Annotated in this window: 223 protein-coding genes, 3 tRNA genes, 1 other RNA gene and 1 pseudogene (2 of these 228 cut by a window edge); 159 read left to right on the top strand and 69 right to left on the bottom strand. The window is 69.4% G+C overall.

The features are described 5' to 3' along the window. The 6 genes from MRBLWO14_RS02290 to MRBLWO14_RS02265 form a co-directional block, all read right to left on the bottom strand. On the bottom strand, nucleotides 1–1001 hold the beginning of the coding sequence (locus tag MRBLWO14_RS02290) for a glycoside hydrolase N-terminal domain-containing protein (protein WP_341934861.1). 1420 nt of this gene lie to the left of the window's left edge; only the first 1001 of its 2421 coding nucleotides appear in the window; it begins with the start codon at nucleotides 999–1001; its stop codon lies beyond the left edge, outside the window. A gap of 98 nt (nucleotides 1002–1099) precedes the next feature. Then, the gene (locus tag MRBLWO14_RS02285; RefSeq protein ID WP_341934860.1) at nucleotides 1100–2077 is read right to left on the bottom strand and encodes a zinc-binding dehydrogenase; all 978 of its coding nucleotides are present in this window, start codon (nucleotides 2075–2077) and stop codon (nucleotides 1100–1102) included. Between the two features lie 46 nt (nucleotides 2078–2123). After that, nucleotides 2124–2546: an organic hydroperoxide resistance protein gene (locus MRBLWO14_RS02280; RefSeq protein WP_341934859.1), complete on the bottom strand. Its 423-nt coding sequence runs from the start codon at nucleotides 2544–2546 to the stop codon at nucleotides 2124–2126. A gap of 75 nt (nucleotides 2547–2621) precedes the next feature. Further along, nucleotides 2622–3083, bottom strand: a complete 462-nt coding sequence (locus tag MRBLWO14_RS02275; protein WP_341934858.1) for a MarR family transcriptional regulator — start codon at nucleotides 3081–3083, stop codon at nucleotides 2622–2624. Between the two features lie 72 nt (nucleotides 3084–3155). Beyond that, nucleotides 3156–4556: a threonine/serine exporter family protein gene (locus MRBLWO14_RS02270; protein WP_341934857.1), complete on the bottom strand. Its 1401-nt coding sequence runs from the start codon at nucleotides 4554–4556 to the stop codon at nucleotides 3156–3158. A 56-nt stretch (nucleotides 4557–4612) separates the two neighbouring features. After that, nucleotides 4613–6058 (bottom strand): glucose-6-phosphate dehydrogenase, encoded by a 1446-nt coding sequence (locus tag MRBLWO14_RS02265; RefSeq protein WP_341934856.1) that lies wholly within the window; start codon nucleotides 6056–6058, stop codon nucleotides 4613–4615. 79 nt (nucleotides 6059–6137) lie between these two features. On the opposite strand from MRBLWO14_RS02265, the gene MRBLWO14_RS02260 reads away from it, so the two are divergent. After that, a complete protein-coding gene (locus MRBLWO14_RS02260; RefSeq protein WP_341934855.1) occupies nucleotides 6138–7937 on the top strand; it encodes a glycoside hydrolase family 15 protein in 1800 nt (599 codons plus the stop codon). 21 nt (nucleotides 7938–7958) lie between these two features. On the opposite strand, the gene MRBLWO14_RS02255 is transcribed toward MRBLWO14_RS02260, so the two are convergent. The 5 genes and pseudogenes from MRBLWO14_RS02255 to MRBLWO14_RS02235 all read right to left on the bottom strand — a co-directional run bounded on the left by MRBLWO14_RS02255 (nucleotide 7959) and on the right by MRBLWO14_RS02235 (nucleotide 10722). Continuing rightward, on the bottom strand, nucleotides 7959–8525 hold the full coding sequence (locus MRBLWO14_RS02255; protein WP_341934854.1) for a hypothetical protein: 567 nt from the start codon (nucleotides 8523–8525) through the stop codon (nucleotides 7959–7961). Nucleotides 8526–8527: 2 nt separating this feature from the next. Continuing rightward, nucleotides 8528–9145 (bottom strand): annotated as a pseudogene (locus MRBLWO14_RS02250) (zinc-binding dehydrogenase); the annotation flags it as partial. 253 nt (nucleotides 9146–9398) lie between these two features. Next, entirely contained in the window at nucleotides 9399–9590 is a 192-nt protein-coding gene (locus MRBLWO14_RS02245) for a hypothetical protein (RefSeq protein WP_341934853.1), read from the bottom strand. Between the two features lie 20 nt (nucleotides 9591–9610). Beyond that, a complete protein-coding gene (locus MRBLWO14_RS02240; RefSeq protein WP_341934852.1) occupies nucleotides 9611–9880 on the bottom strand; it encodes a hypothetical protein in 270 nt (89 codons plus the stop codon). Nucleotides 9881–9990: 110 nt separating this feature from the next. Continuing rightward, complete coding sequence (locus tag MRBLWO14_RS02235) at nucleotides 9991–10722, bottom strand: YoaK family protein (RefSeq protein ID WP_341934851.1); 732 nt, start codon at nucleotides 10720–10722, stop codon at nucleotides 9991–9993. 154 nt (nucleotides 10723–10876) lie between these two features. On the opposite strand from MRBLWO14_RS02235, the gene MRBLWO14_RS02230 reads away from it, so the two are divergent. Both MRBLWO14_RS02230 and MRBLWO14_RS02225 read left to right on the top strand, forming a co-directional pair. After that, nucleotides 10877–12088: a cupin domain-containing protein gene (locus MRBLWO14_RS02230; RefSeq protein ID WP_341934850.1), complete on the top strand. Its 1212-nt coding sequence runs from the start codon at nucleotides 10877–10879 to the stop codon at nucleotides 12086–12088. A gap of 109 nt (nucleotides 12089–12197) precedes the next feature. Then, entirely contained in the window at nucleotides 12198–13394 is a 1197-nt protein-coding gene (locus MRBLWO14_RS02225; protein WP_341934849.1) for an MFS transporter, read from the top strand. A gap of 53 nt (nucleotides 13395–13447) precedes the next feature. Here MRBLWO14_RS02225 and MRBLWO14_RS02220 read toward each other — a convergent pair whose 3' ends face one another. From MRBLWO14_RS02220 to MRBLWO14_RS02205, 4 genes are all read right to left on the bottom strand, one after another. Beyond that, nucleotides 13448–13975 carry a thioredoxin domain-containing protein gene (locus tag MRBLWO14_RS02220; RefSeq protein ID WP_058630785.1) on the bottom strand — a complete coding sequence of 176 codons (528 nt, stop codon included), beginning with the start codon at nucleotides 13973–13975 and terminating at the stop codon, nucleotides 13448–13450. Between the two features lie 12 nt (nucleotides 13976–13987). After that, nucleotides 13988–14458, bottom strand: a complete 471-nt coding sequence (locus tag MRBLWO14_RS02215; RefSeq protein WP_341934848.1) for a redoxin domain-containing protein — start codon at nucleotides 14456–14458, stop codon at nucleotides 13988–13990. A gap of 73 nt (nucleotides 14459–14531) precedes the next feature. Then, nucleotides 14532–15593, bottom strand: coding sequence for an FUSC family protein (locus MRBLWO14_RS02210; protein WP_341934847.1), 1062 nt, complete (start codon nucleotides 15591–15593; stop codon nucleotides 14532–14534). After that, complete coding sequence (locus tag MRBLWO14_RS02205) at nucleotides 15590–16570, bottom strand: Dyp-type peroxidase (RefSeq protein ID WP_341934846.1); 981 nt, start codon at nucleotides 16568–16570, stop codon at nucleotides 15590–15592. Before MRBLWO14_RS02205 ends, MRBLWO14_RS02210 begins: the two co-directional genes overlap by 4 nt. A 182-nt stretch (nucleotides 16571–16752) precedes the next feature. Here MRBLWO14_RS02205 and MRBLWO14_RS02200 point away from each other — a divergent pair, with 182 nt between their 5' ends. Continuing rightward, nucleotides 16753–17136 (top strand): nuclear transport factor 2 family protein, encoded by a 384-nt coding sequence (locus MRBLWO14_RS02200; RefSeq protein WP_058630789.1) that lies wholly within the window; start codon nucleotides 16753–16755, stop codon nucleotides 17134–17136. Here MRBLWO14_RS02200 and MRBLWO14_RS02195 read toward each other — a convergent pair. Then, nucleotides 17108–19981, bottom strand: coding sequence for a LuxR C-terminal-related transcriptional regulator (locus MRBLWO14_RS02195; RefSeq protein WP_341934845.1), 2874 nt, complete (start codon nucleotides 19979–19981; stop codon nucleotides 17108–17110). The genes MRBLWO14_RS02200 and MRBLWO14_RS02195 overlap by 29 nt on opposite strands. 239 nt (nucleotides 19982–20220) lie before the next feature. Here MRBLWO14_RS02195 and MRBLWO14_RS02190 point away from each other — a divergent pair, with 239 nt between their 5' ends. From MRBLWO14_RS02190 to MRBLWO14_RS02170, 5 genes are all read left to right on the top strand, one after another. Further along, nucleotides 20221–21387, top strand: a complete 1167-nt coding sequence (locus MRBLWO14_RS02190) for a helix-turn-helix domain-containing protein (protein ID WP_315105326.1) — start codon at nucleotides 20221–20223, stop codon at nucleotides 21385–21387. Nucleotides 21388–21422: 35 nt separating this feature from the next. Beyond that, entirely contained in the window at nucleotides 21423–22259 is an 837-nt protein-coding gene (locus tag MRBLWO14_RS02185; RefSeq protein WP_315105325.1) for an alpha/beta hydrolase, read from the top strand. 84 nt (nucleotides 22260–22343) lie between these two features. Continuing rightward, nucleotides 22344–23060, top strand: coding sequence for an alpha/beta hydrolase (locus tag MRBLWO14_RS02180; RefSeq protein ID WP_341934844.1), 717 nt, complete (start codon nucleotides 22344–22346; stop codon nucleotides 23058–23060). Then, nucleotides 23014–24327 carry an MFS transporter gene (locus MRBLWO14_RS02175; protein WP_341934843.1) on the top strand — a complete coding sequence of 438 codons (1314 nt, stop codon included), beginning with the start codon at nucleotides 23014–23016 and terminating at the stop codon, nucleotides 24325–24327. Before MRBLWO14_RS02180 ends, MRBLWO14_RS02175 begins: the two co-directional genes overlap by 47 nt. A gap of 103 nt (nucleotides 24328–24430) precedes the next feature. Further along, nucleotides 24431–25561, top strand: coding sequence for an FAD-dependent monooxygenase (locus MRBLWO14_RS02170; RefSeq protein ID WP_341934842.1), 1131 nt, complete (start codon nucleotides 24431–24433; stop codon nucleotides 25559–25561). Here the strand turns inward: MRBLWO14_RS02170 and MRBLWO14_RS02165 are convergent. Both MRBLWO14_RS02165 and MRBLWO14_RS02160 read right to left on the bottom strand, forming a co-directional pair. Beyond that, entirely contained in the window at nucleotides 25556–25927 is a 372-nt protein-coding gene (locus tag MRBLWO14_RS02165) for a DUF488 family protein (protein WP_341934841.1), read from the bottom strand. The genes MRBLWO14_RS02170 and MRBLWO14_RS02165 overlap by 6 nt on opposite strands. A gap of 21 nt (nucleotides 25928–25948) precedes the next feature. Next, nucleotides 25949–26758 carry a helix-turn-helix transcriptional regulator gene (locus MRBLWO14_RS02160; RefSeq protein WP_341934840.1) on the bottom strand — a complete coding sequence of 270 codons (810 nt, stop codon included), beginning with the start codon at nucleotides 26756–26758 and terminating at the stop codon, nucleotides 25949–25951. Between the two features lie 309 nt (nucleotides 26759–27067). Between MRBLWO14_RS02160 and MRBLWO14_RS02155 the strand changes: the two genes are divergently transcribed. Further along, on the top strand, nucleotides 27068–27904 hold the full coding sequence (locus MRBLWO14_RS02155) for an alpha/beta hydrolase (protein WP_341934839.1): 837 nt from the start codon (nucleotides 27068–27070) through the stop codon (nucleotides 27902–27904). Between the two features lie 96 nt (nucleotides 27905–28000). Beyond that, nucleotides 28001–29077 (top strand): hypothetical protein, encoded by a 1077-nt coding sequence (locus MRBLWO14_RS02150; protein WP_341934838.1) that lies wholly within the window; start codon nucleotides 28001–28003, stop codon nucleotides 29075–29077. A 37-nt stretch (nucleotides 29078–29114) separates the two neighbouring features. On the opposite strand, the gene MRBLWO14_RS02145 is transcribed toward MRBLWO14_RS02150, so the two are convergent. After that, complete coding sequence (locus tag MRBLWO14_RS02145) at nucleotides 29115–29927, bottom strand: aquaporin (RefSeq protein WP_341934837.1); 813 nt, start codon at nucleotides 29925–29927, stop codon at nucleotides 29115–29117. Between the two features lie 209 nt (nucleotides 29928–30136). Between MRBLWO14_RS02145 and MRBLWO14_RS02140 the strand changes: the two genes are divergently transcribed. Then, nucleotides 30137–30316 (top strand): hypothetical protein, encoded by a 180-nt coding sequence (locus MRBLWO14_RS02140; protein WP_341934836.1) that lies wholly within the window; start codon nucleotides 30137–30139, stop codon nucleotides 30314–30316. Nucleotides 30317–30556: 240 nt separating this feature from the next. On the opposite strand, the gene MRBLWO14_RS02135 is transcribed toward MRBLWO14_RS02140, so the two are convergent. Next, nucleotides 30557–30629 (bottom strand) — tRNA-Arg (locus MRBLWO14_RS02135). 16 nt (nucleotides 30630–30645) lie between these two features. Next, nucleotides 30646–31452: an SGNH/GDSL hydrolase family protein gene (locus tag MRBLWO14_RS02130; protein WP_341934835.1), complete on the bottom strand. Its 807-nt coding sequence runs from the start codon at nucleotides 31450–31452 to the stop codon at nucleotides 30646–30648. A gap of 70 nt (nucleotides 31453–31522) precedes the next feature. Here MRBLWO14_RS02130 and argS point away from each other — a divergent pair, with 70 nt between their 5' ends. Continuing rightward, nucleotides 31523–33187 carry an arginine--tRNA ligase gene (argS, locus tag MRBLWO14_RS02125; protein WP_341934834.1) on the top strand — a complete coding sequence of 555 codons (1665 nt, stop codon included), beginning with the start codon at nucleotides 31523–31525 and terminating at the stop codon, nucleotides 33185–33187. Nucleotides 33188–33227: 40 nt separating this feature from the next. Next, nucleotides 33228–34082, top strand: a complete 855-nt coding sequence (locus tag MRBLWO14_RS02120; protein ID WP_341934833.1) for a DUF2993 domain-containing protein — start codon at nucleotides 33228–33230, stop codon at nucleotides 34080–34082. 26 nt (nucleotides 34083–34108) lie between these two features. Here MRBLWO14_RS02120 and MRBLWO14_RS02115 read toward each other — a convergent pair whose 3' ends face one another. Continuing rightward, nucleotides 34109–35146 carry a YihY/virulence factor BrkB family protein gene (locus MRBLWO14_RS02115; protein WP_341934832.1) on the bottom strand — a complete coding sequence of 346 codons (1038 nt, stop codon included), beginning with the start codon at nucleotides 35144–35146 and terminating at the stop codon, nucleotides 34109–34111. Between the two features lie 151 nt (nucleotides 35147–35297). Here MRBLWO14_RS02115 and lysA point away from each other — a divergent pair, with 151 nt between their 5' ends. The 6 genes from lysA to MRBLWO14_RS02085 all read left to right on the top strand — a co-directional run bounded on the left by lysA (nucleotide 35298) and on the right by MRBLWO14_RS02085 (nucleotide 42663). Next, entirely contained in the window at nucleotides 35298–36710 is a 1413-nt protein-coding gene (lysA, locus tag MRBLWO14_RS02110) for a diaminopimelate decarboxylase (RefSeq protein WP_341934831.1), read from the top strand. A gap of 60 nt (nucleotides 36711–36770) precedes the next feature. Then, complete coding sequence (locus tag MRBLWO14_RS02105; protein ID WP_341934830.1) at nucleotides 36771–38078, top strand: homoserine dehydrogenase; 1308 nt, start codon at nucleotides 36771–36773, stop codon at nucleotides 38076–38078. Further along, nucleotides 38075–39010 (top strand): homoserine kinase, encoded by a 936-nt coding sequence (thrB, locus tag MRBLWO14_RS02100; RefSeq protein ID WP_341934829.1) that lies wholly within the window; start codon nucleotides 38075–38077, stop codon nucleotides 39008–39010. Before MRBLWO14_RS02105 ends, thrB begins: the two co-directional genes overlap by 4 nt. A gap of 212 nt (nucleotides 39011–39222) precedes the next feature. Next, nucleotides 39223–41136, top strand: a complete 1914-nt coding sequence (gene rho, locus MRBLWO14_RS02095; RefSeq protein ID WP_341934828.1) for a transcription termination factor Rho — start codon at nucleotides 39223–39225, stop codon at nucleotides 41134–41136. An 11-nt stretch (nucleotides 41137–41147) separates the two neighbouring features. Beyond that, entirely contained in the window at nucleotides 41148–42227 is a 1080-nt protein-coding gene (gene prfA / locus MRBLWO14_RS02090; RefSeq protein WP_341934827.1) for a peptide chain release factor 1, read from the top strand. Between the two features lie 31 nt (nucleotides 42228–42258). Continuing rightward, entirely contained in the window at nucleotides 42259–42663 is a 405-nt protein-coding gene (locus tag MRBLWO14_RS02085) for a hypothetical protein (RefSeq protein ID WP_341934826.1), read from the top strand. 11 nt (nucleotides 42664–42674) lie between these two features. On the opposite strand, the gene epsC is transcribed toward MRBLWO14_RS02085, so the two are convergent. Together epsC and cysK are read right to left on the bottom strand one after the other, a co-directional pair. Continuing rightward, nucleotides 42675–43244 (bottom strand): serine O-acetyltransferase EpsC, encoded by a 570-nt coding sequence (epsC, locus tag MRBLWO14_RS02080; RefSeq protein ID WP_341934825.1) that lies wholly within the window; start codon nucleotides 43242–43244, stop codon nucleotides 42675–42677. Nucleotides 43245–43252: 8 nt separating this feature from the next. Beyond that, nucleotides 43253–44191 carry a cysteine synthase A gene (gene cysK / locus MRBLWO14_RS02075; RefSeq protein WP_341934824.1) on the bottom strand — a complete coding sequence of 313 codons (939 nt, stop codon included), beginning with the start codon at nucleotides 44189–44191 and terminating at the stop codon, nucleotides 43253–43255. Between the two features lie 98 nt (nucleotides 44192–44289). Here cysK and prmC point away from each other — a divergent pair, with 98 nt between their 5' ends. From prmC to MRBLWO14_RS01990, 17 genes are all read left to right on the top strand, one after another. Next, nucleotides 44290–45150, top strand: coding sequence for a peptide chain release factor N(5)-glutamine methyltransferase (gene prmC / locus MRBLWO14_RS02070; protein ID WP_341934823.1), 861 nt, complete (start codon nucleotides 44290–44292; stop codon nucleotides 45148–45150). Between the two features lie 50 nt (nucleotides 45151–45200). Continuing rightward, on the top strand, nucleotides 45201–45905 hold the full coding sequence (locus MRBLWO14_RS02065) for an L-threonylcarbamoyladenylate synthase (RefSeq protein ID WP_251585595.1): 705 nt from the start codon (nucleotides 45201–45203) through the stop codon (nucleotides 45903–45905). After that, nucleotides 45902–47071 carry an MraY family glycosyltransferase gene (locus tag MRBLWO14_RS02060; RefSeq protein WP_341934822.1) on the top strand — a complete coding sequence of 390 codons (1170 nt, stop codon included), beginning with the start codon at nucleotides 45902–45904 and terminating at the stop codon, nucleotides 47069–47071. The genes MRBLWO14_RS02065 and MRBLWO14_RS02060 overlap by 4 nt, the downstream gene beginning before the upstream one ends. Beyond that, nucleotides 47071–47646 (top strand): hypothetical protein, encoded by a 576-nt coding sequence (locus MRBLWO14_RS02055; protein ID WP_341934821.1) that lies wholly within the window; start codon nucleotides 47071–47073, stop codon nucleotides 47644–47646. Before MRBLWO14_RS02060 ends, MRBLWO14_RS02055 begins: the two co-directional genes overlap by 1 nt. Before the next feature lie 144 nt (nucleotides 47647–47790). Next, nucleotides 47791–48573 (top strand): F0F1 ATP synthase subunit A, encoded by a 783-nt coding sequence (atpB, locus tag MRBLWO14_RS02050; RefSeq protein WP_096714670.1) that lies wholly within the window; start codon nucleotides 47791–47793, stop codon nucleotides 48571–48573. 45 nt (nucleotides 48574–48618) lie between these two features. Continuing rightward, entirely contained in the window at nucleotides 48619–48855 is a 237-nt protein-coding gene (atpE, locus tag MRBLWO14_RS02045; RefSeq protein WP_067115091.1) for an ATP synthase F0 subunit C, read from the top strand. Between the two features lie 27 nt (nucleotides 48856–48882). Next, a complete protein-coding gene (locus tag MRBLWO14_RS02040) occupies nucleotides 48883–49440 on the top strand; it encodes a F0F1 ATP synthase subunit B (protein WP_341934820.1) in 558 nt (185 codons plus the stop codon). Further along, nucleotides 49440–50231 carry a F0F1 ATP synthase subunit delta gene (locus MRBLWO14_RS02035; protein ID WP_096714668.1) on the top strand — a complete coding sequence of 264 codons (792 nt, stop codon included), beginning with the start codon at nucleotides 49440–49442 and terminating at the stop codon, nucleotides 50229–50231. Before MRBLWO14_RS02040 ends, MRBLWO14_RS02035 begins: the two co-directional genes overlap by 1 nt. 47 nt (nucleotides 50232–50278) lie before the next feature. Beyond that, entirely contained in the window at nucleotides 50279–51919 is a 1641-nt protein-coding gene (gene atpA, locus MRBLWO14_RS02030) for a F0F1 ATP synthase subunit alpha (RefSeq protein WP_341934819.1), read from the top strand. A 19-nt stretch (nucleotides 51920–51938) separates the two neighbouring features. Beyond that, entirely contained in the window at nucleotides 51939–52838 is a 900-nt protein-coding gene (locus MRBLWO14_RS02025; RefSeq protein ID WP_341934818.1) for a F0F1 ATP synthase subunit gamma, read from the top strand. A 21-nt stretch (nucleotides 52839–52859) separates the two neighbouring features. Beyond that, a complete protein-coding gene (gene atpD, locus MRBLWO14_RS02020) occupies nucleotides 52860–54314 on the top strand; it encodes a F0F1 ATP synthase subunit beta (protein ID WP_341934817.1) in 1455 nt (484 codons plus the stop codon). A gap of 2 nt (nucleotides 54315–54316) precedes the next feature. After that, nucleotides 54317–54577, top strand: a complete 261-nt coding sequence (locus MRBLWO14_RS02015) for a F0F1 ATP synthase subunit epsilon (RefSeq protein WP_096714664.1) — start codon at nucleotides 54317–54319, stop codon at nucleotides 54575–54577. A gap of 76 nt (nucleotides 54578–54653) precedes the next feature. After that, complete coding sequence (locus MRBLWO14_RS02010) at nucleotides 54654–55400, top strand: peroxide stress protein YaaA (protein ID WP_341934816.1); 747 nt, start codon at nucleotides 54654–54656, stop codon at nucleotides 55398–55400. Nucleotides 55401–55520: 120 nt separating this feature from the next. Then, a complete protein-coding gene (locus MRBLWO14_RS02005; protein WP_341934815.1) occupies nucleotides 55521–56321 on the top strand; it encodes a large exoprotein in 801 nt (266 codons plus the stop codon). 100 nt (nucleotides 56322–56421) lie between these two features. After that, nucleotides 56422–57405 (top strand): aldo/keto reductase, encoded by a 984-nt coding sequence (locus MRBLWO14_RS02000; RefSeq protein ID WP_341934814.1) that lies wholly within the window; start codon nucleotides 56422–56424, stop codon nucleotides 57403–57405. A gap of 72 nt (nucleotides 57406–57477) precedes the next feature. Then, entirely contained in the window at nucleotides 57478–58275 is a 798-nt protein-coding gene (locus MRBLWO14_RS01995) for a protein phosphatase 2C domain-containing protein (protein WP_341934813.1), read from the top strand. 58 nt (nucleotides 58276–58333) lie between these two features. After that, nucleotides 58334–60988 (top strand): FtsK/SpoIIIE domain-containing protein, encoded by a 2655-nt coding sequence (locus MRBLWO14_RS01990; protein WP_341934812.1) that lies wholly within the window; start codon nucleotides 58334–58336, stop codon nucleotides 60986–60988. A gap of 144 nt (nucleotides 60989–61132) precedes the next feature. Here MRBLWO14_RS01990 and MRBLWO14_RS01985 read toward each other — a convergent pair whose 3' ends face one another. Then, nucleotides 61133–62128 (bottom strand): asparaginase, encoded by a 996-nt coding sequence (locus MRBLWO14_RS01985; protein ID WP_341934811.1) that lies wholly within the window; start codon nucleotides 62126–62128, stop codon nucleotides 61133–61135. 101 nt (nucleotides 62129–62229) lie between these two features. Here MRBLWO14_RS01985 and MRBLWO14_RS01980 point away from each other — a divergent pair, with 101 nt between their 5' ends. Further along, nucleotides 62230–62724 (top strand): OsmC family protein, encoded by a 495-nt coding sequence (locus MRBLWO14_RS01980; protein WP_341934810.1) that lies wholly within the window; start codon nucleotides 62230–62232, stop codon nucleotides 62722–62724. A gap of 36 nt (nucleotides 62725–62760) precedes the next feature. On the opposite strand, the gene MRBLWO14_RS01975 is transcribed toward MRBLWO14_RS01980, so the two are convergent. Then, a complete protein-coding gene (locus MRBLWO14_RS01975) occupies nucleotides 62761–63540 on the bottom strand; it encodes a lysophospholipid acyltransferase family protein (protein WP_251585583.1) in 780 nt (259 codons plus the stop codon). 124 nt (nucleotides 63541–63664) lie between these two features. On the opposite strand from MRBLWO14_RS01975, the gene MRBLWO14_RS01970 reads away from it, so the two are divergent. Both MRBLWO14_RS01970 and dxr read left to right on the top strand, forming a co-directional pair. Next, the gene (locus tag MRBLWO14_RS01970) at nucleotides 63665–64648 is read left to right on the top strand and encodes an FKBP-type peptidyl-prolyl cis-trans isomerase (protein ID WP_341934809.1); all 984 of its coding nucleotides are present in this window, start codon (nucleotides 63665–63667) and stop codon (nucleotides 64646–64648) included. A gap of 38 nt (nucleotides 64649–64686) precedes the next feature. Then, nucleotides 64687–65769, top strand: a complete 1083-nt coding sequence (gene dxr, locus MRBLWO14_RS01965; RefSeq protein ID WP_341934808.1) for a 1-deoxy-D-xylulose-5-phosphate reductoisomerase — start codon at nucleotides 64687–64689, stop codon at nucleotides 65767–65769. A 21-nt stretch (nucleotides 65770–65790) separates the two neighbouring features. Here the strand turns inward: dxr and MRBLWO14_RS01960 are convergent, their stop codons facing one another. The 3 genes from MRBLWO14_RS01960 to MRBLWO14_RS01950 all read right to left on the bottom strand — a co-directional run bounded on the left by MRBLWO14_RS01960 (nucleotide 65791) and on the right by MRBLWO14_RS01950 (nucleotide 68928). Then, entirely contained in the window at nucleotides 65791–67413 is a 1623-nt protein-coding gene (locus MRBLWO14_RS01960; protein WP_341934807.1) for a UDP-N-acetylmuramoyl-L-alanyl-D-glutamate--2,6-diaminopimelate ligase, read from the bottom strand. Between the two features lie 107 nt (nucleotides 67414–67520). Then, complete coding sequence (locus tag MRBLWO14_RS01955) at nucleotides 67521–68258, bottom strand: YcnI family protein (RefSeq protein ID WP_341934806.1); 738 nt, start codon at nucleotides 68256–68258, stop codon at nucleotides 67521–67523. Nucleotides 68259–68355: 97 nt separating this feature from the next. Then, nucleotides 68356–68928 carry a hypothetical protein gene (locus MRBLWO14_RS01950; protein ID WP_341934805.1) on the bottom strand — a complete coding sequence of 191 codons (573 nt, stop codon included), beginning with the start codon at nucleotides 68926–68928 and terminating at the stop codon, nucleotides 68356–68358. Nucleotides 68929–69021: 93 nt separating this feature from the next. Between MRBLWO14_RS01950 and MRBLWO14_RS01945 the strand changes: the two genes are divergently transcribed. Beyond that, a complete protein-coding gene (locus MRBLWO14_RS01945) occupies nucleotides 69022–70338 on the top strand; it encodes a site-2 protease family protein (RefSeq protein ID WP_341934804.1) in 1317 nt (438 codons plus the stop codon). Nucleotides 70339–70355: 17 nt separating this feature from the next. Here the strand turns inward: MRBLWO14_RS01945 and MRBLWO14_RS01940 are convergent, their stop codons facing one another. Then, nucleotides 70356–72239, bottom strand: a complete 1884-nt coding sequence (locus tag MRBLWO14_RS01940; RefSeq protein ID WP_341934803.1) for a chorismate-binding protein — start codon at nucleotides 72237–72239, stop codon at nucleotides 70356–70358. Between the two features lie 241 nt (nucleotides 72240–72480). Here MRBLWO14_RS01940 and ispG point away from each other — a divergent pair, with 241 nt between their 5' ends. Together ispG and MRBLWO14_RS01930 are read left to right on the top strand one after the other, a co-directional pair. Then, nucleotides 72481–73611: a flavodoxin-dependent (E)-4-hydroxy-3-methylbut-2-enyl-diphosphate synthase gene (gene ispG / locus MRBLWO14_RS01935; protein WP_251586420.1), complete on the top strand. Its 1131-nt coding sequence runs from the start codon at nucleotides 72481–72483 to the stop codon at nucleotides 73609–73611. Nucleotides 73612–73706: 95 nt separating this feature from the next. Next, nucleotides 73707–74480, top strand: coding sequence for a hypothetical protein (locus MRBLWO14_RS01930; RefSeq protein ID WP_341934802.1), 774 nt, complete (start codon nucleotides 73707–73709; stop codon nucleotides 74478–74480). Nucleotides 74481–74534: 54 nt separating this feature from the next. On the opposite strand, the gene MRBLWO14_RS01925 is transcribed toward MRBLWO14_RS01930, so the two are convergent. Then, complete coding sequence (locus MRBLWO14_RS01925) at nucleotides 74535–75950, bottom strand: RNB domain-containing ribonuclease (RefSeq protein WP_341934801.1); 1416 nt, start codon at nucleotides 75948–75950, stop codon at nucleotides 74535–74537. Nucleotides 75951–76044: 94 nt separating this feature from the next. Between MRBLWO14_RS01925 and MRBLWO14_RS01920 the strand changes: the two genes are divergently transcribed. From MRBLWO14_RS01920 to MRBLWO14_RS01910, 3 genes are read left to right on the top strand one after another with little or no spacing between them, the layout of a single operon-like run. Further along, on the top strand, nucleotides 76045–76815 hold the full coding sequence (locus tag MRBLWO14_RS01920) for an isocitrate lyase/phosphoenolpyruvate mutase family protein (protein ID WP_341934800.1): 771 nt from the start codon (nucleotides 76045–76047) through the stop codon (nucleotides 76813–76815). Nucleotides 76816–76856: 41 nt separating this feature from the next. Then, entirely contained in the window at nucleotides 76857–78614 is a 1758-nt protein-coding gene (locus MRBLWO14_RS01915) for a proline--tRNA ligase (protein WP_341934799.1), read from the top strand. A gap of 11 nt (nucleotides 78615–78625) precedes the next feature. Continuing rightward, nucleotides 78626–79666, top strand: a complete 1041-nt coding sequence (locus MRBLWO14_RS01910; protein WP_341934798.1) for a TIGR00730 family Rossman fold protein — start codon at nucleotides 78626–78628, stop codon at nucleotides 79664–79666. Here MRBLWO14_RS01910 and MRBLWO14_RS01905 read toward each other — a convergent pair. Next, entirely contained in the window at nucleotides 79635–80990 is a 1356-nt protein-coding gene (locus tag MRBLWO14_RS01905; protein WP_341934797.1) for an FAD-dependent oxidoreductase, read from the bottom strand. The two genes, MRBLWO14_RS01910 and MRBLWO14_RS01905, sit on opposite strands and share 32 nt — an antisense overlap. A gap of 130 nt (nucleotides 80991–81120) precedes the next feature. On the opposite strand from MRBLWO14_RS01905, the gene nusA reads away from it, so the two are divergent. The 5 genes from nusA (at nucleotide 81121) to MRBLWO14_RS01880 (ending at nucleotide 87947) form a co-directional block, all read left to right on the top strand. Next, the gene (gene nusA, locus MRBLWO14_RS01900; protein ID WP_341934796.1) at nucleotides 81121–82104 is read left to right on the top strand and encodes a transcription termination factor NusA; all 984 of its coding nucleotides are present in this window, start codon (nucleotides 81121–81123) and stop codon (nucleotides 82102–82104) included. A gap of 60 nt (nucleotides 82105–82164) precedes the next feature. Then, nucleotides 82165–82440 carry a YlxR family protein gene (locus tag MRBLWO14_RS01895; RefSeq protein ID WP_096714642.1) on the top strand — a complete coding sequence of 92 codons (276 nt, stop codon included), beginning with the start codon at nucleotides 82165–82167 and terminating at the stop codon, nucleotides 82438–82440. A gap of 60 nt (nucleotides 82441–82500) precedes the next feature. Then, the gene (gene infB / locus MRBLWO14_RS01890) at nucleotides 82501–85230 is read left to right on the top strand and encodes a translation initiation factor IF-2 (RefSeq protein ID WP_341934795.1); all 2730 of its coding nucleotides are present in this window, start codon (nucleotides 82501–82503) and stop codon (nucleotides 85228–85230) included. 75 nt (nucleotides 85231–85305) lie between these two features. After that, nucleotides 85306–85737 (top strand): 30S ribosome-binding factor RbfA, encoded by a 432-nt coding sequence (rbfA, locus tag MRBLWO14_RS01885; RefSeq protein WP_341934794.1) that lies wholly within the window; start codon nucleotides 85306–85308, stop codon nucleotides 85735–85737. 116 nt (nucleotides 85738–85853) lie between these two features. Next, the gene (locus MRBLWO14_RS01880) at nucleotides 85854–87947 is read left to right on the top strand and encodes a helix-turn-helix transcriptional regulator (RefSeq protein WP_341934793.1); all 2094 of its coding nucleotides are present in this window, start codon (nucleotides 85854–85856) and stop codon (nucleotides 87945–87947) included. 16 nt (nucleotides 87948–87963) lie between these two features. Here the strand turns inward: MRBLWO14_RS01880 and MRBLWO14_RS01875 are convergent, their stop codons facing one another. Then, on the bottom strand, nucleotides 87964–88836 hold the full coding sequence (locus MRBLWO14_RS01875) for an A/G-specific adenine glycosylase (RefSeq protein ID WP_341936141.1): 873 nt from the start codon (nucleotides 88834–88836) through the stop codon (nucleotides 87964–87966). Between the two features lie 70 nt (nucleotides 88837–88906). Here MRBLWO14_RS01875 and MRBLWO14_RS01870 point away from each other — a divergent pair, with 70 nt between their 5' ends. From MRBLWO14_RS01870 to MRBLWO14_RS01840, 7 genes are all read left to right on the top strand, one after another. After that, nucleotides 88907–89554 (top strand): hypothetical protein, encoded by a 648-nt coding sequence (locus MRBLWO14_RS01870; protein ID WP_341934792.1) that lies wholly within the window; start codon nucleotides 88907–88909, stop codon nucleotides 89552–89554. Between the two features lie 27 nt (nucleotides 89555–89581). Then, nucleotides 89582–90475, top strand: coding sequence for a tRNA pseudouridine(55) synthase TruB (gene truB / locus MRBLWO14_RS01865; RefSeq protein WP_341934791.1), 894 nt, complete (start codon nucleotides 89582–89584; stop codon nucleotides 90473–90475). Then, nucleotides 90472–90840, top strand: a complete 369-nt coding sequence (locus MRBLWO14_RS01860; RefSeq protein ID WP_341934790.1) for a hypothetical protein — start codon at nucleotides 90472–90474, stop codon at nucleotides 90838–90840. The genes truB and MRBLWO14_RS01860 overlap by 4 nt, the downstream gene beginning before the upstream one ends. A 55-nt stretch (nucleotides 90841–90895) precedes the next feature. After that, nucleotides 90896–91342, top strand: coding sequence for a hypothetical protein (locus MRBLWO14_RS01855; RefSeq protein ID WP_341934789.1), 447 nt, complete (start codon nucleotides 90896–90898; stop codon nucleotides 91340–91342). Further along, nucleotides 91339–92292, top strand: coding sequence for a bifunctional riboflavin kinase/FAD synthetase (locus tag MRBLWO14_RS01850; RefSeq protein WP_341934788.1), 954 nt, complete (start codon nucleotides 91339–91341; stop codon nucleotides 92290–92292). The genes MRBLWO14_RS01855 and MRBLWO14_RS01850 overlap by 4 nt, the downstream gene beginning before the upstream one ends. 222 nt (nucleotides 92293–92514) lie before the next feature. Beyond that, complete coding sequence (locus MRBLWO14_RS01845) at nucleotides 92515–94659, top strand: DEAD/DEAH box helicase (protein ID WP_341934787.1); 2145 nt, start codon at nucleotides 92515–92517, stop codon at nucleotides 94657–94659. A gap of 214 nt (nucleotides 94660–94873) precedes the next feature. Then, nucleotides 94874–95902 (top strand): ATP-dependent 6-phosphofructokinase, encoded by a 1029-nt coding sequence (locus tag MRBLWO14_RS01840; protein WP_096714963.1) that lies wholly within the window; start codon nucleotides 94874–94876, stop codon nucleotides 95900–95902. Nucleotides 95903–96003: 101 nt separating this feature from the next. Here the strand turns inward: MRBLWO14_RS01840 and MRBLWO14_RS01835 are convergent, their stop codons facing one another. Then, complete coding sequence (locus MRBLWO14_RS01835; RefSeq protein WP_341934786.1) at nucleotides 96004–98097, bottom strand: S9 family peptidase; 2094 nt, start codon at nucleotides 98095–98097, stop codon at nucleotides 96004–96006. A gap of 154 nt (nucleotides 98098–98251) precedes the next feature. Here MRBLWO14_RS01835 and MRBLWO14_RS01830 point away from each other — a divergent pair, with 154 nt between their 5' ends. Together MRBLWO14_RS01830 and MRBLWO14_RS01825 are read left to right on the top strand one after the other, a co-directional pair. Beyond that, nucleotides 98252–99634: an inorganic phosphate transporter gene (locus tag MRBLWO14_RS01830; RefSeq protein WP_341934785.1), complete on the top strand. Its 1383-nt coding sequence runs from the start codon at nucleotides 98252–98254 to the stop codon at nucleotides 99632–99634. Further along, a complete protein-coding gene (locus MRBLWO14_RS01825; protein WP_341934784.1) occupies nucleotides 99631–99966 on the top strand; it encodes a peptidase in 336 nt (111 codons plus the stop codon). Before MRBLWO14_RS01830 ends, MRBLWO14_RS01825 begins: the two co-directional genes overlap by 4 nt. Before the next feature lie 27 nt (nucleotides 99967–99993). Here the strand turns inward: MRBLWO14_RS01825 and MRBLWO14_RS01820 are convergent, their stop codons facing one another. Beyond that, a complete protein-coding gene (locus tag MRBLWO14_RS01820) occupies nucleotides 99994–100560 on the bottom strand; it encodes a TetR/AcrR family transcriptional regulator (protein WP_341934783.1) in 567 nt (188 codons plus the stop codon). 80 nt (nucleotides 100561–100640) lie between these two features. Between MRBLWO14_RS01820 and MRBLWO14_RS01815 the strand changes: the two genes are divergently transcribed. Together MRBLWO14_RS01815 and MRBLWO14_RS01810 are read left to right on the top strand one after the other, a co-directional pair. Continuing rightward, on the top strand, nucleotides 100641–101555 hold the full coding sequence (locus MRBLWO14_RS01815) for a phosphodiesterase (protein ID WP_341934782.1): 915 nt from the start codon (nucleotides 100641–100643) through the stop codon (nucleotides 101553–101555). Nucleotides 101556–101647: 92 nt separating this feature from the next. Beyond that, nucleotides 101648–103108 carry an aspartate ammonia-lyase gene (locus tag MRBLWO14_RS01810; protein WP_341934781.1) on the top strand — a complete coding sequence of 487 codons (1461 nt, stop codon included), beginning with the start codon at nucleotides 101648–101650 and terminating at the stop codon, nucleotides 103106–103108. A 63-nt stretch (nucleotides 103109–103171) separates the two neighbouring features. Here the strand turns inward: MRBLWO14_RS01810 and MRBLWO14_RS01805 are convergent, their stop codons facing one another. Then, nucleotides 103172–104041: a fumarylacetoacetate hydrolase family protein gene (locus MRBLWO14_RS01805; protein WP_341934780.1), complete on the bottom strand. Its 870-nt coding sequence runs from the start codon at nucleotides 104039–104041 to the stop codon at nucleotides 103172–103174. Between the two features lie 88 nt (nucleotides 104042–104129). On the opposite strand from MRBLWO14_RS01805, the gene MRBLWO14_RS01800 reads away from it, so the two are divergent. The 3 genes from MRBLWO14_RS01800 to MRBLWO14_RS01790 all read left to right on the top strand — a co-directional run bounded on the left by MRBLWO14_RS01800 (nucleotide 104130) and on the right by MRBLWO14_RS01790 (nucleotide 106771). Continuing rightward, nucleotides 104130–105473, top strand: a complete 1344-nt coding sequence (locus tag MRBLWO14_RS01800; RefSeq protein ID WP_341934779.1) for a PrsW family intramembrane metalloprotease — start codon at nucleotides 104130–104132, stop codon at nucleotides 105471–105473. Nucleotides 105474–105670: 197 nt separating this feature from the next. Beyond that, nucleotides 105671–106039: an FKBP-type peptidyl-prolyl cis-trans isomerase gene (locus tag MRBLWO14_RS01795; protein ID WP_096715817.1), complete on the top strand. Its 369-nt coding sequence runs from the start codon at nucleotides 105671–105673 to the stop codon at nucleotides 106037–106039. Nucleotides 106040–106219: 180 nt separating this feature from the next. Further along, a complete protein-coding gene (locus MRBLWO14_RS01790) occupies nucleotides 106220–106771 on the top strand; it encodes a YceI family protein (RefSeq protein WP_341934778.1) in 552 nt (183 codons plus the stop codon). Between the two features lie 28 nt (nucleotides 106772–106799). On the opposite strand, the gene MRBLWO14_RS01785 is transcribed toward MRBLWO14_RS01790, so the two are convergent. Further along, nucleotides 106800–108092, bottom strand: coding sequence for an MFS transporter (locus MRBLWO14_RS01785; protein WP_341934777.1), 1293 nt, complete (start codon nucleotides 108090–108092; stop codon nucleotides 106800–106802). 184 nt (nucleotides 108093–108276) lie between these two features. Here MRBLWO14_RS01785 and rpsO point away from each other — a divergent pair, with 184 nt between their 5' ends. The 3 genes from rpsO (at nucleotide 108277) to MRBLWO14_RS01770 (ending at nucleotide 109928) form a co-directional block, all read left to right on the top strand. Further along, on the top strand, nucleotides 108277–108546 hold the full coding sequence (gene rpsO, locus MRBLWO14_RS01780; RefSeq protein WP_017203073.1) for a 30S ribosomal protein S15: 270 nt from the start codon (nucleotides 108277–108279) through the stop codon (nucleotides 108544–108546). Between the two features lie 160 nt (nucleotides 108547–108706). Beyond that, nucleotides 108707–109582, top strand: a complete 876-nt coding sequence (locus MRBLWO14_RS01775; RefSeq protein ID WP_341934776.1) for a hypothetical protein — start codon at nucleotides 108707–108709, stop codon at nucleotides 109580–109582. Further along, nucleotides 109572–109928, top strand: coding sequence for a transcriptional regulator (locus MRBLWO14_RS01770; RefSeq protein WP_341934775.1), 357 nt, complete (start codon nucleotides 109572–109574; stop codon nucleotides 109926–109928). Before MRBLWO14_RS01775 ends, MRBLWO14_RS01770 begins: the two co-directional genes overlap by 11 nt. 9 nt (nucleotides 109929–109937) lie before the next feature. On the opposite strand, the gene MRBLWO14_RS01765 is transcribed toward MRBLWO14_RS01770, so the two are convergent. Beyond that, on the bottom strand, nucleotides 109938–110942 hold the full coding sequence (locus MRBLWO14_RS01765) for a 2-oxoglutarate and iron-dependent oxygenase domain-containing protein (RefSeq protein WP_341934774.1): 1005 nt from the start codon (nucleotides 110940–110942) through the stop codon (nucleotides 109938–109940). A gap of 163 nt (nucleotides 110943–111105) precedes the next feature. Between MRBLWO14_RS01765 and efeU the strand changes: the two genes are divergently transcribed. The 3 genes from efeU (at nucleotide 111106) to efeB (ending at nucleotide 114616) form a co-directional block, all read left to right on the top strand. Next, nucleotides 111106–112059, top strand: a complete 954-nt coding sequence (gene efeU, locus MRBLWO14_RS01760) for an iron uptake transporter permease EfeU (RefSeq protein ID WP_341934773.1) — start codon at nucleotides 111106–111108, stop codon at nucleotides 112057–112059. Continuing rightward, nucleotides 112056–113288: an iron uptake system protein EfeO gene (efeO, locus tag MRBLWO14_RS01755; RefSeq protein WP_341934772.1), complete on the top strand. Its 1233-nt coding sequence runs from the start codon at nucleotides 112056–112058 to the stop codon at nucleotides 113286–113288. The genes efeU and efeO overlap by 4 nt, the downstream gene beginning before the upstream one ends. Nucleotides 113289–113380: 92 nt before the next feature. Next, complete coding sequence (gene efeB, locus MRBLWO14_RS01750; protein WP_341936140.1) at nucleotides 113381–114616, top strand: iron uptake transporter deferrochelatase/peroxidase subunit; 1236 nt, start codon at nucleotides 113381–113383, stop codon at nucleotides 114614–114616. A gap of 47 nt (nucleotides 114617–114663) precedes the next feature. Here efeB and MRBLWO14_RS01745 read toward each other — a convergent pair whose 3' ends face one another. Further along, nucleotides 114664–115527, bottom strand: coding sequence for a serine hydrolase (locus MRBLWO14_RS01745; protein WP_341934771.1), 864 nt, complete (start codon nucleotides 115525–115527; stop codon nucleotides 114664–114666). After that, the gene (locus MRBLWO14_RS01740) at nucleotides 115524–116672 is read right to left on the bottom strand and encodes an acyltransferase family protein (RefSeq protein ID WP_341934770.1); all 1149 of its coding nucleotides are present in this window, start codon (nucleotides 116670–116672) and stop codon (nucleotides 115524–115526) included. Before MRBLWO14_RS01740 ends, MRBLWO14_RS01745 begins: the two co-directional genes overlap by 4 nt. A gap of 110 nt (nucleotides 116673–116782) precedes the next feature. Here MRBLWO14_RS01740 and MRBLWO14_RS01735 point away from each other — a divergent pair, with 110 nt between their 5' ends. Both MRBLWO14_RS01735 and MRBLWO14_RS01730 read left to right on the top strand, forming a co-directional pair. After that, a complete protein-coding gene (locus MRBLWO14_RS01735) occupies nucleotides 116783–118006 on the top strand; it encodes an LLM class flavin-dependent oxidoreductase (protein ID WP_341934769.1) in 1224 nt (407 codons plus the stop codon). Between the two features lies 1 nt (nucleotide 118007). After that, nucleotides 118008–118652 carry an FMN reductase gene (locus MRBLWO14_RS01730; protein WP_341934768.1) on the top strand — a complete coding sequence of 215 codons (645 nt, stop codon included), beginning with the start codon at nucleotides 118008–118010 and terminating at the stop codon, nucleotides 118650–118652. A gap of 22 nt (nucleotides 118653–118674) precedes the next feature. On the opposite strand, the gene MRBLWO14_RS01725 is transcribed toward MRBLWO14_RS01730, so the two are convergent. Both MRBLWO14_RS01725 and MRBLWO14_RS01720 read right to left on the bottom strand, forming a co-directional pair. Beyond that, nucleotides 118675–119361: a response regulator gene (locus MRBLWO14_RS01725; protein WP_341934767.1), complete on the bottom strand. Its 687-nt coding sequence runs from the start codon at nucleotides 119359–119361 to the stop codon at nucleotides 118675–118677. Next, entirely contained in the window at nucleotides 119358–120635 is a 1278-nt protein-coding gene (locus MRBLWO14_RS01720) for an ATP-binding protein (RefSeq protein ID WP_341934766.1), read from the bottom strand. Before MRBLWO14_RS01720 ends, MRBLWO14_RS01725 begins: the two co-directional genes overlap by 4 nt. A gap of 159 nt (nucleotides 120636–120794) precedes the next feature. On the opposite strand from MRBLWO14_RS01720, the gene MRBLWO14_RS01715 reads away from it, so the two are divergent. Beyond that, nucleotides 120795–122234 carry a cation:dicarboxylase symporter family transporter gene (locus tag MRBLWO14_RS01715; protein ID WP_341934765.1) on the top strand — a complete coding sequence of 480 codons (1440 nt, stop codon included), beginning with the start codon at nucleotides 120795–120797 and terminating at the stop codon, nucleotides 122232–122234. A gap of 57 nt (nucleotides 122235–122291) precedes the next feature. Here the strand turns inward: MRBLWO14_RS01715 and MRBLWO14_RS01710 are convergent, their stop codons facing one another. Together MRBLWO14_RS01710 and MRBLWO14_RS01705 are read right to left on the bottom strand one after the other, a co-directional pair. Next, nucleotides 122292–122468, bottom strand: a complete 177-nt coding sequence (locus tag MRBLWO14_RS01710) for a DUF5302 domain-containing protein (RefSeq protein ID WP_341934764.1) — start codon at nucleotides 122466–122468, stop codon at nucleotides 122292–122294. A gap of 38 nt (nucleotides 122469–122506) precedes the next feature. Further along, nucleotides 122507–123079 (bottom strand): DedA family protein, encoded by a 573-nt coding sequence (locus tag MRBLWO14_RS01705; RefSeq protein WP_341934763.1) that lies wholly within the window; start codon nucleotides 123077–123079, stop codon nucleotides 122507–122509. Nucleotides 123080–123233: 154 nt separating this feature from the next. Here MRBLWO14_RS01705 and MRBLWO14_RS01700 point away from each other — a divergent pair, with 154 nt between their 5' ends. Then, nucleotides 123234–125159, top strand: coding sequence for a GDSL-type esterase/lipase family protein (locus tag MRBLWO14_RS01700; RefSeq protein WP_341934762.1), 1926 nt, complete (start codon nucleotides 123234–123236; stop codon nucleotides 125157–125159). Between the two features lie 76 nt (nucleotides 125160–125235). Here the strand turns inward: MRBLWO14_RS01700 and MRBLWO14_RS01695 are convergent, their stop codons facing one another. Beyond that, nucleotides 125236–126546 (bottom strand): UDP-glucose/GDP-mannose dehydrogenase family protein, encoded by a 1311-nt coding sequence (locus MRBLWO14_RS01695; protein WP_341934761.1) that lies wholly within the window; start codon nucleotides 126544–126546, stop codon nucleotides 125236–125238. A gap of 377 nt (nucleotides 126547–126923) precedes the next feature. Here MRBLWO14_RS01695 and MRBLWO14_RS01690 point away from each other — a divergent pair, with 377 nt between their 5' ends. The 5 genes from MRBLWO14_RS01690 to MRBLWO14_RS01670 all read left to right on the top strand — a co-directional run bounded on the left by MRBLWO14_RS01690 (nucleotide 126924) and on the right by MRBLWO14_RS01670 (nucleotide 132360). Then, nucleotides 126924–129200 (top strand): polyribonucleotide nucleotidyltransferase, encoded by a 2277-nt coding sequence (locus MRBLWO14_RS01690; RefSeq protein WP_341934760.1) that lies wholly within the window; start codon nucleotides 126924–126926, stop codon nucleotides 129198–129200. 218 nt (nucleotides 129201–129418) lie between these two features. Then, entirely contained in the window at nucleotides 129419–130444 is a 1026-nt protein-coding gene (locus tag MRBLWO14_RS01685; RefSeq protein ID WP_341934759.1) for an aldo/keto reductase, read from the top strand. A gap of 80 nt (nucleotides 130445–130524) precedes the next feature. Further along, the gene (locus tag MRBLWO14_RS01680) at nucleotides 130525–131127 is read left to right on the top strand and encodes a histidine phosphatase family protein (RefSeq protein WP_096715837.1); all 603 of its coding nucleotides are present in this window, start codon (nucleotides 130525–130527) and stop codon (nucleotides 131125–131127) included. 58 nt (nucleotides 131128–131185) lie between these two features. Next, a complete protein-coding gene (gene dapB, locus MRBLWO14_RS01675; protein WP_341934758.1) occupies nucleotides 131186–131926 on the top strand; it encodes a 4-hydroxy-tetrahydrodipicolinate reductase in 741 nt (246 codons plus the stop codon). After that, the gene (locus MRBLWO14_RS01670; protein ID WP_341934757.1) at nucleotides 131926–132360 is read left to right on the top strand and encodes a hypothetical protein; all 435 of its coding nucleotides are present in this window, start codon (nucleotides 131926–131928) and stop codon (nucleotides 132358–132360) included. The genes dapB and MRBLWO14_RS01670 overlap by 1 nt, the downstream gene beginning before the upstream one ends. A 10-nt stretch (nucleotides 132361–132370) precedes the next feature. On the opposite strand, the gene MRBLWO14_RS01665 is transcribed toward MRBLWO14_RS01670, so the two are convergent. From MRBLWO14_RS01665 to MRBLWO14_RS01655, 3 genes are all read right to left on the bottom strand, one after another. Beyond that, a complete protein-coding gene (locus MRBLWO14_RS01665; protein ID WP_341934756.1) occupies nucleotides 132371–132796 on the bottom strand; it encodes an OsmC family peroxiredoxin in 426 nt (141 codons plus the stop codon). Nucleotides 132797–132900: 104 nt separating this feature from the next. Next, entirely contained in the window at nucleotides 132901–133401 is a 501-nt protein-coding gene (locus MRBLWO14_RS01660; RefSeq protein WP_341934755.1) for a DUF4395 domain-containing protein, read from the bottom strand. Nucleotides 133402–133421: 20 nt separating this feature from the next. Next, on the bottom strand, nucleotides 133422–133832 hold the full coding sequence (locus MRBLWO14_RS01655; RefSeq protein ID WP_341934754.1) for a thioredoxin family protein: 411 nt from the start codon (nucleotides 133830–133832) through the stop codon (nucleotides 133422–133424). 96 nt (nucleotides 133833–133928) lie between these two features. On the opposite strand from MRBLWO14_RS01655, the gene MRBLWO14_RS01650 reads away from it, so the two are divergent. From MRBLWO14_RS01650 to MRBLWO14_RS01640, 3 genes are read left to right on the top strand one after another with little or no spacing between them, the layout of a single operon-like run. Continuing rightward, entirely contained in the window at nucleotides 133929–134738 is an 810-nt protein-coding gene (locus MRBLWO14_RS01650; protein WP_341934753.1) for a thymidylate synthase, read from the top strand. Beyond that, complete coding sequence (locus MRBLWO14_RS01645; RefSeq protein WP_341934752.1) at nucleotides 134735–135211, top strand: dihydrofolate reductase; 477 nt, start codon at nucleotides 134735–134737, stop codon at nucleotides 135209–135211. Before MRBLWO14_RS01650 ends, MRBLWO14_RS01645 begins: the two co-directional genes overlap by 4 nt. Beyond that, entirely contained in the window at nucleotides 135211–135972 is a 762-nt protein-coding gene (locus tag MRBLWO14_RS01640) for an SDR family oxidoreductase (protein WP_341934751.1), read from the top strand. Before MRBLWO14_RS01645 ends, MRBLWO14_RS01640 begins: the two co-directional genes overlap by 1 nt. Nucleotides 135973–135981: 9 nt before the next feature. Here MRBLWO14_RS01640 and MRBLWO14_RS01635 read toward each other — a convergent pair whose 3' ends face one another. Next, a complete protein-coding gene (locus MRBLWO14_RS01635; protein ID WP_341934750.1) occupies nucleotides 135982–136524 on the bottom strand; it encodes an NUDIX hydrolase in 543 nt (180 codons plus the stop codon). Between the two features lie 41 nt (nucleotides 136525–136565). On the opposite strand from MRBLWO14_RS01635, the gene MRBLWO14_RS01630 reads away from it, so the two are divergent. From MRBLWO14_RS01630 to dapF, 15 genes are all read left to right on the top strand, one after another. Further along, the gene (locus MRBLWO14_RS01630; RefSeq protein ID WP_341934749.1) at nucleotides 136566–136790 is read left to right on the top strand and encodes a hypothetical protein; all 225 of its coding nucleotides are present in this window, start codon (nucleotides 136566–136568) and stop codon (nucleotides 136788–136790) included. Between the two features lie 27 nt (nucleotides 136791–136817). Then, nucleotides 136818–137795, top strand: coding sequence for a 4-hydroxy-tetrahydrodipicolinate synthase (gene dapA / locus MRBLWO14_RS01625; protein WP_341934748.1), 978 nt, complete (start codon nucleotides 136818–136820; stop codon nucleotides 137793–137795). A 68-nt stretch (nucleotides 137796–137863) separates the two neighbouring features. Further along, a complete protein-coding gene (locus MRBLWO14_RS01620) occupies nucleotides 137864–139540 on the top strand; it encodes a ribonuclease J (protein WP_341934747.1) in 1677 nt (558 codons plus the stop codon). A gap of 77 nt (nucleotides 139541–139617) precedes the next feature. Then, nucleotides 139618–142329 carry a DNA translocase FtsK 4TM domain-containing protein gene (locus MRBLWO14_RS01615; protein WP_341934746.1) on the top strand — a complete coding sequence of 904 codons (2712 nt, stop codon included), beginning with the start codon at nucleotides 139618–139620 and terminating at the stop codon, nucleotides 142327–142329. Then, the gene (gene pgsA / locus MRBLWO14_RS01610; protein WP_341934745.1) at nucleotides 142329–142904 is read left to right on the top strand and encodes a CDP-diacylglycerol--glycerol-3-phosphate 3-phosphatidyltransferase; all 576 of its coding nucleotides are present in this window, start codon (nucleotides 142329–142331) and stop codon (nucleotides 142902–142904) included. The genes MRBLWO14_RS01615 and pgsA overlap by 1 nt, the downstream gene beginning before the upstream one ends. Beyond that, entirely contained in the window at nucleotides 142901–143380 is a 480-nt protein-coding gene (locus tag MRBLWO14_RS01605; RefSeq protein WP_341934744.1) for a CinA family protein, read from the top strand. Before pgsA ends, MRBLWO14_RS01605 begins: the two co-directional genes overlap by 4 nt. A 141-nt stretch (nucleotides 143381–143521) precedes the next feature. After that, entirely contained in the window at nucleotides 143522–143830 is a 309-nt protein-coding gene (locus MRBLWO14_RS01600) for a helix-turn-helix transcriptional regulator (RefSeq protein ID WP_144877397.1), read from the top strand. 20 nt (nucleotides 143831–143850) lie between these two features. Further along, on the top strand, nucleotides 143851–144075 hold the full coding sequence (locus MRBLWO14_RS01595) for a DUF3046 domain-containing protein (protein WP_341934743.1): 225 nt from the start codon (nucleotides 143851–143853) through the stop codon (nucleotides 144073–144075). Nucleotides 144076–144346: 271 nt separating this feature from the next. After that, nucleotides 144347–145393, top strand: a complete 1047-nt coding sequence (gene recA / locus MRBLWO14_RS01590) for a recombinase RecA (RefSeq protein ID WP_096715854.1) — start codon at nucleotides 144347–144349, stop codon at nucleotides 145391–145393. A gap of 258 nt (nucleotides 145394–145651) precedes the next feature. After that, nucleotides 145652–146404, top strand: a complete 753-nt coding sequence (locus MRBLWO14_RS01585; RefSeq protein WP_341934742.1) for a regulatory protein RecX — start codon at nucleotides 145652–145654, stop codon at nucleotides 146402–146404. Nucleotides 146405–146492: 88 nt separating this feature from the next. Then, a complete protein-coding gene (gene miaB, locus MRBLWO14_RS01580; protein ID WP_341934741.1) occupies nucleotides 146493–148040 on the top strand; it encodes a tRNA (N6-isopentenyl adenosine(37)-C2)-methylthiotransferase MiaB in 1548 nt (515 codons plus the stop codon). Continuing rightward, nucleotides 148037–148975 (top strand): tRNA (adenosine(37)-N6)-dimethylallyltransferase MiaA, encoded by a 939-nt coding sequence (miaA, locus tag MRBLWO14_RS01575; RefSeq protein WP_341934740.1) that lies wholly within the window; start codon nucleotides 148037–148039, stop codon nucleotides 148973–148975. The genes miaB and miaA overlap by 4 nt, the downstream gene beginning before the upstream one ends. Before the next feature lie 90 nt (nucleotides 148976–149065). Then, nucleotides 149066–149593: a dihydrofolate reductase family protein gene (locus MRBLWO14_RS01570; RefSeq protein WP_341934739.1), complete on the top strand. Its 528-nt coding sequence runs from the start codon at nucleotides 149066–149068 to the stop codon at nucleotides 149591–149593. Between the two features lie 25 nt (nucleotides 149594–149618). Beyond that, a complete protein-coding gene (locus MRBLWO14_RS01565; protein ID WP_341934738.1) occupies nucleotides 149619–150086 on the top strand; it encodes a GNAT family acetyltransferase in 468 nt (155 codons plus the stop codon). 22 nt (nucleotides 150087–150108) lie between these two features. Beyond that, nucleotides 150109–150981 carry a diaminopimelate epimerase gene (gene dapF / locus MRBLWO14_RS01560; RefSeq protein ID WP_341934737.1) on the top strand — a complete coding sequence of 291 codons (873 nt, stop codon included), beginning with the start codon at nucleotides 150109–150111 and terminating at the stop codon, nucleotides 150979–150981. A gap of 21 nt (nucleotides 150982–151002) precedes the next feature. Here the strand turns inward: dapF and MRBLWO14_RS01555 are convergent, their stop codons facing one another. After that, nucleotides 151003–151656, bottom strand: coding sequence for a methyltransferase (locus MRBLWO14_RS01555; protein ID WP_341934736.1), 654 nt, complete (start codon nucleotides 151654–151656; stop codon nucleotides 151003–151005). Between the two features lie 68 nt (nucleotides 151657–151724). On the opposite strand from MRBLWO14_RS01555, the gene hflX reads away from it, so the two are divergent. Further along, nucleotides 151725–153236 (top strand): GTPase HflX, encoded by a 1512-nt coding sequence (gene hflX / locus MRBLWO14_RS01550; RefSeq protein ID WP_341934735.1) that lies wholly within the window; start codon nucleotides 151725–151727, stop codon nucleotides 153234–153236. 25 nt (nucleotides 153237–153261) lie between these two features. Here the strand turns inward: hflX and MRBLWO14_RS01545 are convergent, their stop codons facing one another. Continuing rightward, nucleotides 153262–153930 (bottom strand): SIMPL domain-containing protein, encoded by a 669-nt coding sequence (locus MRBLWO14_RS01545; protein ID WP_341934734.1) that lies wholly within the window; start codon nucleotides 153928–153930, stop codon nucleotides 153262–153264. A 142-nt stretch (nucleotides 153931–154072) separates the two neighbouring features. Between MRBLWO14_RS01545 and ssrA the strand changes: the two genes are divergently transcribed. Beyond that, nucleotides 154073–154442: a transfer-messenger RNA gene (ssrA, locus tag MRBLWO14_RS01540) on the top strand. Nucleotides 154443–154527: 85 nt separating this feature from the next. Here ssrA and MRBLWO14_RS01535 read toward each other — a convergent pair. The 4 genes from MRBLWO14_RS01535 to MRBLWO14_RS01520 all read right to left on the bottom strand — a co-directional run bounded on the left by MRBLWO14_RS01535 (nucleotide 154528) and on the right by MRBLWO14_RS01520 (nucleotide 157305). Next, the gene (locus MRBLWO14_RS01535; protein WP_341934733.1) at nucleotides 154528–155391 is read right to left on the bottom strand and encodes a transposase; all 864 of its coding nucleotides are present in this window, start codon (nucleotides 155389–155391) and stop codon (nucleotides 154528–154530) included. 10 nt (nucleotides 155392–155401) lie between these two features. After that, nucleotides 155402–155749 (bottom strand): ATP-dependent DNA ligase, encoded by a 348-nt coding sequence (locus MRBLWO14_RS01530; protein WP_096715901.1) that lies wholly within the window; start codon nucleotides 155747–155749, stop codon nucleotides 155402–155404. Nucleotides 155750–155923: 174 nt separating this feature from the next. Then, the gene (locus MRBLWO14_RS01525) at nucleotides 155924–156493 is read right to left on the bottom strand and encodes a hypothetical protein (protein ID WP_341934732.1); all 570 of its coding nucleotides are present in this window, start codon (nucleotides 156491–156493) and stop codon (nucleotides 155924–155926) included. 14 nt (nucleotides 156494–156507) lie between these two features. Then, on the bottom strand, nucleotides 156508–157305 hold the full coding sequence (locus MRBLWO14_RS01520; RefSeq protein WP_341934731.1) for an inositol monophosphatase family protein: 798 nt from the start codon (nucleotides 157303–157305) through the stop codon (nucleotides 156508–156510). A 148-nt stretch (nucleotides 157306–157453) separates the two neighbouring features. On the opposite strand from MRBLWO14_RS01520, the gene MRBLWO14_RS01515 reads away from it, so the two are divergent. From MRBLWO14_RS01515 to MRBLWO14_RS01410, 22 genes are all read left to right on the top strand, one after another. Then, a tRNA-Lys gene (locus MRBLWO14_RS01515) sits at nucleotides 157454–157526 on the top strand. Between the two features lie 326 nt (nucleotides 157527–157852). Further along, nucleotides 157853–158113 (top strand): hypothetical protein, encoded by a 261-nt coding sequence (locus MRBLWO14_RS01510; RefSeq protein ID WP_341934730.1) that lies wholly within the window; start codon nucleotides 157853–157855, stop codon nucleotides 158111–158113. After that, nucleotides 158110–158763, top strand: coding sequence for a hypothetical protein (locus MRBLWO14_RS01505; protein ID WP_341934729.1), 654 nt, complete (start codon nucleotides 158110–158112; stop codon nucleotides 158761–158763). Before MRBLWO14_RS01510 ends, MRBLWO14_RS01505 begins: the two co-directional genes overlap by 4 nt. 91 nt (nucleotides 158764–158854) lie before the next feature. Continuing rightward, entirely contained in the window at nucleotides 158855–159163 is a 309-nt protein-coding gene (locus tag MRBLWO14_RS01500) for an HNH endonuclease signature motif containing protein (RefSeq protein ID WP_341934728.1), read from the top strand. Continuing rightward, nucleotides 159160–159768, top strand: coding sequence for a hypothetical protein (locus tag MRBLWO14_RS01495; RefSeq protein ID WP_341934727.1), 609 nt, complete (start codon nucleotides 159160–159162; stop codon nucleotides 159766–159768). Before MRBLWO14_RS01500 ends, MRBLWO14_RS01495 begins: the two co-directional genes overlap by 4 nt. A gap of 91 nt (nucleotides 159769–159859) precedes the next feature. Continuing rightward, the gene (locus MRBLWO14_RS01490; RefSeq protein ID WP_341934726.1) at nucleotides 159860–160195 is read left to right on the top strand and encodes a hypothetical protein; all 336 of its coding nucleotides are present in this window, start codon (nucleotides 159860–159862) and stop codon (nucleotides 160193–160195) included. Further along, on the top strand, nucleotides 160192–161679 hold the full coding sequence (locus MRBLWO14_RS01485) for a hypothetical protein (RefSeq protein WP_341934725.1): 1488 nt from the start codon (nucleotides 160192–160194) through the stop codon (nucleotides 161677–161679). The genes MRBLWO14_RS01490 and MRBLWO14_RS01485 overlap by 4 nt, the downstream gene beginning before the upstream one ends. A gap of 9 nt (nucleotides 161680–161688) precedes the next feature. Beyond that, the gene (locus MRBLWO14_RS01480) at nucleotides 161689–161871 is read left to right on the top strand and encodes a hypothetical protein (protein WP_341934724.1); all 183 of its coding nucleotides are present in this window, start codon (nucleotides 161689–161691) and stop codon (nucleotides 161869–161871) included. Between the two features lie 60 nt (nucleotides 161872–161931). Then, nucleotides 161932–163089 carry a hypothetical protein gene (locus tag MRBLWO14_RS01475; protein WP_341934723.1) on the top strand — a complete coding sequence of 386 codons (1158 nt, stop codon included), beginning with the start codon at nucleotides 161932–161934 and terminating at the stop codon, nucleotides 163087–163089. Next, nucleotides 163086–165014, top strand: a complete 1929-nt coding sequence (locus MRBLWO14_RS01470; RefSeq protein WP_341934722.1) for a head maturation protease, ClpP-related — start codon at nucleotides 163086–163088, stop codon at nucleotides 165012–165014. The genes MRBLWO14_RS01475 and MRBLWO14_RS01470 overlap by 4 nt, the downstream gene beginning before the upstream one ends. Before the next feature lie 12 nt (nucleotides 165015–165026). Next, entirely contained in the window at nucleotides 165027–165203 is a 177-nt protein-coding gene (locus MRBLWO14_RS01465; protein ID WP_341934721.1) for a hypothetical protein, read from the top strand. A gap of 67 nt (nucleotides 165204–165270) precedes the next feature. Continuing rightward, nucleotides 165271–165621: a hypothetical protein gene (locus tag MRBLWO14_RS01460; RefSeq protein ID WP_341934720.1), complete on the top strand. Its 351-nt coding sequence runs from the start codon at nucleotides 165271–165273 to the stop codon at nucleotides 165619–165621. 2 nt (nucleotides 165622–165623) lie between these two features. Further along, on the top strand, nucleotides 165624–166043 hold the full coding sequence (locus MRBLWO14_RS01455; RefSeq protein WP_341934719.1) for a hypothetical protein: 420 nt from the start codon (nucleotides 165624–165626) through the stop codon (nucleotides 166041–166043). A gap of 5 nt (nucleotides 166044–166048) precedes the next feature. Continuing rightward, the gene (locus MRBLWO14_RS01450) at nucleotides 166049–166447 is read left to right on the top strand and encodes a hypothetical protein (RefSeq protein ID WP_341934718.1); all 399 of its coding nucleotides are present in this window, start codon (nucleotides 166049–166051) and stop codon (nucleotides 166445–166447) included. Nucleotides 166448–166457: 10 nt separating this feature from the next. Beyond that, nucleotides 166458–166964 carry a hypothetical protein gene (locus tag MRBLWO14_RS01445; RefSeq protein WP_341934717.1) on the top strand — a complete coding sequence of 169 codons (507 nt, stop codon included), beginning with the start codon at nucleotides 166458–166460 and terminating at the stop codon, nucleotides 166962–166964. Further along, nucleotides 166964–168157 carry a hypothetical protein gene (locus MRBLWO14_RS01440; RefSeq protein WP_341934716.1) on the top strand — a complete coding sequence of 398 codons (1194 nt, stop codon included), beginning with the start codon at nucleotides 166964–166966 and terminating at the stop codon, nucleotides 168155–168157. The genes MRBLWO14_RS01445 and MRBLWO14_RS01440 overlap by 1 nt, the downstream gene beginning before the upstream one ends. Further along, the gene (locus MRBLWO14_RS01435; protein WP_341934715.1) at nucleotides 168157–168519 is read left to right on the top strand and encodes a hypothetical protein; all 363 of its coding nucleotides are present in this window, start codon (nucleotides 168157–168159) and stop codon (nucleotides 168517–168519) included. The genes MRBLWO14_RS01440 and MRBLWO14_RS01435 overlap by 1 nt, the downstream gene beginning before the upstream one ends. Then, a complete protein-coding gene (locus MRBLWO14_RS01430; protein ID WP_341934714.1) occupies nucleotides 168516–170189 on the top strand; it encodes a hypothetical protein in 1674 nt (557 codons plus the stop codon). The genes MRBLWO14_RS01435 and MRBLWO14_RS01430 overlap by 4 nt, the downstream gene beginning before the upstream one ends. 4 nt (nucleotides 170190–170193) lie before the next feature. Then, nucleotides 170194–171021, top strand: coding sequence for a tail fiber domain-containing protein (locus tag MRBLWO14_RS01425; RefSeq protein ID WP_341934713.1), 828 nt, complete (start codon nucleotides 170194–170196; stop codon nucleotides 171019–171021). Next, the gene (locus tag MRBLWO14_RS01420) at nucleotides 171018–171710 is read left to right on the top strand and encodes a hypothetical protein (protein WP_341934712.1); all 693 of its coding nucleotides are present in this window, start codon (nucleotides 171018–171020) and stop codon (nucleotides 171708–171710) included. The genes MRBLWO14_RS01425 and MRBLWO14_RS01420 overlap by 4 nt, the downstream gene beginning before the upstream one ends. Next, nucleotides 171707–172030 carry a hypothetical protein gene (locus MRBLWO14_RS01415; RefSeq protein ID WP_341934711.1) on the top strand — a complete coding sequence of 108 codons (324 nt, stop codon included), beginning with the start codon at nucleotides 171707–171709 and terminating at the stop codon, nucleotides 172028–172030. The genes MRBLWO14_RS01420 and MRBLWO14_RS01415 overlap by 4 nt, the downstream gene beginning before the upstream one ends. Next, the gene (locus MRBLWO14_RS01410; protein ID WP_341934710.1) at nucleotides 172027–172287 is read left to right on the top strand and encodes a hypothetical protein; all 261 of its coding nucleotides are present in this window, start codon (nucleotides 172027–172029) and stop codon (nucleotides 172285–172287) included. The genes MRBLWO14_RS01415 and MRBLWO14_RS01410 overlap by 4 nt, the downstream gene beginning before the upstream one ends. Here MRBLWO14_RS01410 and MRBLWO14_RS01405 read toward each other — a convergent pair. From MRBLWO14_RS01405 to MRBLWO14_RS01380, 6 genes are all read right to left on the bottom strand, one after another. Next, on the bottom strand, nucleotides 172284–172604 hold the full coding sequence (locus MRBLWO14_RS01405; protein WP_341934709.1) for a hypothetical protein: 321 nt from the start codon (nucleotides 172602–172604) through the stop codon (nucleotides 172284–172286). The genes MRBLWO14_RS01410 and MRBLWO14_RS01405 overlap by 4 nt on opposite strands. A gap of 16 nt (nucleotides 172605–172620) precedes the next feature. Beyond that, nucleotides 172621–173451 carry a tyrosine-type recombinase/integrase gene (locus tag MRBLWO14_RS01400; protein ID WP_341934708.1) on the bottom strand — a complete coding sequence of 277 codons (831 nt, stop codon included), beginning with the start codon at nucleotides 173449–173451 and terminating at the stop codon, nucleotides 172621–172623. 210 nt (nucleotides 173452–173661) lie between these two features. After that, entirely contained in the window at nucleotides 173662–174135 is a 474-nt protein-coding gene (locus MRBLWO14_RS01395; protein ID WP_341934707.1) for a YbaK/EbsC family protein, read from the bottom strand. A 34-nt stretch (nucleotides 174136–174169) separates the two neighbouring features. Further along, entirely contained in the window at nucleotides 174170–175399 is a 1230-nt protein-coding gene (locus MRBLWO14_RS01390; RefSeq protein ID WP_341934706.1) for an MFS transporter, read from the bottom strand. Beyond that, nucleotides 175396–175833 (bottom strand): MarR family transcriptional regulator, encoded by a 438-nt coding sequence (locus MRBLWO14_RS01385; RefSeq protein WP_341934705.1) that lies wholly within the window; start codon nucleotides 175831–175833, stop codon nucleotides 175396–175398. Before MRBLWO14_RS01385 ends, MRBLWO14_RS01390 begins: the two co-directional genes overlap by 4 nt. A gap of 36 nt (nucleotides 175834–175869) precedes the next feature. Beyond that, on the bottom strand, nucleotides 175870–176658 hold the full coding sequence (locus MRBLWO14_RS01380; RefSeq protein ID WP_341934704.1) for an IclR family transcriptional regulator: 789 nt from the start codon (nucleotides 176656–176658) through the stop codon (nucleotides 175870–175872). Between the two features lie 105 nt (nucleotides 176659–176763). Between MRBLWO14_RS01380 and MRBLWO14_RS01375 the strand changes: the two genes are divergently transcribed. Genes MRBLWO14_RS01375 through MRBLWO14_RS01365 form a run of 3 tightly spaced genes read left to right on the top strand, consistent with a single transcriptional unit; the run spans nucleotide 176764 to nucleotide 179425 of the window. Further along, nucleotides 176764–177537: a CoA transferase subunit A gene (locus tag MRBLWO14_RS01375; RefSeq protein WP_341934703.1), complete on the top strand. Its 774-nt coding sequence runs from the start codon at nucleotides 176764–176766 to the stop codon at nucleotides 177535–177537. A 1-nt stretch (nucleotide 177538) separates the two neighbouring features. Next, nucleotides 177539–178186, top strand: coding sequence for a 3-oxoacid CoA-transferase subunit B (locus MRBLWO14_RS01370; RefSeq protein WP_341934702.1), 648 nt, complete (start codon nucleotides 177539–177541; stop codon nucleotides 178184–178186). 36 nt (nucleotides 178187–178222) lie between these two features. Further along, complete coding sequence (locus tag MRBLWO14_RS01365; protein WP_341934701.1) at nucleotides 178223–179425, top strand: acetyl-CoA C-acetyltransferase; 1203 nt, start codon at nucleotides 178223–178225, stop codon at nucleotides 179423–179425. A gap of 38 nt (nucleotides 179426–179463) precedes the next feature. Here MRBLWO14_RS01365 and MRBLWO14_RS01360 read toward each other — a convergent pair whose 3' ends face one another. Continuing rightward, nucleotides 179464–179739 (bottom strand): hypothetical protein, encoded by a 276-nt coding sequence (locus tag MRBLWO14_RS01360; protein WP_341934700.1) that lies wholly within the window; start codon nucleotides 179737–179739, stop codon nucleotides 179464–179466. Between the two features lie 229 nt (nucleotides 179740–179968). Here MRBLWO14_RS01360 and MRBLWO14_RS01355 point away from each other — a divergent pair, with 229 nt between their 5' ends. The 7 genes from MRBLWO14_RS01355 to ilvC all read left to right on the top strand — a co-directional run bounded on the left by MRBLWO14_RS01355 (nucleotide 179969) and on the right by ilvC (nucleotide 188742). Continuing rightward, nucleotides 179969–181237, top strand: a complete 1269-nt coding sequence (locus tag MRBLWO14_RS01355) for an MFS transporter (protein WP_341934699.1) — start codon at nucleotides 179969–179971, stop codon at nucleotides 181235–181237. A 50-nt stretch (nucleotides 181238–181287) separates the two neighbouring features. Further along, entirely contained in the window at nucleotides 181288–182694 is a 1407-nt protein-coding gene (locus MRBLWO14_RS01350) for a trehalose-6-phosphate synthase (protein ID WP_341934698.1), read from the top strand. A 46-nt stretch (nucleotides 182695–182740) separates the two neighbouring features. Continuing rightward, nucleotides 182741–183538, top strand: a complete 798-nt coding sequence (otsB, locus tag MRBLWO14_RS01345) for a trehalose-phosphatase (RefSeq protein WP_341934697.1) — start codon at nucleotides 182741–182743, stop codon at nucleotides 183536–183538. A gap of 9 nt (nucleotides 183539–183547) precedes the next feature. Continuing rightward, entirely contained in the window at nucleotides 183548–185266 is a 1719-nt protein-coding gene (ilvD, locus tag MRBLWO14_RS01340; RefSeq protein ID WP_341934696.1) for a dihydroxy-acid dehydratase, read from the top strand. A 72-nt stretch (nucleotides 185267–185338) separates the two neighbouring features. Then, a complete protein-coding gene (locus MRBLWO14_RS01335; protein WP_341934695.1) occupies nucleotides 185339–187141 on the top strand; it encodes an acetolactate synthase large subunit in 1803 nt (600 codons plus the stop codon). Between the two features lie 2 nt (nucleotides 187142–187143). After that, nucleotides 187144–187653, top strand: coding sequence for an acetolactate synthase small subunit (ilvN, locus tag MRBLWO14_RS01330; protein ID WP_341934694.1), 510 nt, complete (start codon nucleotides 187144–187146; stop codon nucleotides 187651–187653). Between the two features lie 60 nt (nucleotides 187654–187713). Beyond that, nucleotides 187714–188742 carry a ketol-acid reductoisomerase gene (gene ilvC, locus MRBLWO14_RS01325; protein WP_341934693.1) on the top strand — a complete coding sequence of 343 codons (1029 nt, stop codon included), beginning with the start codon at nucleotides 187714–187716 and terminating at the stop codon, nucleotides 188740–188742. 59 nt (nucleotides 188743–188801) lie between these two features. Here ilvC and MRBLWO14_RS01320 read toward each other — a convergent pair whose 3' ends face one another. Continuing rightward, on the bottom strand, nucleotides 188802–189737 hold the full coding sequence (locus MRBLWO14_RS01320; protein WP_341934692.1) for a hypothetical protein: 936 nt from the start codon (nucleotides 189735–189737) through the stop codon (nucleotides 188802–188804). A 78-nt stretch (nucleotides 189738–189815) separates the two neighbouring features. On the opposite strand from MRBLWO14_RS01320, the gene MRBLWO14_RS01315 reads away from it, so the two are divergent. The 3 genes from MRBLWO14_RS01315 (at nucleotide 189816) to serA (ending at nucleotide 192397) form a co-directional block, all read left to right on the top strand. Further along, nucleotides 189816–190337, top strand: a complete 522-nt coding sequence (locus MRBLWO14_RS01315; RefSeq protein ID WP_341934691.1) for a hypothetical protein — start codon at nucleotides 189816–189818, stop codon at nucleotides 190335–190337. Beyond that, nucleotides 190334–190666 carry a hypothetical protein gene (locus tag MRBLWO14_RS01310; protein WP_341934690.1) on the top strand — a complete coding sequence of 111 codons (333 nt, stop codon included), beginning with the start codon at nucleotides 190334–190336 and terminating at the stop codon, nucleotides 190664–190666. The genes MRBLWO14_RS01315 and MRBLWO14_RS01310 overlap by 4 nt, the downstream gene beginning before the upstream one ends. A gap of 126 nt (nucleotides 190667–190792) precedes the next feature. Further along, a complete protein-coding gene (serA, locus tag MRBLWO14_RS01305) occupies nucleotides 190793–192397 on the top strand; it encodes a phosphoglycerate dehydrogenase (protein ID WP_341934689.1) in 1605 nt (534 codons plus the stop codon). Between the two features lie 69 nt (nucleotides 192398–192466). Here the strand turns inward: serA and MRBLWO14_RS01300 are convergent, their stop codons facing one another. Next, a complete protein-coding gene (locus MRBLWO14_RS01300; RefSeq protein WP_341934688.1) occupies nucleotides 192467–193012 on the bottom strand; it encodes a TetR/AcrR family transcriptional regulator in 546 nt (181 codons plus the stop codon). A gap of 118 nt (nucleotides 193013–193130) precedes the next feature. Here MRBLWO14_RS01300 and MRBLWO14_RS01295 point away from each other — a divergent pair, with 118 nt between their 5' ends. The 7 genes from MRBLWO14_RS01295 to MRBLWO14_RS01265 all read left to right on the top strand — a co-directional run bounded on the left by MRBLWO14_RS01295 (nucleotide 193131) and on the right by MRBLWO14_RS01265 (nucleotide 200728). Further along, nucleotides 193131–194666 (top strand): MFS transporter, encoded by a 1536-nt coding sequence (locus tag MRBLWO14_RS01295; protein ID WP_341934687.1) that lies wholly within the window; start codon nucleotides 193131–193133, stop codon nucleotides 194664–194666. 76 nt (nucleotides 194667–194742) lie between these two features. Beyond that, nucleotides 194743–195786, top strand: coding sequence for a 3-isopropylmalate dehydrogenase (locus MRBLWO14_RS01290; protein WP_341934686.1), 1044 nt, complete (start codon nucleotides 194743–194745; stop codon nucleotides 195784–195786). Between the two features lie 61 nt (nucleotides 195787–195847). Next, nucleotides 195848–196948, top strand: a complete 1101-nt coding sequence (locus tag MRBLWO14_RS01285) for a branched-chain amino acid aminotransferase (RefSeq protein ID WP_341934685.1) — start codon at nucleotides 195848–195850, stop codon at nucleotides 196946–196948. Nucleotides 196949–196984: 36 nt separating this feature from the next. Continuing rightward, nucleotides 196985–197761, top strand: coding sequence for a fumarylacetoacetate hydrolase family protein (locus MRBLWO14_RS01280; protein WP_341934684.1), 777 nt, complete (start codon nucleotides 196985–196987; stop codon nucleotides 197759–197761). After that, nucleotides 197758–199041 carry an MFS transporter gene (locus MRBLWO14_RS01275; protein WP_341934683.1) on the top strand — a complete coding sequence of 428 codons (1284 nt, stop codon included), beginning with the start codon at nucleotides 197758–197760 and terminating at the stop codon, nucleotides 199039–199041. The genes MRBLWO14_RS01280 and MRBLWO14_RS01275 overlap by 4 nt, the downstream gene beginning before the upstream one ends. Before the next feature lie 12 nt (nucleotides 199042–199053). Next, nucleotides 199054–200559, top strand: coding sequence for a glutamate--tRNA ligase (gene gltX / locus MRBLWO14_RS01270; RefSeq protein WP_341934682.1), 1506 nt, complete (start codon nucleotides 199054–199056; stop codon nucleotides 200557–200559). A 97-nt stretch (nucleotides 200560–200656) separates the two neighbouring features. Next, nucleotides 200657–200728, top strand: a tRNA-Gln gene (locus MRBLWO14_RS01265). 86 nt (nucleotides 200729–200814) lie between these two features. On the opposite strand, the gene MRBLWO14_RS01260 is transcribed toward MRBLWO14_RS01265, so the two are convergent. Both MRBLWO14_RS01260 and MRBLWO14_RS01255 read right to left on the bottom strand, forming a co-directional pair. Continuing rightward, nucleotides 200815–201408: a helix-turn-helix domain-containing protein gene (locus tag MRBLWO14_RS01260; RefSeq protein WP_341934681.1), complete on the bottom strand. Its 594-nt coding sequence runs from the start codon at nucleotides 201406–201408 to the stop codon at nucleotides 200815–200817. Further along, nucleotides 201405–202079, bottom strand: a complete 675-nt coding sequence (locus MRBLWO14_RS01255) for a DUF998 domain-containing protein (RefSeq protein ID WP_341934680.1) — start codon at nucleotides 202077–202079, stop codon at nucleotides 201405–201407. Before MRBLWO14_RS01255 ends, MRBLWO14_RS01260 begins: the two co-directional genes overlap by 4 nt. 170 nt (nucleotides 202080–202249) lie before the next feature. Between MRBLWO14_RS01255 and solA the strand changes: the two genes are divergently transcribed. The 7 genes from solA to MRBLWO14_RS01220 all read left to right on the top strand — a co-directional run bounded on the left by solA (nucleotide 202250) and on the right by MRBLWO14_RS01220 (nucleotide 209031). Then, nucleotides 202250–203380: an N-methyl-L-tryptophan oxidase gene (gene solA, locus MRBLWO14_RS01250; RefSeq protein WP_341934679.1), complete on the top strand. Its 1131-nt coding sequence runs from the start codon at nucleotides 202250–202252 to the stop codon at nucleotides 203378–203380. A gap of 15 nt (nucleotides 203381–203395) precedes the next feature. Continuing rightward, nucleotides 203396–204346 (top strand): ABC transporter permease, encoded by a 951-nt coding sequence (locus MRBLWO14_RS01245; RefSeq protein WP_341934678.1) that lies wholly within the window; start codon nucleotides 203396–203398, stop codon nucleotides 204344–204346. Further along, nucleotides 204343–205293 carry an ABC transporter permease gene (locus MRBLWO14_RS01240; protein WP_341934677.1) on the top strand — a complete coding sequence of 317 codons (951 nt, stop codon included), beginning with the start codon at nucleotides 204343–204345 and terminating at the stop codon, nucleotides 205291–205293. The genes MRBLWO14_RS01245 and MRBLWO14_RS01240 overlap by 4 nt, the downstream gene beginning before the upstream one ends. A 4-nt stretch (nucleotides 205294–205297) precedes the next feature. Further along, on the top strand, nucleotides 205298–206872 hold the full coding sequence (locus MRBLWO14_RS01235; protein ID WP_341934676.1) for an ABC transporter substrate-binding protein: 1575 nt from the start codon (nucleotides 205298–205300) through the stop codon (nucleotides 206870–206872). Nucleotides 206873–206946: 74 nt separating this feature from the next. Continuing rightward, on the top strand, nucleotides 206947–207816 hold the full coding sequence (locus MRBLWO14_RS01230) for an ABC transporter ATP-binding protein (protein WP_341934675.1): 870 nt from the start codon (nucleotides 206947–206949) through the stop codon (nucleotides 207814–207816). After that, on the top strand, nucleotides 207813–208586 hold the full coding sequence (locus MRBLWO14_RS01225; protein WP_341934674.1) for an ATP-binding cassette domain-containing protein: 774 nt from the start codon (nucleotides 207813–207815) through the stop codon (nucleotides 208584–208586). The genes MRBLWO14_RS01230 and MRBLWO14_RS01225 overlap by 4 nt, the downstream gene beginning before the upstream one ends. A gap of 19 nt (nucleotides 208587–208605) precedes the next feature. Beyond that, a complete protein-coding gene (locus MRBLWO14_RS01220) occupies nucleotides 208606–209031 on the top strand; it encodes a cupin domain-containing protein (RefSeq protein ID WP_341934673.1) in 426 nt (141 codons plus the stop codon). Here MRBLWO14_RS01220 and MRBLWO14_RS01215 read toward each other — a convergent pair. Then, complete coding sequence (locus MRBLWO14_RS01215; RefSeq protein ID WP_341934672.1) at nucleotides 209028–210995, bottom strand: GAF domain-containing protein; 1968 nt, start codon at nucleotides 210993–210995, stop codon at nucleotides 209028–209030. The genes MRBLWO14_RS01220 and MRBLWO14_RS01215 overlap by 4 nt on opposite strands. Nucleotides 210996–211009: 14 nt before the next feature. Then, entirely contained in the window at nucleotides 211010–211873 is an 864-nt protein-coding gene (locus tag MRBLWO14_RS01210) for an alpha/beta hydrolase (RefSeq protein ID WP_341934671.1), read from the bottom strand. Between the two features lie 207 nt (nucleotides 211874–212080). Between MRBLWO14_RS01210 and MRBLWO14_RS01205 the strand changes: the two genes are divergently transcribed. The 9 genes from MRBLWO14_RS01205 (at nucleotide 212081) to MRBLWO14_RS01165 (ending at nucleotide 222574) form a co-directional block, all read left to right on the top strand. Then, nucleotides 212081–213361 (top strand): hydroxymethylglutaryl-CoA reductase, degradative, encoded by a 1281-nt coding sequence (locus tag MRBLWO14_RS01205; protein ID WP_341934670.1) that lies wholly within the window; start codon nucleotides 212081–212083, stop codon nucleotides 213359–213361. Then, a complete protein-coding gene (locus tag MRBLWO14_RS01200) occupies nucleotides 213358–214341 on the top strand; it encodes a hydroxymethylglutaryl-CoA lyase (RefSeq protein WP_341934669.1) in 984 nt (327 codons plus the stop codon). Before MRBLWO14_RS01205 ends, MRBLWO14_RS01200 begins: the two co-directional genes overlap by 4 nt. Beyond that, on the top strand, nucleotides 214338–215567 hold the full coding sequence (locus MRBLWO14_RS01195; RefSeq protein ID WP_341934668.1) for a CoA transferase: 1230 nt from the start codon (nucleotides 214338–214340) through the stop codon (nucleotides 215565–215567). Before MRBLWO14_RS01200 ends, MRBLWO14_RS01195 begins: the two co-directional genes overlap by 4 nt. Then, nucleotides 215564–216403: a MaoC family dehydratase N-terminal domain-containing protein gene (locus MRBLWO14_RS01190; protein WP_341934667.1), complete on the top strand. Its 840-nt coding sequence runs from the start codon at nucleotides 215564–215566 to the stop codon at nucleotides 216401–216403. Before MRBLWO14_RS01195 ends, MRBLWO14_RS01190 begins: the two co-directional genes overlap by 4 nt. A gap of 215 nt (nucleotides 216404–216618) precedes the next feature. Next, entirely contained in the window at nucleotides 216619–217272 is a 654-nt protein-coding gene (locus tag MRBLWO14_RS01185) for an FMN-binding negative transcriptional regulator (RefSeq protein ID WP_341934666.1), read from the top strand. Continuing rightward, nucleotides 217269–218297, top strand: a complete 1029-nt coding sequence (locus MRBLWO14_RS01180) for an ornithine cyclodeaminase (RefSeq protein ID WP_341934665.1) — start codon at nucleotides 217269–217271, stop codon at nucleotides 218295–218297. The genes MRBLWO14_RS01185 and MRBLWO14_RS01180 overlap by 4 nt, the downstream gene beginning before the upstream one ends. A 49-nt stretch (nucleotides 218298–218346) precedes the next feature. After that, the gene (locus tag MRBLWO14_RS01175; RefSeq protein WP_341934664.1) at nucleotides 218347–219834 is read left to right on the top strand and encodes an amidohydrolase family protein; all 1488 of its coding nucleotides are present in this window, start codon (nucleotides 218347–218349) and stop codon (nucleotides 219832–219834) included. Further along, entirely contained in the window at nucleotides 219834–221441 is a 1608-nt protein-coding gene (locus MRBLWO14_RS01170) for an amidohydrolase (protein ID WP_341934663.1), read from the top strand. Before MRBLWO14_RS01175 ends, MRBLWO14_RS01170 begins: the two co-directional genes overlap by 1 nt. Then, nucleotides 221438–222574: a CoA transferase gene (locus MRBLWO14_RS01165; protein WP_341934662.1), complete on the top strand. Its 1137-nt coding sequence runs from the start codon at nucleotides 221438–221440 to the stop codon at nucleotides 222572–222574. Before MRBLWO14_RS01170 ends, MRBLWO14_RS01165 begins: the two co-directional genes overlap by 4 nt. Before the next feature lie 23 nt (nucleotides 222575–222597). On the opposite strand, the gene MRBLWO14_RS01160 is transcribed toward MRBLWO14_RS01165, so the two are convergent. Continuing rightward, nucleotides 222598–224076: a helix-turn-helix domain-containing protein gene (locus MRBLWO14_RS01160; protein WP_341934661.1), complete on the bottom strand. Its 1479-nt coding sequence runs from the start codon at nucleotides 224074–224076 to the stop codon at nucleotides 222598–222600. A gap of 73 nt (nucleotides 224077–224149) precedes the next feature. Here MRBLWO14_RS01160 and MRBLWO14_RS01155 point away from each other — a divergent pair, with 73 nt between their 5' ends. Next, on the top strand, nucleotides 224150–224414 hold the beginning of the coding sequence (locus MRBLWO14_RS01155; protein ID WP_341934660.1) for a DUF917 domain-containing protein. 842 nt of this gene lie beyond the right edge of the window; the window shows 265 of its 1107 coding nt (coding positions 1–265); its start codon is at nucleotides 224150–224152; the stop codon falls past the right edge of the window.

Below are 224414 nucleotides of genomic sequence, written 5' to 3'. Positions count from 1 at the left end.
TCGTCGCCGCGCAGCACATCGCGGTCGACGCTCCAGGCCCCCTCACGCCGACTGCCGATCGCGAATCGCGCCCTGGTCGCGCGCCGCCGGTCGGCGACGTGCTCGGCGAGCAGTTCTGCGGCGGCTCGGCGAACCGCGGCATCCGCTCGCTCCGTGGCGCGATCCCGGATCGCCTCGCGTGAGGCGGTCCGCCAGTCCCCGTCGGCGTCGGCCCACCACGACTCGGCGCGCGACGATGTGGACAGGGCGATCAGCAGTCGACGGGCTCTGCGCACGGCGAGGCGCCCGGGGGCGCCGTCGATCTCGCCGTCGGAGTCGATGGCCGCGACGACCGCAGCGTAGGCGTCGTAGGCCTCGGTGTCGGCGTCGTCGTCCGCGTAGCGATGACCCGGTTCGACCGAGGCCTCGTGCAGCGGTGCGCCGTCGACGGGGATCCGCACATCGAGCGCGAGAGCGCCGTGCAGCTCGACGGCGTCGCCCTGCAGCGGAGTGGACACCTCCAGGTCGACGTCGAAGGGGGCTTCCGAGGTCAGTTCGACGAGCAGAGCCTGGGCGGGTGCGGACACCCATGACCGTCGGCGCACGCGTCCGCGCGGGGTGGAGAGCGCCTCGAGCAGGCAGGCCTCGTCGATGTCGAGGGTGCGTGCGGGAGTGACGGGGTCCGCGCCGAGGATGTCGACGCGGAGGTCGGCGAGCGGCAGGAACTCCTGCGAGTACGGCCCCTCGAAGGCCATGAGGAGGTCCTCCGCCCGTCGCACGTCGCCCGCGTCGAGAGCGGCGCGCACTTCGGCCAGGCGCTCGGGCCCGGCTCCGCGTGCGATGACCTCGTCGAGGGCGCGGGCCGGACCGTCCGGAGTGCCCGACCAGACCGTGGAGTCGTTGAGGCGGTAGAGCCCCGATCCGCCGTAGGCCATGGCGCCGATGCGCCCGTTGCCGAGGGGAGTGGCCTCGTCCCAGCGGGAGGCCGGGGAATCCCAGGTGAGGCGCAGGGTGTCGCTCATCGCACTCCGGTGTGGTCGATCGAATCGGGCAGCACCGTCAGCGTAGCGCATTAATTACCGGTGTCAAGTAATTGTGCGCGCCTCACCGGGATCAGGATTCAGAAGCGCAGCAGCACCTTGCCCACGCGTCCGGCCGAGGTGCTCGCACGCACGGCGTCGGCGATGTCGGCGGCGTCGAAGACACCGGCGACCGGGAGGGTCAGCGTGCCGTCGGTCACGCGCTGGATGAGCTCGCCGAACAGAGCGGTGCGGGTCGCGGCATCCATCGTCTGGATGACCTTGCTGCCCCAGAACCCCTTCACGGTCGCCTGCTTGAAGATCACGTCGGAGGAGGCGATCTCCATGACCGGCGACTGCATCGCGCCGAAGGCGACGAGCGTGCCGCCCTCGCCGACAAGCGAGAGCACGTCGCCGGCGGCTGAGCCGCCCACCGAGTCGATGCCGAACGCGATGCGCGCTCCGCCCGTGATGCGCTCGACCTCGTCGCGCCAGTCCTCGGCGTCGGTGGCCACGATCCGCTCGATCCCCTGCTCGCGCAGCTCCTCGACGCCGGCCGCGCGCCGGACGAGGCCGATCACGTTCACGCCGCGCGCGGCGCCCAGCTGGGCCAGCATGCGTCCCACCGCGCCGTTCGCGGCGTTCTGCACGATCCAGTCGCCCCCCTGCGCGCCGAGGAACTGCAGCAGGCTGATGGTGCTGAAGGGCATCGACACCAGCTGCGACGCGCTCTCGTCGCTCAGGGCCTCCGGCACGGGGATGAGCCCGGCGGCGTTCGCGACCACGTACTCCGCCCAGGCGCCGAACGTGCCGCCGGTCGCGACGCGCTGCCCGACCGTGAGGTGCTCCACGCCCTTGCCCAGCGCGTCGACGACGCCCAGCGCCTCGGTGCCGGATGCTGCGGGAAGGTCGGGCACGAACCCGTACGTGCCTCGCACGGTCCACAGGTCGTGGTTGTGGATGGGCGAGAGCACGATGCGCAGCCGCACCTGCCCTGGGCCGGGGTCGGGGATCGGTCGCTCCTCGACAGCGAGGACGTCGGCTGGTTCGCCGAAGGTCTGGTGGATGAGTGCGCGCATGGGTTTCCTCCTCGTGGGATGGGCGGGTGTCGGGTGATCGACGGGGTCAGTCGTCCGACACGGTGATCGCGACGTCGATGTTGCCGCGGGTCGCGTTCGAATAGGGGCAGACCTGGTGGGCGGCGTCGGCGAGAGCCTGCGCCTGCTCGTGGGGGAGTCCGGGGATGACGACCTCCAGTTCGACGGCGAGGCCGAACCCGCCCTGGCCGTTCGATCCGATGTGCACGCGCGCGCCGACCGAGGAGTCGGTGATCGCGACCTTCTGGCTGCGGGCCACGGACTGCAGTGCGGAGTGGAAGCAGGCGGCGTAGCCGGCGGCGAACAGCTGCTCGGGGTTGGCGCCCGCGCCGCTGCCTCCCATCGCCTTCGGGATGGCGAGGTCGAGGGCGAGCGCGCCCTCCTGGGTCACGACGCGACCGTCGCGTCCTGCTCCGGTGGCGAGTGCCTCGGCGGTGTAGAGAGCGTCCATCGTGTGGACTCCTTCCTGTTGTGCGGTCCTGGTGTGCGGTCCCGTGGTCCGGCGGGTGCGGCGCAGAGCGCGGAGTCAGTCGCGTGCCGCCGCGCGCGCGTGCTCGTGATCGGTCACGCCTTGGAGCAGGGCCGTGAGCTCGCGCAGCTCCGCGATGAGGCGCTGGCGGTGCTCGGGGTCGGCCATCCCGGCGAGCTCGGCGACGGTGGCTCGGGCCGGCGCGACCTCGGCCCGCAGGGCGAGTCCGGCGTCGGTGAGACGCACGAGCACCACGCGCTCGTCGTCGGCGCCGCGGGCGCGCGTGACGTAGCCCGCCTGCTCCAGTCGACGGACGAGGGGAGACAGCGTGCCGGAGTCGAGCTGCATCGCCTCTCCCAGCGCGCCGACGCTCTGCTCGCCCTCGTTCCAGAGGATCGCGAGCACGAGGTACTGCGGGTAGGTGAGGCCCCAGGGTGCGAGCAGCGAGCGGTACGCCTGCGTGGTCGCGCGGGCGGCGGAGTACAGCGAGAAGCACACCATCTCATCGGTCACGGCCATACATCTACCGTACACAATTCAATTGTGCACAACCTATCCCGAAGGCCGCCTCCCACCTGATTCAGAGGATCGTCAGCGGCGCACCCTTGCGCGCGTCTTCGTGACGCTGCTCAGAGTGGCACGCACCGGCGTCCCCAGATAGAGCCCGAGCGAGGCGCCGGAGGCGAGGCCGATGCCGATCACCGCCGCGTCGATGAGCGATCCCCCAGCCCCCATGACCCCCGAGGTCGTCCCGCCGGCATGCACCATCTCCAACAGGCCCTGGAACACCGCGACCCCGGGCACGAGCGGAACGATCGCCGCCGTCGTCACCGCGACCGACGGCACGTGCAGGTTGTGCGCGATGAGCACCCCGACGAAGCTCGCCAGCAGCGCACCCACCGCACTGGCCGCCGCCGGATGCACGTTCACCGCGGTCGCGAGCGTGTAGCCGGCGATCGTGATCGCGCTGAGGAGGGCGCTCACCAGGATGATCCGCAGGCCCGCGCCGTTGAACACGGCGACGGCCACGGCGATGATGATCGCCCCCGCGAACACCGCGGGCAAGGGGCCGAAGGGCGCGGGGTCGTCAGGCAGGTCCATCGTGAAGCCGAGCAGACCGCCCAGCTCGAGCCCGACGAGGATGCCGATCACGACGCCCAGCGTCTGCATCGTCAGATCCAGGATGCGTCCGCCGGCGGTCAGCGCGAAGCCGTCGATCGCATCCTGCGCCGCCCCCACCACGGTGAGCCCGGCGAGCATCAGCACGATGCCCGAGGCGACGATGATCGAGGGGCGGATGCCGACGAACGGCTCGATCCCCGTTGCCCCCAGAGCCGACACAACCACCGCCACGACCGTCGTGACGAAGCCACCGGCGATCTGACTGAAGAACAGCGGCACCCGGATGCGCGCGAGCGCCGCCTGCGTGATCGCCGCGCACAGCGCCGCGACGAACGTCAGACCGACGATGATCGGCGAGGCGCCGAGGAGGATGCTGACGCCGACGGCGAGGAGCGCACGCGCCACGATGACGACGGCCTGCTGGTAGCGGAACGGCAGTCGCCGGATGGCGCGGAACGTCGACCGCGCCGATTCGAGGTCGAGACCGTCGTCGATGTCGGCGACGAGCGCCTGCACGCGCTGCAGCTTGGAATGGTCGGGCGCCGCCACCCGCACCACGCGCACGAGCGTCTCCGGCCAGACCTCGCCGCTCAGGTGGAAGGACACGGTGATCGAGTTGTAGGTCACGTCGACCTGAACGCCTCGCAGCCCGTACGCCTCGCACACGCGGATGATCGCGAGCGTGACCTCGTGCGCCGACGCCCCGACGGCGAACATCGATTCGCCGATACGCGTCGCAAGGTCGAGGACGCGGGGGACCGTGCGCTCGTCGATCACCGGCAGGGCCTCGGTGTAGGCCACGGCCGACGGATCGGTGTGCAGGATCCGGCGCATCGAGGCGAGCAGCCGTCGGCGCGGGTTCGAGGACATGGTCTCCATTCTCGCCGCTGCTGCCCGGGAGCCCGCGTCGGCGCTGGCGCGTCGCGTCAGGCGGGCGTGTCGCCTCCGCGCGTCGTCTCGGTCGCCGTCTGCGCATCGGCGGCGGCCGTCGTGTCACGCGGCGCGAACCCCGCGGAGCTCGGCCAGCCCTCCGGTCCGTCGGTCCCCGCCGCGTACTCCTGCAGAGGCACCTCGCCCGCCGCCCAGGCGTCACGGATCGGCTGGAGGATGCGCCAGCACTCCTCGGCCTCGTCGTCGCGCACCGACAGCGTGACGTCGCCGTCGAGCAGCTCGTCGAGGACCTCCTCGTAGGACCGCTGCTGACCCTGTCCGAGCTCGGCCACCAGGTCCTCCTGTCGCAGATCGAACGGCTCGTCGCCGCTCGTCACGTGCACGCCCAGGGTCATGCGGTCGGGCCCGAGCGCGAACGTGAGCCGACCGCCGTCGCGAGGTGCGTTGCGCAGCCCCTCCGGCAGATGCCGCACCGGACGGAACGTCACCACGACCTCCGAGCGCTTCGTCGGGAGGGCCTTGCCGGAGCGCAGCACGAACGGCACGCCGGCCCAGCGCTCGTTCGCCACCTCGAACACCACCTCGGCGAGCGTCTCGGTGCCGAGCGAGGGATCCACGCCCTCCTCGTCGGCGTACGAGGGGATGTCGCGGTCGCCCACCCGTCCGGCGGTGTACCTCGCTCGGAACGATGCGCTCGCCGGGTCGTTGCGCCACACGTGCGTGGCGCGCAGCGCGGCGGCCTTCGCATCACGCAGGTCGCGCTCGCCGAGTGTCGCGGGAGGCTCCATGGCCATGAGCCCGAGCACCTGCAGCAGGTGGCTCTGGATCATGTCGATCATGGCGCCCGCGTGGTCGTAGTAGCGCGCCCGGTTCTCGAGCGCGAGACTCTCGTCGAAGCGGACGAGCACCGAGTCGATGTGCTCGGCCGACCACACCGGATCCCACATGCGGTTGGCGAGGCGCAGGCCGAGCAGGTTCAGCAGCATCGAGCGCCCGAGGAAGTGGTCGACGCGGAAGATGCGGTTCTCGGGCACGAGCGCGACGAGGGCTTCGTTGAGCGACCTGGCGCTCGCGGCACCGTCGCCGAACGGCTTCTCCATCGCGAGCACCACGTCGTCGGGCAGCTCTGCGCCGTGCAGCGCATCGATGGCTTTGCGCGTCACAGCCGGGGGCAGGGCGAAGTACAGCACGGTGCGCGGGGAGAGGGTCTTCACGAGAGCGCCGATCTCCGTCGGGTCGGTCACGTCCAGAGCGGTGTAGTCGCCCACGGTCACGGTGCCCTCGTCGACCGGCGCGCCCACGGCATCCCGCACCGTCTCCTGCCAGCGCGACGCATCCCAGTCCTCGACGCCGGCCCCGCGCACGGTCACGGTGCGACCCGGCTCCCGTGTGAGGAGGGATCCGAGGGAGGGGAGGAGCAGGCGCGAGGTGAGATCACCCGACGCGCCGAGGATGAGGAGGGTGCATGGCGAACCGGTCATGCCGACGAGAGTATGCATCCGCTGTGTCCCTGCGCCACCCCGTGGCCCCGGGGCGGGGAATCGTGACACACTACGGTCCGTGCCGGAACGGATCGAGGACTACGCCCTTCTCAGCAACTGTCGGACGACGGCCCTCGTCTCGAGCGGGGGGAGCATCGACTGGCTCTGCCTGCCGCGACTCGACTCGGCCTCAGTCTTCGCCGCGCTGCTCGGCGACGAGACGCACGGGCGCTGGGAGCTGCGGCCGACGGACAGGGATGCCGTCAGCACCCGCCGCTACGACGGCGACACGTTCGTGCTCGTGACGCGCTGGCAGAGCGGAGACGCCGTCGCGGAAGTGCATGACTTCATGCCCGTCGGCCCCGATCCGGAGGCCGAGATCCTGCGCACCGATCTCGTGCGCCGTGTCGTGGGCATCAGCGGAGAGATGTCGTTCACGCAGCATCTGACGCTGAGGTTCGACTACGCCAGGGCGATGCCGTGGCTGCGCCAGACAGGCACCCCGGAGGCGCCGTGTCTCGTCGCGATGGCCGGTCCCGACGCGGTCGCGGTGCGCGGAGCCGCGCTCGCATCGGTCGACCATGAGCACCGCGGCGAGGTCGCCGTGCGCGGGGGCGAGACGCGCGACCTGCACCTCACCTGGTTCCCCTCGTACCGCGAGGTGCCCGAGCCGCTCGACGTCGAGCGGGCGCACGCGGAGACCGCCGCGTGGTGGCGGGAGTGGGCGGGGCGGATCGCCCACGACGGTCCGCATCGCGACGAGGTGGTGCGGTCGCTGCTGATCCTCCGCGCGCTGTCGAATCACGAGACCGGCGGCATCGCGGCTGCGGCGACCATGGGACTCCCTGAGGAGATCGGCGGCGAGCGCAACTGGGACTACCGCTACGTGTGGCTGCGCGATGCCGCTCTCACGCTGGAGGCCCTCGTCGGGCACGGTTTCCTGCACCTGGCCGATGCCTGGCGCACCTGGCTGCTGCGCGCCGTCGCCGGGGACCCCGGTGATCTGCAGATCATGTACGGACCGGCGGGCGAGCGGGACATCGCCGAGCGCGAGCTCGATCACCTTCCGGGGTTCGAGGGGTCGCGCCCCGTGCGTCTCGGCAACGGCGCATCCACCCAGTACCAGGCGGATGTCGTGGGCGAGGTGATCGTGACGCTGTCGGCGGCGCGTGCGGCCGGCGTTCCGGAGTCCCCGTTCTCGTGGGCGCTCGAACGGCAGCTGCTGCGCTTCGCCTCGGAGCAGATCGAGCGTCGCGACCAGGGGCTGTGGGAGATCAGGGGGGAGGCGCGTTTCTTCACCCACTCGCGGGTCATGATCTGGGCCGCGTTCGACCGGGCCGTCCGCGCGGTCGAGGAGGACGGGCTCGACGGCCCCGTCGAGCGCTGGCGCGAACTGCGCGACCGCATGCGCGACGAGATCGACACCCGCGGCGTCGTCGACGGACACTTCGTGCAGCACTACGAGACCGACGAGGTCGACGCCTCGCTGCTGCTGCTCCCGCAGGTGGGCTTCTGCGCGCCGGACGACGCCCGCATGCGGGCGACCGTCGCACGCATCGAGCAGACGCTGATGCACGACGGCCTCGTCCATCGCTACCGCACCACGACGGGGGTCGACGGGCTCTCCGGCACCGAAGGGGCGTTCCTCGCGTGCTCGTTCTGGCTCGTCGAGCAGTACGCGTGCACAGGGCGCGTCGACGAGGCGGAGGCGCTCATGCAGCGCCTGTGCGGGCTCGCGAACGATGTCGGGATGCTGTCGGAGGAGTACGACGTGGCCGCCGGGCGCCAGCTCGGCAACACTCCGCAGGCGTTCTCGCACCTCGCGCTCGTGCGGGCGGCCGACGCCCTCGCCCGCCGCGCCCACCGCCCGCGCGGCTGAGCTCGACGGACGAGCGCTCGGTCAGCGTCGGATCAGGCGTCGGAGGACGGAGAACGTCAGCGCTGCCGCCGCGATCCACGGGCCGACGACGACGAGGATCGGATCCATCCAGGTGTGCCGCAGGTCGAGGCGTCCGCGGCCGAACCGGGAGCGCACGGGGTGATGGCCGAGCTCCGCGGCCACCCCCGTCTGCGTCACCGGATCGTCGGGATGCCGCGAGGCGAACGACCGGAGGTGCGCCGTGACGGCATCCACCCGGTCGCCGAGCACCAGCAGCATCCACCGGGTGTTCTTCGTCTCGCTGAAGCGGTCGTACGCGAAGCGGCGGATGGCACCGGCGAGTCCGTTCAGCGGTTGAGCCGTGCCGTAGACCGGTGGCAGCATGCCGTGCTCGATCGAGCGCTCTCGGCGAGGGTCGTCGCCCTGCCGTTCGGGGAAGATCCAGTGCGCGCCGGTCTCGCCGACATCGTCGAGCTCCTGCCAGGTGCGGCGGTGCTCGGGAGCGAGGTCGGCACCCCATCCCGGGATGCGGGCGCGGACCTCCTCCTCGGACGGGGCGAGTGCCGGGCGGGATGCTTCGTAGGGCATGATCATTCCTCTCCGACGACGACGAGCGGTTTGATGCAGTCGTCGAGCTTCGACGAGAACACGTGATACGCCTCGGCGATGTGCTCGAGGGGGAACCGGTGCGTGAGCAGGTCGCTCGGCGAGACGAGGCCCTGTTGGATGTGCTCGAGCAGCCGCGGCCATTGGCGCTTGACGGGGGCCTGGTTCGCCCGGACCGTGAGTCCCTTGTTCATGATGTCGCCGAGCCGCACGGCCGAGACCAGCGGACCGTAGGCGCCGATCACCGAGACCGTCCCGCCCTTGCGCACCGAGTCGATGGCCCAGTTCACGGCCACCGGCGAGCCGCCCTGGAGCTTGAGCTTGGCGCTCGTCACGTGCTGCAGCACGTTGCCGTCGGACTCGGCGCCGACCGCGTCGATGACCACGTCCGCCCCCAGGTACCCGGTCGTCTTCTTGAGCGCGAGCACGATGTCGGCGACCTCCGACAGATGGATCGTCTCGGCGAAGGCGAAGGCGCGCGCCTTCTCCAGCCGGTAGTCGATGTGGTCGATCACGATCACGCGCCCCGCGCCGAGGAACCATGCCGATCGAGCGGCCGCGAGACCGACGGGTCCGGCGCCGAACACGACGACGGTGTCGCCGGCGGCGGTCGGCCCCGGTAACGCCGGTGGGACCCCCGCACTGAAACCCACAGACCGCATGCTGACGCGCCCGGTCGCAGACCTTGCTCGCTCCGAGGCGGGCTGTTAGATGGTGGGGCGGCTCGCTTATGTCGAGCACGCCGTCGAGTACGACCCCTCGCCGGATCCTCCACCACCGGTGGCCGCGAAAGTCGTGAACTCGCGGCCACTTGCGACAACCACACAGTGAGAAAGCAAGTCGTACCGACGGCCGTCAGAAGTCGACGCGACCTTCGCGGTCGATGTCGAGAGCGGTACGGTCTTTCGCCCACTCCTCTAGTGCGGAGTCGAGCTGCTGCCGCAGCCAGCCGGCTGTCTGCTCAGCCTTCGGAGTGACTGACAGCTGCCACAGCCGCTGGTCGACGGAGCCGGTGAGGTTGGCGGCGGGCGATGCAGAGGACTTCATGATGTGCTCGATCCTTGACGTCAGTTGTTGGCGGGTGCGTAGTCGGCAGCGCGGAGAAGGTGGCGTAGCTCGAGGAGAAGGTCCTCGTCGACGGTCTTCTGCCGAGGAGGTGACACCACGATGGTCTCGGTGCCCACCGTGACCTTGACCTTGCTGTTGTGCTCGACGGTGACATCTCCAACAGCCCGGAGCAGGGACAGGACGTCGTGCCATTCGACGTTGCTGCTCGTCGGGTGCGCGGTGATCTGACGGAGTGTCTTGCGGTGGTTCTCACCCAGGTGCGAGGACATGCGGGCCTACTTTCTGTGGTCTCGGTGACACCAAGGTAGGTGTCCGCGTCCGCGTTCGGCTCAGACGGTTGTCGAGTTCTGCATCGACAACCAGCGCCCCTCGTAACCGGCTACGGCGTGGGGGCGTTCTGTGCGGGGTCGATGGCGCCACGACCACGCACCGCGCACGTCCACAACGCAGCGAGCACAACCGCGGCACCTGCGAGGGACCAGCCCTCCCACCCGAGATTCAGGAGGAACCCGCCGCCACCTCCTCCGACGGCGAAGGCGAAAAGAACGGCGAGGTACGCGCCCGCCGGCCGCATATGCCGTTCGCCATCGTCCGCGATGCGCTTGCCGACCGCCCGTCCCAGCAGACTCGCCGCCATCTGGATGACGGAGGTGACGGCGATGTTGCCGTAGAGCATTCCTGCTTCGCGGTGGAAGGCGTTGCCCTGTACTCCGGCGAGGAAACTGATGGCCCACGCGATCCACATCGGTTCGACGACACGGCTGATGCTGAGCGCGGCAAGGACCACGACGAACACCGCCTCCCCGAACAGGATCGGCGCGGAGTACGACCGACCGCGTCGGGAGAGCCAGAGGATCAGGATGCTGCAGACGAAGGCGCCGAGAGCGAAGACGAGAACCGAGCTCGCGGCGAGGAGCGCGCGCCCGACGTTTCCCCCTGCGGTGAGATACCCGAGAGAGATGAGATTGCCGGACTGCACTGTCGCGAACGTGCCGACCTGACCGAACGTCCACGCGTCGAGCAGTCCGGAGACGAAGGCGAGTGACGTTGACGCCCATACCGTTTCCAGCAGCGGGTAGCGACGAAGTGACGGGGCGTGGGCGAGCGACATGAAACCTCCTCGGGACCTTTCCACCCAAGCGAACGACGCGGTTGACGGCGTCCGACGAGTGTCGAGTGCACGTTCGTCAGCTATCCCTGTTGCGCACCGCTGGGCGTTGCCAGACTCCTGAGTACCGTCCGGATTCGTCACGAAGGAGCAAGCTATGGATTCGTCCGAGAACGTCCCCGTCGGGCATGAGGTCCCCACTCTGGGTAACCCCGACCTGCCGCAGGAAGGCGAGATCAACATCGCTGACCGCCCACAGAGCAACACGATGACGGGTCCGCAGAACGAGGCCATCGAGTCGCAGTTCCCGGACCAGATGCATGCGCCGGCGACCGACATCAGCACGCAGCCGTTCTTCTGGTCGTCGTTCAACATCTCGCCCCGTCGCGTGCAGCGTGGTGGCTGGGCGCGTGAGCTGACGAAGCAGGACTTCCACATCTCCGACGAGATCGCCGGAGTGAACATGTACCTGGAGCCCGGCGGCATTCGCGAGCTGCACTGGCACCAGACCGCCGAGTGGGCCGTGATGACTCGGGGAAAGGCCCGCGTGACAACGCTCAGCCGTTCCGGCCTCCCCGCCGTGGAAGACGTGGAGGAGGGCGACCTGTGGTTCTTCCCGGCCGGTACGCCGCACTCCCTGCAGGGGCTCGGCCCGGATGGCGCCGAGTTCGTGCTCGCCTTCGACGACGGCGAGCAGTCCGAATCGAACACCCTGCTGCTGACCGACTGGTTCGCGCACACCCCTCCCGAGGTGCTGGCGAAGAACTTCGGTGTCGCACAGGAGGTGTTCTCGGACATCCCGCTCCACAATCTGTGGATCTTCCCCGGTGACGAACCGCCGGCCCTCGAGGTCGACCAGGCTGCTGCCGGCGTCGAGTGGGGCATGGAGCCGGTCATCTTCCGCCTGTCGCGCTCGAAGCCGCTGTACGAGAACACGGGCGGGTCGATTCAGATCGCTGACTCCACCAACTACAAGTACTCGTCTACGGTCGCTGCGGCCCTCGTCACCGTGGAGCCGGGCTCCATGCGAGAGCTGCACTGGCACCCGAATGCCGACGAGTGGCAGTACTACCTCCGCGGTTCCGCCCGGATGACCGTGTTCAACACCGGCCCGCACGCGAACACCACCGACTTCCGTCCGGGTGATGTGGGCGTGGTCCGCAAGAACTTCGGCCACTACATCGAGAACACCGGCGACGATGTGCTGCAGTTCCTCGAGGTGTTCCGCACCGACAAGTACGAGGAGATCTCCCTCGCCAACTGGCTGTCCCACGTGCCGCCGCAGCTCGTCTCGGCGCACCTCAACATCGACCCCGCCGTCCTCGCGACCTTCCCGCGCGGCTCGCAGGGCATCACTCCTCTGCGGTAAGCAGAGACGTCGCCTCGGGATCGGGCTCGAGGCGGTAGACGGCGCCGGAGGGGCACCCCTCCGGCGCCGTTCTTGCCTCACCACGCACCCATAGAGAAAGCTGCAGGCGATGGCCTTCACACACTCCGACACCGCTCACCGCACGACACCGTTCTGGGCGGTGGCGGTCGCGTTCCTCCTGGTGATGGCGTATTCCACTGTCCCCACACCGCTGTATCCGCTGTACCAGCAGCTCGACGGGTTCCCCGTCTCGGTCGTCACCGTGGTGTTCGCGGCCTACGCGGTCGGCGTCGTCGCGAGCCTCTTCCTGCTCGGTCACGTCAGCGACTGGATGGGCAGGCGCCGAATGCTCGTCATCGCCATCCTCATCTCCGCGCTCTCTGCGGTGGTGTTCATGGTGTTCACCGACGTGCCGGGTCTGCTGGTGGCCCGCGTCGTCAACGGCGTCAGCATCGGCGTGCTCACCGCGACGGCGACCGCGCACCTCGGTGAGCTGAGGGCTCGCGCTCGGCCGGATGAGAACGCCATCGTCGCGGCATCCGTCGCCGGCGGCGCAAACCTCGGAGGCCTCGCCCTCGGCCCCCTCATCGGTGGGCTGTTCGCGGACTTCCTGCCGCACCCGCTGCACCTTTCGCACACCGTGTTCGCGATGGTCCTCATCCTCCTGGCCATCGCGGTCGCGCTCGTCCCTGAGACCGTTACCCCAACTCTGCGCGCGTATCGTCCGCAGAAGGTCGCGGTCCCCGCTGCATCCCGTGGGCAATTCATCGCCGCCGCCTTCGCTGCCTTCGCCGGGTTCGCGCTCTTCGGACTGTTCACGTCTCTCGCACCCTCGATTCTCGTCGGCATCTTCGAGGAAGACGGGCACCTGATGGCCGGCATCACGGTCTTCCTGGTCTTCGGGTCCGCCGCGGCTGCTCAGGTTCTTCTCGCCCGGGTGGCTCGCCGTACGCAGCTGCTGTTCGCCGCCGTCGCCTGCGGTATCGGGCTGCTCGCCATCGCCGGTGGAGCTCTCGCACCGTCGCTCGCCCTGTTCCTCCTCGGCGGGATCATCGGCGGTGCGGGCGTCGGCGCCCTGTTTAAGTGTGCGCTGGCCACGGCATCCGAGATCGCGGAACCGGGTCGCCGGGGCGAGACGCTCGCCGCTATGTTCCTCGTCGCCTATTGCGGCCTGGCCATCCCGGTCCTCGCCATCGGCGGCGCCCTGACGGTGCTGCCGCAGATCACCGTGCTTCTGGTGTTCGTCGTCCTTGTGGGAATCGTGACGGTGGCCGCCGCGTTGAGGATGCGCCGCATCGCCCGCTGAACAGTGAAGGGCCGCCGGGTGGATCCCGGCGGCCCTTTCGATGCTGACACGGCTCAAACGGCGCGACGGATCACTCCTGCCAGAGCCTCGGCGAGGCCCTCAGTTCCGCTGTCGAGGCGGTGGCCGTTGAGGAAGAACGTCGGCGTCCCGTTCACACCGCTGCGGATGCCGCCTTCCTCGTCGGCGCGGATCCGAGAGAGGTATCGGCCCTCGGTCACGGCCGTACGGAGTTCGTCCAGCGGCAGGCTGAGGCGCTCACAGATCGTCGCGTAGAGGTCGGGGCCCAGCTGCTGCTGGTGTTCGAACAGCAGGTCGTGTGCCTCCCAGAACTTCCCGTGCTCGGCGGCGAACTCGGCGACGAAGGCGGCGTCGACCGCCTCCGGGTGAACCTCAGCGAGAGGGAAGTTCCGGAAGACGAAGCGTACCTTCCCCTCGTAGGCGGCGAGCAGCTCCTTGACCACGGGATACGCGGCACCGCAGTAGGGGCACTGGTAGTCGCCGTACTCGACGAGGACCACCGCCGCGTCGGCGGGGCCTGAAGTGTGGTCGTGCGGGGAGACAGGAACGCGAAGTGAGGACATCGTCCTCTCCTTTCAGTGGTGGGTGAGTGTGTCGAGGGCGTCGAGAACCCCGTCGACGCCAGGATTGACGGCGACGGGGGCGAGGTAGCTCCAGGCGATGATGCCCGCGGAGTCGATGATGAAGAGGGCCCTTCGGGCTTCGCCGACGGTGTCGTCGTATGCACCGAAGAGTCGGGCGACCGCCCCCTTCGGCTCGAAGTCGCTGAGCAGCGGAAAGTGCAGTGAGTGGGCCGAGGCGAATGCCTCGTGCGACCACACGTTGTCGACGGACACGGCGACGACCTGAGCGCCCCGGGCGCGGATCAGCGGCAGAGCCTCGTTGATGACGGACAGCTGGTCACCGCAGACGGGGCTCCAGTCGGCAGGGTAGAACGCGAGGACCACCGGGCTGCCGAGGAGCTCATCCGAGCTCAGCGACTGGTCGGCGGTCACCCGGAGAGTGAACTGTGGTGCGCGTTCTCCTGGTTGCAGGATCTCTGGCATGGTCGGCCCTTTCTGTGCGTACTCTCACTGTGCTCGCGAGGGATCGGACTTTCGTAGGCCGAGCGTTCGAAGGTCATCCGACATGTGTCGAACCGGCGGTACTCCGCCGGCGTTCGACCACGACGGCCCCGATGAGGACGAGCGCCGCAATCGCCGCACCGGCGAGCGTATCCACCACGCGTTCGTCCGCGACCTCGCCGATGGACTGCCCCGCGGCGGACGCGAGGAGCACCGCCATCGGAGTGACCGCGGCGAGAGCCCAGGTCAGGTTCCGGCGTATGAGGAGCTCGAAGGCGAATATCAGCCCGGCGGCCCATGCGATGCGCGCGAACCCCTGGGGCTCGATGACCGCGAGGACGACGACGAGGATGATGGCGACGCCCGTGCCGATGAGCCGTTGTACGCCGCGCAGGGCCGCGGAGTGGACGTCGGCGTCTTTCTGCAGGATTCCGAGGCACGCCAGCATCACCCACGCCGCATGGTGCAGGCCGAGGAACGCGCTGACTGGTACGGCGAGCACCGCGGCCACGGCGATGCGAGCGACGACCACGCGCACCGATGCGGAGACCGCGAAACGCCAGTGGGTGCGTCGCTCGAAGATCTCGTGGTCGCTGGCCCGGATGGACGGCACCACGAGGGGCAGCACCACGACGAGGTAGCCGACAAGCGCACCGCCGGCGAGGGAGGCGATGACCTCGAGATAGCTCATCCCGGCTCCGCCCTTGGCTATGGGTGCGACGAGTTGACCGGCGGAGCCCGTAATGAGAACGAGGAACAACGCACCCGGCGGACCGGCCGAGAGAGCCTGCGCGAGGAACGACCCACCGATGGCGATGACGGACATGGCGATGAGGCCGGGGATCAGCGCGGTGCCCAGAAGGGCGCCGATGCTCGCAGCGACCAGGAGAGCGGCGGCGATGAGAGGCAGCGCGACCGCGCGTTCTCTGCGCGACCGGTCCGGGAGATGCAGCACGATGAGCGCGCCGATGGAGGCGACCGATCCCCAACGCGGTTCGCCGACGAGCAATCCGAGGAGAGGTGGAACGGTGATGGCGGTCGCCGCTTGCAGCGCACCCGGCCACTGATGGGTCGCTGGGCGGAGGGCGAACAGTTGCCGCCAGATGGCTGCGTTCACTCAGCGCCGAGCGCGCCGAGCTCTGCGGCGGAGGGCGCGAAGAACACCGAACCGGTCAGGGCAGTCGAGAAGTCCAGCAGCCGGTCGTGCATCCCCGCCGGCTCTCCGATGAACATCCGCTCGAGCATCTGCTGGATGACCCAGAGGTTGCGGCTGTATCCGAGGAAGTAGGTGCCGAACTCGCCCGCACCCGGGCTGCCGAAAGGCATGTTGTCGCGGATGATGTCGTGCTCGACTCCCTGTTCGTCTTCGATGGTCGCCAAGGACTTGTGCGACTGTTGGCCCGCGGGGGCGTCATCCAGCTCGATGCCGTCCACCTTTGTGCGCCCGAGGATCCGCTCCTGCGTGTCGACGGGCAGCGAATCCCACGCGGCCATCGCGTGAACGTACTTCTGGGTGACGACGTAGGTACCGCCGGCGTGGGCGGGGTCCTCGTCGCCTACGAGCACTGCCTCGTCGACTTCCGGTCCGACAGGGTTCGCCGTTCCATCGACGAATCCCAGTAGGTCACGGCGGTCGAAGGAGCGGAAGCCCACGGTCTCATCGATGACCTGTACTGCAGCCCCGAGGTCGCTCAGCAGTCGCTTCTCGAAGAAGAAGCAAACATCGGCACGCTCTGCTCTGATGTGGAAGAGGAGGTCGCCTTCGGTGGCGGGGGCCGTGTGTACCGCACCGACGACCGGGGTGAACGCACGCAGCTGGGCTGGCAGGGAGCTCCCCATCAGCGATTCCCAGACGCTGCTGCCGACGCCGACAGTGCCTGTCAGTGCGGCATCAGGGAACCGGAAGGTGATGGCCTTCATTGAATCCGCGAGGTCGGCTAGGACGTCGCGCACGGTGTCTATGCCGTTTGGCGCGATGGTCACGACCAGGAAGACCGCGTTCGCGGTGAGTGGGGCACCCGGCGCCTGCGTCGGACCCGTTTCGGCACTGTTCATCGCCCGCCTGCTTCCTCTCACAGTGGTCATCTGCTCCATCCTGACGGCGCATGGGGCGATCCTCCTCCGACACGTGACGAGAGTGGATGCGACGCTCGAAGCCCGCTCCGGCGTGCGCGGTAACCCTGCACGAACTGTCCATAGGGGACTGAACGGACGTCGCAAGGACACGGTCTCCACCGGTTCTACCGTGAGTGCCACACGACCTGAACGGAGACATCATGGACGCCATCGGCCGCGAGGCACTCACCGGAATCCAGCAACTCGAACGCGAACTCATCGTGCGTGACTTCGTCGCGCTCCTCAACGACCGGGCACACACCGAGCTGCACCCGTTCCTCGCGGAGGACGTCGTCTATCGGCCGTCTGCGAGCAAGAGCGTGTGGGGACGCCCCGCCGTCACGCGGATGATTGCCGATCTGCACGAGAACTTCGACCAATGGACCACCGACCTCCAGTCCGTCGCGGTCTGCGGCGACACGGTGCTGACCGAACAGCGACTGCGGCTGCGGCTCCCCGGTACGTCGACAGTTGAGGTGATGGGGTTCGCGAGCTTCCGCCTGGCGGGCGCGCAGATCAGCGCATGGAACCAGATTCACGCGTGAGCTGTGCCTGAGAGCGCGTTAGGCGCTTTCCATGCCACTCGCGCAGAGCCTTCCTCGAGTTGACGCCTGACTTCGCGTAGATATGGCGGATGTGCGAGACGACCGTATGGGGCGACATGAACAGCGCGTCCGCGATCTGCTGCGTTGTCGCACCGGCGGCTACGCGCTCGAGCACTTGCTGCTCGCGCGGTGAGAGCATCTGCGGATCGGCTTGTGAGTGCGCACGCCGGCGCACTCCGAGATGCCGGAGAGACTGCAGTACCCGGTTGACGTCGCGATGCGCTCCGGCGTTCTCGTAGATCGCGAGCGCTTCGTCAAGCGCCGATATGGCCGGTTCCGCATTGGTTTGCACGGCCCCGACGAATTCGAGGACCAGAGCGAGGATGAGCGGTCTGTCCAACTGCCGAAAGGTTGTCGCGGCCTCAGACAGGAGGTCCGCGTCACGAGCGTGGCAGCCTTCGGCGGCCTGAAGGATGGCCCGGCAGTATGCGCTGTCGGGATTGCGGTCGTACCGGGACCGGGCTCGCGTGATGACCTCCTGAGCGAGTCCATCATCATCGGACCGGATCGCCACTTCCATAAGGAGAAGGTCGTCCGCGAAGTCGGAGGGGGTGGTCATCGCAGGGATGGGGTCATGAAGCGACTCCCGCGCCAGCGCACTGTGCGCCACCGCGTCGTCCACATTGCCGTCGTTCAGAGCTCGCAGGACGAGCATCCACTGGCCCGCCCGCACGACACCACCGCCGGACGCCAGAGCCACGACGATGGGCTCTGACTGCTGACGCAGAGCGGTGTCGCCGGTGCGGAGCGCAATCCGAAACAACACGATGCCAGCGGTCGCATTCGCGAAGTCACCGAGTCCGAGTTCGCCAGCAAGAGAGAGCACCGACTCGGCTTGCAGCTTCGCCTCGTCCAGTCGGCCGAGATCATGCAGGACGCGGGCGCGAACCATCATCCAGTAGGCCTCGGCGACTGCGGCTTTGGACGCGAGCGCGGAGCGCAGCCCCTCGTCCACCAGTTCGAGGGCGTGGGTGACGTCGCCCTTCGAGCTGTGGAGGAACGCGTCCCACAGCCCTTCCGGCACCCATCGCGCCGGATCGAGCCCGGCGAGAGCAGCGCGCTTCGACGCCGCCTGCATGAGGGCGACCGCGTCATCGAACCGATTGCTGTTGAAGGCGTACACGGATTCTGTCGCGTCGACCGTGGCCAGCGCCTCGTGGTCGACGTCGGGGTCGGCGACCTCGCGCGCGAGCGTCAGACTGCGAGTCAGCTCGACGAAGTCGGCCTTGTTCGCGCAGTTCAGCGCGCGCACAGCGAGGAGATCGGCTCGTGTCGAGCGCTCGATGTTTCCCAGCGCGAGCGCCTCATCACAGGTCGCGATGGCTTGGTCGAACGAGGACTCGGTCTGGCGACGGGCGGCACCGAGAAGGACGCGCGCGCGGGACTCTGGTGAGAGATAGGGCGTGAGAGCCTGCGTCGCGTTGTCCGCCTCGGTATCGCGTCCGTCGGCCCAGAGGTACGGCAGAAGCTCGGTGCTGGCCTCCGCCAACGCGGGGATGTTGTTGGCGAGGCGAAGTGCCGCCGCCGCAAGGTCGGCGGCCTGCGAAGTGTCGGACGCTGCCAACTGCTGTGCGGCATCACGGATCAGAGCGAACGACTGCTGGTCGCCGGGTTCCGCCGCCTCCACGAGCGCCGCGGCGACAGCGGAGGCCGGTTCGCCGGAAGCGAGACGCAGGTGGGCCACTTCCCGCAGCATGACTTTGCGGACGGATGCGGGGATCGTCGCCTCGACGGCTTCTCGGATCGTGTCGTGGACGAAGGCGAGCGTCGTCCCGTCATCTGTCAAGAAGTCAGCGCCCAGCAGTTCCCGCACCACGGGCATCGAGGTCACAGCGGTGGCGCCGGTCGCGGTCAAGACGTCGGACAGGCGGAACCTTCTGCCGAACAAGCTCGCAACCTGCGCGAATGTCAAAGCGTCGTCAGAGAGATGAGCGACGCGCTGTCGTGACGCCGCCCCGAACCTCGCGGGAACGTTGGTGCCGACAGCATCCACGACACCGTCATGAGCCTCGAGGAGTGCCTCCTCTTGGAGGCCGCGCACGAGTTCGACGACGAGGAGCGGGATGTGCGAGGTCCGTTCGAGAGCGGCTTCGAGCTTGGGTCCGAGGGCCGCGCCAGCGAGGTCTGCAGCAATCTCGAGGGCAGCATCGGCCGCGACGGGCTCGAGATCAACGACCGTGCCGGTGCGCTCGACATACTCGGCGACTCGCGCGTGCGCTGCCCGGAATTGCCCGGACCGGCTGGCAAGCACCCACGCGACTGGCTGATCCGCCAGCGCGGCCGCTGACCGCAACAGGATCCCGACCGACGCGGCGTCCAACCACTGCAGGTCGTCAATGACGACGACCGTGCCTCCCGCGGTAGTCGCCGCCGACTCCACTCTGTCGGTCAGGAGGCGCGTAATCCAGTATTGCGCTTCCCCCGTGCCGAGGACCGGTCGCAGTTCCTCCTCCGTCACCAGGGGTGGAGTGCCACGCAACATCGCCTCGGTGAGCGCACCCAGGGGGACTGCGCCGGAGTCGACATCCGGGGTGACGGTGAGGGTGGACCACCCCTTTTCATCGGCGAACGCGAGAATCTCCGCGAGGAGTCGAGTCTTTCCCATTCCGGCGCGCCCACGGATGAGCGCAGGAGTGGGCGCGCCCGTGAGAGACCGGTTGATGGACGCGATGAGGGCCGAAGTGATGTCGTCGCGTCCGCGCAGGGGGGTGCTGGCCGCGGTGGGGGAACCGGCCAAGAAGGCGCGGTCTGACGCAACGGCGTAGCCGGAGTGTCGGTCGTGCATCCCCCCATTATCCCGAAGCGACGTTGCGCGTTCGTTTCGAGGTGATGTGCATATGTCGAAGAGGGGATGTGAACGCTCCCACCCATACCTACCGTTGAGGTCGCTGCCGCCATCTGGGTGGTACAAGTTGGGCCTCCTCGACATCGATATGTCGTTCCTACGCTGAGGCCGAGGGCGCGAGTGCTGGCCCGAGAAAGGATCACGATGCATCGGTGGGGCGACGTCGTAGGGAGACGTGCATGAACCTGCAAACACTCGTGGATGACCTTGCGGAAGACCTCGGTCGATCCGTGGTCATCAACGACGCGCAATACCGCCCTATGGTCTCCAGCGCGCAAGGGGAGGAGATCGATGAGCTCCGTGCTCGCGGACTTCTCGGACGTGCAACGCCTCCGCGCGAGCGCGCGTATCTGGAGAGCATTCATCTGTCCTCCGCCAAGCGGCCGCAGACCGTGAATCTCGACCAATTCGGTGCACGCGAACGTCTGGCCGTGCCGATTCGCTCCGATGACGCGCTGCTCGGAGTCATGTGGCTCATCACGGGCGGGCTCCCGCCGCTGACATCCGCACAGTTCCGCGCCGTGGACGCGGCAGTGGACATCGCGCGCGACTATCTCGCCGCCGAGCAGGACGCGACACCCGCGCGATCCACACGCGAAATGGTCATCCGTGGACTTCTCGCTCAGGATCCGGTCGCCAGACGGGACGCGCTGAGCACCGCTGTCCGCACTCACGGGGTATCGCGCAGCTCGGCAACCGTCGTTCGTGCCGTGTCCGTCGGGCATGACACATCCGTCGTGCAGCGCGCGTCGCTCGGACGGGCCCTGGAGAGCGTGGCCAAGACCACACTCATGTTCATGGGCGAGATCGGAGCTGCCCTGCTGTTCCTGGAGCGTGCGAACGATAATGCGCGAACAGACGACCTCATCGCGGCCGAGGCCGCGCGCGCCGGCGTGCTCTTGCGAGCAATCGGGTCCGCTCACCTGACCGAGACGGACATCGACGTGCGGCCCGTCGCTGAGCGGGCGGTCGCGACGGCGGCGGTCGCTGAGCTCCTGCCTGATCTGGGCAAGAGCCTGCGCGCCGAGGACGTCGGTCCCTGGCTGCTCATTGCTGATGTCGTCTCAGATCCGAACCGGCTGCAGTGGTACTCGCCAGCCGCGTACACCCTGATCCATGACGCGGACCCGCTGCGCCGGCAGACCATCGAGACTCTCCTCGACCACGCCCATCAGATCAAAGTCGTGTGCGAGGAACTGCACATCCACCGCACGACGCTCTACTACCGATTGGAAAACATGCCACAAGTGGTGAAAGACGCAATGGATGACGGAATGAAACGCAGCGCACTGCACCTGGGCTTGAAACTTGCGTCGTACTGGGAGAACGCAGGTCACATCCAATGAGGGCACGGAGCCGGCAAGTTCAGACCAGCGACGGTGTGACCCTGGAGCTGTACGACACAGGTGGGAACGGCGTCCCGCTCCTGATGCTCCACGGGTGGTCACAATCGCAGGAGATGTTCCGGCACCAGCGTGAAGGACTCACCGAGCGCCGCGTCATTACCTATGACGCGCGCGGACATGGAAGGTCAGAGAAGCCCTGGCGTGGGCACCGCATCGCCCGTCTCGCGGCCGACCTCCGAGACATCCTCGACGAACTCGACATTCAGACCGTCGACCTCCTCGGCTGGTCGATGGGCGTCTCCGTCATCTGGTCCTACCTCGAACTCTTCGGAGACAGCAGAGTACGCAGCATCGTGATGGTGGACCAACCAGCCGCGGTCGTCGCGCAACTGTGGATGAGCCCGCAAGAGCAGCAGTCCGCGGGCTGCATCCTGCCGCCGGACGGGCTCGGCGCGCTCGCCAATGCCATCGCTGATGATGCTGGTGGCGAAGCGGCGGTGCGTGCTTTCGTGCGGAGCATGTTCACCGGGCCCGTCAACGACGACCTCTGGGCGTTCGTGTCATCGGAGGTCGCTCAGACGCCTCGTCGAGTTGCCGCGCCACTCCTGTTCGACCACGGCGCGCAGGACTGGCGGGAAATGCTTCCGACCATCGCCAAGCCCACCCTCGTGCTGGGTTGCGATGGCAGCCATGTCTCCCCGGAATCGCAGCGTTACGTCGCATCGCGTATACCTGGAGCGCTCGTGCACATCTTCCCGCGGGATGTAGCAAGCTCCCACTTCCCATTCCTGGAAAACCCGGAGGCGTTCAACGATGTCGTCCGCGTCTTCCTTGACGCGAACGGGGTTTCCGACACCCGTCCAGTCAAGTAACGACAACGCGTAGGAGCGGGGGCACGGTCCCCGCTCCTAGCGTGGGATGGAACCCGGAGATCTCGGGGACTGAGGGAGTGAAATATGCGCGAGAAGCCGACCGTCGTGATGGTGCACGGTGCGTTCTCTGATGGAGCGAGCTGGTCGCCGGTGGCGATGCGGATAATGGGGGCGGGCATCGAGGTGCGTGTTCCCGCCATCTCGAACCGGAGTCTCGCGGCGGATGCGGCGTATGTGCGGTCGTTTGTAGAGAACATCGATGGTCCTGTCCTGCTGGTCGGCCACTCCTACGGCGCGACCGTCGCCTCCGTCGCGGGGACTGCCGAGAACGTTCGCGGGCTGGTCTTCGTGGCCGGTTTCATCCTCGATGTGGATGAGAGCGCAGCCGACCTGCGTCAGCGCTTCCCGGCATCGGACGCCGCAAACTTCTTCGACTACCGGCCCTACGCCACTGCAGACGGCGCGACCCGGCGCGAGGTGTCCGTCGCCATCGACGAGTTCCCCTTCCTCGCTGCCCTCGGCATCCCGGCCGATGAAGCTGCCGTCTTCGCCGTCACCCAACGGCCGCTGGACGCCGCGGTGCTCGACGAGAGGGCCACGCACGCAGCCTGGCGCTCACGTCCGACGTGGGGCATCGTTGCTACCGCCGACCACATCGTCAACCCGGACGTTGTGCGTTTCGGCCTCGAACGAGCCTCAGCACTCGAGGTAATCGAGCTACCAGGTCCGCACCTCATCATGCACACCCATCCTGGTGACGTCGCACCCTTCATCATCGACGCGGCCAACGCGGTTCCCTGACTTTGGCTTCGGTGCTGACGTGACCGTCGCCGCGCCCCGGACGCGTGTGTCCTCGCGTTCGGGGCGCGATGGGCCATTGGCGCCGCTGAGGGTTCCGGCATTCCGAATGCTGTGGGTCGCCGGATTCGTCAGCAATATCGGCATCTGGATGCAGACTGTCGGCGCCCAATGGCAACTCGTTGCCGACGACAGCTCACCTGTTGTCGTCGCCCTCGTGCAAACGGCCTCAGCAGCGCCCGTGTTGCTACTGGCGCTGCCATCGGGAGTGCTTGGCGAGTTCCTGAATCGTCGCACGGTGATGCTCGTCACGCAGGTCGTGCAATTGGGGGCGTCACTGGCATTGGTAGCGATGTCAGCTGGGGACGATCTCCCAGCGAGCACACTCCTTACCCTCACGTGCGTGCTCGGTGCTGCGTCCGCCGTGCAGATGCCAGCAGCACAGTCAGTCATCTCGGACATCGTGCCGCGCGCGCAGGTCGCGGACGCGGCATCACTGTCGTCCATCAGCGTGAACGTCGCGCGCGCGGCAGGTCCGGCAGTCGCCGGGCTCGCCATCGCGCAGTTCGGGATCACCGCGGTGTTCATCGTGAACGCCGCCTCGTTCGTCATCTACTTGGGCTCCCTCCTCGCCTGGCGCAACTACCGAGCTCCGCAGATTCGTCGCGAGCCGTTTCTGCACGCGTTACGCGAGGGGCTTCGCTTCGTCTTCCGCTCGTCGCTGGTGCGCTCCCTCTGCATCCGCTTGGCGATCTTCCTCGTGCCGGCCAATGCTCTCTGGGCTTTGCTCCCCGTGTTCGCTCAGCGAACCCTCGGTCTCGGAGCAGACGGCTACGGGCTACTTCTTGGGGTCCTGGGCCTGGGCACCATCGTCGGAGCGTCTCTCGTGGCGCTAGCCCGTGACCGATGGGGAGTGAACGGCGTACTGCTCGCATCGATGACGCTCTTCAGCCTGGGGTTGTGCGCCCTGCTTTTCACGGGAGACCTGTGGGTCATCTTCCTCGCGCTCGTTGCTGGCGGTGCAGGGTGGATCGGCGTCATCGCTACTGTGAACGCGGTCGTACAGGCGTCGTTGCCAGAACACGTTCGCACGCGTGGTCTGTCGATCTACCAACTGGTCCTCTACGGGGGTACCGCGGTGGGGTCGGCGGCGAGCGGCGCCGTAGCTGTTGTCGTCGGTACGGACGCGGTTCTCGTCGGCGCTGGCGCGGTCGTCCTTCTCCTGACCGTGGTGCAGGCTTTCCTCCCGGTCGCCGACCAACCGTCCTAGCGTCGGTGTCCCTGGCAGTTCGCGCGCGCTCTTGACTCATGGTCGAAGGACCGTCCGTCAGTTGTCGCATGAGTTGGTGCATCGCGACACATACCGTGGCCACATGAGCGACTTCTCCGCATCCGCGCATCGCATCGCCGTGGCCGGCGGCTCCATCGGGGGACTATTCGCAGCTGCCATGCTGCACCGGCTCGGGCACGACGTCACGGTGTACGAGGAGTCAGTGCATGGTCTCCGCACGCGAGGCGCCGGGCTCGTTGCACAGGACGAGATCTTCACGGCACTCGACGCCGCGGGCGTACCACCGGCTACGGTGCCTGGCGTAACGTCCGTCGAACGGATCACCCTCGACCTGCGAGGAGCGATTCGTTACCGAGAACGCGCCGAGCAGACGCAGCTATCGTGGGACCGGCTTTACGACGGTCTTCGCGGGGTGATCCCCGACTCTCGGTATGTTCTGGACAGCCCGGTAACGGGCGTCCGGGCGGGCGTCGACGTCATTTCCTTCACCGCGGGTAACGAACGATATGAGACTGACCTGCTGGTCGGAGCAGATGGAGCGCACTCGCACGTGCGCCGTTTCATTGCGCCAGGAGGCGGTGAACCTGCGTACGTCGGGTATGCCATCTGGCGCGGTCTCATCCCTGAAGACCTCGTCCCCGCCGGTGCCGCCGACACCCTGTTTCGGCGGATGACGTTCTACACGGGACCGGGAGAGCACGCGCTCGGATATCTCGTCGCCGGACCCGAGGGGCAGACTCAGCCGGGGAGCCGTCGGTACAACTGGGTCTGGTACCGCTCGATGAGCTCAGAGGATCTATCGACGCTGATGGCTGCCTCCGGCCGCTCATCCACATCTACGTCTCTCGCCCCGGGGCAGACGCCGGCGGACGTCACGACACAACTGAGTGAAGCTGCCCGCCATCGCCTGCCACCGCAGTTCGCTGAAGTAATCGCGATGGAGCCTCGACCCTTCCTCCAGGGCGTGCTCGACTACGTCGCTCCTCGTCTCGTCAGAGATCGCGCAGTGCTTCTCGGGGACGCGGCAGCGGTGGTGCGTCCGCACACCGCGATGGGCGCGTCGAAAGCCGCCGGTGATGCGCTTGCTCTCACCCGTGCGCTTCACTCATCGCCCATCGGCGCTGCACTCGTCTCGTACAGCGAGCAGCGGCTGCCGGTGGCCAGGGACATCGCGCGGTACGGGATGAGTCTTGGCGAACAGCTGCCCCTATGACTCGGCGGCAGTCATGCGCTCTTGGATGAAGCGCTGGAGGACGACGGCATGGTTGACCGCAGGATCGTGGGCTGCGTAGATCAAGGTGACTGTGTCGTGCGCGTGCACGACGTCGAGCAGGTGCTGGACAGTCGTGGTGTTCTCCTCCAGCTCCGCGTCGTACCGAGCGGCGAACTCTGCCATGCGTTCAGGGTCATGGTTCCACCACGTCCGCAGATCGGGGGACGGCGCGATGTCTTTCAGCCACTCGTCGAGAGCGGCACGTTCCTTCGACACGCCCCGCGGCCACAGGCGGTCCACGAGAACCCGGTAGCCGTCGCCTGTGGAAGCTGCGTCATATGCGTGCTTGATGAGGATGTTCGGCATGAGTGGCCTTCCGTGCGGGGCTCAGGCGAAGGCTGTCTCGCGGGCACCTGAGGTAGTGGTGAGCACCTCGAAGCCTGGTTTCGGGGACTGGGTGGTCATCGTATGGAACGGCAAAGAGGGCACTTCGAAGTTATGGACCCGCATCTGGATCTCACCGATTCCATCCAAGCGCAGGTGAGAGTCGAAGTCCGACGGGCGAGCAACCTGGTGCAGCTCCCACAGCTTCATGAAGTCCTGATCCGCTGACAGCTCACGAACGATCTCGTCGTACCGCGCGGAGGAGCGGTCTCCGAGGAAGCGGAGGGTCGCGACACCCCGCGCCGCCAGTTCCTCCCAGTTCACGATCTGGCGCTTGTTCTCGGGAGCGAAGTGGACGACAACAGCGTTGGCTCCGGGGCTGATGGCCCCGGCACTCAAGGAGTGCATGAGTTCATTGACAGCGACGATGTCGAGGTTCCCGTCCGTGATGTACGCCGGGATATGTGCCCACGTGTCGAGAAGTTCACGCATGATGTAGGTCTTCTCGGGCGGGATCATCTGCCGCTGCTCATCGACCCTCCCGGTGAGGCGATTGACATACTCGACGCACACATCGTCCAGATTCAGCGCGCGGGCGAGAGCGCGAACGACCTTGGTGGAGGGATCTGCTCCCCGTCCCTGCTCGAGCCGGATGTAGTACTCCAGGCTGATGTCGGCGAGCATCGCCACTTCTTCCCGCTTCAGTCCGGAGACTCGTCTGCCGTCAGCCGGATGAAGGCCGACGTCCACCGGCCGGACGTGCGCGCGCCGCGCACGCAGAAAGTTCCCCAGAACACTCTTGTTACCGCTCACCGATCTCCCTGAATGCAACCAATTTCCCTCCCTGCACGTCGTGGTGCGAGGAGTACGGACGCTTCACCGTACGAAAGACGAGGGCATGCCCACATCACCTGTCCGGACGCTCCGTATCCCCTCAAGAAATGTCGTGCTCGGCGTGCCACCTCTCGGGTTCGGATAGACGTAGCAACGGGAGTCGGCAATTGTCGGAGGCGTCGCGGACGCCCGAAAGTTACCGTGAATGCAGTCGCCACATCGTCGAGGCGCAAACTACCCACCAGTCGCGCGGGCTTGCTCGTTCGACGACATGACAAAGGATTCATCATGGGATACATCACCACCGAAGACGGCGCAGAGATCTACTTCAAGGACTGGGGCGACAAGAACGCCCAGCCCATCGTGTTCCATCACGGCTGGCCGCTGTCGTCCGATGACTGGGACGCGCAGATGCTCTACTTCCTCTCGAAGGGCTACCGCGTCGTCGCCAGCGACCGCCGCGGCCACGGCCGTTCCTCGCAGATCAGCACCGGCCACGACATGGACCACTACGCCAGCGACGTGAACGCCGTCGTCGAGCACCTCGACCTGAAGAACGCGATCCACATCGGCCACTCCACCGGCGGCGGCCAGGTCGCCCGTTACGTCGCGAAGTACGGCCAGCCCCAGGGGCGTGTCGCCAAGGCCGTGCTCGTCTCCTCCGTGCCGCCCATCATGCTGAAGTCCGACATCAACCCCGAGGGCACGCCCATCGAGGTCCTCGACGGTTTCCGTTCCGCTCTCGCCGCGAACCGTGCCGAGTTCTTCCAGGCCGTGGCGTCGGGCCCGTTCTACGGCTTCAACCGCGACGGCGTCGAGGTGTCCGAGCCGGTCGTCGCCAACTGGTGGCGTCAGGGCATGACCGGCAGCGCACTGGCTCACTACGAGGGCATCAAGGCCTTCTCCGAGACCGACCAGACCGAAGACCTCAAGGCCATCACGGTCCCCGTTCTCGTCATGCAGGGCGACGACGACCAGGTCGTTCCCTACAAGGCCGCCGCGCTTCTGCAGCACGAGCTCCTCCAGAACTCGGAGCTGAAGCTCTACGCCGGCTACCCGCACGGCATGCTGACCACGCACGCCGACGTCATCAACCCTGACCTCCTCGCCTTCATCCAGAAGTAAGAAGCGTCGCAGTAGAAGAGGTGCACCCGGGATCCGGGTGCACCTCTTCTGCATTCTTGAAGGAAGAATGCGACGTCCTGACGATACTGTTCGTCTGTGGACAACGCCTTCGCGACCTGGATCCAGGTCATCGCGTCTCTGCTGTCGGTGATCCTTGCTCTGGTCGGATTGGTCATCGCACGCGACGCCAGCCGCGAGGCTCGCTCCAATCGTGACTTCCAGCTCGACCGGTCTGTCGGAGACGAGTTCGCCCTCGCCGTCTCAGCGCTATCGGTCGCCGGAGGTCAAGATCGACCAGACCGCTCAGACTTTGCCCGTCGCTACGGCGAAGCTGTCCGACTGTGGAGCAGCCGCGTCACGTCGCCCCGCGCGCAACGTCAGCGAGGCGAGCTTGAGGGCTTTCTCCGAAAGCTGGGTCACACCGCGGAGCGACTCCTTCCTATGTCGTCGGCCGGGCGTATGGAACCCGCGGCGCACACGGAGTACGAGCTGACGCTCGCTCGTGCGCAGCGGCTCACGCGGGAATGGGCATACCCGGAACAACGGCGCTCGGTCCTCTCCGAGGTGTTGCACAACAATGTCGGCGAGCTCGCGGAGCCACGCTCCAGCCCGCATGTGCAGGTGCAGCGATGGTTGCTCGTGTCGGACCCCTCTGACAGCAAGACCGTTCAGCGAGTTCGGGCAGCTCGAGTGGGGTGGCTGATGCTTGTCGACGACGTTCGACGCCGCAGGCTAGGGCGAACAATCCGCGAATGGTTCGTTAGCGTTCGGCTCGCGCGACGAGAGATGCATGCGTACAAGGTCGGGGTGCGCGCCGCTCGGCGGCCGGTGCCACCGGTGAACGACGATGCGCCTGCGGTCAACCGCCGCCGATCTGAAGTCCCAGTACTTTCACGGCCATGTGGCACCCGCACCTCACTATGCTCGTCAGCACCACTCAACCTGGGGAGCACACACATGGGCAGTCCTGTCTACGGCCTCGCATTCAATCGCGGCGTTGCCGCCGGAGTCGAACGCGGCATTCAGATCGGTCTGAAGATGGCCAGCGACGCTGCTGCGCAGCGCCGCCTCCAGATCGCGAACGGTGCGCTGAAGGTCGTCCAGTACGCCACACCGGTCGTGCTCACCGTCGTGCGAACCCACCGCGAGAAGAAGGCCGTCGACGCGGCCTGAGCATCACCGCGTCCTCGCGCGGAAGGTAGCGTCCTGGTCACACGTAGGAGCTTCTTCTCGCGCGCGGAGCGAGACGGCGAACTGCCGTTACTGCGAGGCCGACGAGTACTGCGCCGAGTGTCGGCGCCGCGAGCGAAAGCCACAGCTGTTCGAGCGCAACAGGGCCTCCGTAGATGGCCGTGGCTATCGAACGCGCGGGGTTGAACGAGCCGTTCGAGATCGGGATCGCGACGAGCGCCACGACTGTCAGGGTGAATCCAATCGCCAGCGGCGCGAGTGTCGCATCCGTGCGTCGAGTGGAGACGGCGAGGACGACCGCCATGAGAACGGCCGTCGTCACCATCTCGATGAGGAACGAGGCTTCCCACGAGGCGCCGCTGGGTGAGAGCGGTCCCCAACCTGTCGACGCGAAGCCGCCCTTCCGCGCGTCAGCAAGAAATCCCGGGCCGGTACCGGCGGCGACGAGAACCAACGCCGTCGACGCGGCTAGTCCGCCGACGATCTGCGCCGCAATGTACACAGGCACGCGGCGCCACGAGAAGAATCCCGCGGCAGCAAGCCCCACCGTGACCGCCGGGTTGAAGTGACCGCCCGACACAGGCCCCCACGCTATGGCGCCGACAAGAACGCTGAGCCCCAACGCGAACGCCACACCGAGAAACCCGACGTTCACCGCGATGTCCGACTTCGCGAACGACGCCGAGAACGTTGCTGCTCCGATGACACCGAAGACGAGTACGAAGGTGCCTGCCGCTTCCGCTGCAGCTGCGAGCCGCAAGGGCGCTGCCGGCGGCTTCCCGAGAGGGTGCGGGTGCGGCCGGTGCCGGAGAGCAGGCTTAGGGGTAGACATGAAGGCGATCCGTCCTCGGCGCGGACGCCGGAAAATCGAGCACGCGTCTGTCGCGCGCCCTGATACTCCGACGCTATTGAGGGATCACCGAAGGCTGTTCCGAGATGTGACGAGCAGTCGTTCGACGGGTGTTCAGATCGCATCGCGAGCGATGACGTGAAGCCCTGCGCGGCTCCGCAGCGCAGTACTTCTTGGCCACGATGACTGTCGTGGCTGCGAACCTCGACAAAATCATCGACTTCGCGGCTCAGAAGGTTGAAGACGGTCTTGACCACGAGGCTGGCATCGCCGCACCGCGTGCCAAGCAGCGCAAGCCTCGTCGCAGCACTCCGCAGCAGCGCGTCACGCACCAGCGTGGTCGAGCGAAACGAAATCCCGTCCGCACGTAGCAGGCGGGTTCGCTACACCCATTCAGATCACCGGCTCGAAGGTCGGCGGCAGCATGCCCAATCTCGGGTACCGGCGTCCGTCTTCGGGCCTTTTCTGTTCCCGCGGCACATTTAGAGCGCAGCAACAGAGATCCCCACTGAGCAGCAACGAGAAAAGCCGCCTGAAACCAGGCGGCTTTTCTCGTACTTGGGGGTTACGCGTACCTATCCACATACCATCCGCGTACAACCCGATGTGTGTGCCCCCGACAGGAGTCGAACCTGCGACCTACGGTACCGGAAACCGGCGCTCTATCCACTGAGCTACGGAGGCGTACCGAACGACGATATCACTGGTCGGCGGTGGGCTCCGACCCGGCCTCCGTCACGGGCGCGTCGCCGAGTTCGGCCAGCGCCGCAGCCACCTTCTCGGCGAGGTAGCGGTGCCCGTCGGTGGACGGATGCTTGCGCCCGACCTCGACGTCGATGACCGAGAGGTAGTTCTGGTCGGTGATCCAGTTCTGGGCGACGGGGGAGATGTACCACCAGCCGCGTGCAGCGGCGAGCTCCGACAGGTCGGCGTCGATGCGTGCGGTCCCGGCGCCGACGGGCAGCTCGTGCGGAGCGGGGCCGAGGATCACGATGGTCGCCGCCGGGTACTTCGCCGCCATCGCGTCCCAGGCCGCGTTCACGGCATCCCGGTATCCGGCGGCGCCCTGCTCGCGGTCGTTGATCGACCCCTGCAGGATGACGAGGTCGGGGTCGAGCGCGGGATCGAGGGCGGCGATGCGCTCGCCGAAGGCGGGTCCGTCGATCCCGGGCTTGAGGTAGCCGCTCCCGCGCACGCCGTCGACGATGGTCTCGCCGTCGAGAAGCTCGGCGAGCACGTACGCGTAGCCCTCGGTGGGGACGTTCGCGGCGGATCCGTACGTCCAGGAGTCCCCGAACACGAGCACGGTCGGGTGCTCGGGCAGCGCGAGCGGAGCGGGGGCGATCGCGACGACGTCGTCGCCCGCTGCGGCGGCGCCGACGGGCTCCGTCGAGGGGGTCCCTGTCCACGGCCGCCACACGCCGAGAGCGACCGCCGCGACCGCCAGGATCACGGCGATGACGACCCCTGCGACGGGCAGGCGGCGACGGGCGGAGGCGGGTTGCATGGCATGACTGTAGATCACGTTCCCGCCAGCGCAAATTCGACGCTGCGACGCGCCGTAAACTGGGAGGTCTATGACTCCTGAAATGCTCGCCCAAGCCCTCCTCGCCGTCCTCGCACCGATCGCCGAGGAACGACGTCCGGGCGAGCCGCTCCCGGTCTCCGCCGCCGACATCGTGTTCGAGCGCCCGCGCAACCGAGAGCACGGCGACTGGGCCTCCAACATCGCGATGCGCCTCGCGAAGCAGCTGGGGACGAACCCGCGCGAGCTCGCTCAGCAGGTCGCCGACGGGCTCGGCGGCGTCGAGGGCGTCGACAGCGCCGAGGTCGCCGGACCCGGGTTCATCAACATCCGCCTCGGAGCCGCTGCGGCCGGCGCTCTCGCGAAGGTCATCGTCGAGGCGGGTGACGCCTACGGTTCGAACGACTCGCAGGCGGGGCAGAGCATCAACATCGAGTTCGTCAGTGCGAACCCCACCGGCCCCCTCCACATCGGGCACACGCGCTGGGCGGCGCTCGGCGACGCGATCGCGCGCGTGCTGGAGGCCTCCGGCGCGACGGTCGCCCGTGAGTACTACATCAACGACGCCGGCGTGCAGATGGAGCGGTTCGCGCACTCCGTGCTCGCCGCCGCGAAGGGCGAGCCCGCCCCTGAGGGCGGATACGCCGGCAGCTACATCGGCGATCTCGCCGAGCGTGTGCTGGCGGCGCGCCCCGACCTGCTCGACCTGCCCGACGACGAGCAGGTGCTCGTGACGCGTGAGCTGGCGTACGAGTTCCAGCTCGCGGAGCAGAAGGAGTCGCTCGCGAAGTTCAACGTCGAGTTCGATGTCTGGTTCTCCGAGCGCCGCCTGCACGCGAAGGATGCGAGCGGCGTCAGCCTCGTCGACCGGGCCGTCGACCGTCTGCGCGAGCAGGGGCACGTCTTCGACCAGGACGGCGCCGTCTGGGTGCGCACCACCGACTTCGGCGACGACAAGGATCGCGTGATCCGCCGCTCCAACGGCGAGTACACCTACTTCGCCGCCGACGCCGCCTACTACCTCGACAAGGGCGACCGCGGGTTCGAGTACAAGCTGTATCTCCTCGGCGCCGACCACCACGGGTACGTGCACCGCCTCAAGGCGATCGCCGGCGCAGCGGGGGAGGACCCCGAGAAGAACGTCGAGGTGCTCATCGGCCAGCTCGTCTCGATCGGCGGCGCCCGCCTCAGCAAGCGTGCCGGAAACATCATCGAGATGGACGACCTGCGCGAATGGCTCGGAACGGATGCCCTGCGCTATTCGCTCGAGCGCTCACCCGCCGACTCGCCGCTCGCCCTCGACCCCGAGCTGCTGCAGAAGCGCAGCAACGACAATCCGGTGTTCTACGTGCAGTACGCGCATGCGCGCACCCACAACGTCGGCCGCAATGCCGCCGACTCGGGCGTCGACCGGTCGGAGTTCGCCCCCGAGACCCTCACGCACGAGACCGAGGCGGCCCTGCTCGGCGCGCTGCAGGAGTTCCCCCGCATCGTGGCGTTCGCCGCCGAGGTGCGCGAACCGCACCGCGTCGCGCGCTATCTCGAGGAGCTCGCCGGCCTCTACCACCGCTGGTACGACAACTGCCGCGTGATCCCGCTCGGAGACGCGCCGATCGAAAGCGTTCACCGCACGCGTCTGTGGCTCAATGACGCCACGGGACAGGTGCTCCGCAACGGTCTCCACCTGCTCGGGGTGTCGGCGCCAGAGCGCATGTGACGCCGCTCGGCGTCCGACCGATATACGGCAGGATGGCAGCATGAGCGACGACAACCGCACCCTGCCGTACCCGGACGCCGACGCCGAGCATCCGACGCTCGTCATCCCCGGCGGCACGGACGGGACGGATGCAGTGGCCGCACCGCGCCGTCGGCGTCGCCGTTGGCCGTGGGTGCTGCTGATCGTCGTCGTGGTGCTCGCTCTGCTCGCCGTCGCGGCGGAACTCGTCGTGCGGTCGATGCTCCCCGGCGTCGTCCGATCCATCGTGATCGAGCAGCTCGACCTCCCCGCCGACCAGCAGCTCGACGTGCAGGCAGACGGCATCCTGCTCCCGCAGCTCATCGGCGGACGCCTCGACACCCTGCACCTGTCGACCGACTCCGTCACGCTCGAGGGCATCACCGGCGCAGTCGACGTCACGGCGTCCGGCGTCCCGCTGCGCGGCGGCGACCTCGCCGGTGCCGAGGGGACGATCCGCATCGACGAGTCGCAGTTCACGACGCTCATCGGGCGCACCGACCTGCCCATTGAGACGGTCGCCCTCGACGCCCCGAACGCGACGGTCTCCGGATCCGTCACGGTCCTCGGCATCCCGATCCCGATCTCGCTCACCGTCACGCCCGGCGTCGCGGAGGGCGACCTGGAGCTCACTCCGGTGGGACTCACGATCGGCGGTCTCCAGGTCGACGCCGATCAGGTCGGCTCGTCGCTGGGGTCGCTCGGCGAGGAGATCACGAAGACGCAGCGTGTGTGCATCGCGGATCAGCTCCCCGCGGGGATCACGATCACCGGCCTCGAGATCGAGGGCAGCGAGGCGGTGATCGACGTGGACGTCGACGGGGCGATAGCCACCGACTCCGCCCTGCTCGACAAGGGCGTCTGCCCGCAGAGCTGACGCCGCCCGCCGAACGATCGGCGGGCTCAGCGCGCTTCGCGCTCCGCCTCCTGAGCCCGGCGCAGCTCGGCCGTGGCGATCGCCACGTCGACCTCGGCGCGCTGCACGCGACGCTGCGGGAAGGTCGTCGCGGCGAAGCGGGCGCGCACCCGATCGTGCCGCTCCTCCTCGGAGGTGACGATGAACGCGCTCGCGACGAGGATCACCTGCGTCGAGAGATTGAGCCAGATCAACAGGGCGAGCAGCGAGGCGAACGAGGCCAGCAGCGGGTTGCTCGTCGCGCCGCCCACGAACAGGCTCGAGAGCTCCTGCAGCACCACCAGGCCGAAGCCGCCGATGAGCGCGCCGGCCCAGAGCGACTTCGCCGATGCGCGGACGCCGGACAGGATGCGGAACACCCCGGCGACGAGCACCGTGTCGAGGGCGAACACGATCACGAGCGAAGCGATGCGGATGCTCCAGGTCGCCGCCGCGGAGTCCTCCGCGATCCCGAGCAGTCCGCTGATCCACGAGATGCCGATCCGGCTCACGAACGTGACGGCGGCCGCCGTGGCGAAGAGCCCGCCGATGCCGATCGCGAGCAGCAGGTTGCGCAGCATCACCCAGATGAAGAGGACGTCGTCGTGCGCCGTGCCGGCGACCACGCGGATCGCCGTGCGCAGCGACCCGACCGCGGCCAGCGCCGACCCCAGCAGGGCGACGGAGGAGATGATGCCGGCGACGGACAGCGAGATCGGCTCACGGAGATCGGCGGGGTCGATCACACCGCCCTCGCCGATGAGACCGGGCACGACCGACTGCACCGCATCGATGATGGCGCGCCAGGCGTCGGGGTTCCCCGCCAGCCACAGCGCTGCGATCGAGAATCCGAGCAGTACGGCGGCGAAGACGCTGAACAGGGCGCGGTAGGTCACGCTGTCGGCGAGCATCGGACCCCGCCGTTCGGAGTAGAGGAGGAACGACCGCACCGCGCGGCGCTGCAGCGCCCACCGGATGGCGGCCGAGCTCACGCGCTGGATGAACCCGGGTCGGGCGTCGTCGGTGGCGGAGGTCTCTGAACTCATCACGCCTTCACCCTACGAGGCACGGCGCGGGCCTCCCAAGGGGTTGACGCGGAGGGTCACCATGACGGATGCGGCATGGGCGGTGCCCTAGAATCGGGGTCAACTCGCCGTGCCCGCTCCGGCCCGAGACCCGCCCCACGATTGGTGATCCTTGCTTTCCCCTGCCGACTCGCCCGCCCCGGAATGGCTCGTCGCCCCCGACGACGTCAACGACCTCGCGACGGCGGTCTGGCCGGCGTCCGCTGCGCGCGACGGAGACGGCGTCCTGACGTTCGCCGGCATCCCGGCCACCTCTCTCGCGCAGACGTACGGCACGCCGCTGCTCGTGATCGATGAGGACGAGGTTCGCGACCGCGCCCGCGCGTTCCGCACCGCGTTCGATCGAGCGGCGGCCGACAACGGCACGACCGCGCAGGTCTACTACGCCGGCAAGGCCTTCCTCTGCACCTCGGTGGCCCGCTGGGTGGTCGACGAGGGACTCCGCATCGACGTCTGCACGGGCGGCGAGCTCGAGGTCGCCCTCGCGGCGGGCGTCGCCCCGGCATCCCTCGGGTTCCACGGCAACAACAAGTCGGTGGCGGAGCTCGAGCGCGCCGTCGAGGTCGGGATCGGCACGATCATCGTCGACAGCGCGATCGAGATCGAGCGTCTCGCAGCGATCGTCGCCCGCACCGGTTCCACGCAGCGCGTGCTGGTGCGCGTCATCAGCGGCGTGCACGCCGAGACGCACGAGTTCCTCGCGACAGCGCACGAGGACCAGAAGTTCGGCTTCCCCCTCGCCGAGGCCGAGGAGGCCGTCGCGCGCATCCGCGAGATCGAGGGTCTCGACTTCGCCGGACTGCACTGCCACATCGGCTCGCAGATCTTCGGCGTCGCCGGTTTCCGCGAATCCGCCTCGCGCGTCCTCGAACTGCACGCGTCGCTGCTCGAGGGCGGTCCGGTGCCCCTGCTCAACCTCGGGGGCGGATTCGGGATCGCCTACACCCGTGTCGACGACCCGACACCCATCGAGACCCTGGCCGCCGAGATCGTCTCGGCCGTGGCGGAGGGGTGCGCCGCGCGCGGCATCCCGATGCCCGCCCTGTCGTTCGAGCCCGGTCGCGCGATCGTCGGCACGGCGGGGGTGACGCTCTACGAGGTCGGCACCACGAAGGACGTCGAGCTCGGCGCGGGCGTCGTCCGGCGCTACCTCAGCGTCGACGGCGGGATGAGCGACAACGCCCGCCCCGCGCTCTACGGCGCCCAGTTCTCCGCGCGACTGGCCTCCCGTGCGGGCATCGGGGCTCCGCAGCTCAGCCGCGTGGTCGGCAAGCACTGCGAGTCCGGCGACATCGTCGTCGAGCACGAATACCTTCCGGACGACGTCGCACCGGGCGACCTTCTCGCCGTGCCCTCCACGGGCGCGTACTGCGCGTCGCTCGCGAGCAACTACAACCACGTCCCCCGCCCGCCGATCGTCGCCGTGCGCGGCGGACGGTCGACGGTCATCGTCCGCGGCGAGACCATCGCCGACATCCTGTCCCGCGACGCCGGGATCCCCTCGGCGGACGCCGAGCGTCCGTGACCGGCCCTCGCGCCGGACTTCACGCAGAGCACCATCGATCCACCCTCCGAAGGAGAAGCAATGACGACTGAGTACCGACGACTTCGGGTGGCGCTGCTGGGCGCCGGCGCGGTCGGCTCCCAGGTCGCCGCCCTTCTGCTGCGGCACGGCGACGAGCTCGCCGACCGCGCGGGCGCCGCGCTCGAACTGGCGGGAATCGCGGTGCGCGACGTCGACGCCCCGCGCGACGTCGAGCTGCCCAGGGAGCTGTTCACGACCGACGCCGAGTCGCTGGTCGTCGGCGCCGACATCGTGATCGAACTGATCGGCGGCATCGAGCCGGCGCGCACGAGCATCCTCCAGGCGATCGGCTCCGGAGCAGACGTCGTCACGGCGAACAAGGCGCTGCTCGCCACGCACGGCCCCGAACTGTTCGAGGCGGCCGACCGCGTCGGCGCGTCGGTCTACTACGAGGCCGCCGCCGCCGGCGCCATCCCGATCATCCGCCCGCTGCGCGATTCGCTCGCCGGCGATCGCGTGGTGCGCATCATGGGCATCGTCAACGGCACGACCAACTACATCCTCGACCGCATGGAGACCGAGGGCGCCGACTTCGCGGACGTCCTCGCCGACGCGCAGCGCCTCGGATACGCCGAGGCAGACCCGACGGCCGACGTCGAGGGATACGACGCCGCGCAGAAGGCGGCGATCCTCGCAAGCCTCGCCTTCCACACCGCCGTCCCGCTCGACGCGGTGCACCGCGAGGGCATCACCTCCATCACCGCGTCGATGATCGAGGAGGCCCGCTCCGCCGGCTTCGTCATCAAGCTCCTCGCGGTGTGCGAGCGCCTCGAGGCCGAGGGCTCCGAGTCGATCTCCGTCCGCGTGTATCCGGCCCTCGTCCCGCAGTCGCACCCGCTCGCCTCGGTGCACGGCGCGAACAACGCCGTGTTCGTCGAGGCGGAGGCAGCCGGGTCGCTCATGTTCTACGGCGCGGGCGCCGGCGGAGTGCAGACGGCCTCGGCCGTGCTGGGCGACGTGGTGTCCGCCGCCCGCCGCCACATCGCCGGCGGTGTCGGCGTGGGGGAGTCGACGCGCGCGAACCTCCCGATCGTCCCGATCGGTCACGTCACCACCCGCTACCAGATCACGCTCGAGGTCTCCGACGCACCGGGCGTGCTCGCCACGGTCGCCGGGATCCTCAGCGACGGCGGAGTCTCCGTGGCCACGGTCGTGCAGACGGTCGAGGGGGAGGCAGAGCCCACGGCCCGCCTCGTCATCGGCACCCACCGCGCGACCGAGCAGGCGCTCAGCGCGACCGTCGACGCCCTCGCCGAGAGCGCCGTGGTCGAGCGCGTGGTGTCGGTGCTGCGCGTCGAGGGCGAGTGACGGTGGGCCTCGGTCGCACCGTCGAGGTGACGGTCCCCGCGACGAGCGCGAACCTCGGCCCGGGTTTCGACACCCTCGGTCTCGCTCTCAGCATCTACGACACCCTGCTGGTGACCGAGCTGCCCGCGGGCGAGCTCGAGATCGAGGTGTCGGGATCCGGGGCGGAGGAGATCCCGCGCGACGCGTCCAACCTCATCGTGCGAACGATCGCCCACGTCTACGCCGACGTCGCGCGCGACATGCCCGGCCTCCGCATCGTCGCCGAGAACGGCGTGCCGCACGGGCGCGGCCTCGGCTCGTCCGGAGCCGCGGTGACCGCAGGCATCCTCGCCGCCAAGGGGCTGCTCGAGGGAGACGTCGAGCTCGAGGACGCCGACATGCTGCGCCTGGCCACCGAGATCGAGGGGCACCCCGACAACGTCGCGCCCGCTCTGTTCGGCGGCCTCACGATCGCCTGGATGGGCGAACGGGGACCGCAGCACAAGAAGCTGCTCGTGCACCGCGGCGTCTCCCCGCTCGTGCTCGTCCCGTCGTACACGATGTCGACGTCGAAGGCCCGGTCGCTGCAGCCGCCGCAGGTGTCGACGGCGGATGCCGTGTTCAACGTGTCGCGTTCGGCGCTGCTGATCGCGGCTCTCATGCAGAGTCCCGAGCTGCTCCTCGACGCCACGGCCGACCGCCTGCACCAGGACTACCGTGCCGAGGCGATGCCCGAGACGCAGCGGCTCGTGCAGGCGCTGCGGGCTGCGGGCTTCGCCGCCGTCGTGTCGGGCGCGGGGCCGAGCGTGCTCGTCCTCGCGGACGGCCCGGGAAGCCGCCAGGATGCCGCCGAACTCGCCGCCTCGACGACCGACACCCCGTGGGAGGCGCTGCTGCTCGCGGTCGACGTCCGTGGTGGTACAGTGGGGAACCGAGCGGAGGGCTCCACGTAGTTTCGTGAATCTGGCCCCATTGCAACTCTGCAAGACCCGCACGTGAACCCCTGATGCACTGATCTTCCCAGTACGCCGTCTCTTCCGAGAGGTCGTCGGCCCGGGAGCACAGTGCTGAGGTCGGCCGGCGCCGAGCGTCAGCCCGTGCGATCGCGCGCAGCACCCGTTGCGCGTGTACCGCTCATGTCTTCGAGACCAAAGAGGGAGCACTCGTGGAGAACTTCTCCGAGACCCAGAACGACCAGGCGGCTCCGGCTGCCGAAGCCCCGGCGTCCGCCGCGGCATCCGACACCGCGACCGAGGCCCCGGCGGCGCCGGCCCGTAAGCGCGCCCCGCGACGGGCGACCACCGCCAGCGCGGCGGCGAAGGCCGAGAAGGCCGCCGAGACCGCGGACGCGGCCCCGGCATCCGAGGCAGCTGCCGCCGATGCGGCGCCCGCTGCCGACGCAGAGGCGCCCAAGGCGAAGGCCCCGCGCCGCAGCCGCGCGAAGAAGGCCGACGCCGAGCCCGCGGCCGAGTCCGCCGAGGCCCCCGCGGCGCCGGCGACCGACGACAAGCTCGCCGAGGCCGCAGCTGCCGCTGCCGCCGCCGACGCGCCGGAGCAGACCGACGAGCCGAAGAAGGGGCGCGGTCGTCGCACCGCCAAGAAGCCCGCCGCCGACGCCGAGTCGGTCCCGGCCGACGAGAAGCCCGCGGAGTCCGCTCCGGCCGACGCTCAGCCGTCCGGCGACGCCGGCTCCGACAACGCCGAGGGCGGCGAGGAGCAGGGCGGCCGCAACCGTAACCGCAACCGCAGCCGCAACCGCGGACGCGGCCAGAACGGCAACGGTCAGCAGGAGCAGCAGCAGAGCGCTCCGGCTGACGACGAGCAGGGCGGCAACGGCCGCAACCGCCAGCGCAACAAGCGTCGCGGCGGAGCTCCGACCGACGAGTTCGAGACCGAGATCGGCGAGGACGACGTCCTGATCCCGATCGCCGGCATCCTCGACGTGCTCGACAACTATGCGTTCGTGCGCACCACGGGGTACCTCGCGGGTCCGAGCGACGTCTACGTCTCGCTCGGCCAGGTGAAGAAGTACAACCTGCGCAAGGGCGACGCGATCGTCGGATCGATCAAGCAGCCGCGCGAGGGCGAGCAGCAGGGCCGTCAGAAGTACAACGCGCTCGTGAAGGTCGACTCGATCAACGGCCTGTCGGTCGACGACGCCGCCACGCGCGTCGAGTTCGGCAAGCTCACGCCGCTGTACCCGCAGGAGCGCCTGCGCCTCGAGACCGCGCCCGAGAAGCTCACGCAGCGGATCATCGACCTCGTCGCACCGATCGGCAAGGGCCAGCGCGGCCTCATCGTCGCACCGCCCAAGGCAGGCAAGACCATCGTGCTGCAGCAGATCGCCAACGCGATCGCGCAGAACAACCCCGAGGTGCACCTCATGGTCGTGCTCGTCGACGAGCGGCCCGAAGAGGTCACCGACATGGAGCGCTCGGTCAAGGGCGAGGTCATCGCCTCGACCTTCGACCGCCCGGCAGAGGACCACACGACGGTCGCGGAGCTCGCGATCGAGCGCGCCAAGCGCCTCGTCGAGCTGGGCCGCGACGTCGTCGTGCTGCTCGACTCGATCACGCGTCTCGGCCGCGCCTACAACCTCGCGGCTCCGGCATCGGGCCGCGTGCTCACGGGTGGCGTCGACGCGTCGGCGCTGTACCCGCCCAAGCGCTTCTTCGGCGCTGCGCGCAACATCGAGAACGGCGGATCGCTCACGATCCTCGCCACCGCCCTCGTCGAGACCGGATCCAAGATGGACGAGGTCATCTTCGAGGAGTTCAAGGGCACCGGCAACAGCGAGCTGCGTCTGTCGCGCCAGCTGGCCGACAAGCGGATCTTCCCGGCGGTCGACGTCAACGCGTCGAGCACCCGCCGCGAAGAGATGCTGCTCTCGGCCGACGAGGTCAAGATCACCTGGAAGCTGCGTCGCGCCCTCGCCGGCCTCGACCAGCAGCAGGCCCTCGAGGTCGTGCTCGGCAAGCTGAAGGAGACCCACTCGAACGTGGAGTTCCTCGTGCAGATGCAGAAGTCGATCCCGACGCTGCCCGCAGGCGGCCACGGGCACGACAACAACATCCGCTGAGCGGATCCGCCGTGTTCGAGTCCGTCCAGACTCTGATCGACGAGCACCGCCGGGTGCAGGAGGAACTCTCCGACCCGGCGGTGCACGCCGACGCCGCACGCGCCAAGCGCGTGAACCGGCGCTACGCCGAGCTGTCGCGCATCGTCGCGGCGCATGAGGCGTGGGTCGCGGCATCCGACGATCTGGAGGCCGCGCGCGAGCTCGCGCGGGAGGACGAGGCGTTCGCCGACGAGGTGCCGGTGCTCGAGCAGGGGCTGCAGGCCGCCCAGGAGAAGCTGCGTCGTCTGCTGATCCCGCGCGATCCCGACGACGCGCGCGACGTGATCATGGAGATCAAGGCGGGGGAGGGCGGCGCCGAGTCGGCACTGTTCGCCGCCGATCTGCTGCGCATGTACGTGCAGTACGCCGCATCGAAGGGGTGGAAGACCGAGCTCCTGGAGCGCAACGAGTCCGACCTCGGCGGCTACAAAGACGTGCAGGTCGCGATCAAGGGGTCGTCGTCCGACCCCGCGCAGGGCGTGTGGGCCCACCTCAAGTACGAGGGTGGAGTGCACCGCGTGCAGCGTGTGCCGGCGACCGAGTCGCAGGGCCGCATCCACACCTCGACCACTGGCGTGCTCGTGTTCCCCGAGGTCGACGAGCCCGACGAGATCGAGATCAACCAGAACGACCTCAAGATCGACGTGTTCCGCTCGTCGGGGCCCGGGGGTCAGTCGGTGAACACGACCGACTCGGCGGTGCGCATCACCCACGTGCCGACGGGGATCGTCGTCTCCATGCAGAACGAGAAGTCGCAGCTGCAGAACCGCGAGGCCGCCATGCGCGTGCTCCGTGCGCGGCTCCTCGCGAAGCAGCAGGAGGAGCTGGACGCCGCGGCATCCGACGCACGCAAGTCGCAGATCCGGGGCATGGACCGCTCGGAGCGCATCCGCACCTACAACTTCCCCGAGAACCGGATCGCCGACCACCGCACCGGATTCAAGGCCTACAACCTCGACCAGGTCATGGACGGCGCGCTCGAGCCCATCATCGAGAGCGCGATCCAGGCCGACGAAGAGGCCCGGCTCGCCGCTGTCGGCTCGGAGGGCTGACCCCGCGCGGACCGAGCGCTAGGCTCGGGCCGTGATCACCTTCCTGTTCCGCGCAGTGATGTACCTCGCGTCCGCCGCCCTGGGGCTGATCGTCGCCGACCTCCTGCTCGACGGGTTCCGCATCCAGTGGGACCGGTGGTGGGGATTCGTCGTCTGCATCGTGGTCTTCGCGATCGTGCAGAGCATCCTCGCTCCGATCGCGAGCCGACTCGCCGACCGCTACGCGCCCGTGTTGATGGGCGGTATCGGGATCATCTCGACGCTCGTCGCCCTCGTGGTGGTCGTGCTGCTGCCTGTCGGCGGACTCCGCATCGTCGACGCGTCCGGCTGGCTGCTCGGCGCGCTGATCGTGTGGATCATCACCGCCCTGGGCAGCGTGCTGCTGCCGCGGCTGTTCCTCAAGAAGCCCGACGAGGAGCGCCGCCGCCGCCGCTGACTCGGCCCGATTCAGATCGAGTACTCGGGTGCGGTGAGCAGTGCTCTCGTGTCCTCTCCGACAGTGCGGCCTCGGGGCTTCGCCGGGACGCCCACGAGGATGCTGTCGGCCGGTGCGTCGCGGGTGACGACGGCGTTCGCGCCCACCACCGAGTGCGCCCCGATCGTCACCGGGCCGAGGATCTTCGCGCCCGCTCCGACAGCGACGCCGTCGCCGAGCGTCGGATGCCGCTTGCCCGAGTCGCGCGTCCGTCCGCCGAGCGTGACGCCGTGGTACAGCATGACGTCGTCGCCGATCTCGGCCGTCTCGCCGATCACGACACCCATGCCGTGGTCGATGAAGAACCGTCGTCCGATGCGTGCACCGGGGTGGATCTCGATGCCCGTGAGCCACCGGGAGATCTGCGAGCCGGCGCGGGCGAGCAGCCGCAGTCGACGGCGCCACAGCGCATGCCAGACGCGGTGCGCCCAGATCGCGTGCAGTCCTGGATAGAGCAGCGCGACCTCGACGGAACTCCGGGCCGCGGGATCGCGGAGACGCGCGGCGGCGATGTCCTCGCGCAGTCGACCGATGACGTTCATCGGGCGGGTCAGGCCTCGCGCAGGTGCTCGTAGAGAGCGGTAGACAGGTACCGCTCGCCGAACGAGGGGATGATCACGACGATCGTCTTGCCGGCGGCCTCCGGGCGCTTCGCGATCTCCAGAGCCGCCCAGATCGCGGCGCCGCTCGACATGCCGACGAGGATGCCCTCTCCGGCGGCGGTCTCGCGGGCCACGCGGATCGCGTCGTCGAAGGTGACGTCGATGACCTCGTCGAGCACCTCGCGGTCGAGGATCGGCGGAACGAAGTTCGGGCCGATGCCCTGGATCTTGTGGGGTCCGGGGTGGCCCTCGGTGAGGATGGGGGAGTCCTTGGGCTCGACGGCGACGACCGTGACCCCGGGGATGCGCTCCTTGAGCACCTGACCGACGCCGGTGATGGTGCCGCCGGTGCCGATGCCCGCCACGAAGTAGTCGACGTTCCCGTCGGTGTCGCGCAGGATCTCCTCCGCGGTGGTCTTGCGGTGGATGGCCGGGTTCGCCTCATTCGCGAACTGCTTGGCGAGCACGGCGCCCGGGGTCTTCGCCGCGATGGCCTCGGCCTCGGCGACCGCGTGGGTCATGCCCTTGGTGGGGTCGGTGAGCACCAACTCTGCGCCGAACGCCTTCAGCAGCATGCGGCGCTCCTTCGACATGGAGGCGGGCATCGTGAGGATCACCTTGTAGCCGCGTGCGGCGCCGACCATCGCCAGGGCGATGCCGGTGTTGCCGCTCGTGGCCTCGACGATCGTCCCGCCGGGCTTCAGCTCGCCCGATGCCTCGGCGGCGTCGACGATCGCGATGCCGAGGCGGTCCTTGACGCTCGACGCCGGGTTGTAGAACTCGAGCTTGGCGAGCACCGTGGCGTCGACGCCCTCGGTCACCCGGTTGAGGCGGACCAGCGGGGTGTTGCCGAACGCCGTGGTGATGTCGGAGTGGATGCCGGGCATGAGAGCGCCTTCCTGTGCGGGGTGACTGGGCTCCAGCCTAGGCGAGCGACCGGTGCGGGGAGGCAATGTGACGGGTGTGGCGCTCTACGCTGGAGGGCATGCCCGACACCTCTCTTGCCGCACTCGTGCGCGCTGCCGCGGCGCGGCTCGCCGCCGCCGGCGTCCCGGATCCGCTGGTCGACGCCGAGCTCCTGGCCGGTCACGTCCTCGGCATCCGTCGGGGGGAGGTGCAGGCGGCGACCGTCCGGGGCGACGCCGTGTCGGACGCGGACGCCGCGGCGCTCGATGCTCTCGTGACGCGTCGCGAGGGTCGTGAGCCGCTGCAGCACATCACCGGCACCGCGCCCTTCCGTCATCTCGAGCTGGCCGTCGGTCCCGGGGTCTTCGTGCCGCGTCCGGAGACCGAGACCGTGGTGCAGTTCGCGATCGATGCGTTGCTCGCGGCCCCGGAGCCGGACCCCATCGGCATCGATCTCGGCACCGGGTCCGGCGCGATCGCCCTCGCCATGGCCACGGAGGTGCCGCACTCGCGGATCTTCGCGACCGAGCTCTCGCCGGACGCCTTCCCCTGGGCCGAGCGCAACACGGGCGGGGCGGCGAATCTGACGCTCGTGAACGAGGACCTGGGCGAGGCGTTCCGCGACCTGGACGGCACGGCATCCGTCGTGATCTCGAATCCGCCGTACGTGCCGGACGCCGCGGTGCCCCGCGACCCCGAGGTGCGCCTGTTCGATCCGGCCATGGCGCTGTACGGCGGGGAGGACGGTCTCGACATCGTGCGCGTGCTCAGCATCCGCGCACTCGAGCTGCTGCGCCCCGGGGGTCTGCTGGTGATCGAGCACGGCGAGCTGCAGGGCGAGGAGATCCGCAGCATCCTCACGCGCGACGGATGGCGCGCGGCGGCCACCCACCGCGATCTCACGCTGCGCGACAGGGCGACCACCGCCCTGCGGCCGTGACGGCGTCGTCACCGGTCGCACAGGCACCCGCCGTCTAGAATCGGAAGGTCATGTCCACCATCTTCGACTGCGGCGACGAGTCCGAGCTCCTCGCCGGCATGCGTCACGCGCGCCAGGCCATCGCCAGGGGCGAGCTCATCGTCATGCCCACCGACACCGTCTACGGCGTCGCCGCCGACGCCTTCTCGCCCGCTGCCGTGCAGCGGCTCCTCGACGCCAAGGGGCGGGGCCGCAACCAGCCGCCGCCCGTGCTGATCGGCTCGAAGGACACCCTGGTCGCCCTCGCCGAGTCGGTGCCGGAGCCGGTCCAGCGCCTCGTCGACGAGTTCTGGCCGGGCGGTCTCACGATCGTCCTCCCCGCGCAGCCTTCTCTTGTCTGGGATCTCGGCGAGACCGAGGGCACCGTCGCCGTGCGGATGCCGGAGGGTCGCGTCGCACTCGAGCTGCTGGCCGAGACGGGGCCGCTCGCCGTGTCGAGCGCGAACCTCACCGGACGCGATGCGGCGATCTCGGCGTATGACGCCGAGCGGATGCTGGGCGACAGCGTCGCGGTGTACCTCGCCGACGGCATCAGCCGGGAGGGCATCGCCTCGACGATCGTCGACGCCACCTCGCTCGTGCCCCGCGGCATGGAGCAGGCGACCGGCCGCGCGCGCATCCTGCGCCAGGGTGCGGTCAGCCGGGAGCGGCTCGAAGAGGTGCTCGGCGATCTGCTCGAGCCCGAGCCGAGCGACGAAGCGGACGGGGATTCGTGAAGCAGTACCTCTTCACGGTCCTCATCACCGCCGCGATCACGTTCGCGCTCACGTGGGTGGTCCTGAAGGTGAGCCTGCGGTTCAAGCTGTACCCGGCCATCCGCGAGCGCGACGTGCACACGACGCCGAAGCCGCGACTCGGCGGGGTCGCCATCTTCCTCGGCATCGCCGTCGCCATGGGCATCTCGGCGTTCAACCCGTTCTTCGCGACGATCTGGACGCCGCCGCAGACCATGTGGTCTGTGCTCGCCGCTGCTCTCCTCATCGCGATCATCGGCGTCGTCGACGACCTCTGGGACCTCGACTGGATGATCAAGCTCGGCGCCCAGTTCCTCGCTGCGGGCATCATCACGGTCGGCGGCGGTCTGCAGATCCTGTCCCTGCCCTTCGGCGACCTGATCGTGTTCTCGAGCTGGCTGAGCATCACGATCACGATGTTCGCGATCGTGATCGTCATGAACGCCGTCAACTTCATCGACGGACTCGACGGTCTGGTGGCCGGCGTGTGCCTGATCGCGAACGGCGTCTTCTTCGCCTATTCCTATATCCTCACCCGCGACACGGGCGCGTCGAGCTACTTCAACCTCGCATCGTTCCTCGCCGCGGTGCTGATCGGCGCGTGCATCGGCTTCCTCCCGTTCAACTGGAGCCCCGCGAAGATCTTCATGGGCGACTCGGGCGCGCTCGTCCTCGGTCTGCTCATGGCGACGTCGGCCGTCGCCGTGACGGGTCAGCTGGAGCCCTCGGCGCTCGATCTCGAAAGACTCGGCCGCTCGCAGCTGCTCGGTGCGTTCATCCCGATCCTGCTGCCGCTGCTCGTGGTGCTGCTGCCGCTGCTCGACTTCGGCCTCGCCGTGCTGCGGCGCATGAACGCGGGGAAGAGCCCGTTCTCACCCGACCGCAAGCACCTGCACCACCGGATGCTGGACCTCGGCCACCGCGACCGCGACGCCGTGCTCATCTTCTACGCGTGGACGGCCATCATCTCGTTCGCCGTGCTGCTCATGTACGTGGGCGCCCGCGAGGACTGGCCGGGGCAGTACCTCCCCGGCGTCGCCTTCGGCGTGGTCGGCATCGTCGCCTGCCTCGTGATCACCCTGATGCCCACCCGTCGCAAGAAGCCGGCGACAGCCCCCGAGCCCGACCCGACCTCCCTGGAGTCCTGATGAGCCCGAACCCCGTATCCAGCAACCCGATCCTGCGCAGAACCCTCATCTGGTCCGCCGTCGCGATGGTGGTGCTCGCGGTCGTCGCCGGTCTCGTCGGGCTCCTGGTCGGCGGGGGAGAGGGGCTCGCCAGCGGACTCCTCGGCGTCGTGCTCGCGATGCTGTTCCTCGGCATCACGGCTCTCAGCATCCTGATCGCGAACCGCTGGTTCGGCGACCCGCTCTACGTGCAGTTCTTCTTCGCGATCGTGCTCGGCGGGTGGCTGCTCAAGCTCGGGCTGTTCGTCGTGATCATGATCGTGCTGAGCGGCCAGCCCTGGATCCACCCGATGGTGTTCTTCCTGTCGATCGTGGCCGGGGTCATCGTGTCGCTGGGCATCGATGTCGTGGTCCTGACCCGTATGCGGCTTCCGAACGTCAGTGACGCGTCGCTCCCCACCGAGGCCCCCGCCGACCGAGCCCCCGGGGTCGAGCTGCCGACCGTGGTGCCCGAGGACCGTGCCCCCGGCCGCCACCACCTCGTGCGGGACGAGAGCACCGAGGACGGGCCTGCAGAGGACTCCCCGCGGTCTTAGGACACCCTTTATTCTGATAGTGTTGAGTCGTGCCCGCCGCTCGCCCGCGAGCGCTTGCGCAGAAGCACACCGACCATCGTCGCCCCGGTCCGATCCGGTGCCCCGAAGCTGGAGCCCGCGCTGTTTAATCTTGCTGCGACCCTGATGCCCCGACTTGCCTCCGACGGCGAGTTCCACGGACCTTCGATCGACGAGTTCTTCCCGGAGATCCTCTTCACCGTCGCGGGGATCCCCGTGCACCGGATCCACCTGGTGCAGCTGCTCTCCGTGATCGTCGTCGTCCTGCTGCTCGTCCTCGGCACGCGCCGCATGAAGGTGGTCCCCGGCCGCTTCCAGAGCGTCGTCGAGATGGGCCTCGACTTCGTCCGCGGCGGCATCGCGCACGACCTGCTCGGCCGCAAGGACGGCAACCGGTTCCTGCCGATCCTCACGACGATCTTCTTCATGACGCTGTTCATGAACATCACGGGCATCATCCCGTTCCTGAACATCGCCGGTACGAGCATCGCCGCCGTGCCGCTCACGCTCGCGCTGGTGAGCTACGTGACCTTCATCTACGCCGGCATCAAGAAGAGCCCCGGCGGGTTCTTCAAGAACGCGCTGTTCCCCTCGGGTGTGCCGTGGCCGGTCTACTTCATCGTGACCCCCATCGAGTTCCTCTCGACGTTCATCATCCGTCCGGTCACGCTGATGCTCCGACTCCTGATGAACATGGTCGTCGGTCACATGCTGCTGGTGCTGTGCTTCGCGGCCACCCAGTTCTTCTTCTTCACCGCTGGCGGCGGCTGGGCCGCCCTCGGTATCGGAACCCTCGCCTTCGGCGGCGCCTTCACTCTCTTCGAGATCCTGGTGGCCGTCCTGCAGGCATACGTCTTCACCGTCCTCACCGCGGTCTACATCCAGCTCGCGGTCGCAGAAGAGCACTGAGCGGGTCGGCAAAACTGCCTTCCCACCCAACGAAAGGAAAAACCCGTGGACGCTACTACGGTTCTCGCTGAAATCAACGGTCACATCGCGGCGGTCGGCTACGGCCTCGCAGCCATCGGCCCGGCCATCGGTGTGGGCATCGTCGTCGGCAAGACCATCGAGGGCGTCGCCCGTCAGCCCGAGCTGGCCGGTCGTCTCCAGGTCCTCATGTGGATCGGTATCGCCTTCACCGAGGCGCTTGCATTCGTCGGCATCGCCGTCGGATTCATCCCCTTCCCGTAATCCGAACCGACTTCTGAAGGAGACAGGATGCTGAACGCTCTTGTCACGAACCTCGCGGCTGAGGGTGAGGCGGCGCACAACCCGCTGATCCCCGCGTGGTACGACATCATCTGGTCGGGCCTGTGGTTCCTCATCATCCTCCTCGTCGTGTGGAAGGTCGCCCTTCCGAAGTTCACGGCGATGCTCGACAAGCGCTCCGCCGCGATCGAGGGCAACATCGCCAAGGCCGACGAGGCTCAGAAGCAGGCCGAGGCCGCGCTCGAGGAGTACACGCGTCAGCTGGCCGAGGCTCGCACCGAGGCCGGCGAGATCCGCGAGGCCGCCCGTGAGGACGGCAAGAAGATCGTCGCCGAGGCCAAGGAGACCGCGACGGCCGAAGCCGCTCGCCTCACCGCGGCAGCGCACTCGCAGATCGAGGCCGAGCGTCAGACCGCTCTCGTCTCGCTCCGCAGCGAGGTGGGCACGCTCGCGATCGACCTCGCCGGCGGCGTGGTCGGAGAGACCCTCTCCGACGATGCGCGCGCGACGGCCGTCGTCGACCGCTTCCTCGCCGACCTCGAAGCATCCGAGAAGGCGGCTCAGTAATGGGCAGCGCGACCACTCAGGCACTCGCGGCATCCACTCAGGCGCTTGCCGCAGCGACGGACGTCACCCTCGACACGGCGCAGGAGCTGTTCGCAGCCGCCCGCGCCGTGGCCGAGTCGTCCCAGCTGAGCGGCGCGCTCGCCGACCCCGCGGCCGCGGCCGTGGCGCGACAGAACGTCGTCGCAGCGGTGTTCGGCGGGTTCTCGCAGAACACGCAGAGCGTTCTGAAGGCGGCTGTCGCGGAGCGCTGGTCGTCGGCCTCCGAGCTGACGGACGGCATCGAGGAGCTCGCCATCCGCGCCGCGGCACTCGCCGACCCGAAGGCCGACATCGAGGGAGAGCTCTTCGGCTTCACTCGCGTGGTGGCCGCGAACCCGGAACTCGAGCTCGCGCTCGGCAGCCGGCTCGGGGGAGAAGACGCCAAGGGCTCGCTGATCGACCGTCTGCTCGCAGGCGGAGCGACCAGCGCCCCGACCGCGCTGATCGTCTCGTCGCTGGTGCGCCAGCCCCGCGAGCGCCGCGTGCGCCAGCTGCTGTCGCGCGCGATGCGCATCGTGGCCAGCCAGGGCGACCGTGTCGTCGCCACGGTCTACACCGCGAAGTCGCTCACCGAGGCTCAGCGCACCCGTCTGAGCGACGCGCTCTCGCGTCGCTACGAAGGGACGGTCGCGCTCAACGAGGTCATCGACCCCGCCGTGGTCGGAGGTCTGCGCGTGCAGATCGCCGATGACGTCATCGACGGAAGCATCTCCGCCCGTCTCGCCGATCTTCGCCAGAAGCTCGCCGGCTAACACGACTTCGCGCGGGGAACCGCGCACCCAGATACAAAGGGAAGACAATGGCAGAACTATCGATCAGCCCCGACGTCATCCGTGACGCGCTGAAGGACTTCGCCGCGGCATACGAGCCCACCGGGGCTGCGGCGACCGAGGTCGGCACCGTCATCGACGCGGCCGACGGCATCGCCCACGTCGAGGGACTGCCCGGCGTCATGGCGAACGAGCTCGTGACCTTCGCCGACGGCACCAAGGGTCTCGCGCTGAACCTCGACGAGCACGAGATCGGCGTCGTCGTCCTCGGCGACTTCACCGGCATCGAGGCGGGTCAGGAAGTCACCCGCACGGGCGAGGTCCTCTCGGTCCCCGTCGGCGACGGCTACCTGGGCCGCGTGGTCGACCCGCTCGGCAACCCGATCGACGGCCTCGGCGCGATCGCGACCGAGGGTGTCCGCGAGCTCGAGCTCCAGGCGCCCGGCGTGATGCAGCGCAAGTCGGTGCACGAGCCCATGCAGACCGGCATCAAGGCCATCGACGCGATGATCCCCGTCGGCCGTGGCCAGCGTCAGCTGATCATCGGCGACCGCCAGACCGGCAAGACGGCCATCGCGATCGACACGATCATCAACCAGAAGGCCAACTGGGAGTCGGGCGACGTCAGCAAGCAGGTCCGCTGCATCTACGTCGCCATCGGCCAGAAGGGCTCGACCATCGCTTCGGTGAAGGGCGCGCTCGAAGAGGCCGGCGCACTGGAGTACACCACGATCGTGGCGGCTCCGGCATCCGACCCCGCCGGTTTCAAGTACCTCGCTCCCTACACCGGTTCGGCCATCGGTCAGCACTGGATGTACGGCGGCAAGCACGTCCTGATCATCTTCGACGACCTGTCGAAGCAGGCCGAGGCGTACCGCGCCGTGTCGCTCCTCCTGCGTCGCCCGCCGGGCCGCGAGGCGTACCCCGGCGACGTCTTCTACCTGCACTCGCGTCTGCTCGAGCGGTGCGCGAAGCTCTCCGACGAGCTCGGTGCGGGATCGATGACGGGTCTGCCCATCATCGAGACCAAGGCCAACGACGTCTCGGCGTACATCCCGACCAACGTGATCTCGATCACCGACGGCCAGATCTTCCTCCAGTCCGACCTGTTCAACGCCAACCAGCGTCCGGCGGTCGACGTGGGTATCTCGGTGTCGCGAGTCGGCGGTGACGCGCAGGTCAAGTCGATCAAGAAGGTCTCCGGAACGCTCAAGCTCGAGCTGGCCCAGTACCGCTCGCTCGAGGCCTTCGCGATGTTCGCCTCCGACCTCGACGCCGCCTCGCGTCGTCAGCTCTCGCGTGGTGCGCGTCTGACCGAGCTGCTCAAGCAGCCGCAGTACTCGCCGTACCCCGTCGAGGAGCAGGTCGTGTCGATCTGGGCCGGTACCAACGGCAAGCTCGACTCGATCGAGGTCGAGGACGTGCTGCGGTTCGAGCGAGAGCTCCTGGACTACCTGCGTCGCAACACCTCGGTGCTCGACACTCTGCGCGAGACCAACGTCCTCGACGACGCCACGGTCGCAGAGCTCGAGAAGCAGACGGATGCCTTCATCCTGGAGTTCCAGGGCGGCAAGGGTCACGCCATCGGCGCCCCGGGCCACGAGGAGCACGCTGCGGCCGAGGCCGAGGACGTCAACCAGGAGAAGATCGTCAAGGGTCGTCGCGCGTAATCGCGTGAGGAACTGATTCATGGGCGCTCAACTCAGGGTCTACAAGCAGAAGATCTCTTCTGCTCAGACGACCAAGAAGATCACGAAGGCGATGGAACTCATCGCGGCTTCGCGCATCCAGAAGGCGATGGCACGCGTCAAGGCGTCCAGCCCCTTCGCGCGGGCCGTGACGAGGGCCGTGTCGGCCGTCGCGACGCACTCGAACGTCGATCACCCGCTCACCCGTGAGCCCGAGAACATCCGCCGCTCCGCGGTCGTGATCTTCTCGTCGGACCGCGGTCTCGCCGGAGCCTTCAACTCGCAGATCCTCCGTGAGGGTCTCGAGGTGGCATCGCTCTTGCGTGAGCAGGGCAAGGAGCCGGTGTTCTACCTCATCGGTCGCAAGGCCGTCGGGTACTTCCAGTTCCGTCGTATCGAGTCGGCTGCGGAGTGGACGGGCGACACCGACACCCCGTCGTTCCACACCGCGGAGGAGATCTCGGCCACGCTGCTCGAGGCGTTCTCGCGCGGTGCGGACGAGGGCGGCGTCGACGAGATCCACCTCGTCTACAACCGCTTCGTCAGCATGATGACGCAGTCGCCGGAGTCCGTGCGCCTGCTGCCGCTGGAGATCACGGAAGCCGACGACTCGGAAGCGGGCAGCACCGTCTACCCGCTGTACGAGTTCGAGCCGGATGCCGAGACCGTTCTCGACGCGATCCTGCCGGTGTACATCCAGAGCCGCGTCTTCAACGCGCTTCTGCAGTCGTCCGCCGCCAAGCAGGCCGCGACGCAGAAGGCGATGAAGTCGGCCAGCGACAACGCCGACAAGCTCATCACCGACTACACCCGCCTGCGCAACAACGCTCGCCAGGCGGAGATCACGCAGCAGATCGCGGAGATCGTCGGCGGCGCCGACGCCCTCTCGTCGAGCAAATAGACCATCAGGAAAGAGACGATAATGACTTCCATCGCCACGGCTGACCAGCCGGCGACCGCGGTCGTCGGGCGCGTCGCACGCGTCAACGGTCCGGTTGTCGACATCGAGTTCCCGCACGACTCGATCCCCGACATCTACAACGCTCTGAAGACCACGATCGCCATCGGCGACGAGTCGACCGAGATCACCCTCGAGGTCGCCCAGCACCTCGGCGACGACCTGGTGCGCGCCATCGCCCTGAAGCCGACGGACGGCATCGTCCGCGGCCAGGAGGTCCGCGACACGGGCGAGGCCATCTCGGTGCCCGTCGGTGACATCACCAAGGGCAAGGTCTTCAACGTGATCGGCGAGGTCCTCAACGGCGAGCCCGGTGAGACCATCGAGGTCACGGAGCGCTGGCCGATCCACCGCAAGGCGCCGAACTTCGACCAGCTCGAGTCGAAGACCACCATGTTCGAGACCGGCATCAAGTCGATCGACCTCCTCACCCCGTATGTGCAGGGTGGAAAGATCGGTCTCTTCGGTGGTGCCGGTGTCGGCAAGACCGTCCTCATCCAGGAGATGATCCAGCGCGTCGCGCAGGACCACGGTGGTGTGTCGGTGTTCGCCGGTGTCGGTGAGCGCACCCGTGAGGGCAACGACCTCATCCACGAGATGGAGGAGGCGGGTGTCTTCGACAAGACGGCCCTCGTCTTCGGTCAGATGGACGAGCCGCCGGGGACGCGTCTGCGCGTCGCTCTGTCGGCCCTGACGATGGCGGAGTACTTCCGCGACGTGCAGAAGCAGGACGTGCTGCTCTTCATTGACAACATCTTCCGCTTCACGCAGGCCGGTTCCGAGGTGTCGACCCTTCTGGGCCGCATGCCTTCCGCCGTGGGCTACCAGCCGAACCTCGCCGACGAGATGGGCCTCCTGCAGGAGCGCATCACCTCGACGCGCGGTCACTCGATCACCTCGCTGCAGGCGATCTACGTGCCGGCCGACGACTACACCGACCCGGCTCCGGCCACGACCTTCGCGCACCTCGACGCGACGACCGAGCTCTCCCGTGAGATCGCGTCGAAGGGTCTGTACCCGGCCATCGACCCGCTGACCTCGACGTCGCGCATCATGGACCCCCGCTACTTGGGCGAGGACCACTACCGCGTCGCCACCACGGTCAAGCAGATCCTCCAGAAGAACAAGGAGCTGCAGGAGATCATCGCCATCCTCGGTGTCGACGAGCTCTCCGAGGAAGACAAGATCGTCGTGTCGCGTGCACGTCGCATCCAGCAGTTCCTCTCGCAGAACACCTACATGGCGAAGAAGTTCACGGGTGTAGAGGGCTCGACCGTGCCGCTGAAGGACACGATCGAGTCGTTCGACGCGATCACCCGCGGTGACTTCGACCACGTGGCCGAGCAGGCCTTCTTCAACGTCGGCGGCATCTCCGACGTCGAAGAGCAGTGGGCGAAGATCCAGAAGGAGAACGGCTGACCATGGCCCTGCACGTCAGCCTCGTCTCCGCCGACGCGGAGGTCTGGACGGGAGAAGCGAGCCTCGTGGTCGCGAAGACCGTCGAGGGCGAGATCGGCTTCATGTCCGGCCACGAGCCGGTGCTGGCCATCCTCGCCGAAGGCCAGGTCCGGATCACCCAGACCGACGGGTCGAAGGTGCTCGCCAACGCGCAGGACGGATTCCTCTCGATGGAGGGCAACGACCTGACGATTGTGGCAGGCAACGCCGCCCTGATCTCCTGACCAGCAACAATCATCGCATCCGCCTCGGCACCGTCTTCGGTGCCGAGGCGGACGCGTCTGTGCCCGCGGAGGCGCCATGAAGATCCTGCTCCCGCCCTCGGAGACCAAGCGCCCGGGTGGTGCCGGTGCGCCACTCGACCTCGACCGTCTCGCCCTTCCTGCACTGCGCGACCGGCGTCGGGCGGTGGCCGACGCCCTCGTCGGGCTCGCGGGCGACCCGACCCTCGCACAGCGCGTCCTCAAGCTCAGCGACAAGCAGGCGGGAGACATCGCTCACAATCGCGAGCTGCTGACCGCTCCGACGATGCCGGCCGTCGACCGCTACACAGGAGTGCTGTACGACGCGCTCGACGCGACCTCGCTGTCGTCCGCGTCGCGGCGCTGGCTCGCCGGCCACGTGTGGATCCACTCGGCGCCTCTCGGACCTGTCGGCGCCCTCGACGGCATCCCGGCCTATCGTCTCGCGGCCGGGACCTCGCTGCCCGGCATCCCACCGCTGCGGCGGCACTGGGCGGAGGCGACCAGCGCGGCGATCGCGAGCGAGGAGCCGGACTTCGTGCTCGACCTGCGCAGTGAGGCGTACGTCGCCCTCGGTCCGATCCCGGCGGACGTCGACTCATCCTACGTGCGGGTCGTGACGGAGCACGGCAAGGCTCTGAACCACTTCAACAAGAAGTCGAAGGGGATGCTCGTGCGCGCCCTCGCGGAGGATCGTCCGCGCATCGCGTCGCTGCGCGCGCTCCGCACCTGGGCGGAGTCGCGGGGTGTCGTTCTGCGCGACTCGTCGGAGCGGGCGACACTGGAGCTCGTCGTCGCGGAATGACGCGTACGGACACGTGGGGATTTCTCCCCGCGTGTGTCGTTGCCCGCAATATCGGCGCACCGATATGGTGGGTGACGCGGCGCGGCCAGCGCCCCCATCAGTCCCATTTCGGAGGGGATCATGTACGACGATTACTATTACGGGCCAGGTGCCGCTGCCGTCTTCGGCATCGTGGCGCTCGTAGGCTTCCTCATCGCGATCGTGGGCTACGTCCTCGTCGCCTTCTTCCTGATGAAGATCTTCGACAAGGCCGGCGTGCAGGGCAAGTGGCGCGCCTGGGTGCCGGTGTACAACTACATGGTCTTCGCGAAGCTCGGAGACCTGTCGCCGTGGGTCGTCCTCATCGCGATCGGCCTCTCGCTCATCCCGTACCTCAACTTCCTCACGGGTATCGCACTCGCCGTGGTCCTCGCACTCGCGGCCTGGCGCATCGGCCTCAAGCTGCAGAAGGACGCCGTCTGGGTGATTCTCTGGGTGCTCCTCGGCATCGTGTGGCTCGGCATCAACGCGTTCGACAAGTCGCGCTGGAACCCGAACATCGCTCCGGCTCCGTGGGCGGGCAACGGCTTCTTCGCCGACAAGACGGTGTGGGACGGTGTGCCCACGCAGCCGAGCGCGGTGGCAGGTCCCGGCTACGGCCAGCCGCAGCAGGGCTACGGCCAGCCGCAGCAGGGTTACGGTCAGCCGCAGCAGGGTTACGCCCCGCCGACCCAGCCCGGCTACGCTCCGCCGCAGCAGCCGGGTTACACCCCGCCCGCGCAGCCCGGCTACGCCCCTCCCGCAGCGCCGTCGAACCCCGACGTGCCGCCGGCACCGCCGTCCGCTCCGCCCGCTGCGCCGCAGGTGCCGCCGGCTCCGCCGACCGCTCCGCCGGCTGCGCCCCCGGCTCCGCCGACCAACCCCACTCAGCCGCCGGCCTGACCCGGCGCCGCAGTGCACGAAGAGCCTCCGACCCCGGTCGGAGGCTCTTCCGCGTTCCAGGAGTGGCATGCGGGCCGGTGGGAGACGATAGCGTGGAGGCATGCTCACGTCGCAGCGCCGTGTCGGCGCTTCCGGACTCCTCGTGTCGTCGACCGGCCTCGGATGCAACAACTTCGGCCGAGCAGGCACCGCCACCGAGACGCTCGACGGAACCCGCTACGTCATCGATGCCGCCATCGACAACGGCATCACCTTCCTCGACACCGCCGACATGTACGGGGCGGTGCCCGGTTCCAGCGAATCGCTGATGGGGGAGGCGCTCGACGGCCGCCGGGATCGCGTCGTCCTCGCCACCAAGTTCGGGCACGAGCGCGACATGGGCTATGACTTCCCTGCGGGACGGGGGTCCCGTCGCTACGTGCGACGTGCGGTCGAGGAATCGCTCCGGCGGCTGCGGACCGACTGGATCGACCTGTACCAGCTCCATCTGCCGGATCCGGAGACCCCGATCGCCGAGACGCTCGACGCCCTCGACGAGCTCGTGCGCGAGGGCAAGATCCGGTACTACGGGCACTCGAATTTCAGCGGATGGCAGATCGCCGAGGCCGAGTTCGTCTCGCGCGACCGCCACGGCGGCCGATTCGTCTCGGCGCAGAACCACTACTCGCTCCTCGCCCGGGCGGCGGAGCGGGAGGTCCTTCCCGCCGTCGAACGCTACGGACTCGGGTTCTTCCCCTACTTCCCGCTGCACAACGGCCTGCTCACCGGCAAGTTCTCCCGTGACGGGGGTCCGGAGTCGAGCCGGATCATGTCGACGCGACGCCACGTGTGGGAACGGGCTCCTTGGGACGCGCTCGATGCGCTCCGCTCCTTCTGCGATGTCCGCGGCATCACGATGGTGCAGGCCGCCTTCGGCTGGCTCCTCGCCGATCAGCGCATCTCGAGCGTGATCGCGGGCGCGACGTCGGTGGAGCAGGTCGAAGCGAATGCGCAGGCCGGGGATGCCTGGCGTCCCGACGAGGACGAACTGGCTGAGATCGACGCGCTCTTCCCGCTTCCCGAGGACCCCGGGGCGCGCGTGTGAGCGGGGCGGAGTCCACTACGATGTGTGAGTACCCTGGGGCCGCCCGACCCAGAGGCATTTCGGAGGCGACGAGTGGCTGAGACGACGACGAGGACGCACAGCGTCACGGTTTCGCGGCACCCTCTGGTGGTGTCGTGGGCCGGCGTCACCGATGTCGGGCGCCGCCGCGAGACGAACCAGGACGCCTTCTTCGCGGAGTATCCGCTGTTCATCGTCGCGGACGGCATGGGCGGACACGCGGGCGGCGAGATCGCCAGCCAGAGCACGGTCAAGCGCCTCGAGGCGATGGTGACCGAAGGTCCCGTGCAGCGCGGCGAGATCGAGCGCGCGTTGGAGCTGGCCGTCGGCGACATCGCCGACCACCCCGAGGCCACGGACGAGGGGACGGGAACGACGCTGACCGGCGTCTTCCTCGAGCTCGACGGCGACGAGCCGCGCTGGGTCGCGCTGAACATCGGCGATTCTCGCGTATACCTGCTGCGCGACGACCGGCTGATCCAGGTGACGACCGATCACTCGGTCGTGCAAGAGCTGATCGCCTCCGGCAAGATCAGCCCCGAAGAAGCAGAGGGCCACCCGTACAGCAATGTCATCACGCGCGCGGTGGGCGCGAGCGAGCTCACGCCGCCCGACTATGTCACGCTCGACGTCCGGGCCGGCGACCGCTTCGTGATCTGTTCCGACGGCCTCACCAAAGAGCTCACCGACTACGGCATCCAGCACTTCCTCCGGGAGAACGCCGACCCGGCCGCCGCGGTCGACGCGATGCTGAACGCCGCACTCGAGAACGGCGGGCGGGACAACGTGACGCTCGTCATCGTCCAGGTCGACGACGACTCCTCCTCCACGGAATCGGATATCGCCGAATAACCCGCTGGCCCCTGTGGACAGCGCCGGATCCGCGCACCGCGGGGTGTCCACTGGGGTGATGGACTCACTGCCCATCACGCTTCCCGCGTCGCCGACGCCCCCGCCCCCGCAGCCGATCCCTTTCCTGGCCGCGCTGATCCCCGTCGCGGCCGGTGTCGTGCTGTGGCTCGTGACCGGATCGGTCTACTCCCTGTGCTTCGCCGCCCTGGGCCCGCTCATGATCGGCGCCTCGCTCATCGACGGTCGACGGTCGCGGCGCAAGGCGATCGCGCTGGCCGAGGCGGAATCGGAGGCCGCGTGGGAGCGCGCGGAGACAGAGCTCGCCGCACGGCAGGCCGAGGAGCGCTCAGGGCGGTGGCATCGGGAGCCGGACGTCGCCACGGCACTGCTCACGCCGCCCCTCCGTTCCTCGGCGACGGTCGACGCGGGCACCACGATCGTCGTGGGCGCCGGCGCTCGCCCCAGCCCGCTCCGAGCCACGGGCGACGACGGGGAGCGCGCCAGGGAGTTCCGCCGCCGATGCGCCGTGATCGATCGTGTACCGGTCTCCGTGCCGCTCGGAGGAGGCGTCGCGGTACGCGGCGATCGCGTCGCCGGTGCCGCCGTGGTCCGTGCGCTCGTGGTGCAGCTCTGCCTGCGATTCGGCACCGCGCAGCTCGCGGTGGTCGGCGACGGCGCCGCCTCGGCGGGTCTCGCGACGTTGCCGCAGGCGACGGTGGCGAGGCGCAGCGCCTTCCGCCTCGGGGTCAGTGCGCCGGAGCACGGACGCCCGGACGCGGATGCCGCGGTCTGGATGCTCGCTCCCGACGCACCGGTGCCGGAGGGAGTGGGAGCCGTCATCGACCTCGCCGTCTCTGGGCGGGCCTCGGTCCGCACGTCGGAGGGCGTCGTGGAGGTGGATCCGGAGTACCTGTCCGCGGAGCAGACCGCGGCGATCGGCGTCTCCCTCCCGGTCGACGATGCGCCGGACGATGAGGTGCCGCGGTCGGCGCGGTTCGCCGATCTCGTGCAGGGGCGCGGGTCTCGCGGGCTCCCGGCGACGGTGGGGCGCGACGGACGCGGCGACGTGGTCGTCGACATCGTCGAGCACGGCCCGCACGCGATCGTCACCGGAACGACCGGAGCGGGCAAGAGCGAGCTCCTTGCCACCTGGGTCACGGCCATCGCCGCGCACCACGGACCGGACGACGTCGTCTTCGTGCTCGCCGACTTCAAAGGAGGCACGGCGTTCGACGCATTGCGGCCGCTGCGTCAGGTCGCCGCAGTGATCACCGATCTCGACGGGGCGGGCGCGGTGCGCGGCGTCACCAGCCTCACTGCCGAGCTCCGTCGACGCGAGGAAGTCCTGGCTCGCGCCGGCGTACGGGACATCCGCGAAGCGGAGATGCCTCGGCTCGTCATCGTGATCGACGAGTTCGCCGCGCTGCTGCAGGAGCATCCCGAACTCGGCGCCGTCTTCACCGATATCGCCGCTCGGGGCCGCGCTCTGGGGATGCACCTCATCCTGGGCACCCAGCGCGCCACGGGGGTCGTCCGCGACGCGCTGGCGGCGAACTGCCCGCTGCGCGTGAGCCTGCGCGTCGGCGACGCGGCCGACAGCCGAGCCGTGATCGGGACCGACGACGCGGCCCGCATCACGGGAGGGCCCGAATCGCGCGGGCTCGCCTTCGTGCGGCGACCGAGCGATGATTCCCCGGCCGCTCTGCGCATCGCGCTGACGTCGCGGGAGGACATCGCGCACGCGGCGGGCGTGTGGCGGACCTCGCCGACTCCCGTCAGCCCGTGGCTCCCTGAGCTTCCGGCGATGCTCCCGCTGGCCGATCTCGACGCGGATGCAGAGGCGGGTGCGATCGTGCTGGGCCGTGCGGACGACCCTGCGAACCAGCGTCAGCCCCTGGACCTGCTGCGCCCCGGAGAGGAGCGGGGGATCGCCGTCGTCGGGCAGAGCGGCTCGGGGCGGACGACAGCGCTGCGCACACTCGCCCGGCAACGCGAGGACGCGTTCCGGATACCCGCCGATCCCGAGTCGGCGTGGGACACCGTGATCGGCCTGGTCGAACATCCGTCTCCGCGTCCGTCGTTGATCCTCTGCGACGACATCGATGCGCTGCTCGGTGCACTGCCGTCCGAGTACGCGGTCGCGTTCGTCCAGGCCTGGGAGCGCCTGCTCCGCGGTGAGGCCGCAGCGACCGTCGTGATGAGCGCCTCACGATGGGGAGGCCCGGCGACCCGCCTCCTGGAACTGCTGCCGCGCCGCGCGGTGCTCCCGCTGCCGAGTCGCGCCGAGCACGCGGCGGCGGGCGGCGATCCGTCGGCATTCGTGCGCGATGCTCCCCCCGGGCGCGCTCGTATCGACGGTCGAGAGGTGCAGCTGGCCTGGACCCCCGAACAGGCCGTCCCTGCGCCGTCGCGACGCGCGGCGCGGGGCGCGCGCCTGGGCGCCGTCCCGGTCGCTGACCGCGATCGTCACCGGCGGCGCGGCATCGGTCGTCGACGCCCTCCAGCGGGCGCACCCCGCCTGGGCGGTCACGAGAGCCGACGACAGTCCTTCCATCACGACACCCGGGGTCGAGTCCGTCCCGCGGATCCTGGTCGACGAACCAGACGTCTGGCAGCGTCAGCGGATGCTCTGGCAACGGGTGCGCGAGGACGGAGAAGTGCTCGTGCGGGCGGAGAACGCGCCCGAGCTGCGCCATCTCGTCGGTGTGCGTGACCTGCCGCCCTACGCTCGGCTCCATGCCGGGCGCGTGTGGTCGGTCATCGGGGCCGAGCGACCGAGGCGGTTCGTTCTCGATGGTCTCGTCTCGTGACAGCGCTGCGGGTGGACGTGACCGGAGTGCTGGGGCTGGCTCTGCTGTCAGAGCCCGGCGGCCACGCGGATCGCGCCCACCTCGACGCCGCCACCGAGGACGCCCAACGACAGTGCGGCGATGAGCTTGGTCAGATCCTCGTCCGTCAGGGCGCCGGCTCGCTGCAGCAGCGTGGCTGCCACGAGAGTCGATGCACGCGCCGACCCGTCGAGCATCTTCAAAGCGACCGTGGTGTTGTCCGGCGCGACCATCACCATGACGCCCTCCGCGCCGCCCTTCGTGAAGACGCCGAGCGTCTCGATCGCGATCGTGTCCGGTCGTCCCGGACCCTCGATCGTCCAGGGGTGCTCGCGCACCGCGCGCACGAGCGATCCCGCGACGCGGTGCAGCGCGAACGGGGAGCGATCCGAGGCGCTCCCGATGCGGTGGATGGCGCGAGCCAGACCCGTGAGGGTGAGCGCGTGCACCGGCGCACCGCATCCGTCGATCGAGGTGTGCGCGATCTTCTCGCCCGTGAGACGCTCGACCACCTCGCGGATGTGCATCTGCAGCGGGTGCGACGGGTCGAGGTACCCCTTCGTGGGCCACCCCGTGGCGACGCAGGCCCGCAGCATGGCCGCGTGCTTGCCCGAACAGTTCATGCGGATGCGCGCCTGCTGGTCGTGCTCGCGTACCATCGCATCACGCGTGGCCGTGTCCGTCGGCCAGGCGACGGGGCACTCCAGGTCGTCCTCGGTGAGACCGCCCTCGGTGAGGATGTCCCGCACCACTGCCGCATGACGGTCTGTGCCGACGTGGCTCGCCGTCGACAGGGCGAGCTGCTCGCCCTCGAGGACGGCGCCCGCCGTGATGCATGCGACGGCCTGCAGCGGCTTGAGGCTCGATCGGGGGAGGATCAGCGCGTCCGCGTCGCCGTACCGGGCGACGACCTCGCCGTCGGGGGAGAGCACGACTGCCGCCCCCGCATGGCGGGACTCGACGAATCCACTGCGCTCGACGACGGCTAGTTCCACGGAATCCTGAACGGTGAGAGTCTCGGGCACCAGTCAAGGATATCGTCGCCGCATCGCCGGTCCCGTCACCCGATCGCCCGCCCCGTCACCCGACGGAGCCCGGTGTCCGCGGCTGCTGGCAGACTGAGGCCATGGCAGAACGATCCGCGGCTCTCGGCGAGCACCGCTACGCACTCACCTCCACCTGGACCGGGAACACGGGGACAGGGACCAGCGGCTATCGCGACTACCGACGCGACGTCACGCTCGAGGTCGCGGGCAAGCCGGACATCCTCGCGTCCTCGGACAAGCCGTTCCGGGGCGACACGTCGCGATGGAATCCCGAGGATCTCCTGCTCGCCTCGCTGTCCGAGTGCCATCTGCTGTCCTACCTGCACGCGTGCGTCACCGCAGGAGTCGTCGTCGTGTCGTATCGCGATACGGCAGCGGGCCTGATGCGGGAGAACGGCGCGGGAGGCGGTGCATTCGTCGAGGTGATGCTGCGCCCCGAGGTGGTCGTGGCCGATGCGTCGATGATCGAGGCAGCCGAGCGGGCGCACGCTCAGGCCAGGGAGTGGTGCTTCATCGCGAACTCGATGAACTTCCCCGTCCGGCACGAGGCCGTCGTCACCGCCGCAGCATCCTGAGACGCACCGATGGTGCGCTGACCGCGGGCGCCGACGTCAGCGACGCTCGTGGGGGAGCACCTGCTTGATCTTCTCGATCGTGTTCTGGGCCGGAGCCTCGTTGTAGGCACCGGCGAGTTCCTGACCGGAGAGCGCGTGGATCGCGGCCATGATCTCGTCGGTCGCGAGGCGGCGAGCCCGGCCGCTGGAGGCGGGACCGTGCGGCGAGAGGTCGAGCGGAGCGCCGAAGCGCACAGTGATCCGCTCCTTGAGAGTGGGCAGCTTGGCGCCGACGGGCATGACCTTGTCCGTGCCGATCAACCCGACGGGGACGACGGGAGCGCCGGTCTGGAGGGCGAGGAACGCGACGCCCGTCCGTCCCTTGTACAGGCGGCCGTCCGTCGAGCGGGTGCCCTCGGGGTACAGCGCGACGGCGAGGCCGTCGTCGAGCAGCTGGCGCTGCAGATCGAGTGCGTCGAGGGCGGCCTGTCCGGCGCCGCGTCGGACCGGGATCGCGCCGATCGACTCGAAGAAGGTCTTGCTGAGCCACCCCTTCAGCCCCGTCCCCTCGAAGTAGCTGGACTTCGCGAGGAAGTGCACAGGGCGCGGTGCGGCGACGGGGATCGCGATCGAGTCGATGAACGACAGATGGTTGCTCGCGAAGATGACGGCACCCGTGCGCGGCACGTTCTCGCGGCCCTCGATGCGAGGACGGTAGACGACGCGGGCGAGGGGACTGATCAGGCTGCGTCCGAGAGCGTAGGTGAAGCCCGCGTGGCGGGGTTGCTCCGACTCCGCGGGCGAGGAATCGGGCTCGACGGACTGCTCTGACGTCATCAGAGCAGGTTACCTCCGGATCCATGCCCCGGTGGGAATGAAGCCCGCGACGCGCGCCTCCCAGCGCGGACAAAGGGCCATGGGGCATGATGAGGTGTCCCGCCCGCGATCTCGAGGTCTCACTGTGCGCAAGCGTCCGCTCATCGTCCTGTCCACCGTCGCCGCGGCGACCCTGCTCCTCGCAGGCTGCGCCGGCAACGCGGAGCCCGACTCCACCGCGGACCCGACGTCCGCACCTGACAGCTCGTGTCTCGCAGACCTCGCCTCCGGCGCAGGCTCCGATGCGATCACGGTCGAAGGGTCGGGCGCCGACGCGAAGGTCACCGTGCCCTCCGGCACGGATTTCACGAAAGCCGAGCGGACGGTCATCTCCGAGGGCGACGGCGATGAGGTGCACCCCGGCGACCTCGTGTCGCTGCGGTACCAGCTCGTCGACGCCACGACAAACGAGGTGCTCAGCACCTCCGAGCGCGGCCCCGACGGCGTCCTCGGCGCTCTTCTGGCCGTGCAGCAGCCGCAGCAGATGGTCGACCCCACGCAGTCGACCGTCTTCACGGTCGCAGCGGAGTGCCTGCCTGTCGGGTCGAGCGTGGTGCTGACCCTGCCCGCGACTCAGCAGGGCGGAAACCCGAGCGTCCTCTACGTCGAGACGATCGACGAGCTCCCGACCGTGGCGTCCGGCGCCGACCAGGAGCCCACCGAGGGCTTCCCGACCGTCGAGCTCGACGATTCCGGTGCACCGAGCATCACGATCCCCGACGGCGATGCGCCGACCGAGACGGAGGTCGCCGTGCTGAAGAAGGGCGACGGTGCTGTCGTCGCCGAGGGCGACCTCGTCACCGTCCAGTACCGCGGCGTGAAGTGGTCGGACGGCAGCGAGTTCGACTCCAGCTGGAGCCGTGACGCGGAGCCCGCCCAGTTCCCGACGACCGGCGTCGTGACCGGCTTCAAGATGGCTCTGGAGGGCCAGACGGTCGGTTCCCAGGTCGTCGTGGCCATGCCTCCGAAGGACGGCTACGGCGCGTCCGAGGGCAACGCGCTGCAGAACGAGACTCTCGTCTTCGTCGTCGACATCCTCGCGACGACCCCGCTCGAGCAGGCTCCGTAACCACGGGGCAGGCCGAGGAGGTGCCATAGGCTGGCTCCATGCGTCGCATCATCGTCCTCGGCTCCACCGGCTCCATCGGCACGCAGGCGCTCGACGTCATCCGAGCCAATCCGCGACGCTTCGAGCTGGTCGGTCTGGCCGCGGGGTCGAACGCCGAGTTGATGGCCGAGCAGGCGGCGAGTTTCCAGGTCGAGGACACGGCTCTCGGAGCTGTGGAGGCCGAGCAGCTCGTACGCGACGTCGAGGCAGACGTGGTTCTCAACGCGATCACGGGCTCGATCGGACTCGGCTCCACCCTCGCGGCGCTCGAAGCCGGGCGCACGTTGGCTCTCGCGAACAAGGAGTCGCTGATCGTGGGCGGGGAACTCGTGCTCGCCGCCGCCGAGCGCGACCAGATCGTCCCTGTCGACTCCGAGCACTCCGCGATCGCGCAGGCCCTTCGCAGCGGTACGCACGACGAGGTGCGGCGACTCGTCGTCACGGCATCCGGCGGTCCCTTCCGCGGACGCTCGCGCGCGGAGATGACGGAGGTCACGCCGCAGGAGGCCCTGGCGCACCCCACGTGGGACATGGGCCGGATGGTGACGACGAACTCCGCCACGCTCGTGAACAAGGGCCTCGAGGTCATCGAGGCGCATCTCCTCTTCGACATCGCGTACGACGACATCGAGGTCGTCGTGCACCCGCAGTCGATCGTGCACTCGATGGTGGAGTTCGTCGACGGGTCGACGATCGCCCAGGCGTCGCCGCCCGACATGCGGCTGCCGATCTCGCTGGGTCTCGACTGGCCGAATCGGGTCGGCGGCGTCGGCCGACCTCTCGACTGGACGAAGGCAGCGTCCTGGACCTTCGAGCCCCTCGACGACGCAGCCTTCCCCTCGGTCGATCTGGCGAAGGCGGTGGGTCGCGCCGGCGCGACCTTCCCCGCCGTCTACAACGCGGCGAACGAGCAGGCGGTCACGGCGTTCCACGAGGGACGATCGACGTTCCTGGGCATCGTCGACACGATCGCCCGCGTCGTCGACGCTCACGAGCCGCCGTCGTCGCTCACCGTCGAGTCGCTGGCCGAGGCGGAGTCCTGGGCGCGCCGTACCGCCGACGCGCTGATCGCCCGCGCCTGACCGTCCGGCCTCAGCGCGAGGTCAGTCCTCAGCGGGGTACGGCACCGGCCACGCGGAATCCGGCACGGGCCAGCCGGCGGCCTTGAGGGCGCGCCGTGCGAGCTCACGGGCGGAGTACGGGGTTCGGACCCCGCGGATGTCGCGGTAGTCCTGGTGCCCCGGTCCTGCCCAGAGGATCGCGTCGCCGTCGCCGACCATCGCCACGGCGGCTTCGATCGCGCGCTCGGGCGGCGAGTACTCGTGGATCTCGGCATCCGGTCGTGCCGCACGCGCTCCCGCGACGAGGGTCGCCCGGATGGAGTCGGGGTCCTCGAAACGCGGATGGTGATCGGTCACGACGAGGATGTCGCTGCCTTCGACGGCGGTGCGGGCCATGTCGTAGCGCTTGCTCGCGTCACGGTCGCCGTCGGCGCCGAACAGCATCAGCACCGTGCCCGGAGTGACACGTCGCACGGCGGCGAGTGTCTTCTCGAACGCGTCAGGCGAGTGTCCGAAGTCGACGAACACGGCTGGACCGCGTTCGCCGGAGACGAGTTGGGTGCGTCCGGGAAGATGCGCCCGGATGCCTCCGTCGCGATCGAGAGCGGCGATGATGCGATCCCAGGCGTATCCGCCCTCGAGCAGCATCACGATCGCCAGGGCGGCGTTCGCCGCCATGTGCGGACCGATGACCGGCACCGTCGTCGTGAGGGTGCCCGCCGGGCCCGTCATCGTGAACGTCGTGCCGGAGGCGCGCTCATCGTCGACGGAGACGACCCAGTCGGCGCGGGCCGACGAGGAGGGGTCCGCGGCGATCGCCGGGGTTCCGACCGTGACGACGGGGATCTCCGCACGCTCGACGACCGTGGCTCCCGACGGGGAGTCGACGCAGACGACCCCGCGCACAGCCCGGTCGGGACGGAAGAGCGGCAGCTTCGCCTCGAAGTACTCCTCCATGTCGGCGTAGTCGTCGAGGTGGTCGTGGCTGAGATTGGTGAACCCGGCGACGTCGAAGCGGATGCCGTCGACGCGGTGCCGCGACAGCGCCTGGGCGCTGACCTCGACGGCGACGGCCTCGACGTCGCGTTCGCGCATGAGCGCCAGGAGAGCGTGCATCTCGGATGCCTCGGGCGTGGTGAGGCGCGACACGATGACCTCGCCGGCGATGTGCCGCTCAGCGGTCGACGACAGGCCCGTGACCACACCGAGCTGGTCGAGGATGCCTTCGAGCAGGTGGGAGACGCTCGTCTTGCCGTTGGTGCCCGTGGTGCCGAAGAGGAGGGGCAGTGGGTCGCCGGCGCCGGTGCCGTAGACCCAGGCGCTGAGATCGCCGAGGATGCCGCGCGGGTCCGAGACCACGAGCACGGGCAGACCGGCGGATGCCGAGATCTCGGCGCCGGCCGCGTCGGTGATGATCGCGACAGCGCCCTTCTCGGCGGCGGTCTCGGCGAACTCGGCGCCATGACGGTTCACACCTCGGATCGCGACGAAGGCTTCGCCGGCGCGGAGGTCGGCGGTGGCCAGGGTGATCCCGGTCAGGGTCACGCCGTCGGTGTCGCCATGCACCTCCTCGGCGAAACGAGAGGCGAGTTCGGACAGCTCGCGCCGGGGCGGGTTCGCGGGGCGGAGCACGGGAGGCAGGCTCGGTTGTTGTTCAATCGACATGTCGCGTCCATGATCTCACGGCTCGCACGCCGAGCCCGGGTGCGGCGCGGTGGCCGACGTCGCGGTGCGACCCCTCCGGACGCATCCGGAGGGATCGCATCGGACGATCAGGCCTTGCGGCGGTATGCCATCACCGACACGACGAGGGCGGCGAGCCCCGCCACGAGACCGGCAGATCCGAGCACGACGGGGGTCGGGTCGGCTGCGGCGTCGTCGTCGGAATCCGTCTCGGCGTTCACTGCGCCGGTCGCCGTGCCGTGCTCGGCGTGATCGCCGCTCGCGGCCGCCACGTGCACGACGGGTGCAGGCGCGTCCAGGCTGTGCGGGTCCTCGCCGTCCTCCGCGAGCTGCGTCCACTCCGTGCTGCCCGTCTCGCAGGTCTGCACCACAGGGAAGGCGAGCGTCTCCGGGGTGTCCTCGTCGAGGCCGATCCCCATGCTCACGGCTCCGCGGAGACCGTTCGGCACGGGCGTGACCGCCGTGTACGTGACGGCGCTCACGAGGCCGTCGTCTCCGCGTTCGACGTCGATGGACCAGTCGCTGTCGACGGTCGGAGCGACCGAGGCGAGCCCGTCGGGCATCGTGATCCGCAGTGACGTCGTGGGCGACTCCTCGCAGCCGTGGGAGAACGCGAAAGTGAGCACGCCGTGGTCTCCCGCGGCCAACTCGTCGGGACTGACGGTGACGTGCGCGCTCGCCATGGCGGGCACGGCGATCGCGAGAAGCGCCCCGGTGACGGCACCGGCGGCGAGCGTGCGCCGTGGCAACCGGCGACGGGGCACGGATGAACGATCGGCGGATGAATGGCTGGCGGACGACGACGACGTGAAGAGGGATGAACGCATGGTGGTACTCCTGATTGCTCGAATGCGGGGCGCGACGGATGCGCGCCGACCCGCGGAAGAAGACGCCTCGGCGCGAGCGAGACGAAGGGAGGGGAGATCAGGCGTTCAGCGGTGGGCCACGGCGGGAGAGGGGCCGCAGTACGGCATCGGCGAGAACGAACCGCGCGGTCACGATCGGACGCGCGGGCGAGCGGTGGGCTGCCGGGGTCGACATCGCGGCGAGCCGAAGACGCGCGAGCATCCACGACGCCACACGGCGCACGACGGCCTCACCGCGCCAGAGCAAAGCGGTGGTGAGCGCCGCCGCGACCACGTGCGCGGCGATCATCAGTGCATCGGGTGCACCGACCGCGGCGACAGGACCCAGCGACGCGAGATCCAGATGGTGTGCATGGCCCAGCACGGCCGCGTCGGCGGTCGGCGCACCGAGCGCTTGGAAGACGGAATGGAACACCACCTGGCTCACGACGACCGTCGCGGTGAGTCGCGTCAGCGAGGGACGGATGCCGACCACCAGCGCCGCGGCGGACACGAGCAGCGCGGCGACGGAGAGGATGAGCAGCGGATGCGGTGCCGCACCGCCGGCCACCGTGTGCGAGACGGCCGCCAGGAGCGTGGCGACCGAGGTCGCGAAGGCAGCGCGCAGGAGTCGGAGCTGCCGGGTGGTCACGCAACAACCCTAACCGGATACCGTGCCTGCGCCGTCGGCACGGTCAGGAGGTATGTGGGCGGATTCCTAGGCGGGCGGCAGTAGCGTGGGGGAGTGGAAGCACTGCTCTATCTGGCCGGCATCGTGTTCATGCTGATCGGCCTCGGGCTGTCGATCGGCCTGCACGAGATCGGACACCTCGTTCCGGCGAAGCTGTTCGGCGTGCGCGTGGGCCAGTACATGATCGGCTTCGGCCCCCGTCTGTGGTCCAAGCGGATCGGCGAGACGGAGTACGGCTTCAAGCTGCTCCCGCTCGGCGGATTCATCTCGATGTCCGGCATGTATCCGGCATCCAGCACCGCCGGCCCCGCCAAGGGAGTCTTCCGCGCACTGGTGCAGGACGCCCGCTCTGCCAACGACGAGACCATCGCCGAGGGAGCCGAGGACCGCGTCTTCTACCGGCTGCCGGTGTGGAAGCGCGTGATCGTCATGCTCGGCGGTCCGCTCATGAACCTCCTGCTCGCGGTCGTCATCTTCACGGTCCTCGTCGCCGGCATCGGCGTGCAGCAGGGCACGACGACCATCGCCTCGGTCAACCAGTGCGTCCTGCCCGCGGGATCCACCGCGACCGAGTGCGCGCCCGGTGACCCGGCGACCCCGGCCGCCGAGGCGGGCATCAAGCCGGGCGATGTGCTCGTCTCGATCGACGGCCGAGCCGTCTCGACGTTCGCTGAGGCGACCGCGATCGTGCAGGGCGCTCCCGGGGAGACCCTCGAGCTCGTCGTGCGCCGCGACGGTGCGGACAAGACGCTGAGCATCACACCCGTCGAGGCGGAGCGCACACTGACCGACGCCAGCGGTCAGCCCCTGCTCGACGACGACGGACAGCCCGTGATCAAGGAGGTCGGCTACGTCGGAATGGCCGCCCAGATGGGGTTCGTGCAGCAGCCGCTCATCGCCGGTCCCGAGATGGCCGGCGACACGGTCGCGCGCGTCGGTTCGCTGATCCTCACCCTTCCGGTGCGGCTGTGGGACGTGGGCGTCTCGCTCGTGACCGGTGGCGAACGCGACCCCAACGGCCCGCTGAGCGTGGTCGGAGTCGGTCGGCTGGCCGGGGAGGTGGCTGCGACGGACGCACCGATCCTGAACCGCTTCTCGGTGCTGCTCGGCCTGCTGGGCTCGCTGAACGTCGCCCTGTTCGTCTTCAATCTGATCCCGCTGCTCCCGCTCGACGGCGGTCACATCGTGGTCGCGCTGTGGGACGGCATCCGTCGGGCCTGGGCCCGCCTCTTCCGCCGACCCCCGCCCGCCCCCGTGGACGCGACACGGCTCGTGCCGCTCACGGTGGTCGTCGCGACACTCCTGATCGCCATGGGCGCGCTGCTGCTCGTGGCCGACCTCTTCAACCCGGTGAAGCTGCTCGGCGGCTGAGCGCAGACGCGCCGTCGTCAGGCGACGGCGTGCTCGACCAGGCGATGCAGCGTGCGGATACCGTCACGCGACAGGATCGACTCGAGGTGCCCCTGCACCGACGCGAAGCCGTCGCCGCGCAGCGCGTAGACGTCGCCGCTCTGCGGATCGGCCGAGACCTCGGCACCCGCCACGGAGGTCGTCGCGGGCTGCACGCGCGCCGTGAAGGTGTTGTAGAACCCGATCGACGCATCCTCTCCGAACACCGGGACGGACTTCTGCAGCCCCTGGTGCGGTGCAGCCAGCGGAGCGAGGTCGATGCCCAGGCGATCGGCGAGGATCTGGTGGCTCAGGCACACCGCCAGCAGCGGACGGTGCGCGTCGAGGCGGCGTGCGACCACCTCGCGCATCCGGGCGATGCGCGGGCTGTCGCCGTCGCGGGGGTCGCCCGGTCCCGGGCCGGCGACGACGAGGTCGGCGGCGTCGACGGCAGCATCGTCGACAGAGCTCCACGGCGCGATCGATACGTCGAGCCCGAGGTGCCGGAGCTGGTGGGCGAGCATCGTCGTGAAGCGGTCCTCGGCATCGACGACCAGGGCGCTGCGTCCGCTGAACGGACCGGTGAAGTCCTCGCCCTGCGGGTTCATCCAGAAGTCCGCGAGCCGCGCGTTGCGAGACGACAGCAGGGCGGCGATCGTCGGATCGTCGGCGAGTGCGCGTCTCTCGCCCGGCTCGTCCGCATCCTCGCGCGCCTCGGCGGCCGCGTCGCGATCGATCGCCCCGATCGCGCCGAGCACGCCCGCGGCCTTCCCGTGCGTCTCCGAGACCTCGCCGTGCGGGTCGGAGTGCCGCACGAGGGTCGCGCCGACCGGCACGCTCAGCGCTCCGTCCTGCACGTACACGGTGCGGATGAGGATGGGGGCGTCGAGGTCGTGACCGCCGTCGCCGTTCGGGGTGAAGAGAGCTGCGACCCCCGAGTAGTATCCGCGCGGTTTCGCCTCGTGGCGACGGATCACGGCGCAGGCGTTCTGCATCGGCGAACCGGTCACCGTCGGCGCGAACATCGTCTCGCGCAGGATGTCGCGGGGGTCGAGGCGGCTGCGCCCCCGCAGCATGTACTCGGTGTGCGTGAGCCGCGACATCTCCTTGAGGTGCGGGCCGGTGATACGCCCGCCGTCGGAGCAGACGGCGCTCATCATCTTGAGCTCCTCGTCCACCACCATGAACAGCTCCTCCGTCTCCTTCGTCGAGGAGAGGAAGTCGGTGAGCGTCTCACGGGTGGCGCCACCGGCGGGGTGGCGGAACGTGCCCGAGATCGGGTTCATGGTGACCACGCCCTCCCGCGCGACCACGTGCGCCTCGGGGCTGGCGCCGACCGCGATGCGGCCGGGTGTCACGACGGCGAACGTCCAGTACGCGCCGCGCTCGTGGGCGAGGAGGGCGCGGAACCATGTGAGCGCAGCGGTGCGATCGTCGACGTCGATCTCGGCGGTGTAGTCACGGCGGATGACGAAGTTGGCGCCCTCGCCGCGGCCGATCTCCTCGGCGATCACGGTCTTCACGATCTCGGCATAGCGTTCGTCGCTGATGTCGAAGCCGCCGTCGCGCAGCGGCACGGCCGCACTCGGCAGGGCCGACAGCACCTCGGCCGTGGGTAGGTGCACGTGCTCGTCGACGACGATGCACCGCAGCGGGGCTCCGTCGTCCTGCGCCACGAAGCCGCGCTCCCGCACCTGTCGGTAGGGGACGAGGGCGAAGATCTCGCGGGGGGTGCCGTCGATCGTGAGCGGGATGTCGGCCAGCAGGTCGACGTCGACGACCTGGCCGGTGAGCAGCTCGACGGTGTCAGCACCGTCGCGCGCGATCAGCACGAACGACGCCTCCGGGTCGGCGGTGAGCTCGGCGAGGCGGGTGAGGGTCATCGGGGTCTCCTGTGCGTGGCTCCGGCTCGGCTCAACGAAAAGACCGCCCCGGAGGCGGTCTGGATTCGTGGGAACGCGAACACACCGCCTAGGAGGCGGGCCACCAGGTGACGTTCGCGAGCATAGGGGCGAAACTACCACACCGGTGCGACCGCGCCGGGGCGGATGACGCCCGTGCGGCATCCAGCCCCCGTGCATCCAGGCGGCGTAGGCTGGGAGCGTGCCAGCAGTCAATCTCGGGATGCCGAAGGTCCCTGAAGTCCTCGCCCCTCGTCGCAAGTCGCGCCAGATCAAGGTGGGCAAGGTGCTCGTCGGCGGCGACGCCCCGGTGAGCGTCCAGTCGATGACCACCACGAAGACCACGGACATCAACGGAACTCTGCAGCAGATCGCCGAGCTCACGGCATCCGGTTGCGAGATCGTGCGTGTGGCCGTGCCGTCGCAGGACGACGCCGATGTGCTGCACATCATCGCGAAGAAGAGTCAGATCCCGGTCATCGCCGACATCCACTTCCAGCCGAAGTACGTCTTCCAGGCCATCGACGCCGGATGCGCCGCCGTGCGCGTCAACCCCGGCAACATCCGGAAGTTCGACGACCAGGTCGGCGAGATCGCCAAGGCCGCGAAGGATGCCGGTGTCTCGCTGCGCATCGGCGTCAACGCCGGATCGCTCGACCGACGTCTGCTCGAGAAGTACGGCAAGGCCACCCCCGAAGCGCTCGTCGAGAGCGCCGTCTGGGAGGCATCGCTGTTCGAGGAGCACGACTTCCACGACTTCAAGATCTCCGTGAAGCACAACGACCCGATCGTCATGGTGAAGGCCTACCGCCAGCTCGCCGAACGGGGCGACTGGCCGCTCCACCTCGGTGTCACCGAGGCGGGGCCCGCGTTCCAGGGCACGATCAAGAGCGCCACGGCCTTCGGCATCCTGCTGGGCGAGGGTATCGGAGACACCATCCGCGTCTCCCTGTCCGCGCCGCCCGCGGAAGAGGTCAAGGTGGGTCACCAGATCCTGCAGTCGCTGAACCTGCGGGAGCGCAAGCTCGAGATCGTGTCGTGCCCGTCGTGCGGCCGTGCCCAGGTCGACGTCTACACGCTCGCGGAAGACGTGACCGAGGGACTCAAGGACATGACCGTGCCGCTGCGCGTCGCCGTGATGGGCTGCGTCGTCAACGGGCCTGGTGAGGCGCGAGAGGCCGACCTCGGCGTCGCCTCCGGCAACGGCAAGGGACAGATCTTCGTCAAGGGCGAGGTCATCAAGACCGTGCCGGAGGCCGACATCGTCGCGACGCTCATCGAGGAGGCGAACCGCATCGCCGCCGAGATGGGTCCCGAGGCACCGCTCGGCACCGCGCAGGTCGTGACCGCGTGACAGCGGCCGTCCCCGCCACGCGAGTCTCATTCGCGGGCGGTGCGGTCGAGGGAGCCGGAACGGTTCTGCGCATCGAAGCCTCCTCCGCTGGCGCTGTGGTGATCGTCGACGAGACGCCGTTCCACCCGGTCGACCACACGTGGCCCGATCAGCCGGGCGACAGCGGCGAGATCAGGTTCGACGGCCGAGCCGTGCGTGTCACCGAAGCGGTGATGGCCGCGGTCTCCGACGAGGGTGTGTTCGCCCTCGGTACCGATATCCCGGTCAAGCGCGGCGTGGAGGGCTGGACGTGGCTTGTCGCACACCCCATCGAGGGTGATGCCCCTGACTGGCTCGTCGAAGGAGCGCGCGTCGAGCTCGTGGTCGACGAGGCGCGCCGCGCGGGGCTGAGCCGTGGTCACACGGCCTGCCACCTGGCGTCGCTCGCGCTCGACGGCGCGCTCGCAGACCTCTGGCGGAAAGATCCGGGGGAGGATGCTCTCGGCAGCCCGGATTTCGAGGGCAGAGCCAATCAGACGAGTCGCATCCGCGAAGACGGAGCCGTCGACGAGTACCGCCTCGGCAAGAGCCTGCGTCGCGCAGGCTTCGACACCGAGACCTTCGCCGCGACCATCGCGGAGCGGGAAGACGCGATCAACGCGCGCCTCGCCGAGTGGGTCGCGTCGGGAGCCGTGAGCCGCGTCGTCCCCGACGGACCGACGATCGTCGACCGGCGCACCTGGCATTGCGAGCTCCCCGAGGGGACCGCCGACATCCTCTGCGGAGGCACGCACACGGGGTCGCTCGACGAGTTCGCGCAGATCACCGTGTCGCTCGACCTCGCCGACCCGCAGCAGCTCGTGATGACGACCACGGTCATCGCCGCCTGAGTCTCAGCGCACGAACCCGTCCTGCGGCGAGGTGGTCCATCCGCCGAGCATACGTCAGAGCGCGAACTCGACGGAGCCGGTCGCGATGTCGGCGCTGATCACGCGGAGCCGGACGACGGCGCCGGCCACCGTGCCGGGCGGGATCGGTGAGGATGCGGTGACGGCCGGATCGGCGATCTGCACCGTGCCGCGCTCGCCCCGGGCCTCCACCACCGTCGCGTCGATCGTCGAGCCGACGAGCGGTGTCAGCAGCGCCGCTTCGACGCAGTTGACCGTCTGGGAGTCGAGCTTCGACGCACGCTGCCCTGACTCCTGCATGAGGTCCGGGATCCCGGCCAACGACTCCCGCACCCATGCCGGGACCTCCGATCCCTCGGAGACGGCCAGACAGATGACGAGCGACCAGCGGTCGACCAGCCGCCGAAGCGGAGCGGTGGCGTGCGCGTAGGGGGCGGCGATCGCGGCCTGCTCGGTCTCGGCCGGTACGGCTCCGTCGAACGTCACGTAGCCTGCGCCTCGGAACAGCGTCGCCGCCGCCTGGAGGACGGGCAGCGTGAGCGGATCGGCACGATCCAGGTCGCGCAGATAGTCGCCGTAGCGCCCCGTCGTCCACGGTCGTCCGAGTGCCTCCGTCTGCCGGCGGAAGGTCGCGAACGCCTGCTCGTCGGGCTGCGGCATCGTGCGCAGGATGCCGATCTTCGCGTCGAGCATGAAGGATGCCGCGGCCATGCCCGTCATAAGGGAGAGCTGCGCGTTCCACTCCTCGACGGGGAGCGGATGACGCCGTTCGATGGCGTAGCCGCCGTCGGGTGTGCGCACGACCTCCTCGTCGGGGAGGTTGAGGCTGGCACCCCCGCGAAGTCGCTCCTGCTCGATGCGCAGACCGCCGATCTCGGGCAGGAGCTCGGCGGGCCCGCCATCGCCGCGGTCGATCGCTGCCTGAGTCGTGGGGTAGTCGAGCTGGACGTGCGAGCGGATGAGCGCGCGCTCCAGTCGGAAACCCTCGACGAGTCCCTCCGAGCCGAGGTCGAAGGTCCAGACGAGTGCGGGACGATCCAGGTCGGGCAGGAGCGACGCGCGATTCTCGCTGAGCACCCGCGGGTGCAGCGGTATCGACCCGTCCGCGGCGTACAGGGTCTGACCTCGGCGGCGTGCCTCTGCGTCGACTGCGCCGCCCGGCTTCACGAACCCCGGGACGTCGGCGATCGCGTACCGCACCGCGTAGCCGGAGCCTCGACGCTCGAGATGGAAGGCCTGATCGAGGTCGCGAGATCCCTCGGGATCGAGCGTCGCGAAGGGGATGTCGCGCAGATCGAGTGCCGGCGTCGGCGCGGTCGCCGCTTCCGCCTCGGCGATGACCTCCTCGGGGAACTCCGCTGGCGCGTCGAGGGATTCCCGCAGGGCCGCCAGCGCCGAAGCGAGCTCGGTCTGCGCGGCGGAGGGGGCGACATGAGAGCGGCGCTGAGGCATGACCCCACCCTAGGCGGAGGCGAGGACATGCGATCCGCGGCGTGACGTGCGTCGTATCGGCCCCCGCGGACGCGTGGCGCGTTAGCGTGGGGACATGACCACTGCTGACAAGGCCAAGACCCTCATCGGACTCTACGAAGCCCCCGAGATCCTCCGCGTCGTGAACGTGTGGGACGTCGTCTCCGCGCGCGCCGTCGCCGCCCTGCCCGAGACCAAGGCGATCGCGACGGCCGGCCACGGCGTCGCCGCCTCCTTCGGCTATGAAGACGGCACCACTCCGCGCGAGGTGATGATCGACATGGTCGGGCGCATCGCCGCATCCGTCTCCGTTCCCGTCACGGCCGACCTCGACGACGGATACGAGGACGCGGGGGAGACCACCCGACTCGCGATCCAGGCCGGCGTGGTCGGCGCGAACGTCGAGGACCGCCTGAAGCCGTTCGACGAGTCCGTCGCGGTCGTTGAGTCCATCGTCAAGGCGGCGGAGGCCGAGGGCGTGCCGTTCGCGCTCAACGCCCGCACCGACGCCTTCGTGCGCGCAGGCCACCGTCCCGTCGCCGAGAGCGTCGCCGACGCGATCCAGCGCGGGAAGGCATTCCTGGACGCGGGTGCCACCGCTGTCTTCGTTCCCGGAATGCTCGACGCGGCCGTCACGCGCCAGCTCGTGGAGGGCATCGGGGAGGGCAAGGTCAGCGTGATCGGGCTGCCCGGCGCGCTCGCCGCATCCGAGTACGAGAAGCTCGGCGTCACGCGCATCTCGTACGGCCCCCTCCCGCAGCGCGTCGCGCTGACCGCGGTGCAGGAACTCGCAGCGAGCCTCTACGCGGGCGGCGTCATCCCGCAGGGACTGCCCGCGCTCAACTGACCTCGTGAGGACGGGTGGCCACCGGTCACTAGACTTGGCCCGTGGTCACTCGTCTCTCGAACTTCTTCCTCCGTACGCTCCGCGAAGACCCTGCCGGTGCAGAGATCGCGAGCCACAAGCTCCTGATCCGCGCCGGGTACATCCGCCCGCAGGCGGCCGGGATCTTCGCCTGGCTGCCGCTCGGCCTCCGGGTGAAGGCTCGGATCGAGAAGGTCGTCCGCGAGGAGATGGCCGCTGCCGGTGCGCAGGAGGTCCACTTCCCGGCGCTCATGCCGCGGGAGGCGTACGAGGCGACCGGTCGCTGGGAGGAGTACGGCGACCTGCTCTTCCGCCTCCAGGACCGCAAGGGCGGCGACTACCTGCTCGCGCCGACGCACGAAGAGGCCTTCACGTTGCTGGTGAAGGACCTGTACTCGTCGTACAAGGACCTGCCTCTCACGATCTACCAGATCCAGGACAAGTACCGCGATGAGGCCCGGCCCCGCGCCGGGCTGCTGCGCGGACGCGAGTTCACGATGAAGGACGCCTACTCCTTCGACTCCTCGGATGCCGGGCTGGACGCCAGCTACCAGGCCCAGCGCGACGCCTACGAGCGCATCTTCCAGCGCCTCGGTCTCGAGTATGCGATCGTGCAGGCGGATGCCGGAGCCATGGGCGGTTCGCGCAGCGAGGAGTTCCTGCACCCGACGCCGGTCGGCGAGGACACGTTCGTGCGCAGTGCCGGTGGCTACGCCGCCAACGTCGAGGCGTTCACGACGCCCGTCCCCGCAGCCGTCCCGTTCGACGCCGACGCGGCTCCCGTGGTCTTCGATTCGCCCGACACGCCGACCATCGAGACCCTCGTGGCGCACGCGAACGCCCATCTCGACGGCGAGTACACCGCGGCGGACACGCTCAAGAACGTCGTGCTCGCGCTCACCCACCTCGACGGCACCCGCGAGCTCGTCGTCGTCGGCATCCCCGGCGACCGCGAGGTCGACGAGAAGCGCGCCGAGGTGGCGTTCGCCCCGGCCGAGGTCGAGACGGCGACGGCGGACGACTTCGAGAACAACCCGCTGCTCGTCAAGGGATACATCGGGCCCTGGTCCGAGACCGGCGCCGTGCTGGGTGAGGAATCGGCCACGGGCATCCGCTACCTCGTCGACCCGCGCGTGAGCGAGGGCACGAGCTGGATCACCGGCGCGAACATCGATCAGAAGCACGCGCACTCGGTGGTCGCCGGGCGCGACTTCGAGGCCGACGGCATCGTCGAGATCGCGAACGTGCGCGCCGGCGACCCCGCGCCCGACGGCTCGGGCCCCGTCGAGCTCGCGCGGGGCATGGAGATCGGTCACGTCTTCCAGCTCGGTCGCAAGTACGCCGAGGCGTTGGGCCTCAAGGTGCTCGACGAGAACGGCAAGCTCGTCACGGTCACCATGGGGTCGTACGGCATCGGCGTCACCCGCATCCTCGCGATCATCGCCGAGCTGAACAACGACGACAAGGGCCTCATCTGGCCTGCATCCGTCGCCCCGTTCGACGTGCAGGTCGTCGCGGCGGGCCGCGACCAGGTCGCGTTCGACATCGCCGCCGACATCTCGGCCCAGCTCGAGTCCGCGGGCCTCGACGTGCTCTACGACGACCGCCCCAAGGTCTCGCCCGGAGTGAAGTTCGGCGACGCGGAGCTCGTCGGCGTCCCCAGGATCGTCATCGTGGGGCGCGGCGCCGCCGACGGGCAGGTCGAACTCTGGGACCGCCGAACGGGTGACCGCGACACGGTCTCGATCGCCGAGGCGGTGAGCAGCCTCACGACACGGTGAGAGCCGATGCCATGACCGACGGACAGCTGCCGGACGCGCTGAGCGCCGAGATCAACGCCGTGCTCGACGAGGCGGGCGTGCTGACCGACCGTCGGCTCGTGATGCGCATGATGCGCACGGCGATCCAGCTCGGCGAGGACGATACGGAGCGGCTCGATCTCAAGATCGCCTCGGCGGCGCTCGCGGAGATGCGCGACGCGTTCCGGCTGTTCGCGCCGTACCGGGGCGTTCCGAAGGTGACGGTGTTCGGATCCGCGCGCACGCTGCAGGACGATCCGCTCTATCTCCAGGCCCGAGATGTCGCCGCCTCGCTCGCGTCCGACGGGTGGATGGTGGTCACCGGGGCGGGGCCGGGCATCATGCAGGCAGCCGCGGAGGGAGCGGGTCCCGCGCTCTCCCTCGGCGTCTCGATCCGCCTGCCGTTCGAGGAGAAGGCGAACAGCCTCGTCGCGGGCAGCGATCACGTGGTCGCGATGAAGTACTTCTTCACCCGCAAGCTCATGCTCATCAAGGAGTCGAGCGGGTTCATCTGCCTCCCCGGCGGCTTCGGCACCCTCGACGAGATGTTCGAGCTGCTCACTCTGCAGCAGACGGGCAAGGCAGAGCCCACCCCGATCGTGCTTCTCGACGAGCAGGGCGGAGACTTCTGGAGCGGGCTCCAGAAGTTCGTCGACGAGCACCTCGCACCGACGGGGGTCATCTCTCCCGGCGACTTCGACCGGGTGGTGGTCACCGACTCCGTCGACGCGGCGGTCAGGGAGATCGCCGGTTTCTGGCGGAACTACGACTCGCTGCGGTGGGTCGGCGACACGCTGATCCTCCGGCTGAGGGCCGAGCCGACGGATGCCGAGATCGACGACCTCAACGAGCGCTTCTCGGGGATGCTGACGAGCGGGCGGATCGAACGGACCTCGCCGCGGTCGCCGGAGGTGACCGACGACGACGTGCTCGAGCTGCCGCGCCTCGCACTGCACCTCGATCAGCGCCAGGTCGGCAACCTGTTCCGGCTGATCGGAGCGATCAACTCGCTGCAGACCGCTCCCGCTGTCTGATCCGCTCCGCGAAGGCGGAGAGGTCGACCGGCGTTCCGAGGATCCGCTCCGCCGCCCGGTGCCCGGAGTAGAGCGCCGCACCGACCGTCGCCGGCTCGTCGCCCCAGGTCGCCTCACCGGCGAAGTGCAGCACGCCGTCCACGGGGCCTGCGAGCTGATCGTGGTCATGGTGCGTCGATCCGACGGCGAGATGCGAGTACGAGCCGACCGAGTAGGCGTCCTGACCCCACCGGGTGATCCACTGCGCGGTGGGCTCCGCGGCATCCGGGTACAGGCGTCGCAGGGCGCCGAGGGCGTCGGCCGCGATCTCGTCGTCGGAGAGCTGCTGCATCCGTCTGCCGAAGGGACCCGCCGCGAACGTGAGCAGCGTCGGGATGCCGCTCACCGCGGAGACGTCGTACCAGGAGTGCCAGTGCTCTCCGGCTTCGCCCAGCGCGCGCAGCACGTAGCTGTCCGCTCCCCAGAACCTCGCGGGGAACTGCAGGAAGATCTTGTTGAAGACGCCCATGCCGAGGCGGTCGATCGGTCCGGCGATCTCATCCGGCAGGGGAGGGGTGAACGCGATCGAGTCCGCCTTGAGCACTCCGAGGGGGACGGTGACGACGGCCGTGCGGGCGCCGTGCTGCTCGCCGTCGGCGGTCGTCACCACGACCCCGTCGGCCGTGCGGGAGACCTCTGTCACGGTCGAGCCGAGCCGCACGTCGAGACCGGCGGCGATGCGGCGGGGGAGTTCGTCGTACCCGCGGGGGAAGATGACCTCGTCTCCGTCGATCGCGTCCTCGTCGAGACCGTGCGCGTCGAGGTCGCCGATCCAGGCACCGCACTGCTCCTCGACGCGATGGCGGAAGAACTCGCGCACCTCGTCGATGCGCTGAGGGGAGAGTCCCGAGCGATCGAGTGCGCGCTCCGTGACATCGAGGTAGGTGTCGCCGAAGGCCGAGGAGTCGATCTCCTCAGCCAGCAGGCGATCGGCCAGCTCGACGTCGTCGACCCACTGCGCCGAGGCCGCGGCATCCATCGGAGTCCCGTCGTCGGCGAAGTTCTCGATCGGCCGCCCGCCGACCTGGAAGCTCCCCACGGTGTACTCGATGGTGGGGATGTCGAGCGCTCGGACCAGGTCCCAGAGGGGCGAGTCGTCGATCCCGTGGACCCAGGAGGCGCCGAGGTCGACGGGGAACCCTGCCGTGCGGTCGGTGTTCATGCGACCGCCGATCCGGTCGCGTCCCTCGAGCACCAGCACACTGCGCCCGGCGTCGACGAGCATGCGCGCCGCCGTCACGCCGGACATCCCGGCCCCGATCACGATGGTGTCGTACGTGCTCACTGATCCTCCTGCGCATCGTGCACCGCGCCGGCGCGGTCGCCGCCGTGGCATGGGGCGGTGGGGTCAGGGTATCGTGGTACGGATGTCGCGCGTGCGAACCGGCGCGACGAGAGCTGAATAGGGAGTCGTCATGGATATCGAACTGAGCCTGCTGCGTGGGATCGAGAAGGAGAAGGCGATCCCCTTCGACGAACTCGTCGCGATCATCGAACAGGCCATCCTGACCGCCTACGCCAAGCATGTCTCGGCTGACGGGGCGACGCCCGAGGGCGTGCGGGTCGAACTCGACCGCCGCACGGGCCACGTCGCCGTGCTGCAGGTCGTCAAGGACGACGAGGGCGCGGTCATCGGCGAGGAGGAGGCCACGCCGGACGACTTCGGCCGCATCGCCGCCTTCGCCGCCAAGCAGGTCATCAGCCAGCGCCTCCGTGACATCGCCGACGACGCCGTGCTCGGCGAGTTCCGAGGCAAGGAGGGCGACATCGTCGCCGGCGTGATCCAGCAGGGGCCGAACCCCCGCATGATCCACGTCGACCTCGGCTCGGTCGAGGCCATCCTTCCGCCCGAGGAGCAGGTGCCCGGCGAGGAGTACACCCACGGTTCGCGTCTGCGCGTGTACGTCACGAGCGTCGCGAAGGGGCTCAAGGGACCGCAGATCACGGTCTCGCGCACCCACCCCGGTCTCGTGCGCAAGCTGTTCGCGCTCGAGGTGCCCGAGATCGCCGCAGGCCTGGTCGAGATCGTCTCGCTCGCCCGCGAGGCCGGCCACCGCACGAAGATCGCGGTCAAGGCGAACGACCCGTCCATCAACGCGAAGGGCGCGTGCATCGGTGAACTGGGACGCCGTGTCCGTGCCGTGACGGAGGAGCTGGCGGGGGAGAAGATCGACATCGTCGACTACAACCCGGAGCTCGCCGCCTTCGTGGCGAACGCGCTGTCGCCCGCCAAGGTGACGAGCTCGTTCATCCTCGACGCCGGCACGAAGGCCGTCCGCGCGCTCGTCCCGGACTACCAGCTGTCGCTCGCGATCGGCAAGGAGGGGCAGAACGCCCGTCTGGCCGCCAAGCTCACCGGCGCGAAGATCGACATCCAGCCGGACAGCGTCCTGGATTGACCCCGGCCGCACGCCCGACTCGCGCCTCCGGCGCGATGAGGGCGGGAACACAGGTGTAAGATGGAACCCGTACGAACGTGCGTCGGTTGCCGCACGCGTGCTCCCCGCTCCGCCCTTCTCAGGGTGGTGTCCCAGAACGACACCCTCGTCATCGATGAGCGTGCTGTGCTGCCGGGGCGAGGCGCGTGGGTGCATCCGACGCAGGAATGCATGGACGCCGCACTGCGGCGACGTGCTTTCGGACGAGCACTGCGCGTGTCCGGCCACCTGGACACGCAGACCATCGAGAAACAAAGGCTGAACAGCTATGGAAACAAAGTGAACGGCTCGAAATGAGACCCGTCCGCGACTAGTGGTCTGCCCTGTCTGGGCAGACCGACCCCAGACAGGAGAATTGTGGCTGGTAAACCACGCGTACATGAGATCGCCGCTGAATTCGGCGTCGACAGCAAGGTCGCACTTGCGAAGCTCAAGGAACTCGGAGAGTTCGTCAAGAGCCCCTCTTCGACCATCGAACCGCCGGTGGCGCGCAAGCTGCGCGCGGCGATCGAGGCCGACCCCTCGCTGAAGCCCTCGGCCGAGGCGGCGCCCGCCGCCAAGCCCGCGGCCAAGCCGGCTGCAGCGAAGTCCGCTGCGCCGACCCCCGGCCCGAAGCCCGGCCCCAAGCCGGCTCCGGCTCCCGAAGCGCCTGCTGCCGCCGCACCTGCGGCTCCGGCCGACGCTCCTGCGGCGACCCCTGCCCCGGCTGCGAAGCCCGGCCCTGCCGCACCGAAGCCGTCCGACGGAGCGCCCAAGCCTGGCGCACCCCGCCCCGGCAACAACCCGTTCTCGTCCGCGCAGGGCATGGGACATCGTCCCACCGGTCCTCGCCCGGGCAACAACCCCTTCGCCTCGGCGCAGGGCATGGGCCAGCGTCCGACGCCCGGCAACATCCCGCGCCCGCAGGCCCCGCGCCCCGGCGCACCCCGCCCCGGCGCCCCGCGTCCCGGTTCGCCGCGTCCCGGCGCACCCCGCGGCGGTCAGGGCGGTCGTCCCGGTGCTCCGTTCCAGCAGCGTCCGGGCGGCCCGGGTCGTCCCGGCGGTGCAGGCGGCCCCGGTGGTCCCGGCGCACGTCCCGGTGGCGGCGGCTTCGCCGGTCGTCCCGGTGGTGGCGGTCGCGGCCGTGGTCCCGGCGGTGGTACCGCCGGTGCCTTCGGCAAGGGCGGCGGCAAGAGCAAGCAGCGCAAGTCGCGGCGGGCGAAGCGGCAAGAGTTCGAGATGCGGAGTGCTCCGGTCGTCGGTGGCGTCAACGTCACCCGCGGCAACGGAGAGGTCATCCGCATGCGTCGCGGCGCGTCCATCGCGGACTTCGCCGACAAGATCGAGACGCTGACCGGCTACACGGTCCAGCCCGGCACACTCGTGACGATCCTCTTCAACCTCGGCGAGATGGCCACGGCCACCGAGTCGCTGGACGAGGCGACGTTCGAGGTGCTCGGCGAGGAGCTCGGCTACAAGATCCAGATGGTCTCGCCCGAGGACGAGGACAAGGAGCTCCTCGAGGGCTTCGGTCTCGACCTCGAAGCCGAGCTGGAGGCGGAGAGCGAGGACGACCTCGAGATCCGTCCCCCGGTCGTCACCGTCATGGGTCACGTCGACCACGGTAAGACCCGACTGCTCGACGCGATCCGTCAGACCAACGTCATCGAGGGCGAAGCCGGTGGCATCACCCAGCACATCGGTGCATACCAGGTGTGGACCGAGCACGAGGGCATCGAGCGCGCGATCACCTTCATCGACACCCCGGGTCACGAGGCGTTCACCGCCATGCGTGCCCGTGGTGCGCAGGTCACCGACCTCGCGATCCTCGTGGTCGCCGCCGACGACGGCATCATGCCGCAGACGGTGGAGGCGCTGAACCACGCCCAGGCGGCGAACGTGCCGATCGTGGTCGCGGTGAACAAGGTCGACAAGCCCGAGGCCAACCCGGCCAAGGTGCGCCAGCAGCTCACCGAGTACGGCCTCGTCGCCGAGGAGTACGGCGGCGACGTCATGTTCGTCGACGTCTCGGCTCGCGCGGGCACCGGCATCCAGGAGCTCCTGGACGCCGTGCTGCTCACGGCCGACGCCGGTCTCGACCTGACCGCCAACCCGAACAAGGCCGCTCGCGGTGTCGCCATCGAGGCGAAGCTCGACAAGGGCCGGGGTTCGGTCGCCACCGTGCTCATCCAGTCCGGAACGCTCCGCGTCGGTGACGCGATCGTCGCCGGTACCGCGTACGGACGTGTGCGGGCGATGGCCGACGAGAACGGCGAGCAGGTCCTCGAGGCCTACCCGTCCCGTCCGGTGCAGGTGCAGGGTCTGAACTCCGTGCCCCGCGCAGGCGATGTCTTCATCGTCACCGAGGAAGACCGCATGGCCCGCCAGATCGCCGAGAAGCGTGAGGCCGTCGAGCGCAACGCCCAGCTGGCCAAGGCCCGCAAGCGCATCTCGCTCGAGGACTTCACCCGCGCTCTCGAAGAGGGCAAGGTCGAGTCGCTCAACCTCATCATCAAGGGCGATGTGTCCGGTGCCGTCGAGGCGCTGGAGGAATCGCTCCTCAAGATCGAGGTCGACGACTCCGTGCAGCTGCGGATCATCCACCGCGGCGTCGGCGCCATCACCGAGTCGGATGTGAACCTCGCGACGATCGACAACGCGATCATCGTGGGCTTCAACGTCCGCCCCGACACGAAGGCTCGCGAGCGTGCTCAGCGCGAGGGCGTGGACATCCGCTTCTACTCCGTGATCTACAACGCGATCGATGAGATCGAGAGCTCGCTCAAGGGCATGCTCAAGCCGGAATACGAAGAGGTCCAGTCGGGCGTCGCCGAGATCCGCGAGGTGTTCCGCTCCTCGAAGTTCGGCAACATCGCCGGTGTCATCGTGCGATCGGGAACGATCACGCGCAACGCCAAGGCTCGCGTCATCCGCGACGGCGTGGTCATCGCCGATGGTCTCGCCATCGAGTCGCTGCGCCGCTTCAAGGACGACGTCACCGAGGTGCGTACGGACTACGAGGCCGGTATCGGCCTCGGCAAGTACAACGACATCCAGATCGGCGACGAGATCGAGACCACCGAGATGGTCGAGAAGCCTCGCGGCTGATCGGGTTCGATATCTTCGGGCGAGGGTGCGTCACGCATCCTCGCCCGAAGACTTCCCAGGAGGAGAAGGAACACAATGGCTGGTGAACGACAGGCCCGACTCGCGGATCGCATCCGCGTCATCCTCGCCGAGCGGCTGGAGAAGGGGCTGCGCGACCCGCGCCTCGGCTTCGTCACGATCACGGACGTGCGTGTGAGCGGAGACCTGCAGCACGCCTCGGTCTTCTACACGGTGCTGGGCACCGAGGAGGAGCGCGTCGCGAGCGGTGCCGCACTCACGTCGGCGACGGGGATGCTGCGCAGCGAGGTCGGACGACAGCTCAGCACCCGTCTGGTGCCGACCCTCGAGTTCATCCCCGATGCTCTCCCGGAGAACGCGGACCACATCTCCGCGCTGCTCCGTGAGGCTCAGGAGCGTGACGCCGAGGTGGCGAAGCTCGCCTCGTCGGCATCGCACGCGGGCGACGCCGACCCCTATGTGCGCGAGGACGACGACACGCGTTCGTGATGTATCAGCATCTCGCTTGAGAGCGGGAAACCGGTTGCTACCGTCGGCTTGACGAGCACACGCTCGTCTCGACCGGGGGGACGGAAGCGGTGCACGGTGCGCGCGAGCAGCCGGAGGTGGAAGCCTCGGGCGTCATCGCCGTACTCGGCGAACTCCTCGCCGTGGAGCGGGCGTGCGCCCCGCATGTCGTGGCCGCGCTCCACCGTCGACTCGACGGCGACCGCGCAGCCGTCCTGCACGTCGCAGCGCGCCTCGATTCCCCGCAGCGCCGCGGTCTCAGGACTCTTCCTTCGCCGCTGCCGCTCGTTCCGGCGCTCGACACCCCCTTCGCCGGCGTCGCACCGACCGCGACGGAGAGGCGCACGCTCCTGGACCACGCGCTCTGCGCGGTCTCGCCCTGCCCGCCGGCTCCGTGCGGCGGCGGGGAGCAGCGCCGTCCACTCGGCGAACGGATGGCGGCCTGGGCCATCGGCACCAGCTCCACCGACGAGCTCGCCGCTGCCCATCGTCGGCTCAGTGAATCGTCCGCCGCGCGCGGAGACGCGGCGGCGGCTGCCTGGCACCGTGCCTGTGCCGCCGATGCCCAGGATGCCGAGGCAGCGGCCGAGCTGCTTCGCGCGGCCGGGCAGTCCCATCACGGCGACGACTCCGAGCGTGCGCTGCGATTCGCGTCGCTCGCGGCTGAGCACTCGAGCGGGACGCTGCGCGATCAGGCGCTGCTGACCGCGGGGATCTCTGCGATGGGGGCCGGATACGCCGCGGACGCCGCCGCGTGGCTCTCGGAGGTGTTCCGTGACGGGTCGCAGAGCGCGGCGCTCCTCGGCGTCGCGGGACTGCTGGCTGCGGAGACCCATCTGCGTGGAGCGGTGCCGGCTCTCGATCCGGCCTCGCTGCGTCCGGATTCCGGCGACCCCGCCGACTGGTACGCCTATGCCAGGGCGGCCGCTTTCGCTGCGGGGCTGTGCGCGGAGCGCGGCGATCGTGCGGGGGCACGGGAGTGGCTCGACGATCTGCGTCTCGCGACCTCCAAGGCCGGTGCCGAACGCGAGCTGCGCGATCCCGTGGTGTCCATGACCTGGCTGCTGCTCGGCGAGAGCGAGCCGGACGACGCAGCCGGATCCGGCCCTCTCACGGGGTTGGTGTACGGAGCCCTGCGCGCTGCCGCCGGGGGAGATGTCGAGGCCGGTCTGCGCCTCCTCGCCGCCGGCGACTACCGGGGAGCCGACGAACAGGACCCGTTCATCGCGGGCTTCGAGAGGAGCCCGCTCATCGAGGCCCATCGGGCCGTCGCCGAGTCCCTGCTGCTGACCTGGCAGGGAGACATCCGCACGGCCAGAGAGCGTCTCACTGCGGCGGCTCTCGCGCTGCCGATGGCCGTCCCCTTCGCAGGCCTCGGCGTCGTGCTCGCTCGGCGATTGGACCTCGCGGTTCTGGGCAGGCTCGGCCCCGTTGCCCTGTCGTTGACGGCGGCACTGCCGTCACCCTCGAGGATCGATCAGCTCGTCGATCGGGCTCTGCAGGCGCATCTCGAGGGTCGGGCCGACGAGGCCACGACCTTTCTGCGGCTCTGGATCGATCGAGGATCCCCGGAGAGCGTGCTGGCCGTGCCAGGGGTCGACGAAGTCCTCCCGGTCGGCATCGACGTCGACGCGATCCCGAGGCGGAACGTCGAACCGCCGGAGATGGCGCTCGCGCGGCTGCTCCGCCTTCGTGCGTCGACGACTCCGCAGGACATCTGGGTTTCCGAGATCACGCAGATGGAGGAGGAGGCACGCGGCATCCGGTCGCCGTTCGAACGCGCGCGCGTCTCCGCGGCGTTCGGACTCCGTGCCGTCATCCACGACGACGCACGAGGAGGAAGGCGTCATCTCCACGCAGCGCTGGCGCTGTTCGAGGAGTGCGGTGCGCTGGCGTGGGCGAAGCAGGTCGCAGAGCGGCTCCGGATGCTCGATCAGGCGGTGGAGCGCGGCGACGAGCTCGGCGATGCCGTGGCGGCGATCCGCCGGAGGTGGGAGCCCATCCTCACGCGTCGCGAGCTGGAGCTCGCCATGGCGGTGGTGGGTGGCGCATCGAACAGGGAGATCGCGTCGACGTTCACGGTGTCGGTGCGTACGGTCGAGGTGCATCTCGGACGGATCTTCACGAAGCTCGGCGTGCGCACGCGTGTGGAGCTCATGCTGCTCGCTCTGCGCAGCGCCCGTCACGGCTGAACATCGCGGCCCGGCGTCAGCGGGGGAGGGAGAGCATCTCGCCGTCGGCCTCGGCGAGACCATCGCCGATGAGGGAGTCGATCGCTCGATCGCGTTGCTGTGCATCCGGCCAGTCGATCAGAAGCGCTGCCAGGGGGACGCCGTGGGGTGCGGCGTCGCGCAGCGCGCGCAGGATCCTTCCCCGTGCCTGCCGGTCGGACCCCTCGAAGGCCGCCTGACGGCGCCTCGTGTCGCCGGTGTCGGGGCGCCCGGCGGCGACCCACGCGCAGGAACCCAGCAGGGGGCACCGCTCGCATCGGGGGTTCCGGGCGACGCACACGGTCGCGCCGAGTTCCATGGCTGCGGCGTTGAACACGGCAGCGTCCACGTCCGAATCGGGCAGCAGTGCCTCCATCGCCTCCAGATCGCGCCGGGACGGGGACCCGGGTTGCGCCTGCCCCAGCACCGCCCGGGCGATCACGCGACGGGTGTTGGTGTCGACGACGGGATGGCGGTCGCCGTAGGAGAAGACCGCGACGGCGCGAGCCGTGTAATCGCCGATGCCGGACAGACCGAGCAGGGCCGCGACGTCACGGGGGACCACCCCGTCGTGTCGCTCCGTGATCTCGATCGCGGCTCGGTGCAGCCACAGCGCGCGGCGAGGATAGCCGAGGTTCGACCACTGCTGCAGCACCTCCGCCGGGGTCGCCGCAGCGAGCGCGCGCGGGGTGGGCCACTTCGTCAGCCAGGCATCGAGGTGGGGGATCACCCTGGTCACGGGCGTCTGCTGGAGCATGAACTCGCTCACGAGCGTCCCCCAGGCGCCGAAATCGTCATGGAAGGCCGCGCGTCGCCAGGGAAGGTCGCGCGCCGACTCTCGATACCATTCGATCAACGGCTGCGCCTCCATGGGGGTGGAGCGCGGAGTCGAGGACACCTCGACAGCCTAGATCACGCAACATCTGTCGACCGGAGAGAACATGAACACCAAGACCGCAGCGGCCATCCTGACGTTCGCACTGCTGGCCGTCTCAGCGACGGGGTGCGCACCCGACCCAGCGCCGTCATCGACACCGTCGACGGCTGCGAGCGAAGCCTCGTCGCCGTCTCCCTCGCCCACGCTCACGGCCCCCGTGGCCGATCCAGAAGACCCGGCGACGTGGACCGTCAGCGCCGAGGGCGTCGGTCCCGTGGAGATCGGCGGTGACCTTGCTTCGACATTGGCCGAGCTGCCGGACACGTGGAAGAACGACCCGGCGAACTGCTCCTGGACGGCCTGGTGGCAGGAGCCCGGAGCCGGGTATCAGATGTACGTCGTGCGTGGCACCGAGAGTGACACCGCGCCGATCAGTGAGATCTCGGTGAACGCCGGCGGCAACGATCCAGGAGAGTCGACCCAGAGCCCGATGACGGCCGAGGGAGTCGGTCTCGGGGCGTCGAAGGACCAGGTGCTCGCCGCGTACCCCGATGCACAGGAGATCGCGGCACAGATCGGCGACAGCACATTCCTCATGGTGCCCGGAGCCGATCCAGCGCACGTGTTCTTCGAGTTCCGCGAAGGGACCGACGTCGCCTCCAGCCTCGTCGTGACCACGCGCTCCGAGCCGTCCTACGAGGTGTGCGGCTGACGACAGCGCACATCGTAGGCTGGGGGGATGGTCTCGCCCGGCATCCTTCTCGTCGACAAGCCCTCCGGGCTGACCAGCCACGACGTGGTCGCGCGCGTCCGCCGCGCTTTCGGCACCCGCAAGGTGGGCCACGCCGGGACGCTCGACCCGATGGCGACCGGTCTGCTCGTGATCGGCGTCGAAGGGGCGACCCGGCTGCTCACGTACATCGTCGGGGCCGACAAGACATATGAGGCGACGATCCGGCTGGGCTCGACGACGACGACGGACGACGCGGAGGGAGACGCGCTCAGCGAGGCGGATGCCGCCGCTGTCAGTGCGCTGGCGGATCCGCAGCTCGCAGACGGCATCGCCGCTCTGACGGGCACCATCTCGCAGGTGCCGAGCTCGGTGTCGGCCATCAAGGTCGACGGACGGCGTGCGTACGACCGCGTCCGCGCGGGCGAGGACGTGGTGCTGGCAGCCCGCGAGGTGACCGTGTCGCGGTTCGACGAGATCCGCCGTCGCACCGGCGACGGATTCCTCGACCTGGACGTGGTCGTCGACTGCTCGTCCGGCACCTACATCCGCTCGCTCGCCCGCGACCTCGGCGCGGCGCTGGGCGTCGGCGGCCACCTCACGACGCTGCGACGAACCAGGGTCGGGGACTTCGACGTGAAGGATGCCGTGGGCATCGACGATCTCGCCGACGCGGTTCCGCTCACCCCGGCTGCCGCGGCCGCACGAGTCCTGACACCGCTCGCCGTCTCGGCGGACGAAGCCCGCGACCTCCGTCATGGCAAGCGCCTCGCCGGGCAGGCGTCGCGCCTGACCGCCCCCATCGCCGCCGCCATCGATGCGGAGGGCGAACTCGTCGGCATCGTGAGCGCGCGCGGGGCGGACCTCAAGAGCGAGATGAACATGCCCGAGGTGGCGCGATGATCCTGTGGTTGACCCTCGTCCAGGTCGTGGTGGCCGCCGCGGCCGGCGTCTTCTGCGTGGCGCTCGGTCTGGCCGGTCGCCGGCCGAGCGACTACTCGGTCGGCAGCCTCGCCCTGGTCGAGCTGCTGCTCGTCGTGCAGGTGGTCGTCGCGATCGTCGCGCCGTTCGTCGGCAACCCTCCGACCGGCGACCTGCTCGAGTACTGGGTGTACCTGGTCTCCGCGGTGCTGCTCCCGATCGGGGCGGTGCTGTGGGCGCTGATGGAGCGCAGTCGCTGGAGCACCGTGATCCTCGGCGTGGCCGGCCTCGCCGTCGCGATCATGGTGTGGCGCATGTACGCGATCTGGACCATCCAGGTGGCCTGAGCGGCGCCACGCGAGCATCCGGGGCGGCACGTCCGCACCTAGAATGGAGGGAGCTATGAGCACCCCCGCCCCCTCCACCCGCATGACCGGCATCGGCCGTGTCCTCGTGATCGTCTACGCCGTCATGGCGCTGGCCGCGACCGGCCGCAGCTTCGTGCAGATCGTCCGACAGTTCGACGATGCACCGCTGGCCTATGCCCTCTCGGCTCTCGCGGCGGTGGTCTACGTGCTCGCGACCCTGGCGCTGATCTTCGCCCGCCGCCCCGGGTGGTACACGGTCGCGTGGGTGGCCATCGTGTTCGAGCTGACCGGAGTGCTGGTCGTCGGTGCGCTGAGCATCTTCCTGCCCGATCTGTTCCCGCACGACACCGTCTGGTCGATGTTCGGACGCGGGTACGTGTTCATCCCCCTGGTCCTCCCGGTCTTCGGCATCTGGTGGCTCCGCACGCACCGACCCGCACCCGTCGCGACGGAGCCCGCCTCCACCGGAGCGGTCGCGTGATCGTCTTCCGCGACCCCCGGGACGTGCCGCAGGGGTTCGGCCCCTCGGCCGTCGCGATCGGCAAGTTCGACGGCGTGCACGCGGGGCATCGCGCGGTGATCCGCCGTCTGAAAGAGGCGGCTGCCGCATCCGGCGTGGATGCCGTCGCCGTGACCTTCGATCGCAACCCTCTGGCCGTCCTGCGGCCCGACCGCTGCCCTGAGAACGTCGTCACGGTGGAGCGCAAGCTCGAACTGCTCGCCGAGCTCGACCTCGACGCGACGCTCGTCCTGACCTTCGACGAGGACCTCGCGGCGCTCACGGCGGAGGACTTCGTCGCCGACATCCTCGTCGGAGCGCTCCACGTCTCGACCGTGCTGGTCGGCGAGGACTTCCGCTTCGGGCGTGGGGGAGCGGGCACCCCCGCCCTGCTGCGCGAGCTCGCGCCGCAGTACGGCTTCACGGTCGAGGTCGTCGACGACGTCTACCTCGACGACTCGGAGCGCCGGGTGTCGTCGACCTGGATCCGCGAGCTGCTGATCGCCGGCGACGTCACGACCGCGGCTCGCGTGCTCGATCGCAACGTCGACGTCCGAGGCGAAGTGGTGCACGGTCTCAAGCGGGGCCGTGAACTCGGTTATCCGACCGCCAACCTGTCGGCGACCGTCGACTCGTTCGTGCCCGCGGACGGCGTCTACGCCGGCTGGCTCGTCGATCACGACACGGGTATCCGCCATCGTGCAGCGATCTCGGTCGGCACCAACCCCACGTTCGACGACGTGATGAGGCGCCAGGTCGAGGCGCACGTGATCGGCGAGACCGGCCTCGACCTCTACGGCCACGACGTCACCGTGGAGTTCGTCGAGCGACTGCGGGGGATGGTCGCCTTCGAAGGCATCGAGAAGCTCAAGGAGCAGATGGCCGGTGACGTCGTCGAGGCCGAGCGGGTGCTGGGTCGTACCCTGCACTGAATCAGCGGCGGTCGCCGAGCGGCCCATTCCGCGTGGCGCGCACTGCGCCGAGACGGCGCGATGGCATAGACTGGTCGCGGTCGTCACCGATCCTCGCGCGTCATTCGCGCATCGGTCTCGACCGGAAACACTGTTCGTACGGTCCTGGCTCACGCCACACGCGGACATCGAGAACGGCTGTCGCATCACGAGGATGCAGCGGCCTTCACGCTCAGGAGGAGCATGCCGACCACGGCAACCGCCGCCCCGCGGCGCAAGAAGACATCCCGACGCGACGATGAGGCACCCCTCATCCCGATCCTCGCGCGCAAGGTGCGCGAGATCGAGGCGAAGTCGCAGCGAGGCAAGCTCGGCCCGACGAACCGGGTGAAGTTCCAGGTCATCGCGTTCCTGGTCCGCGAAGAGCGCGCGCGCGTCAAGGCCGACGGCGAGATCACCGACGCCGCGCGCGCCGAGCTGCTCAAGCGTCTCGACGGCGTGGCGACGATCCTCGCGAAGACGGCGGCGCGAGACACCTCCCTCATCCAGCTGCTTGAGGCGGATCAGGCGACGTCACCCGTCGCCAAGCGCATGCGCCGCGACTGGCTGCTCGAGTCGGGCGCCGAGCTGGCACCCGAGGAGCTGATCATCGCGGATATCGCGCCGATCCAGGTCCCCGTCGTCCCGGCCGCGATCGCGGAACGCCAGGTGACGCCCCCGTCGGTCGAGGCGCGCCAGCTCGCTAACCCGTTCCTCGCCCCCGACCTCACGCCTCGTGCGACCACGACCCCGCGCCGCCGGCTCGACGGCTGGGAGCTGATGGGCCCGCTGTACAAGGCGTTCGAGACGGGCGCCGGCGGATCGGCCGCCAGCATGGAACTCCCGCCCGCGCCCGAGTTCGACCACCTCTCGCCCAAGGGCCTCGAGGTGATGGTGCACCAGTCGCGCTTCCTCGAAGCGGTGCGCGCCGGACACCGAAGCTTCCTGCTCGCCGACGAGCCCGGCCTGGGCAAGACCGCGCAGTCGGTGCTCGCGGCATCCGTCGCCGGCGCCTATCCGCTGCTCGTCGTCGTGCCGAACGTGGTGAAGATGAACTGGGCTCGCGAGGTCGAGCGGTGGACGCCGCAGCGTCGAGCCACGGTGATCCAGGGCGACGGCGACGACATCGACGCCTTCGCGGACGTGTTCATCGTCAACTACGAGATCCTCGACCGGCACATGTCGTGGCTCGCGTCGATCGGCCTGCGCGGCATGGTGGTCGACGAGGCGCACTTCATCAAGAACCTCTCCTCGCAGCGGTCGCAGAACGTGCTGTCGCTCGCATCGCGAGTACGGGAGCGGACCCCCGGTGGCAAGCCGCTGCTCCTCGCGCTGACCGGCACCCCGCTCATCAACGACGTCGAGGACTTCGACGCCATCTGGCGGTTCCTCGGCTGGACCACGGGCGAGAAGCCGGGTCCCGAGCTGATGGAGAAGCTGGACGCTACCGGCCTGACGCCGGCCGACAAGTCGTTCTACCCGGAGGCGCGCGATGCCGTGATCTCGATGGGCATCGTCCGGCGCAAGAAGAAGGACGTCGCCGCCGACCTGCCGGACAAGCTCATCGCCGATCTGCCGGTGCAGCTCGACGACGAGTTCGGGCGCAGCATCCGCCAGGCCGAGCGCGAACTGGGGGAGCGGCTCGCCGCCCGCTATCGGCGCATCATCGAGGCGCGCGGCGACCGCGGTCTCGCACCCGGCGAGATCGACGACGACATCGTGCGTCTCGTCGCGCAGAACGAGCTGGAGGAGTCGAAAGCCGCCGGTACGGGCGGTGACAACGTCTTCACCATGGTGCGGCGCATCGGTCAGGCCAAGGCGCAGCTCGCCGCCGACTACGCCGCTCAGCTGCAGCGGTCGGTCGGCAAGGTCGTCTTCTTCGCCAAGCACATCGACGTCATGGACCAGGCCGAGGCGCACTTCGCCGCAGCCGGGATCCGCTCGGTGTCGATCCGCGGCGACCAGACCACGACCACGCGTCAGCAGGCGATCGATGACTTCAACGGCGACCCCGAGGTGGGTATCGCCGTCTGCTCGCTCACGGCCGCCGGTGTCGGTCTGAACCTGCAGGCGGCCTCGAACGTCGTGCTCGCCGAGCTGTCGTGGACGGCCGCCGAGCAGACGCAGGCCATCGACCGTGTGCACCGCATCGGTCAGGGCGAGCCGGTCACGGCATGGCGCATCATCGCCGCGCACACCGTCGACACGAAGATCGCCGAGCTCATCGACCAGAAGCAGGGGCTCGCGGCTCGCGCGCTCGACGGCGAGGCGACCGACGAGGCCGCAGCGGAGCCCGTGCAGCTCGGGGCCCTCATGCATCTGCTGCGTCAGGCGCTCGGCGGAGCCTGACGGCGGGTCGGAATCGGCATCAAGAATCACGATTCTTGACGCCGATTTCTCGTCTCCGGAGGGTGATCGGCGAACATCTCGCGAATCGTCTCGATTCGGCGGCAAGATCTCCGGTTTTCGGCGGTCGGAATGGCGCGCGGTCGCCCGGTGCCGCTAGTGTCGATCGCAGGCAGCGTCGCCTTTTCCCCCTTTCCCGAACCCGTCTGAGGCAAGCATGAAGATCGGCATCCTGACGAGCGGCGGCGACTGCCCCGGACTCAACGCGGTCATCCGCGGCATCGTGCTCAAGGGCACCACCACCTACGACCTCGAGTTCGTCGGCATCCGCGACGGCTGGCGCGGCGTGGTCGACGGGGACTTCTTCCCGCTCACCCGTCACGAGGTGAAGGGTCTCTCGAAGGTCGGCGGCACGATCCTCGGCACCAGCCGGACGAACCCGTACGAGGGCGAGCGCGGCGGCGCCGAGAACATCGCCAAGACGCTCTACGGCCACAAGATCGACGGCATCATCGCGATCGGCGGCGAGGGGACCCTCGCTGCGGCCGACCGTCTCGCGAAGGACGGCATCAACGTCATCGGCGTGCCGAAGACGATCGACAACGACCTGCGAGCCACCGACTACTCGTTCGGCTTCGACACCGCCGTCAACATCGCCACGGATGCGATGGACCGCCTCCGCACGACCGGCGACTCGCATCAGCGCTGCATGGTCGCCGAGGTCATGGGGCGGCACGTCGGGTGGATCGCCCTGCACGCCGGCATGGCGGCGGGCGCGCACGCGATCCTCATCCCGGAGGTGCCGCAGACCCTCGAGGAGATCACCGCCCTCGTCACGAGCGCACACGACCGCGGACGCGCTCCGCTCGTCGTCGTCTCCGAGGGGTTCAAGCTGCAGGGCATGGACGAGGCCTACAGCGACAAAGGCCTCGACGCCTTCAACCGTCCTCGCCTCGGAGGCATCGGCGACCAGCTGGCGCCGGAGATCGAGCGGATCACCGGCATCGAGACACGTGCGACGATCCTCGGTCACATCCAGCGCGGCGGTTCGCCGTCGGCCTTCGACCGCGTGCTCGCGACGCGCCTCGGCCTGCACGCCGCCGACGCGATCGTCGACGGAGCCTGGGGTCAGATGGTCGCCATGCAGGGCACCGACATCGTCCGCGTGCCTTTCGCCGAAGCGCTCGGCGAACTCAACACGGTTCCGCGCAGCCGCTACGACGAGGCCGCAGCGCTCTTCGGCTGAGCCGTCGTTCCGAGATCAGGAGAAACGCCTGAGATCAGGACGATGCTGATGAGGCACTCCCGGTCTGGGGCGACCCTCCTGATCTCGGCGCCGGATCCGTGTCAGGCGAGACCGACCGTGTCGAGGATCCACGCGAGCTCGAAGGCGCGCTCCTTCCAGGAGTTGTAGCGTCCGCTCACACCGCCGTGCCCGGCGACCATCTCGCACTTGAGCAGCACATCGCGGGCGCCGGCTGCGCGCAGCGCGGCGACCCACTTGGCGGGCTCGACATACGCCACGCGGGAGTCGTTGAGAGACGTGACGGCCAGGATGCGGGGGTAGACCGAACCGTCGCCGATGTTCTCGTACGGCGTGTACGACTTCATGTACGCGTAGACGTCGGCGTCGTGCAGCGGGTCGCCCCACTCGTCCCACTCGATGACGGTGAGGGGGAGCGACGGGTCGAGGATGGTCGTGAGCGCATCGACGAACGGCACGGCCGCGAGCACCCCCGCGAACAGCTCGGGAGCGAGGTTGGCGATCGCGCCCATGAGGAGACCGCCCGCACTGCCGCCCTCCGCGACGAGGAGCTCCGGGGCGGTGACGCCGTCGGCCACGAGCTGCTCGGCGCACGCCACGAAATCCGTGAAGGTGTTGCGCTTCTGCAGCAGCTTCCCGTCCTCGTACCACTGTCGGCCCATCTCGCCGCCGCCGCGGACGTGCGCGACGGCGAACACGATGCCGCGGTCGAGCTCCGAGAGTCGCGCGACCGAGAACCCGGGGTCGATCGAGTGCTCGTACGACCCGTATCCGTACAGGTGCACCGGGCGGGGAGCGTCGGCCGGCTCGCCGAACGAGCGTTTCCAGACGAGGGAGATCGGCACTCGGGTGCCGTCGGATGCCGTCGCCCACGCGCGCCGCTGGTCGTAGTCCTGCGGGTCGTACCCGCCCAGCACGGCGACCTGCTTGCGCAGCACCAGCTCGCGTGTCGCCAGGTCCAGCTCGTAGACCGTCCCCGGCGTGACGAACGAGGTGTATCCGAGTCGCAGGAAGGGCGAGTGCCATTCGGGGTTCCCACTCACGCCCGCGGAGTACAGCGGTTCGTCGAAGGTCACGTCCTCGATCGCGTCGGTGGCGTAGTCGAGCAGTCCGACGCGTTCCAGTCCCTCGCTGCGGTACTCGACCGTGGCGAAGTCGCGGAAGGCGTCCATGCCGAGCAGTCGCCGACCGGGCTCGTGCGGCACGACCACGCGTCGCTCGCCCTGCGGGTCGGCAGCGTCGACGGAGACGAGCTCGAAGTCCAGCGCGCCGTCGTTGTGCAGGATGTACAGTCGGTCCTCGCCGTCGACGACGGCGTGCTCGAGCGAATACTCGACGCCCTCCTGCCGCGGCCACACCAGCTGCGGAGCCGCCGTGAGATCGCCCGTGAGATCGACGAGGTGCTCCTCGCTGGTGATGCTCGACCCCACGGCGATCACGAGGTAGCGGCGGCTGCGGGTGATGCCCGCACCGAGCCAGAACTTCTCGTCGGGCTCGTGGAAGAGCTGCACGTCGTCTGCGAGCGGAGTGCCGAGGCGGTGCAGCCACAGCGTGTCGGGCCGCCAGGCGTCGTCGCGAGTCGTGTAGACGACACCGCTGCCGTCGGGGGTGAAGAAGGCGCTGCCGGTGTCGGGGATCTCGTCAGGCAGCAGCTCGCCGGTACGGAGGTCGCGCACGTGCACCGTGTACAGCTCGTCGCCCTCGAAGTCGGTCGACCACAGCAGCAGCGTCGCGTCGTCCGAGGTGTCGAAGGCGCCGAGGGAGAAGAACTCGTGCCCTTCGGCCTCGACGTTGCCGTCGAGCAGCACGACTTCGCCGGGCACGGGGACGCCGGGCTGCAGCACCGGGGGAGTCCAGTCGTCGGCGGTCGCGGCGGTGCGGCAGTGGATGCCGTACTGGGCGCCCTCCTCGCTGCGGCTGTAGTACCACCAGTCGCCGCGCCGGGTGGGCACGGAGAGGTCGGTCTCCTGCACACGCCACTTGATCTCCTGGAACAGGGTCTCGCGGAGCGCGGAGAGGTGCGCGAGCTCTTGCTGCGTGTGCTCGTTCTCGCTCTCGAGATGCCGGATCACCTCGGGGGATTCCTTGTCGCGCAGCCACTCGTACGGATCGTCGAACGTGTCGCCGTGATGCGTGCGGAGGGTGGAACGGCGGGCGGCGATCGGAGCATCAGTCACCCTCTCCACGCTAGTCCAGGTCGAGTTGACCGGCACCCGAGTGGGTGGGAGGATCTACCGGGGCCGGTTAACGGAAGTCAAACCCACGGTGAACTCTTCGTTCATCACGTCGATCCCGTCGACACTCCCTCTTCCCGACGACCGAAAGAGAACGGTGGAAACCGCAGTCCTCATCGTCGTGCTGGTGATCGCGCTGGCACTCTTCTTCGACTTCACCAACGGGTTCCACGACACCGCGAACGCGATGGCCACGCCCATCGCCACGGGTGCTCTGAAGCCCAAGACCGCCGTGCTCCTGGCCGCGGTGCTGAACCTCGTCGGCGCGTTCCTGTCGACCGAGGTGTCCAAGACCGTGTCACACGGGATCATCCGCGAAGACAGCATGCAGGGCGAGCTGTTCCTGCCGATGATCTTCGCCGGGTTGATCGGCGCGATCACCTGGAACATGCTGACGTGGCTGCTCGGGCTTCCCTCGAGCTCGTCTCACGCCCTGTTCGGCGGACTCATCGGCGCCACGCTCGTCGGCGTCGGCGTGGGCGGCATCGACTTCGGGATGGTGCTGTCGAAGATCATCCTCCCCGCCCTGATCGCGCCGCTCACGGCGGGCATCATCGCGTTCGCCGCGACCAAGATCGCCTACTCGATCACGCGCCGTTACGACGGCAAACCCGACGGACGCGACGGGTTCCGCTGGGGTCAGATCTTCACCTCGTCGCTCGTCGCGCTCGCGCACGGCACCAACGACGCGCAGAAGACCATGGGCGTCATCACGCTCGCCCTCATCGCGGTCGGCTGGCAGAACAGCGAGCAGGCCGACCCTCACCTGTGGGTGATCATCGCGTGTGCGGTGACGATCGCGCTCGGCACGTACCTCGGCGGATGGCGCATCATCCGCACCCTCGGCAAGGGCCTCACCGAGGTCAAGCCGGCGCAGGGGTTCTCGGCCGAGAGCTCGACCGCCGCGACCATCCTCGCTTCGAGCGCCTTCGGATTCGCTCTCTCGACCACCCAGGTCGCCTCGGGCTCGGTGATCGGCTCCGGTCTCGGTCGCCGCGGTTCCACCGTCCGCTGGCGGACGGCCGGACGCATCGCCATCGGCTGGCTGCTCACGCTTCCCGCGGCGGGTGCCGTGGGTGCCGTCGCGGCTCTGCTCGTCAACTGGCTCGGCAACTGGGGCATCGCGATCGACGCCGTGCTCGCTCTCGCCGTGATCGTCGGTCTCTTCCTCCGCTCGCGTCGTGACGCGGTGACGTCTGCGAATGCGATGAGCGACGTGGCCGAGTCGGGCCTCGCGGTCGAGCTTCCCGACACTCCTCCGCCCACACGCCGCCAGCAGCGCATCGCCCAGGCGAAGGCCGAGGCCAAGGCCCGCGCAGACGCCCGCGAGAAGGCGAAGGCGAAGTCCAAGGCGGACGCCAAGGCGAAGGCGGATGCGAAGGCAGGCGCGAAGAGCAAGCAGCGCGCGGCGGAGGCCCCGGAGAAAGCGCCGGTGGTCACCGACCGAGCGGATGACACGACCGGGGAGGAGCCGCGATGAGCGTCGACATCGACTGGGGTGCGTTCCTGCAGGTCTTCGCAGCGGCGCTGCTGGGCGCCTGCGCCGTCGTCACGTTCTATGCGCTCGGCCTGCGCCTGCTGGTGCGCAGCGGCCATGCGCCGGTCGTGAGCCCTGCGGAGTTCACGGACGCGATCACCGTCGTCACCGAGAAGGAGCTCAAGCGCGCGGCGAAGCAGGCGGCGAAGGCGGCGCGCAAGAGTCCGCTCACCGACGGGCAGAAGCGGATCTCGCTGGTCGGCGCCTACGCCTGCTTCGCGCTGTGTGCGGCGGCGGTCGTCGTCGGCATCCTCATCATCGTCGTCGGTCACTGACGCCGCCCCGGCGGCCGTCCGCCGCGATCAGCGCAGCAGCCCGGCGACGAGGTCGTCGATGATGTCGTCGGTCGACGTCTCGGGATCGATGGGGGTGGTGAGGCGATCGAGCAGGAGCCCGTCGCTCGCGTAGTGGAACAGGGCGATCTCGCGACGACCGCCCGGCAGTCCCGCTGCGCTGTTGAACGCGACATCGCCCTCGAACCCGGCCCGCTGCCACGCGCCGAGGAGCGCGGCCAACTCCGGGCGTCGGCTGCTCTCGAGCCGCAGCTCGAACAGGGCGAGAGTGACGTCGCGGTCGTCGCTCAGGCGACGGACGATGTCGCGCAGATAGTCGGCGAAGAGTGCGGGACTCGGGCTGCCGTCGGCGCGCCGCGCGAGATCGTCGTCAGTGGGAGCCAGCCGTTCGCCGATGCGCTCGACCAAGCCCTCGATCAGCGACTCGCGACTGCGGAAGTAGTTCGACGTCGTCCCGACCGGGATTCCCGCCTCCTGATCGACCGCTCGGTGCGTGAGCCCGCGCGAGCCCTCCGCCGCGAGGATGCGCAGTCCGGCATCCGCGATCGCCCGACGCCTGGTCTCGTTCTTCGCCATGACAGCACTCTACCGAGATCACTACAGTTGACGTGGTGGGCCCGGTGTTCTCGCGCGGGGGCTCCGCCTAGGCTGGACGCATGTCAGCGCCCTCCGCGAGCGAGTACGTCTTCGGCAGGCACCGCCCCGCCTCCCACGTGATCGTCCACGTCAGCGACCCGCACTTCCTCGCGGGCGGCCGGCGACTGGGCGGACGATACGACGTCGAAGCCACGTTCGCGCGCACGCTCGACGCGATCAAGGCCGTGCACCCGCATCCCTCCGCGATCGTGGTCACCGGTGATCTCGCCGACCTGGGCGAGCCGGACGCCTACCGCCGACTCCGCGCCGCGGTCGAACCGGTCGCGGCAGAACTCGGGACGGTCGTTGTCTGGGTCGCGGGCAATCACGACGAACGCCCCGCCCTCCGCGAGGGACTGCTCGATCTGCCGCCGACCCAGGAGCCGGTGACCGGTGTCTGGGATTTCGACGGTCTTCGACTCGTGGCCCTCGACTCGACCGTTCCAGGCTGGCACCACGGCGATCTCGACGACACGCAGCTGGAGTGGCTGGCGGGCGTCCTCCGTGAACCGGCACCGCACGGCACCCTGCTCGCGATGCACCATCCACCGCTTCCCAGCCACCTGCCCCTGTTCGACATCCTGGAGCTGCGCCGCCAGGACGAACTCGCCGAGGTGATCCGCGGAACGGACGTGCGCGGCATCCTCGCCGGCCACCTGCACTATTCGTCGCACGGGATGTTCGCGGGAGTCCCCGTGAGCGTGTCGTCGGCCACCTGCTACACCATGAACGTCGCGAAGCCCGCGCCGGACGTCAACGGGATGGATGCCGCGCAGGCGTTCCAGCTCGTCCACGTCCGTCCCGAGACGATCACCCACACGGTGGTGCCGGTGACGGATGCCGCGACCGGTGACTACTTCTCCGAGGCGTGGCTGGAGGAGATGGCGGCGCTGACCCCGGAGGAGCGTCTCGAGGCGTTCTCGCGCAAGCGCTGACGCGCCGTCGTATCCCTGGCAGCGCATGCGCGCGGGCGTAGACTTAAGGCATCCCCCGCTTCCACACTCGCCACTACCCACAAGGATGTGACATGGCTTCTGCCGCGCCCGCTCTGACCCGCACCGAGACCGATTCTCTGGGAAGCATGGAGATCCCCGTAGACGCGTACTGGGGGATCCACACGGCCCGCGCCGACGCGAACTTCCCGATCACGAAGCGCCCGATCTCGGTGTACCCCGATCTCGTCGTGGCCCTCGCCATGGTGAAGCAGGCGAGCGCTCGGGCGAATCGGGAGATCGGAGTCCTCGACGCGGAGCGCGCCGACCTGATCGACCGGGCGGCGCAGCGGGTGATCGACGGCGAGTTCCACGACCAGTTCACGGTCGGCGTCATCCAGGGCGGCGCCGGCACCTCGACGAACATGAACGCGAACGAGGTCATCACCAACATCGCGCTCGAGATGGCGGGTCGCGAGAAGGGCGACTACTCGTACCTCTCGCCGATCGACCACACCAATCGCAGCCAGTCGACCAACGACGTGTACCCGACCGCCGTGAAGATCGGCCTCTCGCTCACGCTTCGCTCGCTGCTGGAGGAGTTGGACCTGCTGCGGGTGTCCTTCCTGCACAAGTCGCAGGAGTTCCACGACGTGCTCAAGGTCGGCCGCACCCAGCTGCAGGACGCGGTGCCGATGACGCTCGGCCAGGAGTTCCACGGTTTCGCGAGCACTCTCGGCTACGACCACACGCGGCTGACCGAGAACGCCTCGCTCATGTTCGAGATCAACATGGGCGCCACGGCGATCGGCACCGGCATCACGACCCATGTCGACTACGCTCCGGCAGTGCTCAAGCACCTGCGCGAGATCACCGAGCTCGACCTCGTGACGGCCGGCGACCTCGTCGAGGCCACGAGCGACACGGGATCGTTCATGTCGTTCTCGTCGACGCTCAAACGCAACGCCATGAAGCTGTCGAAGATCTGCAACGACCTCCGTCTGCTGTCCTCCGGCCCGCAGGCGGGGCTCGGTGAGATCAACCTCCCGGCGATGCAGGCGGGTTCCAGCATCATGCCCGGCAAGGTCAACCCGGTGATCCCCGAGGTCGTGAACCAGGTCGCTTTCGCCGTCGCCGGCGCCGACATGACGGTCACGATGGCGGCGGAGGCCGGGCAGCTGCAGCTGAACGCCTTCGAGCCCGTCATCGCGCACTCGATCTTCCAGTCGATCACCTGGATGCGGCAGGCCATGTGGACCCTGCGGGTCAACTGCGTCGACGGCATCACCGCCAACCGCGACCGTCTGGGCGCGATGGTCGGCGCGTCGGTGGGCGTCATCACGGCTCTCACGCCGTTCATCGGCTACGCGGCGGCTGCGGCGCTCGCCAAGACGGCGCTGCTGACCAACCGCAACGTCGCCGACCTCGTTGTCGAGGCAGGCCTCATGTCGCGCGACGAGGTCACGAAGCAGCTGTCGCCGGCCCGCCTCTCCGGGCTCGAGGCCGTGACGGCCGCGATTCCCGTGATCACGCCCGAGGACCTCATCGAGATCTGATCCGCTCACGACGACGGCCCCGGTGTTCGCACCGGGGCCGTCGTCTGTGTCGTCGAGCGGGGGTCAGTCGAGCACCCGGCAGTGCGTCGTGAGCTCGCCGATGCCGTCGATGCCGACCGTGACCGTCGAGCGGTCGCGCAGGAAGATCTGCGGGTCGCGCGAGTAGCCTGCTCCGCCGGGGCTGCCGGTCGAGATGAGGGTGCCAGGCAGCAGGGTCAGCGACTGCGAGAGGTGGGCGATGAGCTTCGCGACCGATCGCACCATCTGATCCGTGCTCGCGTCCTGCACCGTCGCGCCATCCACGACGGCCCAGATGTGCAGGTCCTGCGGATCGGCGATCTCGTCCGCCGTCACGGCGAAGGGGCCGGTGGGCGTGAAGCCGTCGAACGACTTGCACCGCGACCACTGCGCCTCGGAGAACTGCACGTTGCGGGCGGTGATGTCGTTGACGACGGTGTAGCCCCAGACGTGCGAGAGGGCGTCGGCCTCGGAGACGTCCTTCGCCGGGGTGCCGATGAGCACGCCGAGCTCGGCCTCGTAATCGACGGCTTCGCTGAGGGCTCGCGGCCAGGACGTGGTCTGCTCGTGCCCGGTGAGGGAGTTGGGCCACAGAGTGAAGACGGTGGGGGCGGCGTCGGTCTTGAGCCCCAGCTCGCTCGAGTGGGCCGCATAGTTCAGGCCGACGGCCAGGACGGCAGGGGGAGCGATCACGGCCGAGGCGAACTCCCAGTCGCCGAGCGGATGCCGCGGCGCCGTGCCGTCCGCGAGCGCAGCGGACACCGCGTCGAGGACGGATGCTCCGCCCTCGATCAGCTGCTGCAGGGTCGCCGGCGCGTCGGGCAGGAGGTCAGAGACGAGGATGGCGTCCGAGCCGTCCACCACCGCGAGATTCGCGGCAGGGGAGTCGGCGCGACGCAGATGAGCGAACCGCATGCCTCTACGGTATCCGGTGGCGCGGCTCGGATGCTGGAGGAAGTCGCCAGACCGGGCCCGGAATGATTGTTACCAATATGCTGTGGGCATGAGTTCCGGAGGACCGTCCCAGCCATCGCCGTACACGCCGCCGCCCGGCCCGCAGCAGCAGCCTCCGGCTCCGCAGGGGTATCCGCAGCAGCAGCCTCCGGCTCCGCAGGGGTACCCGCAGCAGTACGGCGCCCAGCAGTACGCGCAGTCGAACTATGCCCCGCCCGCGTTCGGGCAGCGTCCTGCCTACGCCTCTGTGCTGGCCCAGCCGACGCCCTACTCGCCGCCTGCTCCGGTCGCGCCGTCGCCCGCGCAGGGTCTGCCCGCGCTCCCTGCGCGTCGCCGGGCCGGCGGTGTGGCCCTCGGCATCCTCTTCGGGTTCCTCGGTCTGCTGCTCCTGGGCCTCATCGCGTACTTCGGGCTGTTCCTCGGTCCGCTCGCCTCGGTCATCGGACTCGTTCTCGCGCTGGTGCCGCTCGCGGTGGTGTTCTTCGTCGTGCGCATGATCGATCGATGGGAGCCGGAGCCCAAGACGCTCGTCTTCTTCGCCGTCGCCTGGGGAGCTGTCGCGGCCGTCGGCCTCACCCTCCTCGTCGATCTCGGACTCTCCGTCGTGTTCGGTCCACGGGGCGAGGTCGCGAGCGCCGTCATCCAGGCGCCGATCGTCGAGGAGCTGTGGAAGGGCGTCGGCGTCCTCGTCATCTTCCTCATCGCCCGGCGCTCGTTCGACGGTCCTGTCGACGGCGTGGTCTACGGCGCCCTCGTCGGCGCGGGCTTCGCCTTCACCGAGAACATCCAGTACTTCGCGATCAGCCTGATCGAGGGAGGAAGCGGTCAGCTGACCGTGACCTTCATCATGCGTGCGATCATGTCTCCCTTCGCCCACGCGATGTTCACCTCCCTCACCGGTCTGGCGATCGGGCTCGCGGCACGGCGGCACGCCTCCGCGGGCGCGGCGGTGGGCTTCGGGCTGCTCGGCATGCTCGGGGCGATGTTCCTCCACGGGCTCTGGAACGGCTCGTCGTTCGCGAACTTCTTCCTGCTCTACTTCGTGCTGCAGGTGCCGCTCTTCGTGGGCTTCATCTTCGGGATCATCGCGCTGCGGCGTGAGGAGGCCCGACTGACGAAGGCGCGGCTCGGCGACTACGCCGCCGCCGGGTGGTTCACCCCGGAGGAGGTCACGATGCTCGCGACCCCCGCCGGCCGCAAGACCGGCCTGCAGTGGGCGGCGCAGCTGCGCGGCGACCGTCGTCCGCTCATGCGGGAGTTCATCAAGGACGCCACGACGCTGGCCGCCGTCCGTCAGCGCGCGATCACGGGACGCGATCCGATGGCGACCGCCGACGAGCAGGCGCTGCTCGTGCGCACGCGGGCGGCGCGAGCGGCGCTGCTGGCCTACTGACCCGTCCCCGGACAGACTCAACGCCCGGTGCTGCGGCGATGCCTGCATGTCTCCCGGGCGTTGAGTTGGTCTACAAACAGGGTGCACCCGGCATCCGTGGGTGTCAAGAGCTTCCGCCGAGTCAATTCGTGACGTGTTCGCTGTGAGCAGGTGCGTGCTCGTTGACCCCCGCGCGACGGCTCGGGTTGGATGGAAGCATGACTGATCGCACAAAGCCTGAGTTCGACGCCCCCACCGGACCCGCTCCCTCGGAGCTCGTGATCCGCGACCTCATCGAAGGCGACGGAGCCGAGGCCAAGCCCGGCGACACGGTGACCGTCCACTACGCCGGGGTGGAGTTCGAGTCCGGCGAGGAGTTCGACTCCTCCTGGGGCCGTGGGGAGACCATCCAGTTCCCGCTGCGCGGCCTCATCCAGGGCTGGCAGGACGGGATCCCCGGCATGAAGGTCGGTGGACGACGTGAGCTCGTCATCCCGCCGCACCTCGCCTACGGCCCTGCGGGCGGCGGGCACTTCCTGTCCGGCAAGACCCTGATCTTCATCATCGATCTCGTCGCCGTCGGCTGATCCGACCCCGCGAGTGCGGAAGGCGTCGTCCCCACCCGGGGCCGACGCCTTCCGTCGTTCCGGAGAATCTTCGTCATTCGGGAATACATGCAACTGCATGTAAGTTGTGACACGTGATGCCGCGCGAGCGGTCCACGATCACGGTCGCAGATGCGGCTGACATCTTCAGAGGAGCACCACATGACCATCGACATCCCCGGCTACCGTCCCGGCACCTACGTCCTCGACCCCGCGCACAGCGAGGTCACGTTCAGCGTCCGCCACATGATGATCTCGAAGGTGCGCGGCACCTTCGGTGTGAAGAGCGCCACGCTCGTCGCACCCGAGAACCCCCTCGAGACCACCGTGCAGGCGAGTGTCGACGTCACGTCCGTCGACACCAAGGACGAGGGTCGTGACCAGCACCTCCGCTCGGCCGACTTCTTCGACACCGAGAACTTCCCGACCATGGACTTCGTCTCGACCGGCGCCCGCGCCGAGAACGGCGAGCTGTACGTCGACGGCGACCTCACGATCCGCGGCATCACCAAGCCCGTCACCTTCGAGGTCGACTTCGGCGGCTTCGGCTCCGACCCGTGGGGCAACTACAAGGCTGGCGCGTCGGCCAAGGCCGTCATCAACCGCGAGGACTTCGGCCTGACCTGGAACGCCGCTCTCGAGACCGGCGGCGTGCTCGTCGGCAAGGACGTCACGATCAACCTCGACCTGCAGGGTGCTCTGCAGCAGGACTGATCGCAGCTCCGCGAGAGCCCCGCGCCCCTCAGGGTGCGGGGCTCTCCGCGTCGTAGGCGTGGAATCGCCGGTTGCGTCCGGCGAGGATCGCGACGAGTGCGATGACGAGGAAGCCGCCGAGCAGGGGCGGGAACCAGAGGGTGGTGAGCGAGGCCAGCACCCCCGCGTAGAGGGCGCCGAGGCGCGGGCCGCCGGCGACGACGACGATGAAGACGCCCTGCAGGCGTCCGCGCATGGTGTCGGGGACGGCCGCCTGCATCATCGTGTTGCGGTAGATCGAGCTGACGTTGTCGGAGGCTCCCGAGAGGGCCAAAGCCACGCAGGCGGCCACGATCAGGACGATCGCGGGCGTGCTCTCGGTGGCGCTGCCCGTGAGCGCGCCGATCAGCAGCACGACTCCGAAGAGGAGGATCGCCGCCCCGTACACCTCGACGGCCCTCGTGATGCCGCGACCGTGCCACCGATACTGCACGACCCTGCCCGAGAACAGGCTCGACGCGAAGGTACCGACCGCGACGGACGCGGTCAGGATGCCGGTGGTCACCGCTCCGCCGCCGAGGATGACCGTGCCGAGAGCCGGGAACAGCGCCAGTGGCTGCCCGAACGTCATGGCGATGATGTCGACGATGTACTGCATGCGGATGTTGCTGGCGCGTCGCAGGAAGCGCCATCCGTCGACGAGCGAGGCGAGCCCGGGGCGCACGACCTCGCCCTCGGGGCGCAGTGCGGGAAGGGTCCACAGTCCGAGGAACATCGAGAGCATCAGCACGACGTCGATCGTGTACGTCCAGCCGTAGCCGGTGAGGGCGACGAGCAGTCCGGCGAGGGCCGGACCGGCCATGACCGTCAGACCGAAGGCCACGCCGTTGAGGGCCGATGCCGCGGCCAGCAGCTCACGGGGGATGAGGCGCGGCACGATGGCCGTGCGCGTCGCCATGCCGACCGAGTTCGCGGCCGAGTTGACGATGCTCAGCACGTACAGCCACCAGATGGTCTCCGCGCCGGTCCAGGTGAGGGCCGCCAGGAGGGCCGTGGAGACGAACGTCACGGTGGCCGCGATCAGCGCCACTCTGCGTCGATCGAAGGCGTCGGCGAGCATCCCGCCGTACAGGCCGGCGAGGACCATCGGCACGAGGCCGGCGACGGCGATCATCGACACCGCGAAGGTGCTTCCGGTCAGCTCGAACACATGCAGCATGACCGTGACGATCGTGAGCTGCCCGCCGATGCCCGCGAGCGAGGAGCCGATCCACATACGGGCGAACGCCGGGCTCGCCTTCAGCGGGCTGAGGTCGATCAGATGGCTGCGAGCCGCGCTCACGCCGCGTGCCTGTCATGCATCCTTCGAGCGTATCCGCTCTGCGTCGAGGCGGACGTGGGCATGGTCACCTCGCGGCTCCGCGCCTGGTAGACTCGTCAGGTTGCCGTTCGATCGGCCGCGGATAAAGAGAGCTCGCGCATCAGGCGTCGGGCGCCGCGCAACAAGCAGAGAGGGGATCGAATCTATGGCACTGGAAGCAGACGTCAAGAAGGCGATCATCGAAGAGTACGCGACGCACCCCGGTGACACCGGATCCCCCGAGGTGCAGGCCGCGATGCTGACGCAGCGCATCAAGGACCTCACCGAGCACCTGAAGGAGCACAAGCACGACCACCACTCGCGTCGTGGTCTGTTCCTGCTCGTGGGTCAGCGCCGTCGTCTGCTCGGCTACCTCCAGAGCGTCGACATCGAGCGGTACCGCTCGCTGATCGCACGCCTTGGTCTTCGCCGATAAGGCATCACGGACCCAGCGTTCAATCGCGCAGAACATTCTTGAGAAGGCCGCCCCAGGTGTGGGGCGGCCTTCGTCATGTCCGGCACGGCCACGCGCAGAGCATTGACCTCGCGCTGACTTTCCTTTAGGAAAGTATGACGAGTCGGAACGGGGGAGCGACGTGGAACAGAAGCCGATGCGCGGTCTCGCGCCCCTCGACCCGCCCTCGCCCGACGTCGCTCGGCAGTATCTGCAAGAGGCGGATGCCGTGCGTGCTCGGCGTGATCGTCAGGGCGGATCGCAGGTGCAGGGGTGGGCGATCATCGTCACGGCGATCGTCACGGGGGTGTTCCTCACGGCACACCTCGTCGTGGTGGATTCCGGGAGGCCCGCCGTCGTGCCGGTCTTCGTCTTCGTCATCATGATCTCGGCGCAGATCGTCTCGGGAGCGACGGAGCGCGACGGCGTGCGGGTGCGCGTGCCTCGCAATCGCGCAGCCTTCGTCGCCATCGTCGTGCTGAGCGTGCTCGGCATCCTCGCATCGTTCGCTGTGCAGATCGTGGCGCCGGAGGCACCTCTCGCGGTGATCGCAGCGCCGCTGTGGACGTCCTGTCTGATCTTCGCAGGCCTCGGAGTCGCTCATCTCCGAGCCGCGACCGGCGACGCGCGCATCGTGCCGCAGCCGCCGTTCGAGGGGCCCGCCCGTGTCACGACGCTGGTGGTCGGGTCGCTGCTCGCGGCCGCGATCGCCGTGGTCTCCCTCGACGACCTGCTGTTGAGCAGTGTGCTGGCGATCGTCATCGGCTCGGCGTTCGTGGTGGGTGTGATCGGCGTCCGCACGAATTGGGGCCTCGCCTATCTGGGGCAGGTGTGGCGATGGCCGCAGTACGCCGTCGGTGCTCTCGGTGCGACTGGCCTGTTGGCCGTCACTCTGAACGCATCAGCCGGATCGCCGGTCGACCCGCTGCTCGGTGTCGCCGCCGCCGTCGTGGTCGCTTTGTCGACCGTCGTCGTGGCGATCGCGCCGACTCCGACGGAGCGCCGCGATGTCGAGTGAGGGCATCGCGGAGATCCATCCCAGGATGCGACTCGACGACAACTTCTCGACACCGATCCGGTTCTCGGTGCTGGCCTCCCTCGGAGAGGGAGTGGAACTCGATTTCGGCACGCTCGCACATGTGATCGAGGCGAGCGACTCCACGCTGAGCAAGGCGATCGCCCACCTCGTGGATGCCGGATACGTGCAGACGCGAAAGGGGCAGGCCGGCAGCCGACCCCGCACCTGGATCCGGTCGACGGCGCTCGGTGAGGCGGCCTTCACCGGCCATCTCCGGGCCCTCAGGGAGATCGTCGAGCTCGGCGGGCGTCGCGCCGACGGGACGCGGCCGGTCGCGACCGATTGACCGCCGGCCTCAGGCCTGCGCCTGCACGAGGTCGGGGTGGTGGATCGCCGCCACGTCGGGGTGTGCTCGCAGACGCGACTTCATCGCGTTCTCGCCGTAGGTCGCGTGGATCGGGTTGCTCGGGTCCTCGGTGATGCCGGTCGCCTCGGCGGCGAGGTCGGCCGGCAGCTCGAGGAGCGGCAGCTGCTGGTCCAGGGCCGGGTTGAAGAAGAACGGGATCGAGATGCGCTCCTCGGGAGCCCTCGGCGAGATCACGCGGTGGTTGGTGGCCTTGAGGTACCCGCCGGTCGCATACTCCAGCAGCTCGCCGATGTTGACGACGAAGGCGCCGGGCACGGGCGGCGCCGACACCCACTCGCCGTCGCGCTCGACCTGGAGCCCGCCCTTGCCCGGTTCGACCCAGAGCAGCGTGAGCACGCCGGAGTCCTTGTGCGCGCCGACGCCCTGCTGGGGCTCCGGCTCGTTCGTGCCCGGGTACCGGACGATCTTGATGAGGGTGGACGGGTCGCGGAACGACTCGTCGAAGTACGTCTCCTCGGCGCCCAGGGTGAGTGCCCACGCGCGCAGCAGCTTGCGGGCGATCTCCGTCAGGGTGTCGTGCCACTCCGTGACGACCTCCTTCAGCTCCGGCTGCGCTGCCGGCCACAGGTTCGGACCCGTGAGGCGGTTGAACGCAGGGCCGCCCTCGACGGGTTCGCGCTCGGGACCGATGTCGATCTGCTCGCGCCAGTCGACCTTGCCCTGCGTACGCTCACCACCGATGCGGGTGTAGCCGCGGAAGTGCGGGCTCTTGACGTTCTCGATCGCGAGCTTGTCCTCCTCGGGGAGCGCGAAGAAATCGAGGGCGGCCTGGTGCAGGCGCGCCTCGATCTCGGGCGAGATGCCCGTTCCCGTGAGGTAGAAGAACCCGACGTCGTGGGTGGCGGCGCGCAGCTCGTCGCGGAACCGTGCCGCGGCCTCGGGGCCGGCGTCGAGCTGGGAGAGATCGAGGATGGGGAGCGAGAGATCAGCCATTCCCCGAGCGTAAGTCGCTGTGGCGGGGCGTGGACGAGTGTTGCGTCGCGTTACCCGGCGCCCGCAGACGAGCGCCTCGTCGAAACAATCGCCGACGTGGTGCTAAGGTCTCCTTCGGGGTAAGGGATGCCTTACCTTTGTTTCGTCAGAGAGTTCCCGTACCGTGCTCGCCACCTTCCTCATCGGCCTCCGCGAAGGCCTCGAGGCCGCGCTCGTCGTCGGCATCCTCGTCGCCTACCTCCGCAGGCTCGGCCGCACGGACGCCCTGCCCCGGATGTGGGCGGGCATCGGCCTCGCGATCGCCCTCGCCCTGGGGATCGGCGCCGTCCTCACCTTCGGCGCGTACTCGCTGACGTTCGAGGCCCAGGAGCTCATCGGCGGTCTCATGTCGCTGCTCGCCGTCGGAATGGTCACCTGGATGATCTTCTGGATGCAGAAGGCCGGGCGCACGATGAAGGCCACCCTCGAAGGCGGTCTCGACCGGGCGCTCACCCAGGGCGGTGTCTGGGCTCTCGTCGCGATCGGCTTCGTCTCCGTCGCCCGGGAGGGTATCGAGACGACGCTGCTGCTCTGGTCGATGGTGCAGTCCTTCGGCGATGCTCCCACCGCTCTGCTCGGTGCCGTGCTCGGGCTCGCAGCCGCCGTGGTGATCGGTTGGCTGCTGGCGCGCGGCGCCGTGCGTCTCGACCTTCGCCGGTTCTTCACCTGGACGAGCGGCTTCCTCGTGATCGTCGCCGCGGGCGTGCTGGCCTACGCGGTCATGGACCTGCAGGAGGCCGGAGCGCTGCCGGGTCCCTTCACGGCGCTGGCGCCCGTCGACACGGTCACGGGTGCTGTCGCGACCGGCTGGGCGGCGTTCCCGTTCGGATGGGCCTTCGACGTGAGCGCAACCATCGCGCCCGGCGGAACACTGGCCACGATCCTCCAGGCGACGGTCGGGTTCATGCCGCGCATGACCTGGCTCCAGGTCGCGGCGTGGATCGTCTACCTCGCCGTCGTCGGCGTGCTCTTCGTCCGCGGGCTGCGCTCCCGTCGGTCCTCCACCCCTCGTTCGACACCGTCGTCCGCCGCCGCGGACGCGCCGGTCGAGTCCCTCACCGATCAAGGAGCAGTATGACCACCTCCCGCCGAGTCCTGGCGTCCGTCGCGGCTGCCGGTGCGGCCGTCCTCGTGTTGAGCGGATGCGTCGCGAAGAGCGACGCCGCCGCCGGAGCTGCGTTCGACGTCGCATCGACCGACTTCGGATGCGCCGTGTCCGGCTCGACCGCGAAGAGCGGCACACTCACGTTCGACGTCAAGAACGACAGCGGGCAGACGTCCGAGTTCTACCTGCTCGCCGAGGACGGCCTGCGCATCGTCGGCGAGGTCGAGAACATCGCGCCCGCCGCGTCCCGCACCCTGACGGTCGTCGCCCAGCCGGGGAAGTACTACACGCTCTGCAAGCCGGGCATGATCGGCGACGGCGTCGGGAAGGCCGAGTTCACGGTCACGGGAGACCGCGTCGCAGTCGCCGGCGAGGACTCCGAGCAGAAGCAGCAGGCGGTCGACCTGTACGCCGCCTTCGTGAAGGACCAGGTCGGCCAGCTCGTGCCCGCGGTCGAGGAGCTCGTCGCCGCCTACGAGTCGGGCGACGACGAGACGGCCCGCACCGAGTTCCCGCAGACGCGCGCCTTCTACGAGCGCATCGAGCCGGTCGCCGAGGCGCTCGGCACGCTCGACCCCCGCATCGACTACCGAGAGGTGGACGCCGTCGCCGAGGGTCTCGACTGGACGGGCTTCCACCGCATCGAGAAGGACCTCTGGGTTCCGGCGCAGGACGCGCTGAACGCCGACGGCGAGACGCCGGCCTGGCAGGACTGGGCGCCGTCGACCCCGGAGGAGCGCGCCGGCTACGGTGACCAGCTGCTCGCCGACGTGCAGGAGCTCTACGACTACGTCCACTCCGACGACTTCACGACCGCTCTCGAGGACCAGGGCATCGGCGGCATCTCGAACGGGGCGATCGCGCTGCTCGACGAGGTGGCGACCGGCAAGATCTCCGGTGAGGAGGACTGGTGGTCGGGGACCGATCTCTACGACTTCGCCGCCAACGTCGAGGGGTCGAAGATGGCGTTCTCGCTCGTGCAGGACTTCGCCGCGGCGCAGGGCGACGACGGCGAGGCTCTCGTCGGCGAGATCGAAGACGGCTACGCCGCTCTCGAGGCATCGCTCGCCGCGCACGGGTCGCTCGTCGACGGCTTCGTCGGGTACTCGGAGCTCACCGACGACGACAAGCGCGAGTTCACCGACCTCATCAACGCTCTGGCAGAGCCGCTCTCGCAGCTCACCGGCACGGTCCTCGACTGATCGACGGGTACGATCACGCAGTGGACGACAGCACTGACGAGGCCGCCGCAGACGCCGGGAACGCGTCTGCGGCGGCATCCGTCCCCGCGGGGCTGAGCCGCCGGGGGCTCCTCGGACTCGCACTCGGCGGCGGGGCCGCGTCGCTCGCGGTCGGACTCGGCACCGGCCTCGCAGGCGGCGTGGCGCTCGGGCGCGCCCGGGCGGCGGAGGACGCCGAGCATGCCTACTCCTTCTTCGGCGCGCACCAGGCCGGCATCACCACGCCCGTGCAGGAGCACCTGCACTTCGCGGCGTTCGACATGATGCCGCGCACCGATCGCGACGACCTCGTGACGCTCCTGCAGGACTGGAGCTATGCGGCCTCCCGCCTGACGCAGGGCCTCGAGGTGAGCGCGACGGGAGCGGTCGGCGGCGACGCCGAGGTGCCGCCCGACGACACGGGGGAGGCACTCGGGCTCCCTGCTGCCGGCCTCACGATCACGATCGGCTTCGGCCCCAGCCTGTTCGAGAACGAGGACGGCGACCGGTACGGCATCGCCGCGCGGCGGCCGGCCTCGCTGGAACGGCTTCCCGCGTTCCTGGGTGACGACCTCGTCCCGCAGCTGTCGAACGGCGATCTCTGCATCCAGGCGTGCGCCGACGACCCGCAGGTCGCGGTGCACGCGATCCGGAACCTCAGCCGCATCGCGTTCGGCCGGGCGAAGCTGCGGTGGTCGCAACTGGGTTTCGGCAAGACGTCGCGTACGACGGCCGACCAGGCGACGCCGCGCAATCTCTTCGGCTTCAAGGACGGCACCGCGAACATCCTCGCCGACGATGATGCGGCCCTGCAGAAGAGCGTCTGGGTCGCGGCGTCCGACGACCCGGCATGGATGTCGGGCGGGTCCTACCTCGTGGCCAGGAAGATCGCGATGCTCATCGAGACCTGGGATCGGGTGCGTCTCTCGGAGCAGGACACGATCATCGGTCGCGACAAGGGGCGCGGCGCGCCCCTGTCCGGCGGGGACGAGTTCACCGCCCCGGACTTCTCCTCAGCGCGCATCGACGCGAACTCGCACGTGCGGCTCGCGCATCCGCAGCAGAACGACGGGATCCGCATCCTCCGCCGCGGCTTCAACTACGTCGACGGCAACAACGATCTCGGCCGCCTCGACGCCGGCCTGTTCTTCCTGTCGTATCAGCGCGACCCCGCGCAGTTCATCGCTCTGCAGCGCTCACTGTCGACAGACCGCATGAACGAGTACATCCGACACGTCGGTTCCGGGATCTGGGCGATCCCGGCGGGTGCGGAGCAGGGATCCTACGTCGGAGCGCCCCTGTTCGCCTGAGGAGCCCCGGACCGATTCAGCGGCGACGCCGTCGACCGGCGTCCGGATCAGCGCTCGACGAGGCGCACGGCGGCCGCGGCGAAGGCGTCGGCGCCGAAGTGGTCGTCGGCCGATACCGTGACGACCGCGTCGCCGAGGACGATCACGAGCTGGCCGTAGGCGCCGTGCAGCCGCCACGCAGCGCCAGGGCCATCCCACGCTCCGAGGCCGTAGCGCTCGTACCCCTCGTTCGTGCCGGCCGGCACCCAGTCCCCGTGCATGGCGTCGACGACGGATGCCGGCACGATGCGCTCCCCGTTCCAGACGCCCCGATCGAGGAGCAGGCGGCCGATGCGCGACATCTCCTCGGTGCGGAGTGCGAGGCCCTCGCCGGCGAGCACGTACCCGCGCGGGCACCGCCGCCAGCCGACGTCGTCGAGCCCGAGCGGTGCGAGGAGTCGAGGCCGCACGTACTCCTCGACGTCGCCGACGACGCGCTCGAGCAGGCGCATCGCCGTGTACGCGCTGGCATTGGAGTACTGGAACACCCGGCCGCGCGAGTCGCGGCTCAGGAACTCGGTGGCGAGGTCGGGCCAATCCGTCATCAGGGTCGGCGACCAGGGGAGGTCGATGCCGCTCGACATCGAGAGCAGTCGGCGGAGGGTGAGGTGGGCGACGTCGCGTCCGAGCGTCCTGTCGCCGGTCAATCGGGAGATCGGCTCGTCGAGGGACAGCAGACCCTCGGCATCCGCCATGCCCGCCGCGAGCACGCTGACGCCCTTCGCGACCGAGTGGATCTCCTCGCGCTCGTCGGGGGTCCAGCGGTGCTCGGCCGTGCTCCCGCCGACGCGCACGTGAAGGCCGTGGGCTCCGAATCCGGTCGCCTCGACCTCGTCGACGAGGAGGTCCCTCAGCGACGCCGCGCGGCTCACCGGGGAGCGCCCGAGACCGGACGCGGGCGTCGCGAACCCGTCGGATCGTTGCGATGCCCCTGCCGCCCTGCCAGCTCCGGATCGGTGAACAGCCACTTCGGGCGCGGCTCGACGAGCGGTCGGAACACCCAGCGCACGGGCTTCGTGGCGAGCGCGAGGGCGAGGAGCACCGACAGGAGCGTGACGAGGGGGAGCCACAGCCACGTCGGGTCGAGATCGCGCAGCACTCCGGTCTCGCGGAACGGGTAGAGGGCGAACGAGTGGAGCAGGTAGACGTACATCGTGTACTGGCCGAAACGCGTCCACCAGTAGGTGCCTCGGGGGACCAGGACGAAGAACGCGGCGCTGAGCACGAGAGCCAGGATCATCAGCGCGAGGCGGACGCCACCGGCCCACCACTGCTCGCCGCCGAGGTCGGCATAGGCGTCTTCGTAGAACAGCCACTGACGCAGGTCGATCCTCTCCCAGAGGTCGACCCAGTGCCAGGCTGCGAAGCCCGCGGCCGCCAGCACGGCCACGGCGCCGACCCTGAGCCACCACGGACGGGCATCGAGGAGGCGCAGTCGGGCGACGACGTCGCGCTCGCGCAGCCACCAGCCCAGTGTGAAGAAGGGCAGCAGGCCGAGCGTCCGCGACAGGGAGAACGTGCTGTCGACGTTGGGCAGGTAGCCGACGCCCACGGAGATGACGACGGTCCACAGCAGGGGCCAGCGCAGCAGGGCGAGGTAGGGGAGCACGAGCCGGAAGATGCCCAGGGCGAGGAGGAACCACAGGGTCCACGACGGCTTGGTGAAGTTCGGCTCCGCCTGGCCCTCGACCAGCCACTTCGTGAGGGTCCAGAGGAACTCGAAGATCACGTACGGCACGAGGATGTCGGTGATCACCCGAGCCATCTGGACCCTGGTGGGGGAGCCCGACTTCGAGAAGTAGCCCGAGATGATCGCGAAGGCGGGCATATGGAAGGCGTACAGCGCCAGGTAGGCGGCCAGCGCGATGTCGGAGTCGTACGTGAGCCGCTGCACGGCATGCCCGAGGACGACCAGCACGATGCAGGCATAGCGCGCGTTGTCCCAGAACGGGACGCGGCGGCGGGGCTTCGGTGCGGTCGAGGTGACGGGGTTCGGGTCGGCTCCGACACTGTTCATCCTCTGAGGCTACCGCCGGGAATAAAGTTGGTCCGATCGCGTTGTCTCAGATACATTCAAATGAATAGAACCGGATGCAGGGCACCCGATTCGGAGAAGACGGAGCAATCATGAGCGAGCAGACAGGCACCCAGATGCAGTTCGGCATCATGTCGGTCAGCGACATCACCCGCGACCCGACGACCGGCATCACGCCCAGCGAGCAGGAGCGGATCAAGGCGACCCTCACGATCGCCAAGCACAGCGAAGAAGTCGGACTCGACGTCTTCGCGATCGGTGAGCACCACAACCCGCCGTTCTGGTCGTCCAGCCCGACGACCTTCCTCGCCGCGCTCGCGGCGCAGACCGAGCGACTGGTCGTGTCGACCTCGACGACCCTGATCACCACCAACGATCCGGTGCGCATCGCCGAGGAGTACGCGATGCTGCAGCACGTCTCCGACGGACGCATGGACCTCATGCTCGGGCGCGGCAACACCGGCCCGGTGTACCCCTGGTTCGGTAAGGACATCCGCCAGGGGCTGCCCCTGGCGATCGAGAACTACGCGCTGCTGCACAAGCTGTGGCGCGAGGACGTCGTGGACTGGGAGGGCAAGTTCCGCACGCCGCTGCAGGGCTTCACCTCGACACCGCGTCCCCTCGACGGCATCGCCCCGTTCGTGTGGCACGGATCGATCCGCACGCCCGAGATCGCAGAGCAGGCCGCGTACTACGGCGACGGCTTCTTCGCGAACAACATCTTCTGGCCGAAGGAGCACTACCAGCGCCTCATCGAGCTCTACCGTCAGCGCTACGCCCACTACGGGCACGGCACTCCCGAGCAGGCGATCGTCGGACTCGGCGGGCAGGTGTTCATGGCCGCGAAGTCTCAGGATGCGGTGTCGCAGTTCCGCCCCTACTTCGACAACGCCCCGGTGTACGGACACGGCCCGAGCATGGAGGACTTCACCGAGATGACCCCGCTGACGGTGGGCTCGCCGCAGCAGGTGATCGACCGCTACGCCGGCATGCGCGAGCACTTCGGCGACTACCAGCGCCAGCTGTTCCTCATCGACCACGCCGGTCTCCCGCTCAAGACGGTGCTCGAGCAGCTCGACATCCTCGGCTCCGAGGTCGTGCCGGTGCTGCGCAAGGAGCTGGCGAAGGACCGCCCGGAGACGGTTCCCGACGCCCCGACCCACGCCGCACGTGTGAAGGCCGTGTACGGCGACGGTCCGACCCGTCAGGCGCGACCCGGCGCGAACCGCGGCGACAACCTGACCGGCGACTCGCCCTACGAGGACACGCCGGCGCCCGCTGGCTCCGCGTTCGGCCTGACCCGAAAGGGGGCGTGAGATGACCACTCGCCGGATCGCCGTCGTGTCGGCTGGCCTGTCGAACCCGTCATCGACCCGCATGCTCGCCGACCGTCTGGCCGCCGAGACGGTCAAGGCGCTCGCCGCCCGCGACATCGCCGCCACGGTCGACGTGATCGAGTTGCGCGACTACGCGCACGACATCACGAACAACCTGCTGACGGGCTTCGCGCCGCCCGCGCTCGAGACCGCGATCAACACCGTCGTCTCGGCCGACGCGCTCATCGCGGTCACACCGATCTTCTCGACGAGCTACTCGGGACTGTTCAAGTCGTTCATCGACGTGCTCGACCCCGATTCGCTCACCGGCACCCCGGTGCTGATCGGAGCCAACGCGGGGACGGCACGTCACTCGCTCGCGATCGACTATGCGATCCGGCCGCTCTTCGCCTACCTGCACGCGGATGCCGTGTCGACGGGCGTCTTCGCGGCGTCGAGCGATTGGGGAGGCGCCGGCGACGACGTCGCCCCGCTCGCGAGGCGCGTGGAGAAGGGGACGAAGGAGCTCGCGGATGCGATCGCACAGCGCGACGCGGCCACGGTCGCCGACCCCTTCGACCCGGCGACCTACCTCGGCGAGGGACGTTCGTTCGGGCACATGCTCGGCGGCCTCGCGGGGGAGTGAACCGACGTCGAGTCGATCTGTGTCAGCGGCCCCGTCGCTGCCAGGAGTACTCGGTCTCGGGCCTGCCGCGCGCGCCGTACCGCGCCGCCTTGGCCACGGCTCCCTCCGCGGCCAGGTGTTCGAGGTAGCGGCGCACCGACACGCGCGACATGCCCAACCGGTCGGCCGCCTCGCTGGCGGAGAGCGGTCCTGACGTGCGCACCTCGTGCGTGACGGCCTCCAGAGTCGCGGCCGACAGCCCCTTGGGCAGGGCGATCGTTCCGGTCGCTCGGCCGAGCAGCGCGTCGATCTCGGCCTGGGTCGTCTCCCCGTCGGTCTCGGCCGCTCGTGCGCGATGCTCGCGGTAAGCCGTGAGGCGTTCGCGGAAGACCGCGAAGGGGAACGGCTTGACGAGGTACTGGTACACGCCGAGGGCGGCCATCTGCCGTACGGTCTCGGCATCGCGCACACCCGTGATCGCGATGACGTCGATGGCTGCGGCCCGGGCGCGCAGCGTGCGGAGCACGTCGATGCCCGATCCGTCCGGCATGGTCACATCGAGCAGCACGAGGTCGAAGCGCTCGGATCCCTCGGCCCCGAGGACGGCGGTGAGCGCTGCTCGTGCCCCCGTGCATTCCGCGCCCACCACGAAGCCGTCGAGGCGCTCGAGGTACGTACGGTGCAGCTCGAGCGTCAGGGCGTCGTCGTCGACGATCAGGGTGCGGATCACCGGGCCCTCCGTCTCTTCGGCGGCAGGGTGACGCGGAACGTGGTCGGGTCGGGTCGCAGCTCGACGACGCCGCCGGCGTCGACGACCACGGCCCGCACCAGCGCGAGACCGACGCCGCGTCCCTCGGCGCCGGCAGGCTTGGTCGAGAACCCCTGGTCGAAGACACGGTCGCGGAGGTCGTCGGGGATGCCGGGGCCGCTGTCCGACACCTCCAGCACGATCCCGCCGTCCTCGGAGGGCTGCAGCACCACCTCGACCCAGCGCTCGGCGGCGTCGGCCACGGCATCCATCGCGTTGTCGACGAGGTTGCCGAGTACGGCGACGCTGTCGACGGCCGAGAGCGGCGACGCCGGAGTGTCCGGTTCGATGCGGATCCGCCAGTCGATTCCCCGCTCTTTCGCCTGCGACGCCTTTCCCAGCAGCAGGGCGCCGACGGCGGGGTCGCCGGCGCGGCGTGCGGTGACCTGGTCGACGAGCGACTGGCTCTGGCGGGAGGTCTCCGTGAGGATCTCGATCGCCTCCTCGCTGCGCCCGAGTTCGAGCAGCGCGACCGCGGTGTGCATGCGGTTCCCATGCTCGTGGGTCTGCGCGCGGAGCGCGTCTCCGAGCGTCCGCAGCGACTCGTACGACGAGACCGCGTCACGCAGCTGCCCCGGGGGCAGGTCGCCGGCGATGCGTTGTGTGGTCCTCCGAGCGATCCAGGCGCCCAGCGCCCCCAGCGCGACGAGCCCGATCGTGATGACCAGGGAGAGCGGGAGCCGCCGAACGAGGGTGTCGGAGATCGACTCGATCGTCACGCCGGCCGACACCCAGCCGATGAGGTCGTCGTCGGCGGTGAGGACGGGCACGATCGTGCGGACCGACGGACCGAGCGTACCCGTGAACACCTCGGTCAGCTGCGAGGGGGCGGCGGGGATGGTGCCGAGGTAGCGTTCGCCGAGCTGGTCGACGTCGGGATGGGTCACCCGCACGCCGTCCGGGGTCATGATCGTCACGAAATCGAGGTCCGCCGCGGCGATCACGTCGAGGGCGTACGGCTCGAGAGCACGCGTCGCGGCATCCGTATCACCCGTCGCGAGTGCTTCGGCGACGACGGGAGACGTCGCGAGCGTCACCGCGGTCGCCGCCGTCACCCGCTCGGCCTCGGCATGCGTGGCGCGCTGCGCCTCGACCACGAGGAACACCGCGACGAGAGCCCCGATCACCACGGCCGCCGCGAGGACGACGAGGAACACCGCCGAGGCGGTGCTGCGGGTGCCGTGGGCGTGTCGCATCTGGTCCTTCCGATCGTCGGTGATCGCGGTGACGGGATCTCGGTAGTGACCAATACGACCACAAATATCCGCGGCGCGGGAAGTCGGGGAGGGTGAACACACCGCGGGCGACGACGCCGGCGCAGACGGACGACGACGTTCATGATCAAGGAGGATGCCATGGCCATCACGACGGGGTTCACCCTTCCCGGATTCCATTGGCGGCGAGGCAAGCAGTCGTGGGACAGGCACACGTGGCTGTACGTGTCGGTGATCATCGCCGTCGTGCTCGGAGCCGCGGTCGGACTCATCTGGCCTGAGGTCGGTCAGAGCCTGGAACCCATCGGCAAGGGCTTCGTGTCGCTCATCAAGATGATGATCGCGCCGATCATCTTCTGCACGATCGTGGTCGGCGTCGGATCCATCGCGAAGGCGGCGACCGTCGGCAAGATCGGCGGGCTCGCGCTGCTGTACTTCATGGTCATGTCGACCTTCGCCCTCGCGATCGGCCTGGTCGTCGGCAACATCATCCACCCGGGCGCCGGCCTCGACATGGCATCGGCGACCTACGACGCGACCGAGACCGAGGCGAAGACGACCACGGAGTTCGTGCTCGGCATCATCCCGACGACGTTCTTCTCGGCGTTCACCGGGGAGAGCGTGCTGCAGGTGCTCTTCATCGCGCTGCTCGTCGGCTTCGCGCTGCAGGGGCTGGGCGAGAAGGGCGCGCCCATCATGGATGCCGTCAAGAACCTGCAGAAGCTCGTCTTCCGCATCCTCGGCATGATCCTGTGGCTGGCGCCGCTCGGGGCGTTCGGCGCGATCGCCGCGGTCGTCGGCAAGACCGGCATCGCGGCCATCTGGAGCCTCGGTGTGCTGATGATCGCCTTCTACATCACGTGCATCGTCTTCATCGTCGTGGTGCTGGGTGTGCTGCTGTTCGCGGTCACGCGGGTCAACATCTTCAGCCTCATCAAGTACCTGGCCCGCGAGTACCTGCTGATCGTCGGCACCTCGTCGTCGGAGTCGGCGCTGCCTCGACTGATCGCGAAGATGGAGCACGTCGGCGTCTCGAAGCCGGTCGTGGGCATCACGGTTCCGACCGGATACTCGTTCAACCTCGACGGCACCGCGATCTACCTGACCATGGCCTCGCTCTTCATCGCCACGGGAATGGGACAGCCGATGTCGATCGGAGAGCAGATCGGCCTGCTCGTGTTCATGATCATCGCGAGCAAGGGGGCGGCCGGGGTCACCGGCGCAGGGCTCGCGACGCTCGCCGGCGGGCTCCAGGCCTACCGTCCCGACCTCGTCGACGGCGTCGGTGTCATCGTCGGCATCGACCGCTTCATGTCGGAGGGACGCGCGCTGACCAACTTCACCGGTAACGCGGTGGCGACGCTGCTCATCGGCACCTGGACCCGCCAGATCGACCGGGAGCGCGTGCGCCGGGTCCTCAGCGGCGAGGTGCCGTTCGACGAGTCGGTGCTCGACGGGGTCGACGACCATGGCATGGCCGACGAGCGCAAGGCCGTCGACGTGCAGGGGCTCAAGGACTCCGCACTCGACGAGATGTCGGCGAAGCAGGAGCGCGCACGCGCCAGGGCGGCGCAGAACTGACCGAGCGGACGAAGGGGATGCGGGAGCCGACGAGCGTCGGCTCCCGCATCCGTGCGATCAGCCGCTCTTGCGTCGGAACTCGCGCCGGGTCTGCGGAGCGTGCGTGCCGTGGACGGCGGAGTCGCCGTCCAGATGCGCCTGGCCCTCGCGGTGGTGCGCGTTCTTCTTCTCGAGCGCTTCCTTGAACTTGCGCTTCATGTCCTCGGTCGAGGACGCGCCCTCTTCGGTGCTCATGCCCGCCAGCCTAGGGCACGGCTCGTCCGCCCGGTCCGTCACCTGCGGACCCGCGTCGTGACGACGTCGATCGCGGCACCCAACGCCAGGGCCACCGCGACCGAGACGATCACCGCCACGACGGGACCGCCGGGTACGAGGAGTGCGACGACCGCCCCCACCGACGCCTGGTAGGCGGCCCAGCCCAGCGCTGCGATCGACGCCAGGCACAGATACCGTCCGGGGTGCAGGCGCGACGCCCCGGCCACCAGGTTGACGGCGAGCCGCGCGAAGGGGATGAACCGTGCGGTGAACAGCACGCTCGCCGTCCCGGTGTCGAGTCGGCGCCGGGCCCAGGCGAGCGCCTGCTGCACGCGGGGACCCCGCATCCATCGCCATCGCTGCGTTCCCGCCGTGCGTCCGATGAGATAGCACGCCGCATCGCCGAGGAACGCCGCCGCGCCCGCGCAGACGATCACGGACCACAGCGCCGGCGACCCGGACGTCGACGCGATCGCTCCGAGCGCGGTGACGGCGATCTCGCCGGGGACGACCACGAAGAAGGAGTCGCCGAGCACCAGAAGGCTCATGATCGCGAGAGCCCAGGGCCCAGTGAGCAGTTCGGTCGGCACGGGTCCACCCTGCGCGGCGGAGGTGAACGGGAACCAACGCGCGGATAGCCGGTGACCAGCGATCCAGCATCCGGTGAACTTCTGGTGCCCACCGTCGGATCGGCGTCCGCCCGGGGTCGTGCGGCGGCATCCTGAGGGGGTGAGAGTCGCGATCGTGACAGAGTCCTTCCTTCCGCACATGAACGGTGTCACCGGATCCGTGCTGCAGATCCTGAAGCACCTCGAGCGCACGGGGCACGAGGCCCACGTCCTCGCGCCGGATGCCGTCGGCATCCCCACCGAGATCTCCGGAGCCCCCGTGCAGGCCATCCCGAGCCTGCCGCTCCCCGGCTACCGCAACGTGCGGGTGGGCACCTCGTCGGCGCATCGTGTCGCGGCCGCGCTGCGCCGCTTCCAGCCCGACATCGTGCACCTCGCCTCGCCGTTCGCGCTCGGATGGCGGGGAGCGCTCGCCGCAGAGCGCCTCGACATCGCAGCGGTCGCCGCGTATCAGACCGACGTGGCCGCCTACACCGAGCGCTACGGCATCCCCGCGACGACGGGGATCGCGCAGACGCACATCGCCCGACTGCACCGCAGGGCGACGCTCACCCTCGCCCCGTCGGCGGAGTCTGCGCACCAGCTGACCGCCCTCGGCGTCGACAGGGTGCGCCGATGGGGCCGAGGCGTCGACGCCGAGCGCTTCCACCCGTCCCGGCGTTCGGAGGAGCTTCGCGCCTCCTGGGGAGCAGAGGTCGTGATCGGCTACGTCGGCCGACTCGCGCCCGAGAAGCAGGTCGAGGATCTGGCCGTGCTCGACGGCCTCCTCGGCACCAGGGTCGTCATCGTCGGCGACGGCCCGAGCCGCGCGAAGCTCGCAGCGCTGATGCCGCGGGCTCTCTTCCTCGGCCACCTGAGCGGCGACGCGCTCGCCGCAGCGATGGCCTCGTTCGACGTCTTCGTCCACCCGGGTGAGAGCGAGACCTTCGGACAGACGCTCCAGGAGGCGCACGCGAGCGGAGTGCCCGTCGTCGCCACCGGACGCGGGGGCCCGCTCGACCTCGTGCGGATGGGCATCGACGGGTGGCTCTACCGCCCGGGAGACCTCGACGACCTCACCATGCGCGTGCGGGATCTCGTCGGTGATCAGCGCAAGCGCCGGGCGCTCGGTGAGGCCGGATGGCAGGCGGTGCAGGGGCGCAGCTGGGGGAGCGTCTGCGACCAGCTGCTGGGGCACTTCGACGACGCGATCGGTCTGCGGACGGTGGACTCGGCGCTGCGCGCTCGCCGGGTGACGCGGCCTGAGGCGCCCGCCGTGGTGCCCGGCAGGCGCTGGAGCCGCTACGTGGCGCTGGGCGATTCGCTGACCGAGGGGCTGTGCGATCCCGCCCCCGACGGGTCGCTCCGCGGCTGGGCCGACAGGCTCGCACTCCTGCTGGCGGCGCGGGGAGGACTCCATTACGCCAACCTCGCCATCCGGTCGAAGCGCGTGCGCGACGTGTGCGGTATCCAGCTCGAGCGCGCTCTCGCGCTGCGCCCCGACCTCGTGTCGATCCTCATCGGCGCGAACGACCTCGTCGGTCGTGCCGTCGACGTGCGACTGATCGCCGACCAGCTCGAGCAGGCGGTGGTGCGCCTGAGGGACAGCGGAGCAGACGTGCTCCTCGTCACCCCGTTCCTGCCGCGGCGGCGCGCGGCTCGAATCTACGCGAGGCGGTTCTCGGCCTTCGCCACCGCCGTGGCGGGGGTGGCCGCGCGCACCGGAGCGATCCTCATCGACACCGACATGCACCCGACGCTGCCCGATCGGCCCAACTGGGGCGAGGACCTCGTGCACCTCAGCAGTCGAGGGCACCGCTTCCTCGCGTATCGCGCGGGCGAGGTGCTGGGCGTCCCGCATGCCGATGCGCTCGGCGCGCTCGACGCGGTGCTCCACGAGAACGAGCCGATCGGTGCGGGGCTCTGGTGGCGCAGGCACGCGCTGCCCTGGGTCTGGCGTCGTCTGCACGGCAGGGCCGCGGGCGACGGGCGGGTCGCGAAGCACGACGACTACGTGTATCTGGGCCGTTCCTCCGCACAGCGCGACGTGCCGGTCGCCTGACCGCTGCCCTTCCTCTCCGACGCCGACGCCCCGCTCGGAGCTTCCGCACACGGACGCGCTCGGGGAGGGAGGAAGCTCAGCGGCGGCCCATGCCGTGGTACGCCCAGCCGGCTGCGCGCCAGGCCGCGGCATCGAGACAGTTGCGTCCGTCGACGATCACGCGACCCGCGACGAGCGAGCCCGCGTGCTCCGGCGAGAGCTCGCGACGGTAGAGGTCCCATTCCGTGACGACGACGACCGCGTCGGCATCGCGGAGCGCGTCGTCGCGCTCGGCCGCGTAGCCGAGCTGCGGATGCGCCGCCGCGGCGTTGTCGAGTGCGGCGGGGTCGGTCACCACCACGTCGGCACCGAGTCCGCGCAGCCGCACGGCGACGTCGAGCGCGGGGGAGTCGCGGATGTCGTCGCTGAACGGCTTGAAGGCCGCGCCGAGCACGGCGATGCGGCGTCCGAAGACGAGCCCGCCGAGGGCGTCGACCACCATTCGCACGGCGCGGTCCCTCCGCCGCATGTTGATGCCGTCGACCTCCCGGAGGAACCCGACGGCTTCACCGCGGCCGAGCTCTTCCGCCCTGGCGGCGAAGGCGCGGATGTCCTTGGGCAGGCATCCGCCGCCGAAGCCGATGCCGGAGCCGAGGTATCGACGGCCTATGCGCGAGTCGTGGCCGAGGGCGTCGGCGAGCAGTGTGACATCGGCTCCGGCAGCCTCGGCGATCTCGGCCATCGCGTTGATGAACGAGATCTTCGTCGCGAGGAACGCGTTCGCGGCGCCCTTCACGAGCTCGGCGGTGGCGAGGTCGGTGACGAGGAGCGGTGCGCCCGCCTCGATCGCAGGTGCGTACGCCTCGCGCAGCAGCTCGGCCGCACGCGTGCCCGCTTCACTGGTCGGGATGCCGACGACCAGGCGATCCGGCGTGATCGTGTCGTGCACGGCCCATCCCTCCCGCAGGAACTCGGGGTTCCAGACCAGCGTCGCCCCGCGGGCGTCGATCGAACCCGACAGACGTGCAGCCGTTCCGACGGGCACGGTCGACTTGCCTGCCACGACGTCGCCGGGCCGGAGGTGGGGGACGAGCGATGACACGGCCGCGTCCACGAAACGCAGATCCGCGGCATGGCCGTCTGCCACCTGCGGCGTGCCGACGGCGACGAAGTGCACGGCCGCGCCCTCGGCATCCGCGATGTCCGTGCTGAAGCGGAGGCGGCCCGATGCGGTTCCTTCCCTCAGCAGCTCGTCGAGCTGCGGCTCGAAGAACGGCGCCGATCCGCGGCGCAGGGCGTCGACCTTCGCCTCGTCGACGTCGATGCCGACGACGTCGTGTCCGATCGAGGCCATGGCTGCGGCGTGCACGGCACCGAGGTACCCGCAGCCGATCACTGACATGCGCATCCACACACCACACCTCACGCGCCCCACGGCCCGGCGTCCGGTGCCTGAACGGGCGATGACCGGCAGGTGGCCGGTCGACCGCGGGCGCAGGGCGGGTCGTCGTTCGCGGGCGATCACGGGGTGCGCTGATAGGCTGTCTGCGGTCGACGTCTGTCGCCGGCACAATTTCATATCGACTCATGGAGCGATCGGCGGAGAAGCTGGTCCCCTGTGGTGGGTTCCTCGGCGGGTGTCGTCGGGTGGCTTTCTACTGGTGGCCAGCGCAGGCGATGTTCGCGGGAGTGCCCGCGCGCCCGAACCCCGACGATTCCGCTCCTTCATGAACACGCTCGCGCATCACACGGAGGCGCGAGTCTAAACAAAGAAGGAGAGACCTCTTGGAAGGTCCTGAAATCACCGCCACCGAGGCCGTTCTCGACAACGGCCGCTTCGGCACCCGCACCGTCCGCTTCGAGACCGGCCGCCTCGCGCAGCAGGCTCAGGGCGCTGTCGCCGCCTACCTCGACGGCGAGACCATGCTCCTCTCGGCCACCAGCGCCGGCAAGCACCCGCGTGAAGGCTTCGACTTCTTCCCGCTGACCGTCGACGTCGAGGAGCGCTCCTACGCCGCAGGCAAGATCCCCGGCTCGTTCTTCCGCCGTGAGGGTCGTCCCTCCACCGAGGCGATCCTCGTCTGCCGTCTGATCGACCGTCCGCTGCGTCCGTCGTTCGTCGACGGCCTGCGCAACGAGGTCCAGATCGTCATCACCGTGCTCTCGATCGCACCGGGCGAGTTCTACGACGCCCTCGCGATCAACGCGGCCTCCGCGTCGACCCAGATCTCCGGCCTGCCGTTCTCCGGACCGGTCGCCGGTGTGCGCCTCGCGTTCATCCCCGGTCACGGCGAGCACGCCGACCAGTGGGTCGCGTTCCCGACCGCCGCGCAGGTCGACGAGGCCGTGTTCGACCTCGTCGTCGCGGGTCGCGTCGTCACGAAGGCCGACGGCACGGAAGACGTCGCGATCATGATGGTCGAGGCCGAGGCCACCGAGAACAGCTGGAACCTCATCAAGGCCGGCGCCACCAAGCCGAGCGAGGACGTCGTCGCCGAGGGCCTCGAGGCCGCGAAGCCGTTCATCGCGCAGCTCGTCAAGGCTCAGGCCGAGCTCGCCGCTACGGCGTCGAAGGAGCCGGGCGTCTACCCGGTCTTCCCGGCCTACAGCCAGGAGGTCTACGACTTCGTCGCCGGCCGTTCGTACGACGAGCTGGTCGGTGTGTACCAGATCGCCGACAAGACCGAGCGCCAGTCCGCCGACGACGCGATCAAGGATCGCGTCAAGGCCGAGCTCATCGAGGCCACCGAGGCCGGCGACCTGCCTGCCGCAGCGCCGCTCGAGTTCTCCGCCGCGTACAAGTCCGTGACGAAGAAGATCGTCCGCGGCCGCATCCTCACCGAGGGCTCGCGCATCGACGGTCGCGGCCTCGCCGACATCCGTCCGCTCGACGCCGAGGTGCAGGTCATCCCGCGCGTCCACGGTTCGGCGATCTTCCAGCGCGGCGAGACCCAGATCCTGGGCATCACCACGCTGAACATGCTCAAGATGGAGCAGCAGATCGACTCGCTGTCGCCCACGACGAGCAAGCGCTACATGCACCACTACAACTTCCCGCCCTACTCGACGGGTGAGACCGGCCGCGTCGGTTCGCCGAAGCGTCGCGAGATCGGGCACGGCTTCCTGGCCGAGCGCGCGCTCGTGCCGGTGCTGCCGAGCCGCGAGGAGTTCCCGTACGCGATCCGTCAGGTGTCCGAGGCGCTGAGCTCGAACGGCTCCACGTCGATGGGCTCTGTCTGCGCGTCGACCCTGTCGCTGCTGAACGCGGGTGTGCCGCTGCGCGCCCCCGTCGCCGGTATCGCGATGGGTCTCGTGTCCGACGAGGTCGATGGTGAGACCCGCTACGCGGCGCTCACCGACATCCTGGGTGCGGAGGACGCGCTCGGCGACATGGACTTCAAGGTCGCCGGTACCAGCGAGTTCGTCACGGCCATCCAGCTCGACACGAAGCTCGACGGCATCCCGTCGTCGGTGCTCGCCGGTGCGCTGACCCAGGCTCGCGACGCACGTCTCACGATCCTCAACGTCCTGAACGCCGCGATCGACGCGCCCGACGAGATGGCGCCGACCGCGCCTCGCGTCATCAGCGTGCAGATCCCGGTCGATAAGATCGGCGAGCTGATCGGCCCGAAGGGCAAGACGATCAACGCGATCCAGGACGAGACGGGCGCGCAGATCTCCATCGAGGAGGACGGCACCGTCTACATCGGCGCGACCGACGGCCCTTCGGCCGAGGCAGCCCGTGCCCAGGTCAACGCGATCGCCAACCCGACCAACCCCGAGGTCGGCGAGCAGTTCCTCGGAACCGTCGTGAAGATCGCCACGTTCGGCGCCTTCATCTCGCTGCTTCCCGGCAAGGACGGCCTGCTGCACGTCACCGAGGTGCGCAAGCTCGCCGGTGGCAAGCGCGTCGAGAACGTCGAGGACGTCCTCTCCGTCGGCCAGAAGATCCTCGTGAAGATCACGAAGATCGACGACCGCGGCAAGCTGTCGCTCGAGCCCGTGCTCGACGACGCTCCTGCCGAGGGTGCGGCTTCCGCCGAGGAGGCCGCGGCCGAGTAAGCGACGCCGTTGCGACATCGAACCCGGGTCCGTCTCCTCGACGGGCCCGGGTTCCGTCATTCGGAGGCGTGACCAAACCGTTATGGGAAGTTTCCCCGGCGTTCCCCGTAATGGCCGGTGGGTTCGCGGTCATCGCATACCCTCGAAGTACGCACCGGGGGGTGCAGACCAGGCAGTGACGGAGATCGGAAGGTTCGATCGACGCGGGGGTGAGGAAGATGCGGTTGTTCAGCGTAGGCGCAGGCGCCTCCGCAGAGCGCGCCCCGCACGACGCGGAACACCCCTCCGCTCCCATTCCGATCGTCGGCCCCGGCATCGGCGAGTCGATCAGGGTGCCGCTCGGCGAGACCGGTTTCGACACCTTCCCGCTCATGCTGGGCGCGGCGGAGTTCGGCTGGAACGTCGACCTCGAGACCAGCCACGGCATCCTGGACCGCTACGTGGAGTTCGGCGGCAACGCCATCCACACCGCCGACGGGTTCTCCGGGGGACGCAGCGAGCACATCATCGGACAGTGGCTGCGTTCGCGCGGCCGCCGCGACCGCACTCTGCTCAGCGTGCGGATCGGTGCGCATGCCGACAACCCGGGGCTCGGGTCGGTCAACCTCGTCCGTGCCGTCGAGGGGTCGCTCACACGACTGGGCGTCGAGCGCATCGACGTGCTCTACCTCGATGCGACGCTCGACCGCACGACCAACCTCGAAGACACGCTCGCCACGGTGGAGTGGCTGACCGAGGCGGGCAAGATCGGTGCGCTCGGTGCCTTCGGACTCGCACCGGAGCGTCTCGTCGAGGCGCGCATCCTCGCCTCAGCGGGCTACCCCCGCATCCAGGTCATCGACTCGCCGTACAACCTCGTGCGTCGCCAGCCGTTCGAGGGCGACCTGCGGCTCGTGGCCGGCGCCCAGAACCTGGCCGTCACGCCCTCGCACGCGCTCGAGCACGGTTTCCTCTCCGGGCGCCACCGCAGCAAGGCGCTGACCTCGCGGGGCGTGCGCGGTGAGCAGCTGCGCGGGCACTTGAACCGCCGCGGCACCAAGATCCTCAAGGCACTCGACCAGGTCGCCGCTGAGCTCGACGTCCCGGTCGCCGCCGTGTCGATCGCGTGGCTCCTCGCACAGCGTACGGTCGCCGCTCCCATCGTCAACACGTTCGCGACCGAGCACGTCGACGAGCTCATGCAGGGTGCCGGTGTGAGCCTGTCGCGCGTGCAGGTCGCCGACCTCACTCGCGCGGGCAACTGAGCGTCCTCCCGCCTCTCTCACAGACCTGACATAGGCTGGGAGAGATCCCGACGGATGCTGTCGATGAAGCGAGCGAGTTTGTGACGCACTACATATACCTGGTCAGGCACGGCGAACATCAGGATGCCGAGCACGGTCTCGCCGACGGTCCGCTCTCTCCCCGGGGAGCGCGTCAGGCCGAGCTCATCGCCGACCGGCTCTCGGGGCTCCCTCTCGATGCCGTGTGGCACTCTCCGCTGCTTCGGGCCAACGAGACGGCGCGGGCGATCGCTGCCCGTCTCCCGTCGGTCGACCCGGAGCCGACCGCCCTGCTTTTCGACTGCGTGCCGACCGGGATGACCGAGGAGACTCCGGCCGTCTTCGAGCCCTTCTTCGGTTCGATCACGGATGCCGAGATCGAGGCCGGCCGCGCACAGATGGCGGATGCCGTCAACGAGTTCCTCGTGCGCAAACCCGGTGATGTGCACGAGGTGCTCATCACGCACAACTTCGTCATCTCCTGGTTCGTCAGGGAGGTGCTCGGGGCTCCCGAGTGGCGGTGGATGACCCTGAATCAGGCGCACTGCGGCCTGACCGTGATCGCGCAGAAGCAGGGACGCCCCTGGACGCTGCTCACCCACAACGACACGGGGCACCTTCCGGTCGAGCTCCGCACCGGCATTCCCGACACGATGCCGGTCTGATACCGCGTCGCACGGCCAGCCGCCGGGCAGCCGTCCGCCCGCGAAATAGACTCGACTCATGACCACGCAGGTAGCTCTCGTCGGCGGCACCGGAAAGCTCGGCTCGATCATCCACACGGTGATCGACGGGCTGGAGGGATTCGAGGTGAGCCGCGTGCTCACGTCGTCGAGCGACCTCGCCGAGATCGACGGCGCGGACCTCGTCGTCGACGCGACGACCCCGCAGGTGAGCATCGACGTCGTGCGGGCGGCGGTCGAGCGCGGCATCAACGTGCTGGTCGCGACGTCGGGGTGGTCGGCCGAACGGATCGCGCTGGTGCGTCCGCTCGTGGACGACGCCGGGAACGGCGTGGTGTTCATCCCGAACTTCTCGCTCGGATCGGTGCTCGGCTCGGCTCTCGCCGCGGCAGCGGCTCCGTTCTTCCCCTCGGCCGAGATCGTCGAGGCGCATCACGAGCGCAAGGTCGATTCGCCCAGCGGTACCGCCGTGCGCACGGCCGAGCTCATCGCGGCGGCGCGGGCCGACAGAGGACCCGTCAGCGCCCCGCACGCCGACCAGCGAGCGCGGGGCCAGCAGGTCGCGACGGTCCCCGTCCATTCGCTGCGTCGGCCCGGCGTCATCGCCAAGCAGGAGGTCATCCTGTCGGGGCCGGGGGAGTCGCTCTCGTTCGTGCACGACACCGTCGAGCCCGCTCTGGCCTATGCGCCGGGCATCCGCCTCGCTGTGCCGTACGCGGCGCAGGCCTCCGGCGTGGTGATCGGACTCGAGAGCATGATCGACATCGGCATCCGCTCGTGATGTCGCGCATCGGGGTCGGCCTCATGGCCGCATCGCTGCTGGTCTACCTCGCCGTGTCCGTGTGGCTCGCGGTCATGTTCTTCGCCGTCGGCACGGGCGTGTCGATCGGCATGGGGATCGCGCTCCTCGTGCTCGCACCGCTCGGCGCCTGGGCTCTCGTCCGTGAGATGCAGTTCGGCTTCGCGGCGGACCGCCTCGGGCGCACACTGGACGCCGAGGGAGGGATGCCGGAGGCGGAGACGGAGCTGACCCCGAGCGGCCGACTCCGCGCCGAGGATGCCGCTCCGCTCATCGCCCGCTACGAGGCGGAGGCGGACGCCGCGCCCGACGACTGGCGAGCACGCTACCGGCTCGGCGTCGTGCAGGATGCCTCCGGGCGCCGCAAGGATGCGCGGGCGAGCATCCGAGCGGCGATCAGGCTCGCCCGTCGCTGAGGCGCCGAGATCAGGCCAGCGTCGCCTCGAGGGTGATGTCGATGCCGGCCAGAGCCTGCGACACGGGGCATCCGGTCTTCGCGCCCTCCGCGATCTCCTGGAACGCCTCGGGCGTCAGACCCGGCACCACCGCGTTGACGTTGAGGTGGCTGCCGGTGATGCCGACGCCGGGCTTGAAGGTGACAGAAGCGCTGGTGTTGACGCGCTCCGGCGGAGTGCCGTTCTCCGACAGGGCGTGCGAGAGGGCCATGCTGAAGCACGAGGCGTGAGCCGCGGCGATGAGCTCCTCGGGCGTGGTGGTCGTGTCGCTGCCCTCGCTGCGAGCCTTCCAGTCGATCGGGAAGGTGCCGAGGTTCGACGACGAGAAGGCGACGGTGCCCGAGCCCTCCGCGAGGGATCCGGTCCAGGTGGTGGTGGCTTCGCTGGTGACGGGCATGATTCCTCCGGTTCTCGCGGTGCTCGGTGTGCGCGTCGCGTGTCCGGTCAGCCTATCGAGCGGGTCATCGCAACGGAACCGTCGCACCTCGAGGATCGCCGGGATCAGATCGTCGACGTCGGCCGCCCGAGGACGCCGGCGCGCTGGAGCAGCAGGTAGAGCTGGCAGCCTAGGCAGAGCGAGAACACGGCGTTGAGGAACGCGGCGATGAAGGCCGCCGCCGTCGCGATGGGCAGGGCCCACGGCACCCCGAGCAGGTGGAGCACGAGACCCACCGAGACGACGAACAGGCCGACGCCCTGGGCGAACCGCGGAGGCCGAGGGTCCTCGAGCTCCGACGGCGGGGTCAGTCGCGGCCTCACGAATCGGCGGAAGATCACACCCCACGGTGCGGTCGCGGGCGAGACGACGCTCCACAGGAACAGTGCGGCGATGACGACAGCCAGCAGGAAGGCGGGGTCGAGGGCACGCTGCCCCAGCGTCGACGCAGCGGCGTCGGGCGAGGTGCCGACGAGGCCGAGGAAGGTGGCCACGAGCAGCAGCGCGGTCGTGATCGTGGCGGCGAAGCGCGGTCCGCGAGGGTCGATGCCGGCGGGAGTGCTCATCTCTGCTCCTGTCTGCCGCGTCAGAGGGCGGCGAGTGCCTCGGTCAGGGCCGCGGGGCGCGGCACGCCGTGGAATCGGGCGCGCACGGCACCCGACCGGTCGACGACGAAGGTCGTGGGGGTCTGCAGCACCCGGTAGCGGGACGACAGGTCGGGGCGATGCGTGAGGTCGACCTCGACGTGGGCGACGGAGTCGTCCTGATCGGCGTAGGAGGTCAGCAGACGCCGCACCTGCGGGCAGCGTGTGCAGAACTCGGTGCTGAACTGCACGAGCGTGGCGCGCTCCGCGAGCGGCGCGCCCCCGTCTGAGGGATCGAAACGGAGCCCGGAGGCTGCGCTGCGGCGGCCGTCTCGCGCACGGACCACCAGCCCTGCGACGATCGCGAGGACGACGAGTGCTCCCGCGATGGCGAGCGCGAGTCCGGGTGACATGCGTCGAGCGTAAACCTGCTGCGGGCGGGGTGGACGCGATGTTTCCGACCGTGACGGACCGCTCCGATGTCGCCGGCGGCGGGTAGTCTGGCTGACATGAGCGCAGCCGTCCCGACGCCGTATGAAGACCTGCTCCGCGACGTGCTGGAGCACGGCACGCACAAGTCCGATCGCACGGGGACGGGCACCACGAGCGTGTTCGGTCGGCAGATCCGCTTCGACCTCTCGCAGGGCTTCCCGCTGATCACCACGAAGCGCGTGCATTTCAAGTCCATCGCGTACGAGCTGCTGTGGTTCCTCCGCGGCGATTCCAACGTGCGCTGGCTGCAGGATCACGGCGTGACCATCTGGGACGAGTGGGCGGATGCCGAGGGCGACCTCGGGCCCGTGTACGGCGTGCAGTGGCGCTCCTGGCCGACTCCCGACGGCGAGAGCATCGATCAGCTGTCCCAGGTGATCGAGCAGATCCGTCAGACGCCGGACTCCCGCCGTCTGATCGTGTCGGCCTGGAATCCGGCCGACATCCCCGACATGGCGCTGGCCCCGTGCCATGCGCTGTTCCAGTTCTACGTGGCGGACGGACGCCTGTCCTGCCAGCTGTACCAGCGCAGCGCGGATCTGTTCCTCGGGGTGCCGTTCAACATCGCCTCGTACGCGCTGCTGACGATGATGATCGCGCAGCAGGTCGGTCTCGAGCCGGGGGACTTCGTCTGGACCGGCGGCGACTGCCACATCTACGACAACCACCGGGAGCAGGTGCGCGAGCAGCTGACCCGCGAGCCTTTCCCGTACCCGACTCTGCGGTTCGCGCGCACTCCCGACTCGGTGTTCGACTACGAGTACGACGACTTCGTCGTCGAGGACTACCAGCACCACGCTCCGATCCGCGCGGCGGTGGCGGTATGACCTGGGTCGGGCTGGTCTGGGCGCAGGCGGCGGGCGGTGTCATCGGAGCCGAGGGCGGGATGCCGTGGAACGTGCCCGAAGATCTCGCGCACTTCAAGGACGTGACGATGGGTGCCCCCGTGATCATGGGGCGCAAGACGTGGGATTCGCTCCCGGAGCGCTTCCGACCGCTGCCCGGCCGCGAGAACGTGGTCATCACCCGCCAGCAGGATTGGTCGACAGAGGGTGCGCATCGTGCGGCGACGGTGACGGACGCCGTCCGCGGTCACGACCGCGTCTGGATCATCGGCGGCGCCGAGATCTTCCGCCAGGTGATCGGCGACGCCGACCGTCTCGAGGTGACAGAGCTCGATCTCGAGGTCGACGGAGATGCTTTCGCCCCGTCGACCGCGGGGTGGCGCGTCGTCGACGAGGGGGAGTGGCTGACCTCCCGCACCGGTATCCGCTACCGCTTCCTGGGTTACGAGCGCTGATGCCCACCGCGCTGATCACCGGTGCGAGTGCCGGCCTGGGCGAGGAGTTCGCCCGTCAGCTCGCGCGTCGCCGCGCCGACCTCGTGCTCGTGGCGCGCTCGGCCGGAGCGCTCGAAGACCTCGCGGCCGATCTGCGCAGCGAGCACGGCGTCGCGGTCGAGGTGCTGGTCGCCGATCTGGCTGACGAGGCAGGTGTCGGCAGCGTCGCGGCGCGACTGCGCGATGTCGACGACCCGGTCGACCTGCTGGTGAACAACGCCGGATTCGGCTTGCCTCTGCAGTTCGCCGACAACGACATCGACGACGAGGTGCGGCACCTGCGCGTGCACGTCGAGGCGTCGATGCGCCTCATGCACGCTGCGCTGCAGACGATGCGGGGCCGCGGCGGACGCATCGTCAATGTGGCCTCGGTCGCCGGGTTCATCTCCCGCTCGACGTACTCCGCGTGCAAGAGCTGGCTGATCGGTTTCAGCCGCTGGGCGAACACCGAGTACGCCGCCGACGGCGTGAGTGTGACCGCGGTGTGCCCCGGGTTCACGCACACCTCCTTCCACGAGCGCATGGGGCTGCCACCGGGGCAGGAGGGCGTGCCGGCGTTCATGTGGCTCGATGCACGAACCGTCGTGCGCGAGGGTCTGCGTGACGCGGCACTGGGCAGGCCGGTGTCGATCCCGTCGTTCCGCTACAAGGCCCTCGTGCTGTTGACGCGCGTGCTGCCGACGTCTCTGACGGCACGTATCGCCCGTCGAGGCCGCGTCTGACGCGGATCGTCAGAGGAACCGACCGAGTCGGATCCCGGCCATGGCGATCGCGGCGACGGTCTCGCCGTCCGTGATGCGCCCGCCGGCGATCATGGCCAGCACCTCCGCGAACGGGACCCAGGCGACCACGTCGATGCCCTCCTCGTCCTGTGCGTGCGCGTCCGCATGAGCGATCGGGCGGAGCTCGCGCGCGAGGAAGACGTGCTCGGGTGCCGCGGCGATGCCGTTGAGGGCGTTCATCGTGCCGATCGGAATCCAGTCGGCCGCCTCGAACCCGGTCTCCTCCGCCAATTCGCGCTGTGCGGCGACGAGCGGGTCCTCGCCGTCGCTGCCGCCGGCCGGCACCTCGATCGAGATGCCGGTGGTGTAGCGCTCGAGCGTGACGAGGCACACGCGGTCCTGCTCGTCGACCGCGACGACGAACACCGCCGGATTGCGCATCGTCACCACTCCGTAGATCCCGTCGCCGCCGGGGCCGGTCACCCGATCCTCTCGTACCGAGATCCAGGGGTTCTCGTAGACCGTCGAGGACTCGTGCGTGACCCATCTCATGCGTCAGAGCCTAGGCGTCTCCGTGGGATCGGAGTCGTGGGATGGCTGTTCGGCAGGAGCGCGAGACGCAGGACGCGAACGAGAAGCTGCGGCGCCGCAACGAGGCGGAGGCTGCGCGTCTCGCAGCGATGACGGCCGACGGAGCCGCCGTGCGCCCCGCCGGCGACCTCTCGATGGCGGTGAGCGCGACGGAGTTCGCGGTGGAGGATGTGTTGACCATCACGTGGCGGCGGGGCGACGTCATCCGTCCCGCAGCGTCCGCATAGACCCCGGCCGACCGATACGCTGGGAGCATGACGCACTCGGGCAACCCTTTCGGACAGGTTCTCGTCGCGCTGGTCACCCCCATGACCGCCGACGGCGAAGTCGACTGGCCCGCCGTCGAGAAGCACATCGATGACGTGATCACCGCTGGCGCGGACGGCATCGTCGTGACGGGAACGACCGGCGAGACCTCGACCCTGACGGACCCCGAGAAGCTCAAGCTCGTCGAGGTCGGCAAGTCCGTCTCGGCCGGTCGCGCGAAGATCGTCACGGGTGGCGGCTCGAACGAGACCGCCCACGCGATCGAGCTCTACAAGGCGAGCGAGAAGGCCGGCGCCGACGGCATCATGATCGTCACGCCGTACTACAACAAGCCGACGCAGGCGGGCATCCTCACGCACTTCCGGCTCGTCGCGGACGCGACCGATCTCCCGGTGATCCTGTACGACATCCCCGGCCGCACGGGAGTGCCCATCAAGTACGAGACGATCCTGCGTCTCGCGAAGCACCCGAACATCCTCGCGGTGAAGGACGCCAAGGGCGACTTCTCCGAGGTGAGCCGCGTACTCAACCAGACCGACCTCATGTACTTCTCCGGGGATGACGCGAACGTGCTGCCGCACCTCGCGATCGGTGCGACCGGCATGATCGGTGTGACGGCCAACATCGCCGCGACGCCCTATCGGACCATCGTCGACGCCGTGAACCGCGGAGACCTCGCCGCCGCGACCGCCGAGCACAAGCGCCTCGAGCCGCTCGTCCGCGCGGTCATGACCCACGTGCCGGGCACGGTCGCGGCGAAGTACATCCTGCACGGGCTCGGCCGCATCTCGAGCCCGCGCGTGCGTCTGCCCCTCGTCGGACCGGAGGAGTGGGAGGCCGCCCTGATCGAGGACGAGCTCGACCTCGTGAAGGACGTCCCCGGTGCCGACTTCTCGAACTTCCGCCCCGACCGCAATGCGGCTGCGGGCGGCGCCCTGCCGAAGGTGCACGGCACGACACGCTGACACCGGTCGCGGTGCGCCGCGACACCATGAACGAACGGACGCGGGTAGCGTCCGACTGAGGAGAGCGCATGTCCATCCCGATCGCAGATCCCACCGACCTCGAACGGGGGACGCTGCGCGTCACCCCGCTCGGCGGACTCGGCGAGGTCGGACGCAACATGACCATCTTCGAGTTCGACGGCAAGATCCTGATCGTCGACTGCGGAGTGCTGTTCCCCGAGGAGCACCAGCCGGGCGTCGACCTGATCCTGCCCGATTTCGAGCCGATCAAGGACCGGCTCGACGACATCGTCGGCGTGGTGCTCACGCACGGTCACGAAGACCACATCGGCGCTGTGCCGTACCTGCTGCGCCTCAAGAGCGACATTCCGCTAATCGGCTCGGGTCTGACCCTCGCACTGGTCGAGGCGAAGCTCAAGGAGCACCGCATCAAGGCCTTCACGCTCACGGTCAAGGAGGGTCAGCGCGAGCAGGTCGGCCCGTTCGACCTCGAGTTCGTGGCCGTGAACCACTCGATCCCGGATGCCCTCGCCGTCGCGATCCGCACGCCGGCCGGCATGGTCCTCGCCACCGGCGACTTCAAGATGGACCAGCTGCCGCTCGACGGTCGCATCACGGACCTCCGCGCCTTCTCCCGTCTGGGGGAGGAGGGCGTCGACCTGTTCCTCGTCGATTCCACCAACGCGGACGTCCCCGGCTTCACCCCGACCGAGCGGTCTATCGGTCCGGTGCTCGACCAGGTGATCGCGAAGGCCCCTCGCCGCGTGATCGTCGCGAGCTTCTCCAGCCACGTGCACCGCGTGCAGCAGGTCATCGACGCGGCTCACGCCCACGGGCGCCGTGTCGCCTTCCTCGGTCGAAGCATGGTGCGGAACATGACGATCGCCGAGCAGCTCGGGTACCTCAAGGTGCCGGACGGCGTGCTCATCGACTTCAAGAAGGCTCGCGACCTGCCCGACGACCGCATCGTCTACATGTCGACGGGGTCGCAGGGCGAGCCGATGGCCGTGCTCAGCCGCATGGCGAATCTCGACCACGCGATCGAGATCAGCGAGGGCGACACGGTCATCCTCGCCTCGAGCCTCATCCCCGGTAACGAGAACGCCGTGTACCGCGTGATCGACGGACTCACGAAGCTCGGCGCGAACGTCGTGCACAAGGCGAACGCCCGCGTGCACGTGTCCGGCCACGCCGCCGCCGGGGAGCTGCTCTACTGCTACAACATCCTCAAGCCGAAGAATGTCCTCCCCGTGCACGGCGAGTACCGGCACCTCATGGCGAATGCGAAGCTCGCCCAGGACACCGGGATCCCCGCGGAGCGCACGATCATCGCCTCGAACGGCACGGTGATCGACCTGAAGGACGGCGACGCACGCGTCGCCGGTCAGCTCGACCTCGGCTTCGTGTACGTCGACGGCTCGACGGTCGGCGAGATCACCGATGCCGACCTCAAGGACCGTCGGATCCTCGGCGAGGAGGGCTTCGTCTCGGTCATCGTCGTCGTGGATGCCGCGACGGGGCGCATCATCTCGGGACCGGAGATCCACGCCCGCGGCATCGCCGAGGACGATTCGGTCTTCGACGACGTCTCGCCGAAGATCGTCGCCGCCCTCAAGGAGGCGTCGGGCAACGGCGTCCGCGACACGCATGCGCTGTCGCAGGTGGTGCGTCGCACGATCGGCCGGTGGGTCAACCAGAAGCTGCGCCGTCGTCCGATGATCGTGCCGCTCGTCATCGAGGCCTGAGTCCGCGAGGCCCCCGATCGGCCCGGAATGCCGCGTCATTACGGGCCGATGTCGGGTGCTGGTCGTAACGTGAGAGCATGGCCAGGAGCACCACGAAGTCAGCGCGCGCGTCCGAGAGCGCCCCGCCTCGCCCCAAGAGGCAGGCGGCTCCGAAGGCCCAGGCTGCGCCGAAGAAGTACATCGACGATGTCGACAAGCCCCCGGTGATCGTCCGTGCGTGGGGCGGTCTCGCCCACGGTGTGGGTGGCCTCTTCCGTGCCTTCGGTCCCGAGACGCTCGAGAAGGACGACCGTCGCGACGGCTTCCCGTTCCTCCTGGTGCTGCTGGCGATCGCCGGCGCGGTGAACGAGTGGTTCTTCATCGGCAGCGAGGTCGCCGCGAGCATCAGCGCGTACTCCGTCGGCCTCTTCGTGGGGCGGGTCGCGTTCATCATGCCGGTCCTGCTCCTGCTGCTGGCCGGTTGGCTCTTCCGTCATCCCTCGTCCGTCCACGACAACGGACGCATCGGAATCGGCTTCGGGATGTTCGTGCTCGCGCTGTCGGGCATCTTCCACGTGGCGGGTCCGCGACCGCACCCGAACCAGGGCATGCCGGCCCTCAGCGAGTCCGGCGGCCTGCTCGGATGGCTGATCGGGCAGCCCCTGACGTATCTGACGGACATCCCGGCGTATCTCGTGCTGTCGCTGCTGGTGGTGCTCAGCATCCTGATCCTCACGAAGACGCCGCCGAACCGCATCGGCCAGCGCCTCGGCGACCTTTACGCGTGGATGTTCGACGCCGAGCGCACCGAGAAGCCGGCGAAGGATGCCACGGCGATCGACGACGCGGACAAGGTCGACGACCCCGACGTGCTGCCCTGGTGGCGGCGCAACAAGACCGGTCGCGAGGAGGATCCCGACGAGGGGACGCTCGGCTCCGACGACATCACGGCGCTCCTCGGGACCCAGGAGGCCACGCCCGCCTACGACCAGGCCGTCACGGTCGCCAACCCGTACGACGCGGCGACGGAGGTCCTGTCCGACGTGCGCTCGGTGACCGACGCGCTCGCGGAGCAGCAGACCACGGCGCTCCTCGACGACGAGTCGGACACGGGCGAGATGCCCGAGCTCCCGGGGCTCGACGGGTTCGGCACCGACGGCCCGGGCGACGGCGGCCCTCAGGCTCCGGTCGCGCCGTACATCCTCCCGTCGCCCGGCGTGCTGGCGGAGGGCCCGCCCTCGGTGGCCCGCTCGGAGGCGAACGACCGCATCGTCGAGCAGATCACCAGCGTGCTGTCGCAGTTCAACGTGGATGCGAAGGTCACGGGGTTTTCCCGCGGTCCGACGGTCACCCAGTACGAGGTCGAGGTGGGGCACGGCGTCAAGGTCGAGAAGATCCTGCAGCTGAGCAACAACTTCGCGTACGCCGTGGCATCCAACGACGTGCGCATCCTCTCGCCCATCCCCGGCAAGAGCGCCATCGGCATCGAGATCCCCAACACCGACCGCGAGACGGTCGCGCTGGGAGACGTGCTCCGCTCGCAGGCAGCGCACAAGAGCACGCACCCGCTGACCATCGGCGTGGGCAAAGACGTCGGCGGCAACTTCGTGGTCGCGAACCTCGCGAAGATGCCGCACCTCCTCGTCGCCGGTTCGACGGGTTCCGGTAAGTCGAGCTTCGTGAACTCGATGATCACGAGCCTGCTCATGCGCGCACGTCCCTCGGACGTGCGGATGGTCCTGATCGACCCGAAGCGTGTCGAGCTCACCAGCTACGCAGGAGTCCCGCACCTCATCACGCCGATCATCACGAACCCGAAGAAGGCCGCCGAGGCGCTGCAGTGGGTCGTGAAGGAGATGGACATGCGGTACGACGACCTCGCGTCGTTCGGGTTCCGCCACATCGACGACTTCAACAGGGCCGTCCGGGCCGGCGAGGTCGAGGTGCCCGTCGGCAGCGAGCGCGTGCTCAAGCCGTACCCGTATCTGCTGGTGGTCGTCGACGAGCTCGCCGACCTCATGATGGTCGCTCCGCGCGATGTCGAGGACTCGATCGTCCGCATCACGCAGCTCGCCCGTGCGTCCGGCATCCACCTGGTCCTCGCCACGCAGCGCCCGAGCGTCGACGTCGTGACGGGTCTGATCAAGGCCAACGTCCCATCGCGTCTTGCCTTCGCCGTCACCAGCGTCACCGACAGCCGTGTGATCCTCGACAGCCCCGGTGCCGACAAGCTCATCGGTCAGGGTGACGCCCTGTTCTCGCCCATGGGGTCGTCCAAGCCCTTCCGTCTGCAGGGTGCGTGGGTCGACGAGAAGGAGATCGACGCGGTCGTCAAGCACGTCACGCGGCAGGCTCGTCCCGAGTACCGGCCGGACGTGCAGGAGGCCATGGAGCCGAGCAAGAAGAAGGAGGTCGACGAGGACATCGGAGACGACCTCGAACTCCTCCTCGCCGCGGCCGAGCTCATCGTGTCGTCGCAGTTCGGCTCCACGTCGATGCTGCAGCGCAAGCTGCGCGTCGGCTTCGCCAAGGCGGGCCGCCTGATGGATCTGCTCGAGTCGAGGGAGATCGTCGGCCCGTCCGAGGGATCGAAGGCCCGTGACGTCCTCGCGACCCCGGAGCAGCTTCCGCAGGTCATGGCGAAGCTCCGCGGTGAGGACGTGCCGGCCCCTGCCGGTGCCACCCCCGCAGCGCCCGCCGCTGCGGGAGCCGTTGCCCCGCGCGACCCGGTCGAGGCGCAGTTCGAGGGCCTGCCCGAGGTCGAGGCCGATGGCGATGAAGACGCCTGGGGACTGACGGGGCGCGACTGATGGCGATACCCCGGCAGCTGCCCAACGCGATCACGGTCGCACGCATCCCCCTCGCAGTCGTCTTCTTCGTCCTGCTCCTGCTCGGCGGCACCTACGGCCTGACCGATCTGGCCGTTCGCTGGATCGCCGCGGTCCTCTTCATCGTGGCCATCTCCACCGACTGGGTCGACGGCTACCTCGCCCGGCGCTACGACATCGTCAGCGATTTCGGCAAGCTCTGGGATCCCATCGCCGACAAGCTCCTCACCGGGGCCGGTTTCATCGGCCTCGCCATCCTCGCCGAACTCAACTGGTGGGTCGTCGTCGTGATCCTCGTGCGCGAGTGGGGGATCACCATCCACCGCTTGATCGTCGCGAAGGAGCACGTGGTCGCCGCGGCGTGGATGGGCAAGCTCAAGACCGCCGTGCAGGGTGTCGCTCTCGGATGGGCGCTGCTGCCCCTGCACGTGGTGATCGGCCTGTGGCCGTGGGTGCTCGTGACGGCTGTGCTCATGATCATCGTCCTGATCCTCACGGTGGCGAGCGGGATCGACTACATCGTCGCCCAGGTCAGAGGATCCAGGCGGTCGGCGTGACGATCGCCTCCGACGTCGTCGAGGCCCTCTCGGCCCGCGGATGGACGCTGGGCGTGGCCGAGTCGTTGACGGGCGGCGCCGTCGCCGCAGAGCTCGTGAGCGTCCCCGGCGCCTCGGCAGCGCTCTGGGGTGCCGTCGTGGCTTACGCGACTCCGGTCAAGCACTCGTTGCTCGAGGTCGACGAGGCGCTCCTGGCGGCGCATGGGCCCGTTCACCCGCGCGTGGCGCTGCAGATGGCTGACGGAGTGCGCCGCGCCGTCGGTGTCGGACGACCTGCCGACGTCGGGATCGCGACGACCGGCATCGCCGGCCCGGACTCGCCCGACGGTCAGGCCGTGGGCACCGTGCACGTCGCGGTCGTGACTCCGGAGAGCTCCGCGAGCGAGTCGTTCCGATTCGACGGCGACCGCGTGGGGATCCGCGCCGCTTCGGTGGACGCCGTGCTCTCCCTGCTGCGTCGGATGACACGGGAATAGCGAGCGGGACGTGCCCGTTGTCATAAATGTGCTCACACCGAAAGCACAGCGTGCAAGGGTAGATTCTGTGACAGTCGATACGACTAGACTGACGATTCCATCGGGGGAGACCTCGAGTAGGCGATCTGGGAGGAGGTTCCGATGATTCTCGTACGGCAGGAAATCGGCGATGTTCTGAGGGACTTCCGTCTTCAGAAGGGGCGGACGCTCCGTCAGGTCGCGAGCAAGGCGTCTGTCGCCCTCGGATACCTCAGTGAAGTCGAGCGCGGACAGAAAGAGGCCTCGAGCGAGATCCTCGCATCGGTGGCCGATGCGCTCGACGTCCCGATCTCGACGATCATGCGCGAGGTCGGTGACCGCATCTCGGTTCTCGAGGGCATCCAGGTGTTCCCCGACGTCGTCCCCGACGACCTCGTGGCGGCTGTCGAGCCCGAACTCTCGCTCCACTGACATCGAGTCCCCGACTCTTCATGCGTCGTAGTGAGTTCCTCCGCGCTGTGGAGGCCGAATTCGGTGGGCGTGCGTCGTCCCTGGTGAGCGACCTGGTGCTCACAGGATTGTCCGGTCGCACGGCCGAGGGTGCCCTGGACGCGGGGATCCCTCCGCGCGACATCTGGCTCGCGCTGTGTGCTGAGACGGATGTGCCTCTCGAGCGCCGCCACGGCGCCGGGCGGCTCGAGCCTCGCAAGCGCTGAGCCGCGACGGCGGAGCGGAGCGGCTTCGAGATCCGCGACGTCTTTCCCGGCGTGTCGTCGAAGATGTGTTCGAAACGGGCGTAACGTTCTGCACAAGTGGTTCGGAGGCCACGTTCTCCCCGTTCAGTGGGCTCACGCGATGCAATGTCGGTGGCCCCTCGTACGGTGATAACAGGCCGAAGAGCCATACGCCTTGTCGGAGAGTTCGTCCCGATCCCGGGACGACCGCGACAGCCTACAGGCGGCACCACGCGAGCATAAGGAGCACGTCATGCCATCACCCGCAGACCGCGAGAAGTCCCTCGAGACCGCACTCGCTCAGATCGACCGCCAGTTCGGAAAGGGCTCGGTCATGCGGCTGGGCAGCGATGAGCGCGCCCCCGTCGCCGTGATCCCGACCGGTTCGATCGCTCTCGACGTCGCTCTCGGCGTCGGCGGGCTCCCGCGTGGCCGCATCGTGGAGATCTACGGACCCGAGTCATCGGGTAAGACCACGCTCACCCTGCACGCGATCGCCAACGCCCAGCGCTCCGGCGGCATCGCAGCGTTCATTGACGCGGAGCATGCGCTCGACCCCGACTACGCCGCCAAGCTCGGCGTCGACATCGACGCGCTCCTCGTCTCGCAGCCCGACACGGGTGAGCAGGCGCTTGAGATCGCCGACATGCTCGTGCGCTCCGGCGCGATCGACCTGATCGTGATCGACTCCGTCGCAGCCCTCGTGCCCCGTGCTGAGATCGAGGGCGAGATGGGAGACTCGCACGTCGGTCTCCAGGCTCGCCTGATGTCGCAGGCGCTCCGCAAGCTGACCGGTGGTCTCAACCAGACCAACACGACGATGATCTTCATCAACCAGCTGCGCGAGAAGATCGGTGTGTTCTTCGGATCGCCGGAGACCACCGCCGGTGGAAAGGCGCTCAAGTTCTACGCGTCGGTGCGCATGGACATCCGTCGCATCGAGACCCTCAAGGACGGCACCGACGCTGTCGGAAACCGCACCAGGGTCAAGGTCGTCAAGAACAAGATGGCTCCTCCGTTCAAGCAGGCGGAGTTCGACATCCTCTACGGCGTCGGCATCTCCCGCGAGGGCAGCCTCATCGATTTCGGCGTCGACCACGGCATCGTGAAGAAGTCGGGGTCCTGGTACACCTACGACGGAGATCAGCTCGGACAGGGCAAGGAGAACGCCCGCACGTTCCTGATCAAGAATCCCGACATCGCTCTCACGATCGAGACGCAGATCAAGCAGAAGCTCGGGATCGGCGGGCCGGCTGCTGCTGCTCCCGGTGACGAGCTCGCCGAGCGTCGTCCCGCGTAGAAGCCATGCGCAGGCAGTTCGACGGTCGGGGAACGACTGCTCCTATGACCGGAGTGTGCGATGAGTGATCATCATGGGGGCGAGTCCGAGCGGCTCGCTCCCGTGACGCCGCTGTTCGGCAGGCGGCGCGGGGCTTCCGAATCCGACGACGCGGGGGATCGGATTCCGCGCCTGGACGAGCACGGGTCGCGCTCGCACGGGTCGCGCTCGCATAGGACGGGAGACGGCGTCTCGGACGAAGCCCGTCGCGCAGCCGAAGTGGTCGTCCCGCGACGCACCGGCGATGCGGGACTCTGGCGGTCGACCTGGAACGGCGACGACCTCAGCGGATCGATGGCGGAAGAGGCGTCGGACGGTTCCCCGAGCGAACGTCATCCTGCGCGGGGTGCGGCAGGACGAGGTCCCCGTCTGCGTCCGCTCAACGCCGTGCCCGATTCTTCGGGCGGTGCATTCGGAGAGGCGGGAACGGGCGCGCGGTCTCCGCAGAGCGACGAGGAGATCCGCGCCGCAGCGGAGGAGCTCCTCGTGCGCAAGCTCCGCTCGCGCTCGCTGTCGGTCTCCGAAGCGCGTCTCGTGCTGCGAGGCTACGAGAACGACGGCCGTCGTCTCGATGCGCACCAGGTCGACGATGTGGTCGCGGAGTTCGAACGGCGCGGCTATCTCGACGATGCCGTGCTCGCCGAGCAACTCGTCACCGGGGGAGTGCAGCGCAAGGGGCAGGGGCGCGTCGCTCTCACTCGTGCGCTCGCTCAGCGAGGAATCCCGCGCGAGGTCATCGACGCCGCTCTCGAAGAACTGCCGGACGACGACGCCGAGCGTGCCCTCGAGTTCGCCCGGACCAAGGCGACGTCGCTGGCCCGGCTCGATCCCGACACGGCGCTCCGCCGTCTCGTGGGGCAGCTCGCGCGCCGCGGCTACAACGGCGGAGTCGCCATGAGCGCGGCGAAGACCGCGCTGGCGGAAGCGTCCGGCCGCGGGTCGAGCGGAGTGCGCTTCGTCGACTCGGACTGATTCCACGACGATCGGATCCTCGCTGCCCGCTCGCGCTCCGTCGAGCACAGCCGGTGTCCCGTCGACGCGCTCGTAGAATGGAATCATCATGACTATCCCGCGCAGCGAGCCGACGATCATCTCCTCGTCGTCGGCGGCGATCGACCACGACGGCAGACAGCGTTCCTACGAGGTGCGCACCTTCGGCTGTCAGATGAACGTGCACGACTCCGAGCGTCTCTCCGGTTCGCTCGAGAGCGCCGGTTACATCAGGGCAGAGGTCGGCGACGAAGCCGACGTCGTCATCATCAACACCTGCGCGGTGCGCGACAACGCAGCGGGCAAGCTGTACGGCACACTCGGACAGCTCGCTGCCGTCAAGCGGCGCAAGGACGGCATGCAGATCGCCGTCGGCGGGTGCCTCGCGCAGATGGACAAGCAGGCCGTGCTCGACAAGGCGCCATGGGTCGACGTGGTCTTCGGCACGCACAACATGGGCTCGCTCCCCGGACTGCTGGAACGCGCACGTCACAACGGCGAGGCGGAGATGGAGATCCTCGAGTCGCTCGAGATCTTCCCGTCGACGCTTCCGACCAAGCGCGACTCCGCCCACAGCGGGTGGGTGTCGATCTCCGTCGGCTGCAACAACACCTGCACGTTCTGCATCGTCCCGAGCCTGCGAGGCAAGGAGAAGGATCGCCGACCCGGCGACATCCTGAACGAGATCCGGCTGCTCGTCGAAGACGGCGCGATCGAGGTCACGCTGCTCGGACAGAACGTGAACTCCTACGGTGTCGAATTCGGTGATCGACAGGCCTTCGGCAAGCTCCTCCGCGCGACCGGTGAGATCGAGGGACTCGAGCGCGTCCGCTTCACCAGCCCCCACCCCGCGGCCTTCACCGACGACGTGATCGACGCCATGGCCGAGACTACGAACGTGATGCCTCAGCTGCACATGCCGCTGCAGTCCGGCAGTGACCGCATCCTCAAGGCCATGCGCCGTTCCTACCGGAGCGAGAAGTTCCTCGGCATCCTCGAGCGCGTTCGCGACCGGATCCCGCACGCCGCGATCACGACCGACATCATCGTCGGATTCCCCGGCGAGACCGACGAGGACTTCGAAGACACCATGCGGGTCGTCGAGCAGTCGCGCTTCGCCAGCGCCTTCACCTTCCAGTACTCCATCCGGGAGGGCACTCCGGCGGCCACGATGGCGGATCAGGTGCCCAAGGCAATCGTGCAGGAGCGTTACAACCGTCTCATCGCCCTGCAGGAGCGCATCTCCCTCGAGGAGAATCAGAAGCAGGTCGGTCGCGAGGTCGAGGTGCTGGTCTCGACAGGCGAGGGCAAGAAGGATGCCGAGACGCACCGCCTCACCGGACGAGCGCAGGACAACCGACTCGTGCACTTCGAGGTCACCCCCGGCTCCGACCTGCCGCGCCCCGGCGACGTCGTGACCGTGACCATCAGCCACGCGGCGCCGTTCCACCTGCTCGCCGACGATCCGACGGGAGCGCCCCTGCGCATCCGCCGAACCCGCGGTGGCGACGCCTGGGACCGCGCCCAGGCGGAGTCGTGTGCGGTGCCCGCTCCGGCGTCGTCCGGCGGAGCACGAGCGGTGTCGCTCGGCCTCCCCACGCTTCGCGTCGGCGTGTGACCGCAGACAGCGTCGCCTCGGCGTCGGGTACTCCGAAGCTGTGGGTCGTCGTCGGTGCGACGGGGACGGGCAAGAGCGATCTCGCCCTCGACCTCGCCGAAACCCTGCGTGCGCGAGGCAACCACGCGGAGATCATCAACGCCGATGCGATGCAGCTCTACCGGGGCATGGACATCGGCACGGCGAAGCTGACGGTCGACGAGCGTCGCGGCATCCCGCACCACCTGCTCGACGTGCGCGATGTCGACGAGGAAGCGGGCGTGGCCTGGTACCAGCCGCTCGCACGCGCCGCGGCGGCTGACATCCACTCCCGTGGAGGCGACGCGATCCTCGTCGGCGGATCCGGTCTGTACGTCTCCAGCGTGGTCTTCGACTTCGCGTTCCCGCCCCGCGACACCGCTGTCCGCGATCGACTCCAACGAGAACTCGACGACAGCGGTCTCGACGCGCTGCTCGCCCGGCTGAGGCGACTCGACCCCGCCACGGCGGATCGCATCGACGCCAAGAACGCGCGACGAGTGATGCGAGCCCTCGAAGTGCTCGAGCAGGGGAGCGCGACCCACGGGGCCGCACTCCCGGCGGAGCCTGCGCTCTGGCACCCCCACACCCGAATCGTCGGCTTGCACGTCGACAGGTCGCACCTGGTCGAGCGCCTCGACGAGCGCGTGGAGCGGATGTGGCGGGCGGGTCTCGTCGAGGAGGTCGACGCCCTCCGCTCGCGAGGGTTGGAGCGCGGCACGACCGCTCGCCGAGCGATCGGGTATGCCCAAGCCCTCGCGCAACTCGACGGGCAGCTATCCGCACGCGAGGCGATCGAGCAGACGCAGGCGCTCACGCGTCGATACGCGCGTCGACAGGTCTCCTGGTTCAAGCGGTACGCCGATCTCGAATGGCACGACGCGCCCATCGACGCGGGATCACTCCTCTCGAGGTGAGTCGAGGTGAGTCGAGCTCACCCGAGCGGCGCCCGTGCGGCAGGCGCGGTGTGCGCCGCGAATGTCGGAGGTCGGTGGGAACCTGGCGGCATGACCACCCACTTCTACACCGCGTCGAGCCTCGACGGCTTCATCGCGACAGACGATCACTCCCTCGACTGGCTGCTCTCGCAGGACATCGACGAGGACGGCCCGATGGCGTACCAGGAGTTCGAGCGGGGGATGGGTGCCCTCGCGATGGGTGCGTCGACGTATGAATGGGTGATGCGACATGAGCAGGGCACGTGGGGGTACGCACAGCCGACGTGGGTGTTCACGCACCGCGACCTCGACCGCCCGGAGCAGGGCGACATCCGCTTCGCTCAGGGTGACGTCGCGGCCGCGCACGCGGAGATGGTCGAGACCGCCGGCGGGAAGGGCGTCTGGGTGGTCGGCGGGGGAGACCTCGCGGGGCAGTTCGCCGACGCCGGGCTCCTCGACGAGGTGTGGGTGCAGTACGCCCCGGTGACCCTCGGCTCGGGCGCTCCACTGCTTCCCCGTGCGCTCACCCTCGAGCTGCTGGAGGTCGCCCGCAACCGCGCCTTCCTGTGTGGTCGCTACCGCGTGGTCAAGGACTGAGACCGCGCGATCCTAGACTCGGAGGATGGCCTGGAGCATCCGCGCATTCGACGATCGTGACACGGAAGCGGTCATCGCACTCTGGGAGGAGGCCGGTCTCACCAGGCCCTGGAACGATCCGCGCCGAGACATCCAACGGAAGCTCCAGGTGCAGCCCGAGCTCTTCCTCGTCGCCGTCGACGACAGCGACGGCACCGACGACAGCGACGGCACCGACGGCATCACACCGCGCATCGTCGGTACGGTGATGGCGGGGTACGACGGACACCGCGGCTGGCTGTACTACCTCGCGACCGCTGTGAGCCATCGGGGGCGCGGTGTCGCCCGCGCCGTCGTCACGGAGGCCGAGCGGTTGCTCCTCGCCATGGGGTGCCCGAAGATCCAGCTCATGGTCCGCGAGGGCAACGAATCGGTGCTGGCCTTCTACGACAGCCTCGGATACGAGCGCTTCTCGGTGAGTAACACCGGCAAGCGGCTGATCGTCGACGCATAGCCGCGATCCCTAGACTGGAGGCATGGTCGCATTCACCAAGGGGCACGGCACGGGCAACGACTTCGTCATCATCGCCGACCCCGACGGCACGCTCGAGCTGAGCGCAGAGCAGGTCGCCGCGCTCTGCGACCGTCACTTCGGAATCGGCGCAGACGGCATTCTCCGCGTCGTGCGCTCAGCGGCGATCCCGGAGGGGCGTGCCTCCCTCGACGAGGAGCCCGCCGCCGAGTGGTTCATGGACTATCGGAACGCCGACGGATCGCTCGCGGAGATGTGCGGGAACGGCATCCGCGTCTTCGCCCACTACCTGCTGCGGTCGGGCCTCGCGACGCTGGAACCCGGATCGACCCTTCCGATCGGCACCCGCGCAGGGGTCCGCGACATCACCCGCAGTGACACCGGATACCAGGTCGACCTCGGCGCATGGCGACTCTCGGGCGGCGACCCGCTCGTGAAGGCCGACGGCCTGGCGGTCACGCGTCCGGGACTCGGCGTCGACGTCGGCAACCCGCACGTCGTCGTCGCTCTCGCCGAAGACGCCGAGCTCGCCTCCCTCGAACTGCACCGCGCGCCGGAGCTCGACCCCGCACCGCCGCACGGCGCGAACGTCGAGTTCGTCGTTCCCGCCGAGCCGCTCGTGCGGGACGGGGTCGGACATGTGCGCATGCGCGTGTCCGAGCGAGGCGTCGGGGAGACGCTGAGCTGCGGCACGGGAGTCGCGGCGACGGCATTGGCGGTCCGCCACTGGGCGGGCGCGCAAGCGCCGGATCACTGGCGGGTCGAGGTCCCGGGCGGCGTGCTGGGCGTGCGGATGTTCCCCGCGGAAGACGGAGAGCACGTCGGCCTCTCCGGACCGGCACAGCTCGTGTTCAGCGGCGAGGTCGAGCTGGTCTGACCCGCCCTGCTCGCCGGCGTGTCAGTCGTCGTCGAGGGGCACCGTGATGGGCTCGGTGGGCGGGGTGCCGTGCTTGCGCACCTTGAGCACCCGGTATCCCTTGGCCGTGGCGGTGCGGTAGACGCTGAAGCCGGGGTGGAAGGTCGCGCCGATCCAGCGCTGGAGCGAGTCCGCGCCGAGATTGCGCTGCACCACGAGCCACGCGTCGCTGCGTTCGTCGAGGCGTGGGATCCACTTCTCCAGCAGGCCGTGCAACTCGTTCTTGCCGACGCGGATCGGCGGGTTCGAGCGGATGGAGCGGAACATCACGTCGCCGGGAACATCTTCAGGGCGACGGGCGTTGACATTGGTGAGGCCGAGAGACGCCGCGTTGCGGCGGACCAGGTCGAGAGCACGCTCGTTGACGTCGACCGCCCAGACGGTCGCGTGCGGCGAGGCGAGCGCCATCGACAGGGAGATCGGACCCCACCCGCTGCCGAGGTCGAGAAGATGGCCTCCCGGCGGCACGGGAGGCATATTCGCGAGCAGGACCGCAGTTCCGGCGTCCAGCCGATCCGGGCTGAAGACGCCACCCGCTGTGGTGACGTCCAGCTCGCGGCCTGCGAGCGATACACGGATCGTGCGCAGGTTCTCAGGACTCGCCGGGGCCGCAGTGAAGTAATGGTCGGACCCCATACCGTGAGCGTAGCGGACAGCGCGGGCTAAGGTTAAGGCTCGCAACCAAACCCAGAGAACAGGGACGGATGACGGATACCACGACACACTCGACCGGCGACGACGCGCTCGACCGCGTGCTCTCGAACGCCGAACGGCGCACCGAGCCGCGAGTCTTCGGCGCAGCGCAGGCGCTGCAGGACCGCGAGACGGCGGCGCACGCGACATCGGACGGGGAGCAGTGGGACCTCGAGGATCGCCACGCGCTCCGTCGCGTCGCTGGGCTCTCCACGGAGCTCGAGGACGTCACCGAGGTCGAGTACCGGCAGCTGCGGCTCGAGAACGTCGTCCTCGCGGGCGTGTACCCGCAGGGTGCGCAGGAGGATGCCGAGAACTCGCTGCGCGAACTCGCCGCCCTCGCCGAGACGGCCGGCGCCGTCGTTCTCGACGGAGTGCTGCAGCGTCGACCGCATCCCGACGCCGCCACCTATCTCGGGCGCGGCAAGGCGCAGGAGCTCAAGGACATCGTCGCGGCGGTCGGCGCCGACACCGTGATCGCCGACACCGAGCTGGCGCCCAGCCAGCGTCGCGCGCTCGAGGACGTCGTGAAGGTCAAGGTCATCGACCGCACGACCGTCATCCTCGACATCTTCAGCCAGCACGCGAAGAGCCGCGAGGGCAAGGCGCAGGTGGAGCTCGCTCAACTCGAGTACCTCCTGCCGCGCCTTCGTGGGTGGGGTGAGTCCATGAGCCGTCAGGCCGGTGGCCAGGTCGGCGCCGGCGGCGCGGGCATGGGCTCCCGTGGACCGGGTGAGACGAAGATCGAGCTCGACCGTCGCCGGATCCGCACCAAGATGGCGCTGCTGCGCCGGCAGATCCGCGACTTCGGTCCCGCTCGCGAGGCGAAGCGCGCCGAGCGCAAGCGCAACACGATCCCGTCCGTCGCGATCGCCGGGTACACGAACGCCGGCAAGTCGAGCCTCCTCAATGCGCTCACGAGCGCGGGCGTGCTCGTCGAGAACGCGCTGTTCGCGACTCTCGACGCGACCGTGCGTCGATCCGAGACATCCGACGGCCGCGTGTACACGCTGACCGACACCGTGGGGTTCGTGCGCAACCTGCCGCACCAGCTGGTCGAGGCCTTCCGGTCGACGCTGGAGGAGGTGGGCGACGCCGACGTCGTGCTGCACGTGGTCGACGGTTCGCACCCCGATCCGGCGGGTCAGCTGCAGACCGTTCGCGATGTGATGGGCGATGTCGGGGTCAGGGACCTGCCCGAGCTGGTCGTCTTCAACAAGGCCGACCTCATCGCGCCGGACGAACGACTCGTGCTGCGGGGCCTCGAGCCGAAGGCGCACTTCGTGTCGTCGCGGTCGGGCGAGGGCATCGACGAACTGCGCGCGGCGATCGAGGAGGCTCTGCCGAAGCCCGCAGTCGAGGTGCACGCGGTCGTCCCGTACGATCGCGGCGACCTCGTCGCGGCGATCCACGAGACGGGCATGCTCCTGTCTGTGGACCACCGGGAGGACGGAACCCTCGTGCACGCGCGGGTGTCGGAGCGGCTCGCCGCAGACCTGGAGCCCTTCGCGGTCGACGCCTGACGCTCAGGCGGGCCAGGGCAGAAGGTCAGCGCGCGAGGAAGCGCGCCTCGACCGTCGCCGAGATGACGATGTCCTCGGGCTCGTACTCCATCGCCGGCGTCGCGTCGGCCGCGAAGGCGGCGCCTCTGGACGCCTTCATCATCATCGGGGGCGTCGGCGAGGGCTGCCCGCTCGAGATGAGGCCGACGTCGGCGATCTCACGGGGCGTGACCTCGACCAGCCCCAGTGCGCCTGCGTAGGCCTCCGCGCGCGTCACAGCGACGCTGACGGCCTCGGCGGCCACGGTCCGCTCGGTCTCTGCGCGGGTCGCGGGCGTGAGGTGCCAGTCCACCCAGCCGAGCTCGACACCGTCCCAGGGCGAGACCTCGGAGACCCATTCCGACAGGTCAGACGCCTCCGTGAACGTGGCGGTGAGGTCGATGCTCGCGTAGTACAAGGGAGCGAGGCGCTTGCCCTCTGTGTTCCAGGGGCGCTCGGCCCGCACGGAGAGTCGCTTGCTCGTCCAGTCGACCACCGCTCCGGCATCCGCCCGGCTCGTGATCGAGTCGCGTACGGGCTCGGTGAGCCGCATCACGCGGTCGACGACGGCTGCGCGATCCGGGCCGTCCACGCGCACGCTGACCTGGATGGTCGCGCGTTCAGGTGCGATGCGCGTCTCGTGTTCTCCGCGGACCGTGATGGTGACTTCGCTCATGACCGCGACTCTACGCCAGGAGTCGGAGGGGGACGGAATGGCAGAGACCGCTTCGACGTTGTAGTCTGTGATGCTCGGGGACTTCGCTCCCCGAGGTGAAAAATCCACAGAGTGACAGCGGCTCCTTCGAGAGAAGGACCACGGGGCTGATCGGTTTCGACAGCGCCTGTGAATCCACGAGAAGCGGGCCGAGGATGCAGAGTTATCTCGTAAACGCTCTCTGCAAAACAATAGTTGCCGAAACCAAGCGCAACGACTTCGCCCTCGCTGCCTAAGCGAGCCCGATAGTCCGTCAGACCGTATGTGATTCCGATACGGATCCTGGCGTCATCTAGGAATCTTGCTGCGTGACGGCGTCTGGACGTCACGTGGGACTCTTCCCAGGCTGGGCTCGTCGACTTAGGTGTCTGTGACAAAGGTCGGAGCCGAGCAGAACGCTTCCACAGACTGCGCCCGGAGAAGGCGTGGAGACTCAGCGTTGGACGGGGGTTCGATTCCCCCCAGCTCCACCAGGTCGCTGTCACAGAGGAAGCCCCGTCACCGCATCCGCGGCGGCGGGGCTTCGTCGTATCCGGAGGCTGCGCAGCGTCCCCGGGGTCAGCGGGAGCCGTCGAGGGCGTCGAGAGCGCTGCGCGCCGCTGTCAGGGCCTCCTCTGCCTCGTCGGCTGCGCGCGATGCCGCTGCACGACGTTCGCGCGCGTCTGCGGCATCGGTGTCGGCGTGTTTCGCCTCCCTGCGGGCGCGGTCGAGTTCCTTCTCGAGGTCGGCAACTCGCGAGGTGAGGTCATCGGCACGGGCAGCCGCTTCTTCCGCGACGCGTTCGGCCTTGGCGGCATCGCGCGCAGCCCGCTCGTGGGCCTGCTCCGCCTCTCGCACCGCCCGTTCCGCGTCGCGGCGCGCGCGGCGGGCCTTCAGCTCGTCGGGCGGTGCCGAGGGCGGGAGCGGCGCGGAGGGGATGCCGCCGCCGACGATCGTGTCCATGGCGTCGGCGAACGTCCCGGTGGGCTCGAGCTCCCGCACCAGCCGGCCCGAGGCGACAGCGGCTGCGGCATCCGGGTCGAAGAACGCCGCGGAGATCGTCTGCTGCACGGCATCCCTCGTCGACGGCGTGACCCGCTCGCCTCTCGACTCCGCGAGATCCGCCGCGGCCGCCGCCAGCCGGGCGGTGAGCGCGCGGCGATCGCGTCCGAGCTGCGCGAGTGCTCTCGCGTCGAGGTCCTCCTGCGCCTCGCGCAGCTCCGCCGCGAGCTGCAGGGCTTCGCCGAGCTGGGACGCGCGTTCGCTGGCGAACACGTTGACGACCCAGGCAGCGACCGACGGCTTGCGCAGGGCGCGGATGCCGGTCGCCAGCGCTTTGTCCGACGTATCGGCGGCTCGGGCGTTGCGTGCGGCGATGAAGTCGCCGAGCGGCTGGGTGTAGAGCTCGGCGGCGATCTCGGAGAGGGAGGATGCCGCGCTCATGCGAGCGAGGTTACACCGCAGCGCCCGCCGCGGACTCGCCCACCTTGTCGATGGCCGCGGTCTCGGCGGGCTCGGGCACGAGATACATCCCCGTGGGGGTGTTCGCCGTGTAGGCGAGAGCCTCCACCCAGGCGCGGTTGACGGAGGGGGAGCGGCTGCCGAAGTACTTGAAGACGATCGAGCTGCCGGAGTGGATCCAGACGGTCGTGCGACCGCCGCCGACGCTGGAGTCCTCGCGCCACGAGAAGGGGAACGGCTCGCCACGGCGGAGCTTCGCGGTCATGACCAGCTGGATGTGGGTGAGGGCGCGGTCCTCGATCTCGACCTTCGGTCCGCCTTCGTAGATGAACTTGCCCATCGCCGCTCCTTCTGCTCGGTCACCACGGGAGCCTGCGTCACAAGGCGCGATCGGGTGATCGCTGAGTGGAGATGCTCTCACTCTCACACGCCGAGGAGTCGCTGGTATACCGGCGGCGGGGGAGGCGCGCTTCCTCTTCGCCCGGTGTAATCACCGGTGCGCGGAATGTGCTCTTCAGCCGGCCCAGTCGATGAGGATGAGTCCCTGGCGGGTGTCGGCGAACTTCACCCATCCGTCACCGAAGAGGTACGTCATGCCGTAGCCGTCTTCGTCGGTGCCCATCGAGAACTGCGGGTTCTCGGTCAGGTAGATGCCGTCGGCGCCGTCCTCGCGCGTCCAGCCCTCTCCGAGCAGCGCGGTCTGCGCGCGCGACGCGTCATCCGGAGTGATCTCCGACCACCCGTACAGCTGGCCGTGGTCGGATGCGACGCTGTAGTCCGCCCAGAAGCACAGCAGACCGTCGGGGAGCGGCACGTCGCCGATCACGAATTCCTTCTCCTCGAACGTCCACCCCTGCGAGGTGAGGGCGTCGACGGTGCCCGGCGAGATGATCGTGTCGCAGGCCGGTTCCGCAGCGTCAGCGGTCGGAGTCGGCGACGACGCGGGCTGGGGCGTCGCGCTCGGCGTCGGCTTCGGCGCATCGGGCGTCGGCGAGGCGTCCGAGTCGGGCGTCGCCCCGCACGCAGTGAGGGCGAGGACGAGGAGGAGGGCGCCGAGCGCGGCGGCGGGGGTGCGGGGCTTCATCGCTGGCTTCCGGATCAGTCGTGCAAGAGCTCGAGGAACGCGTCGTGGAGGACGCCGTTGGTGGCGAGTGTCGACAGGTCGGAGATCGTCTCCGCGCCGTCGAAGCCGGTCATGCGTCCGCCGGCTTCGCGGACGATCGGCACGGCCGCCGCGATGTCGTACTCCTTCACGTCGAACTCGGCGACCATGTCGATGCGGCCTTCGGCGAGGAGCATGTAGGCGTAGATGTCGCCGTAGGCGCGGTCGCGCCACACGCGGTCGGCGAGGCGGAGGAGCTGGTCGCGGTGACCGGCGCGCGTCCACTGGGCGATGCTCTGGAAGCTCACACTCGCGTCATCGAGCGAGTCGACCGCCGACACCTCGATGCGCCGGGGGTCGTGATCGGTCGCGGTCCACGCGCCGAGGCCCGCAGCGCCCCACCACCGTCGTCCGAGTGCCGGCATGCTCACCACTCCGACCTGCGGCACGCCGTCGATCGCGAGGGCGATCATGGTGCCCCAGAGCGGGACGCCTCTGAGGAAGTTCGCCGTGCCGTCGATCGGGTCGATGATCCATTGCTTGTGGGTGTCGCCTTCGGCGCCGAACTCCTCGCCGAAGACGCCGTCGTCGGCGCGCTCGGTCGAGAGAACGTCACGGATCGCGCGCTCGGTGGCGAGGTCGGCATCCGTCACGTGCGAGCTGTCCGCCTTCCTCGACACCTGCAGGTCGGCGGAGTCGAAGCGGGGCAGAGACTGCGCGTCGGCGGCGTCGGCCAGCCGGAGGGCGAGCTCGAGGTCGCGGGACAGGTCGGCGGCAGCGGGGGTGGCGGTCACGCCTCAAGGATAACCGTCGTCGTTTCCGAGCGAGCGGCAGCGGCGACATGCGGCGACACGCGCGGGCTCGGTGCGCCCCGGCCTCGATTTCGCCCAGCGCTCGTCGGCTGGTAATGTAATTCCTCGGTCGGGGAATCACCCGGACCACGCACCTCTAGCTCAATCGGCAGAGCAACTGACTCTTAATCAGTGGGTTCAGGGTTCAAGTCCCTGGGGGTGCACACCGACGCCAGCCAATCGAGGCTGGCACCTGTGACAGCAGCCCACCGTACGATTACGTCGAACGGTGGGCTGTTCTTGTCTGTCTCGTAGTTCGAGAGCGTGTTCCTGGCGATCCCGACGTGCTTAGCCATCGTCGCCTGATCCATGCCGGCATCCTTGCGCAGCTTCGCAAGGATCTCACCGAGTGTCCACGTAACAGTCATGCTCATGCTGCGAGTGTAGCGTGCCCGAATCTTGGACACGCCGACGTCAATACACACATATCAATCGCGTGCCCGAATCTTGGACATGCGCCTATCTGGCGCTCACAAGATCGGGAGTAGACATGACCAACGCCGGCGGATCGTGGGAAGCCATGATCCTCGCAGAGATCCAGAACGAGGTCGACGCCCTCGTCAAGCTCGCACGGCTCATCTTGGCCGAGGATCGCGTCGGCGGTAGCAGCCGGCGATACGACGACCTCGTCGCCCAGCTTGAGCAGCGCATCCAGCAGATCCCCGAGCAGGCCCGCGATCGCGTTCTCGTCCGGGTCCTCGGCGCGTTCGCCCTGCACTTGAACAACACGACGCCGGCGGCCGCGGAATGACCGAGGGATCGCTGCGCCGCGAGCGCATGGCATGGGAACGGGACTTCACCCAGGTGCCCAACGTCTACGCGCGCGACAAGGCGCTCAGCTGGGTCGCTCGCGGCATCCTCGTCTGGCTCATGACGCACGAGGCCGGCTACGAGGTGACCATGGCAACCATCGAGGCCTCGAGCTGGAAAGAGGGCCGCGAGGCCGTCCGCTCAGCGGTCAAGGAACTCGAGAAAGCCGGCTACCTCCACCGGCAGCAGCGACGCGCTCAGGGCGGCCGTCTGGCCGGCTACGTGTTCCATCTGACTGACCCGTTCCAGCTGCCGGTCGTCGGCTCGCCGCAGCTCCCGATCGACGGTCTGCAGCCTGTGGATAAGTCGCGATCGACCATAGACGGGATCCCGTCGTCCGGTGCCACCAGCGGACGGGTTGCCGTCGCCGGTAAGCCGTCGACCTATAAGAACACCAAAGTAAGAACATCTAAAGACCCAGCTGTACCTCACGAGGCGACGCGGAAGGCTGTGGACAACTCGCCGATCGTACGCTGGCGCACCGACCGCTGCCCTGCAGCGTGGTCAGCGCCGTACAGCCACGACCTCGGCAGCAAGTCACACCGCTGCATCAACTGCGGCGAGGCACCGCTGGTCAGGGCAGCGTCATGATCGACTACGCCGAGCCGATCGCCACCCTCGTCATGGCTGGCATCTTCACCGCCGGCTGGATCGTCCTCGAGCTGCGAGCGAGGCGACAGCGATGACGATGAACCTGCCCCACGGCCCCGGCGCGTTCGCCGACCCCGACGCCAAGCCCGAGCGCTGGGGAGGACGCAAGGCGCAGGCCTACGTCCAGCTCACCCTCGCCACCTACGGCGACCTGTGCATCAACTGCGGCCGGCCCGGAGCCACGACCGCGGATCACATCATCCCTCGAGCCGATGGGGGAGCGGTCTACGACATCGACAACCTCGGCCCCTCGCACGACAAGTGCAACTACTCGCGAGGTCGCAAGCCGCTGCGCCCCGTCGGTATCCCGGTCGAGAGCGGCATGGGGTACTTCACATGAGCATCGACGTCCTCAACGCCTACGCCGGCATCGGCGGCAACCGACACCTGTGGCCGAGCGACTGGAACGTCACGGCCGTCGAGATCGACGAGCGCGTAGCGGCCGAGTACGCGCGCCGATACCCCAACGACACCGTCATCGTCGGCGACGCGCATGCCTACGTCCTCGAGCGCGCCCACCGCTTCGACGCGACCTGGGCATCGCCGCCCTGCCCCTCGCACTCACGCCTCGCCAAGGTCGTCGCGAGCCGCTACGGCCGAGAGCTGCAGCCCGACCCGCGGCTGTGGGAGGAGATCGCCCACCTGCGCGAGCTGGGCGGCCGGTACGTCGTCGAGAACGTGCACGTGTACTACGAGCCGCCGATCGCCCCCGACGTGGTCACGCCTCGGCACTGGTACTGGACGAGCAACCCGCCGCTCATGCTGACGGCCGTGCACGGCACCAACATCCTGCGGCCCGACACTCGAGCCGAGGACTACGCCACGGCCTACGGTCTGCCGCCGCTCGAGCGCGGCACCGTTCCCGACATCCGCAAGGCCATGCGCAACGCGGTCGTCCCGGCCGAGGGGCTTGAGATCGCAGCCGCCGCGTTCGCCGGTTTTTAGCGCAGCTGGTTCTGGACACCCACGCACAGCCGCTTCCATTTCTCCCCGATCACCCACAAAAAACCGAGCCTGACACGAATCGAGATCGACCATGACGAACGATGACGAAACCGCGCCGACGCTGCCCGGCCTCGAGTACGTGCCCGAGAACCAGGCCGGCGTATCGCCCATGCGCGCCGCAGTCATCGCCACGATCCAGGCGCTCGAGGCCGACGCGCTGCTCGAGCCGCGGCACGTCGCCATGTGCCAGCTCGCGCTCGAGCTGGCCGACGCCGTCACCGCCGGCCGGCGATCCGGTCGCGCCTCGGCCGCAGCCATGGCAGCCGGCCAGCTGCGCGACACGCTGCTCGCGCTGCCGGCACCGATCGCCGGCGACATCGCGCAGCGTTTCGCCGACTTCGTCGACACCCTGCGGGACGACGAGTGACGATCGCCGAGGCCGGCACACGGTTTGCGATCCCGGCGATCGTCCCCGACTGGGCCGGGTTCACCTACGCCACGCCTCGCGACCCGAGCCGGCGCACGATCGGCGGCCGCATCGCCAAGATCGCGCGCGCACTCGACAAGCCCGGCATGCCCTGGCAGCGGTGCGTCTGGGATGTCGCCGGCGAGATCGACTCGTTCGGCAACCTCGTCTACGAGATCGTCATCGTCACCGTGCCGAGGCAGTCAGGCAAGACCACGATGTACGGCCCTGTGCAGATCGAGCGCGCGATCACGACACCGGGCGCCAAGACGTTCTACACCGCGCAGACCGGCAAGGATGCCCGCAGCCGATTCAACGACCTGAAGCAGCTGATCGAGGGATCGCCGCTCATGAACGTCGGCCCGATCTTCCGCCTGTCCGCCGGCGACGAGGGCATCATCTGGCCGAACGGCGCGCGCAACAAGATCTTCGCCCCCGTCGAGGCCGCGCTGCACGGCGAAACCCCGCCGCTCGTCGGCATGGATGAGATCTGGGAACTCGACGAGCTGCTCGGCGACGCGATCCTCGAGGGTGCCATCATCCCCGCTCAGGTCACCCTCGCCGGCCGCCGGCAGGTCTGGCTCATCTCGACCGCCGGCACCGCGGCCTCGAGGTTCCTGCGCAAGTGGGTCGAGCGCGGCCGCGAGTCTGTCCGCGACCGCGGATCCCACCCCAAGATCGCGTACTTCGAGGCCTCGCTGCCCGACGGCGAGGATCCGTACGACCCCGTTGCGATCGCCCGATTCCATCCGGCCGTGCGCCGGCAGGACGGCACCGGCACCCAGGAGCTTGCCGCGCTCATGGAACTCGCTGGCCAGGTCAGCCGGCCGACCTGGCTGCGCGCGTTCTGCAACATCTGGACGGAAGCCGCCGACCCGCTCATTGCGCCGGCCGACTGGGATGACCTCGCCGACCCGACCATCGGCGCAGCGTGGGCCGACGTCGCCGTCGCCTGGGAGGTCGCGCACGACAACGAAATGGGCGCGATCCTCGCCAGCTGGCGCGACGACGCCGGCACGGCATGCACCCGCGTCGTGCATGCCGCACCCGGCACGCAGTGGATGGAAGAGCTGCTAGTCGAGATCCACGGCTACGGCCCGGCCGCATTCGGCGCTGACGACGGCGGCCCCACCCGTCGACTCAACGACCGCCTACGCCTGCGCCTCGGCGACGACGCCGTCCAGACCCTCGGCATGAAAGACCGCGGCGTCGCGGACGAGACCTGGATCACCGCCGCGCGCGACGAGAAGAACCTTATCCACGACGGATCCCGCACCCTCGCCAACGGCGTCGCGCACATCGTCATGAAGCGCAGCGGCGAGCTGACCAGGATCTCCCGCGCCGACTCGACCGGCCCCGTCGCCGGCCCCATCGCCTCAGCGGTCGCGCTGTGGATGTACGACCACCGCGCCGCGCCCAGCTGGACGCCCGTAACGAGCTACTGAGGACTGACCATGATCTCTCTCGACTCGACCCCCGTCAGCACCGTCGTGCTCTGCAGCCGCTGCCCAGGCTTTGCCGATCTCGCCGACAGCCGCGCCGAGGGCTGGCGCATCGGCGCAGCTCACGAGGAGCGCGCCCACCCCGAGACTGACCAGGCACGCGACACGCTGTCCAAGATCCGGGCGCGTGCCTGAAAACACGACACGCCGCGACAATGCGTCCAGCTGTCGGGAGTCGCCGGGATCTTTCATGACGTGGATACCGACAAGCCCAACTTCCTGGTTCGCGCATGGCGCTGGCTCAACGAGCCGGTCGACCTCGCGATCAAGTCGCCCGAGGAATGGGCCGACAGCAGCCACCTGATCCCGGTCGACCTGCAGAACCTGTTCGGCATGGCCGACGCATCCGGCATCCAGATCACGCGCCGCACCGCCGAACAGCTCGACGTCGTCGCCAAGGGCCGGCGCGTACTGTGCACCAACCTCGGCCGCATGCCCCTCGTCACCAAGAAGAACGGTCAGATCACCTCGCAGCAGCTCGCCTACCTGCAGCAGCCCGAGGCTGACCGGCCGCTGTCGCAGACCCTCATCTGGACGGCAGACGCGCTGTACTACTACCCGCGCACCTGGTGGATCGTCCAGCGCCGCGACGCCTACGGCTGGCCGGCCCGCGGCGGCGTCAAGCTGCTCGACCGCGCCGACGCCGAGTTCGACGACGCCGGCAAGCTCGTCAAGGCCTGGGGCAAGGACATCGCCGCCGAGGGCTGGGGAGTCATCCAGTTCGACGCACCGGACGGCGGCCTGCTGCACGACGGCATCCGCACCCTGCGCCGCGCCGTCGTCCTCGACCGTGCCGCCTCGCTCGCCGAGGAGAACCCCGTACCGTCTATCGACCTGCACAACACCGGCGACAAGCCGCTCGAGGACTGGCAGATCCGCGAGCTGCTGACGTCGTGGCGCAACGCCCGCGCCAAGTACGGAGCCGGCTACACCGACAAGTCGATCGAGGTCAAGACCCTCGGCATCCAGGACTCGCAGCTGCTCGCGACCGCGCAGTCGCGCATGGATCTCAAGCTCGCCCGCCAGATCGGCATCCCCGCCTGGGCCGCCGACGTCGCCCTCGAGGGATCCACGCTCAACTACCAGAACCGCCAGTCGCGCGCCTGGGAACTGATCGACCTCTACCTCGCCACCTACACCACTGCGATCGCCGGCCGGCTGTCCATGCCCGACTGCACGCCCCTCGGCTGGACGACCGAGTTCGACACCGAGGTACTGACGCGGCCCGATCTCAAGACTCGATTCGAGACCTACAAGGTCGGCCTCGACGGCAAGTTCATCGACCAGCAGTGGATCGACGCCCAGGAGGGCCAGACGCTGCGCAGCACGACACCCGAGGAGATCCCCGCATGAACCGCCAGCAGCTCGCGGCCGCACTCGCCGCCGGCCAGATCACCCAGGCGCAGCACGACACCGCCCTCGCGGCGCTCGCCCGCATCCAGTTCGCCGAGGCCAGCGCCGCCCAGCCGGCGCGCTGGAACCTCGAGGCCGCCGGCGGCGTCGCGTCGCTGCACCTCTACGGCGTCGTCGGCGGGTTCTGGGGCGAGATCGTCGCCGCCGATATCGTCCGTGAGATCCGCGATCTCGACGTGGCGACCCTCAACGTCTACATCAACAGCCCCGGCGGCGACGTCTACGACGGCATCGCGATCCGCAACGCGCTGCGCCAGAGTGCCGCCCACATCATCGTCCACGTGGACGGCCTCGCCGCCTCGGCCGCATCGTTCATCGCCTGCGCCGGCGACGAGGTCATCATGGGCGAGAACGCCGAGATCATGATCCACGACGCCTGGATCATCGCGATCGGCAACGCCGACGAGTTGCGCGTCGCCGCCGACGACCTCGACCGCGTCAGCGACAACATCGCCGCCATGTACGCCGAGCGCGCCGGCGGCGACGCCGCAGCCTGGCGCGCAGTCATGAAAGCCGAGACCTGGTACACCGCCGACGAGGCCGTCGCCGCCGGCCTCGCTGACCGTGTCGACGGATCCCAGGACGAGGCCGCCGACCCGGCCGCCTCGGCGCGATTCGACCTGTCCATGTTCGCCCACGCCGGCCGCGCCGCGGCACCGGCACCCGTCCCCGCTGCCGCCATGGCAGCACCTCGAAAGGAACCCCGCATGAACCGTGCACAGCTGGCCGCAGCCCTCGCGGCTGGACAGATCACCCAGGAGCAGCACGACGCTGCCCTCGCTGCCCTCAACGTGGTCGCGCCGGCCGACGCCGCGCCGGCTGCGCCCGCAGCGCCGGCGGCCGCGCTCGCCCCGTCCGCCGGTATCCCCGGCGCTCCCGTACCGGTCGAGTACGCCGCCGGCCCGCAGGGCAGCCCCGCGCCCGAGGCGCGCGTCACTGAGCGCCCGCAGTCGCTCATGAACGTCGCCCGCGACGCGGCCGCCCTCATCCACGCCGGCGCATCGACGGCCGAGTGGGTCGCCGGCGTCAACAACGCCCTCGCGCCCGTCCTCGAGTCCGCCGATGTGGGCGGCGGGTTCACCGCCCCCGACCGAATCGGCGAGGTCTGGACGGCTCGCCCGGAGGGCCGGCCGATCATCGACAGCCTCGGCGGCACCAAGCCGCTGACGGCCACCCGCATCGAGGGCTGGAAGTGGAAGCAGCCCACGCCCGCCCCGCAGCCGTACGAGGGCGAGCTGGCCGAGATCCCGACCGGCACCTGGGAAACCGTGCCGGTGTCCGAGGTTCCCAGCCGCTGGGCATTCGGCAACAAGATCGACCGGATCCACCGCGACCTCGGCAGCGCCGACCTCATCGCCTCGCTGTTCAACCTGCTGGGCCAGGGATACGACGCCAAGTCCGACGAGGCCGTCGGCGCGGATCTGCTCGCCGCAGCGACCGCGCTGACCGGCGGCGCGGCCTCGCTCGTCGAGGCATTCGTCAAGTCGTTCCTGCAGCTCAAGCGACTCGGCGCGACCCCGTCCAAGATGCTCATGGCCGAGGACCTGTTCGTCGAGTGGGCGCAGCTCAAGATCGCCGACCTGCCGGCGTGGATCGCCAACTCGAGCGGGTTCGTCAAGCTCGACGGCAACACGTCGCTCGCCGGCATCTTCGACGCCGACGTCGATTTCAAGCTGCCGGCCGGCACGTTCGAGACCTACGACCGCCGCGCGGTCACGGTCTACGAATCGCCCCAGATCAAGCTCGAGGCCCAGGACATCGCCCACGGCGCGATCGACATCGGGTTCTTCGCCTACGGCGGCACCCTCGTCAACGACGCCCGCGCCGTCCTCAAGACCACCGTCACCCCGGCACCCGCCGAGTAAGGAGAGGAACGCATGGCTACCGACAGCAACACCGCCTACGTCCAGGTCAAGATCTCGCAGATCGACAGCGAGATCAAGCGCCACCAGGCCGCGATCAAGGAGCTGAACGCCCGCCGCAAGGGCTACCAGTCCCAGCTCCCCAAGAAGCCGGCTACCGCCCAGCCGGTCACGCCGACCCCAGCGGCGTAACCCCCGCGGTGCCCGGCGTCCCCAGCGCCGGGCACCGCACCCCACCCGACACCCCAAAGGACACGCCATGCCCGACCCGCTCACCTGGTACACCGCCGGCGATGCCAAGAGCGAGCTGAACATCACCGTCAGCTCGCGCGGCCTGGCCGCCGCGCAGGAGGAGTGCCTGCGGATCAAGGGACTCGCGATCACGACCGCCACGCCCCCGTCCGCGTCGTTCGCCCTGGGAGTCGTCTACCAGGCGCTCGCGAACAAGCAGTCAGCCGCGGCCGGCACCAACGACGAGACCGGCGGCGAGACCAACAGCGTCCGCCTCTACCCGTTCGACCGCAAGATCATGGGTCTGCTCATCGTCCCCAATCAGGACGGCGACGACGACCCCCACGACCACGGCCGCGTCCGTTCCCTGATCGGCTGACCATGAGCGCCCGCACTGACCTGCAGCAGCTCATCGCCCCGGCCGCTCCCAGCACCTGGGAGATCTACCCCTACCCGGTCAAGCTCGCCCCGCTCGAGGACGCCGCCAAGCCCGTCGCCCTCGTCATCGAGCAGCGCACGATCGCCGCCGGCCAATTCTCGCCCGACGACGCCGGCATCCCCGTCGTCGCCGATCTCGCGGTCTGGGTCGTCGTCGATGCCACGCGCGGCGACGACCTCGCCGATGTCGAGGAGCTGCTCGAGGACGCGGCCCTGCAGCTGATCCGCATCCTGCAGCAGCTGCCCGAGGACAACTGGGACGGCACCGCAGAGCGCACATCGTACGACCCCCAAAAGCCCGCCTATCAGTTCACCATCAGCGCCGCCGGCACCATCGAGCCGGCGGCCGACCCCGAGGAGTAAAGACCATGCCCACCCCCGCGAACACCGCCCGCGCGACCAAGCGCTGGAAGCTGCTCATCGGCACCGACGAGTACCAGGGCCACACGTCCAAGATCGACATCACCCCGAAGATCACGACCTGGGAGGGCGGCGACGGCAACACCAAGACCGACGATGCCGGCTGCGACGTCGCTATCGGAATGGCGGCCGACTACGAGAACCCCGATTCGCTGTGGCGGGTCATGCGCGACCGAGCCGGCGAGGCCGCGACGCTGCAGGTCTACCCGCACCACGACGGCACGTTCTTCGAATCGGTCGACATCACCCTGCAGCGTCCGCCCATGACCATGGCGCGCGGCACGTCGATCCCCGAGGTCAACGTCACCCTGCCCGGCGTCTACACGCCGGCACCGGTCACGCCGTAAGCCGCCGGCCATGCTCGACGTCCGACGTTCCCCCGAGCTGCAGGCGACGATCCTGTCACTGCGGCGGGCGCAGCGCGACGTCCGGCTGGACATCAACAAGGCCGCACGCGGCAAGCTGTCGCCGCTGTGGAAGCAGGAGCTGAACGCGCGCGCCCGGTCGAACCTCGAGCGCGAGGTCATCGCCACGGGCGCGCGCGCAGCAGCCAGCGACCGCGGCGTCACGCTCCACGCGGCAACTCGCCGCCGGCCTCTCAGCGGCGGCCTCGTCCCCTCGCTCGAGTGGGCCGGCGCAGAGTTCGGCGCGAACACCCGCCGGATCCAGGTGTCCCAGCGATCCCGCGGCGGCACCCGGTACACCCGCCCGCTCACCATCAACAACCAGTTCGACGCGCGCAGCTCTGAGGGCCAGGTCGCATTCGCGGCCGCCAGCGACACCGGCACCAAGCTCGTCGCGCTGTGGGTCGACACCGTCATCGACCAATTCCGCCAGATCCCGACCGTCGAGGTAGTGCCCTAATGCCGATCAAGATCGACTTTCTCGCGAACACTCGCGACGTCGAGCGCGGAACCGAGCGCGTCGAGGCCGCGTTCGACGACGTATCCAAGAGCCTCGACGACGTCGCCCGCGACGGCGACCGATCCCTCGACCGCCTCGAGCGCAGCTTCAAGGATCTCGCCGACACCGCCCGCGACACCGCCCGCAAGACCGAGGACATCGGCGACGTCGGATCCCAGGGATTCCGCCGGCTGGGCGACACCGGATCCGAGGTCAGCTCCGAGCTGCGGCAGAACCTCGGCGAGACATTCTCATCGTTCCGCGGCGACCTCGAGGATCTGCCACAGATCGCGCAGGACACCCTCGGCGGCCTCGCCGGATCCGGCGCACTCGGCGGCATCGTCGGCCTCGCCGCGACCGCAGCAGGAGCCGCCGGCCTCGGCCTCATCACGGCCGAGCTGCAGCGCCAGCAGGAGGAAGCGAACAAGCTGCGGGAGCGCCTAGCCGGCGTCTACAAGGCCGCGGCCGAGGAGGGCCGCAACTACATCGACACCGCCCAGCTGATCGCCGAGGCCAACTCGGTCATGTTCGACCCCGACCGCGCCGAGGAGTGGAAGCGGATCCAGCAGGACGCCCGCGACATCGGCATCGACACCGAGCGCCTGATCGCCGCAAACGCCGGCGACCGCGACGCGCAGCTCGAGGTCCAGAACGCCGTCAACGCCGCGATCGACGAGGAGCGCCGCAAGCGCGAGGAGCTGGGCGCGTTCTGGGGCGGCCAGAACAAGGGACTCGAGGAAACCCACCTCGAGGGGATCCGCGACCGCTGGCAGAACATCGCCGACGTCACGGCGGAATACGCCGATAAGGCCGACACCGCCAAGAACGTGACATCCCAGTTTCTGCTCGACGCTGTCCGCGAGGCCGGCGAGGCGACCGAGGCGGTCGACGAGTTCGGCAACAAGCTCTACACCCTGCCCGACGGCACCGAGGTCGTCATCGACGCCAAGACCGGCCAGGCACACCAGAACGTCGACCGCTTCAAAGGCGACCTCGACGGCAAGATCCCCACCGTCAAGACCACCACCCTGCAGGTCACCGCCGATCTCTCCGGTGCCGAGGGTGCCCTGAACCGATTCATCAGCCAGAACAACGGCCGCACCCTCAAGATCAACGGCCGCTACGTCAGCCCCGAGGGCACCTGGAGCCAGTAATGACAACGACGATCAGCCGGCAAGGTGTCGCCGGAACCATCACCCCCGACCTCGTCCTCGCCGGCCACACCACCGAGAACGAGGCCCGCACCCTCGTCCACGAGATCCCCGGATCCCCCGACGTCGTCGTCACGCTGCGCCCCGCCGGCCCCTCGACCGGCACCCTCCGACTGCTGTTCATGGATCAGCAGGACGCCGAGCAAGCCCGCCGGTTCCACCTCGGCGCGCACGTGTTCACCGTCGTCAGCGACCTCGCCTGGATGCCGGCCGCTTACGTCCCCCAGGGGCGGATCCGCAACGTGCAGCAGGACGCCGCCATGCGCTGGGTTCTCGAGGTGCCGTACCACGAGGTGACACTGTGACCACGATCTCCAAGCTCGAGTACGCGGCCAAGCTGCTGAACCCGGATCGCGCCGTGCGCCTCGACGGCGGCCAGCTCACGCTCGACAGCGAGCGCTTCACCCACGTCGCCGGCAACGTCACCCTCGCAGTCGACGATCCGGCGCTGCTCGACGCCCTCGACCCGCGACTGTCCAGCCGGCTGCAGATCACGGCCACCCGCGACGGCGGCACGCCCCGCGTGTTCGACCTCGGCATCCGCGAGATGTCGCCGGATCGCCAGGCCGGCACCGTCCGCCTGCAGCTCGCCTCAGACGAGGCGATCCTGCAGGACTTCGCGCAGCTCGTCGACGACCCCGCCCCGCGTCAGCGCGAGGCCTCGCTGCGATCGGTCTGCAACTACGTCCTCGGCAAGATAGGCACACAGCTGCAGCCCGGCACCGAGGACGCGAACGTCACCGCCTACTGGGAGATCGTCAACCAGCTCACCAACCCGCGCCTCGCGAACGATGCGGCCGCATGGCAGACCGGATCCGGCGCGACCGCCGGCAACCGCGTCGTCATGAGCGCCCCGCTGCCACCCGTCGGCAACACCGCCTACCAGTGGACAGCCGCGCCCGGCGATTCCAACGTCGTGCCCCTCACCTCCCGCTACCGCGTCACCCCCGGCAAGTGGTACGTGTTCACCGCCTACCTCTGCTCAGGCGTCACCCGCCAGGCGCGCGCCGCGATCCAATGGTGGTCTGCCGGCGGATCCGTCGCCTCGTCCACCGCGTTCGGCGCGTTCATCACCTCCGACGTCACGGCGTTCCGCCGGCTGTTCGTCATCGCCCAGTGCCCGCCCGGCGTCGAGCAGGCCGTGCCCTACATCAACACCGTCGGCAACGCGTCCGGGAACCTGCACTACGGCACCTGCGGCATGTTCTACGAGGGCAACGAGCTCGTCGGCTACTTCGACGGCGCGACCCCCGACACGACGGCCTACGACTACGCCTGGCAAGCCGGCGCGCACGCCTCGACCTCGAGCCGCACGCCGCGCGTCGAGCGCAGCCCCGAGGCGCTGATCTGGCGCGCTGGCACGTCGGCTATGGCGTTCCTCGAGCCGCTGCTGAAAGTCGCCGGCCTGCGCATCGTCTGCGACGAGCGCCGCCGGTTCACCCTCCGAGCCGGCGACTACCGCGCCGAGGGCAACCAGACCTACCGGCAGGCGGTCAACATCGCCACCGCGGACGAATCCGTCAGCCGCGACGACGACAGCTGGTTCGACGCTGCCGTCTACGAGTACGTCTGGACGGATGCCGACGGGATCGAGCAGCGACGAGTAGACGCATTCGCGCTGCCACCCTCGACCGGAATGCCCAAGGTGCTGCGCGTCGAGCTGCGCGATACCCCGTACCCCGGCCCCGGCCGTGCCGAGCACATCGTGCGCCGCGCGCAGGGCCGCGGCCGCACGTTCACCGTGTCCGCGGTGCCGCCCACGCTGCTCGAGCAGACCGATCAGCCGCTCAGCATCCGCCTCGAGGGATCCCCGATCCAGACCGGCATCGCCGCCTCGGTCGAGTTCAACCTCGACGACGACCACGTCACCGTCACAAGCCGCACCACCGACACCCCCGCGGACGCCTGGATCCTCGTTCCCGACGAGGAGCGCTGGATCGACGCGCCGCCCAACGCCCCCTGGAACGAGGAGTAAGACCATGCCCGAGAGCTACACCGGCGACGAGGGAACCGCGGCATTCGCGGCTGGCCTCGACATCCTTGACGGCACCGAGAAGAAGCGCAACGGCTGGCTCGCGATCAACAAGACCCGCGACTACATCGTCGAGCGGATCGCGGCCGTGTTCCAGGAGGTCTGGTCGATCGCCAAGGGCGGCACCGGCGCGACCACGCAGGCCGGCGCGCTGCAGAACCTCGGCGCGCTGCCCCGCGCCGAGGTGTTCGACGGCACCGGCAGCGTGTTCAACAAGGTGCCACGTTACGACGGCCAGGGCCGGCTCATCTGCGCCGCACCGCAGGCCGACAACCACGCCGCGCCCCTCGGCTGGCTCAACCAGGTGTTCGCCAGCTACATCCCCAGATGGGGCGGCACGATCGACCAGGGCACCCTCATCATCGGCGGCGCCGGCCAGCTATCCATCACCAATGCGACGCAGGTGACCAACGGTTTCGCCGCCCTCTACCGCAACGCAGACGGCCGCGTCGGCATCAGCCCCTCGGCCCGGCGATTCAAGAAAGACATCAAGCCGCACACCTACACCCTCGAGCAGCTGCGCGCCGTCCGCGTCGTCAGCTACCGGCTCAAGGCATCCGTCTACGGCGACGGCTGGGAGGACGCGCCCGTTGACGTCGGCGTCATCGCCGAGGAGCTGATCGACGCCGGCCTCGCCGAGTTCGTCGTGTTCGACGACGAGGGGCAGCCCCTCAGCGTGCACTACGAGCGCCTCGCCCTCGTCGCGATCGGCGCACTGCAGGATCTCGCCGACCGCGTCGACCGCCTCGAGCAGAGGATCGAGGCGCAGCCATGAGCGGCGGCGACATCATCGCCCTGCCCGGCCACCCCGGCAAGTACGGCCGGCGTGCACTCGTCGAGGCCTGGCAGGCCGCCGGCTCGCCGCCGGCCAACAGTGCCGGCCGGCTCAAGGCCGAGCAGCAGTATTTCTACGACGGATGGCGGGCCGGCCTGCCCGGCTTCAACCCCGCCGACAACCCGAACGACGAGTCGCAGCGCCTCGCTCACGTCCGTTTCGCCGCGCTCGACATCGACCCGACGCCCGACCGGATCCGCCGGCTCGAGGCCGCCGGCCTGATCCGCCCCTACAAGTACGAGCCGTGGCACTGGGAACTACCCAACGTGCGCCAATACCCCATCGTGCGATCGCTCCCCGCGGCCGCCGGCAACCAGTCCGAGGAGGACGACATGTTCACAGACGACGACCGCAACAAGCTCCACGCCGCCTATGCCGCGCTGTTCGGCCCTGCCAACGTCAACGTCGAGACGATGACGTGGAAGAACCCCGAGGGGCAGCGCGTGGCCTACTACGGCGTCCTCGACATCCTCATCTACAACCAGACGCTCATCAAGGCTCAGAGCGCCGCCCTGCAGGCGCTGGCGACCTCGCAGGGTGCCGACCCCTCGGCGATCGCCGCGCTCGTCGACAAGGCCGTCCGCGAGGCCATGGGCGACATCACGTTCTCGGCGGCGGTGCGCGAATGAGCGAGGCCGTGCTGATCGCCCTGATCGGCGGCGTGCAGGCGGTCACCCTCGGCGTGCTGGGCATCCTCGCCAAGCGCGTCGGCAGCGTCCGCCGCGACACCTCGGCCGTGCGCGAGGACACGGCCGCGACGCGCGAGCAGGTCGTCAACCACCACACGACCAACCTGCGCGTCGAGAACGACTCGCGTCACGCCGAGACTGCCGGCTGGTTCCGCGAGATTCGCCGCGACATCGGCGGGATCCGCGAGGAGCTGCGCGGCCTGCGCACCGACCACCGCAACCTGTCGACGAGAGTCGACCGAATGAAAGGAAGATCATGACCAAGCAGCGCACCGCATTCGGCGACGTGCCCCGCACCCGCGCCGAGGCCAAGGCCCGAGCGACGCTCACCCCGAACCGCTGGATTCCGTCGCCGGCCGTCCGCCTCTGGCTGTTCCGCAGCCTCGCGGCCGCCGGCCCGATCGTCGCGTTCTACGGCCTCATGAGCGCCGAGGAGGTCGCTCTGTGGCTCGGCCTCGGCGCGACGATCCTCGGCACGCCAGCGGCCTCGCTCGCAGCCGCGAACGTGCCCCGCTAGACCTGGTCGCGGCGCACCCTCACGGCCAGCTCAGGCGAGCCGAGGAGGGTGCGCACGCCGGCCAGGACGATCGCGCCGACACCGGCGATCACACCGAGCAGCAGCAGCGCATCCGAGAACACCCCGAGAGTCGCGAGCGCGACGAGATCGGGCATGTAGTCCGACTGCATGTTCGCGCCCACGATCCCGAGGATGACGGCGACGGTAAGCGACAGCGCGCTCACGACCGTGAGGAACGTGAGGTGCCCGAACCGAGGCCAGACGTAGTTGCCGTTGCTCGAGGCGGCCGCGGCCGCTGCGGGAGTCTCTGAGGTCATGGCACCCAACCTAGCGTCAGAAGCCCGCCGCGGCCGCTGCAGCGCGTCGGATCGAGTCGTCCTCGACGCCGACGTAGATCTGAGTGGTCGTCGCGTAGGCATGCCCGAGGAGTTCCTGCACGGCCCGGAGATCCTTGCCGCCGAGGTTGTACGCGCGCGTGCCGTAGCGGTGTCGCAGCATGTGCGCCGTGATGCCCGGCGGCAGCGCCTCGCTGATTAGCTCCGACACCCGCGCCGGCGAGAGGTGACCGTCGATCCTGCCCGGAAAGAGGTAGCCGGCCTCGCTGTCGCGAATGTCGAGGGCGACGTCGTCGGGCAGCGGCACCAGGCGCTGCCGGTCGCCCTTGCCCTGGACGACGAGCGACCATCCGACGAGGTCGCGGCGCAGATGGTCGGTGTGCACCTGGCAGATCTCGCGGCAGCGCATGCCGGCGGCAACGGCCAGGCGGATCATCATGCGCGTGCGCACATCCTTGGTTGACAGCCCGACCTTGACCGAGTGCTCAGGTGCCGGCCTGGCGACCCCTCGAGGCGCTTTGATCGTCGGCAGGTGCCGTGACGGGTTCTCCCAGCCCCGCACGATCTCGCCCCACGAGTAGAACCCGCGTAGCGCCTGGCGAGCCGATCGCCTCGACGCTGCCCCCAGAGCATCGAGCGAGGCCATATAATCGGCCAGCTGCTCGAGCGTCACCGGCGTCGGATCGTTGCCCGTCGCGCGTGCGTAGCGTCGCAGCTGATAGCTGTGCTGGTAGATCGTCCCCTCCGACTTGCGCGCGCCTCGCATCCATGCGAGATACGCGCCGAGAGGATCGAGCCAGCCCTGGGGTACTGGTATCTCGGTCTTCACACCTGACGGTAACGCCCGGAGCGTCGGCCGGCTCAACGGGGTTGTGCTTCGCTCAGCTCGAGCGCATCGACGAGCGCCCAGAACGTGACGTCAGACTCTGAATCAGTGGGTTCAGGGTTCAAGTCCCTGGGGGTGCACGGATCAGCCTCGGAATCTCTCGCCAGATTCCGGGGCTTTTTCGCGTCCACGGCGCCCCGTGCCGGCGGGCGCTCACACCACGGCGACGACGGTGCCGTCTGTCAGGAGCGTCAGGGTGTCGAACGTCAGCGGCATCACGGTGTGCGGATGACCGGCCGCCGCCCAGATGACATCGTGGTCGCGCAGTGCCTCGTCGATGAACGTGCGCAGGGGAGAGGGGTGCCCGACGGGCGCGACGCCGCCGATCGCCTGTCCCGTGGCCTCACGCACGACGGCGGGTGGAGCCATGGACACGTCGACCGCCCCGATCGACCGGGCGAGCACGTCGAGGTCGACGCGATGGCCGCCGCTCGTCATCACGAGGATCGGCGCGCCGTCGGCCTCCAGCACCAGGCTGTTCGCGATTGCCGCGACCTCGCAGCCGATGGCATCGGCTGCCGCCCTGGCCGTCCGAGCGGAGTCCGGCAGCACCCGGATCTCCGCCTCGACGCCCGCGCGGGCGAGGTGCTGCTGGACGAGGATGCTGCGCTCGGGGAGATCGGTCATGGCCCCACCGTACCGAGACGGTGGGGCCCTTCGGTCACGCGGCGTCGCCGATGAGGATCGCCGCGGCATCCTCGGTCTCGGCGTCCGCGGGCTCGTCGTCGATGTGCGCGAGAGCCTTGCGTCCGAGGAACACGGTGAGAGCGGCGATGAGCACGGCCGCAGCGGCCACGAGGTACGGCACGGTGGCGTTGAGCGCGTGCCACAGGGCTGCGGCGAGCGGCGGGGCCATGGCTCCGCCGAGGAACCGCACGGCCGAATAGGCGGAGGAGGCGACGGAGCGGGGCAGGTCGGTGGCCTCCATGACCGCCTCGGTGAGCACGGTGTTCATGATGCCGAGCAGCAGGCCGCCGATGACGATGCATGTCACGAGCGCGGCGGCGGACGAGACCAGCAGCCCGGCGACGACGAGGTCGACGGCGAGGAGCGGGAGGACCAGGAGGATGACGCGGGTGCGCGGCATCCGGCGCATGAGGAAGGGGGCGACCCAGACGCTCGTCACAGCCAGAGCGACGCCCCAGCCGAAGAACGTGAATCCGATGCCCATCGCACCGAAGCCGAGGGGGAACGGCGAGAACGCGAGCAGGATGAAGAAGCCGATGTTGTAGAACAGCGCGGCCACCGCGAGGATCGCCAGGGCCGGACGCCGCAGTGCCGTGAACGGGGCCGAGAACGGCACGGGTGTCCGCTTCTCCTGCGGGCCGCGCAGCAGCACGAGGACCGCCACGAACGCGATGGCCATGAGCACCACGACACCGAAGAACGGGGCGCGCCAGCTCTGCTCCCCGAGGATGCCGCCCAACAGCGGCCCGATGGCGATGCCCAGACCGAGCGCGGCCTCGTAGAGCACGATCGCCGCGGCACTGCCTCCGGACGCGGCGCCCACGATCGTCGCCAGCGCGGTGGAGATGAAGAGCGCGTTGCCGAGTCCCCATCCCGCGCGGAAGCCGATCACGGCGTCGACGCTGCCGCTCAGTGCGCACAGCAGCGCGAAGACCACGATCAGGGCGAGGCCGATGAGCAGGGTGCGCTTGGCGCCGATGCGGCTCGAGATCCAGCTGGTGACGAGCATCGCGACGCCCGTCACGGCGAGGTAGCTCGTGAAGAGCAGCTCGGTCTCGAACGGACTCGCCTGCAGGGACTCCGCGATCGCCGGGAGGATCGGATCGACGAGCCCGATGCCCATGAAGGCGACGACACAGGCGAAGGCGACTGCCCAGACCTGTGCAGGCTGCTTCCACACGGAGGTGGTGGTACTGCTGCTCACTGCGATGCTCCTGTCGAGTCGGTGGTGGTGTGCGCGGCGAGGATCTCGGCGGCCCTGGTCAGGGCGCGCCAGTCGTCATCGTCGAGATCGGTGAATCGCGGTGCCAGGGTGTCGCGGAACTCCTCCCGCCACGCGTGCAGGGCGCGGGATCCCTCCGGAGTGATCGCGACCGCGGTCGCCCGGGAGTCCTCGGGGACGGGGGAGCGCAGCACGAGGCTCTCCCGCTCCAGTGCGCCGAGCAGTCGCGTCATGCCGGGCTGCGTGGTCCGCGCGGCCTGGGCGAGTTCGCCGACCCTTCTCGGTCCGTTCTGCTCGAGCAGGCTCAGGACGCGCCACTGCGCGGCCGGGGCCTCGTTCCCGGCGTCCTGAGCGGCGATGCGCGCGAGGGCATAGGAGGAGAGGACGAGCGAGGGGATGACGTCCTGGCGATTCATACCATCAAGTATATACCGGATGGTATGTAAAGGGCGTCAGCGACGTGCGCCCGCGATCCGCGCCGACAGCTGATGGGCGTGCGCGAGCAGGATCCGCCCGAGCTCGGGCGTGCGATCGGGGCTGAACCGGAACTCCACGCCGGTGAGGCTGAGGGCCCATTCCGGGCGGCCCTGGCGATCGAAGACCGCGGCCCCCAGGCCCCAGCTGCCCTCGACGATGAGCCCGGGGTTCACGGAGTAGCCGCGCTCCTTGGTCTCGACGAGGCGGGTGCGCAGCGCTGCCTCACCGTGCGTGCGACCCCACCCTTCCGCGAGCTCGGGGTGGCGGTCGAGGTAGGCATCCACATCGTGGTCGGGGAGGAAGGCGAGGATGGCCAGTCCGGCGCTGGCGACGCCCAGCGGGAATCGCACGCCCTCGCTGAGCACGAACGACCGGATCGGGAACGAGCCCTCCTCGCGCAGCAGGCAGACGGTCTCATCCGCCCGTCGCACCGACAGGAACGCGCTCTCCTCGGTCTTGACGGCGAGTGAGCGCACGATGTCGCGAGCAAGTGCCGTGACGTCGTACCGGGCCGCCGCGACAGTGCCCATGAGGAAGAGCTCGGGCCCCGGCATCCAGCGGCCGGTGTCGTCGGAGCGGTCCACCAGGCCCTCGGCGCGCAGCGCGGACAGCAAGCGGTGCGCGGTGGACCGCGAGAGGTCGGCCGCCTGCGCGAGCGACTGCAGGCTCGCTCCGTCCGTGCCTCCGGCGGTCACCAGCCGCAGCAGCGATGCGGCGCGGGCGATCGCCTGCGCCCCGGGGACGCTGCGGATCTGTCGTTCCATAATGTGGACGCTAGGTGAGAGAGCGGCCACATCGCAAGAGCGGGCTTCCCTCGGTGCTCGGGGAGAGCGCACGCTGGACGAAAGCACGTCTTCGAAGGAGCACACGTGATCGACAAGCAGTGGACGTCCGCCTCGGACGCCGTCGCCGACATCCCCGACGGAGCATCGCTCGCTGTCGGCGGGTTCGGACTCTCCGGCAATCCGATCGCCCTCATCGAGGCGCTGCTCGCGCAGGGCACGACGGGCCTCAGCATCGTCAGCAACAACTGCGGCGTCGACGACTGGGGGCTCGGAATCCTCCTCCGCGCCCAGCGCATCCGCAAGATGACCTCGTCGTACGTGGGGGAGAACAAGGAGTTCGAGCGGCAGTTCCTCTCCGGCGAACTCGAACTCGAGCTGACCCCGCAGGGCACCCTCGCCGAGAAGCTGCGCGCAGGCGGCTCCGGCATCGCCGCCTTCTACACGCAGACCGGAGTCGGCACGCAGGTCGCCGAGGGAGGACTCCCGCGCCGCTACCGCCCCGACGGAACCGTCGATGTGGCGTCACCGGCGAAGGACGTGCGGACGTTCGACGTCGCAGGCACGCCCCGTGAGTACGTCCTCGAGGAGGCGATCACGACCGACTTCTCGCTCGTGCACGCTCTCGCGGGCGACCGCCACGGCAACCTGATCTTCAACAAGGCCGCCCGCAACTTCAATCCGCTGGCCGCCATGGCCGGGCGCGTCTGCATCGCGCAGGTCGAGCGCCTCGTCGAACCGGGCGAACTCGACCCGGACAGCATCCACCTCCCCGGTGTCTTCGTGCATCGGGTCGTCGAGGTCGGCACCGACATCCCCAAGCGCATCGAACGGCGCACCGTCGCCACGGAAGGAGCCTGACATGGCGCTCACGCGTGACGAGATGGCCGCGCGCGCCGCGGCCGAGCTCGAGGACGGCTCCTACGTGAACCTCGGCATCGGGCTGCCGACCCTCGTACCGAACCATGTGCCGCGCGACGTCACGGTCGTACTGCAGTCCGAGAACGGCATCCTCGGGGTCGGACCCTATCCGACCGAGGATGCTGTCGACCCCGACCTCATCAACGCGGGCAAGGAGACTGTGACCGTGCTCGCAGGCGCCGCGTTCTTCGATTCGGCGACGAGCTTCGGGATGATCCGCGGCGGGAAGATCGACGCCGCGATCCTCGGAGCGATGCAGGTGTCGGCGAGCGGCGACCTCGCGAACTGGATGATCCCGGGCAAGATGGTCAAGGGGCCGGGCGGCGCCATGGACCTCGTGCACGGAGCCGCGCGGGTGATCGTTCTCATGGAGCACGTCGCGAAGGACGGGTCCGCGAAGATCGTGAACACGTGCAGCCTCCCACTCACCGGTCGCGCGGTGGTCGACCGGATCATCACCGACATCGCCGTGATCGACGTGACCGCAGAGGGTCTCGTGCTCGTCGAGACAGCTCCGGGAGTCACCGTCCAGCAGGTGATCGACGCCACCGAGCCGCCGCTCATCATCGCCCCCGCACTCGCACACTGACCGCGAGCCGACCGCAGACATCGGAAGGATGCCGACATGACACACCACACCGCACCCGACGATCACGACGTCGTGATCGTCGCCGCAGCGCGCACCCCGCAGGGCCGCCTCAAGGGGCAGCTCGCCCGTTTCACCGCCCCGGAGCTCGGCGCTCTCGCGATCCGTGGAGCCCTCGAGCGGGGAAGCGTGGCTGCCGCCGACGTGGACGCCGTGATCGTCGGTCAGGTCCTCGCCGCCGGCTCGGGGCAGAACGCCGCTCGCCAGGCCGCGATCGGCGCGGGCATCGGCTGGGACGTGCCCGCGCACTCCGTGAACAAGGTCTGCTTGTCGGGCCTCACCGCGATCATCGATGCGGCACGGATGATCCGCACCGGCGATGCCGAGGTCGTGGTCGCCGCCGGGATGGAGTCGATGACGCGCGCGCCGCACCTGCTGATGGGGTCGCGCGACGGGTGGGCGTACGGGTCGGTGGAGGTGCTCGACCACATGGCGTACGACGGACTGACCGACGCCTTCGACCGCGAGAGCATGGGGGCGTCGACCGAGCGGCACAACGAGCGCTACGAGGTGTCGCGAGAGGCGCAGGACGCGGTCGCCGCGCTCTCGCATCAGCGTGCGGCGGCTGCCCAGCAGGCCGGAGTGTTCGACGCGGAGATCGTGCCCGTCGACGTGCCGCAGCGCAAGGGGGAGCCCCTCGTGGTGTCGACGGACGAGGGCGTGCGCCCCGACACCACGGTCGAGTCGCTCGCGGGACTCCGTGCGGCGTTCGCCGAGGGCGGTTCGCTGACCGCCGGGAACTCGTCGCAGATCTCCGACGGCGCCTCCGCCGTCGTGGTGACCACGCGCGGCACGGCGGCCGCGAACGGCTGGGACGTGCTCGCCACCGTCGGCGCGAGCGGTCAGACGGCCGGGCCGGACAACTCACTGCACGCGCAGCCGGCTCGCGCCATCGAACAGGCCTGCGAGAAGCAGGGCATCGCTCCCGCCGACCTGGACCTCGTCGAGATCAACGAAGCGTTCGGAGCCGTCGTCGCGCGGTCGCAGTCCGAGCTCGGCCTCGACAGCGCGGTCGTGAACATCCACGGCGGCGGCATCGCGATCGGGCATCCGATCGGCGCATCGGGCAACCGTCTGGTCGTCCACGCCGTGCACGAACTGACGAGGCGCGGCAGCGGAGTGGCGGCCGTCGGACTGTGCGGCGGCGGCGGTCAGGGCGAAGCGCTCATCCTCACCCGATGAGGAGCCGCCTCACCCGGTGAGTGCGGGGCGGTGGACGCTCAGCGCGACCGCTTCAGCTCCTTGGTGAGGTTCTTCTCCTTCTTCTCCCGCTCCTTCTGCTGCTTGGCGTAGACGGGGGAGTCCTTGGAGACGGGCTTGCCCTGCTTGGCGCGCCGGGTGTCGATGACGGCGCCGATCGCGAGGGCGAACGTGATGCCCCAGCTCACCCACGCGAGCGCGGCGCGCCAGGTGATCGGCGTCTCGCGGGAACCGCGGAGCAGGGAGGCGCCCGACATGATCGCGCCGAGGAGTCCGGTGCTGGTGAGGTAGTTCATGCCACACACGCTACCCGGCGTGCGGCGCGGCTCGCCCAGCCTTGACAACCCGGCGCGACCCTGTCAGGGCACGCGGGCGGCCGGAAGCAGTCCAGCGACGGCCGATCGGAGCGCGGTACCATGGAGGGGTCGCGGCTGGTCCGCGGCCGCACCCGTGTATCTACCGGCCGCCGGCTCCCCGGCGGACAGCGGCGGCACCCGACCCCGCGTCCGCGGACGCGCGAGAGCCATGACACACGCTTCCTCCTCGACATCCTCCGTCGCCACGGCGACGCCGCCCGCCCCGAGCCTCATCCGCACGGCGGGCATCTCCTACTTCCTCATCGCGTTCATCGCGCGCCTGCCTTTCGCGATGATGGTCGTCGGCGTGCTCACGGTCGTCGTCTCGGCGCGAGGGTCTCTCTCGCTGGGTGGGCTCACCTCCGCAGCGGTCGGACTCGGCACCGCGTGTTTCGGACCCCTGCTGGGCGCGGCCGCCGATCGGTTCGGGCAGCGCTTCGTGCTGCTCGCTCTCGCGATCGCCAACGGCGCGATGCTCGTCGTGTTCACCCTCGTCGTCTACGGCGAGGCCGCCGATCTCCTCGTTCTCGTCGCCGCGTTCGGCATCGGCGCGACCGCGCCGCAGGTGGCGCCGATGTCGCGCTCCAGGCTGGTGACGATGATCACCGAGCGGATGCCGGAGTCGGTGCGTCCGCGCACGCTGTCGGGAACCATGGCGTATGAATCCGCTGCGGATGAGACCGTGTTCGTGTTCGGTCCCTTCCTCGTCGGCATCCTCGCGTCCGTGATCGCGCCCTGGGCGCCGCTCGTCGGAGCGGCCGCGCTCACCGTGCTGTTCGTGGGAGGCTTCGCGCTGCATCCGAGCGCCAGGGCCGTGTCGATCCACCGCGGCGACGACGGGAGGGCGCCGTCCTCCGCATCCGAGCTCTTCCACCCCCGGGTGCTCGTCGTCGTCCTCGGCATCCTCGGCGTCGGGATGTTCTTCGGGACCATGCTCACGTCGCTCACCTCGTTCATGGCCGACCGGGGCGCGTCGGAGGAAGCCGGACTGCTCTACGGCGTCATGGGCGTCGGCTCGGCGCTCCTCGCACTCGGCGTGGCCTGGCTTCCCGCGCGGTTCACGCTGCGCGCCCGCTGGCTCGTCTTCTCGGCGATCCTGCTCGGCGGAACCCTGCTGCTGCTCCTCGTGGACGCCCCGGCGACGATGATGGTGGCGCTCGCGATCATGGGCATCGGCATCGGGCCGACGCTCGTGACGCAGTACAGCCTGGGAGCCGCCCGCAGCCCGCTCGGACGCTCGGCGACCGTCATGACGATGCTCGGATCCGCGGTGATCGTCGGGCAGTCGATCGGCGCAGCCGTCGCGGGGGAGCTCGCCGAGAACCTCGGAACGGGGGCTGCGCTCGCGCTCCCGATCGCCGCGGCCGGGGTAGCGTTCGCCGCGGCGCTTGTCAACTGGCGCCTGAGTGGCACAGCACCTCGCGTAGCCTCGGTCTGAGCCTCTGTAGCCTGAGGAGCACCGCACCGGATCGTCAGGAGCCTTCCCCCATGCCCGCAGATTTCGTCGTCGTCGCCAACCGCCTCCCCGTCGACCGCATCGTCGGTCCGGACGGCGCGGAGGAATGGCGGACGTCGCCGGGCGGTCTGGTCGCAGCCCTCGAGCCGATGATGCGCAGCGCCCGCGGAGCCTGGGTCGGCTGGCCCGGGCAGCCCGACACCGAGCTCGAGCCGTTCGAGATCAACGGCATCGATCTGGTGCCGGTGTCGCTGAGCGCCGACGAGGTCGCGGACTACTACGAGGGCTTCGCGAACGACACCATCTGGCCGCTCTACCACGACGTGATCGCGCCGCCGCAGTACCACCGGGAGTGGTGGGACGCCTACGTACGGGTGAACCGCCGCTTCGCGGAGGCCGCCGCATCCGTCGCGGCCCAGGACGGGACCGTGTGGGTGCACGACTACCAGCTGCAGCTCGTGCCGCAGATGGTGCGCGACCTGCGTCCTGACGTGACGATCGGGTACTTCCACCACATCCCGTTCCCCGCGCACGGCCTCTACGCCCAGTTGCCGTGGCGCGACCAGGTGCTCACCGGTCTGCTCGGGGCCGACGTGATCGGGTTCCAGCGTGCTCAGGACGCCACGTACTTCCTCACGGCGGTCCGCCGTCGCCTCAAGTACGAGGTGAAGGGCTCGAACGTCGCCGTGCCGACGGCCGACGGCGGCACACGGTCGGCGGTCGCGAAGGCGTTCCCGATCTCCATCGACACCGCGCCCTATCTCGAACTGGCGGCCCGCCCCGACATCAGGGCGCGTGCGCAGGAGATCAGGGAGAGCCTCGGCAACCCCTCCAAGATCCTGCTCGGCGTGGACCGGCTCGACTACACGAAGGGCATCCGTCACCGCATCAAGGCGTACGGCGAACTGCTGGAGGACGGTCGTCTCGACGTCGAGGACGTCACCCTCGTGCAGGTCGCGAGCCCCAGCCGGGAGCGCGTCGACGCCTACGTGCACCTGCGTGACGAGATCGAGCTCGCGGTCGGCCGCATCAACGGCGACCACGACACGATGGGGCATACGGCGATCCGCTACCTGCACCAGGGGTATCCGCGCGAGGAGATGGTCGCGCTCTACCTCGCGGCGGACGTGATGCTCGTGACGGCGCTCCGGGACGGCATGAACCTCGTCGCCAAGGAGTACGTCGCCACGCGCGCCGACAACAGGGGAGTGCTGGTGCTCAGCGAGTTCACCGGCGCTGCCGACGAGCTCCGGCAGGCCGTGCGCGTGAACCCCCATGACATCGCAGGGCTGAAGGACGCCATCATGTCTGCGGTCGAGATGACGCCGGCCGAGCAGTCGAGGCGGATGCGGTCGCTGCGCCGCCGGGTGCTCGAGAACGACGTCACCGCGTGGTCGAACTCCTTCCTCAAGGCTCTCTCCGAGGTCAGGGCGCGCTGATCCGGACGGCCATACTGGAGGGGACCCGTCGATTGGAGACTCTCCCGTGACCCGCAGCTGGACCCCCGGTTCGTCAGACCCCGCCCTGAGCGCCATCGCCGCGACACCGCGGCTCGTCGTCGCACTGGACTTCGACGGGACGGCGTCTCCGCTGGTTCCCGACCCCATGGCCGCGCGGGCGCTCCCCGAGGTCGCGGCGCAGGTCGCGCGTCTCGCCGAGCTCCCCGACACGGTGGTGGCCTACGTCTCCGGTCGGAGCATGCACGATCTGCGCGTCATCACGGAGCACACCGACGACTCGCTCATCACCCTCGCCGGCTCGCACGGCGCGCAGTACTGGTACCCGGGGGTGGGCGACGCGGACGCCGACGGACCGGCGACGGCCGACGGAGACCGCGAGGAGCTCTGGGCCGCCGCCCGCCCCATCATCGACCGATACGAGGGTGCGGAGCTCGAGCCGAAGACGTTCGGGATGGGTGTGCACACGCGCACAGCCACCCGCGAGGTCGAGAAGGCGGTGTTCGCCGAGATCGACGAGCTGGTCGCCGCGCGCTTCCCGCACTGGCGTCGTCGCTCCGGCCACCGCGTGCTGGAGTTCTCGTCGCGGACGGAGGGGAAGGATGCCGCGATGGCGGCGCTCCGCGCCCACTTCGCCGCCACTGCGATCCTCTTCGCCGGCGACGACGTGACCGACGAGGACGCGATGCGCGTGCTCGAGGGCGACGATCTCGGCGTGCGGGTCGGACCGGGGGAGACCGCGGCGACCCTGCGTGTGGAGAACCCACAGGAGATCGCCCTTCTTCTGGGCGCCTTGGCGGACGAGCGCGCTGCCCGTCGGGAATAGACTTCCGTCATGTCCTCGCCTGACACCGCCCCTCACGAGTCCATCGACATCAAGCCCCGCAGTCGCGTCGTCACCGACGGCATCGAGGCGACGACCTCCCGCGGCATGCTCCGCGCCGTCGGCATGGGCGACGCGGACTGGGACAAGCCCCAGATCGGCATCGCTTCGAGCTGGAACGAGATCACCCCCTGCAACCTGAGCCTCGACCGGCTCGCCCAGGGCGCGAAGGAGGGCGTGCACTCCGGCGGCGGCTACCCGCTGCAGTTCGGCACCATCTCGGTCTCGGACGGCATCTCGATGGGTCACGAGGGGATGCACTTCTCGCTCGTGTCGCGCGAGGTCATCGCCGACTCCGTCGAGACCGTGATGATGGCGGAGCGTCTCGACGGCTCGGTGCTGCTCGCCGGCTGCGACAAGTCGATCCCCGGCATGCTCATGGCCAGCGCCCGCCTCGACCTGTCGAGCGTGTTCCTGTACGCGGGATCGATCGCGCCCGGCTGGGTGAAGCTCTCGGACGGCACGGAGAAGGACGTCACCATCATCGACTCCTTCGAAGCCGTCGGCGCCTGCCGTGCCGGGCTCATGAGCGAGGAGGACCTCAAGCGCATCGAGTGCGCGATCGCTCCGGGCGAGGGCGCGTGCGGCGGCATGTACACGGCCAACACCATGGCGTCCGTCGCCGAGGCGCTCGGTCTCAGCCTTCCCGGCTCTGCGGCCCCGCCCGCTGCCGACCGTCGTCGCGACTACTTCGCGCACCGGTCGGGCGAGGCCGTCGTGAACCTGCTCCGCCAGGGGATAACCACCCGCGACATCCTCACCAAGGAGGCCTTCGAGAACGCGATCGCCCTCGCGATGGCCCTCGGCGGCTCGACCAACGTGGTCCTGCATCTGCTCGCGATCGCCCGCGAGGCCGACGTCGAGCTGAGCCTGCACGACTTCAACCGCATCGGCGACCGGGTGCCGCACGTCGCCGACATGAAGCCGTTCGGCAAGTACGTCATGAACGACGTCGACCGTCACGGCGGCATCCCCGTCATCATGAAGGCGATGCTCGACGAAGGCCTGCTGCACGGCGACGCGCTCACCGTGACCGGCAAGACGCTCGCCGAGAACCTCGCCGAGCTCGACCCGCAGCCGATCGACGGCGAGGTCATCCACACGTTCGACAACCCGATCCACGCCACGGGCGGGCTCACGATCCTGCACGGCTCGCTCGCGCCCGAGGGCGCCGTCGTCAAGACGGCCGGCTTCGACGCCGCGGTGTTCGAGGGACCCGCACGCGTCTTCGAGCGCGAGCGCGCGGCGATGGACGCCGTCGCCGATGGGTCGATCGAACCGGGCACGGTCATCGTCATCCGGTACGAGGGGCCCAAGGGCGGACCCGGCATGCGCGAGATGCTCGCCATCACGGCGGCCATCAAGGGCGCGGGGCTCGGAAAAGATGTACTACTCTTGACGGACGGACGATTCTCAGGCGGCACAACCGGCCTGTGCATCGGCCACATAGCACCCGAAGCGGTGGACGCAGGTCCCATCGCCTTCGTGCGCGATGGTGATCTGATACGGGTCGATATCGCAGCCCGCTCTCTCGACCTACTCGTCGACGAGGCGGAGCTCGCCTCCCGCCGCTCTGGCTGGGAGCCGCTTCCCCCGCGCTATACCCGTGGCGTTCTTGCCAAGTACTCGCGTCTCGTGCGCTCCGCCGCCGAAGGCGCGACGACCGGCTGATCCGATCCGCCAGACGGGTTCCCGAACCCGTCTGAGGACCGACGTCGCCCACAGACCATCAGAAGGAAAGTCATGACTGCTGACTCCGTCTCGGCCGTGCCGAGGCCACCCGCACCCAAGTCGTCCGCTCCCGAGATCACCGGGGCGGAGGCCGTCGTCCGCTCGCTCGAACTGCTCGGCATCACCGACGTGTTCGGTCTGCCGGGTGGCGCGATCCTCCCCGTCTACGACCCGCTGATGGACGCGAAGCAGCTGCGCCACATCCTTGTCCGCCACGAGCAGGGGGCCGGACACGCCGCCGAGGGATACGCGTCGTCGTCGGGAAAGGTGGGCGTGTGCATCGCGACCTCCGGACCGGGCGCGACCAACCTCGTCACCGCGATCGCCGACGCCTACATGGACTCCGTGCCGCTGCTCGCGATCACCGGCCAGGTGTTCTCGACCCTCATGGGCACGGATGCGTTCCAGGAGGCCGACATCGTGGGCATCACGATGCCGATCACGAAGCACTCGTTCCTCGTGCGGGATGCCGCGGACATCCCCGGCGCCATCGCCGCCGCGTACGAGATCGCCTCGACCGGTCGCCCCGGCCCCGTGCTCGTCGACATCACGAAGGACGCGCAGCAGGCCGTCGCCCCGTTCGTGTGGCCGCCCAAGATCGACCTCCCCGGCTACCGCCCGGTGACCAAGGCGCACGGCAAGCAGATCCAGGCCGCCGCGGCGCTGCTCGCCGAGGCCAAGAAGCCCGTGCTGTACGTCGGCGGCGGAGTGATCCGCGGTCGCGCCTCGGCCGAGCTCCTCGCCCTCGCCGAGACCACCGGCGCACCGGTCGTGACGACGCTCATGGCGCGCGGCGCGTTCCCCGATTCGCACCCGCAGCATCTGGGCATGCCCGGCATGCACGGCACGGTCCCGGCCGTGCTCGCGCTGCAGGAGGCCGACCTGCTCGTGTCGCTCGGCGCCCGGTTCGACGACCGTGTGACCGGCAAGGCCGCGCTGTTCGCGCCGAACGCCAAGGTGGTGCACGTCGACATCGACCCCGCCGAGATCTCGAAGATCCGCACGGCCGACGTGCCGATCGTCGGCGACGTGCGCGACGTGCTCGTCGACCTCGAGAGCGCGTTCCGCAGCGCTGCCGGGGGCACCGCTCCCGACACCGAGGAGTGGTGGTCGTACCTCGACGGCCTCCGCACCGAGTTCCCGCTGGGATACGCGCCGACCACCGACGGTCTCCTCGCGCCGCAGTACGTGATCCAGCGCATCGGCGAGCTCACGGGCCCCGAGGGCATCTACGCCGCGGGCGTCGGCCAGCACCAGATGTGGGCCGCGCAGTTCATCAAGTACGAGCGTCCGAACGCCTGGCTGAACTCCGGGGGAGCGGGCACCATGGGCTACTCGGTCCCCGCCGCCATGGGCGCCAAGGTGGCCGAGCCCGACCGTCACGTGTGGGCGATCGACGGCGACGGCTGCTTCCAGATGACCAACCAGGAGCTCGCCACCTGCGCGATCAACAACATCCCGATCAAGGTCGCCGTCATCAACAACTCCTCGCTGGGCATGGTGCGCCAGTGGCAGACCCTCTTCTACGACGGGCGTCACTCGAACACCGATCTGAACACGGGCCACGGCACCATCCGCATCCCCGACTTCGTGAAGCTCGCCGAGGCCTACGGGTGCCTCGCGATCCGCGTGGAGAAGGAGGAGGAGGTCGACGCCGCCATCAAGCTCGCGCTCGAGACGAACGACCGTCCCGTCGTGATCGACTTCGTCGTGAGCGCCGATTCCATGGTGTGGCCGATGGTGCCGCAGGGCGTCAGCAACAGCTACGTCCAGTACGCGCGTGACCACGCGCCCGCATTCGACGAGGAGGACTGACCATGACGACGCACGTGCTGAGCCTCCTCGTGGAGGACACCCCCGGTCTGCTGACGCGAGTCGCCGGACTCTTCGCCCGACGGGGCTTCAACATCCACTCGCTCGCGGTGGGCGTCACCGAGGTACCGAGCATCTCGCGCATCACGGTGGTGGTCGATCTCGACGACCTGCCCCTCGAGCAGGTGACCAAGCAGCTCAACAAGCTGATCAACGTCATCAAGATCGTGGAGCTCGACTTCTCGACGTCCGTGCAGCGCGAGCACATGCTCATCAAGGTGCGCACCGACAACACCACCCGATCGAACGTGATCGAGGTCGTGAACCTCTTCCGCGCCTCCGTGGTCGACTACGCCTCCGACGCCCTCGTCGTCGAGGTCACCGGCGACCGCGGCAAGGTCGAGGCACTGCTCCGGGCCCTCGAGCCCTTCGGCATCAAGGAGATCGCGCAGTCCGGTCTCCTCGCGATCGGCCGCGGCGGCAAGAGCATCACCGAGCGCGTCCTGCGCGGCTGACCCTTCACCAAGCTCAGGGACCACGCGTCCCGATCAACCACGAACAAGGAGAAAGAACCAGTGAGCACCGAGATCTTCTACGACGCTGACGCCGACCTGTCCATCATCCAGGGCAAGAAGGTCGCGATCGTCGGCTACGGCTCGCAGGGCCACGCCCACGCGCAGAACCTGCGCGACTCGGGTGTCGAGGTCGCGATCGCCCTCAAGGAGGGCTCGAAGTCCGCGCCGAATGCGGAGGAGGCCGGCTTCGCGGTCAAGACCGTCGCCGAGGCCACCGAGTGGGCCGACCTCATCATGATCCTCGCGCCGGACCAGCACCAGCGCACCATCTACAGCGAGTCGATCGCCCCGAACCTCACCGCGGGCAAGACCCTCGCCTTCGCGCACGGCTTCAACATCCGCTTCGGCTACATCGACGCTCCCGAGGGCGTCGACGTGATCCTCGTCGCGCCGAAGGCTCCCGGACACACGGTGCGCCGCGAGTTCGTCGCCGGCCGGGGCATCCCCGACATCATCGCCGTCGAGCGCGACGCCTCCGGCAACGCCTGGGCGACCGCCCTCTCGTACGCGAAGGCGATCGGCGGCACCCGTGCCGGCGTCATCAAGACGACCTTCACCGAGGAGACCGAGACGGACCTCTTCGGCGAGCAGGCCGTGCTCTGCGGTGGCATGAGCCACCTCGTGCAGGCCGGCTTCGAGACCCTCGTCGAGGCGGGCTACCAGCCGCAGATCGCGTACTTCGAGGTGCTGCACGAGCTCAAGCTCATCGTCGACCTCATGTGGGAGGGTGGCATCGCCAAGCAGCGCTGGTCGATCTCCGACACCGCCGAGTTCGGTGACTACGTCTCGGGCCCGCGCGTCATCGACGAGCGCGTCAAGGAGAGCATGAAGGGCGTTCTGTCCGACATCCAGTCGGGCGCCTTCGCCAAGCGCTTCATCGAGGATCAGGACAACGGTGCCGAGGAGTTCCTGGCGCTGCGTGCCAAGGAGGAGACGCACCCGATCGAGGCCACCGGCAAGGAGCTGCGTTCGCTCTTCGCCTGGAAGCAGCAGGACGAAGACTACGTCGACGGCAGCGCTGCGCGCTGACCCCACCACACAGCAACGGGCCCGGTGCGAATCGCACCGGGCCCGTTCTGCGTCCGGATTCACTCCGCGGGCGCGGCGTCCTCCACCTGGATCGGCGCGTCCGCCGGATCGGCCCACACGGGCGCGGGCAGGGGAGTGTCGACCTGGCCGCTCTGGATCGCCCGCAGCGCCTCGGTGATCTCGTCGGCGTTCTCCGGCACGGCGAGACCGCAGGTCCGCAGCTCCGAGGCGAACTTCAGCGTGAGTCGGATCTTGCCGGCCTCGACGGCCTCCGCAGTCGTCCCGGTCAGCTTCTCGCTCCCGGTCTGGATGTCGGAGACCTCGTCGCACACGTGGTAGACCGCACCCCCGGCGACCCACACCACCTCGTCCTTCCCGAGCAGCTGGATGACGGTGGACTGGTCGGCGGTGTACTGCTCGACGGAAGGGGGGTCGAAGTCGATCCCCAGGACGACGGCGAGAGCGGCGAGGACGATGCCCACCACGCCGGCGGTGGCTTTCTGCCCCTTGTCCATGTCCTTGTTCAGGAAGATCAGGATGATCAGCGGGAGGAAGGCGACGATCGCGATGATCGCGCCGAGCTGGTTCTGCACGAAGAAGCGGACCTTGTCCGACTTTCGCGCCGGATCCAGCCGGTTCGCCTTCTTCCAGAGGATCGAGCCGGTGATCGACAGCGCCGCGATCACGACGAGCATGACCAGCAGCGTGATGAACGCCCACTGGGGGAACTGGGCCGTGGCGTTCTGGCTCTCCAGCAGGCCGGTGTCGGTGTCGCGGACGTACGTGCCGTCCTCGCCGACCACGACGCGCTGACGCAGCACCCAGAAGATGGCGACGGCCTCGGCGGCGATCGCGACGACCCACAGGGCGACCGCGATCCATCGGAACGTCGTCGCCTTCGATCTGGCCTGCGCGGTCGGCGTCCAGCCCGCTGCGGGCTCTCCGGCCTCGCCGGTCGACCGCGAACGGTCTGTTCGATTGTTGTCCTCGGTCACTGCGATCCTTCCCCGCCGTGGGCGCTTCCGGCCCGGATGCCCCCGAGCCTAGTGGAGCCGGTGTCCTACGCTGGAGACATGACATCCGATTCCGACGACGATGCCCTGAGCTGGGACGGTGACGAGGGTCGCACCTCGAAGCGACCGCATCGAGAGGATGCCGGTCGGCCCTCGCCCGTGCAGGATGCCGCAGCGGAGCCGTCGGTCGTCGAACCATCGCCCGAGGCCGCGCGGTCGTCGGATGCCGCGGCGCCGGTCGACGCGGAGAACGACGCGGGCGTCCTGCTCGATGACGAGCGCCCCTCTCTGAGCACGGGCATGCTACTCGCGCTCGGCGTCGTCGGCGGGATCTACCTCCTCTACAGCGTCGGCTGGGTCGTGGGCGGCCTGCGACTCAAGCCGCTCGCGAACTTCTTCGTCGCCGATGCGATGTTCCTCCCGTGGTTCGTGCTCGCCGTCGCGGCACCGGCGCTCTGGTTCCTCGCCGGGTGGGTGCTCACGCGCGGCAAGGCGACCTGGATCCGTCTGTCCGTCCTCCTGCTGGGAGTGGTTCTGCTCGTGCCCTGGCCCTTCGTGACGGTGGGGGCGATCGGATCATGACCGCCACGCGTCCCGCATCCCCGATTCCGTCGTCGCCCCGCTGGGTGACCGGGCTCGTCCTCGGCCTCGCAGGCCTCTTCTACGCGTACGCGATCTGGAACGCGATCGCCCACCTCATCACGATGGCGCAGAGCGGCATCGACGGCGCCGGGTGGGTGACGCTGCTGTTCGGCGTCGTCTTCCCCGCGATCGTCTTCGTGTTCGCCTACCTGATCGGTCGCCGTCGTCGTGCCGGCGAGCTCGCGCTCGCGCTGCTGGCCGGTCTGGGCATCGTGGCGGTGTTCTGGCTGAGCCTGCTGGCCTACAGCCTCACGCTGCCGACCGCCTGAGGCGTCGTCGTCCGTCACACGTCCGGGAGGCGGGGGAGCGCTCGGGTACAGTTGAGGTGATCGCGCCCCCACGGTGTGCGGCGCATCGGCCCCTCCCGCCTGTCGCGCTGCCCCGAAGGATCCACTGTGCCGAAGCCCGTCGTGCTCATCGCCGAAGTTCTCTCTCCCGCCACGATCGAGGCCCTCGGCCCCGACTTCGACGTCAGGCACGTCGACGGGACCGATCGCGAGGCCCTGTTCGCGGCCCTCGCCGAGGCGAACGCGGTGCTGATCCGCTCGGCGACGCAGATCGACGAAGAGGCTCTCGCGCACGCTCCGCAGCTCAAGGTCGTCGCCCGTGCCGGCGTCGGACTCGACAACGTCGACATCAAGGCGGCGACCACCGCCGGTGTCATGGTGGTGAACGCCCCCACCTCGAACATCGTCTCGGCCGCCGAGCTCACCGTCGGCCACATCCTGAGCCTCGCCCGCCGCATCCCTGCCGCTCACGCCTCGCTGTCGTCGGGCGCCTGGAAGCGCAGCTCCTTCACGGGCGCCGAGCTGTTCGAGAAGACCGTCGGCATCGTCGGACTGGGCCGCATCGGCGCCCTCGTCGCGGCCCGACTCGCCGCGTTCGACATGCGGGTCGTCGCGTACGACCCCTACGTCACCTCCGCGCGCGCCCAGCAGCTCGGCGTGCAGCTGCTCTCGCTCGACGAGCTGGTGGCGGAGTCCGACTTCCTCACGATCCATATGCCGAAGACCCCCGAGACCACGGGCATGATCGGCGCAGAGCAGTTCGCAGCCATGAAGCCGACGGCCTTCGTGGTGAACGTGGCCCGCGGCGGCCTCATCGACGAGGAGGCGCTCCATGAGGCGCTCGTCGCAGGTGAGATCGCGGGCGCCGGCCTCGACGTGTTCACCTCCGAGCCGCCGGTCGAGGGCGGCTCCGCGCGGGCGCTCCTCGACCTGCCCAACGTCGTCGTGACCCCGCACCTCGGCGCGAGCACCGAGGAGGCCCAGGAGAAGGCCGGCGTCTCGGTCGCGAAGTCGGTGCGTCTCGCGCTCGGCGGCGACCTCGTGCCCGACGCGGTGAACGTCGCCGGCGGTGTCATCGACCCGTACGTGCGTCCCGGCATCTCGCTCGTCGAGAAGCTCGGCCAGATCCTCGCGGCTCTCGCGACGTCGCCGCTCACCAGCCTCGACGTCGAGGTGCACGGTGAGCTCAACGACTACGACGTGAGCGTGCTGAAGCTCGCGGCCCTGAAGGGCGTGTTCACCAACATCGTCAGCGAGACCGTGTCGTACGTGAACGCTCCGCTGCTCGCCGAGCAGCGCGGCATCGCGGTCCGCCTGCTCAAGGACGACGAGAGCGACGAGTACCGCAACGTGATCACGCTGCGGGGCGCGCTGTCCGACGGCTCGCAGCTCGCGGTCTCCGGCACGCTGACCGGTCCGAAGCAGACCGAGAAGCTCGTCGGCATCAACGACCACGCGCTCGAGCTGCCGATCGAGAAGCACCACGTCGTGATGCTCTACACCGACCGCCCCGGCATCGTCGCGGTCTACGGCCAGAAGTTCGGCGAGGCGGGCATCAACATCGCCGGTATGCAGATCGCGCGACTCGCCGCGGGAGACCAGGCCCTCAGCGTCCTGACGCTCGACTCGCCGGTGTCCGACGAGCTGCTCGACGACGTCCGCGACGCGATCGACGCCGACCTGTTCCGTCAGATCGAGATCACCGAGGTCTGATCGGAACCGACGAAGAGGGAGGATGCCGCGCACCGCGGCATCCTCCCTCTTCTCTGTCCGCGCCGCCGGTCAGGGCGCCGTGGCGCGAAGGACCAGGGCGAGCAGCGCCTCCAGCTCCTCGCGGTGGGGGACCAGGTGCTCCTCGCCGTTCACGTCGAGGGAGTTGTTGAAGTACAGGCCGTCGCTCACGAGCATCACGAGGTCGAGACTGGCGCGATCGCGCACGTGCGGGCGGATCGTGTCCTCCCAGCGCCGTCGGACGTGGCGGAGGGCGTCGCCGGCCGCGACGGAACCGCCCTGGGCGAGGCGTGACGTGGCGATGAGGGCGCGGTCGAGCGCGTCGTCCTCCATCACCGAGGTGCGCACGTAATAGGCGACGGGGCCCTCGTCGTGCGCGTTCATGCGTTCGAGGTCTGCCGTCGTGAGCCTGTCGAGACGGTCGAGCAGGCCGGCGACGAGGTCGTCCTTCGAGCCGAAGTGATAGAGGAGGCCGCCCTTCGAGACGCCGGCTTCCTTGGCCGTGGCGTCGAGGGTAGCCGTTCGCTCGCCGTCGTTGATCACGATCTTCTCGAACGCGTCGAGCACGCGCTCGCGGGCGAGGGGAGGTCTGGGCATCGGGGTCCTCTGCTCGGCGGATTCCTGTCTTCACGGTACGCCAGGGGAGCGGTGATTCTGTTACTATACCATCCGGACGGTTTAGATTCAGGCCGCCGCAACTCGAAAGGTGTTCCTCATGACCCGCACGGCGTCGATCCCGACGACGGAGACGGAAGCCCCCCGCGTCGGGGCCCGCGGCTGGGCGGCTCTCGTCGTCCTCATGCTGCCGGTGCTGCTCGTCTCGGTGGACAACACAGTGCTCAGCTTCGCCCTGCCCGAGATTTCCATCGCGCTCGCCCCCTCGGGGACCGAGCAGCTCTGGATCATCGACGTGTACCCGCTCGTGCTGGCCGGGCTCCTCGTGACCATGGGAACGCTCGGCGACCGTTTCGGACGCCGCAGGATGCTGCTGATCGGCGCGACCGGTTTCGCGATCGTGTCGGCGCTGGCGGCGTTCGCGCCGACCGCAGGCCTGCTCATCGCCGCACGTGCCCTGCTCGGCTTCTTCGGAGCCATGCTCATGCCGTCGACTCTGTCGCTGCTGCGCTCGATCTTCCAGAACCGCGACCAGCGGCGTCTCGCGATCGCGGTGTGGGCGTCCGCGTTCTCGGCGGGTGCGGCGCTCGGTCCGATCGTCGGCGGCTTCCTGCTCGAGCACTTTGCGTGGGGATCGGTGTTCCTCATCGCGGTTCCCGTGCTGATCCCGCTGCTCATCGCCGCGCCGCTCCTCGTACCCGAGAGCCGCGACCCCCACCCCGGACGAATCGACCCGGTCAGCATCCTGCTGTCGATGGCCGCCATGATCCCCGTGGTCTACGCGATCAAGTCGTTCGCGGTCGACGGTCCGTCGCTCACCGCGGGCGGCTGGGCGCTGCTCGGCGTGATCATGGGGTACCTGTTCGTCCGACGCCAGCTCCGAGCCGACATCCCCATGCTCGACATGGCGCTGTTCCGCCGAGGGACGTTCTCGGGAGCGATCCTCGTGAACCTGCTCAGCGTCGTCGCACTCGTCGGCTTCCTCTACTTCGTCTCCCAGCATCTCCAGCTCGTCCTCGGGCTCTCGCCGATGGTCGCGGGCCTGGCGCTCGTGCCCGGCATGGTGGCGATGATCGTCGCCGGCCTCAGCGTCGTGCCGATCTCGCGTCGAGTGCGCCCGCACGTCCTCGTGCCGGCCGGCCTGGTGTTCTCGGTCGCCGGATACCTTCTCGTCGCCCTGTCGACCGAGGATCATGGTGTGGCGCCGCTCATCATCGCCTTCGTCGTGCTGGGCATCGGCATCGGCGCCGCCGAGACCATCTCGAACGAGCTGATCCTCTCGAGCGCTCCGGCTGCGAAGGCCGGAGCAGCGAGCGCCGTGTCGGAGACCGCCTACGAGCTCGGAGCCGTGCTCGGCACGGCCGTGCTCGGCGGACTCATCACCGCGTTCTACCGCGGCGCGCTCGTGGTGCCGGACGGCATCCCCGCCGACGCCGCGCACGCGGCATCCGAGACCCTCGCCGGGGCGTACACGGCTGCGGCCGAGCTGCCGGGCGAACTCGGCGACGCCCTGTGGGCTGCGGCATCCGCGGCGTTCGGCTCCGGCGTCCTCGTGACGTCGCTGATCGGTGCGGGCCTCGTCGTGGTCGCGGGGGTCATCGCCGCCGTCACACTGCGCAAGGCGCCCTCTCACTGACCGCTACGCTGGGGGGACCGGTCCGCTCGACGCCGCCAGGCGGAGCAGGCCGGTCCGTCCCGATGCAAGGAGTCCCATGTCGCGTGTCGTGAAGCTGGCCGTCATCCCCGGCGACGGGATCGGCCCCGAGGTCATCGCCGAGGCCGAGAAGGTGCTCGACGCGGTCACGGCAGACGCAGACGTGACGTTCGACAAGACCCGGTTCTCGCTCGGCGCAGACCGGTTCCTCGCCACGGGCGACACCCTCACGGACGACGATCTCTCGGCCATCGCCGCGCACGACGCGATCCTGCTCGGGGCCGTGGGGGGAACCCCGGGCGACCCGCGTCTGAAAGACGCCAACATCGAGCGCGGCCTGCTCCTGAAACTGCGGTTCACCCTCGACCACTACGTGAACCTGCGTCCGTCGAAGCTCTTCGCCGGCGCCCCCGGCCCGCTGGCCGAACCGGGCGAGATCGACTTCGTCGTGGTGCGCGAGGGCACCGAGGGGCCGTACGTCGGCAACGGCGGAGCGATCCGCACGGGCACCCCTCACGAGGTCGCGAACGAGACGTCCGTCAACACCGCCTTCGGTGTCGAGCGCGTCGTCCGCTACGCCTTCGATCTCGCCGAGCGTCGGCGCAAGAAGGTGACGCTCGTGCACAAGACGAACGTGCTGGTGCACGCGGGCGCCATCTGGCAGCGGATCGTGAACGAGATCGCCGCCGAGCACCCCGACGTCTCCGTCGACTACCTCCATGTCGACGCCGCCACGATCTTCCTCGTGACCGATCCATCGCGCTTCGACGTGATCGTCACGGACAACCTCTTCGGTGACATCCTCACCGACCTCGCCGGCGCCGTCACGGGCGGCATCGGCCTCGCAGCCTCGGGGAACATCAATCCCGACGGCGCGTTCCCCTCGATGTTCGAGCCCGTGCACGGTTCGGCGCCCGACATCGCCGGTCAGCAGAAGGCCGACCCGACGGCCGCGATCCTCTCGATCGCCCTCCTGCTCGACCACCTCGGCCTCCCGGAGGAGAGTGCCCGCGTGCACGCCGCCGTCGAGGCCGACGTCGCCGCCCGGTCGGGCGCGCGAACGACCGCGGAGATCGGCTCCGCGATCACGGCACGCCTCTGAACAGCAGGCGTAGGCTGAAGCGGCGCGACGATGCGCCCACCCACGAGGATTGGATGAAGACATGACGACCATCGATGCCGAGACGACCGTGGCTCCGTTGGAGTTCGCGGTGACGAAGAACCTGAACGCGGCCACACCGGCACGCGTCGCGGAGGTCCTGGAGAACCCCGGATTCGGTGTCGTGTTCACCGACCACATGGTGGACATCTGCTGGTCGGCCAAGGGGGGATGGCACCGTCCGCGCGTGCAGCCCTACGGTCCGATCCCGCTCGATCCCGCAGCATCCGTCCTGCACTACGCGCAGGAGATCTTCGAGGGCATCAAGGCCTACCGGCACGCCGACGGCTCGATCCACACCTTCCGCCCCGACCGCAATGCGGCGCGCATGCAGGCGAGCGCCAGGCGTCTCGCCCTGCCGGAGCTGCCGTCCGAGTACTTCGTCCAGTCGCTGCGCGAGCTCATCGCCGTCGACGGACGCTGGGTGCCGTCCGGAGCGGACCAGAGCCTGTATCTGCGCCCGTTCATGTTCGCCAAGGAGGCGTTCCTGGGCGTGCGCGCCGCGCAGAAGGTCGCGTACTACGTCATCGCCAGCCCGGCCGGCGCCTACTTCACCGGCGGGGTGAAGCCCGTGCGCATCTGGCTGTCGGAGGAGCACGCCCGCGCGGGGCGCGGCGGCACCGGCAAGGCCAAGACGGGCGGGAACTACGCCTCCAGTCTGCTGCCCCAGGCGCTCGCGAGCCAGAAGGGCTGCGACCAGGTGGTCTTCCTCAACGAGGACGACAACGTCGAGGAGCTCGGCGGAATGAACGTCGTGTTCGTGTTCAAGGACGGCCGCGTCGTCACGCCGGAGTCGGACAGCATCCTCGAGGGCATCACCCGCGACTCGCTGCTGCAGCTGGCCGAGGACCGCGGCTACACGGTCGAGAAGCGACCGATCTCGATCACGGAGTGGCGCGAGGGCGTGGCCTCGGGAGACATCGTCGAGGTCTTCGCCTGCGGAACCGCTGCGGTGGTGACGCCGATCGGCGCGCTCGTGGGCGACGGATTCGACGAGCCGCAGCCACTGGGCGAGCTGGCCCTCTCGCTGCGCGAGGAGCTCACCGACATCCAGTACGGACGTCGCGAAGATCGGCACGGCTGGCTCGTTCGCCTCGACGGCTGAGCGTTCCGGCCGGATCGGGCTGGATAGGCTGGATGCATGAAGATCGCCCGGTTCAGCCATGACGACGCCATCCTGTTCGGGATCGTCGACGAGTCCGACCTCGTCGTCCTGACGGGCGACCCGCTGTACGCCGGGTACGAGACGACCGGTGACCGAGTACCGATCGCGGATGCCGTCATCCTCGCTCCCGTGATCCCTCGCTCCAAGATCGTGTGCGTGGGCAAGAACTACCACGAGCACGCCGCCGAGATGGGGGGAGAGGCGCCCGCCGAGCCCCTGCTGTTCCTCAAGCCCAACACGTCGGTGATCGGCCCGGGCGACGCGATCGTGCGACCCTCCATCTCCGAGCAGACCGAGTTCGAGGGCGAGCTCGCCGTCGTGATCGGCCGCGTCGCCAAGAACGTCTCCGCCGAGAACGCTCTCGACCACGTGCTCGGTTACACGATCGCGAACGACGTGACCGCTCGCGACCTCCAGCGCAAGGACGGTCAGTGGACGAGGGCGAAGGGATTCGACACGTTCTGCCCGCTCGGCCCGACCATCAACACGGACTTCGACCCGTCGACCGCGACGATCCAGACCCGGGTGAACGGCGAGGTGAGGCAGCAGGCTCCGCTCAGCGACATGATCCACTCCGTCGCCGACATCATCGAGCACGCATCGGCGGTGTTCACGCTGCTGCCCGGCGACGTGATCCTCACCGGCACACCCGCCGGCGTGGGCGCGTTCGGCGCGGGAGACACGGTCGAGGTCGAGATCACCGGCCTCGGCATCCTGCGCAACGCCGTGCGCGACGTCTCTCCCGCGTCATGAGCGATGTCGCCCTCTCGGCGGCGCAGGTCCTCGGCGTTCAACGGCGCACCGTCCTGATCCTGTCGATAGGGCAGGTTCTGGGCGGCATCGCATTCGGGGCGACCGTGTCGCTGGGGGCTCTGCTCGCAGCCGACATCTCGGGCAGTGACGCGCTCTCGGGTATGGCGACGGCCTCCGTGACACTGGGTGCCGCGCTCTGCGCCATCCCGCTGGCCCGGCTCGCCGCGCGGGTGGGGCGCCGACGGGCTCTGACCCTCGGCAACCTCTTCGCGCTGGTCGGCATCGCCGTCGTCATCACCGCCGCCTCCCTGCGGCTCTTCCCGCTGCTGCTCGTCGGCATCGTCATGATCGGAGCCGGGAACGCCGGCAACCTGCAGTCGAGGTTCGCCGCGACCGACCTCGCCTCTCCGCAGCATCGGGGCAGGGATCTGTCGATCGTCGTGTGGGCTACGACCATCGGCGGGGTCGCCGGACCGCTGCTCCTCGGCCCTGGCGAGGTCGTCGGAGAGATCATCGGGATGCCGCCGCAGACGGGCTCCTACGCCTTCTCGTTCGTCGCGCAGTGCGCGGCCCTGGCGCTGTATCTCATCGCCCTGCGCCCTGATCCGCTGCTCACGGCGCAGAGGCTCGCTGTCGCGGCAGCAGCGACCGTGGGCCGTGTCATCGAGGACCGCCCCGTCGTGGCGCGCTACGCCATCTTCGCGATCGCCGGCTCGCACGTCGTCATGGCCTCGGTCATGGCGATGACTCCCGTGCATCTCGCTCACATGGCGCACGGCGCACACGGCATGGCGCCGACCCCGGCCGACGTCTCGGCCCTCGTCGGCATCACGATCGCCCTGCACGTCGGCGGCATGTATGCGCTGTCGCCGCTGTTCGGCATCCTCGCCGACCGCTGGGGCAGGCTGCGCGTCGTCCTGCTCGGGCAGGCGCTGCTCGGCGGCGCTCTGGCCTTCGCCGTGTTCGTGAACGATCAGGAGTGGGGTGTCATGGTCGCGCTGATCCTGCTCGGCCTCGGCTGGAGCGCCGCCACGGTCGCCGGTGCGGCGCTGCTGACCGAGGCGAGCGCCCCCGAACTCCGCACACGGCGGCAGGGACGCAGCGACTCGCTGATGAGTCTCTCCGCCGCGGCCGGTGCCGTGCTCGCCGGCGTCGTCCTCGCGAACTTCCAGTACGCCGGGCTCGGGATCGCGGCCTCCGTGCTCGTCGTCGCGATCGTCGCGCTGTCGCCGCTTGCCATGCAGCGCCGGCGCGCGGGGAGCACGACGCCTGCGCCGTAGAATCGAAGGGCTATGGCTACTCCTCACCCCCTCACGACGACGGCCAGCGGCGCCGACGTCCGCGTGCGCTTCTGCCCCTCGCCGACCGGTCTGCCGCACGTCGGCATGGTCCGCACCGCTCTGTTCAATTGGGCCTACGCCCGACACAACGGCGGAAAGATGGTGTTCCGCATCGAGGACACCGACGCCGCGCGCGACAGCGAGGAGAGCTTCCGACAGCTCGTCGACGCGCTCACCTGGCTCAAGATCGACTGGGACGAGGGTGTCGAGGTGGGCGGCCCGCACGCCCCGTACCGCCAGTCGGAGCGCCACGACATCTACCGAGGTGTCATCGACAAGCTGCTCGCGACCGGGGCGCTCTACGAGAGCTACTCGACCGCCGAGGAGATCGATGCCCGTAACGAGGCTGCGGGCCGTGCCAAGCAGCTCGGCTACGACAACTTCGATCGGGAGCTGACCGCCGAGCAGAAGGCCGCGTTCCGCGCCGAGGGGCGTCAGCCCGCGCTGCGCCTGCGCGTGCCGGACGAGGACGTCACGTACGTCGATCTCATCCGCGGCGAGGTGACGTTCCCCGCGGGGTCCTTCCCTGACTTCGTCGTGGTGCGGCCCAACGGCATCCCGCTGTACACGTTCGTGAACCCGGTCGATGACGCGCTCATGGGGATCACCCACGTGTTGCGCGGCGAGGACCTCATGCCGTCGACTGCCCGTCAGCTCGCCCTCTACGCGGCCCTCATCGACGCAGGCGTGACGACGTTCGTGCCTCGCTTCGCTCACATGCCGCTCGTGCTGGGGGAGACCGGCACGAAGAAGCTCTCGAAGCGCGACCCGCAGGCCGATCTGTTCCTGCACCGCGAGCGCGGGTTCATCCATGAAGGGCTGCTGAACTACCTGGCTCTGCTCGGATGGTCGATCGGCCCCGACCGCGACGTGTTCTCGCTGGACGAGTTCATCGAGGCGTTCGACATCACGAACGTCAACCCGAACCCGGCGCGCTTCGATCAGAAGAAGGCCGAGTCGATCAACGGCGACCACATCCGGATGCTGGGGGAGAAGGACTTCGCCGAGCGCACCATCCCGTACCTCGCCGCCGCGGGGCTCTTCGACGAGCCGACGCACGAGCAGCTCGTCCTCGCCTTCCGGGCGGCGCCGCTCGTGCAGGAGCGCGTGCAGCTGCTGGGCGATGTGCCGGGGATGCTCGGCTTCCTGTTCGTCGACGAGGTGTCGTACGACGCCGATGCGCTGAAGGGGCTCCCGGCCAATGCCGCGGAGGTGCTGCAGGCCTGCGTCGCGGCTCTCGAGCCCGTCGAGGAGTTCACCCCGGAGAAGATCCAGGATGCTCTCGCCACCGCCCTCGTCGAGAACCTCGAACTGAAGCCCCGCGTCGCCTACGGCCCGCCGCGCGTCGCGATCACCGGTCGGCGTGTGTCGCCGCCGCTGTTCGAGTCCATGGAGCTGATCGGGAAGGACGAGTCGCTTCGCCGCCTCCGCGGTCTGGCTGACGTCCTGTCTCAGTGACGGCACGCCCGGGTAGGCGACCGGAGTGAGGCGTTTTGGCATTCCGGTCGCCGCTCGGGTAGGCTTGACTCTCGGTGCGAGGCTCAGGTTTCGCCCTTGGGGTATGGTGTAATTGGCAACACGGCTGATTCTGGTTCAGTTGTTCTTGGTTCGAGTCCAGGTACCCCAGCAGAACGAAAACCCCCGCTCAGGCGGGGGTTTCGTCATTTTCGGTCAGCTCGCCACCGATGCGGCGGCGACGTGCTCCGACGCGGTTCAGGTCGAGGGCCCGTCACCGACGATCCCGCCGAGCGTCGTCAGACACACATCGACGATGAGAGGCCGAGCGACCTCGGCGGTGGTCTGGTCCTGGTACGTCAGGGCCAGGGTGACCAGCACGCCGAGGGCGCCGGTGACTCGGGCCCGACGATGCAGGCTCGAGGCCTCGTCGAGTCGGAACATGTCCGACACGAGCGCTCCGATCCGCGCGAGCCCGGGGAGCAGCCGCTCGTCTTCGATCGGCGGGATGGAGGCGAGCACGACCCTGGCCCACCCGGGGTGGCGGAGGGCCAGATCGACCAGGGCCGCGATGGTCGCCGCATCTCGCGCTCGGTCGTCGTTGAGCCCCGCCACCTCGGCGTGCACGCTCTCCGTGAGCCGTACGCACTGGTCCAGAGCCGCGTCGATGAGAGCATCCTTCGACGGGAACCTTCTGAGCAGCCCGGTCTTCGAGAATCCGGTCGCGTCGGCCACGGCCTGGACGGAGGTCTCCTTCGCGCCCCGCCGCGCGACGAGCGAGGCCGCCGTGTCAAGGACGGCCGCGTCGACCTGGGCGGAGGTGGGGCGCACTGGCCGTGTCGCGGCGCTCACGCGCGCTCCGTCGCCGACCGCCCGCGGAGCACGAGGGCGGTGACGCCCACGAGCAGCTCCCACGCGAGGATCGTGTACACGGCGATCCGCTCCCACACGCCGTCGGCGAGCAGGGTGAACGCGGCGGAGTTCGAGTCGACGAGGAGCATCACCAGGCCGAGCAGCCCGATGACGCCGAGCGCGACGGATGCCGAGCCCAGCCATCGCGGGGACTCCCGCAGCGCGGTCCTGCCCGCGACGATCGCGGCGACGTTGCCGGCGATGATCGCCATCGCCGCCCCGAGCACATGGAGCGAGATGAGTCCGTTGTCGGCGTTCGTCTGGCTGCCGGGGAACAGCCCGACGAGGATGATGCCCACCGCGTGCACGAGGGCTGCGCCGAGGAACCACCGACGTGCACCGCGCCGCCAGCCGCCTGCGCGGACGGTGAGGGCTGCAGCGCTCGCGAAGAGCACGCCGTGCAGCACGAAAGCGGCGTTCATCACGAGGTGCAGCGGCGAGTCGATCGTGCGCCCCTGGAACTGTCCGACGTCGGGGACGCCGAGGTCGCTGATGTAGTTGGTGGCGTACGAGTACCCGGGGAAGGCTGACGCACTCACCGCCTCCGCAACGAGGTAGATCGCGGCGGCGAGGATCCACAGCACGGCACTCTTGGACTGAATCGGTCGCATACGGACCATATTAGTCCGCAGCTTGGCGTGCGATCAGAGCGGCGTATCGACCCTCCATTCCCACGCGCACAACGTGGACGGACCGCCCATAGTGGGCCGCGAGCGACGCCCCCCACACTGAACGACAACAGGTCGACCGCCACCGGCGGCCAGGTCAGAGACGGAGCATCATGGAGTCGTTCGAGGTCGCAGTCGTCGGGATGGGAGCGCTGGGCAGCGCCGCCACCTATCACCTCGCCCGTCGAGGAGCCAGGGTGGTCGCCTTCGAGCAGTACGAGCTCGGACACGTCCGCGGCGCGTCCCACGACACGTCCCGGATCGTGCGCACCTCGTACGGGTCCTCGGCGTACGTGCGCCTCGCACAGTCGGCCTATCGCGACTGGGCGGACCTCGAAGCCGAGTCGGGGGAGCGCCTGTTGACGATCACCGGCGGCATCATCATGCTCCCCGTGGCCGGCCCGTACTCGGCATCCGACTTCACCGCCGCGCTCACGGAGTGCGATGTCGAGCACGAACTGCTCTCGCCCGCCGAGGTGCGCGCCCGGTGGCCGCAGTTCCACGTGCCCGAGGATGTGGAGACCGTCTACACCGCCGACACCGGCATCGCGCACGCGTCTCGCACCGTCGCCACACTGCAGATGCGCGCTCGCGTCCACGGAGCCGACATCCGCGACCGCACCCCCGTCGTCGCTCTCGAGCCGGACGGCGACGGCGTCATCGTGCGCACAGCACAGGGGGACATCCGCGCGGGGAAGGTCATCGTCACGGCCGACGCGTGGACCAACGAACTGCTCGAGCCCCTCGGCGCGGCCATCCCGCTCGACATCATGCAGGAGCAGGTCAGCTACTTCCGTCCCGAGCACCCCGAACAGTACGACCGCTCGTCCTTCCCCGTGTGGATCTGGGAGGACGACGAGTGCTACTACGGCTTCCCGACGTACGGTGAGCCGACGATCAAGGCGGCGCGCGACGTGTCGGAGAACCGTATGACGCCGGCCACTCGGTCGTTCGTCCCCTCGCCGGAGCTCATCGAGCAGCTCACCGGTTTCATGCACGACGTGATCCCCGGTTCCGGACCGGAGCTGCGCACGGTGACCTGCCAGTACGCCCTCACCAAGGACCGTCGTTTCGTGCTCAGCGCCCTGCCGCAGCACCCCGACATCATCGTCGGACTGGCCGCCGGACACGGATTCAAGTTCACCCCGGCCCTGGGCAGGGTGCTCGCGCAGCTCGCGCTCGACGGCGAATCCACCGACGACCTCAGCGAGTTCGCCGCAGCGGACGCGATGACCCTCGCCTGACCGGGAATCTCGCTCGTGACCCAGTACATCCTCCAGCGCATCCTGTCGTCGCTGCTCGTGCTGTTCATCCTGTCGGTCCTCGTGTTCTCGATGGTGCGGATCATCCCGGGCGACCCGCTCGCGGCCTTCGTCGACCCGGCCAACCCCGATCCGGCGAAGCTCGCGGCGCTCCGCGAGGAGCTCGGTCTCGACCGACCCTGGATCACGCAGTACTTCGCGTGGCTGCTGGGTGTCGTGCAGGGGGACTTCGGGCGGGCGATCACCGTGCCCGGTGAGGTCTCAGCGCTGATCGCCGCCCGCCTGCCTCTCAGCCTGACCCTCGCCGTCATGGCCACCGTGTTCGGCACCGTGCTCGGCATCCCCGCGGGCGTCCTCGCGGCCACGCGCTGGCGCCGGGTTCCCGACCACCTGGTGCGCGGGTTCTCGTTCGTGCTCCTCGCCACCCCGCCGTTCGTGCTGGGAACCGTGCTGATCCTCGTCAACTCCCTCACCCTGAGGCTGCCGCTCGTGGGGTACTCGGGCGCCGCGAACGACCCGCTCCGCGCGATCGGGGTGCTGATCCTCCCGGCGCTCCTCATCGGCATCGTCCTCGCGGCGATCGTGGCGCGGTACACCCGGGGAACACTGCTCGACACGCTCGGTCAGGACTTCGTGCGCACGGCACGAGCGAAAGGCGCCTCCGCCGGCGTGCTGGTCGGGCGCCATGCGCTGCGCAACGCCCTGATCCCCGTGACGACGGTCATCGGCATCGAGCTGGCAGCCCTCGTCGGCGGCACCGTCGTGATCGAGGCCGTGTTCTCGCTCCCGGGTATGGGGTCGCTGCTGCTCACCGGCATCCGCTCGTCCGACTACCCGATCATCCAGGCCACCGTGCTGCTGATCGGGGTGGTGTACGTGGTGATCAACTTCGCCGTCGACCTGCTGTATCCGCTGATCGATCCCCGAGTGAGGGTGCACGCACGATGACCGTCACAAGAGAACTCGCCCTCGCCGAGGTCGCCGGAAGGCGCCCGCGCCGCCGTCGCTTCGGCCCGTCCTTCTGGAGCGGAGCGGGGATCCTCGCGGTCATCCTCGTCGTCGCCGGCTGGATGACGCTGTGGCCCCTGCACGACCCGTTCGTCGCGGCGGGACCGGCCCTCCAACCGCCGAGCCTCGACAACCCGCTCGGCACCGACAACCTCGGCCGCGACACCTTCACCCGACTCGCCCTCGCCGCGCGCACCAGTCTCGTCATCTCCGGCGCGGCCGCGCTACTCGGCGCCGTCATCGGCACCTTCTTCGGCCTGCTCGCCGGCTACGTCGGGGGATGGGTGGACGCCGTGATCATGCGCATCGTCGACGCGGTGCTCGCCCTCCCCGCGATCCTCGTGGCGCTCGTCGTCGGAGTCGTGATCGGCAACGGGCCATGGCCGCTCATCCTCGCCCTCGGGCTCGTGTTCGCCCCCGGTTTCGCACGGGTCATGCGCGCGCCGGTCATCGCCCTCCGGGAGCGCGATTTCGTGCTCGCCGCCACTCTGAGCGGCGTCCGGCCGGCCAGGGTCATCGTGGAGCACCTGCTGCCCAACGTGCTCACGCCCCTGTTCGTGCAGTTCGCGTCGGTGGCATCCCAGGTCGTCCTCATCGAGGCGGCCCTCAGCTACCTCGGTCAGGGCGTGCAGGCTCCCGAGCCCTCGGCGGGGCGCATGATCAGCGAGTTCACGCGGTTCATGCAGATGAACCCGCTGCTCATCATCCTTCCCTCGCTCGTGATCATCCTGCTGTCCGCGGCGTGGAACCTCCTCGCGGACGGCCTGCAGGACTATCTCGCGCCGCGCCGCGAACCCGCCTTCTCGCTGGGACGGCGGACGAAGCGTCGCGACTCCGCGAACCCCGACCGCACCACCACACCCATGCACCACACCCGAACGGAGTAGAGGTATGAACAGACGACACTGGGCAGGGGTGGCGGCACTCGCCGTCACGACCCTGACGATCGCCGGATGCACGTCCGGCGGCGGCACCGGCAACGGTGGGCAGGACGCGGGCGACCCGGTCGCCGGCGGCACCCTCACCTGGGGTGTTCCGGCCGAGCCGTCCGCAGGCGGGATCGACCCGATGGTCGCCTCGACCATCGCGGCCGAGGTCATCTACTCGATGGCTTACGACACCCTGCTGACGCGCGACGACGACGGAACGATCGAACCCGCGCTCGCGACCGAATGGGAGCAGACCGACGACACGACCTGGGTGTTCCAGCTGCGCGACGACGTCACGTTCGCAGACGGCACCCCGTTCGACGCCGGGGACGTCGTCTACTCGTTCGAGACCCGCAAGGACGGCGGCACGAACGCGACCTACCTCAGCCTCATGGAGAGCGTCGAGGCGACAGGCGACTACGAGGTCACGTTCCGCTTCAGCGCACCGGACGGGACGTTCCTCGACGCGGTCTCCGCCCGACAGACCTTCCTCATCGTCAGCGAGGAGGCCTACGGCAACGCCTCGGAGGAGGAACGGCAGACGAGCAGCGTCGGAACCGGCGCCTACCAGGTGACGGAATGGAACCAGGGCGTCTCGGTCACCCTGGAGAAGAACGAGAACTACTGGGGCGAGGAGCCCTACATCGACACGATCGTGTTCGAGCTGTACCCCGACGAGAACACCCTCCTCGCCGCCGTGCAGCAGGGCAGCGTGCAGGCCGCGGCGTTCATCGACGGCAGTCTCGCGCAGCAGGCGGCATCGTCGGGGTTCACACTCGGTGACGCCGCGTTCCGCCAGAACCTCGCGGTGTACGTCAACCCCGAGTCCGGGCCGCTGGCCGACATCGACGTGCGACGGGCCTTCTCGCTCGCGCTCGACCGGCAGGCGATCGTGGACACGGCGATGCTCGGCAACGCGGGCATCTCGTTCGTGCCGCCCGCAGGAGACCCCGGAGCCACCGACGCGACCACTCTGCCCTACCATGAGCGCGACGTCGACGAGGCGAAGCGCCTGCTCGCGGAAGCCGGACAGCCGAATCCCGAGATCACCCTCAGCTACATGGGCGATGTCGCCGCAGCGCACCACCCGGTCTACGAGATGATGCAGCAGCAGCTCGCCGAAGCGGGCATCACCCTCAACCTCAAGGCGACGCCCCTCGCGGAGATCTCGCCGATCTTCACCACCGGCGAGTCGTGGACCGACCTCGTGGCGATCCCCGGCAGCCCGCGTGCCTCGGCCGCCTACTACCTCGAGCCGGTGCTGCTCGAGGGCGGCTACTACAACCACTGGGACGGCAACCCCGACGCCGACAAGGCGCGCGAGCTGCTCGTGCAGGCGAAGTCGGCGGCGACGCCCGAGGAGTACGCCGACCTCATCACGCAGCTCGCGACGGAGGCCGCAGACAAGGCGCTCGAGTTCGTGCCGGCCGCCGTGCCGGTGTACTTCGAGGTGTGGGACTCGAACAAGCTGCACGACTACGAGAATGACGCGTTCTACGCGCGATCGGCTCTCGACCACGCCTGGCTGACCCAGTGAGGCCCCGCCCCGACGCCGCGCATCCTGCGGCGTCGGGGCACCCTACCCGCACGCTCGACAGGAACGAGAAGCGCATGACCGAAGACACCGACGCCCTGCGCGTCGACGACCTCAGCATCGCCTACGGCGGCGCCCCGCCCTCGGTCTCCGGCGTCTCGCTGCGCGTGCGCAAGGGCGAGATCGTCGGGGTCATCGGTGAGTCGGGCAGCGGCAAATCGAGCATCGCCCTCGCCATGATGGGACTGCTGCCCGACTCGGCGCGCGTGACGGCGCGCAGGCTCGACGTGGCCGGCAACGACATGAACGACGCGGGCGAGCGCGACTGGGCGAAGATCCGCGGCCTCGCGGCGTCGATGGTCTTCCAGGAGCCCATGTCGGCACTCAACCCCTGCATGCGCATCGGCGCGCAGATCGCCGAGGTCCTGCAGATCCACGGCAAGGCTGACCGACGCCAGGCCAGGGCGCGGGCACTCGAGATCCTCCGACTCGTGCAGATGCCTGACGCGGAGAAGCGCCTGGACTACTACCCGCACCAGCTGTCTGGCGGACAACGGCAGCGCGTCGTGATCGCGATCGCCGTCGCAGCCGGACCCGACCTCTTGGTCGCAGACGAACCGACGACCGCCCTCGACGTGACCGTGCAGGCGCAGATCCTCGACCTCATCCGCACCCTGCGGGACGAGACGGGGATGGGAGTGCTGTTCATCAGTCACGACCTGGGCGTGATCGGACAGCTCTGCGAGCGCGTCGCGGTGATGTACCGCGGGCGGGTCGTCGAGTCTGGATCGGCTCGCCGGGTGCTCGACGACCCACGGCATCCCTACACCCGCGCTCTCCTCGAGAGCATCCCTCGTCCGTCGGTGCCCGTGCGCTCGCCCCTCGCCGTCATCCCCGCCGTCAACGACTTCGCCGAGGTGGCGCCCGTCCTCGAGGAGGCCTCATGAGCGACGACGTCCTCCGCGTCCGCAACGTCACGCAGCGCTTCGGCCACGGCAACGACACCATGACAGCCCTCGACGACGTGAGCCTCACGGTGCCGCGAGGACAGACGCTCGGTCTGGTCGGCGAATCGGGGTCGGGCAAGAGCACCCTCGCGCGGGCCATCCTGCTGATGCGCACGCCCACCGCCGGCACGATCGAGTTCGACGGGACCGACGTCACCGGCCTGCGCGGCAGTGCCCTGCGGTGCCATCGCCGCCGCGTCCAGATGGTCTTCCAGGACCCGAACGACTCCTTGGATCCGCGCTTCACGGTCGCTCGATCGATCGCCGAACCGCTGGTCGCGGCCGGCGTCGGCGCGAAGGAGCGCCGGCGACGGATCGCCGACGCCCTCGACCGTGTGGCGCTGCCGATGGATGCCGCGGGACGCTACCCGCACGAGTTCTCCGGCGGACAGCGTCAGCGCATCGCGATCGCCAGGGCGATGGCGGCCGAGCCTGAGTTCGTCGTCCTCGACGAGCCCACATCGGCCCTCGACGTGTCGGTGCAGGCCCAGGTGCTGAACCTGCTCGTGCAGCTGCAGAAGGACTCCGGGGTCACATACCTCTTCATCACCCACAACCTGTCGGTCGTGCACCACATCGCACACCGCGTCGCGGTCATGCATCGAGGCCGCGTCGTCGAGGAGGGCACGGGGGAGCAGGTCATGAACGCCCCCGGGCACCCCTACACGCGGACACTGCTCGAATCGATGCCCGTGCTGTACCGGAGCTGACGCACGAGAGGAGACAGCCATGCGCGTCCAGAAGCGCGGCGACGACCACCACGACTGGGAACTCTACGACGGTGCCGGTCGCATCGGCATCGAGTGGTTCTTCCGCCAGACGACATCGCTGCCCATCTCGGTCATGATGTACCGGCTGGAACCCGGAGCCGAGGAGGGACAGCACCACCACCTGGGCGGCGATCCGGACAGCTGCTCGCCGGGCAGCTCGGACGAGCTGTACGTCGTCACCAGGGGCGAGGTCGTCGTCACCTCCGGCGACGATCGGCGCACGTTAACGCCGGGCGATGCGTTCTACGCACCGGAGGGCATGCGTCACGGCGTGCGGAACGAGTCGGATGCCGTCGCCGAACTGGTGCTGGTGTTCGGCCCGCGCGGCCCGCATCCGTTCCCGCAGACCGGGACGGAGATCTTCGACGCGGAAGCGGAACGCTAGGAACTCGGAGCGCGCAGTCGCTCGCGCAGCTCGTCGAGTCTCACCGCGATCCCGATGCGGAACATCCGCTCGTCGTCGCGCCATCCCGACCCGAGCACGTGATCGAGTCGGTCGAGGCGCTGGAGGATCGTGTTGGTGTGGAAGTTCAACGCGCGGGCGGTGCGGGTCGGGCTCGCATTGTGGCGCACGAAGGCACGGAGCGTGCCGAGTAGATCCGCGTTGCGATCCGCGTCGTAGTCGCGGACGGCGCCGATGGTGTCGCGCAGGAACGTCGACAGGCCCTCCGCGTCGGCATCGAGCACCGCCGAATAGGGGAGGAAGTCCTCCACGTGCGCGGTCAGGCCGTCGAGACCGAGCGCCGTCAGCAGGCGCGCCGTGCGTCGCGCGGAGAGGAAGGCGGCGGGGAGCGGATCGCGATGCGGCGGAGGGACGACGAGGGTCACCGCATCCTGGATCGCCGCCGAGACCTGCGACCGCAGCTGTTCCAGATCCACATCGACGCGGGTGTGCTCCCGAGCGGCGACGACGAAGCCCCGATACTCGCCCACGAGCGCGCGGTCGTCGAGCGCGCGCGCCAGGGCTCGTGCGGCAGCCGCCTGCTGGTCGCCGGGCACGGACAGCAGGAGCAGCGAGTCCAGAGCGCCGAGATCGACGGCGAGCCGCCGCGCGCGACGTTCGACGTCGGATCGGCGCTCCGGCACATCGTCGAGCAGATCGGCGATCAGCTCGCTGCGCACGCGGCGGTCCGCTCCGGACGCCGCCTCCTGCTGCAGCTCGAGCAGCGCCCCGACCTGGGCGGCGCGCTCGATCGTCCGCAGGTCGACGGCTCCGAGTTCGAAGGCCCCGTCGCCGAGCAGCAGGGCGCCGAAGTGCCGGCTGCCGGCGGTCAGCGCCGACACGGCGCGCACCCCGGGGCCGGCGATCGGCACGCAGTGTCCGTGGCGTCGGCTTTCGGCCAGAGCCGACCGCACCGGGTCGTCGAGCGACAGCATCCCCGGGGCGAGGGGGAGTCCGGCTGCGGCGATCACGTTCTCCTGCGCGTCGATGATCGCGACGGCCCGGCCGAGTGCCGAGGCCAGCGTCTCGGCCACCGGGGCGAAGCCGCCGCCGGCGAGCACCGCCTGGACGAGCTCCTGATGCACCGTGTTCGCGCGGTCGCGCTCGACGAGATGGGCGGTCAGACTCTCCAGCGTGCGGCGGCTCGCGTCCTCCGAGTCGCGCAGGTCGCGCAGCGTCTGCGTCGTCTGCAGGATCACCGAGGCATGGTCGGCCAGGGCCGACAGCAGCGCCACCTCGTCGGGGGAGAACTCCTTCTTCTCGCGATTGCCGACGAACAGCACGCCGAGCACGTCGTCGCTGCTGAGCATCGGCACGCCGAGGAGCGAGACGAGTCCTTCGGCCGAGACCGCATCGTCGATCCCCGCGTCATGGCGGTCTGCGGTGTACGTCGCGTAGTCGGCCGCCCAGTGGGCCGAGCGCGACTCGACGACGACGCTCGCGAGCCCGCGGCCCGGCGGCACGCGCAGCTGCTGGAACGACGCGCTCACGGACCCGCTCGTCTCGCGCACACGAAGCTCCGCGGTGTCGGGGTCGAACTCCGACAGGTAGGCGAGATCGACACCCATCATCTCCCGCGCGCGCTGTACGAGTCGGGCGAGCACGGCATCGCTGTCGCGCAGCTCGGCGAGCTCGCGCGCGCTCGAGAACAGGGCGGTCAGCTCGTGCTCGCGACGACGCAGCCGCGACAGTTCGCGCTGGGTGCGGGCCACGCGCTCGGCGATCAGCGCGGCATCCTCCTGACCGGCGCCGAGACGGCGCAGCGCGTCGCTGACCCCCGTCGGACCGACGAGCGCGGGGTCGTAGGCGGCGTCGAGGAGCGACGCGATCGCATCGTCGTGCTCGGGCATCGTCGTCCCTTCCGCGGTGGTCTGCGCCGGCGGGCGCCCGAGTTCAGTGTCGAGCATGACCGTCGTGGTCCTCAAATCCGGTCGGCGCTGCGCTGCTCCTCGCCGCGTGCGGCGGTGCGCAGCAGTGCGCCGGCGAGGTCTGGCCACAGCTCATGCGGGATGAGGTGCCCCATGTCGGGGTGCACCTGCAGCTCGGCGCCGGGCACGGCCTCGGCGATGTCGACCGCCGCCGCCCAGTGCAGCACGTCGTCGTCGCGTCCGTGGAAGACCAGTGCGGGTGCGCGCACTCCTCGCAGATCGTCGAGGCGCTCCGGGGCGCGACGCAGCGCCGCCCATTGACGCGAGTAACCCGCCGGGTGGTAGCCGCGGTCGTAGGCCTCACCCGCGGCACGAACGTGCCACTCGACCTGCGGGTCGTAGCGCCCGGAGGGGCCGCTCTGCACGGCCGCGGCGGCGAAGGCGACCGCCTGCTCCCTCGACACGCGCACGGGCGCCTCGGCGAGCTCCGGGCGCTCCCCGTGCAGCACGTATCGCGGTGACTGCCCGGGGAGGGTGGAGAGGAGCCCGAGGCTGCGCACCCGCTCGGGGTGGTGGATCGCGAGCATCTGCGCCATCATCCCGCCCATCGAATGCCCGGCGATGTGGGCGGACGCGACACCCAGCTCGTCCAGCACGCGCAGCACGTCCTCCGCGAGATCGATCAGGTCGTAGCCGCCGTCGACCTCGTCGTCGCCACCGAACAGCTGCGACAGCCCGGTGTCGCGATTGTCGAAGCGCACGACCCGCAGACCTCCATCGACGAGCAGGCCGATGAACTCCTCATCCCAGCTCAGGAGTTGCGCCCCGCCGCCCGAGACGAGCACGAGGACGGGGGAGTCGTCGGCGCCGAAGACCTCGAAGTAGAGGCGCACGTCGGCGGATTCGGTGTACGGCATCTGTTCTCCTCGCGCATCGGGATCGGGGTGAGCGTCGGGTGTGCTGCGAGTCTAGGTTCGCGCCAGGGCGCGAGTGATGTGTCGACCGCATATACAAGCGCCCTGGCGATGAGTGTTCCACCCATCGTCGCCCCTGTCGTGCGCTCCTAGTGTCATCTGTGACCCCAGCGCCGCGGACCCGGCGGCTGGATGGAAGGAAGGTGGCCGATGCCGACCAACAGCCGAATCTCCGGACTGCGCGATCACACCCCCGACGAGCGGCTCTCGCTCGTCGCGGAAGGAGCCGGGATCGAGCCGGACACCCTGAAGGCGCTGCGTCCCGACGACGGCCTCTCGCTCGCGCAGGCCGACCACATGATCGAGAACGTCGTGGGGATGGTCGGCATCCCGGTCGGCGTCGCCACGAACTTCACGATCGACGGTGTCGACCGGCTCGTGCCGATGGCGACGGAGGAGCCGAGCGTGGTCGCAGCGGCGTCGAACGCCGCCCGCATGGCCCGCGACCTCGGCGGCTTCACGACCTCGTACACCGGCGACGTCATGATCGCGCAGATCCAGGTGCTCGACGCCGTCGACCCGCACGGCACGCGCTTCGCGCTGCTGGAGGCCGAGAGCGAGCTGCTCGCGCTCGCGAACGAGCAGGACCCGATGCTCGTCTCGCTCGGCGGCGGCGCCTTCGCCATCTCGGTGCGCGTGCTGCCGACCAGGGCGGGAACGCAGGTCATCGTGCATCTGCACGTGGACGTGCGGGACGCGATGGGCGCGAACGCGGTGAACACGATGGCCGAGGCCATCGCGCCGCGAATCGCGGAGCTCGCCGCGACGCGCACGCTGCTGCGCATCCTCACCAACAAGGCCGAGCTGCGGCTCACGAGGGCGCGTGCCGTGTTCGACGCCGAACTGCTCGGCGGCGCCCAGGTCGTCGACGACATCGTCGCCGCGAGCGCGTTCGCCGAGGCCGATCCGTACCGTGCGGCCACGCACAACAAGGGCATCATGAACGGCATCACCGCGGTCGTGCTCGCGACCGGCAACGACACCAGGGCCGTCGAGTCGGGCTGCCACTCGCACGCTGCCCGCGCCGGCGGGTACACCGCGCTCTCGCAGTTCGAGAAGGATGCCGACGGCAACCTCGTCGGCACGCTCGAAGTGCCTCTCGCGGTCGGTCTCGTCGGCGGCGCGACGCGGGCGCACCCCGCAGCGCAGGCCGCGGTGCGTCTTCTCGGGGTCGGCACAGCCAGGGAGCTGGCGAGCGTGATCGCCGCCGTCGGGCTCGCTCAGAACCTCGCGGCATGCCGGGCGCTGGCCGCCGAGGGCATCCAGCGTGGACACATGACGCTGCACGCGCGCACGGTCGCCGCCTCCGCGGGCGCCACGGTCGACGAGATCGGAGCGGTCGCCGCCCGCATCGTCGCCGACCGGCGCATCCGCGTCGAGCACGCCCGTGACGTGCTCGCCGAGCTGCGTGCGGGCGGGGGCGACGCATGAGCGACGCCCTGCCCGCGCCGCGGGTCGTCCGAGAGGACGGCCTGCCGTCTCGCGTGACGGTGTTCGAGGTGGGGCCCCGCGACGGGCTCCAGGCGGAGACCGACATCATCCCGGCCCCGGTCAAGGCGCAGCTCTGCCGGCGGCTCTACGCGGCGGGCAGCCGCGACGTCGAGGTCACGAGCTTCGTCCCGCCCACCTGGATCCCGCAGCTGGCGGACGCCGAGCAGGTCGTCGCCTCGCTCGAGGTGCCCGACGGGGCGCGCGCGGTCGGGCTGGTCCCGAACCTGCGGGGACTCCAGCGGGCCGTGGAGGCCGGCATCCGCGAGGTGTCGGTCGTCGTGAGCGCCACCGAGTCGTTCGCCGGAGCGAACCTCAACACGAGCCGCGCCGGGGCGATCGACCGCGCGGTCGAGGTCATCGACGCCGCCACGGCACAGGGCATCCCCGTGCGCGGGTACGTGTCGATGGCGTTCGGCGACCCGTGGGAGGGTCCCGTCGGGTTCGACGCCGTAACCTCGGCCGCCCGTGCCCTGCACGAGGCGGGAGCGCGGACGATCGCGATCAGCGACACCATCGGCGTCGCCACGCCCGGCCACACCGCCGCCGTCATCCAGGAGTCGCTCGCGGTGGGGATCCCCGTGGAGGGGATCGCGCTTCACCTGCACGACACCTACGGGCAGTCTCTCGCCAACGTGCACGCGGCCCTGCGCCTCGGGGTCGCGGAGTTCGACGCGTCTGTCGGCGGACTCGGTCGATGCCCGTACGCCAAGGGCGCGACCGGTAACCTCGCGACAGAGGATCTCGTGTGGATGCTGCACGGACTGGGCATCGAGACGGGACTCGATCTCGGTGCCCTCGCCGCCACCACGCTGTGGCTCTCCCGTCTCCGCAACGTCCGCCCCGCGTCGAACGTCGCCCGTGCGTTCGCCGCCGCGGGGCTCGACGCCCCCGAACCCGCACAGGAGGTCACCACCGCATGATCGACACCACCCTTCCCGCACCCGGCGCCCTCGCCGGCGTCACCGTGATCGACCTCTCGCGCGTGCTGGCCGGTCCCTATGCGTCGCAGACCCTCGCCGACCTCGGCGCGACCGTCATCAAGGTCGAGAACCCGCGCGACCCCGACGTCTCGCGCGGCTTCCCGCCGTACCTGACCGACGGCGACGAGGAGTTCAGCGCCTATTACGCGCAGTACAACCGCGGCAAGCTCGGCGTCGGGCTCGACCTCGCCACACCGGAGGGCAAGGAGGTGCTGAAAGACCTCGTCCGCGGAGCCGACGTGCTCGTCGAGAACTTCCGCCCCGGCACCATGGAGAAGCTCGGAGTCGGATACGAGGTGTTGCGCGAGGTCAATCCGCGACTCGTCTACACCGCGATCTCGGGCTACGGGCGCACCGGGTCGCGCAGCAAGCGCCCCGCGTTCGACAACACCGCGCAGGCGGCCGGCGGCATCTGGTCGATGAACGGCTACGCCGAGCATCCTCCCGTCCGCGTCGGAGTGACGATCGGCGATCTCTCGGCGACCCTGTTCGCGGTGATCGGCACGCTGGCGGCCCTGCGACACGCCGAAGCCACCGGTGTCGGTCAGGTCGTCGACGTCGCCCAGGTCGACAGCATCGTCGCGCTCACCGAGACCGCCGTCGTCGACTACACCGTCACGGGTAAGGTCGCCTCGCCGCAGGGGAACGCCCACGCCTGGGTGCGTCCGTACGAGCTGTTCGACTGCGCGGACGGCCAGGTCTTCTTCGGGGCGTACACGGACAAGCTCTGGAACGCGAGCTGCGACCTCTTCGGAACGCCCGAGCACAAGGAGGATCCGGAGATCGACACCATGCGCAAGCGATTCGACGACGACGTGTACGAGCGGCGCGTCAAGCCGATCGTCGCCGGGTGGCTGGCGAGCCGCACGAAGCAGGAGCTCGAAGACCTCGCCGGCGATGTGGTGCCCCTCACCGCGATCAAGACGATCGGCGAGGTCGTCGACGACCCGGGGACCGCCGAGCGCGACATGATCGTCGAGGCCGACTACGGAGACCTCGGCGTCCTGCGCATGTTCGGCCAGCCCATCAAGCTGTCTGAGACACCCGCGACGCCGGCCCGCACGGCCAACAGGTTCGCCGAGCACGCCGACGAGGTGCTCGCGACGTACGCGGGATACGGCGCCGCCCGCATCGCCGAACTGCGTGCCGCAGGGGTGCTGCCGTGAGCCCGTCGTCGCGGGTCGTGCGCAGCGAGCCGATCACGACGGGCACGGTCGAGGCGTACCGCGGCACGTTCGCCGCATCCGATCCCGTGCTCGACGCGGGCGATGCGCTGCCCGCGGGGTGGGAGGGCGTGTTCTTCCCGTTCGCGGTGCCGCTGGCCGACCTGCGTCCGGACGGCACGCCCGCACGAGACGGCGTCGTCCCCGAGATCGACCTGCCCCGACGGATGTACGCGGGCGAGACGACGGAGTTCCTGCGGCCGATCCGCGTCGGCGACGAGGTCACGCAGACCACGACGCTCGGCGGTGTCGTCGAGAAGTCGGGCTCGCGCGGTCGGCTGACCTTCGTCGACATCGCCCGCGAGTACGCGGTCGCGGGCGAGGTCGCGGTGCGCAGCGTCTGGCACGACGTGTTCCTCGAGGCGGCGGACCCCGATGCCCCGCAGCGCGGCCCGCTGCCGCAGCCCTCGGTCGCGGCCGAGGCCGACTGGGTCGAAGAGATCTCGCTCGATGCGCGGCAGCTGTTCCGCTTCTCGGCGCTCACCTTCAACACCCACCTCATCCACTACGACCGGGCCTGGGCGCGCGAGGTCGAAGGGCTGCCCGATCTCCTCGTGCACGGGCCGCTCACGCGCATCCTGCTCATGGACGCGGCCCGGCACCACGCCGACGGGCGCGTGCCCACCCGTCTCGACGTGCGGGCGATCGCGCCCATCCTCGTGGACCGGCCGCTGCGGCTCGTGGGTGGCGGAGTGACGGCCGACGGCCTGCGCGTCACGGCCATCGACCCCGACGACGTGGTGCTCGCCATCGCCGACATCACCTTCTCCGAGCGCTGACGCACCGGAGCTGTGCATTCGGCACAGTTTGCCTCTGAGCACTGTTGCTGCAGAACATTGCCGCCGACATCCGTCGTCCGTACCGTGAGTGTCAGGACGACCGGTGCACCCGCACTCCCGGTTTTCGAATCGCTTGATTCACCACTTCGGCCCGTCGATTTCTGCAAGGCACGCGATTCGAAAGTCCACCTGACAGCCACCGACCTGGAGACGCCATGAGGCACAACCCCGACTACGCGCTCGACGACGTCGATGCCGTGCGCGCGCTCGTGCGCGAGAACCCGTGGGCGACCATCGTCAGCCACGTGCCCGGTACGGGGCTCGTCGCCTCGCACTACCCGGTGCTGCTCGACGAGGATGCCGAGGGCATCGTGCTGGTGAGCCACGTCGGCCGCCCCGACGAACGGCTGCACGAGCTCGGACAGCACGAGACGATGGTCATCGTCTACGGCCCGCAGGGGTACGTCTCGCCGGGGTGGTACGAGTCATCGCCCGCCGTCCCCACCTGGGACTTCGCCGTCGCCCACCTGCACGGGACCCCTGAACTGCTCTCGGACGACGAGAACCTGGCGGTGCTCGACCGTCTGGTCGCCTGGTTCGAGCGCCCGCTGCCCGATCCGTTCCTCATGCACCGCTCGCTGGAGAACACCGCCTACGCGGAGCGGATCGTGCACGGCACGGTCGGCTTCCGTCTCCGGGTCGATCGCGTCGAGGCGAAGGACAAGATGAGTCAGGACAAGCCGGCTGCCGTGATCGCGCGCGTGATCGATGCGCTGCGCCGACCGGGCCCGTACGAGAACCGGAGGCTCGCCGACCGCATCGCTGCGGTCAACCGCGAGGCTCTGCACGCAGAGGAGGAGACCGCATGACCGCGTTCGTGGGTGTGCAGGACATGGTGGAGTGGATCTCGCGTCGCGGCGCCGAGGCGATCATGACCGAGATGGCGGAGACGATCGAGACGGACTTCCGCCGGTGGGAGTCGTTCGACAAGAGCGAGCGGGTCGCGAACCATACGCCGTTCGGGGTGATCGAGCTGATGCCGATCAGCGACCCCGACACCTACGCGTTCAAGTACGTCAACGGGCACCCGTTCAATCCGGGCCGCGGGTATCAGACCGTGACGGCGTTCGGGGTGCTCGCGGACGTGCACAACGGCTATCCGGTGTTCCTCGCGGAGATGACGATGCTCACCGCGCTGCGGACGGCGGCGACGTCGGCGATGGTCGCTCGTCGGCTCGCCCGGCCGGACTCGACGGTGATGGCGATGATCGGTGCGGGGAGTCAGGCGGAGTTCCAGGCACTCGCGTTCCGCGGGGTGCTGGGTGTGTCACGGCTGCGGGTGTTCGACGTGGACGCGCGGGCGACGGAGAAGTTCGTGCGGAACCTGGAGCCTCGGGGGTTCGAGATCACGGTGTGCTCGTCGGCCGCGGAGGCCGCGTCGGGCGCGGACATCGTCACGACGTGCACGGCAGACAAGGCCGTCGCGCAGGTGCTCGCGGATGCCGACGTGGCTGCGGGGATGCACATCAACACGATCGGCGGCGACTGCCCAGGCAAGACCGAGCTGGATCCGCGGATTCTGGAGCGCGGGCCGGTGTTCGTGGAGTACACGCCGCAGACTCGCGTGGAGGGGGAGATCCAGAACGTCGCGGCGGACTTCCCGGTGACGGAGTTCTGGCGGGTGCTGGACGGCTCGGCGCCGGGCCGCACCTCGTCGGAGCAGGTGACGATCTTCGACTCGGTGGGGTTCGCCCTGGAGGACTTCTCGGCGCTGCGGCACCTGCGCGCGGATCTCGCCGGCAGCGGGCTGGACACCGAGATCGACCTCGTCGCGACGCCCGAGGACCCGAAGGACCTCTTCGGCTTCGCCACGTCTCCGGTACCCGTCGGCTGACCGGACCCGTCCAGACCCACCTCGCGCCCCGGGCGCCGAGAGGAGCAGCATGAGCGACACCCAGCCACTGCGCGACAGCCTGACACTCCGCGACGTGCGCGCGTACGACGGCGGCGACCCCGTCGACGTGGTCGTGCGCGATGGGCTCATCGCGGCCGTCGAGCCGGCGGGCGGCGCACCCGCCACCGGTGAGGTCGTCGACGCCGAGGGCCGCTGGATCGGCCCGGGCCTGTGGGATGCTCACGTGCACTTCACGCAGCATGTGATCCGCCGGCGCCGTCTCGACCTCACCGAGACCCGCAGCGCCGACGACGTGCTCGATGTCGTCCGGCGGGCGCGCGCGGATGCGGCGCCGCTCAGCGACGGAGTGCTGATGGGGTACGGCTTCCGTGACGGGCTCTGGCCTGTGCCGGCCACCCTCGACGCCCTCGACGATGCCGAGCGCGACGTGCCCGTCGTGCTGGTGAGCGGCGACCTGCACTGCGGCTGGATGAACCGGGCAGCCGCGAGAAGGTTCGGAGTCGAGCTCGACTCGTCAGGGCTGCTGCGCGAGGGCCCGTGGATCAGCCTGCTGCACTCCTTCGACGAGGCGTCGCACCTGCCCGCCGACGCCTACGCGGAGGCCGCCGCCGCCGCGGCCGCTCGCGGTGTGGTCGGCATCGTCGAATACGAGAACACCGACAACGTCTCGGAGTGGTCGCAGCGCACGGCATCCGGCCTCAGGAGCCTGCGCACCGACATCGCCGTGTGGCCGGACCGACTCGACGCGGCGATCGCGGACGGGTACCGCACCGGCGACGTCGTGGACGAGGCGGGGCTGGTGACCTTCGGACGGCTGAAGGTGGTCGTGGACGGCTCGCTCAACACCAGGACCGCCTGGTGCTGGGATCCCTACCCCGGCATGGATCCCGGCCACCCGCACGCGTGCGGGCTCGAGAGCGTCCCCGTGCCCGAGCTGCGCCGCCTGCTCGACCGCGCCCGCGGTGCCGGCATCGACGCGGCCGTGCACGCGATCGGCGATCGGGCGAACACCGAGGTGCTCGACACCTTCGAGGATCTCGGCATGCGGGGCGTGATCGAGCACGCGCAGCTGGTGCGCGACGACGACTTCGACCGCTTCGCACGCCTGGGTCTCATCGCCAGCGTCCAGCCGGAGCACGCCATGGACGATCGAGACGTCGCCGACCACCACTGGGCCGGCCGCACCGGGCGGGCGTTCGCGTTCGGCTCGCTGCACCGGTCCGGCGCCGCGCTGCGGCTGGGCTCGGACGCGCCGGTCGCGCCCCTCGACCCGTGGATCTCACTCTCGGCGGCGACCGCTCGGAGCAGGGGCGACCGCGAGGCGTGGCACCCGGAGCAGCGGCTGCCGCTCGACGTGGCTCTCGCGGCATCCGTCCGCTCCTCCCTCTCGGTGGGGCAGCCGGCCGACCTCGTGCTCACCGACCGGGACCCCTACGCCTGCGACCGCGACGGACTGCGGGGGATGCCGGTCGCCGCGACCCTCCTCGGCGGACGCTTCACCCACCGGGCGCTCTGATGGGCGCCGTCACCTTCGTCAACGGCCGGGTGTTCACTGGCGAGTCCGAGACCGGTTTCGCGTCGGCGTTCCGCGTCGTCGACGGTCGGATCGACTGGGTCGGTGCGACCGACGAGGCGGCGTCGACCGGGGAGGCCGCCGGCGAGATCGTCGACCTCGGCGGCCGTACGGTGCTCCCCGGACTGATCGACAGCCACACGCACCCCGCGCTGCTCGCGGGCACGGCAGCCGCCGTCGAGTGCTTCCCGCCCGCCGTGCGGAGCGTCGACGACCTCGTCGCGACGCTGCGCGCTCACGCCGAGACGATCAGCGCTGCAGACGCCTGGGTCCTCGGGCGCGGCTTCGACGACACGAAGTTCCCCGACGGCGCCATGCCGACGGCCGCAGACCTGGATCGCATCGGCACCGACCGGCCTGTGCTGGTATGGCGGTGCGACGCGCACTCGGCGGTCTGCAACACCGCAGCGCTGGAACTCGCCGGGATCACCGCGACGACCCCCGACCCCGACGGCGCGCGCTTCGAGCGCGACGCGGACGGGCGACCCAACGGCATCCTCACCGAGATCGCGGCCGTCGATGCGGTCGCCGCCTTCATCCCGGCACCGAGCAGGGACGAGCAGATCGACGCGATCGTGTCGATCGGCGACGAGCTGGCATCGCGCGGGATCGTCGCCGTGTGCGATCTGCTCTCGTCGCGGATCGATCGGCCGCTCGACACCTTCCGCGCGGCCGCAGAGCGGGGTCTGCGCACGAGGGTCGCCCTCTACCCGGGGTGGGATCCCGCCGCGCCGCTCGACGACATCGGCGCGGACGACCGCGACGGACCGATCCGGATCGCGGGGGTCAAGGTCGTGCTCGACGGCGCCTACTCCAACCGCACGGCCTGGGTGCACGAGGCGTACCCTGGCTCGTGCGACCACGGGCTCCGGCTGGTCGACGACGACGATGTGCTCGCAGCAGGGGAGTGGGCGCGCCGCAACGGCGTGCAGCTCGCCGTCCACGCGATGGGCGATCGCGCGCTCGACCGCGTCGTGGAGCTCTTCGAGCACCAGGAGCCCTGGCTTGACGGCATCCCCTCCGTGCGCATCGAGCACGCGACGATCGTGAGCGATGCCTACCTCGCCCGTCTGCGGGCCGCGCGCATGCGCTTCGGCATCGCCACCCACACCGTGTTCTTCTTCGCCGAGTACGACGGCTACGAGAAGGCGCTGCGGGTCGAACAGGTCCCCGATGCGTATCCCATCGCCCGGCTCTACGCCGGGCTCGATCCGCTCGCTCTCTCGTCCGATCGCCCCGCCACCGCGTGGAGCGGCGCCGACGACGTGATGCTCTCCGTCGAGGCCGCGGTGCGCCGGCGTACCTACAACGGCGTCGAGTTCGGCCCGGAGGCGGCGATCACGGTACCCCAGGCTCTGCTGCTCTACACCTCGCGGGCGGCGCGTCTGTCGCCGCTCACCGGTGTCGGGATGCTGGCCCCCGGGTTCGACGGCAGCTTCGCGGTGCTGGAGCGCGACGTGTTCTCGGTGGCGGCCGACGAGATCGCCGACGTACGCGTCGCCGAGACCTGGATCCGCGGAGAGCGGGTGTTCCGAAGGGAGGGGATGTGACCGACGCATCCTTCCGCCCCCTCGAGGGCGTGCGCGTGATCGATTTCACGAGGCTGCTCGCCGGGCCCTCGGCGACCATGACGCTCGCGGAGCTCGGAGCCGAGGTCGTCAAGGTCGAGCAGCCGGGGTCTGGCGATGAGACCCGGCACTGGGGTCCGCCGTTCGTGCACGGATCGAGCGCCTACTTCCAGGCGATCAACCGCGGCAAGCGCAGCATCGTCCTCGATCTCACCGCCGAGGCGGATCGGGAGGTCGCGCACGCGTTGATCGCATCGGCGGACGTCGTGGTGGAGAGCTTCCGTCCCGGAGTCGCCGACCGGCTGGGCATCGGCGCCGAGGAGATGGTCGCCCGCTTCCCGGCGCTCGTGTACGCCTCGATCAGCGGCTTCTCGCAGACGGGACCCCTGTCGGCGGAACCGGGGACGGCCGTGACCGTCGAGGCCGAGTCCGGTCTCATGCACGTGACCGGCTACGAGGGCGCGGATCCCGTGCGCTCGGGGGTCGCGATGGTCGACATCGCGACCGGCATGGCCATGGTGAACGGGGTGCTGGCTGCGCTGCTGGAACGCGAGCGCACGGGCCGGGGGCGACGTCTGGAGTTCTCGCTGTTCGCGACGGCTCTCAGCGCGCTCGGCACCGTGATCGCCTCGTCCTCCGCCGGCGGGCCTCCCGCCAAGCCGTGGGGGAGTTCGCATCCGTCGATCGTGCCGTATCGCGCGTTCGCGGTGGCGGACGGGCACGTCGTCCTCGGGGCGACGAACGACCCGATGTTCGCGCGGCTGATCGCCGCGCTCGACCTCGGTGCCGAGCTCGGTGGCGAGGGGTGGGCGCGCAATCGCGATCGGGTCGCGGGTCGAGCGGCGATCGAGGGCGTCCTCGCCGGACGCCTCGCCGATCTCGACCTCGACGTCGTCGTCGAGCGCCTGCGGGCCGCCCGCGTCCTCGTCGCACGGGTGCGCAGCCCCGAGGAGGCCGCGCGGGGAGCTCAAGCCGCGGCGCTGGGGATGATCGACGACGACGACGGGGTCACGATCGCCCGCTCCGCGCTGGCGACGAACGGCACGGCCAGACTGTCGAGGGCCCCCGTGCTCGACGCCGACGGGCCGGCGCTCCGAGCCGAACTGCGGTCGTGATCACGGTCCACCGGCTGCGCGGATCACCCGTCGCCGAGAAGCCGCACGCGGCAGGCGAGTTCGACGGCGAACCTCGCGTCGGGGTCGTCCAGGTCGATGCCGAGCAGCTCGCGGATGCGGCGCATGCGGTATCCGACGCCGTTCGGATGCAGTGTCAGCTCGCGTCCGGCGTGCACGAGCGAGCCCTCGTGCCCGAGATAGGCCAGCAGCGTGCGGACGGACTGTCTGGCGCGCTCCGGCCCGAGCTCGTCGAGCGGACGCAGGATGTCCTGCAGCAGCTCCCTGCTGATGGGCGAGGCGTACACGTCGAGCAGCACGCGTCGCAGCCCCGTCACGTCGGTGAGCTCGACGCCGCCCAGGCGCCCGGCGGCGATCGCCGACTCCGCCGCGATGCGCGCCTCGGCCGCGGACTGGCGCAGACCGAGCGCCCCCACCTGGGGCGTGCCGAGTCCGAGCGTGTACGCCCAGTCCGCGCCGGCGATCTCCTGCGCCTGCCGCTGGATGCGCGCGGCCACCTCCCGCACGCGGCGCTGATGGTCGCCGGCTCCGTGCTCCTCGGTGCAGACCAGCAGCAGATCGTCCTGCAGGAAGGCGACGTGCCACATCTCCGCGCGCGACTCGACGAGCTGCAGGGCGAACAGTTCGAGCGCCGGCTGCACGCTGCGCGGCGCCCTGGCATCGGGGTCGGCCCGACGGGTGGGGCTGAGCCAGGCGACCACGTGCGAGCGGGCGAGGGGGAGGCCGAGCCGCGCGGCCTGCGGAACGAATCCCTCTGCACGAGACGGGTCGGCGAGAACGAGCTCGAGCAGCAGGTCGGCGCGCGACTGCGTGGGGGCGAACCGGTCGCGGCTCTGCCGCTGCGCGGCGCGCGAGAGCAGTGAGGCGATGACGGGCACGGCGACCATGCTCGCATCGTCCGCCTGGGCGGCGACGAGGCGTCCGATCGGCACCTCGCCGATGAACACCGCGTCGGCCTCTGTCCAGGCGGCCGCGGCATCCGGGTCGATCGCCAGGTCGGCTCCGAGTGCGGCCCCCGCGGCCGCGAGGATGCTCTCGGTCGTGCTGTCGGGGGCGGAGGCGGCCTCCGACGCGACGGCGATCGCTCGCGCACCGCGCATCATCGCCTCGGAGGCCCCGCCCGAGATGGCGCGGTCGATCGTCTTCGCGAGCTCGGCCGCCGTGCTGCCGGTCGCGGAGAACACGGGCACCCCGCCTCGCTCCGCCAGCACCCTGGCGGTCTCCGCGAGGGTCAGGGGGGTCGTGAACACGAGACCCGCGAGCCCGCGGGCGCTGGCCTGGCGCAGAGCGACGTCGATGCGGAAGGGCGGCGGCTGCTCGTCGCCGGCGATGATCGCGAGCGTCCCGCTGGCGAGAGCGTCGATCCGGTCGACGGCGGCGAGGTCGACGCGCGCGACCTGGCGGTCGTCGACAGGGCCCGCGTGCAGTCGGAGGCCGAGGCGGTCGGCATCATCGCGAAGGTCGAGGATCGAGTACTGTGCCATGCGCACAGTATGCAGGGAAACACTGGACGCTGCGAACATTGCTCCTCTCGTGCACCCTCCGTACCGTGAAGTCATGGCTCAGACTTCCCCCGCCGCGGCCACAGCGGCACCGATCACCGAGATCACGGCAGACGACATCGCCGCGCTCGGCGTCGGCACCGCGATCTTCGGCACCGGAGGCGGCGGCGCCGTGTACACGTCGCAGATCATGGTCGAGAACGCGCTGCGCGAGCACGGACCCGTACCGCTCGTCCGCGTCGACGACCTCGGACCCGAGGACGTCGTGATCCTCATGTCGGGCATCGGCGCTCCGACGGTCGGCATCGAGATGCTCTCGG

The sequence above is a fragment of the Microbacterium sp. LWO14-1.2 genome (assembly GCF_038397715.1).
Classification (GTDB): Bacteria; Actinomycetota; Actinomycetes; order Actinomycetales; family Microbacteriaceae; genus Microbacterium.
The sequence above is the reverse complement of the archived record's forward strand: the minus strand, read 5'-3'. Positions and strand labels throughout refer to the sequence as shown.

Bases quoted from the DNA above. Each gene is read 5' to 3' on its own strand.
- MRBLWO14_RS01300 (WP_341934688.1), bottom strand. From the start codon at position 193,012: ATGCCCAGACCTCCCCTCGCCCGCGAGCGCGTGCTCGACGCGTTCGAG.
- MRBLWO14_RS01740 (WP_341934770.1), bottom strand. From the start codon at position 116,672: ATGAACAGTGTCGGAGCCGACCCGAACCCCGTCACCTCGACCGCACCG.
- MRBLWO14_RS01235 (WP_341934676.1), top strand. From the start codon at position 205,298: ATGAACAGACGACACTGGGCAGGGGTGGCGGCACTCGCCGTCACGACC.
- MRBLWO14_RS01955 (WP_341934806.1), bottom strand. From the start codon at position 68,258: ATGCGTTCATCCCTCTTCACGTCGTCGTCGTCCGCCAGCCATTCATCC.
- MRBLWO14_RS01815 (WP_341934782.1), top strand. From the start codon at position 100,641: ATGTCAGCGCCCTCCGCGAGCGAGTACGTCTTCGGCAGGCACCGCCCC.
- MRBLWO14_RS01415 (WP_341934711.1), top strand. From the start codon at position 171,707: ATGAGCGAGGCCGTGCTGATCGCCCTGATCGGCGGCGTGCAGGCGGTC.
- MRBLWO14_RS01450 (WP_341934718.1), top strand. From the start codon at position 166,049: ATGCCCACCCCCGCGAACACCGCCCGCGCGACCAAGCGCTGGAAGCTG.
- atpD (WP_341934817.1), top strand. From the start codon at position 52,860: ATGACTTCCATCGCCACGGCTGACCAGCCGGCGACCGCGGTCGTCGGG.
- MRBLWO14_RS01505 (WP_341934729.1), top strand. From the start codon at position 158,110: ATGACCGAGGGATCGCTGCGCCGCGAGCGCATGGCATGGGAACGGGAC.
- MRBLWO14_RS02115 (WP_341934832.1), bottom strand. From the start codon at position 35,146: ATGAGTTCAGAGACCTCCGCCACCGACGACGCCCGACCCGGGTTCATC.
- nusA (WP_341934796.1), top strand. From the start codon at position 81,121: ATGGATATCGAACTGAGCCTGCTGCGTGGGATCGAGAAGGAGAAGGCG.
- MRBLWO14_RS01255 (WP_341934680.1), bottom strand. From the start codon at position 202,079: ATGCGACCGATTCAGTCCAAGAGTGCCGTGCTGTGGATCCTCGCCGCC.
- MRBLWO14_RS01960 (WP_341934807.1), bottom strand. From the start codon at position 67,413: ATGTCGATTGAACAACAACCGAGCCTGCCTCCCGTGCTCCGCCCCGCG.
- efeO (WP_341934772.1), top strand. From the start codon at position 112,056: ATGACCACCTCCCGCCGAGTCCTGGCGTCCGTCGCGGCTGCCGGTGCG.
- MRBLWO14_RS02165 (WP_341934841.1), bottom strand. From the start codon at position 25,927: ATGCCGAACATCCTCATCAAGCACGCATATGACGCAGCTTCCACAGGC.
- MRBLWO14_RS01710 (WP_341934764.1), bottom strand. From the start codon at position 122,468: ATGAGCACCGAAGAGGGCGCGTCCTCGACCGAGGACATGAAGCGCAAG.
- MRBLWO14_RS01860 (WP_341934790.1), top strand. From the start codon at position 90,472: ATGATCCTGTGGTTGACCCTCGTCCAGGTCGTGGTGGCCGCCGCGGCC.
- dapA (WP_341934748.1), top strand. From the start codon at position 136,818: ATGACGCACTCGGGCAACCCTTTCGGACAGGTTCTCGTCGCGCTGGTC.
- MRBLWO14_RS01565 (WP_341934738.1), top strand. From the start codon at position 149,619: ATGGCCTGGAGCATCCGCGCATTCGACGATCGTGACACGGAAGCGGTC.
- MRBLWO14_RS01630 (WP_341934749.1), top strand. From the start codon at position 136,566: ATGGCTGTTCGGCAGGAGCGCGAGACGCAGGACGCGAACGAGAAGCTG.
- ispG (WP_251586420.1), top strand. From the start codon at position 72,481: ATGCCGAAGGTCCCTGAAGTCCTCGCCCCTCGTCGCAAGTCGCGCCAG.
- MRBLWO14_RS01535 (WP_341934733.1), bottom strand. From the start codon at position 155,391: ATGAGCGCGGCATCCTCCCTCTCCGAGATCGCCGCCGAGCTCTACACC.
- MRBLWO14_RS01735 (WP_341934769.1), top strand. From the start codon at position 116,783: ATGAGCGAGCAGACAGGCACCCAGATGCAGTTCGGCATCATGTCGGTC.
- MRBLWO14_RS01715 (WP_341934765.1), top strand. From the start codon at position 120,795: ATGGCCATCACGACGGGGTTCACCCTTCCCGGATTCCATTGGCGGCGA.
- MRBLWO14_RS01410 (WP_341934710.1), top strand. From the start codon at position 172,027: ATGACCAAGCAGCGCACCGCATTCGGCGACGTGCCCCGCACCCGCGCC.
- MRBLWO14_RS02025 (WP_341934818.1), top strand. From the start codon at position 51,939: ATGGGCGCTCAACTCAGGGTCTACAAGCAGAAGATCTCTTCTGCTCAG.
- MRBLWO14_RS01380 (WP_341934704.1), bottom strand. From the start codon at position 176,658: ATGGAACGACAGATCCGCAGCGTCCCCGGGGCGCAGGCGATCGCCCGC.
- MRBLWO14_RS02240 (WP_341934852.1), bottom strand. From the start codon at position 9,880: ATGTCCTCGCACCTGGGTGAGAACCACCGCAAGACACTCCGTCAGATC.
- epsC (WP_341934825.1), bottom strand. From the start codon at position 43,244: ATGAACGTCATCGGTCGACTGCGCGAGGACATCGCCGCCGCGCGTCTC.
- MRBLWO14_RS01640 (WP_341934751.1), top strand. From the start codon at position 135,211: ATGCCCACCGCGCTGATCACCGGTGCGAGTGCCGGCCTGGGCGAGGAG.
- atpB (WP_096714670.1), top strand. From the start codon at position 47,791: ATGCCCCGACTTGCCTCCGACGGCGAGTTCCACGGACCTTCGATCGAC.
- MRBLWO14_RS01840 (WP_096714963.1), top strand. From the start codon at position 94,874: ATGAAGATCGGCATCCTGACGAGCGGCGGCGACTGCCCCGGACTCAAC.
- MRBLWO14_RS01545 (WP_341934734.1), bottom strand. From the start codon at position 153,930: ATGAGCGAAGTCACCATCACGGTCCGCGGAGAACACGAGACGCGCATC.
- MRBLWO14_RS01465 (WP_341934721.1), top strand. From the start codon at position 165,027: ATGGCTACCGACAGCAACACCGCCTACGTCCAGGTCAAGATCTCGCAG.
- MRBLWO14_RS01990 (WP_341934812.1), top strand. From the start codon at position 58,334: ATGGACTCACTGCCCATCACGCTTCCCGCGTCGCCGACGCCCCCGCCC.
- MRBLWO14_RS02130 (WP_341934835.1), bottom strand. From the start codon at position 31,452: ATGCAACCCGCCTCCGCCCGTCGCCGCCTGCCCGTCGCAGGGGTCGTC.
- MRBLWO14_RS02005 (WP_341934815.1), top strand. From the start codon at position 55,521: ATGTACGACGATTACTATTACGGGCCAGGTGCCGCTGCCGTCTTCGGC.
- MRBLWO14_RS01615 (WP_341934746.1), top strand. From the start codon at position 139,618: ATGGCCAGGAGCACCACGAAGTCAGCGCGCGCGTCCGAGAGCGCCCCG.
- MRBLWO14_RS01570 (WP_341934739.1), top strand. From the start codon at position 149,066: ATGACCACCCACTTCTACACCGCGTCGAGCCTCGACGGCTTCATCGCG.
- MRBLWO14_RS01425 (WP_341934713.1), top strand. From the start codon at position 170,194: ATGCCCGAGAGCTACACCGGCGACGAGGGAACCGCGGCATTCGCGGCT.
- solA (WP_341934679.1), top strand. From the start codon at position 202,250: ATGGAGTCGTTCGAGGTCGCAGTCGTCGGGATGGGAGCGCTGGGCAGC.
- MRBLWO14_RS01975 (WP_251585583.1), bottom strand. From the start codon at position 63,540: ATGACGTCAGAGCAGTCCGTCGAGCCCGATTCCTCGCCCGCGGAGTCG.
- MRBLWO14_RS01870 (WP_341934792.1), top strand. From the start codon at position 88,907: ATGAACACCAAGACCGCAGCGGCCATCCTGACGTTCGCACTGCTGGCC.
- MRBLWO14_RS01635 (WP_341934750.1), bottom strand. From the start codon at position 136,524: ATGAGATGGGTCACGCACGAGTCCTCGACGGTCTACGAGAACCCCTGG.
- cysK (WP_341934824.1), bottom strand. From the start codon at position 44,191: ATGCCCGGCATCCACTCCGACATCACCACGGCGTTCGGCAACACCCCG.
- MRBLWO14_RS02255 (WP_341934854.1), bottom strand. From the start codon at position 8,525: ATGCCCTACGAAGCATCCCGCCCGGCACTCGCCCCGTCCGAGGAGGAG.
- MRBLWO14_RS01180 (WP_341934665.1), top strand. From the start codon at position 217,269: ATGACCGCGTTCGTGGGTGTGCAGGACATGGTGGAGTGGATCTCGCGT.
- MRBLWO14_RS01695 (WP_341934761.1), bottom strand. From the start codon at position 126,546: ATGCGCATGTCAGTGATCGGCTGCGGGTACCTCGGTGCCGTGCACGCC.
- MRBLWO14_RS01980 (WP_341934810.1), top strand. From the start codon at position 62,230: ATGGCAGAACGATCCGCGGCTCTCGGCGAGCACCGCTACGCACTCACC.
- MRBLWO14_RS02055 (WP_341934821.1), top strand. From the start codon at position 47,071: ATGAGCCCGAACCCCGTATCCAGCAACCCGATCCTGCGCAGAACCCTC.
- MRBLWO14_RS02015 (WP_096714664.1), top strand. From the start codon at position 54,317: ATGGCCCTGCACGTCAGCCTCGTCTCCGCCGACGCGGAGGTCTGGACG.
- MRBLWO14_RS01455 (WP_341934719.1), top strand. From the start codon at position 165,624: ATGAGCGCCCGCACTGACCTGCAGCAGCTCATCGCCCCGGCCGCTCCC.
- MRBLWO14_RS01175 (WP_341934664.1), top strand. From the start codon at position 218,347: ATGAGCGACACCCAGCCACTGCGCGACAGCCTGACACTCCGCGACGTG.
- MRBLWO14_RS01665 (WP_341934756.1), bottom strand. From the start codon at position 132,796: ATGCCCGTCACCAGCGAAGCCACCACCACCTGGACCGGATCCCTCGCG.
- MRBLWO14_RS01435 (WP_341934715.1), top strand. From the start codon at position 168,157: ATGACAACGACGATCAGCCGGCAAGGTGTCGCCGGAACCATCACCCCC.
- MRBLWO14_RS01490 (WP_341934726.1), top strand. From the start codon at position 159,860: ATGACGAACGATGACGAAACCGCGCCGACGCTGCCCGGCCTCGAGTAC.
- MRBLWO14_RS01765 (WP_341934774.1), bottom strand. From the start codon at position 110,942: ATGGCTGATCTCTCGCTCCCCATCCTCGATCTCTCCCAGCTCGACGCC.
- MRBLWO14_RS01810 (WP_341934781.1), top strand. From the start codon at position 101,648: ATGGCTTCTGCCGCGCCCGCTCTGACCCGCACCGAGACCGATTCTCTG.
- MRBLWO14_RS01790 (WP_341934778.1), top strand. From the start codon at position 106,220: ATGACCATCGACATCCCCGGCTACCGTCCCGGCACCTACGTCCTCGAC.
- pgsA (WP_341934745.1), top strand. From the start codon at position 142,329: ATGGCGATACCCCGGCAGCTGCCCAACGCGATCACGGTCGCACGCATC.
- recA (WP_096715854.1), top strand. From the start codon at position 144,347: ATGCCATCACCCGCAGACCGCGAGAAGTCCCTCGAGACCGCACTCGCT.
- MRBLWO14_RS01215 (WP_341934672.1), bottom strand. From the start codon at position 210,995: ATGCTCGACACTGAACTCGGGCGCCCGCCGGCGCAGACCACCGCGGAA.
- MRBLWO14_RS01495 (WP_341934727.1), top strand. From the start codon at position 159,160: ATGAGCATCGACGTCCTCAACGCCTACGCCGGCATCGGCGGCAACCGA.
- rbfA (WP_341934794.1), top strand. From the start codon at position 85,306: ATGGCTGGTGAACGACAGGCCCGACTCGCGGATCGCATCCGCGTCATC.
- MRBLWO14_RS01295 (WP_341934687.1), top strand. From the start codon at position 193,131: ATGACCCGCACGGCGTCGATCCCGACGACGGAGACGGAAGCCCCCCGC.
- MRBLWO14_RS01875 (WP_341936141.1), bottom strand. From the start codon at position 88,836: ATGGAGGCGCAGCCGTTGATCGAATGGTATCGAGAGTCGGCGCGCGAC.
- MRBLWO14_RS01445 (WP_341934717.1), top strand. From the start codon at position 166,458: ATGCTCGACGTCCGACGTTCCCCCGAGCTGCAGGCGACGATCCTGTCA.
- MRBLWO14_RS02040 (WP_341934820.1), top strand. From the start codon at position 48,883: ATGCTGAACGCTCTTGTCACGAACCTCGCGGCTGAGGGTGAGGCGGCG.
- miaB (WP_341934741.1), top strand. From the start codon at position 146,493: ATGACTATCCCGCGCAGCGAGCCGACGATCATCTCCTCGTCGTCGGCG.
- argS (WP_341934834.1), top strand. From the start codon at position 31,523: ATGACTCCTGAAATGCTCGCCCAAGCCCTCCTCGCCGTCCTCGCACCG.
- MRBLWO14_RS01395 (WP_341934707.1), bottom strand. From the start codon at position 174,135: ATGACCGATCTCCCCGAGCGCAGCATCCTCGTCCAGCAGCACCTCGCC.
- MRBLWO14_RS01925 (WP_341934801.1), bottom strand. From the start codon at position 75,950: ATGCCTCAGCGCCGCTCTCATGTCGCCCCCTCCGCCGCGCAGACCGAG.
- MRBLWO14_RS01920 (WP_341934800.1), top strand. From the start codon at position 76,045: ATGACCACTGCTGACAAGGCCAAGACCCTCATCGGACTCTACGAAGCC.
- dapF (WP_341934737.1), top strand. From the start codon at position 150,109: ATGGTCGCATTCACCAAGGGGCACGGCACGGGCAACGACTTCGTCATC.
- ilvD (WP_341934696.1), top strand. From the start codon at position 183,548: ATGTCCTCGCCTGACACCGCCCCTCACGAGTCCATCGACATCAAGCCC.
- MRBLWO14_RS01225 (WP_341934674.1), top strand. From the start codon at position 207,813: ATGAGCGACGACGTCCTCCGCGTCCGCAACGTCACGCAGCGCTTCGGC.
- MRBLWO14_RS01360 (WP_341934700.1), bottom strand. From the start codon at position 179,739: ATGAACTACCTCACCAGCACCGGACTCCTCGGCGCGATCATGTCGGGC.
- MRBLWO14_RS01525 (WP_341934732.1), bottom strand. From the start codon at position 156,493: ATGAAGCCCCGCACCCCCGCCGCCGCGCTCGGCGCCCTCCTCCTCGTC.
- MRBLWO14_RS02275 (WP_341934858.1), bottom strand. From the start codon at position 3,083: ATGGCCGTGACCGATGAGATGGTGTGCTTCTCGCTGTACTCCGCCGCC.
- gltX (WP_341934682.1), top strand. From the start codon at position 199,054: ATGGCTACTCCTCACCCCCTCACGACGACGGCCAGCGGCGCCGACGTC.
- MRBLWO14_RS01440 (WP_341934716.1), top strand. From the start codon at position 166,964: ATGCCGATCAAGATCGACTTTCTCGCGAACACTCGCGACGTCGAGCGC.
- MRBLWO14_RS02105 (WP_341934830.1), top strand. From the start codon at position 36,771: ATGACGACTGAGTACCGACGACTTCGGGTGGCGCTGCTGGGCGCCGGC.
- dapB (WP_341934758.1), top strand. From the start codon at position 131,186: ATGACCACGCAGGTAGCTCTCGTCGGCGGCACCGGAAAGCTCGGCTCG.
- MRBLWO14_RS01480 (WP_341934724.1), top strand. From the start codon at position 161,689: ATGATCTCTCTCGACTCGACCCCCGTCAGCACCGTCGTGCTCTGCAGC.
- MRBLWO14_RS02170 (WP_341934842.1), top strand. From the start codon at position 24,431: ATGAGCGACTTCTCCGCATCCGCGCATCGCATCGCCGTGGCCGGCGGC.
- MRBLWO14_RS02225 (WP_341934849.1), top strand. From the start codon at position 12,198: ATGGCCTTCACACACTCCGACACCGCTCACCGCACGACACCGTTCTGG.
- MRBLWO14_RS01650 (WP_341934753.1), top strand. From the start codon at position 133,929: ATGAGCGCAGCCGTCCCGACGCCGTATGAAGACCTGCTCCGCGACGTG.
- rpsO (WP_017203073.1), top strand. From the start codon at position 108,277: ATGGCACTGGAAGCAGACGTCAAGAAGGCGATCATCGAAGAGTACGCG.
- MRBLWO14_RS01620 (WP_341934747.1), top strand. From the start codon at position 137,864: ATGTCCATCCCGATCGCAGATCCCACCGACCTCGAACGGGGGACGCTG.
- MRBLWO14_RS01660 (WP_341934755.1), bottom strand. From the start codon at position 133,401: ATGAGCACTCCCGCCGGCATCGACCCTCGCGGACCGCGCTTCGCCGCC.
- MRBLWO14_RS01365 (WP_341934701.1), top strand. From the start codon at position 178,223: ATGACACACCACACCGCACCCGACGATCACGACGTCGTGATCGTCGCC.
- MRBLWO14_RS02065 (WP_251585595.1), top strand. From the start codon at position 45,201: ATGTCCACCATCTTCGACTGCGGCGACGAGTCCGAGCTCCTCGCCGGC.
- MRBLWO14_RS01530 (WP_096715901.1), bottom strand. From the start codon at position 155,749: ATGGGCAAGTTCATCTACGAAGGCGGACCGAAGGTCGAGATCGAGGAC.
- MRBLWO14_RS02180 (WP_341934844.1), top strand. From the start codon at position 22,344: ATGCGCGAGAAGCCGACCGTCGTGATGGTGCACGGTGCGTTCTCTGAT.
- MRBLWO14_RS02035 (WP_096714668.1), top strand. From the start codon at position 49,440: ATGGGCAGCGCGACCACTCAGGCACTCGCGGCATCCACTCAGGCGCTT.
- MRBLWO14_RS01285 (WP_341934685.1), top strand. From the start codon at position 195,848: ATGACGACCATCGATGCCGAGACGACCGTGGCTCCGTTGGAGTTCGCG.
- MRBLWO14_RS02220 (WP_058630785.1), bottom strand. From the start codon at position 13,975: ATGTCCTCACTTCGCGTTCCTGTCTCCCCGCACGACCACACTTCAGGC.
- MRBLWO14_RS01220 (WP_341934673.1), top strand. From the start codon at position 208,606: ATGCGCGTCCAGAAGCGCGGCGACGACCACCACGACTGGGAACTCTAC.
- MRBLWO14_RS02195 (WP_341934845.1), bottom strand. From the start codon at position 19,981: ATGCACGACCGACACTCCGGCTACGCCGTTGCGTCAGACCGCGCCTTC.
- MRBLWO14_RS01315 (WP_341934691.1), top strand. From the start codon at position 189,816: ATGACATCCGATTCCGACGACGATGCCCTGAGCTGGGACGGTGACGAG.
- MRBLWO14_RS02145 (WP_341934837.1), bottom strand. From the start codon at position 29,927: ATGTCTACCCCTAAGCCTGCTCTCCGGCACCGGCCGCACCCGCACCCT.
- MRBLWO14_RS01685 (WP_341934759.1), top strand. From the start codon at position 129,419: ATGCGGTTGTTCAGCGTAGGCGCAGGCGCCTCCGCAGAGCGCGCCCCG.
- MRBLWO14_RS02010 (WP_341934816.1), top strand. From the start codon at position 54,654: ATGAAGATCCTGCTCCCGCCCTCGGAGACCAAGCGCCCGGGTGGTGCC.
- MRBLWO14_RS01510 (WP_341934730.1), top strand. From the start codon at position 157,853: ATGACCAACGCCGGCGGATCGTGGGAAGCCATGATCCTCGCAGAGATC.
- MRBLWO14_RS01595 (WP_341934743.1), top strand. From the start codon at position 143,851: ATGCGTCGTAGTGAGTTCCTCCGCGCTGTGGAGGCCGAATTCGGTGGG.
- MRBLWO14_RS01405 (WP_341934709.1), bottom strand. From the start codon at position 172,604: ATGACCTCAGAGACTCCCGCAGCGGCCGCGGCCGCCTCGAGCAACGGC.
- MRBLWO14_RS01910 (WP_341934798.1), top strand. From the start codon at position 78,626: ATGACCGACGGACAGCTGCCGGACGCGCTGAGCGCCGAGATCAACGCC.
- MRBLWO14_RS01655 (WP_341934754.1), bottom strand. From the start codon at position 133,832: ATGTCACCCGGACTCGCGCTCGCCATCGCGGGAGCACTCGTCGTCCTC.
- MRBLWO14_RS01670 (WP_341934757.1), top strand. From the start codon at position 131,926: ATGTCGCGCATCGGGGTCGGCCTCATGGCCGCATCGCTGCTGGTCTAC.
- prmC (WP_341934823.1), top strand. From the start codon at position 44,290: ATGCCCGACACCTCTCTTGCCGCACTCGTGCGCGCTGCCGCGGCGCGG.
- MRBLWO14_RS02230 (WP_341934850.1), top strand. From the start codon at position 10,877: ATGGATTCGTCCGAGAACGTCCCCGTCGGGCATGAGGTCCCCACTCTG.
- MRBLWO14_RS01825 (WP_341934784.1), top strand. From the start codon at position 99,631: ATGAGCGTCGACATCGACTGGGGTGCGTTCCTGCAGGTCTTCGCAGCG.
- MRBLWO14_RS01210 (WP_341934671.1), bottom strand. From the start codon at position 211,873: ATGCCGTACACCGAATCCGCCGACGTGCGCCTCTACTTCGAGGTCTTC.
- MRBLWO14_RS01645 (WP_341934752.1), top strand. From the start codon at position 134,735: ATGACCTGGGTCGGGCTGGTCTGGGCGCAGGCGGCGGGCGGTGTCATC.
- MRBLWO14_RS02120 (WP_341934833.1), top strand. From the start codon at position 33,228: ATGAGCGACGACAACCGCACCCTGCCGTACCCGGACGCCGACGCCGAG.
- MRBLWO14_RS01350 (WP_341934698.1), top strand. From the start codon at position 181,288: ATGCCCGCAGATTTCGTCGTCGTCGCCAACCGCCTCCCCGTCGACCGC.
- MRBLWO14_RS01280 (WP_341934684.1), top strand. From the start codon at position 196,985: ATGAAGATCGCCCGGTTCAGCCATGACGACGCCATCCTGTTCGGGATC.
- MRBLWO14_RS01800 (WP_341934779.1), top strand. From the start codon at position 104,130: ATGAGTTCCGGAGGACCGTCCCAGCCATCGCCGTACACGCCGCCGCCC.
- MRBLWO14_RS01420 (WP_341934712.1), top strand. From the start codon at position 171,018: ATGAGCGGCGGCGACATCATCGCCCTGCCCGGCCACCCCGGCAAGTAC.
- MRBLWO14_RS02285 (WP_341934860.1), bottom strand. From the start codon at position 2,077: ATGCGCGCACTCATCCACCAGACCTTCGGCGAACCAGCCGACGTCCTC.
- MRBLWO14_RS01185 (WP_341934666.1), top strand. From the start codon at position 216,619: ATGAGGCACAACCCCGACTACGCGCTCGACGACGTCGATGCCGTGCGC.
- MRBLWO14_RS01230 (WP_341934675.1), top strand. From the start codon at position 206,947: ATGACCGAAGACACCGACGCCCTGCGCGTCGACGACCTCAGCATCGCC.
- MRBLWO14_RS01205 (WP_341934670.1), top strand. From the start codon at position 212,081: ATGCCGACCAACAGCCGAATCTCCGGACTGCGCGATCACACCCCCGAC.
- MRBLWO14_RS02280 (WP_341934859.1), bottom strand. From the start codon at position 2,546: ATGGACGCTCTCTACACCGCCGAGGCACTCGCCACCGGAGCAGGACGC.
- MRBLWO14_RS01600 (WP_144877397.1), top strand. From the start codon at position 143,522: ATGATTCTCGTACGGCAGGAAATCGGCGATGTTCTGAGGGACTTCCGT.
- hflX (WP_341934735.1), top strand. From the start codon at position 151,725: ATGACGGATACCACGACACACTCGACCGGCGACGACGCGCTCGACCGC.
- MRBLWO14_RS01170 (WP_341934663.1), top strand. From the start codon at position 219,834: ATGGGCGCCGTCACCTTCGTCAACGGCCGGGTGTTCACTGGCGAGTCC.
- MRBLWO14_RS01460 (WP_341934720.1), top strand. From the start codon at position 165,271: ATGCCCGACCCGCTCACCTGGTACACCGCCGGCGATGCCAAGAGCGAG.
- ilvN (WP_341934694.1), top strand. From the start codon at position 187,144: ATGACGACGCACGTGCTGAGCCTCCTCGTGGAGGACACCCCCGGTCTG.
- MRBLWO14_RS01385 (WP_341934705.1), bottom strand. From the start codon at position 175,833: ATGAATCGCCAGGACGTCATCCCCTCGCTCGTCCTCTCCTCCTATGCC.
- MRBLWO14_RS01940 (WP_341934803.1), bottom strand. From the start codon at position 72,239: ATGACCCTCACCCGCCTCGCCGAGCTCACCGCCGACCCGGAGGCGTCG.
- MRBLWO14_RS01770 (WP_341934775.1), top strand. From the start codon at position 109,572: ATGTCGAGTGAGGGCATCGCGGAGATCCATCCCAGGATGCGACTCGAC.
- MRBLWO14_RS01240 (WP_341934677.1), top strand. From the start codon at position 204,343: ATGACCGTCACAAGAGAACTCGCCCTCGCCGAGGTCGCCGGAAGGCGC.
- MRBLWO14_RS01355 (WP_341934699.1), top strand. From the start codon at position 179,969: ATGACACACGCTTCCTCCTCGACATCCTCCGTCGCCACGGCGACGCCG.
- MRBLWO14_RS01290 (WP_341934686.1), top strand. From the start codon at position 194,743: ATGTCGCGTGTCGTGAAGCTGGCCGTCATCCCCGGCGACGGGATCGGC.
- MRBLWO14_RS01805 (WP_341934780.1), bottom strand. From the start codon at position 104,041: ATGCGGTTCGCTCATCTGCGTCGCGCCGACTCCCCTGCCGCGAATCTC.
- MRBLWO14_RS02205 (WP_341934846.1), bottom strand. From the start codon at position 16,570: ATGGAGCAGATGACCACTGTGAGAGGAAGCAGGCGGGCGATGAACAGT.
- MRBLWO14_RS01845 (WP_341934787.1), top strand. From the start codon at position 92,515: ATGCCGACCACGGCAACCGCCGCCCCGCGGCGCAAGAAGACATCCCGA.
- MRBLWO14_RS01370 (WP_341934702.1), top strand. From the start codon at position 177,539: ATGGCGCTCACGCGTGACGAGATGGCCGCGCGCGCCGCGGCCGAGCTC.
- MRBLWO14_RS02215 (WP_341934848.1), bottom strand. From the start codon at position 14,458: ATGCCAGAGATCCTGCAACCAGGAGAACGCGCACCACAGTTCACTCTC.
- MRBLWO14_RS02235 (WP_341934851.1), bottom strand. From the start codon at position 10,722: ATGTCGCTCGCCCACGCCCCGTCACTTCGTCGCTACCCGCTGCTGGAA.
- dxr (WP_341934808.1), top strand. From the start codon at position 64,687: ATGCGTCGCATCATCGTCCTCGGCTCCACCGGCTCCATCGGCACGCAG.
- MRBLWO14_RS02190 (WP_315105326.1), top strand. From the start codon at position 20,221: ATGAACCTGCAAACACTCGTGGATGACCTTGCGGAAGACCTCGGTCGA.
- MRBLWO14_RS01730 (WP_341934768.1), top strand. From the start codon at position 118,008: ATGACCACTCGCCGGATCGCCGTCGTGTCGGCTGGCCTGTCGAACCCG.
- MRBLWO14_RS01200 (WP_341934669.1), top strand. From the start codon at position 213,358: ATGAGCGACGCCCTGCCCGCGCCGCGGGTCGTCCGAGAGGACGGCCTG.
- MRBLWO14_RS02200 (WP_058630789.1), top strand. From the start codon at position 16,753: ATGGACGCCATCGGCCGCGAGGCACTCACCGGAATCCAGCAACTCGAA.
- MRBLWO14_RS02155 (WP_341934839.1), top strand. From the start codon at position 27,068: ATGGGATACATCACCACCGAAGACGGCGCAGAGATCTACTTCAAGGAC.
- MRBLWO14_RS01895 (WP_096714642.1), top strand. From the start codon at position 82,165: ATGGAACCCGTACGAACGTGCGTCGGTTGCCGCACGCGTGCTCCCCGC.
- MRBLWO14_RS01855 (WP_341934789.1), top strand. From the start codon at position 90,896: ATGAGCACCCCCGCCCCCTCCACCCGCATGACCGGCATCGGCCGTGTC.
- MRBLWO14_RS01470 (WP_341934722.1), top strand. From the start codon at position 163,086: ATGAACCGCCAGCAGCTCGCGGCCGCACTCGCCGCCGGCCAGATCACC.
- MRBLWO14_RS01820 (WP_341934783.1), bottom strand. From the start codon at position 100,560: ATGGCGAAGAACGAGACCAGGCGTCGGGCGATCGCGGATGCCGGACTG.
- MRBLWO14_RS01500 (WP_341934728.1), top strand. From the start codon at position 158,855: ATGACGATGAACCTGCCCCACGGCCCCGGCGCGTTCGCCGACCCCGAC.
- MRBLWO14_RS01795 (WP_096715817.1), top strand. From the start codon at position 105,671: ATGACTGATCGCACAAAGCCTGAGTTCGACGCCCCCACCGGACCCGCT.
- MRBLWO14_RS02265 (WP_341934856.1), bottom strand. From the start codon at position 6,058: ATGACCGGTTCGCCATGCACCCTCCTCATCCTCGGCGCGTCGGGTGAT.
- MRBLWO14_RS01720 (WP_341934766.1), bottom strand. From the start codon at position 120,635: ATGCGACACGCCCACGGCACCCGCAGCACCGCCTCGGCGGTGTTCCTC.
- MRBLWO14_RS02245 (WP_341934853.1), bottom strand. From the start codon at position 9,590: ATGAAGTCCTCTGCATCGCCCGCCGCCAACCTCACCGGCTCCGTCGAC.
- MRBLWO14_RS02000 (WP_341934814.1), top strand. From the start codon at position 56,422: ATGCTCACGTCGCAGCGCCGTGTCGGCGCTTCCGGACTCCTCGTGTCG.
- MRBLWO14_RS01555 (WP_341934736.1), bottom strand. From the start codon at position 151,656: ATGGGGTCCGACCATTACTTCACTGCGGCCCCGGCGAGTCCTGAGAAC.
- MRBLWO14_RS01275 (WP_341934683.1), top strand. From the start codon at position 197,758: ATGAGCGATGTCGCCCTCTCGGCGGCGCAGGTCCTCGGCGTTCAACGG.
- MRBLWO14_RS01195 (WP_341934668.1), top strand. From the start codon at position 214,338: ATGATCGACACCACCCTTCCCGCACCCGGCGCCCTCGCCGGCGTCACC.
- MRBLWO14_RS01310 (WP_341934690.1), top strand. From the start codon at position 190,334: ATGACCGCCACGCGTCCCGCATCCCCGATTCCGTCGTCGCCCCGCTGG.
- truB (WP_341934791.1), top strand. From the start codon at position 89,582: ATGGTCTCGCCCGGCATCCTTCTCGTCGACAAGCCCTCCGGGCTGACC.
- MRBLWO14_RS01160 (WP_341934661.1), bottom strand. From the start codon at position 224,076: ATGGCACAGTACTCGATCCTCGACCTTCGCGATGATGCCGACCGCCTC.
- atpA (WP_341934819.1), top strand. From the start codon at position 50,279: ATGGCAGAACTATCGATCAGCCCCGACGTCATCCGTGACGCGCTGAAG.
- MRBLWO14_RS01335 (WP_341934695.1), top strand. From the start codon at position 185,339: ATGACTGCTGACTCCGTCTCGGCCGTGCCGAGGCCACCCGCACCCAAG.
- MRBLWO14_RS02270 (WP_341934857.1), bottom strand. From the start codon at position 4,556: ATGTCCTCGAACCCGCGCCGACGGCTGCTCGCCTCGATGCGCCGGATC.